At 60.4% G+C, this 177,088-nt stretch carries 183 protein-coding genes, 8 tRNA genes and 5 pseudogenes; 93 read left to right on the top strand and 103 right to left on the bottom strand.

Annotated elements, in window-relative coordinates; all coding sequences use genetic code 11:
* Positions 1-192 precede the first annotated feature (192 nt).
* From PSFL_RS03080 to gcl, 9 genes are all read right to left on the bottom strand, one after another.
* Positions 193-1,389 carry an MFS transporter gene (locus PSFL_RS03080; protein ID WP_057438842.1) on the bottom strand — a complete coding sequence of 399 codons (1,197 nt, stop codon included), beginning with the start codon at positions 1,387-1,389 and terminating at the stop codon, positions 193-195.
* Between the two features lie 230 nt (positions 1,390-1,619).
* Positions 1,620-2,624, bottom strand: coding sequence for a sulfate ABC transporter substrate-binding protein (locus PSFL_RS03085; RefSeq protein ID WP_057438843.1), 1,005 nt, complete (start codon positions 2,622-2,624; stop codon positions 1,620-1,622).
* 93 nt (positions 2,625-2,717) lie between these two features.
* Positions 2,718-3,542, bottom strand: a complete 825-nt coding sequence (locus PSFL_RS03090) for an ion transporter (RefSeq protein WP_057438844.1) — start codon at positions 3,540-3,542, stop codon at positions 2,718-2,720.
* Positions 3,543-3,573: 31 nt separating this feature from the next.
* Positions 3,574-4,449, bottom strand: coding sequence for an urea transporter (locus PSFL_RS03095; RefSeq protein WP_169876543.1), 876 nt, complete (start codon positions 4,447-4,449; stop codon positions 3,574-3,576).
* 120 nt (positions 4,450-4,569) lie between these two features.
* Complete coding sequence (gene pyk / locus PSFL_RS03100) at positions 4,570-5,985, bottom strand: pyruvate kinase (protein ID WP_057958973.1); 1,416 nt, start codon at positions 5,983-5,985, stop codon at positions 4,570-4,572.
* The gene (locus tag PSFL_RS03105; protein ID WP_057438846.1) at positions 5,975-7,255 is read right to left on the bottom strand and encodes a glycerate kinase; all 1,281 of its coding nucleotides are present in this window, start codon (positions 7,253-7,255) and stop codon (positions 5,975-5,977) included. Before PSFL_RS03105 ends, pyk begins: the two co-directional genes overlap by 11 nt.
* Before the next feature lie 106 nt (positions 7,256-7,361).
* Entirely contained in the window at positions 7,362-8,252 is an 891-nt protein-coding gene (locus PSFL_RS03110) for a 2-hydroxy-3-oxopropionate reductase (RefSeq protein ID WP_273865562.1), read from the bottom strand.
* Positions 8,253-8,309: 57 nt separating this feature from the next.
* Positions 8,310-9,092 (bottom strand): hydroxypyruvate isomerase, encoded by a 783-nt coding sequence (gene hyi / locus PSFL_RS03115; RefSeq protein ID WP_170045843.1) that lies wholly within the window; start codon positions 9,090-9,092, stop codon positions 8,310-8,312.
* A 10-nt stretch (positions 9,093-9,102) separates the two neighbouring features.
* Positions 9,103-10,878, bottom strand: coding sequence for a glyoxylate carboligase (gcl, locus tag PSFL_RS03120; RefSeq protein ID WP_057438849.1), 1,776 nt, complete (start codon positions 10,876-10,878; stop codon positions 9,103-9,105).
* Positions 10,879-11,146: 268 nt separating this feature from the next.
* Here gcl and PSFL_RS03125 point away from each other — a divergent pair, with 268 nt between their 5' ends.
* Positions 11,147-11,587 (top strand): heme-binding protein, encoded by a 441-nt coding sequence (locus tag PSFL_RS03125; protein WP_057438850.1) that lies wholly within the window; start codon positions 11,147-11,149, stop codon positions 11,585-11,587.
* A 112-nt stretch (positions 11,588-11,699) separates the two neighbouring features.
* Here the strand turns inward: PSFL_RS03125 and PSFL_RS03130 are convergent, their stop codons facing one another.
* Both PSFL_RS03130 and PSFL_RS03135 read right to left on the bottom strand, forming a co-directional pair.
* The gene (locus PSFL_RS03130) at positions 11,700-12,158 is read right to left on the bottom strand and encodes an REP-associated tyrosine transposase (RefSeq protein WP_170059858.1); all 459 of its coding nucleotides are present in this window, start codon (positions 12,156-12,158) and stop codon (positions 11,700-11,702) included.
* Positions 12,159-12,368: 210 nt separating this feature from the next.
* Entirely contained in the window at positions 12,369-12,974 is a 606-nt protein-coding gene (locus PSFL_RS03135; RefSeq protein WP_057438851.1) for a TetR/AcrR family transcriptional regulator, read from the bottom strand.
* Between the two features lie 134 nt (positions 12,975-13,108).
* Here PSFL_RS03135 and PSFL_RS03140 point away from each other — a divergent pair, with 134 nt between their 5' ends.
* Positions 13,109-14,023: a DUF808 domain-containing protein gene (locus PSFL_RS03140; protein WP_397469678.1), complete on the top strand. Its 915-nt coding sequence runs from the start codon at positions 13,109-13,111 to the stop codon at positions 14,021-14,023.
* Positions 14,024-14,026: 3 nt separating this feature from the next.
* Here the strand turns inward: PSFL_RS03140 and PSFL_RS03145 are convergent, their stop codons facing one another.
* From PSFL_RS03145 to PSFL_RS03155, 3 genes are all read right to left on the bottom strand, one after another.
* On the bottom strand, positions 14,027-14,497 hold the full coding sequence (locus PSFL_RS03145; protein WP_397469679.1) for a hypothetical protein: 471 nt from the start codon (positions 14,495-14,497) through the stop codon (positions 14,027-14,029).
* 189 nt (positions 14,498-14,686) lie between these two features.
* The gene (locus tag PSFL_RS03150) at positions 14,687-15,475 is read right to left on the bottom strand and encodes a VacJ family lipoprotein (RefSeq protein ID WP_057958978.1); all 789 of its coding nucleotides are present in this window, start codon (positions 15,473-15,475) and stop codon (positions 14,687-14,689) included.
* Complete coding sequence (locus tag PSFL_RS03155) at positions 15,468-16,766, bottom strand: serine/threonine protein kinase (RefSeq protein WP_057438855.1); 1,299 nt, start codon at positions 16,764-16,766, stop codon at positions 15,468-15,470. The genes PSFL_RS03150 and PSFL_RS03155 overlap by 8 nt, the downstream gene beginning before the upstream one ends.
* 235 nt (positions 16,767-17,001) lie before the next feature.
* Here PSFL_RS03155 and PSFL_RS03160 point away from each other — a divergent pair, with 235 nt between their 5' ends.
* Positions 17,002-17,370 carry a hypothetical protein gene (locus PSFL_RS03160; RefSeq protein WP_057958979.1) on the top strand — a complete coding sequence of 123 codons (369 nt, stop codon included), beginning with the start codon at positions 17,002-17,004 and terminating at the stop codon, positions 17,368-17,370.
* 774 nt (positions 17,371-18,144) lie between these two features.
* Here the strand turns inward: PSFL_RS03160 and PSFL_RS03165 are convergent.
* A complete protein-coding gene (locus tag PSFL_RS03165) occupies positions 18,145-19,698 on the bottom strand; it encodes a glycosyl hydrolase family 17 protein (protein ID WP_057438907.1) in 1,554 nt (517 codons plus the stop codon).
* A gap of 273 nt (positions 19,699-19,971) precedes the next feature.
* Here PSFL_RS03165 and PSFL_RS03170 point away from each other — a divergent pair, with 273 nt between their 5' ends.
* The 3 genes from PSFL_RS03170 to PSFL_RS03180 all read left to right on the top strand — a co-directional run bounded on the left by PSFL_RS03170 (position 19,972) and on the right by PSFL_RS03180 (position 23,055).
* Positions 19,972-20,823 carry a glycine betaine ABC transporter substrate-binding protein gene (locus PSFL_RS03170; RefSeq protein WP_057438857.1) on the top strand — a complete coding sequence of 284 codons (852 nt, stop codon included), beginning with the start codon at positions 19,972-19,974 and terminating at the stop codon, positions 20,821-20,823.
* A 265-nt stretch (positions 20,824-21,088) separates the two neighbouring features.
* Complete coding sequence (locus PSFL_RS03175; protein ID WP_057438858.1) at positions 21,089-21,400, top strand: DUF485 domain-containing protein; 312 nt, start codon at positions 21,089-21,091, stop codon at positions 21,398-21,400.
* A complete protein-coding gene (locus tag PSFL_RS03180; protein WP_057958982.1) occupies positions 21,397-23,055 on the top strand; it encodes a cation acetate symporter in 1,659 nt (552 codons plus the stop codon). The genes PSFL_RS03175 and PSFL_RS03180 overlap by 4 nt, the downstream gene beginning before the upstream one ends.
* 510 nt (positions 23,056-23,565) lie before the next feature.
* Here PSFL_RS03180 and gltA read toward each other — a convergent pair.
* Complete coding sequence (gltA, locus tag PSFL_RS03185) at positions 23,566-24,855, bottom strand: citrate synthase (RefSeq protein WP_003222994.1); 1,290 nt, start codon at positions 24,853-24,855, stop codon at positions 23,566-23,568.
* Between the two features lie 364 nt (positions 24,856-25,219).
* Between gltA and sdhC the strand changes: the two genes are divergently transcribed.
* The 10 genes from sdhC (at position 25,220) to brnQ (ending at position 38,296) form a co-directional block, all read left to right on the top strand.
* A complete protein-coding gene (sdhC, locus tag PSFL_RS03190; protein ID WP_003172804.1) occupies positions 25,220-25,594 on the top strand; it encodes a succinate dehydrogenase, cytochrome b556 subunit in 375 nt (124 codons plus the stop codon).
* Positions 25,588-25,956 carry a succinate dehydrogenase, hydrophobic membrane anchor protein gene (sdhD, locus tag PSFL_RS03195; protein ID WP_029292670.1) on the top strand — a complete coding sequence of 123 codons (369 nt, stop codon included), beginning with the start codon at positions 25,588-25,590 and terminating at the stop codon, positions 25,954-25,956. The genes sdhC and sdhD overlap by 7 nt, the downstream gene beginning before the upstream one ends.
* A gap of 3 nt (positions 25,957-25,959) precedes the next feature.
* Positions 25,960-27,732, top strand: coding sequence for a succinate dehydrogenase flavoprotein subunit (gene sdhA / locus PSFL_RS03200; RefSeq protein WP_029292672.1), 1,773 nt, complete (start codon positions 25,960-25,962; stop codon positions 27,730-27,732).
* Positions 27,733-27,743: 11 nt separating this feature from the next.
* Positions 27,744-28,448, top strand: coding sequence for a succinate dehydrogenase iron-sulfur subunit (locus PSFL_RS03205; protein WP_057438860.1), 705 nt, complete (start codon positions 27,744-27,746; stop codon positions 28,446-28,448).
* A 260-nt stretch (positions 28,449-28,708) separates the two neighbouring features.
* Complete coding sequence (locus tag PSFL_RS03210; protein WP_057438861.1) at positions 28,709-31,540, top strand: 2-oxoglutarate dehydrogenase E1 component; 2,832 nt, start codon at positions 28,709-28,711, stop codon at positions 31,538-31,540.
* 44 nt (positions 31,541-31,584) lie between these two features.
* Positions 31,585-32,808: a 2-oxoglutarate dehydrogenase complex dihydrolipoyllysine-residue succinyltransferase gene (odhB, locus tag PSFL_RS03215; RefSeq protein ID WP_057438862.1), complete on the top strand. Its 1,224-nt coding sequence runs from the start codon at positions 31,585-31,587 to the stop codon at positions 32,806-32,808.
* A 101-nt stretch (positions 32,809-32,909) separates the two neighbouring features.
* Positions 32,910-34,346, top strand: a complete 1,437-nt coding sequence (gene lpdA / locus PSFL_RS03220; RefSeq protein WP_397469680.1) for a dihydrolipoyl dehydrogenase — start codon at positions 32,910-32,912, stop codon at positions 34,344-34,346.
* Positions 34,347-34,548: 202 nt separating this feature from the next.
* The gene (gene sucC / locus PSFL_RS03225; RefSeq protein WP_003233235.1) at positions 34,549-35,715 is read left to right on the top strand and encodes an ADP-forming succinate--CoA ligase subunit beta; all 1,167 of its coding nucleotides are present in this window, start codon (positions 34,549-34,551) and stop codon (positions 35,713-35,715) included.
* Positions 35,715-36,596 (top strand): succinate--CoA ligase subunit alpha, encoded by an 882-nt coding sequence (gene sucD, locus PSFL_RS03230; RefSeq protein WP_057438865.1) that lies wholly within the window; start codon positions 35,715-35,717, stop codon positions 36,594-36,596. The genes sucC and sucD overlap by 1 nt, the downstream gene beginning before the upstream one ends.
* A 386-nt stretch (positions 36,597-36,982) precedes the next feature.
* On the top strand, positions 36,983-38,296 hold the full coding sequence (brnQ, locus tag PSFL_RS03235; protein WP_057444573.1) for a branched-chain amino acid transport system II carrier protein: 1,314 nt from the start codon (positions 36,983-36,985) through the stop codon (positions 38,294-38,296).
* Positions 38,297-38,304: 8 nt separating this feature from the next.
* Here brnQ and PSFL_RS03240 read toward each other — a convergent pair whose 3' ends face one another.
* Positions 38,305-38,466, bottom strand: coding sequence for a hypothetical protein (locus PSFL_RS03240; RefSeq protein WP_170059818.1), 162 nt, complete (start codon positions 38,464-38,466; stop codon positions 38,305-38,307).
* Between the two features lie 96 nt (positions 38,467-38,562).
* Here PSFL_RS03240 and PSFL_RS03245 point away from each other — a divergent pair, with 96 nt between their 5' ends.
* Together PSFL_RS03245 and PSFL_RS03250 are read left to right on the top strand one after the other, a co-directional pair.
* On the top strand, positions 38,563-39,303 hold the full coding sequence (locus PSFL_RS03245; RefSeq protein WP_057958986.1) for a DUF599 domain-containing protein: 741 nt from the start codon (positions 38,563-38,565) through the stop codon (positions 39,301-39,303).
* The gene (locus PSFL_RS03250; protein ID WP_170059817.1) at positions 39,300-39,701 is read left to right on the top strand and encodes an MAPEG family protein; all 402 of its coding nucleotides are present in this window, start codon (positions 39,300-39,302) and stop codon (positions 39,699-39,701) included. The genes PSFL_RS03245 and PSFL_RS03250 overlap by 4 nt, the downstream gene beginning before the upstream one ends.
* 73 nt (positions 39,702-39,774) lie before the next feature.
* Here the strand turns inward: PSFL_RS03250 and PSFL_RS03255 are convergent, their stop codons facing one another.
* Positions 39,775-40,026: a hypothetical protein gene (locus PSFL_RS03255; protein ID WP_029292691.1), complete on the bottom strand. Its 252-nt coding sequence runs from the start codon at positions 40,024-40,026 to the stop codon at positions 39,775-39,777.
* A gap of 158 nt (positions 40,027-40,184) precedes the next feature.
* On the opposite strand from PSFL_RS03255, the gene PSFL_RS03260 reads away from it, so the two are divergent.
* The 4 genes from PSFL_RS03260 (at position 40,185) to PSFL_RS03275 (ending at position 43,912) form a co-directional block, all read left to right on the top strand.
* Positions 40,185-40,661 (top strand): PaaI family thioesterase, encoded by a 477-nt coding sequence (locus PSFL_RS03260; RefSeq protein WP_057438867.1) that lies wholly within the window; start codon positions 40,185-40,187, stop codon positions 40,659-40,661.
* Positions 40,658-41,122 (top strand): PaaI family thioesterase, encoded by a 465-nt coding sequence (locus PSFL_RS03265; RefSeq protein ID WP_057958987.1) that lies wholly within the window; start codon positions 40,658-40,660, stop codon positions 41,120-41,122. The genes PSFL_RS03260 and PSFL_RS03265 overlap by 4 nt, the downstream gene beginning before the upstream one ends.
* Positions 41,123-41,211: 89 nt before the next feature.
* Positions 41,212-43,116, top strand: a complete 1,905-nt coding sequence (gene htpG, locus PSFL_RS03270; protein WP_057438909.1) for a molecular chaperone HtpG — start codon at positions 41,212-41,214, stop codon at positions 43,114-43,116.
* A 67-nt stretch (positions 43,117-43,183) separates the two neighbouring features.
* Positions 43,184-43,912 (top strand): dienelactone hydrolase family protein, encoded by a 729-nt coding sequence (locus PSFL_RS03275; protein WP_057958988.1) that lies wholly within the window; start codon positions 43,184-43,186, stop codon positions 43,910-43,912.
* Between the two features lie 93 nt (positions 43,913-44,005).
* Here the strand turns inward: PSFL_RS03275 and PSFL_RS03280 are convergent, their stop codons facing one another.
* Complete coding sequence (locus PSFL_RS03280) at positions 44,006-44,872, bottom strand: pirin family protein (RefSeq protein ID WP_057438870.1); 867 nt, start codon at positions 44,870-44,872, stop codon at positions 44,006-44,008.
* Between the two features lie 64 nt (positions 44,873-44,936).
* Positions 44,937-45,353, bottom strand: coding sequence for an OsmC family protein (locus PSFL_RS03285; protein WP_057438871.1), 417 nt, complete (start codon positions 45,351-45,353; stop codon positions 44,937-44,939).
* 139 nt (positions 45,354-45,492) lie between these two features.
* Here PSFL_RS03285 and PSFL_RS03290 point away from each other — a divergent pair, with 139 nt between their 5' ends.
* From PSFL_RS03290 to PSFL_RS03305, 4 genes and pseudogenes are all read left to right on the top strand, one after another.
* On the top strand, positions 45,493-46,497 hold the full coding sequence (locus tag PSFL_RS03290; protein WP_170059816.1) for an amidohydrolase family protein: 1,005 nt from the start codon (positions 45,493-45,495) through the stop codon (positions 46,495-46,497).
* Between the two features lie 67 nt (positions 46,498-46,564).
* Positions 46,565-47,029, top strand: coding sequence for a DUF3859 domain-containing protein (locus tag PSFL_RS03295; protein ID WP_057438872.1), 465 nt, complete (start codon positions 46,565-46,567; stop codon positions 47,027-47,029).
* A gap of 139 nt (positions 47,030-47,168) precedes the next feature.
* Positions 47,169-47,939: pseudogene (locus tag PSFL_RS03300) on the top strand (MCP four helix bundle domain-containing protein); the annotation flags it as partial.
* Positions 47,931-48,794 carry a methyl-accepting chemotaxis protein gene (locus PSFL_RS03305; protein WP_390897837.1) on the top strand — a complete coding sequence of 288 codons (864 nt, stop codon included), beginning with the start codon at positions 47,931-47,933 and terminating at the stop codon, positions 48,792-48,794. The pseudogene PSFL_RS03300 and the gene PSFL_RS03305, both read left to right, overlap by 9 nt.
* Positions 48,795-48,963: 169 nt before the next feature.
* Here PSFL_RS03305 and fabB read toward each other — a convergent pair whose 3' ends face one another.
* The 5 genes from fabB to PSFL_RS03330 form a co-directional block, all read right to left on the bottom strand.
* Positions 48,964-50,184 carry a beta-ketoacyl-ACP synthase I gene (fabB, locus tag PSFL_RS03310; protein ID WP_057438874.1) on the bottom strand — a complete coding sequence of 407 codons (1,221 nt, stop codon included), beginning with the start codon at positions 50,182-50,184 and terminating at the stop codon, positions 48,964-48,966.
* 11 nt (positions 50,185-50,195) lie between these two features.
* Positions 50,196-50,711: a 3-hydroxyacyl-[acyl-carrier-protein] dehydratase FabA gene (gene fabA, locus PSFL_RS03315; RefSeq protein WP_057958993.1), complete on the bottom strand. Its 516-nt coding sequence runs from the start codon at positions 50,709-50,711 to the stop codon at positions 50,196-50,198.
* Positions 50,712-50,959: 248 nt separating this feature from the next.
* Positions 50,960-52,861 (bottom strand): ATP-binding protein, encoded by a 1,902-nt coding sequence (locus PSFL_RS03320; protein WP_115127698.1) that lies wholly within the window; start codon positions 52,859-52,861, stop codon positions 50,960-50,962.
* Positions 52,858-53,769, bottom strand: coding sequence for an ABC transporter substrate-binding protein (locus PSFL_RS03325; protein ID WP_397469732.1), 912 nt, complete (start codon positions 53,767-53,769; stop codon positions 52,858-52,860). Before PSFL_RS03325 ends, PSFL_RS03320 begins: the two co-directional genes overlap by 4 nt.
* 22 nt (positions 53,770-53,791) lie before the next feature.
* Positions 53,792-55,912 (bottom strand): TonB-dependent siderophore receptor, encoded by a 2,121-nt coding sequence (locus tag PSFL_RS03330; RefSeq protein WP_200656451.1) that lies wholly within the window; start codon positions 55,910-55,912, stop codon positions 53,792-53,794.
* Between the two features lie 195 nt (positions 55,913-56,107).
* On the opposite strand from PSFL_RS03330, the gene PSFL_RS03335 reads away from it, so the two are divergent.
* The 11 genes and pseudogenes from PSFL_RS03335 to PSFL_RS03385 form a co-directional block, all read left to right on the top strand.
* Positions 56,108-57,133 (top strand): NAD(P)H-dependent glycerol-3-phosphate dehydrogenase, encoded by a 1,026-nt coding sequence (locus PSFL_RS03335; protein WP_057958997.1) that lies wholly within the window; start codon positions 56,108-56,110, stop codon positions 57,131-57,133.
* A 10-nt stretch (positions 57,134-57,143) separates the two neighbouring features.
* Positions 57,144-57,491: a DUF4389 domain-containing protein gene (locus PSFL_RS03340; RefSeq protein ID WP_057438879.1), complete on the top strand. Its 348-nt coding sequence runs from the start codon at positions 57,144-57,146 to the stop codon at positions 57,489-57,491.
* Positions 57,488-57,937 (top strand): phosphohistidine phosphatase SixA, encoded by a 450-nt coding sequence (sixA, locus tag PSFL_RS03345; RefSeq protein WP_397469681.1) that lies wholly within the window; start codon positions 57,488-57,490, stop codon positions 57,935-57,937. Before PSFL_RS03340 ends, sixA begins: the two co-directional genes overlap by 4 nt.
* Positions 57,938-58,111: 174 nt before the next feature.
* A complete protein-coding gene (locus tag PSFL_RS03350; RefSeq protein WP_057958999.1) occupies positions 58,112-59,779 on the top strand; it encodes an AMP-binding protein in 1,668 nt (555 codons plus the stop codon).
* 31 nt (positions 59,780-59,810) lie between these two features.
* Complete coding sequence (locus PSFL_RS03355; RefSeq protein ID WP_057438881.1) at positions 59,811-60,254, top strand: hotdog fold thioesterase; 444 nt, start codon at positions 59,811-59,813, stop codon at positions 60,252-60,254.
* A gap of 97 nt (positions 60,255-60,351) precedes the next feature.
* Positions 60,352-61,155 (top strand): alpha/beta fold hydrolase, encoded by an 804-nt coding sequence (locus PSFL_RS03360; RefSeq protein ID WP_397469682.1) that lies wholly within the window; start codon positions 60,352-60,354, stop codon positions 61,153-61,155.
* Complete coding sequence (locus PSFL_RS03365) at positions 61,152-62,006, top strand: alpha/beta hydrolase (RefSeq protein ID WP_120734411.1); 855 nt, start codon at positions 61,152-61,154, stop codon at positions 62,004-62,006. The genes PSFL_RS03360 and PSFL_RS03365 overlap by 4 nt, the downstream gene beginning before the upstream one ends.
* 102 nt (positions 62,007-62,108) lie before the next feature.
* Positions 62,109-62,927: a DUF4892 domain-containing protein gene (locus PSFL_RS03370; protein WP_057438883.1), complete on the top strand. Its 819-nt coding sequence runs from the start codon at positions 62,109-62,111 to the stop codon at positions 62,925-62,927.
* Between the two features lie 72 nt (positions 62,928-62,999).
* Positions 63,000-64,061 (top strand): AI-2E family transporter, encoded by a 1,062-nt coding sequence (locus tag PSFL_RS03375; protein ID WP_057438884.1) that lies wholly within the window; start codon positions 63,000-63,002, stop codon positions 64,059-64,061.
* Between the two features lie 240 nt (positions 64,062-64,301).
* Positions 64,302-65,000, top strand: coding sequence for an orotidine-5'-phosphate decarboxylase (pyrF, locus tag PSFL_RS03380; protein WP_057438885.1), 699 nt, complete (start codon positions 64,302-64,304; stop codon positions 64,998-65,000).
* Between the two features lie 40 nt (positions 65,001-65,040).
* A pseudogene (locus tag PSFL_RS03385) lies at positions 65,041-65,220 on the top strand (orotidine 5'-phosphate decarboxylase / HUMPS family protein); the annotation flags it as partial.
* Between the two features lie 157 nt (positions 65,221-65,377).
* Here the strand turns inward: PSFL_RS03385 and PSFL_RS03390 are convergent.
* Positions 65,378-66,385, bottom strand: a complete 1,008-nt coding sequence (locus PSFL_RS03390) for an NADP-dependent oxidoreductase (RefSeq protein WP_057438886.1) — start codon at positions 66,383-66,385, stop codon at positions 65,378-65,380.
* Between the two features lie 226 nt (positions 66,386-66,611).
* Here PSFL_RS03390 and PSFL_RS03395 point away from each other — a divergent pair, with 226 nt between their 5' ends.
* The 4 genes and pseudogenes from PSFL_RS03395 to PSFL_RS03410 all read left to right on the top strand — a co-directional run.
* Positions 66,612-67,373 carry an SDR family oxidoreductase gene (locus PSFL_RS03395; RefSeq protein ID WP_057438887.1) on the top strand — a complete coding sequence of 254 codons (762 nt, stop codon included), beginning with the start codon at positions 66,612-66,614 and terminating at the stop codon, positions 67,371-67,373.
* 206 nt (positions 67,374-67,579) lie between these two features.
* Complete coding sequence (locus tag PSFL_RS03400) at positions 67,580-69,004, top strand: PLP-dependent aminotransferase family protein (protein ID WP_128593448.1); 1,425 nt, start codon at positions 67,580-67,582, stop codon at positions 69,002-69,004.
* A gap of 969 nt (positions 69,005-69,973) precedes the next feature.
* A pseudogene (locus PSFL_RS03405) lies at positions 69,974-70,360 on the top strand (HAMP domain-containing protein); the annotation flags it as partial.
* Between the two features lie 102 nt (positions 70,361-70,462).
* Positions 70,463-71,059, top strand: a pseudogene (locus tag PSFL_RS03410) (methyl-accepting chemotaxis protein); the annotation flags it as partial.
* Between the two features lie 149 nt (positions 71,060-71,208).
* Here PSFL_RS03410 and PSFL_RS03415 read toward each other — a convergent pair.
* Both PSFL_RS03415 and PSFL_RS03420 read right to left on the bottom strand, forming a co-directional pair.
* A complete protein-coding gene (locus tag PSFL_RS03415) occupies positions 71,209-72,021 on the bottom strand; it encodes an alpha/beta fold hydrolase (protein ID WP_057959005.1) in 813 nt (270 codons plus the stop codon).
* 124 nt (positions 72,022-72,145) lie between these two features.
* On the bottom strand, positions 72,146-72,916 hold the full coding sequence (locus tag PSFL_RS03420) for a hypothetical protein (RefSeq protein WP_057438889.1): 771 nt from the start codon (positions 72,914-72,916) through the stop codon (positions 72,146-72,148).
* 356 nt (positions 72,917-73,272) lie between these two features.
* On the opposite strand from PSFL_RS03420, the gene PSFL_RS03425 reads away from it, so the two are divergent.
* The 4 genes from PSFL_RS03425 (at position 73,273) to PSFL_RS03440 (ending at position 73,686) form a co-directional block, all read left to right on the top strand.
* Positions 73,273-73,348 (top strand) — tRNA-Glu (locus PSFL_RS03425).
* Between the two features lie 2 nt (positions 73,349-73,350).
* Positions 73,351-73,426, top strand: a tRNA-Gly gene (locus PSFL_RS03430).
* A 105-nt stretch (positions 73,427-73,531) separates the two neighbouring features.
* Positions 73,532-73,607: transfer RNA gene (locus tag PSFL_RS03435), tRNA-Glu, on the top strand.
* A gap of 3 nt (positions 73,608-73,610) precedes the next feature.
* Positions 73,611-73,686 (top strand) — tRNA-Gly (locus PSFL_RS03440).
* Between the two features lie 102 nt (positions 73,687-73,788).
* Here PSFL_RS03440 and PSFL_RS03445 read toward each other — a convergent pair.
* Complete coding sequence (locus PSFL_RS03445; RefSeq protein ID WP_397469683.1) at positions 73,789-75,528, bottom strand: dipeptidase; 1,740 nt, start codon at positions 75,526-75,528, stop codon at positions 73,789-73,791.
* 156 nt (positions 75,529-75,684) lie between these two features.
* Positions 75,685-76,311 carry a hypothetical protein gene (locus tag PSFL_RS03450; protein WP_057438890.1) on the bottom strand — a complete coding sequence of 209 codons (627 nt, stop codon included), beginning with the start codon at positions 76,309-76,311 and terminating at the stop codon, positions 75,685-75,687.
* A 90-nt stretch (positions 76,312-76,401) separates the two neighbouring features.
* On the opposite strand from PSFL_RS03450, the gene PSFL_RS03455 reads away from it, so the two are divergent.
* Positions 76,402-77,334, top strand: coding sequence for a LysR family transcriptional regulator (locus PSFL_RS03455; RefSeq protein WP_397469684.1), 933 nt, complete (start codon positions 76,402-76,404; stop codon positions 77,332-77,334).
* 160 nt (positions 77,335-77,494) lie between these two features.
* On the opposite strand, the gene PSFL_RS03460 is transcribed toward PSFL_RS03455, so the two are convergent.
* Both PSFL_RS03460 and PSFL_RS03465 read right to left on the bottom strand, forming a co-directional pair.
* Positions 77,495-77,902, bottom strand: coding sequence for a PA2817 family protein (locus PSFL_RS03460; RefSeq protein ID WP_057438892.1), 408 nt, complete (start codon positions 77,900-77,902; stop codon positions 77,495-77,497).
* Positions 77,903-77,978: 76 nt separating this feature from the next.
* Positions 77,979-80,426 carry an acyl-CoA dehydrogenase gene (locus tag PSFL_RS03465; protein ID WP_115127705.1) on the bottom strand — a complete coding sequence of 816 codons (2,448 nt, stop codon included), beginning with the start codon at positions 80,424-80,426 and terminating at the stop codon, positions 77,979-77,981.
* 202 nt (positions 80,427-80,628) lie between these two features.
* On the opposite strand from PSFL_RS03465, the gene PSFL_RS03470 reads away from it, so the two are divergent.
* The 4 genes from PSFL_RS03470 (at position 80,629) to PSFL_RS03485 (ending at position 83,792) form a co-directional block, all read left to right on the top strand.
* Positions 80,629-81,288: a transglutaminase family protein gene (locus PSFL_RS03470; protein WP_057438894.1), complete on the top strand. Its 660-nt coding sequence runs from the start codon at positions 80,629-80,631 to the stop codon at positions 81,286-81,288.
* A 43-nt stretch (positions 81,289-81,331) separates the two neighbouring features.
* Positions 81,332-81,949 (top strand): glutathione S-transferase family protein, encoded by a 618-nt coding sequence (locus tag PSFL_RS03475; protein ID WP_115127706.1) that lies wholly within the window; start codon positions 81,332-81,334, stop codon positions 81,947-81,949.
* Between the two features lie 134 nt (positions 81,950-82,083).
* Positions 82,084-83,016 (top strand): ABC transporter ATP-binding protein, encoded by a 933-nt coding sequence (locus PSFL_RS03480; protein WP_057438895.1) that lies wholly within the window; start codon positions 82,084-82,086, stop codon positions 83,014-83,016.
* Positions 83,013-83,792 (top strand): ABC transporter permease, encoded by a 780-nt coding sequence (locus PSFL_RS03485; protein ID WP_057438896.1) that lies wholly within the window; start codon positions 83,013-83,015, stop codon positions 83,790-83,792. The genes PSFL_RS03480 and PSFL_RS03485 overlap by 4 nt, the downstream gene beginning before the upstream one ends.
* 139 nt (positions 83,793-83,931) lie before the next feature.
* On the opposite strand, the gene PSFL_RS03490 is transcribed toward PSFL_RS03485, so the two are convergent.
* Positions 83,932-84,477, bottom strand: a complete 546-nt coding sequence (locus PSFL_RS03490) for a TetR/AcrR family transcriptional regulator (protein ID WP_057438897.1) — start codon at positions 84,475-84,477, stop codon at positions 83,932-83,934.
* Between the two features lie 90 nt (positions 84,478-84,567).
* Here PSFL_RS03490 and PSFL_RS03495 point away from each other — a divergent pair, with 90 nt between their 5' ends.
* The 3 genes from PSFL_RS03495 to PSFL_RS03505 all read left to right on the top strand — a co-directional run bounded on the left by PSFL_RS03495 (position 84,568) and on the right by PSFL_RS03505 (position 88,941).
* Positions 84,568-85,752, top strand: coding sequence for an MFS transporter (locus tag PSFL_RS03495; RefSeq protein WP_397469685.1), 1,185 nt, complete (start codon positions 84,568-84,570; stop codon positions 85,750-85,752).
* 92 nt (positions 85,753-85,844) lie between these two features.
* Complete coding sequence (locus tag PSFL_RS03500; protein ID WP_057438898.1) at positions 85,845-86,999, top strand: TDT family transporter; 1,155 nt, start codon at positions 85,845-85,847, stop codon at positions 86,997-86,999.
* 67 nt (positions 87,000-87,066) lie between these two features.
* Positions 87,067-88,941 (top strand): MFS transporter, encoded by a 1,875-nt coding sequence (locus PSFL_RS03505; RefSeq protein WP_057438899.1) that lies wholly within the window; start codon positions 87,067-87,069, stop codon positions 88,939-88,941.
* Between the two features lie 69 nt (positions 88,942-89,010).
* Here PSFL_RS03505 and sugE read toward each other — a convergent pair whose 3' ends face one another.
* The 3 genes from sugE to rdgC all read right to left on the bottom strand — a co-directional run bounded on the left by sugE (position 89,011) and on the right by rdgC (position 91,455).
* Complete coding sequence (sugE, locus tag PSFL_RS03510; RefSeq protein WP_057438900.1) at positions 89,011-89,325, bottom strand: quaternary ammonium compound efflux SMR transporter SugE; 315 nt, start codon at positions 89,323-89,325, stop codon at positions 89,011-89,013.
* Between the two features lie 105 nt (positions 89,326-89,430).
* Complete coding sequence (locus PSFL_RS03515) at positions 89,431-90,387, bottom strand: bile acid:sodium symporter family protein (RefSeq protein ID WP_057438901.1); 957 nt, start codon at positions 90,385-90,387, stop codon at positions 89,431-89,433.
* A gap of 147 nt (positions 90,388-90,534) precedes the next feature.
* Complete coding sequence (gene rdgC, locus PSFL_RS03520) at positions 90,535-91,455, bottom strand: recombination-associated protein RdgC (RefSeq protein ID WP_057438902.1); 921 nt, start codon at positions 91,453-91,455, stop codon at positions 90,535-90,537.
* A gap of 159 nt (positions 91,456-91,614) precedes the next feature.
* Here rdgC and PSFL_RS03525 point away from each other — a divergent pair.
* From PSFL_RS03525 to PSFL_RS03540, 4 genes are all read left to right on the top strand, one after another.
* Positions 91,615-91,690, top strand: a tRNA-Val gene (locus tag PSFL_RS03525).
* A gap of 19 nt (positions 91,691-91,709) precedes the next feature.
* A tRNA-Asp gene (locus tag PSFL_RS03530) sits at positions 91,710-91,786 on the top strand.
* A 301-nt stretch (positions 91,787-92,087) separates the two neighbouring features.
* Positions 92,088-92,163: transfer RNA gene (locus tag PSFL_RS03535), tRNA-Val, on the top strand.
* An 18-nt stretch (positions 92,164-92,181) separates the two neighbouring features.
* Positions 92,182-92,258: transfer RNA gene (locus PSFL_RS03540), tRNA-Asp, on the top strand.
* Positions 92,259-92,345: 87 nt separating this feature from the next.
* On the opposite strand, the gene PSFL_RS03545 is transcribed toward PSFL_RS03540, so the two are convergent.
* From PSFL_RS03545 to kdpF, 6 genes are all read right to left on the bottom strand, one after another.
* On the bottom strand, positions 92,346-93,038 hold the full coding sequence (locus tag PSFL_RS03545; RefSeq protein ID WP_057959015.1) for a response regulator: 693 nt from the start codon (positions 93,036-93,038) through the stop codon (positions 92,346-92,348).
* A complete protein-coding gene (locus tag PSFL_RS03550; protein ID WP_115127711.1) occupies positions 93,035-95,686 on the bottom strand; it encodes a sensor histidine kinase KdpD in 2,652 nt (883 codons plus the stop codon). The genes PSFL_RS03545 and PSFL_RS03550 overlap by 4 nt, the downstream gene beginning before the upstream one ends.
* 110 nt (positions 95,687-95,796) lie before the next feature.
* Positions 95,797-97,866: a potassium-transporting ATPase subunit KdpB gene (gene kdpB / locus PSFL_RS03555; RefSeq protein WP_057959017.1), complete on the bottom strand. Its 2,070-nt coding sequence runs from the start codon at positions 97,864-97,866 to the stop codon at positions 95,797-95,799.
* 12 nt (positions 97,867-97,878) lie between these two features.
* On the bottom strand, positions 97,879-98,532 hold the full coding sequence (gene kdpC / locus PSFL_RS03560) for a K(+)-transporting ATPase subunit C (RefSeq protein ID WP_057440648.1): 654 nt from the start codon (positions 98,530-98,532) through the stop codon (positions 97,879-97,881).
* A gap of 10 nt (positions 98,533-98,542) precedes the next feature.
* Entirely contained in the window at positions 98,543-100,249 is a 1,707-nt protein-coding gene (gene kdpA, locus PSFL_RS03565) for a potassium-transporting ATPase subunit KdpA (RefSeq protein ID WP_170044987.1), read from the bottom strand.
* Positions 100,250-100,356: 107 nt separating this feature from the next.
* Positions 100,357-100,455, bottom strand: a complete 99-nt coding sequence (gene kdpF, locus PSFL_RS03570; RefSeq protein WP_081044208.1) for a K(+)-transporting ATPase subunit F — start codon at positions 100,453-100,455, stop codon at positions 100,357-100,359.
* Positions 100,456-101,245: 790 nt separating this feature from the next.
* Here kdpF and PSFL_RS03575 point away from each other — a divergent pair.
* From PSFL_RS03575 to PSFL_RS03585, 3 genes are read left to right on the top strand one after another with little or no spacing between them, the layout of a single operon-like run.
* Positions 101,246-102,829 carry a BCCT family transporter gene (locus tag PSFL_RS03575; protein ID WP_397469686.1) on the top strand — a complete coding sequence of 528 codons (1,584 nt, stop codon included), beginning with the start codon at positions 101,246-101,248 and terminating at the stop codon, positions 102,827-102,829.
* A gap of 27 nt (positions 102,830-102,856) precedes the next feature.
* On the top strand, positions 102,857-104,866 hold the full coding sequence (locus PSFL_RS03580) for a CocE/NonD family hydrolase (protein ID WP_252117672.1): 2,010 nt from the start codon (positions 102,857-102,859) through the stop codon (positions 104,864-104,866).
* 50 nt (positions 104,867-104,916) lie between these two features.
* Entirely contained in the window at positions 104,917-105,885 is a 969-nt protein-coding gene (locus PSFL_RS03585; protein WP_120732302.1) for a LysR substrate-binding domain-containing protein, read from the top strand.
* Between the two features lie 46 nt (positions 105,886-105,931).
* Here the strand turns inward: PSFL_RS03585 and PSFL_RS03590 are convergent, their stop codons facing one another.
* Together PSFL_RS03590 and PSFL_RS03595 are read right to left on the bottom strand one after the other, a co-directional pair.
* Positions 105,932-107,065 carry a catalase family protein gene (locus PSFL_RS03590; RefSeq protein ID WP_198830554.1) on the bottom strand — a complete coding sequence of 378 codons (1,134 nt, stop codon included), beginning with the start codon at positions 107,063-107,065 and terminating at the stop codon, positions 105,932-105,934.
* Positions 107,066-107,094: 29 nt separating this feature from the next.
* Positions 107,095-108,903, bottom strand: a complete 1,809-nt coding sequence (locus PSFL_RS03595) for a di-heme-cytochrome C peroxidase (protein WP_397469687.1) — start codon at positions 108,901-108,903, stop codon at positions 107,095-107,097.
* A 258-nt stretch (positions 108,904-109,161) separates the two neighbouring features.
* Between PSFL_RS03595 and PSFL_RS03600 the strand changes: the two genes are divergently transcribed.
* From PSFL_RS03600 to PSFL_RS03620, 5 genes are all read left to right on the top strand, one after another.
* Entirely contained in the window at positions 109,162-109,890 is a 729-nt protein-coding gene (locus PSFL_RS03600; RefSeq protein ID WP_115127718.1) for an FKBP-type peptidyl-prolyl cis-trans isomerase, read from the top strand.
* Between the two features lie 429 nt (positions 109,891-110,319).
* Positions 110,320-110,775 (top strand): YkvA family protein, encoded by a 456-nt coding sequence (locus tag PSFL_RS03605; protein WP_032863275.1) that lies wholly within the window; start codon positions 110,320-110,322, stop codon positions 110,773-110,775.
* A 97-nt stretch (positions 110,776-110,872) separates the two neighbouring features.
* A complete protein-coding gene (locus PSFL_RS03610) occupies positions 110,873-111,211 on the top strand; it encodes a multiprotein-bridging factor 1 family protein (protein ID WP_397469688.1) in 339 nt (112 codons plus the stop codon).
* Positions 111,208-111,579 carry a hypothetical protein gene (locus tag PSFL_RS03615; protein WP_057440671.1) on the top strand — a complete coding sequence of 124 codons (372 nt, stop codon included), beginning with the start codon at positions 111,208-111,210 and terminating at the stop codon, positions 111,577-111,579. The genes PSFL_RS03610 and PSFL_RS03615 overlap by 4 nt, the downstream gene beginning before the upstream one ends.
* Positions 111,580-111,966, top strand: coding sequence for a tetratricopeptide repeat protein (locus PSFL_RS03620; RefSeq protein WP_057959027.1), 387 nt, complete (start codon positions 111,580-111,582; stop codon positions 111,964-111,966).
* A 9-nt stretch (positions 111,967-111,975) separates the two neighbouring features.
* Here PSFL_RS03620 and PSFL_RS03625 read toward each other — a convergent pair whose 3' ends face one another.
* Both PSFL_RS03625 and PSFL_RS03630 read right to left on the bottom strand, forming a co-directional pair.
* Positions 111,976-113,733 carry a bifunctional diguanylate cyclase/phosphodiesterase gene (locus tag PSFL_RS03625; RefSeq protein WP_057440674.1) on the bottom strand — a complete coding sequence of 586 codons (1,758 nt, stop codon included), beginning with the start codon at positions 113,731-113,733 and terminating at the stop codon, positions 111,976-111,978.
* 118 nt (positions 113,734-113,851) lie between these two features.
* Positions 113,852-115,933: a carboxy terminal-processing peptidase gene (locus PSFL_RS03630; RefSeq protein WP_169960918.1), complete on the bottom strand. Its 2,082-nt coding sequence runs from the start codon at positions 115,931-115,933 to the stop codon at positions 113,852-113,854.
* 138 nt (positions 115,934-116,071) lie between these two features.
* Between PSFL_RS03630 and PSFL_RS03635 the strand changes: the two genes are divergently transcribed.
* Positions 116,072-117,034, top strand: a complete 963-nt coding sequence (locus tag PSFL_RS03635) for a zinc-binding dehydrogenase (RefSeq protein ID WP_057959029.1) — start codon at positions 116,072-116,074, stop codon at positions 117,032-117,034.
* 637 nt (positions 117,035-117,671) lie between these two features.
* Here PSFL_RS03635 and PSFL_RS03640 read toward each other — a convergent pair.
* From PSFL_RS03640 to PSFL_RS03665, 6 genes are all read right to left on the bottom strand, one after another.
* Positions 117,672-118,325, bottom strand: coding sequence for an HAD family phosphatase (locus tag PSFL_RS03640; RefSeq protein ID WP_057440676.1), 654 nt, complete (start codon positions 118,323-118,325; stop codon positions 117,672-117,674).
* A gap of 31 nt (positions 118,326-118,356) precedes the next feature.
* Entirely contained in the window at positions 118,357-119,346 is a 990-nt protein-coding gene (locus tag PSFL_RS03645) for an ABC transporter ATP-binding protein (protein WP_057445233.1), read from the bottom strand.
* Complete coding sequence (locus PSFL_RS03650) at positions 119,343-120,143, bottom strand: ABC transporter permease (protein ID WP_057440678.1); 801 nt, start codon at positions 120,141-120,143, stop codon at positions 119,343-119,345. The genes PSFL_RS03645 and PSFL_RS03650 overlap by 4 nt, the downstream gene beginning before the upstream one ends.
* Positions 120,130-120,975 carry an ABC transporter permease subunit gene (locus PSFL_RS03655; protein WP_057959030.1) on the bottom strand — a complete coding sequence of 282 codons (846 nt, stop codon included), beginning with the start codon at positions 120,973-120,975 and terminating at the stop codon, positions 120,130-120,132. The genes PSFL_RS03650 and PSFL_RS03655 overlap by 14 nt, the downstream gene beginning before the upstream one ends.
* Entirely contained in the window at positions 120,972-121,778 is an 807-nt protein-coding gene (locus tag PSFL_RS03660) for an alkaline phosphatase family protein (protein WP_115127721.1), read from the bottom strand. Before PSFL_RS03660 ends, PSFL_RS03655 begins: the two co-directional genes overlap by 4 nt.
* Positions 121,779-121,936: 158 nt before the next feature.
* Positions 121,937-123,004 (bottom strand): ABC transporter substrate-binding protein, encoded by a 1,068-nt coding sequence (locus PSFL_RS03665; protein WP_057440683.1) that lies wholly within the window; start codon positions 123,002-123,004, stop codon positions 121,937-121,939.
* Positions 123,005-123,353: 349 nt separating this feature from the next.
* Between PSFL_RS03665 and PSFL_RS03670 the strand changes: the two genes are divergently transcribed.
* A complete protein-coding gene (locus PSFL_RS03670) occupies positions 123,354-124,067 on the top strand; it encodes a UTRA domain-containing protein (protein ID WP_057959032.1) in 714 nt (237 codons plus the stop codon).
* Here PSFL_RS03670 and PSFL_RS03675 read toward each other — a convergent pair.
* The 7 genes from PSFL_RS03675 to minC all read right to left on the bottom strand — a co-directional run bounded on the left by PSFL_RS03675 (position 124,043) and on the right by minC (position 130,928).
* Positions 124,043-126,220, bottom strand: a complete 2,178-nt coding sequence (locus PSFL_RS03675) for a mechanosensitive ion channel family protein (protein ID WP_115127722.1) — start codon at positions 126,218-126,220, stop codon at positions 124,043-124,045. The genes PSFL_RS03670 and PSFL_RS03675 overlap by 25 nt on opposite strands.
* 72 nt (positions 126,221-126,292) lie before the next feature.
* A complete protein-coding gene (locus PSFL_RS03680; RefSeq protein WP_162947716.1) occupies positions 126,293-126,469 on the bottom strand; it encodes a hypothetical protein in 177 nt (58 codons plus the stop codon).
* Between the two features lie 293 nt (positions 126,470-126,762).
* A complete protein-coding gene (locus tag PSFL_RS03685; protein ID WP_115127723.1) occupies positions 126,763-128,052 on the bottom strand; it encodes a M18 family aminopeptidase in 1,290 nt (429 codons plus the stop codon).
* Between the two features lie 134 nt (positions 128,053-128,186).
* Positions 128,187-128,822, bottom strand: a complete 636-nt coding sequence (locus PSFL_RS03690; RefSeq protein ID WP_057440687.1) for an RluA family pseudouridine synthase — start codon at positions 128,820-128,822, stop codon at positions 128,187-128,189.
* Between the two features lie 96 nt (positions 128,823-128,918).
* Positions 128,919-129,173, bottom strand: coding sequence for a cell division topological specificity factor MinE (gene minE, locus PSFL_RS03695; protein ID WP_003175252.1), 255 nt, complete (start codon positions 129,171-129,173; stop codon positions 128,919-128,921).
* A 3-nt stretch (positions 129,174-129,176) separates the two neighbouring features.
* Complete coding sequence (minD, locus tag PSFL_RS03700) at positions 129,177-129,989, bottom strand: septum site-determining protein MinD (protein WP_057440689.1); 813 nt, start codon at positions 129,987-129,989, stop codon at positions 129,177-129,179.
* 201 nt (positions 129,990-130,190) lie between these two features.
* The gene (minC, locus tag PSFL_RS03705; RefSeq protein WP_115127724.1) at positions 130,191-130,928 is read right to left on the bottom strand and encodes a septum site-determining protein MinC; all 738 of its coding nucleotides are present in this window, start codon (positions 130,926-130,928) and stop codon (positions 130,191-130,193) included.
* A 117-nt stretch (positions 130,929-131,045) separates the two neighbouring features.
* Between minC and PSFL_RS03710 the strand changes: the two genes are divergently transcribed.
* Both PSFL_RS03710 and PSFL_RS03715 read left to right on the top strand, forming a co-directional pair.
* Positions 131,046-131,978, top strand: a complete 933-nt coding sequence (locus PSFL_RS03710; RefSeq protein ID WP_057440694.1) for a lipid A biosynthesis lauroyl acyltransferase — start codon at positions 131,046-131,048, stop codon at positions 131,976-131,978.
* 35 nt (positions 131,979-132,013) lie between these two features.
* Positions 132,014-133,168: a patatin-like phospholipase family protein gene (locus tag PSFL_RS03715; protein WP_120732315.1), complete on the top strand. Its 1,155-nt coding sequence runs from the start codon at positions 132,014-132,016 to the stop codon at positions 133,166-133,168.
* A 116-nt stretch (positions 133,169-133,284) separates the two neighbouring features.
* Here the strand turns inward: PSFL_RS03715 and PSFL_RS03720 are convergent, their stop codons facing one another.
* The 8 genes from PSFL_RS03720 to puuE form a co-directional block, all read right to left on the bottom strand.
* Entirely contained in the window at positions 133,285-134,070 is a 786-nt protein-coding gene (locus tag PSFL_RS03720) for an outer membrane protein OmpK (RefSeq protein WP_057440698.1), read from the bottom strand.
* Entirely contained in the window at positions 134,067-134,462 is a 396-nt protein-coding gene (locus PSFL_RS03725) for a hypothetical protein (protein ID WP_147283328.1), read from the bottom strand. Before PSFL_RS03725 ends, PSFL_RS03720 begins: the two co-directional genes overlap by 4 nt.
* Before the next feature lie 44 nt (positions 134,463-134,506).
* A complete protein-coding gene (locus PSFL_RS03730; protein ID WP_273871961.1) occupies positions 134,507-135,853 on the bottom strand; it encodes a nucleobase:cation symporter-2 family protein in 1,347 nt (448 codons plus the stop codon).
* A 136-nt stretch (positions 135,854-135,989) separates the two neighbouring features.
* Positions 135,990-137,288 (bottom strand): urate hydroxylase PuuD, encoded by a 1,299-nt coding sequence (locus PSFL_RS03735; RefSeq protein ID WP_057959037.1) that lies wholly within the window; start codon positions 137,286-137,288, stop codon positions 135,990-135,992.
* Positions 137,289-137,339: 51 nt separating this feature from the next.
* Positions 137,340-137,843, bottom strand: coding sequence for an ureidoglycolate lyase (locus tag PSFL_RS03740; RefSeq protein WP_057440701.1), 504 nt, complete (start codon positions 137,841-137,843; stop codon positions 137,340-137,342).
* 120 nt (positions 137,844-137,963) lie between these two features.
* A complete protein-coding gene (alc, locus tag PSFL_RS03745; protein ID WP_057440703.1) occupies positions 137,964-138,959 on the bottom strand; it encodes an allantoicase in 996 nt (331 codons plus the stop codon).
* Positions 138,960-139,000: 41 nt separating this feature from the next.
* Positions 139,001-139,516 carry a 2-oxo-4-hydroxy-4-carboxy-5-ureidoimidazoline decarboxylase gene (gene uraD, locus PSFL_RS03750; RefSeq protein WP_170059797.1) on the bottom strand — a complete coding sequence of 172 codons (516 nt, stop codon included), beginning with the start codon at positions 139,514-139,516 and terminating at the stop codon, positions 139,001-139,003.
* On the bottom strand, positions 139,513-140,439 hold the full coding sequence (puuE, locus tag PSFL_RS03755) for an allantoinase PuuE (RefSeq protein WP_057440707.1): 927 nt from the start codon (positions 140,437-140,439) through the stop codon (positions 139,513-139,515). The genes uraD and puuE overlap by 4 nt, the downstream gene beginning before the upstream one ends.
* Positions 140,440-140,857: 418 nt before the next feature.
* On the opposite strand from puuE, the gene uraH reads away from it, so the two are divergent.
* Positions 140,858-141,211, top strand: coding sequence for a hydroxyisourate hydrolase (uraH, locus tag PSFL_RS03760; protein ID WP_057440709.1), 354 nt, complete (start codon positions 140,858-140,860; stop codon positions 141,209-141,211).
* A 242-nt stretch (positions 141,212-141,453) separates the two neighbouring features.
* Here uraH and PSFL_RS03765 read toward each other — a convergent pair whose 3' ends face one another.
* From PSFL_RS03765 to PSFL_RS03775, 3 genes are all read right to left on the bottom strand, one after another.
* The gene (locus PSFL_RS03765) at positions 141,454-142,080 is read right to left on the bottom strand and encodes a LysE family translocator (protein ID WP_057440711.1); all 627 of its coding nucleotides are present in this window, start codon (positions 142,078-142,080) and stop codon (positions 141,454-141,456) included.
* 63 nt (positions 142,081-142,143) lie between these two features.
* Complete coding sequence (locus PSFL_RS03770; protein ID WP_178112265.1) at positions 142,144-143,475, bottom strand: NCS2 family permease; 1,332 nt, start codon at positions 143,473-143,475, stop codon at positions 142,144-142,146.
* A 223-nt stretch (positions 143,476-143,698) separates the two neighbouring features.
* Positions 143,699-144,130: a MarR family winged helix-turn-helix transcriptional regulator gene (locus PSFL_RS03775; RefSeq protein WP_273871964.1), complete on the bottom strand. Its 432-nt coding sequence runs from the start codon at positions 144,128-144,130 to the stop codon at positions 143,699-143,701.
* Between the two features lie 81 nt (positions 144,131-144,211).
* Here PSFL_RS03775 and PSFL_RS03780 point away from each other — a divergent pair, with 81 nt between their 5' ends.
* Both PSFL_RS03780 and PSFL_RS03785 read left to right on the top strand, forming a co-directional pair.
* The gene (locus tag PSFL_RS03780; RefSeq protein ID WP_397469689.1) at positions 144,212-145,378 is read left to right on the top strand and encodes a PLP-dependent aminotransferase family protein; all 1,167 of its coding nucleotides are present in this window, start codon (positions 144,212-144,214) and stop codon (positions 145,376-145,378) included.
* Positions 145,379-145,388: 10 nt separating this feature from the next.
* Positions 145,389-145,991: a glutathione S-transferase family protein gene (locus PSFL_RS03785; protein ID WP_057440718.1), complete on the top strand. Its 603-nt coding sequence runs from the start codon at positions 145,389-145,391 to the stop codon at positions 145,989-145,991.
* A gap of 122 nt (positions 145,992-146,113) precedes the next feature.
* Here the strand turns inward: PSFL_RS03785 and PSFL_RS03790 are convergent, their stop codons facing one another.
* The 32 genes and pseudogenes from PSFL_RS03790 to PSFL_RS03945 all read right to left on the bottom strand — a co-directional run bounded on the left by PSFL_RS03790 (position 146,114) and on the right by PSFL_RS03945 (position 165,750).
* Positions 146,114-146,485 carry a glutathione S-transferase N-terminal domain-containing protein gene (locus tag PSFL_RS03790; RefSeq protein WP_115127731.1) on the bottom strand — a complete coding sequence of 124 codons (372 nt, stop codon included), beginning with the start codon at positions 146,483-146,485 and terminating at the stop codon, positions 146,114-146,116.
* A 102-nt stretch (positions 146,486-146,587) separates the two neighbouring features.
* The gene (folE, locus tag PSFL_RS03795) at positions 146,588-147,133 is read right to left on the bottom strand and encodes a GTP cyclohydrolase I FolE (RefSeq protein ID WP_029300367.1); all 546 of its coding nucleotides are present in this window, start codon (positions 147,131-147,133) and stop codon (positions 146,588-146,590) included.
* A gap of 22 nt (positions 147,134-147,155) precedes the next feature.
* Positions 147,156-148,361 carry a tyrosine-type recombinase/integrase gene (locus PSFL_RS03800; RefSeq protein WP_198792475.1) on the bottom strand — a complete coding sequence of 402 codons (1,206 nt, stop codon included), beginning with the start codon at positions 148,359-148,361 and terminating at the stop codon, positions 147,156-147,158.
* Between the two features lie 187 nt (positions 148,362-148,548).
* Positions 148,549-148,770 (bottom strand): hypothetical protein, encoded by a 222-nt coding sequence (locus PSFL_RS03805; protein ID WP_128593489.1) that lies wholly within the window; start codon positions 148,768-148,770, stop codon positions 148,549-148,551.
* Positions 148,771-149,164: 394 nt separating this feature from the next.
* The gene (locus PSFL_RS03810; protein WP_397469690.1) at positions 149,165-149,545 is read right to left on the bottom strand and encodes a hypothetical protein; all 381 of its coding nucleotides are present in this window, start codon (positions 149,543-149,545) and stop codon (positions 149,165-149,167) included.
* An 80-nt stretch (positions 149,546-149,625) separates the two neighbouring features.
* Positions 149,626-150,204, bottom strand: a complete 579-nt coding sequence (locus tag PSFL_RS03815; protein WP_397469691.1) for a hypothetical protein — start codon at positions 150,202-150,204, stop codon at positions 149,626-149,628.
* A 213-nt stretch (positions 150,205-150,417) separates the two neighbouring features.
* Complete coding sequence (locus PSFL_RS03820) at positions 150,418-150,654, bottom strand: hypothetical protein (RefSeq protein ID WP_397469692.1); 237 nt, start codon at positions 150,652-150,654, stop codon at positions 150,418-150,420.
* Positions 150,644-150,922, bottom strand: a complete 279-nt coding sequence (locus PSFL_RS03825) for a hypothetical protein (RefSeq protein WP_397469693.1) — start codon at positions 150,920-150,922, stop codon at positions 150,644-150,646. The genes PSFL_RS03820 and PSFL_RS03825 overlap by 11 nt, the downstream gene beginning before the upstream one ends.
* 178 nt (positions 150,923-151,100) lie before the next feature.
* Positions 151,101-151,901, bottom strand: coding sequence for a DNA cytosine methyltransferase (locus PSFL_RS03830; protein ID WP_397469694.1), 801 nt, complete (start codon positions 151,899-151,901; stop codon positions 151,101-151,103).
* A pseudogene (locus PSFL_RS03835) lies at positions 151,894-152,037 on the bottom strand (reverse transcriptase); the annotation flags it as partial. The gene PSFL_RS03830 and the pseudogene PSFL_RS03835, both read right to left, overlap by 8 nt.
* A 4-nt stretch (positions 152,038-152,041) precedes the next feature.
* A complete protein-coding gene (locus PSFL_RS03840) occupies positions 152,042-152,662 on the bottom strand; it encodes a hypothetical protein (RefSeq protein ID WP_397469695.1) in 621 nt (206 codons plus the stop codon).
* 228 nt (positions 152,663-152,890) lie between these two features.
* On the bottom strand, positions 152,891-153,247 hold the full coding sequence (locus tag PSFL_RS03845; RefSeq protein WP_092235990.1) for a four helix bundle protein: 357 nt from the start codon (positions 153,245-153,247) through the stop codon (positions 152,891-152,893).
* Positions 153,248-153,301: 54 nt separating this feature from the next.
* Positions 153,302-153,922 carry a DUF1566 domain-containing protein gene (locus tag PSFL_RS03850; RefSeq protein WP_397469696.1) on the bottom strand — a complete coding sequence of 207 codons (621 nt, stop codon included), beginning with the start codon at positions 153,920-153,922 and terminating at the stop codon, positions 153,302-153,304.
* A 79-nt stretch (positions 153,923-154,001) separates the two neighbouring features.
* Complete coding sequence (locus tag PSFL_RS03855) at positions 154,002-154,613, bottom strand: DUF1566 domain-containing protein (RefSeq protein WP_397469697.1); 612 nt, start codon at positions 154,611-154,613, stop codon at positions 154,002-154,004.
* A 57-nt stretch (positions 154,614-154,670) separates the two neighbouring features.
* Entirely contained in the window at positions 154,671-154,994 is a 324-nt protein-coding gene (locus PSFL_RS03860; RefSeq protein ID WP_397469698.1) for a hypothetical protein, read from the bottom strand.
* A 69-nt stretch (positions 154,995-155,063) separates the two neighbouring features.
* Positions 155,064-155,657, bottom strand: coding sequence for a hypothetical protein (locus tag PSFL_RS03865; RefSeq protein WP_397469699.1), 594 nt, complete (start codon positions 155,655-155,657; stop codon positions 155,064-155,066).
* Positions 155,654-156,298 (bottom strand): lambda exonuclease family protein, encoded by a 645-nt coding sequence (locus PSFL_RS03870; protein WP_198791149.1) that lies wholly within the window; start codon positions 156,296-156,298, stop codon positions 155,654-155,656. Before PSFL_RS03870 ends, PSFL_RS03865 begins: the two co-directional genes overlap by 4 nt.
* On the bottom strand, positions 156,295-157,215 hold the full coding sequence (locus PSFL_RS03875) for a hypothetical protein (protein ID WP_397469700.1): 921 nt from the start codon (positions 157,213-157,215) through the stop codon (positions 156,295-156,297). Before PSFL_RS03875 ends, PSFL_RS03870 begins: the two co-directional genes overlap by 4 nt.
* 7 nt (positions 157,216-157,222) lie before the next feature.
* On the bottom strand, positions 157,223-158,419 hold the full coding sequence (locus tag PSFL_RS03880; RefSeq protein ID WP_397469701.1) for a hypothetical protein: 1,197 nt from the start codon (positions 158,417-158,419) through the stop codon (positions 157,223-157,225).
* Between the two features lie 159 nt (positions 158,420-158,578).
* On the bottom strand, positions 158,579-159,121 hold the full coding sequence (locus PSFL_RS03885) for a hypothetical protein (RefSeq protein ID WP_397469702.1): 543 nt from the start codon (positions 159,119-159,121) through the stop codon (positions 158,579-158,581).
* Positions 159,118-159,255 (bottom strand): hypothetical protein, encoded by a 138-nt coding sequence (locus PSFL_RS03890; RefSeq protein WP_397469703.1) that lies wholly within the window; start codon positions 159,253-159,255, stop codon positions 159,118-159,120. Before PSFL_RS03890 ends, PSFL_RS03885 begins: the two co-directional genes overlap by 4 nt.
* On the bottom strand, positions 159,252-159,464 hold the full coding sequence (locus PSFL_RS03895; protein WP_397469704.1) for a hypothetical protein: 213 nt from the start codon (positions 159,462-159,464) through the stop codon (positions 159,252-159,254). Before PSFL_RS03895 ends, PSFL_RS03890 begins: the two co-directional genes overlap by 4 nt.
* Positions 159,461-159,751 carry a hypothetical protein gene (locus tag PSFL_RS03900; RefSeq protein WP_397469705.1) on the bottom strand — a complete coding sequence of 97 codons (291 nt, stop codon included), beginning with the start codon at positions 159,749-159,751 and terminating at the stop codon, positions 159,461-159,463. The genes PSFL_RS03895 and PSFL_RS03900 overlap by 4 nt, the downstream gene beginning before the upstream one ends.
* Before the next feature lie 21 nt (positions 159,752-159,772).
* A complete protein-coding gene (locus tag PSFL_RS03905) occupies positions 159,773-160,033 on the bottom strand; it encodes a hypothetical protein (protein ID WP_397469706.1) in 261 nt (86 codons plus the stop codon).
* 21 nt (positions 160,034-160,054) lie between these two features.
* Entirely contained in the window at positions 160,055-160,276 is a 222-nt protein-coding gene (locus tag PSFL_RS03910; protein WP_397469707.1) for a hypothetical protein, read from the bottom strand.
* Between the two features lie 728 nt (positions 160,277-161,004).
* The gene (locus PSFL_RS03915) at positions 161,005-161,166 is read right to left on the bottom strand and encodes a hypothetical protein (protein ID WP_169877739.1); all 162 of its coding nucleotides are present in this window, start codon (positions 161,164-161,166) and stop codon (positions 161,005-161,007) included.
* 184 nt (positions 161,167-161,350) lie between these two features.
* Positions 161,351-161,848 carry a hypothetical protein gene (locus PSFL_RS03920; RefSeq protein WP_397469708.1) on the bottom strand — a complete coding sequence of 166 codons (498 nt, stop codon included), beginning with the start codon at positions 161,846-161,848 and terminating at the stop codon, positions 161,351-161,353.
* 415 nt (positions 161,849-162,263) lie between these two features.
* A complete protein-coding gene (locus PSFL_RS03925) occupies positions 162,264-162,515 on the bottom strand; it encodes a DUF1654 domain-containing protein (protein ID WP_397469709.1) in 252 nt (83 codons plus the stop codon).
* A gap of 164 nt (positions 162,516-162,679) precedes the next feature.
* Positions 162,680-163,255, bottom strand: a complete 576-nt coding sequence (locus PSFL_RS03930) for a hypothetical protein (RefSeq protein WP_397469710.1) — start codon at positions 163,253-163,255, stop codon at positions 162,680-162,682.
* 313 nt (positions 163,256-163,568) lie between these two features.
* Positions 163,569-164,726 (bottom strand): hypothetical protein, encoded by a 1,158-nt coding sequence (locus PSFL_RS03935; RefSeq protein ID WP_397469711.1) that lies wholly within the window; start codon positions 164,724-164,726, stop codon positions 163,569-163,571.
* A 98-nt stretch (positions 164,727-164,824) separates the two neighbouring features.
* Positions 164,825-165,064, bottom strand: coding sequence for a hypothetical protein (locus PSFL_RS03940; RefSeq protein ID WP_397469712.1), 240 nt, complete (start codon positions 165,062-165,064; stop codon positions 164,825-164,827).
* A 14-nt stretch (positions 165,065-165,078) separates the two neighbouring features.
* The gene (locus PSFL_RS03945) at positions 165,079-165,750 is read right to left on the bottom strand and encodes a LexA family protein (RefSeq protein ID WP_397469733.1); all 672 of its coding nucleotides are present in this window, start codon (positions 165,748-165,750) and stop codon (positions 165,079-165,081) included.
* An 82-nt stretch (positions 165,751-165,832) separates the two neighbouring features.
* On the opposite strand from PSFL_RS03945, the gene PSFL_RS03950 reads away from it, so the two are divergent.
* From PSFL_RS03950 to PSFL_RS04040, 19 genes are all read left to right on the top strand, one after another.
* Positions 165,833-166,045, top strand: coding sequence for a transcriptional regulator (locus PSFL_RS03950; RefSeq protein ID WP_397469713.1), 213 nt, complete (start codon positions 165,833-165,835; stop codon positions 166,043-166,045).
* 50 nt (positions 166,046-166,095) lie between these two features.
* Complete coding sequence (locus PSFL_RS03955; RefSeq protein ID WP_397469714.1) at positions 166,096-166,710, top strand: hypothetical protein; 615 nt, start codon at positions 166,096-166,098, stop codon at positions 166,708-166,710.
* 65 nt (positions 166,711-166,775) lie between these two features.
* Entirely contained in the window at positions 166,776-167,087 is a 312-nt protein-coding gene (locus PSFL_RS03960) for a hypothetical protein (RefSeq protein WP_397469715.1), read from the top strand.
* Positions 167,084-167,908, top strand: coding sequence for a replication protein (locus PSFL_RS03965; protein ID WP_397469716.1), 825 nt, complete (start codon positions 167,084-167,086; stop codon positions 167,906-167,908). Before PSFL_RS03960 ends, PSFL_RS03965 begins: the two co-directional genes overlap by 4 nt.
* Positions 167,905-169,305, top strand: coding sequence for a DnaB-like helicase C-terminal domain-containing protein (locus PSFL_RS03970; RefSeq protein ID WP_397469717.1), 1,401 nt, complete (start codon positions 167,905-167,907; stop codon positions 169,303-169,305). Before PSFL_RS03965 ends, PSFL_RS03970 begins: the two co-directional genes overlap by 4 nt.
* A complete protein-coding gene (locus PSFL_RS03975; protein ID WP_397469718.1) occupies positions 169,305-169,808 on the top strand; it encodes a hypothetical protein in 504 nt (167 codons plus the stop codon). Before PSFL_RS03970 ends, PSFL_RS03975 begins: the two co-directional genes overlap by 1 nt.
* The gene (locus tag PSFL_RS03980; RefSeq protein WP_397469719.1) at positions 169,805-170,143 is read left to right on the top strand and encodes a hypothetical protein; all 339 of its coding nucleotides are present in this window, start codon (positions 169,805-169,807) and stop codon (positions 170,141-170,143) included. The genes PSFL_RS03975 and PSFL_RS03980 overlap by 4 nt, the downstream gene beginning before the upstream one ends.
* Positions 170,140-170,508: a hypothetical protein gene (locus PSFL_RS03985; RefSeq protein WP_397469720.1), complete on the top strand. Its 369-nt coding sequence runs from the start codon at positions 170,140-170,142 to the stop codon at positions 170,506-170,508. The genes PSFL_RS03980 and PSFL_RS03985 overlap by 4 nt, the downstream gene beginning before the upstream one ends.
* On the top strand, positions 170,505-170,972 hold the full coding sequence (locus tag PSFL_RS03990; RefSeq protein ID WP_397469721.1) for a recombination protein NinB: 468 nt from the start codon (positions 170,505-170,507) through the stop codon (positions 170,970-170,972). The genes PSFL_RS03985 and PSFL_RS03990 overlap by 4 nt, the downstream gene beginning before the upstream one ends.
* On the top strand, positions 170,969-171,292 hold the full coding sequence (locus PSFL_RS03995) for a hypothetical protein (protein ID WP_397469722.1): 324 nt from the start codon (positions 170,969-170,971) through the stop codon (positions 171,290-171,292). Before PSFL_RS03990 ends, PSFL_RS03995 begins: the two co-directional genes overlap by 4 nt.
* Positions 171,283-171,876, top strand: coding sequence for a recombination protein NinG (locus tag PSFL_RS04000; protein ID WP_397469723.1), 594 nt, complete (start codon positions 171,283-171,285; stop codon positions 171,874-171,876). The genes PSFL_RS03995 and PSFL_RS04000 overlap by 10 nt, the downstream gene beginning before the upstream one ends.
* Positions 171,873-172,553, top strand: a complete 681-nt coding sequence (locus PSFL_RS04005; protein ID WP_397469724.1) for a hypothetical protein — start codon at positions 171,873-171,875, stop codon at positions 172,551-172,553. The genes PSFL_RS04000 and PSFL_RS04005 overlap by 4 nt, the downstream gene beginning before the upstream one ends.
* A gap of 456 nt (positions 172,554-173,009) precedes the next feature.
* Positions 173,010-173,348, top strand: coding sequence for a hypothetical protein (locus PSFL_RS04010; RefSeq protein ID WP_032859704.1), 339 nt, complete (start codon positions 173,010-173,012; stop codon positions 173,346-173,348).
* On the top strand, positions 173,345-173,689 hold the full coding sequence (locus tag PSFL_RS04015; RefSeq protein ID WP_397469725.1) for a hypothetical protein: 345 nt from the start codon (positions 173,345-173,347) through the stop codon (positions 173,687-173,689). The genes PSFL_RS04010 and PSFL_RS04015 overlap by 4 nt, the downstream gene beginning before the upstream one ends.
* 47 nt (positions 173,690-173,736) lie before the next feature.
* On the top strand, positions 173,737-174,237 hold the full coding sequence (locus PSFL_RS04020; RefSeq protein WP_397469726.1) for a hypothetical protein: 501 nt from the start codon (positions 173,737-173,739) through the stop codon (positions 174,235-174,237).
* Positions 174,238-174,290: 53 nt separating this feature from the next.
* On the top strand, positions 174,291-174,506 hold the full coding sequence (locus PSFL_RS04025; RefSeq protein ID WP_397469727.1) for a hypothetical protein: 216 nt from the start codon (positions 174,291-174,293) through the stop codon (positions 174,504-174,506).
* Positions 174,503-174,775, top strand: a complete 273-nt coding sequence (locus PSFL_RS04030) for a hypothetical protein (protein WP_397469728.1) — start codon at positions 174,503-174,505, stop codon at positions 174,773-174,775. The genes PSFL_RS04025 and PSFL_RS04030 overlap by 4 nt, the downstream gene beginning before the upstream one ends.
* Positions 174,768-174,959, top strand: coding sequence for a hypothetical protein (locus PSFL_RS04035; RefSeq protein WP_397469729.1), 192 nt, complete (start codon positions 174,768-174,770; stop codon positions 174,957-174,959). Before PSFL_RS04030 ends, PSFL_RS04035 begins: the two co-directional genes overlap by 8 nt.
* On the top strand, positions 174,956-175,210 hold the full coding sequence (locus PSFL_RS04040) for a hypothetical protein (protein ID WP_021491149.1): 255 nt from the start codon (positions 174,956-174,958) through the stop codon (positions 175,208-175,210). The genes PSFL_RS04035 and PSFL_RS04040 overlap by 4 nt, the downstream gene beginning before the upstream one ends.
* Positions 175,211-175,241: 31 nt before the next feature.
* Here the strand turns inward: PSFL_RS04040 and PSFL_RS04045 are convergent, their stop codons facing one another.
* Complete coding sequence (locus PSFL_RS04045; RefSeq protein WP_397469730.1) at positions 175,242-175,427, bottom strand: hypothetical protein; 186 nt, start codon at positions 175,425-175,427, stop codon at positions 175,242-175,244.
* Between the two features lie 75 nt (positions 175,428-175,502).
* Between PSFL_RS04045 and PSFL_RS04050 the strand changes: the two genes are divergently transcribed.
* Both PSFL_RS04050 and PSFL_RS04055 read left to right on the top strand, forming a co-directional pair.
* Positions 175,503-176,102: a hypothetical protein gene (locus PSFL_RS04050; RefSeq protein WP_177024642.1), complete on the top strand. Its 600-nt coding sequence runs from the start codon at positions 175,503-175,505 to the stop codon at positions 176,100-176,102.
* 1 nt (position 176,103) lies between these two features.
* The coding region (locus PSFL_RS04055) for a terminase (protein ID WP_397469731.1) at positions 176,104-177,088 on the top strand (985 nt) is incomplete at its 3' end.

Raw genomic sequence — 177,088 nt, forward strand, 5'->3', positions numbered from 1 at the left:
GCCAACCCCTGTGCCGCCCCCGACTCCGACCCCACCGCCTATGCCGGCACCCGCTCCCGCTGAATCCCTACTCGCGATCTTGACGAGTGTGCTCCAGAGTACCCTCATGCTGTTGCAGGGGCTCATTCGGTTATTTGAGAAGGGCCAGGCAGGGCAAGGGCATCGGTAGGTGAGGGTTGGTACCTGATGGGTTCAGGCTCTTACGGTCGACGCGCCCCTGGACACACTCAAGAAGCGCAGCAAGGCCACCAACGGGAACGCGCTACCCACCAGGATCACCCCAAGCCAGCCGCCGTGTTCATACACACTGCTGGCAATCGCCGAGCCAAAGGCGCCACCGATGAAGATGCTGGTCATGTACAGCGCGTTCAAGCGGCTGCGGCTGTGAGCGTCGAGGGCATAGATGGTGCGCTGGCCGAGGACCATATTCATCTGCACGCAGAAGTCCAGGACCACGCCCGTGACCATCAAGCCGATGACGCTGTAGGCCGGATGTACCAGCGCCGGTAGAAAGCTCAGGGCCGCCAGCAACATGGCCAGCAACGAAGCGCGGTGGGTGTGGCCGGCGTCCGCCAGGCGCCCACTGATCGGTGCTGCGATGGCGCCGAGGGCACCGACCAGGGCAAACAGGGCGATCTGGCTCTGGCTCAAGCCGTGGTTGCGTGAGAGTTCCAGGGGCACGGCGGTCCAGAACAGGCTGAAGGCAGCGAACAGGCAACCCTGGTAGAACGCCCGTTGGCGCAGCAACGGTTGCTCGCGCAGCAGGGTGGCCAACGAGCGCAACAACTGGCCATAGCTGGCACTGTGGTCCGGCTGGCGTTTGGGCACGGTCAACAACAGCACCACGCTGATAATGGCCATCATCGCGGCTGCGGCCATGAACATCGCCCGCCAGCCGAAGTGGTCCGCCACCAGGCTGGACACCGGCCGTGCCAGCAGGATGCCCAGCAACAGGCCACCCATGATGCTACCCACCACCCGGCCACGGGACTCGGCAGGTGCCAAGTGCGCGGCCAGGGGAATCAGGATCTGTACTGACACCGAGCTGAAGCCAATCAGCAACGACACCAACAGGAACAGGTTCGGTTCTTTGGTGAAGGCTGCACCCAACAGGCTGGCGATGGCGACCACGGTGGTGATGATCATCAGCCGACGGTTTTCCAGCAGGTCGCCCAGCGGCACCAGGAAGAACAGGCCCAGGGCATAGCCAATCTGGGTCAGGGACACGATCAGGCTGGCCATGGCGGGTGTCAGGCCGATGTCCGGGGCAATCAACTCAATGATCGGTTGTGCGTAGTAGATGTTGGCGACGATGGCGCCACAGCAGAACGCAAACAGCAGCACCATGCCACGGGTCATGGTGGCGGTCGCGGGTGAGGTAGCGGTCATGGTGTTCTCGTTAAAACGGGGAAGGATGGCGTGAAGGGTAAAGGGTAGGCGAGGGAGGGGGTAAAGTGTTACTGATGATTTCAGTCATGCCTGGCATTAATGCCTTGCGCAGAACCTAATGTGGGAGCGGGCTTGCCCGCGATGGCGGCGTGTCAGGTTAGAAATACCTGGCTGATACACCGCTATCGCGGGCAAGCCCGCTCCCACATTTTTTGAACGAGTTTTGTCAGTTATTGACCGTTGTAGATCTGGTCGAAGACCCCGCCATCATTGAAGTGGGTTTTCTGCACGGTGCGCCAGTCGCCAAAGGTCTTCTCTACCGAGAGGAAGTCAACTTTCGGGAAACGGTCGGTGTATTTGGCCAGCACCGCTGGGTCACGTGGACGCAGGTAGTTGTTGGCGGCAATTTCCTGGCCTTCGGCCGACCACAGGTATTTCAGGTAGTCATCGGCCACCGCACGGGTGCCTTTCTTCTCGACCACTTTGTCGACCACCGACACCGGCGGCTCGGCTTCAGCGGAAACGCTTGGGTAAACCACTTCGAACTGATCGCGGCCGAACTCACGGGCAATCATTTCCGCTTCGTTTTCAAAGGTCACCAGCACGTCGCCGATCTGGTTGGTCATGAACGTGGTGGTCGCGGCACGGCCACCGGTATCGAGCACCGGTGCCTGCTTGAACAGCTTGCCGACAAAGTCCTTGGCCTTGTTTTCATCGCCGCCGTTCTTCAGCACATAGCCCCAGGCCGACAGGTAGGTGTAGCGCCCGTTACCGGAAGTCTTGGGGTTGGGCACGATCACCTGTACACCATCCTTGAGCAGGTCCGGCCAGTCTTTCAGGGCCTTGGGGTTGCCCTTGCGTACGATAAATACGGTGGCGGAAGTGAATGGCGCGCTGTTGTTCGGCAGGCGGGTGACCCAGTTGTCGGGCACCAGTTTGCCGTTGTCCGCCAGGGCGTTGATGTCGGTGGCCATGTTCATGGTGATCACGTCAGCCGGCAGGCCGTCGATGACCGAGCGCGCCTGTTTGCTGGAACCGCCGAAGGACATCTGCAAGGTCAGCTTGTCGTTCGGGTGTTCGGCTTGCCAGTGCTTCTGGAACGCCGCGTTGTAGTCCTTGTAGAAGTCACGCATCACGTCATACGAGACGTTGAGCAGGGTGGTCGAGGCGGCCTGGGCGCCAATAGACAGTGCAAGGCCGGCGGCCAGGAGCGAAGCGCTAACGAGTTTTTTCACTGCTCATTCCTTGTTGTTCGCGAAGGTGGTGGCTTATAGCCCACGACTATAGCCGCGGTGGCATAGACGCTTAAAGATTAAAAAGAACTTTGCTTATTCCACTTTTTTATAGAGCCCGTTGCCGCAGCGCGAACAGAAGGCCGCGTTGGGTTCGTGGCTGCTTTTCTTGCACACCGGGCAGTCGTGTTGCAATTGCTCGCCGCGCATGGCGTTGGCCAGTTCGGCGGTAAAGATCCCGGTGGGCACGGCGATGATCGAGTAGCCGGTGATCATCACCAGCGACGAGATCACCTGGCCCAGCGGGGTCTTGGGCACGATGTCGCCAAAGCCCACGGTGGTCAGGGTCACGATGGCCCAGTAGATGCCCTTGGGGATGCTGGTAAAGCCATGCTCCGGGCCCTCGATCACGTACATCAGGGTGCCGAACACCGTCACCAGGGTGCAGACGCTGACCAGGAACACCACGATCTTTTGCTTGCTGCCGCGCAGCGCCGACATCAGGTAGTTGGCTTGCTTGAGGTACGGGCTGAGCTTGAGCACCCGGAAGATCCGCAACATGCGGATGATGCGGATAATCAGCAGGTACTGGGCGTCGCTGTAGTACAGGGCGAGGATGCCGGGGACGATGGCCAGCAAGTCCACCAGCCCGTAGAAACTGAAGGCATAGCGCAATGGCTTGGGCGAGCAATACAGGCGCAGGCCGTACTCGATGGCGAAGATCAGCGTGAAGCCCCACTCGATATAGGCCAGCACATCGGCGTAGTTCTGGTGCACGACGTCGATGCTGTCGAGCATCACGATCACTATGCTGGCGAGGATGATCAGCAACAGGATGCCGTCGAAGCGCCGCCCGGCCGCCGTGTCGCTCTGGAAAACCATGACGTAGAGCCGCTGGCGCCAGTCGTTGTTACTGTCCATGAAGTCCGCCTGAATCGAAGATCTGCGAAGCCTAGGGGGATTCGAACGGGCTGTCCATGTTGGACCGGTGCCGCAGACGCAGGGTGGCGCGCACCAGCCAGCAGGCGAGGATAAACGGCGCAGTCAGCGGTGCCAGGTGCAGGCCGGCGAAGCCTGGGGCAAGCAGGCATGCCAGGAGGATGCCGAGCAGGGGCAGCCAGGGTTGGCGCCGGTACTGGCTGAGGGCCAGGGCGGCAAGCGCCGGGTTATAGCTGTGCAGGCCGAGCAGGGCGCCAGCGCGGTCGTCGAGCAGCAGGCCGAGTGCCATGCCGCTGCAGGCGCCCACCACGGCCCACAGCGCTGCGCGAGGGCTGGCCAGCAGCAGGCCAAGGGCGATCAGCACGCCGGCCAGTGGTTGATCCAGCAGCACGATCTGCCCCAGGCCGATCAGTGGAGCGCTTAGCCAGTCCAGGGGGGCCGGCGTAGTGATAGGCAGCGCGGCAGGTGCGACCGTGCCGAGCAACAGCCAGCCTAACCCGACGAAGGGCACGGTATAGGCAGGCAAGTCATCGCCATGGCCCGTGCGCTTGACCCATTGCCGGGTCAGGATCGCACTCAGGCCGCCGCAGGCCAGGATCAACGGCGGCAGCAAGGCCGACCAGGCGAAATGCTGGCTGATCAGTAATCCCAGCAACACACCGTTGTAGCTATAGAGCCCGGCCTGGCGCTCGGCCTTGGGATAGTCGCGGCGCTGGGCCGTGAGCAGGCCGGCGACCCCGCCCAGCAGCGCACCGCCGAGCAGGGCCGGGGCGCAGGTGAGGATCGCCAGCAGGCAGAGCAGGCCACACAGCGGGTGGCGTTGCAGGAATATCTGGCTGAAGCCGTTGAGCAGAGCTTCGGCCCAGTCGGGGCAGGTTGGGTTGGGCATAGTGAGGGAGTCAGGGAGACCGAGTTGCCCTTATCGCAGGCAAGCCCGCTCCCCCATTTTGATTGGCGAACCCAATCAAATGTGGGGGCGGGCTTGCTCGCGATAAGGCCCGAACAGACGCTAGATCAACGTCTCAATGCGCAGCGAGTTGGTCGACCCCGGTTGCCCAAACGGCACCCCCGCCGTGATCAACAAGGTATCCCCTCGCTGCGCCATGCCTTGGGCCTGGGCGATTTCCAGCGCGGTGGAACACACCTCGTCCACCTGCCTCAAGCGGTCATTGACCACCGAATGCACACCCCAGGCCACGCTCAAGCGGCGCGCAGTGGACAGGTTGGGCGTGAGGTTGAGGATCGGCACCGCCGGGCGCTCCCGTGCTGCACGCAGGCTGGAGCTGCCCGACTCGCTGTAGTTCACCAGCACCGCCACCGGCAGGATGCTGCTGATCCGACGGATCGCGCAGCTGATGGCGTCGGACACCGTGGCATCGGCCTTGGGTCGGCTTACATCCAGTTGGGTCTGGTAGTCCGGGCCGTTCTCCACCTGGCGGATGATCTTGCTCATCATCTGCACCGCTTCCAACGGGTATTCACCGGACGCGGTTTCGGCCGACAGCATCACCGCATCGGCGCCTTCGGCTACGGCATTGGCCACGTCGGTGACTTCGGCGCGGGTGGGGGCCGGCGAGAAGCGCATGGACTCGAGCATCTGTGTGGCCACCACCACCGGTTTGCCCAGCTGGCGGCAGGTGCTGATGATGTCTTTCTGGATTTGCGGCACGCTTTCGGCCGGCACTTCCACGCCCAGGTCCCCTCTGGCGACCATGATCGCATCGCTCAACTCGGCGATTTCCTGCAGGTAGCGCACCGCCGAGGGTTTTTCGATCTTCGCCATCAAGAACGCCTTGTCACCGATCAGCTCGCGGGCTTCGCGGATATCTTCGGGGCGTTGCACAAACGACAGCGCCACCCAGTCCACGCCCAGCTCCAGGCCGAAGCTCAGGTCGCGGCGGTCCTTGGCGGTCAGTGGGCTGAGTTCCAACAAGGCTTGTGGGACGTTCACCCCTTTACGGTCGGACAGTTCGCCGCCATTCAACACTGTGGTGTCGATCGCGTCGGCATGCTTGGTAATCACCCGCAGGCGCAGCTTGCCGTCATCCAGCAACAGGTCCATGCCCGGCTCCAGGGCCTTGATGATTTCCGGGTGGGGCAGGTTGACCCGGCGCTGATCGCCCGGTGTCGGGTCAAGGTCCAGGCGCAATGCCTGGCCACGCACCAGTTGCACCTTGCCTTCGGCGAAACGCCCGACCCGCAGCTTGGGCCCTTGCAGGTCCATCAGGATCCCCAGGGGGTAATTGAGCTGGCGTTCAACCTGGCGGATCCATTGGTAGCGCTGGGCATGGTCGGCGTGCTCGCCATGGCTGAAGTTCAGGCGAAAGATGTTCACCCCGGCTTCCACCAGCTCGCGGATGTCATCAATACCGTCGGTGGCCGGCCCCAGGGTGGCGAGGATTTTGACCTTCTTGTCAGGCGTCATGGGCAGCAGTCTCAAGTATCAAAATGGCGCGGAAGTCGTTGACGTTGGTACGGGTCGGCTCGGTGACGATCAACGCGTCGAGTGCCGCGAAATAGCCGTAGCCATTGTTGTTATCCAGCTCATCGCTGGCCGACAGGCCCAGGGCCTCGGCGCGGGCGTAGCTGGTGGGGGTCATGATTGCCCCGGCGTTGTCTTCTGAGCCGTCGATGCCGTCGGTGTCACCGGCCAGGGCGTAGACGCCGGGCAGGCCCTTGAGGCTGTCGGTCAGGCTCAGCAGGAATTCGGCGTTGCGTCCGCCACGGCCATTGCCGCGCACGGTCACGGTGGTCTCGCCGCCGGACAGGATCACGCAGGGTGCCGCCAGTGGCTGGCCGTGCTGCACGATTTGCCGGGCAATGCCGGCGTGGACCTTGGCCACGTCCCGCGCTTCGCCTTCCAGATCACCGAGGATCAGTGGGCTGAAACCGGCCTGGCGCACTTTCACCGCCACCGCTTCGAGGGATTGCTGCGGCCGTGCGATCAATTGGAAATGGCTGCGCGCCAGGCACGGGTCGCCGGGTTTGACCGTCTCTGATTCCGGGTTCTGCAACCAGCTGCGCACCGAGGCCGGCACTTCGATCTGGTAACGCTTGAGAATCGCCAGCGCCTGTTGCGAGGTGCTCGGGTCGCCTACGGTCGGGCCGGAGGCAATCACCGTGGCCTGGTCGCCCGGCACATCGGAAATCGCGTAGGTGTAGACCGTGGCCGGCCAGGCGGCCTTGGCCAGGCGCCCACCCTTGATCGCCGAGAGGTGCTTGCGCACGCAATTCATCTCGCCGATGGTCGCGCCGGATTTGAGCAGGGCTTTGTTGATGGCTTGTTTGTCGGCCAGGCTGATACCCGCTGCCGGCAACGCCAACAGGGCCGAACCGCCGCCAGACAGCAGGAAGATCACCCGGTCGTCTTCGCCCAGGTTGCTGATCAGCGCCAGCACACGCTTGGCCACGGCCTGGCCGGCGGCATCCGGCACGGGGTGCGCTGCTTCGACCACTTCGATTTTCTGGCAGGGTGCGCCGTGGCCGTAGCGTGTGACCACCAGGCCCGAAACCTCGCCCTGCCAGCTGTTTTCCACGACCAGGGCCATGGCGGCTGCGGCTTTGCCCGCGCCGATCACGATCACCCGGCCGCTGCGGTCGGCGGGCAGATAAGGTTCGAGGACTTGCCGGGGGTGGGCAGCGTCGATGGCTGTGGCAAACAGCTCGCGAAGCAGGTGTTGCGGATCGACCGACATAAGCGGGCTCCCGGATTCTTGTTATTGGGTTTGACGCGTGGAATGAGGGCCAAATGTGGGAGCAGGCAAACCAGCTCCCACCAGGGATTGCATTCCGAGAGGGGGGTTACTTATCGCGAATCGAGAAATTCGCCATATGCTCCAACCCCTTGATCAGCGCCGAATGGTCCCAGTTGCCGCCGCCAATCGCGGTGCAGGTACTGAACACTTGCTGGGTAGCGGCGGTGTTGGGCAGGTTGATCCCCAGCTCCTTGGCGCCGGCCAAGGCCAGGTTCAGATCCTTCTGGTGCAGGTTGATACGGAAACCCGGATCGAAGGTGCCCTTGATCATCCGCTCGCCATGCACTTCAAGGATCTTCGACGAGGCGAAACCACCCATCAGCGCTTCGCGGACCTTGGCCGGATCTGCACCGTTCTTTGCGGCGAACAGCAGCGCTTCGGCCACCGCCTGGATGTTCAGCGCCACGATGATCTGGTTTGCCACCTTGGCGGTCTGGCCATCACCATTGCCGCCCACCAGGGTGATGTTCTTGCCCATGCTCTGGAACAGCGCCAGGGCGCGTTCGAACGTTTGCGGCTCGCCGCCGACCATGATGCTCAGGGTCGCGGCCTTGGCGCCGACTTCACCGCCCGACACTGGGGCGTCGAGGTACTGCGCGCCGGTGGCGTTGATCTTCGCGGCAAAGGCCTTGGTGGCGGTGGGTGAGATCGAACTCATGTCGATCACCACTTTGTTCGGCGACAGGCCTGCGGCAACACCGTCGGCGCGGAACAGCACGTCATCGACCTGGGGGGTATCGGGCACCATGACGATGATGAATTCCGCTTCCTGGGCCACTTGCTGCGGGTTGGCCAGGGCCACGGCACCGGCGGCGATCAACTCGGCGGGCGCCTTGCCGTGGTGCTCGGAGAGGAACAGTTGGTGACCTGCTTTCTGCAGGTTCGCGGCCATGGGTTGGCCCATGATGCCGGTGCCGATAAAGCCGATTTTAGCCATGATGAAATCCTCTTTTTATTAGTTGTGCAGGTCTGGCACTGCCCCCTGTGGGGTTGCTCAGATGGCGTTATGGCTCTTGAGCCAACCCAGGCCAGCCTCGGTGGTGGTCAACGGCTTGTACTCACAGCCGACCCACCCCTGATAGCCAATGCGATCCAGATGCTCGAACAGGAACCGGTAGTTGATCTCCCCGGTGCCTGGCTCGTTGCGCCCCGGGTTGTCCGCCAGCTGGATATGGTTGATCTGATCCAGGTGCGTGGCCATGGTGCGCGCCAGGTCGCCTTCCATGATTTGCATGTGATAGATGTCGTACTGCAGGAACAGGTTGGCACTGCCCACCAGTTCGCGAATCGCCAGGGCCTGCGCGGTGTTGTTCAGGTAGAAGCCTGGAATGTCGCGGGTGTTGATCGCTTCCATCACCAGCTTGATCCCCACCGCCTGCAGCTTGTCGGCTGCGTACTTGAGGTTGGCGACGAAGGTTTTTTCCAGGGTGGCGTCATCCACACCGGCGGGGCGAATCCCCGCCAGACAGTTGATCTGGGTATTGCCCAGCACCTGGGCGTAGGCGATGGCCAGGTTGACCCCGGCGCGGAACTCTTCGACCCGGTCCGGGTGGCAAGCCAGGCCGCGCTCGCCGTTGGCCCAGTCACCGGCCGGCAGGTTGAACAGCACTTGGGTCAAGCCGTGGGCGTCGAGTTGTGCCTTGATTTCGGCGGAGCTGAACTCGTAGGGGAACAGGTATTCCACCCCACTGAAGCCGGCATCGGCGGCGGCTTTGAAGCGGGCGAGAAAGTCCTGTTCGGTAAACAGCATGGACAGGTTGGCGGCAAAACGCGGCATGGGGTTCTCCTTAATCGAGCAATGAAATGGCAGTCGGTGCGTCGTTGCCCACCAGTGCCAGATCTTCGAATTCGTTGACGGCGTTGATCTCGGTGCCCATGGAAATATTGGTCACGCGCTCCAGAATAATCTCGACAATCACCGGCACCTTGAACTCTTCGATCATTTCCTGGGCCTTGCGCAGCGCGGGCTGGATCTGGCCCGGCTCGAACACACGCAGGGCCTTGCAACCCAGGCCTTCGGCGACGGCAACGTGGTCGACGCCATAACCGTTAAGTTCCGGGGCGTTGAGGTTGTCGAAAGACAACTGCACACAGTAGTCCATTTCAAACCCGCGCTGGGCCTGGCGGATCAGTCCCAGGTAGGAGTTGTTTACCACCACGTGGATGTACGGCAGTTTGAACTGCGCACCCACGGCCAGCTCTTCGATCATGAACTGGAAGTCATAGTCGCCGGACAGCGCCACCACCTTGCGGCTTGGGTCAGCCTTGACCACGCCCAGTGCCGCCGGAATGGTCCAGCCCAATGGGCCGGCCTGGCCGCAGTTGATCCAGTGGCGCGGCTTGTAGACGTGCAGGAACTGCGCACCGGCAATCTGCGACAGGCCGATGGTGCTGACGTAGCAGGTGTCTTTGCCGAACACCTGGTTCATCTCTTCGTACACCCGTTGCGGCTTGACCGGGACGTTGTCGAAGTGGGTCTTGCGGTGCAGGGTGGCTTTGCGCTGCTGGCAATCATGCAACCAGGCGCTGCGGTCCTTGAGCTTGCCGGCGGCTTTCCACTCGCGGGCCACTTCGATAAACATCGTCAGCGCGGCACCGGCGTCGGACACGATGCCCAGGTCCGGGGTGAACACACGGCCGATTTGCGTCGGCTCGATGTCAACGTGAATGAACTTGCGACCTTCGGTATATACCTCCACCGAGCCGGTGTGACGGTTGGCCCAGCGGTTGCCGACGCCCAATACCACGTCGGACTTGAGCATCGTAGCGTTGCCATAACGGTGCGAGGTTTGCAGGCCGACCATGCCCACCATCAGCGGGTGATCGTCGGGGATGGTGCCCCAGCCCATCAGCGTCGGGATCACTGGGATACCGGTCAGTTCGGCAAATTCCACCAACAGCTCGCTGGCGTCGGCATTGATCACGCCGCCACCGCTGACCAGCAGCGGGCGTTCAGCCTGGTCGAGCATGGCCAGGGCTTTCTCGACCTGGATGCGTGTGGCCAGTGGCTTGGCCAACGGCAGTGGCTGGTAGGCGTCGATGTCGAACTCGATCTCGGCCATCTGCACGTCGAACGGCAAGTCGATCAGCACCGGGCCGGGGCGCCCGGAGCGCATTTCATAGAAGGCTTTCTGGAACGCATACGGCACTTGGCCAGGTTCGAGCACGGTGGTCGCCCACTTGGTCACTGGCTTGACGATGCTGGTGATGTCCACGGCCTGGAAGTCTTCCTTGTGCATGCGGGCACGGGGCGCTTGCCCGGTGATGCACAGGATCGGGATCGAGTCGGCCGAGGCGCTGTACAGGCCGGTGACCATGTCAGTGCCCGCCGGGCCCGAAGTGCCGATGCACACGCCGATATTGCCGGCCTTGGTGCGGGTATACCCCTCGGCCATGTGCGAAGCGCCTTCCACGTGGCGAGCGAGGACGTGATCGATGCCGCCGACCTTTTGCAGGGCCGAATACAACGGGTTGATCGCGGCGCCTGGGATACCGAAGGCGGTGTCTACACCCTCACGGCGCATCACCAGAACGGCGGCTTCGATTGCTCTCATTTTGCTCATGGTTTTGGTGCCTCTTGCGTTTTGTAATTGTATACAAGTGGTGTTGCTTCAAAGTGTATTCACGGCGAGCGGCGCAGGTCAATCCATTTTATTCTCGCGCCTGTGCATTCGTCGGAAGGCTTTTTAGCGGGATTATTTCGACGTATGGTGCGTATGTTTCGAAATATTGTATACAAAAAATAAATCTATTGTGTTCTATTTGTTGCATCCGGCTTCTGATCAGTCAGAGCCCAAAGGCTTTCTCAATAACAAGATAAGGACGGCACCCATGAGCGCTCTAACCTTGAAAGTCGCAGTCAACCTGGTCAGCCAGGCCATCACCGCTGGCCGCACCATTGCCGCTGCACCGCTGACCATCGCGGTGCTCGACAGCGGCGGGCACCTGATCACCCTGCAACGCGAAGACGGCGCCAGCCTGCTGCGCCCGCAAATCGCTATCGGCAAGGCCTGGGGCGCGATTGCCCTGGGCAAGGGCTCGCGCCTGCTGGCCCTGGATGCCCAGCAACGCCCGGCATTTATCGCCGCGCTGAACAGCCTGGGGCAGGGCGGCGTGGTGCCGGCGCCGGGCGGCGTGTTGATCCGGGACCCGGCGGGGGTGGTGCTGGGGGCGATCGGGATCAGTGGGGATACGTCGGATATTGATGAGCAGTGCGCGATCAGCGCGATTGAAGGGGTGGGGTTGTTGGCGGATGCGGGGGTGAGTGCTTGATTTCTCGGGGCTTGTAAGAACCTCATCGCGAGCAAGCCCGCGTTTTGACCTGTGAACACGGTCAAAATGTGGGAGCGGGCTTGCTCGCGATAGGGGCGACTCGGTCTTAAACCTAAACCCAAATTGCATCCCACAACGGATAGTCGCCAATCCTCTCCACCAATCCCGCCCTCAATGGGTTGGCCACCACATACCTAGCCATCTTCACCAGATCATCCTCCTTGCGCAGTGCGCGATCATGAAAACTGGTTTGCCAAAGCCTTCCCTTGCGGCCAGTGGCACCATTGACTGAACGGGTGCTTTTGGATTTTACCTGGCACATCAAGTCCCCCAGGGAGCCCTTTTGCAGGTCGATCAGCCAGTGAAAGTGGTCGGGCATCACCACCCAGGCCAGAGAGTTCGCCAGCCCTTGATAGTGGGCAAGCCTGAACTGCCAGACCACCAGGCGGCCCAGGTGGAAATCGCTGAAGATCGGCACGCGCTCGTGGGTGTTGGTGGTGATTAGGTAGATGCGGTTGGTTTCGCTGAACCGGCCAATGCGTAGGCGGTGTGAGGTGGCTCGATCAGGCATTCCGTTGCCTCTCTTCAGATGGGGTCTTGAGAGGCTAGATCGGGGAGTTTGAGGCTGATGGGCAGGCTTTTGGCAGGATGTGTCTGGGAGGGCACTTTCGCGAGCAAGCCCGCTCCCACATGGGATCTTCGTTGTTCATACATTTTGTGTCTGGCACAGATCTAGTGTGGGAGCGGGCTTGCTCGCGAATCTTGGCCACACCACGGTCCCTCAGTCCGGCTCACACCCCTTCAACACCAACCGAATAATCGTCTGCGCCGCCGCTTCATAATCGGCCTCATCCAGCTTGGCCTTGCCGGTCACCGCTGAGATCTGCCAGTCGAAGTCGGCATAGGTCTGGGTCGCTGCCCAGATGCTGAACATCAGGTGGTTAGGGTCGATGGCGGCGATCAGGCCGCGATCGACCCAGCTCTGGATGCAGTCGATGTTGTGCTTGGCCTGGGCGTTGAGCTGCTGCACCTGCTCGGGGCTCAGGTGTGGCGCGCCGTGCATGATTTCGCTGGCGAACACTTTCGAGGCAAAGGGCAGGTCGCGGGAGATGCTGATCTTCGAGCGAATATAGCTGCTCAGCACTTGCTTGGGGTCACCGTCCGGGTTGAAGGGGGTGGAGGCGGCCAGGATCGGCTCGATGATGCTTTCGAGCACCTCGCGGTAGAGGTTGTCCTTGGACTTGAAGTAGTAATAGACGTTGGGTTTGGGTAGCCCGGCCTTGGCGGCGATGTCGCTGGTTTTGGTCGCGGCGAAGCCCTTGTCGGCAAACTCCTCGCTGGCTGCCCGCAGGATCAGTTCTTTGTTGCGCTCGCGAATGGTGCTCATAGACCAGATGATTCCTTGCCAGGACAGGCGGTTGCGCATGGTAGCACCGGCGATCCGCGGGCCTCAAGAATCTGCCCGCGACGCTTTGTACCACGCTATGCTGCGAAATATCCCACATTAAGGACGTCCGATTCATGGCAGGAAGCAGCTTGTTGGTATTGATTGATGACATCGCCGCCGTCCTCGACGACGTGGCCCTGATGACAAAAATGGCCGCCAAGAAAACCGCCGGGGTGCTGGGGGATGACTTGGCGCTCAATGCCCAGCAAGTTTCCGGCGTGCGCGCCGAGCGGGAAATCCCGGTGGTGTGGGCGGTTGCCAAGGGTTCGTTTATCAACAAGCTGATCCTGGTGCCCACCGCGCTGTTGATCAGCGCCTTCGCGCCCTGGGCGGTCACCCCACTGTTAATGCTCGGCGGCGCCTATCTGTGTTTCGAGGGCTTTGAAAAGCTCGCCCATAAATTCCTCCACAGCAAGGCCGAAGATCAGGCCGAACATGCCCAGTTGGTCGCAGCCGTGGCCGATCCGGCAACGGACCTGGTGGCCTTCGAAAAGGACAAGATCAAGGGCGCCATCCGCACCGACTTTATCCTCTCGGCCGAAATCATCGCGATCACCCTGGGCACCGTGGCGGATGCGCCGTTGATGCAGCAAGTGATCGTGCTGTCGGGCATCGCCCTGGTCATGACCATCGGCGTGTACGGCCTGGTGGCCGGTATCGTCAAGCTCGATGACCTGGGCCTGTGGATGTCGCAAAAGCCCGGCCAGTGGGTACGTGATATCGGCAACGGACTTCTGCGAACCGCACCGTACATGATGAAAAGCCTGTCGGTGATCGGCACGGCGGCAATGTTCATGGTCGGCGGTGGCATCCTCACCCACGGCGTGCCCGCGGTTCATCACTGGATTGAAAGCGTGAGCCAGAGTATCGGTGGCATCTCCTGGCTGATGCCGACCCTGCTCAATGCCGTCGCGGGGATCATCGCCGGGGCGCTGGTGCTGGCGCTGGTGTCTGTAGCGAGCAAGGCGTGGCGCGCCTTGAGGGGCTAGGCGTTACCGCAGCGCGCTGTAACCTTTTTCGCTGAATGCCTTGAACAGCTGCGCTTCCGAGCCTGCGGAAACACTGCCGAACTGGCCAAAACCCTGTACGTGCTCATCGTTTTGCTGGGCTGGGCCCTGACGCTCCAAGTCCTCGCGGCCATCAATATAGGTTGCCACTTTGGCCAGGTTATAGGCGGCATTGGCACGTGATTCGGGGTCGCGATTGGCTGCGCTCCAATCGCCGGTTTGCTGCTTGAGCTGATTGATGAAGTTGCTTGCAAAAGGACCATCTTGTTTGAGGATGTCCTTGAGGATCGGAGTGTCCTTGAAGATTTGTCCTGCGCTGCGATTATCGCCGCGCGGTCGGCCATAGGCGCCTCTGGGGGCGTCCAGATGAGGTTTTGTTGAGGCTTGGGATTCAGCCGTCGGGGGCGCGGCGAGGGTGGGTGCCGTGAGGGTGGGTTGGGAAACCGATAGCGTCATGTTGAAGTTCCACTGGAAAGTTCGAGGTGGGCAGAGTGCGGTCAGCCTGTTTTGTGTCGGGCTTATCTGCATGGGGGCCTGGACTTTAAGTGGCATGGGTGTACGAACTGGTTCCGAGGGGTGGGCTGCTGACAGCCGAAAAAAAAGGCCATCGAGCGTTTCGATGGCCTTTTTGTACGCTGGGTAACGTTATTCGGCAATCTGCAACTTGCGCGACTCGGTATACACATACCGCACTTTTTCATACTCGAACGGCGAGTTCATCTGGCCGTAGCGAAAGCTGGTCTGGTAGCGCTTGTCTACTGCGCGCAGGGCCCAGATTTCCGGGTGGTTGGAGCTGACTTCGGACACGTTGAGGTAGTTGATCTGCGATTCGGCGGTGTAGTCGACGAGCAGGCCACCGGTGTCGCGCAGGTTCGATGGGCCGAGGATCGGCAGGATCAGGTAAGCCCCGCCCGGTACGCCGTAGAAGCCCAGGGTCTGGCCGAAGTCTTCGCTCTGGCGCGGCAGGCCCATGGCGGTGGCTGGGTCCCACAGTCCGGCGATGCCGATAGTGGTGTTGACCAACAGGCGGCCGGTGGTCTCAAGGGAGCGGTGGCCCTTGAGTTGCAGCAGGCTGTTCATCAGGTTGGGCACGTCGCCCAGGTTGTTGAAGAAGTTGCTGACGCCGGTGCGCAGGAAGCTGGGGGTGACGTAGCGATAGCCGTCGACCACGGGCAGGAATACCCATTGGTCGAAGCGGTAGTTGAAGTGGTACACCCGACGGTTCCACGACTCCAGCGGGTCATAGACGTTGAGGGCGTTGAGGGTCGAGCGCTCGAACTCACGCTGATCCAGGCCAGGGTTGAACTTGAGCTTGCTCAAGGGCTCCTTGAAGCCATCCTGGTCGATCACGGTCGGTGCATGAGCCTTGCTATTGTCCGCGTTGGCAACGCCTGCACAGAGTAAGGCGGCAAGAAGCAGGAGATGTTTAGCCACGGAAAAACTCCAGCATGGCGTCGGCGTTGACGCGGTAATTGAGGTTGCCGCAGTGGCCGCCCAGCGGGTAGACGGTCAAGCGATCGCCGAAGGTCTTGCGCAAGAAGCCCAGGTCGCCAGGGCCGAGGATCACGTCGTCGGCGTTGTGCATCACGGCGATTTTCGGGCTGTCACGCAGGTAATCCTCAAGGGCGTACAGGCTCACCTGGTCGATCAGTTGCAGCAGGCTGCCGCCGTCGGAGCGGGCGCGCCACATCGGGATCACTTGTTCGGTCAGGTAGCAGTCGAAATCACACTGCAGCGCACGCTTGAGGAACGGCGTGAGGCTGGTGCTTTCGGTGATCGGGTATTTGGGCGGGATGATCAGGCCGCGACGGTTGATCAGGTCCGAGGTAAAGGCGATATCGGCCGCCGAGAAGCGGAACGAGGTGCCGATCAGCATCGCCATCTGCTCGTTGGTCAGGTGCTCCTTGGAGTTCTGGAAGTCGTAGAGCAGGGCATCGTTCATGTCGATATAGCCCTTTTGCTGGAAGTAGCGGGTCAGCTTGTTCAACACCAGCTCATAGAAGGTGGTGCTGTTGTTGATGCCCTTGACCTCGGTCTGCACCAGCTTGTCGAGGTTGGTGATGGAGGTATAGAGGTTGACCGGCGGGTTCAGCAGCAGCACTTTCTTGAAGTTGAAGCTGCGTCGTGTCTCGTCCAGTTTGGCGACGAACGCCGCGTCCAGCGCCCCCAGGCTGTAGCCGGTGAGGTAGAAGTCGGTGACCGGCAGCGTGGCGTTTTGTGCGCGCACGGCCTGCATCACGCGGTACATGTCTTCGGCGTCTTCCTGGGTGATGCCAGGTGTGGCAAAGCGCGAGGCGGCGCTGATGAAGTCGAAGCTGGTGGGCGACGACAGTTGGACGACATGGTAGCCGGCCTTGTAGTACAGCTTTTTCAGGTATTCGTTGAGAGAGCTGTCAAAACGCGCACCGGTGCCGGCGATCAGGAAGATCAGTGGCGCGGCGCGATCCTGTTTGGCAATGCGGTAGGTGAGCTTCTTCACCGCCCAGAAGTTGTCGGGCAGGCTGAATTCACGCTCCGGGCGCATGTTCAGGTTGTAGTCGGATTGGTTGATGTCATCAATGGATGGCAAATCCGGCCGCAAGTCCGGTGGCGTTGTGGCGATGGTCGCTTCGAACGGGTTGGTCAAAGGATAGCCATAGCTGGCCGGGTCGACGTCGACCGCCAGTGCTGACGCACTCAAAAAAAGGCCACCCAACAGGGCAGCGCAGCGCAAGGAACGGAGCATGACTAAATCCCTAAGAGGAAACGTGCTTAATGAAGTTCGCAGGCTATGACCACCGCGTTATCGCCGAAGTGCCAGCCATCGGCACTTAATATCGGAAAAAACATAGGAATCGAGGTAATAGTGTGCAGACGATACACTTTGGCACGCTTTGATGAATAGTTATCTGTGCGCAACCCTTGCCAATGGCCCAGGGGAGATTAAGCTGGGCGCCGTTTTCATCTATCGGAGTGCCCTTATGTCCCGTCGTTTGCCGCTGATCCTGCTGCTGTTGGCCTTGCCGTTATGGCTGGCTGCCAGTTATGGCGCCCGTTATGGGTTTATGGAGGACGGGCAGTGGGTGGGCATCTGCGTTGACGATGCCAGCCGCTGGGAGTGCCAGTTACGGGCGAACCTGGGTTTGATGATCCACTTCAAGGTCATGGGCTGGGCGGCGCTGGTCACCTCGGTGCTGGCGTTTGTACTGCCAGGCCGTGCCGGTTGGGGTTTGGCGGTGTTGGGCCTGGCGTTCGGGATTCCGGCATTGGCGTTGTACAACACCAATTTTGCGGTGTTTGCCTTGGTGATTGCCGGGTTGCGGTTGGTCAGGGCGCCTCGGGCTGCCTGATAGGGCCAATCGCAGCATAGGTATCTACACAACTCTTTAGCTTATTGGGTTTGTGTACATATCCGATGCTGGGGTCATGGCCACTCAGGGGGCCGCCCTGACGGCGGCTCACTTTGGAAAAGCCGACGGCCCGCGTGGTTTAACGGGGCGCCTAAGATCAAAATCACAAGCAAAGCGAGGCGGCCCGACAGCCGACCTGATCGTCGAGGCGTGCGCGGTCTCCCTGTAGGAGCTGGCTTGTCGGGTCGCCGCATCGCTGCGATGGCGGTGTATCAGTCGATAAATGTATTGGCTGAGACACCGTCATCGCAGGCAAGCCAGCTCCCACAGGGAATGCAGCTTCGCGCTCTGGCTTTGTTGTTGCTCTGCTTTTGATCTGGCTTTTGATCTTGATCTTAGGCGCCCCGTTAAACCACGCTGGCCGCAGGCAGGTATTGCGCAGTGGGCACCCCGGCATGGATGCCGGGGTAGCCGCGACACGGCCATGGATGGCCGATCGCGGCGGGCCCACGGAGCAATGCCTGACTGTGGGCATGCCGAGCCTAGGCGAGGCACCGAGTGGTGGGGCAAGAGCGTTTTGCTTACTTTGGCGCTTCTCCAAAGTGAGCCGCCGTCAGGGCGGAACCCTAAGTGGCCGTGACCGCAGCAACGGATATGTACACAAACCCAATAAGCTAAAGAGTTGTGTAGATACCTATGCTCATCGCAGGCAAACCCGCTCCCACATTTGAATGTATTCACAAATCAAAATGTGGGAGCGGTGCGATAGCGATCTCAGGGATTGCGCACCCGCAGGCAACGCCACAAGGCTGCAACCATCAACACACTGACCAGCGCCCAACCCAGGGCCTGCTGGTTCATCAAGCCTTCGCGGTACAGCTGCGGTGCAATGCCGGCGCCGATGATGAAGGTCAGCAGGGCCATTTCCCGGCGTGGCCCCCTGACCGGGCGCAGCAGGTAGACCAGCGCCGGCAGCAGCAGGGCGGCAGTGGGGAAGCTGCGGTAGCGTGGGTCGAACACCAGTGCCAGCATCATTACCGCCGTGGCGAACCCTGCGAATGCAATCAACCAGCCAGCGCGCTGCTCCAGCCAGGCGTAGGCCCGTGCGCGCCAACCCTGGCGAGCGCTCAAGGCCAGGGCCCCATGGGCGAGCACCAACAGGTTCAGGGCCAGCAACAGCCCGGCCCAGATCCATTCATCAGTGAAGCGCGCGGTCACTCGGGTCAGTTCGGCCCAGCTGCCAATCGAGCCCGCCGCCACCGCGCCCAGCAATGGCAGCAACAACGCGGCGCGGGTACTGCGCACACGCCCGCCGAGCACCAGGGTGCCCAGTAGGATCAGCCCGCCAACGCCCAGCCACAGCGGCCAGTACGGCACATTGGTGACCGGGCCGGCCAGGATGCCCTTGTCCTGGCGATCGGCATCAAACAGCCCCCAGTAACCGCCGACCGCCCCTTCGCTGGCGCGTTTCCACGGCTGGTCAAAGGCTTCGATCAGGTTGTAATGCCAGCCATTGGCTTCGGCCATGGCGACAAAACCGCGAATGAACTTGGCTTCGTTGACCCGGCTCGGCACTGCGGTTTCCCGCTGGCGGCCTTCGCTGGGCCAGCCGGTTTCGCCAATCATCACGTCCTTGGGGGCGAAGCGGTTGCCGAAGGTCTGGCGAATATCGCCGACATGGCGCAGAGCCTGGTCGATCCCCGCCGGGTCATCTTCCCAATACGGCAACAAGTGAATGGTCAGGAAATCCACCGCCGGGGCAATTTCCGGGTGTTGCAGCCAGAACTCCCAGACATCGGCATAGGTGACCGGCTGCTGGATCTGGCTTTTGACCTTTTCGATCAGCTTCACCAACTGCGTGGCGGTGATTTCCTTGCGCAACAGGGCTTCGTTGCCGACGATCACCGACGTGACCACGTCAGGGTTGGCGTTGGCCGAGGCGATCAGCAGGTCGACCTCCTTGGCGTTGTCCACCGGGTTGCTGTTGATCCAGGCACCGATCATCAACTTCAGGCCGTGTTTGCGCGCCAGATCCGGCAGGGCTTCGAGGCCGGTCATGGAGTAGGTGCGGATGCACTCAAAGCGCGTGGCCAGCAATGCCAGGTCGGCGTCCATGCGCTCGGGGCGCAGTTTGAACGGCTGGTCGAACGGTGACTGGTCCTTGTCGAAGGGCGTGTAGGACGCGCATTGCAACTTGTGGCTGGCGCTGGCGACGTCCGGCAGCACAACTGGCTGGCCGAGGCCATACCAGTAGCCGCCCAGCGCGAACAGGCCGAGCAGCAAGGCAAATACATAAGGCATGAAGGGGAAGCGGGCAGTCGCGGTCATGGTCAGGCCGTATGGGAACAAAGCCGCGCATCTTACCTGCATTTGCCGGTTTTCAGGGGGGCCGCATAATTTTGACATGCAAAGTTCGGGCGGGATTTTGACGCTGCGTCCTAGGAATTTTCCTGCTGGCGTTGTGATGTCGTTTCTTGCTCCGCTGAGGTCGTAGTCAGAGCAGGTCCACAGGTTCAGCAGGTTGATGATCGAACGGCACCACATGACAACAGGTTGACGTCGCTCGGCATCCGTCGGGCGCAGCACTTTCGGGGAAGCACTATGAAGATGCGACGACTCTTGGGCGCAGCTGCCACCTTGGTAGTTGCGATGAGTTCCACACTGGCCAGCGCCGACAGCAAGACCCTGAGCCTCGGTTATGTGGACGGCTGGTCGGACAGTGTCGCCACCACCCACGTGGCGGCTGAAGTGATCAAGCAAAAACTCGGCTATGACGTGAAACTGCAGGCGGTTGCCACCGGGATCATGTGGCAGGGCGTGGCCACCGGCAAGCTGGATGCCATGCTTTCGGCCTGGCTGCCTGTCACCCACGGTGAGTATTGGACCAAGAACAAGGACAAAGTGGTCGACTACGGCCCCAACTTCAAGGATGCGAAGATCGGTTTGATCGTGCCGGAGTACGTCAAGGCCAAGTCCATCGAGGACTTGAAGACCGACACCACCTTCAAGAACAAGATCGTTGGCATTGATGCCGGTTCAGGCGTGATGCTCAAGACTGACGAAGCCATCAAGCAATATGGCCTGGACTATAAGCTGCAGGCCAGTTCCGGGGCGGCAATGATCGCTGAGTTGACCCGTGCCGAAGACAAGCAGGATTCCATTGCGGTGACCGGCTGGGTGCCACACTGGATGTTCGCCAAGTGGAAGCTGCGTTTCCTTGACGATCCAAAAGGCATCTATGGCGCCGCCGAGACGGTCAATAGCATCGGCAGCAAGGGCCTGGAAAAGAAAGCCCCGGAAGTCGCGGCGTTCCTGAAGAAATTCCAGTGGGCCTCCAAGGATGAAATCGGCGAAGTAATGCTCGCTATCCAGGAAGGTGCCAAGCCAGATGCGGCGGCCAAGGATTGGGTGGCCAAGCACCCTGAGCGTGTGGCTGAGTGGACCGCTCCTTGATCCCCTGAAAAGTATTGGTGGTGTGCCTTGTGTGGGAGCGGGCTTGCCCGCGATTGCGGTGTGTCAGTTGATGGATACCTGACTGATTCACCGCCATCGCGGGCAAGCCCGCTCTCACATAAGCTCACTCCCGCAATTGTTTCTGTCACCTCCCAAACCCTCGCTACACTGGTTCTAAGACTAAGGTCGTCTGGAACCTCTCCCGCAGCCGCATACAGTGGATATGTTCCAATAATAAAAAAGCTGTGCTGCGAGGATAAAAACAATGAACGACAGCATTTACCTCTCGATTCAAAACAGCCCGCGCTTCAAGGAGCTGGTGAGAAAAAGGGAAAGGTTCGCCTGGATTCTCTCGGCGATCATGCTCGGGCTGTATTCCGGATTCATCCTGTTGATTGCTTATGGGCCACAAGTCTTGGGGGCCAAGATCAGCCCTGAGTCGTCCATCACCTGGGGGATCCCGATTGGGGTTGGGCTGATTGTCTCGGCCTTTGTGCTCACAGGCATCTACGTGCGACGCGCCAATGGCGAATTCGACGACCTGAACAATGCGATTCTCAAGGAGGCTGCGCAATGATCCGTCGTCTATTGGCTGTATTCGGCGCTTCGCTTTTTGCTCCTGCCGTTTGGGCGGCGGACGCATTGACCGGTGAAGTGCACAAGCAACCGTTGAACGTTGCGGCGATCCTGATGTTTGTCGCCTTTGTCGGCGCAACATTGTGCATCACCTACTGGGCGTCCAAGCGTAACAACTCGGCGGCTGACTACTATGCCGCTGGCGGCAAGATCACCGGTTTCCAGAACGGCCTGGCGATTGCCGGCGACTACATGTCGGCGGCGTCCTTCCTGGGGATTTCCGCACTGGTGTTCACCTCTGGCTACGATGGCCTGATCTACTCGATCGGCTTCCTGGTGGGCTGGCCGATCATTCTGTTCCTGATCGCCGAGCGCCTGCGTAACCTGGGCAAGTACACGTTTGCCGACGTAGCGTCCTATCGCCTCGGGCAAACCCAGATCCGCAGCCTGTCGGCTTGTGGTTCGCTGGTGGTGGTGGCGTTCTACCTGATTGCGCAGATGGTCGGCGCCGGCAAGCTGATCCAGCTGCTGTTCGGCCTTGATTACCATGTTGCGGTGATCCTGGTGGGTATCCTGATGTGCCTCTATGTGTTGTTCGGCGGCATGCTGGCGACCACCTGGGTACAGATCATCAAGGCAGTGCTGCTGCTGTCCGGTGCTTCGTTCATGGCACTGATGGTGATGAAGCACGTCAACTTCGACTTCAACCTGCTGTTCTCCGAGGCGATCAAGGTTCACCCTAAAGGTGAGGCGATCATGAGCCCTGGCGGCCTGGTAAAAGACCCGATCTCGGCGTTCTCCCTGGGCCTGGCCCTGATGTTCGGTACAGCTGGCCTGCCACACATCCTGATGCGTTTCTTCACCGTGAGTGACGCTAAAGAAGCCCGCAAGAGCGTGCTGTATGCCACTGGCTTTATCGGCTACTTCTACATCCTGACCTTTATCATCGGCTTCGGCGCGATTCTGCTGGTCAGCACCAACCCGGCGTTCAAGGATGCAGCAGGCGCTCTGTTGGGTGGTAACAACATGGCGGCGGTGCACCTGGCCAACGCGGTGGGCGGCAGTATCTTCCTGGGCTTCATCTCGGCCGTGGCGTTTGCCACCATCCTCGCGGTGGTTGCCGGTTTGACCCTGGCCGGTGCTTCGGCGGTGTCCCATGACCTGTATGCCAGCGTGATCAAGAAAGGCAAGGCCAACGAGAAGGATGAGATTCGCGTGTCGAAGATCACCACCATCGCCCTGGCAGTGCTGGCGATTGGTCTGGGTATCCTGTTTGAAAGCCAGAACATCGCGTTCATGGTCGGCCTGGCGTTCTCCATTGCTGCCAGCTGTAACTTCCCGGTGCTGCTGCTTTCCATGTACTGGAAAAACCTCACCACCCGTGGCGCGATGATTGGTGGCTGGCTGGGTCTGGTCAGTGCGGTTGGCCTGATGGTCCTGGGCCCGACCATCTGGGTCTCGATCCTGCACCATGAAAAAGCGATCTTCCCGTACGAGTACCCGGCGCTGTTCTCGATGATCATCGCGTTCGTGGGTATCTGGTTCTTCTCCATCACCGACAAGTCGGCGGCGGCAGTGAAAGAACGGGCGCTGTACTTCCCGCAGTTTGTGCGTTCGCAGACTGGCCTGGGGGCGAGCGGGGCGGTCAACCACTAAGGTTGTAGCTCAATAAGAAATGCCCCGGTCGAAAGGCCGGGGCATTTTTTTGGCTGGATGATTTGTAGTGTTTGGGTCGGCCTCATCGCGGGCAAGCCCGGCTCCCACAGTTGAACGATGTGCGCCCGGGCGATGCGGTCAGCTGTGGGAGTACCCGGCGCTGTTCTGGATGATCACTGGCTCTTCTCCATCACCGATAAGTCGGTGGCGGCAGTGAAAGCGCTTCCCGCAGTTTGTGCGTTCGCAGACTGGCCTGGGGCGAGCGGGGCGGTCAACCACTTAGGTTGTAGCTCAGTAAGAAATGCCCTGGTCGAAAGGCCGGTTTTTTTTGCCTGGGGTTCTGTGTTGCCTGCGCTATTGCCTTCGCGAGCAAGCCCACAGTTGACCGCGTTCATCCTTTGAAATGCGGTCAACTGTGGGCTTGCTCGCGAAAGCAGTATGTCAGGCAGCACAAACAAAACGGCCTCCACTAAGGGAGGCCGTTCTCAATGCAGCTAAGCAGTTGAATGCTTACTTGCGGTCTTCCAGCTTGGTAATGTCACGCGACTCGTAGCCGGTGTACAGCTGGCGCGGGCGGCCAATCTTGTACGGGCTGGAGAGCATTTCTTTCCAGTGGGAGATCCAGCCCACGGTCCGCGCCAGGGCGAAGATCACGGTGAACATGCTGGTTGGAATGCCGATCGCCTTGAGGATGATCCCCGAGTAGAAGTCGACGTTCGGGTACAGCGAGCGTTCGATGAAGTACGGGTCGGTCAGCGCGATCTCTTCCAGGCGCATGGCCAGTTCGAGTTGCGGATCGTTGTTGATGCCCAGTTCCTTCAACACTTCGTCGCAGGTCTGCTTCATGACGGTGGCGCGCGGGTCGCGGTTCTTGTAGACCCGGTGACCGAAGCCCATCAGCTTGAACGGATCGTTCTTGTCCTTGGCCTTGGCGATGAACTTGTCGATGTTGGACACATCGCCGATTTCATCGAGCATGGTCAATACGGCTTCGTTCGCACCGCCGTGGGCAGGGCCCCACAGTGCAGCGATGCCCGCGGCGATACAGGCGAACGGATTGGCACCCGAGGAGCCCGCCAGGCGCACGGTGGACGTCGAGGCGTTCTGTTCGTGGTCGGCATGGAGGATGAAGATCCGGTCCATGGCCTTGGCCAGCACCGGGCTGATCGGTTTGATCTCGCACGGGGTGTTGAACATCATGTGCAGGAAGTTTTCCGCGTACGTCAGGTCGTTGCGCGGGTACATCATGGGCTGGCCCATGGAGTACTTGTAAACCATTGCGGCCAGGGTGGGCATCTTGGCAACCAGGCGGATCGCGGAGATTTCGCGATGCTGCGGGTTATTGATGTCCAGGGAGTCGTGATAGAAGGCCGACAGGGCGCCGACTACACCGCACATGACGGCCATTGGGTGGGCGTCGCGACGGAAGCCGTTGAAGAAGGTCTTCAACTGCTCGTGAACCATGGTGTGGTTCTTCACGGTGCTGACAAACTGGGCCTTTTGCTCGGCTGTTGGCAATTCGCCATTTAGCAGCAGGTAGCAGGTTTCCAGGTAGTCCGATTTCTCGGCCAGTTGTTCGATCGGGTAGCCGCGATGTAGCAGAATGCCATTATCGCCGTCGATATAGGTAATCTTCGACTCGCAAGAAGCGGTCGACATGAAGCCTGGGTCGAAAGTGAAACGGCCCGTGGCCGTCAGGCCCCGTACGTCGATAACATCGGGACCAACGGTGCCGGTTAAAATGGGCAGCTCGACGGGGGCTGCGCCCTCGATGATCAACTGCGCTTTTTTGTCAGCCATGTGGCCTCCTATTTATGCTTCAAATCATCAGACAGACCCCCCACGCAGGGCCCGCACCACTATATTGATATAAATCCAGATGTCAATTTGCCTAAAGTCTTGCTCCAGAAGGCTTTAACCGTACTTTTTCCTCGAAATTGCCTGCCGTTTACGCCTTTTATCCCGTCAGCGCAATCAGCTATTAGGGTGAGGAGTGCGCGTTGTCATTAGTAGCCTAACTGTCTATACTCGGCCACCGACCGCCAAGGGCTTTTGGGCTTGCTTTCATTGGGGGTCGCACTCCCTGGGTGGTGCTTACCTGACCAGTGCACTCCCCAACAACTTTGCCCTGATTGTTAGGGGCTCTTCAGTGTGAAAAAAAGCCGTGAATAGCCAACGACCTGTAAACCTAGACCTAAGGACCATCAAACTCCCCATCACCGGCGTTACGTCGTTCCTGCACCGTGTTTCCGGCATCATCCTGTTCCTGGGCTTGGGCATCATGCTTTATGCATTGAGCAAATCCCTGGGTTCCGAGGAAGGATACGCCGAGGTGAAGGCATGCTTGACCAGCCCGCTGGCCAAGTTCGTAGCATGGGGCCTCCTGTCCGCTCTGCTGTATCACCTGGTAGCCGGTGTGCGCCACTTGATCATGGATATGGGCATCGGTGAGACGCTGGAAGGCGGCCGCCTGGGCTCGAAAATCATCATCGCCATTTCCGTGGTGCTGATCGTTCTGGCAGGAGTTTGGATATGGTAACCAGCGTTACGAACCTATCGCGTTCAGGCCTCTATGACTGGATGGCGCAGCGTGTGTCTGCGGTCGTTCTCGCGGCTTATTTCATTTTCCTGATCGGGTACCTCGTTGCAAACCCTGGCATTGGCTACGCCCAATGGCACGGTCTGTTCTCCCACAACGGGATGCGTATCTTCAGTCTGCTCGCCCTTGTGGCCCTGGGCGCTCACGCCTGGGTCGGCATGTGGACCATCGCGACCGACTACCTGACGCCGATGGCGCTGGGCAAGTCCGCGACTGCAGTACGTTTCCTTTTCCAGGCAGTATGCGGCGTCGCGATGTTCGCTTACTTCGTCTGGGGTGTGCAGATTCTCTGGGGTATCTGATTCATGGCTAACATTCCAACGATTTCTTTTGACGCCATCATTATTGGTGGCGGCGGCGCCGGCATGCGCGCTGCACTGCAGCTGGCCCAGGGCGGTCACAAGACTGCCGTGATCACCAAGGTGTTCCCGACCCGTTCCCACACCGTATCGGCCCAGGGTGGCATCACCTGCGCCATCGCTTCTGCGGATCCGAACGATGACTGGCGCTGGCACATGTACGATACCGTCAAGGGTTCCGACTATATCGGCGACCAGGACGCTATCGAGTACATGTGTCAGGAAGGCCCGGCTGCGGTGTTCGAGCTGGACCACATGGGTCTGCCGTTCTCCCGTACCGAACAGGGTCGTATCTACCAGCGTCCATTCGGCGGCCAGTCGAAGGATTACGGTAAAGGCGGCCAGGCTGCCCGTACCTGCGCGGCATCCGACCGTACCGGTCATGCACTGCTGCACACTCTTTATCAGGGCAACCTGAAAGCCGGCACCACGTTCCTGAACGAGTACTACGCGGTTGACCTGGTGAAGAACCAGGACGGCGCATTCGTCGGCGTGATCGCTATCTGCATCGAAACCGGTGAAACCACCTACATCCGCGCCAAGGCTACCGTGCTGGCGACGGGCGGTGCAGGTCGTATCTACGCTTCGACCACCAACGCCCTGATCAACACCGGTGACGGCGTTGGCATGGCCCTGCGTGCAGGCGTGCCGGTACAAGACATCGAAATGTGGCAGTTCCACCCAACCGGCATCGCCGGCGCCGGTGTACTGGTTACAGAAGGTTGCCGTGGTGAAGGCGGTTACCTGATCAACAAGCACGGCGAGCGTTTCATGGAGCGTTATGCTCCGAACGCCAAGGACCTTGCCGGTCGTGACGTGGTTGCCCGTTCGATGGTTAAAGAAATCATCGCCGGCAACGGTTGCGGCCCGAACGGCGACCACGTGATGCTGAAGCTCGATCACCTGGGCGAAGAAGTGCTGCACAGCCGCCTGCCAGGTATCTGCGAACTGTCCAAGACCTTCGCACACGTCGACCCGGTGGTTGCTCCAGTACCAGTAGTTCCAACTTGCCACTATATGATGGGCGGCGTGCCGACCAACATTCATGGCCAGGCGATCACCCAGAACGCCGAAGGCGTGGACGAGATCATTCATGGTCTGTTCGCGGTAGGCGAAGTGGCTTGCGTATCGGTTCACGGTGCCAACCGTCTGGGCGGCAACTCGCTGCTCGACCTGGTGGTATTCGGCCGCGCTGCCGGCCTGCACCTGGAAAAAGCCCTGACCGACGGCATCGAATACGATGACGCGACCGACGCCAACATCGAGGCTGCCCTGGCACGCCTGAATGCTCTGAACGAGCGTACTGATGGCGAAGACGTAGCAACCCTGCGTCGCGAGCTGCAAAGCTGCATGCAGAACTACTTCGGTGTATTCCGTACTGGCGAATACATGCAGAAGGGTATTACCCAGCTGGCAGACCTGCGCAAGCGGATTGCCAACGTCAAGATCAACGATAAGAGCCAGGCGTTCAACACCGCTCGTATCGAAGCCCTTGAACTGCAAAACCTGCTGGAAGTGGCTGAAGCGACTGCGATTGCCGCCGAGGTTCGTAAAGAATCCCGTGGTGCTCACGCTCGTGAAGACTTTGAAGATCGCGATGACGAAAACTGGTTGTGCCACACCCTGTACTTCCCGGGTGACAAGCGCGTAACCAAGCGTGCCGTGAACTTCTCGCCGAAGACGGTTCCGACGTTTGAACCGAAGATTCGGACTTACTAAGGGTGGCTGCCATGTTGAAAGTCAGTGTTTATCGCTACAACCCTGATCAGGACGCTGCGCCGTTCATGCAGGAATTTGAGGTCGATACCGGTGGTAAAGACCTGATGGTGCTGGATGTGCTGGCCCTGATCAAAGAGCAGGACGAGGGTTTCTCCTATCGTCGCTCTTGCCGTGAAGGTGTCTGCGGCTCCGACGGCATGAACATCAACGGCAAAAACGGCCTGGCTTGCGTCACGCCGCTGTCGGCCGTGGTCAAGAAGAACAAGCTTGTTGTACGTCCGCTGCCAGGTTTGCCGGTTATCCGTGACCTGGTCGTCGATATGAGCATCTTCTACAAGCAATACGAAAAGGTTAAGCCATTCCTGCAGAACGACACGCCGGCTCCGGCCATCGAGCGTCTGCAGTCCCCGGAAGAGCGCGAAAAGCTCGACGGTCTGTACGAGTGCATCCTGTGCGCTTGCTGCTCGACCTCTTGCCCGTCCTTCTGGTGGAACCCGGACAAGTTCCTGGGTCCAGCTGCACTGCTGCAAGCCTATCGCTTCCTGGCAGACAGCCGTGACACCAAGACGGCCGAGCGTCTGGCTTCACTGGATGACCCGTTCAGCGTATTCCGCTGCCGCGGGATCATGAACTGCGTCAACGTATGTCCCAAAGGCCTGAACCCGACTAAGGCCATTGGTCACATCCGTAACATGCTGCTGCAAAGCGGCGTGTAAGACGTTGTAGTAAAAGCAGGACCGTTGTGCCCGTAAATGCTACGGCGCAGGCTTCAACCGGCGCCGTAGTTTTAACTTGAGCAGCGACTTACAAAGCCGCGGCTCTTATTTTGAAGAAATGAGACAAGCAGGGGCATTCGGGTTGGTACCCGAACTATCAGCGTGATCCTAAGTGGCTTGTTTTGGTCGCTGCACTTGGCCTTTTGCAAGCAAACTCGGTGTTTTCGCCGGTGGTGTCCCCAAATCGAGGGTGACCAAGCATGCAAGAAAGCGTGATGCAGCGCATGTGGAACAGCGGCTATCTTTCAGGTGGTAACGCTGCCTATGTGGAAGAGCTTTATGAGCTCTACCTGCACGACCCTAACGCTGTGCCAGAAGAATGGCGCACCAAATTTCAGACGTTGTCTTCAGACGGCAACGCTGCCACCGATGTATCGCATGCAACAATTCGCGATCAATTTGTGCTGCTGGCAAAGAACCAGCGCCGCGCCCAGCCGGTTTCCGCCGGAAGCGTGAGCAGTGAGCACGAGAAGAAGCAAGTTGAAGTACTGCGACTGATCCAGGCCTACCGTATGCGTGGCCACCAGGCAGCCCAGCTTGATCCGCTGGGGCTGTGGCAGCGTCCTGCACCTGCGGACCTGTCGATCAATCACTACGGCTTGACCAATGCCGATCTTGATACGACCTTCCGTGCCGGCGACCTGTTCATCGGCAAAGAGGAAGCGAGCCTACGCGAAATTCACGAAGCGTTGCAGCAGACATATTGCCGCACCATCGGCGCTGAATTTACGCACATCACCGATTCCGAGCAGCGCCACTGGTTCCAGCATCGCCTGGAAGGCGTGCGTGGCCGTCCGGTGCTGTCCGCCGATGTGCGCAGCCACCTGCTTGAGCGCGTCACCGCTGCCGAAGGCCTTGAAAAGTACCTGGGCACCAAATACCCAGGCACCAAGCGTTTCGGCCTGGAAGGCGGCGAGAGCCTGATTCCGATGCTTGACGAGATGATCCAGCGTTCCGGTTCCTACGGCACCAAGGAAATCGTGATCGGCATGGCTCACCGTGGTCGCCTGAACGTGTTGGTCAACACCTTCGGCAAGAACCCGCGCGAGCTGTTCGACGAGTTCGAAGGCAAAAAGAAGGTCGAGCTGGGTTCCGGTGACGTTAAATACCACCAGGGCTTCTCGTCCAACGTGATGACCACCGGCGGTGAAGTTCACCTGGCCATGGCGTTCAACCCGTCCCACCTGGAAATCGTTTCTCCAGTGGTCGAGGGTTCGGTGCGTGCTCGTCAGGATCGTCGCAACGACTCCACCGGTGAGAAGGTTCTGCCGATTTCCATCCACGGTGACGCGGCATTCGCCGGTCAAGGCGTGGTCCTGGAAACGTTCCAGATGTCGCAGACTCGCGGCTTCAAGACCGGCGGCACGGTTCACATCGTTATCAACAACCAGGTTGGTTTCACCATCAGCAACCCGCTGGACGCACGCTCTACCGAGTACGCGACCGACGTTGCCAAGATGATCCAGGCGCCGATCCTCCATGTGAATGGGGATGATCCGGAAGCCGTATTGTTCGTGACCCAACTGGCCATTGACTACCGCATGCAGTTCAAGCGTGACGTGGTCATCGACCTGGTTTGCTACCGCCGTCGCGGTCACAACGAAGCGGATGAGCCTAGCGGCACCCAACCGTTGATGTACCAGCAGATCACCAAGCAGCGCACCACCCGTGAGCTGTACGCCGAAAGCCTGACCAAGGCCGGTGTATTGGATGACGCGCGTGTTCAGGCGAAAATCGACGAATACCGCAACGCCCTGGACAATGGTCTGCATGTAGTAAAAAGCCTGGTCAAAGAGCCGAACAAAGAGCTGTTCGTGGACTGGCGTCCGTACCTGGGCCACGCCTGGACTGCACGTCATGACACTTCGTTCGATCTGAAAACCCTGCAGGAACTGTCTGCCAAGCTGCTGGAAATTCCAGACGGCTTCGTCGTACAGCGCCAGGTTGCGAAGATCTACGAAGACCGTCAGAAGATGCAAGCCGGCGGCCTGCCGATCAACTGGGGTTACGCTGAAACCATGGCGTACGCGACCCTGGCGTTCGAAGGTCACCCGATCCGCATGACCGGCCAGGACATCGGCCGCGGTACGTTCTCGCACCGTCACGCGGTATTGCACAACCAGAAAGACGCGGGCACCTACATCCCGTTGCAGAACCTGTATGAAGGCCAGCCACGTTTCGACCTGTACGATTCGTTCCTGTCCGAGGAAGCCGTTCTGGCGTTCGAATACGGTTACTCGACCACCACGCCAAACGCGCTGGTGATCTGGGAAGCCCAGTTCGGCGACTTCGCCAACGGTGCCCAGGTGGTTATCGACCAGTTCATCACCAGCGGCGAGCACAAGTGGGGCCGTCTGTGCGGTCTGACCATGTTGCTGCCACACGGTTATGAAGGTCAGGGTCCGGAGCACTCCTCGGCCCGTCTGGAGCGTTACCTGCAATTGTGCGCTGAGCACAACATCCAGGTGTGCGTGCCGACTACCCCGGCCCAGATCTACCACCTGCTGCGTCGCCAGGTGATCCGCCCGCTGCGCAAGCCGCTGGTAGTGCTGACTCCGAAATCGCTGTTGCGTCACAAATTGGCCATCTCGACCCTGGAAGATCTGGCCGACGGTTCGTTCCAGACCGTTATTTCGGAAATCGACACCCTGGACGCAGCCAAGGTCACTCGCTTGATCCTGTGCAGCGGCAAGGTTTACTACGACTTGCTGGAAAAACGTCGTGCCGAAGGCCGCGAAGACATCGCCATCGTGCGTATCGAGCAGCTTTACCCGTTCCCGGAAGACGACCTGATGGAGGCCATCGCGCCTTACACCAACCTCACCCACGTGGTGTGGTGTCAGGAAGAACCGATGAACCAGGGCGCGTGGTACAGCAGCCAGCATCATCTGCGTCGCAGCATCGGTAACCACAACAAGGCCCTGAGCCTGGAGTATGCCGGCCGTGATGCTTCTGCTGCACCTGCGTGTGGTTATGCGTCGATGCACGCCGAGCAGCAGGAAAAACTGCTGCAAGATGCTTTCACTGTTTAACGCCTTCGCGCTGACTGAAACCGAATTTTAAGGACCCACAGATAATGGCTATCGAAATCAAAGCCCCGTCATTCCCGGAATCGGTTGCCGATGGCACCGTTGCCACCTGGCACAAGAAACCAGGCGAGGCCGTCAAGCGTGACGACCTGATCGTCGACATCGAGACCGACAAGGTTGTTCTGGAAGTGTTGGCCGAAGCCGACGGCGTCCTGGGCGCCATCGTTGCCGAAGAAGGCGCTACCGTCCTGTCCAACCAGGTACTGGGTTCGATCGAAGAGGGCAGTGCTGCTGCCGCTGCTCCAGCCGCCGCTGCTGCTCCGGCTGCCGCACCTGCTGCTGCCGCTCCGGCTGCGGGTGGTGAAGATCCAATCGCTGCACCGGCTGCGCGTCAGCTGGCTGAAGAAAACGGCATCAACCTGGCTTCCATCAAAGGCACCGGCAAAGACGGCCGTGTGACCAAGGAAGATGTGGTTGCTGCTGTCGAAGCCAAGAAAAACGCTCCGGCTGCCGCACCTGCCAAGGCTGCTGCTCCAGCTGCCGCTGCGCCTGTATTCGCTGCTGGCGACCGCACCGAGAAGCGCGTACCGATGACTCGCGTACGTGCCACCGTGGCCAAGCGCCTGGTTGAAGCACAGTCGAACATGGCCATGCTGACCACGTTCAACGAAGTCGACATGACTGAAGTCATGGCCCTGCGTTCGAAGTACAAGGACCTGTTCGAGAAGTCCCACAATGGCGTGCGCCTGGGCTTCATGTCGTTCTTCGTGAAAGCGGCCACCGAAGCCCTGAAACGCTTCCCGGCAGTCAACGCTTCCATCGACGGCGGCGACATCGTCTACCACGGCTATGCTGACATCGGCGTTGCCGTGTCCAGCGACCGTGGCCTGGTAGTACCGGTCCTGCGTAACGCCGAACTGATGAGCCTGGCTGAAATCGAAGGCGGCATCGCCGGCTTCGGCAAGAAAGCCCGTGACGGCAAGCTGACCATCGACGAGATGACCGGCGGTACCTTCACCATCACCAACGGTGGTACCTTCGGTTCGATGATGTCGACCCCGATCGTCAACCCGCCACAAGCTGCGATCCTGGGCATGCACAACATCATCCAGCGTCCGATGGCCATCAACGGCCAGGTCGTGATCCGTCCGATGATGTACCTGGCACTGTCCTACGATCACCGCCTGATCGACGGTAAAGAAGCCGTGACGTTCCTGGTGACCATCAAGAATCTGCTGGAAGACCCGGCTCGCTTGCTCCTGGATATCTGATAGAAGCAGCTTCGGGTTGCGAGCTGCAAGCTGCCGGAATGAGCAGCTTGGCTCGCAACTTGAGGCTTGAAGCTTGTCGCTAAAATAGAGGATCTATTTTCATGTCTCAGAAATTTGACGTTGTAGTGATTGGTGCGGGCCCTGGCGGCTACGTGGCCGCCATCAAGGCCGCTCAACTGGGCCTCTCGACTGCTTGCATCGAAAAATACACCGACAAGGAAGGCAAACTGGCCCTGGGCGGTACCTGCCTGAACGTCGGTTGCATTCCTTCCAAGGCGCTGCTGGACAGCTCCTGGAAATTCCACGAAGCCCAGGACGGTTTTGCCATCCACGGCATCAACCACGCTGGCGTGACCATGGACGTGCCAGCAATGGTCGGCCGCAAGGCCAACATCGTCAAAGGCCTGACCTCTGGCGTTGCTACCCTGTTCAAGGCCAATGGCGTCACTTCCCTGCAAGGTCACGGCAAGCTGCTGGCCGGCAAGAAAGTTGAAATCACCAAGCCAGACGGTTCGACTGAAATCATCGAAGCCGAAAACGTGATCCTGGCTCCAGGTTCGCGTCCAATCGACATTCCGCCTGCTCCTGTTGATCAGAACGTGATCGTCGATTCGACCGGCGCCCTGGAATTCCAAGCGGTACCAAAACGCCTGGGCGTGATCGGCGCTGGCGTGATCGGCCTGGAACTGGGTTCGGTGTGGTCCCGTCTGGGTTCGCAAGTGACCGTGCTGGAAGCCCTGGACACGTTCCTGCTGGCTGCCGACACCGCAGTGTCCAAAGAAGCGCTGAAAACCCTGACCAAACAAGGTCTGGACATCAAGCTGGGCGCTCGCGTGACCGGTTCGAAAGTCAACGGCGAAGAAGTTGTCGTGACCTACACCGACAAGGATGGCGAACAGACCATCACTTTCGACAAGCTGATCGTTGCCGTTGGTCGCCGTCCAGTGACCAGTGATCTGCTGGCAGCTGACAGCGGCGTGACCATCGACGAGCGTGGCTTTGTCCATGTTGACGATCACTGCGCTACCACCGTACCTGGCGTCTACGCCATCGGCGACGTGGTTCGCGGCATGATGCTCGCGCACAAGGCTTCCGAAGAAGGCATCATGGTGGTTGAGCGCATCAAGGGTCACAAGACCCAGATGAACTACGACCTGATCCCTTCGGTCATCTACACCCACCCGGAAATTGCATGGGTTGGTAAGAACGAACAGCAGTTGAAAGCTGAAGGCGTTGAAGTTAACGTCGGCACCTTCCCGTTTGCCGCTTCTGGCCGTGCCATGGCAGCGAACGACACTGGCGGCTTTGTCAAAGTCATCGCTGATGCCAAGACTGACCGCGTACTGGGTGTCCACGTGATTGGCCCAGGCGCAGCAGAGCTGGTTCAGCAGGGCGCTATCGGTATGGAATTCGGCACCAGCGCCGAAGACATCGGCATGATGGTTTTCTCCCATCCGACCCTGTCTGAAGCGCTGCACGAAGCCGCGTTGGCAGTGAATGGCCATGCCATCCACATTGCCAACAAGAAGAAGCGCTAAGTAAGATAATAAGAAACCACGGCGGTTGCCCGTCGTGAGCCTTGCGCGCAAGACTCACCGCGGAATATCCGCTGGACGCAGTCTTGCGCAGCTTTGCCGGCCTTAGGGCGGTGGAGCTGGGCAAGCAGCAGTCACAGGTGGCGCGGCACTCATAATGAGCGCAGCGCCGAATGCGCAGTACCTAACGAAGACGGTAAAAAGCATGAATCTTCACGAGTATCAGGGTAAGCAGCTGTTCGCTGAGTACGGCCTGCCAGTTTCCAAGGGCTACGCAGTAGACACCCCGGAAGCAGCAGCAGAAGCTTGCGACAAAATCGGCGGTACTGAATGGGTTGTCAAAGCCCAGGTCCACGCTGGTGGTCGCGGTAAAGCGGGCGGCGTTAAGCTGGTTCGCAGCAAAGAAGACGCCAAGGCCTTCGCACAGCAGTGGCTGGGCAAGCGTCTGGTGACTTACCAGACTGACGCCAATGGCCAGCCAGTCACCAAGATCTTGGTTGAATCGTGCACTGATATCGCTAAAGAGCTGTACCTGGGCGCTGTCGTTGACCGTTCGAGCCGTCGCATCGTGTTCATGGCTTCCACCGAAGGTGGCGTGGACATTGAGAAGATCGCTCACGAAACCCCAGAAAAAATTCTGAAAGCCACTATCGACCCACTGGTTGGCGCTCAGCCATTCCAGGGTCGCGAGCTGGCTTTCCAGCTGGGTCTGGAAGGCAAGCAAGTTGCCCAGTTCGCCAAGATCTTCGTAGGTCTGGCCAAACTGTTCCAGGATCACGATCTGGCCCTGCTGGAAGTGAACCCGCTGGTGATCAAGGCTGACGGCGATCTGCATTGCCTCGACGCCAAGATCAACATCGACGCCAACGCCATGTACCGTCAGCCTAAGCTGAAGACTTTCCACGATCCGTCGCAAGACGATCCGCGCGAAGCGCACGCTGCCAAGTTCGAACTGAACTACGTAGCCCTGGAAGGTAACATCGGTTGCATGGTCAACGGTGCTGGCCTGGCCATGGGTACCATGGACATCGTCAACCTGCATGGCGGCAAACCAGCCAACTTCCTCGACGTAGGCGGCGGTGCTACCAAAGAACGCGTTACCGAAGCATTCAAGATCATCCTGTCCGACTCCAACGTCGCTGCAGTACTGGTCAACATCTTCGGCGGCATCGTTCGTTGCGACATGATTGCCGAAGGCATCATCGGTGCAGTGAAAGAAGTCGGCGTGAAAATCCCGGTTGTTGTACGCCTTGAAGGCAACAACGCTGAACTGGGCGCTAAAGTACTGGCAGAAAGCGGTTTGAACATCATCGCTGCAACCAGCCTGACCGACGCTGCTCAACAAGTTGTCAAAGCTGCGGAGGGCAAATAATGAGCGTCCTGATCAATAAAGACACCAAAGTTATCTGCCAGGGTATTACCGGTTCGCAAGGTAGCTTCCACACCCAGCAAGCCCTCGAATACGGCACCAAGATGGTTGGTGGCGTAACTCCGGGCAAAGGCGGCACCGAGCACCTGGGCCTGCCAGTGTTCAACACCGTGAAAGAAGCTGTAGCTCAAACTGGCGCCACCGCCAGCGTGATCTACGTTCCAGCTCCTTTCTGCAAAGACTCCATCCTGGAAGCGGCATTCGGCGGCATCAAGCTGATCGTTTGCATCACCGAAGGCATTCCTACCCTGGACATGCTGGACGCTAAAGTTAAGTGCGACGAGCTGGGTGTTACCCTGATCGGCCCTAACTGCCCAGGCGTGATCACTCCAGGCGAATGCAAGATCGGCATCATGCCAGGTCACATTCACTTGCCAGGCAAAGTCGGTATCGTTTCCCGTTCCGGCACCCTGACCTACGAAGCTGTGAAGCAGACCACTGACGCCGGTTTCGGTCAGTCGACTTGCGTCGGCATCGGCGGTGACCCGATCCCAGGCTCGAACTTCATCGACATCCTGAAACTGTTCCAGGAAGACCCGAAGACCGAAGCGATCGTGATGATCGGTGAGATCGGCGGTTCGGCTGAAGAAGAAGCGGCTGCCTACATCAAGGCACACGTGACCAAGCCAGTTGTTTCCTACATCGCTGGTGTGACTGCCCCTGCGGGCAAGCGCATGGGCCATGCTGGCGCAATCATCTCTGGCGGCAAGGGTACTGCAGACGAGAAGTTTGCTGCCCTGGAAGACGCAGGCGTGAAAACCGTGCGTTCGCTGGCAGACATCGGCAAGGCTTTGTCCGAGCTGACTGGCTGGGCGATCAAGTAAGCCTCGCGCTTAACTGACGCTTCACCACACAAAGGCCACCTTCGGGTGGCCTTTGTGCATTCTGCCATCCACTATGGGAGCTGGCTTGCCTGCGATGCCTGTATCACCGCGCCGCTTGCATCGCAGGCAAGCCAGCTCCCACAGTGGACAGCATTGCCAAATTAAGTATGAAAACGCGACATCAAAGTGTCGCTTATCGGACAGTCCGCCCCGCAACAGTGCGTTTGTCAGACAAATTCGGTACTCTTGCCGCCTCTTTATGCGCCTGCATCCCAAAAGGAAGCCGCGTGCTAGACCGGTCGGTCCCCATAAGGGCCGGCAGTATTTCCCTCATCCATAGGGAATCCCCCTCTAAATTCCGATTCAGTAGTGTGGTATTTCCTCAAATGAAAGTGTTGAAAGGCCAGGATATCCTGGCGTTGGGCTTTATGACTTTTGCCCTGTTCGTGGGCGCCGGCAACATCATCTTCCCGCCTATCGTTGGTTTGCAGTCCGGGCCGCATGTCTGGATGGCGGCGCTGGGTTTCCTGATCACCGCAGTCGGTCTGCCGGTGGTTACGGTCATCGCCCTGGCCAAGGTCGGCGGTGGCATGGACGCGTTGAGCAGCCCTATCGGCAAGGTCGCCGGTGGCATCCTGGCTGCCGCGTGCTACCTGGCAGTCGGGCCATTGTTCGCCACCCCGCGTACCGCGACGGTGTCGTTTGAAGTCGGCCTGGCGCCATTGACCGGCGAAAGCCCGCTGGCACTGTTCCTCTACAGCTCGGTGTACTTCCTGCTGGTGTTCTTCATCTCCCTGTACCCAGGGCGCCTGTTGGATACCGTCGGCCGTTTTCTCGCGCCGCTGAAAATCATTGCGCTGGCGGTCCTGGGTATCGCTGCCTTTGCTCTGCCTGCGGGTGATATCGGCGTTGCTACGCCTGAGTACGTCGCCGCACCGTTCTCCCAGGGCTTTATCAATGGTTACCTGACCATGGATACCCTGGGCGCGCTGGTGTTTGGCATCGTGATCGTCAACGCTATCCGCTCCCGTGGTGTCGAGTCGCCGCAGTTGATCACCCGCTACGCGATCATTGCCGGGCTGATTGCCGGCCTGGGCCTGGCGCTGGTGTACATCAGCCTGTTCCGCCTCGGTTCGGGCAGCCATGAAGTGGCCGCCGGTGCAGCCAACGGCGCAGCCGTGTTGCACGCCTATGTTCAACACACCTTTGGCTCCCTGGGCAGCGGTTTCCTCGCGGTACTGATCTCCCTGGCGTGCCTGGTCACCGCCGTGGGCCTGACCTGTGCCTGCGCCGAGTACTTCAGCCGGGTATTGCCACTGTCCTACAAGACTCTGGTGGTGATCCTTGCTGCGTTTTCGCTGCTGGTCTCTAACCTGGGCCTGACCAAGCTGATCGCGTTCTCGATCCCGGTACTGACCGCCATCTACCCGCCGTGCATCGTGCTGGTGGCGCTGAGCTTCTGCAAAGACTTCTGGCATGAGCATGGCCGCATCCTGGGTCCGGTGATGTTGGTGTCGTTTATCTTTGGCACCATCGACGCCCTTAAGGGTGCGGGGCTGGCGGGTTGGATGCCTGCGCAAATGGCTAACCTGCCATTGAGCGAGCAAGGCCTGGCCTGGCTGGTGCCTTGTGTGATTACTCTGGTGGCTGCATTCGGGGTTGACCGTATGCTCGGCAAGCGCAGCGAAGCCATCGCTTAAAGCGCTTGTCACACGCTGACATCGAAATGCCCCGTATCAAACGATCCGGGGCATTTTTTATGGGCGGTGGGCAGTGCCTTTTTTTGTGGGCTAACGTCGAAAGGGTGATGAATTTTCCAGATCAGGAGCACGGTCAGTGTGGGGGCCGGTTTGCCTGCGATGGCGTCCATTCAGTCGGTATCAGGCCGACTGATCCACCGCTTTCGCAGGCAAGCCAGCTTCTACATTGGCCGAGTTAGCCAGCCCCATTTGTTTAGAGGACCCGCATGTCATTTGTCGAAGCCAACCTGATTCACTTGCTTGCTGCACTGTGGTTCGTCATCTGCTGGGGCGGCTACACCCGCTACGCCAGCTGGAAAGCCCGGGACACGGCCTGCCTGGCCAGTGTGCTGCACCTGTATCGCGAAGACTGGATGCGCCGCATGCTCCTGCGCGACAACCGCATCGCCGATGCCAGCGTGATTGGCAACCTGGAACGCAACGCCTCGTTTTTCGCCTCCAGCACCCTGATCATCCTCGCCGGTATCCTTACCGTGCTGGGGGCTTCGGAGCGCGCGGTCTCGCTGCTGGCGGACATTCCCATGGTGCAGCAGGCGTCCCAGGGTATGTCGGAGATCAAGCTGCTGTGCCTGGCCCTGGTGTTTGTCTATGCGTTCTTTACTTTTAGTTGGTGCATGCGCCAGTACAACTTCGCGGCGATCCTGATTGGCTCGGCGCCGATGGTCGGTGAACGCCACGTCTCCGAGCAGGAGCGCAAGGCGTTTGCCTCACGGGCTGCGCGGGTGATTTCGATGGCCGCCAACCAGTTCAACTTCGGCCTGCGTTCCTATTACTTCGGCATGACCATGCTTGCCTGGTTTGTCAGCCCCTGGCTGTTCATGCTGATGAGCAGCGGGGTGGTGCTGGTGTTGTATCGCCGGGAATTTCATTCCGACGTTCTGGAGGTCATGGTCTATACCCCTACAGAGGCACCGATGCCTGAAGCGACCAAGGAGGCAACATCGTGAGTATTCCGTTCTGGTGTGTATTCATCAGTGCACTGCTGATTTTTGTGGCGCGCATGCCCGTGGGCAAGGCCATGAAAGAGAAGGGCGGGTATGACAACCACCTTCCCCGCAGCCAGCAAGCGCAATTGACCGGCTTCGGCGCACGGGCAGTGGCCGCTCATCAAAACAGTTTTGAAGCGTTTATCTTGTTTGCAGTGGGTGTATTGATGGCCCATACCACTCAGACCCAGGGCTACCTGATTGATTGGCTGGCGATCATCTTTGTGATTGCGCGGGTAGTCTATCTTGCGTGCTACTGGGCCGACTTGGCATGGCAGCGCAGCCTGGTGTGGGTGGTGGGGTTACTGTGTTCACTGTTGTTGATGCTTAGTCCGACATTTCGCACTTTGCTGATTTGATAAAAGCTCCGCACAAAGTAAAGCCCGCTATTAAGCGGGCTTTCTTTTGCAACGTGGTATTTAAACCACGGTATCAGGAACCGGTTGCAGGTGTAGCTGGAGCAGCTTCTTTAGCGGCGGCGGCGTCAGATTCAGCTTGGGCTTTGGCGGCTTCGGCGTTTTCTTTTGCAGCGTCGTTCACTTTATCCTGAGCTTCGCTCATTTTTTCTTGAGCTTGTTCAGCATGCTGGTTGGCATCCTGAGCTTTGTCCTCGGATTTTTTATCGCAGGCAGCGAGGCCAAGGGCGGCAGCCAACATCAAGGAAACAGCGAAAGTCTTGCGCATGGGGTGTTTCTCCTTATTGAAGATATCTACTGGCCTTTCGAGCATGGGGTGCACGCATTAGTTCCTTTAATCCCACAGATATATAGGCTGTTTCGCTAAGGAACTTTCTTCCGGGGTATTTGTTTCGCCGGATCACTACTAATAAGAGTCTTTATCCAATGACCGATAGCCCCCTTTTAGAGCGTGCTGCACGTTTTGTTTCGGCCCTGCGTCACTGTCAGGTCCTGGGCATCCAAGTACATGATGCGAGCCCCCAGGGCATGACTTTGCTCTTGCCCTATAGCGCGCAGATTGTCGGTGACCCGCAAACCGGGATTATCCATGGCGGCGCCCTGACCTCCCTGATGGACACGGCCTGTGGCATGGCCACTCTGTGCGTACTCCCGGAATTTGAAGTCTGCCCGACCCTGGATCTGCGTATCGACTACATGCACCCGGCCGAGCCGCACAAGGCGGTGTTCGGCTTTGCCCAATGCTATCGGGTGACCACCGATGTGATTTTCACCCGTGGCTTCGCTTATCAGGATGACCCCCAGCAGCCGATTGCCCATGTGGTGGGCACGTTCATGCGCATGGGCAAACGCCTGAAGGGCACCAAAGGACTGGGCAGCAGCATCAAGGGAGAACAGGCATGACCCATCAATTCAAGACCCGCATGCAACAGGCCCATCACCGGGGCGACTATAAGGCGCTGCTCGAACTGATCCCCTACGCCAGGCTGATCGGTGTTGAATGCACGCGCCTGGGGGATGAGTTGCTGTTTCGCATGCCGGCCAACAAGGACAATATTGGTAACCCGATATTGCCGGCCATCCATGGCGGTGTGATCGCAGGCTTTATGGAGCTGTCGGCAGCCTTTCATCTATGGGTGGCCACGGGCACCCCAGGGGTTGAAAAAGGCTTGCCCAAGATCGTCGATTTTTCCCTGGATTACCTGCGGGCCGGGCAGTTTCGCGACACCTTTGCCACCTGCCAGGTGTGGCGCCAGGGACGGCGGGTGGCCAATGTCGCAATCACTGCCTGGCAAAGCACCCCGGCCGAACCTATCGCGACCGCTCGCGCGCATTTCAAGATTCAGGAGCAGGCCCGCCCTTGAAATCCTGGTCTTAGCCCCCAACTTTGATGACAACCCGCCGCTAACCCTTTCGGGTGCGGCCACTGCCATCCAATTGGAGTTTGATGACCATGAGTGTGGAAACTCAAAAGGAAACCCTGGGCTTCCAGACCGAGGTGAAGCAGCTGCTGCACCTCATGATCCATTCGCTGTATTCCAACAAGGAAATCTTCCTTCGCGAATTGATCTCGAACGCCTCTGACGCTGTCGACAAATTACGTTTCGAAGCCCTGTCCAAGCCTGAGTTGCTGGAAGGTGGCGCGGAACTGAAAATCCGTGTGAGCTTCGACAAGGACGCCAAGACCGTCACCCTCGAAGACAACGGCATCGGCATGAGCCGTGAAGATGCGATTACCCATTTGGGCACTATCGCCAAATCCGGCACCGCCGATTTCATGAAGAACCTGTCGGGCGACCAGAAGAAAGATTCGCACCTGATCGGCCAGTTCGGCGTGGGCTTCTACTCGGCCTTTATCGTCGCCGACAAAGTTGAAGTGTTCAGCCGCCGCGCCGGCCTCGACGCCAGCGAAGGCGTGCACTGGGCCTCCAAGGGCGAGGGCGAATTCGAAATCGCCACCGTCGACAAGGCCGACCGCGGTACCCGCATCGTGCTGCACCTCAAGTCCGGTGAAGACGAATTCGCCGATGGCTGGCGCCTGCGCAATATCATCAAGAAGTACTCCGACCATATCGCGCTGCCGATCGAACTGCCGAAAGAACAAGCGGCGGCCGAAGGCGAGGAGGCTCCAGCCCAGGAATGGGAAGTGGTCAACCGCGCCAGCGCCCTGTGGACCCGTCCGCGTACCGAGGTCAAGGACGAGGAATACCAGGAGTTCTACAAGCACATCGCCCACGACTACGAGAACCCACTGAGCTGGAGCCACAACAAGGTCGAAGGCAAGCTGGAATACAGCTCGCTGCTCTACGTACCGGCCCGTGCTCCGTTCGACCTGTACCAGCGTGAAGCGCCCAAAGGCCTGAAGCTCTACGTGCAGCGCGTGTTCGTGATGGATCAGGCGGAATCCTTCCTGCCGCTGTACCTGCGCTTTATCAAGGGCGTGGTCGACTCCAACGACCTGTCGCTGAACGTGTCGCGGGAAATCCTGCAGAAAGACCCGATCATCGACTCCATGAAGTCGGCGCTGACCAAGCGTGTACTCGACATGCTGGAAAAACTGGCGAAGAACGAGCCTGAGCAGTACAAGGGCTTCTGGAAAAACTTCGGCCAGGTCATGAAAGAAGGCCCGGCTGAAGATTTCGCCAACAAGGAAAAAATCGCCGGCCTGCTGCGTTTTGCCTCGACTCAAGGCGAAGACGGCGAGCAGGTGGTGTCTCTGGCCGAGTACCTGGCTCGCGCCAAGGAAGGTCAGGACAAGATTTATTACCTGACCGGCGAAACCTACGCCCAGGTCAAGAACAGCCCGCACCTGGAAGTCTTCCGCAAGAAAGGCATCGAAGTGCTGCTGCTCACCGACCGTATCGACGAGTGGCTGATGAGCTACCTCAGCGACTTCGACGGCAAGAGCTTTGTCGATGTGGCCCGTGGTGACCTGGACCTGGGTAACCTGGATTCGGAAGAGGACAAAAAAGCCGCTGAAGAAGTGGCCAAGTCCAAAGAAGGCCTGGTTGAACGCATCAAGACCGCCCTGGGCGATGCTGTCAGCGAAGTGCGGGTTTCCCACCGTCTGACCGACTCCCCGGCGATCCTGGCCATTGGCGAGCAGGACCTGGGCATGCAAATGCGCCAGATCCTGGAAGCCAGCGGGCAGAAGGTGCCGGATTCCAAGCCGATCTTCGAATTCAACCCGGCTCACCCGCTGATCGAGAAACTCGACGGCGAGCAGAGTGAAGAGCGCTTTGGCGACCTGTCGCACATCCTCTTCGACCAGGCGGCCCTGGCCGCAGGGGACAGCTTGAAAGACCCGGCCGCCTACGTGCGCCGACTGAACAAGCTGTTGGTTGAACTGTCGGTTTAACAACGCTGCAAGAAAACCCCGCTTCGGCGGGGTTTTTCGTTTTCATGGATATCAACCGGAGAAAATGATGAGCCAAGTCACCGTGCGTTCCGTGGTCTATCAGATTGATGGCCAGTCTTATGAAAGCCGCCTGGCCTTCGATGCCAGCCACCAGGGCCCACTGCCGGGCCTGTTGATGGCGCCGAACTGGATGGGGGTCAGCGCAGGCGCCGAAGAGATCGCCAAGGCCGTGGCCGGCAAGGGCTATGTGGTGTTGATCGCCGATCTATACGGGCAACAGGTGCGCCCGTCGAACGGTGATGAAGCTGGCGCGGCAATGATGCCGTTGAAGAATGACCGTGGGCTGCTCAACAAGCGCATGCAGGCGGCCCTTGAACAACTGCAAGGCCAGGCCGAAGCGGCTGTCGATACCTCGAAGCTGGCGACCTTTGGCTTCTGCTTTGGCGGTTGCTGCTCTCTGGAGCTGGCGCGTACCGGCGCGCCGCTGAAGGCGGCGGTGTCGTTCCATGGCACCCTCGACACGCCCAACCCGGCAGACGCGAAGAACATCAAGGGTTCGGTGCTGGTGCTGCATGGCGCTTCTGACCCGTTGGTGCCCAAAGAGCAGTTGCCTGCCTTTGAAGACGAGATGAACGCGGCCGGGGTGGATTGGCAATTGCTGAGCTACGGTGGCGCGGTGCATTCGTTCACTGACCCGCAGGCGAATGTGCCGGGCAAGATGATGTACGACGCCAAGACCGCTGGGCGAGCGTTCCAGGCGATGCATAATTTGTTGGATGAAGTGTTCAAGGGCTGAATATTTAGCGCCTGAGTTGGCCCCATCGCGGGCAAGCCCGCTCCCACATGTTGGAGGGCATTCCAAGTGTGAGGGCGGGCTTGCCCGCGATAGCTATCTCAGAGGCAGCTCAATTCTCCCTGCCTCGCCCAGCACTGTCGGCCAATCCCCGGCCGCCCAGCGCTGGCGAGCCTGTTCGATCAATGCCGGGTCACTGGCGACAAAATTCCAGTTGATCCGCCGTGGCCCATCCAGTGGCGCACCGCCGAAGACCACCAGATGGCAGTCGGTCTCGGCAAACAGCGCCATGCTCTGGCCCGCCGGCAGCACCACCAGGCTATGGGGTTCCACGGGTTCGCCCTCGAGCTGCGCATCACCTTCCAGCACATACACTGCCCGCTCCACATGCTCATCCGGAATCAGCAGGGTGGTGGCGGTTTGCATATGGACCTCGGCATACAGCGTCGGTGACAGCACTGGCACCGGTGATTCCAGGCAAAAGCCACTGCCGGCGATCATGCGGATCACCACCCCGAGGTTGTCACTGACCGGCAAGCTGGCGGCAGGGTGATGGCTGTAATGCCCCGGCCCTTGCTCGTGTGCCTTGGGCGAGGCCAGCCACACCTGCAGGCCATGTAGATCGAACCCCTTGGCCTTTAGCGCGTCGGGCGTGCGTTCGACGTGGGCAATGGCGCTGCCGGCGGTCATCCAGCTGACGTCACCGGCCTGTACCACTTGATCGGAGCCGAGGCTGTCCTTGTGCAGGAGTTCGCCTTCAAACAGGTAGGTGAGGGTGGACAAGCCAATATGCGGATGCTGGCGGATATTCATGCCGCTGCCAGGGGCATAGCGGGTCTGGAGCATATGGTCGAAAAACACGAAGGGCCCGACGCTACGGCATTCCCGCGAGGGCAGCGGGCGCAGGATGGGCTGGCCTTCGACATCTTCGGCGCGCGGGCGGATCACAGTCACGGTGGTCATGGAGCATCCCTGTCTGAGCGGGTTTGTAGGGCTTGAGCATAACCCGCCAGGCAGGGAATCGGTGTTACTGGCTGAACGCACCTTCGGCGAGTTTGGTCTCGATGCTGATCTCGGCGGTGGTCATCAGTTTATGCACCGGGCATTTGTCGGCCACGCGATGCAGCTCGGTGCGTTGCTCATCGGTGAGCACGCCCTTGAGGGTCAGCTTGACGTTGAGCTTGTACTTGCCCTTTTGCTCCTCGGTGCTGTCGTGGGTGACTTCCACGGTCACGCCGGTCAGGGGGATGTCCTTTTTCTGCGCATACAGTTTGACGGTCAGGGCCTTGCATGAGGCCAGCGCGGCGTCGAAGTAATCGTGGGGCGAGGGCGCCGAGTCGTCGCCACCCAGGCTCTTGGGCAGGTCGGTAAACAGCTCATGGTTATTGATGTTGACGCTATGGCGAAAGTTCTCGGTGTTCAGCGTATTAACGATAACAGGCATGGTAAACCTCACAGGGTGGCAGGATGAAGATCATGCAGTTATAGAGCATGCTGGCACCTGAGTGTTCCGTGTTTTTATCAGCTGAACCCCGGCAGGCCGCCGCTGGTCTACCTGACTAATCCCTTATTGAGGTTGTATCGTGCCCTGGACCCGCCTGAGTCTTGCCCTGTTGCTCGCCGCCAGCAGCCTTACCGTACAAGCCCGCGACTATGCCTACAGCGACGCGCACCTGCATTACGTCGACTTCTTCCAGGAGACGGCCGGCATGGACAAGCTGCTCAAGGCCATGGCCGATAATCGCATCGAGCATGTGATGATTTCCGGCGTCCCGGTTGCGAAGAAGTGGCACGAAGACGAACCCAAGCGCCCACGCTATTACGCCGGAGATGACGCGGATGCCTACTGGTATAGCGCCACCGATGTAATCGTCGCCGCAGCCGTCAGCAAGCTGGCCCCCGAACAGCGCCAGCATTTCCACCCGTTCCTCAGCGGCTTCAACCCCAACGACAAGAACTCCGAGGCCCATATCCAGCGCATGCTCGACCTGTATCCGGGCCTGTGGCAGGGCATTGGCGAAGTCTTCACCCGCCACGATGACCTGACTGCGCTGACCTCCGGTGACACACCTCGGGCCAATAACGAGGCCATGACGCGGATCTATCACCTGGCCGCCGAGAATGACCTGCCGGTGCTGGTGCACTCCAACATCACCTCCAAGCGCGAGCGCAACCCCTTGTACCTGGCGGAGATCGAAGGGCCACTGCGTAATCATCCGCATACCCGGTTTATCTGGGCCCATGCCGGCACCAGCATGGAGATCCATCGGCACCAGACGCAGCTGGACTTCCTGTTGCCGACCCTGAGCCGCATGCTGGAGGCTTATCCCAACCTGTACATCGACCTGTCCTGGAGCGTGCTCACCCCTTATTTACTGGACGAGGCGGGAAAGCCCCGTCTGCAATGGCTGGCGCTGGTAGAGCGCTTCCCGGAGCGCTTTATGCTGGGGTCTGATGTAGTAGGGCGGTTCAACAAGTTGGGTAAGGAGATGCGCAGCTTCAATCCCTTCCTCGATGCCTTGCCTGAAGACGTTGCGCGAAAAGTCGCACGGGACAATTTCCTGGCGATTTTGCCCAAGGCGCGTTGATCGGGTTTGTCATCGTCCCGTCATACCGGTGTCATAAGCTCCCGCCATCTCACTTAAGGAGCCCACTATGCACCTCACCCGTTTAAGCGCCCTGGCGGCATTGATGATGATCAGCGGCCTGGCCAGTGCCGAAGTCCGTATCGAAGGCCCGGTGGAATTCGGCGTATTCGAAGGCCCGAAAGCCGAGCTGCAATCGGGCGAGCGCGTGTTGCGCCGTAGCAACGAGCAGATCCAGGCCACCACCGTAGTGCCGGCCAAGCTGGGGACCAAGTTTGGCCTGCGTTACCAGTTGCTCGGCAAGGTGGCCGAAGACACGCCGCTGACCTTGCTCTACTTCACCCCAGGCATTCGCACGGCTGATGGCCAGCGGCATGACAAGTTCGAAGTGACCCAGAAACTGGTGCCCGGTGCGCCTCAGGACGTGATGGCCTACGAGTTCACCGAAAGCCACGAAGTGGTGCCGGGCGAGTGGCGGTTCATGGTGTTCCAGGGTGATCGCCTGCTGACCCAGAAGAGCTTTACCGTGCGCTGAATCGCTACACTAATAGACTCAGTAGATAAAGGCGTTTTGATATCGCGTTTTCGTCTTACGCAAAAAGCCGAAGACGCCGATACCTTTCAAGAGCAACTCGCTGCAGGTGGATGCAGCGCTCTTGAAAGGAATCAGCGCAATGAGTATCAGAAGTCTCAATATCGCTCCGCGTGCAGGCTTGGGTTTTGGATTTTTGGCGTTGATGGTGTTTGTGCTGGGCGGGTTCGCCTTGCTGCAAATGGCCAATATGCGCGAGCAGTCCGACCAGGTGGAAACCAACTGGCTGCCCAGTGTGATGGCGGCCGGTGAAATGAGTCAGGATCTGCTGCGCATACGCGCTTTGACCCTGCGCCTGCTGGTCAATCGCGACCCTCAGGCGGTGGCGCAGAATGAGCAAAAAATCCTCGAAATCAAAAAGCAGTTGCACACCGCGCAGTTGCTGTATGAAGCGTTGATTGTGCTGCCCGAGGACCAGGTACTGTTCGACCGCTTCAAGGTTGAGCAGCAACAGTACCTGCAACGCCAGGAGCAGGTCATGGCGTTGTCCCGGCAGAACCAGTTGGAAGATGCGGTCAAGGTGGTCAATGGCGAGATGAATCATCTGGCCGATACCATGGCCGGTACCCTGGGCGAACTGGTCACTCTCAACAAGGTCAGCGCCAATCAGGCGGCGGCACTGGCCCAGCAAGTGTTCAGTCAATCCCGAATAGGGGTGATCGGCATGATTGCCCTGACTGCGCTGATTACCATCGGCCTGGCCGTGTTGTTGACCCGCAGTATCGTGTCGCCACTGGCGCAGTCGCTGAGGGTCGCCCAAGGGGTGGCCAGCGGCGACTTGACCGGCGAGATCACCGTCAGCGGCAAGGACGAGCCAGCGCGCCTGCAGCAGGCGCTCAAGAGCATGCAGGAAAACCTGCGCGAGACCATCCAGCGTATTTCCCAGTCCTCCAGCCAGCTGGCTTCCGCTTCCGAGGAGCTCAGTTCGGTCACCGAAGACGCCACCCGTGGCCTGCACCAGCAAAGCCAGGAAATCGAACAGGCCGCCACGGCGGTCAACCAGATGACGGCGGCGGTGGAGGAGGTGGCCAGTAACGCGGTAGCTACCTCACAGGCCTCGCGCGAATCCGATCGTATTGCCCAGCACGGGCGCGAACAGGTACACCAGACGGTGCTGTCGATTGAGTCCCTGGCCGACGACGTGACCGCCAATGCCACCCAGGTCGAGGACTTGGCGCAGAAGGTGTACGGCATCAGCAAGGTATTGGATGTGATCCGCTCCATTGCCGAGCAGACCAATCTGCTGGCGTTGAATGCGGCGATCGAGGCGGCGCGGGCCGGCGAGGCCGGGCGTGGTTTTGCGGTGGTCGCCGATGAAGTGCGGGCCTTGGCCCATCGCACCCAGCAATCGACCCAGGAAATCGAGCAGATGATCGGCGGGATTCAGCAGGGCACCGATCAGGCGGTCAGTTCCATGCAACAAAGTAATGGCCGGGCGCGTGCGACCCTGGAGATTGCCAAGTCAGCGGGCACGGCGTTGGAGGAGATTGCCTCGGCGTTTACCCTGATCAACGAACGCAACCTGGTGATTGCCAGCGCCTCGGAGCAGCAGGCAGCGGTGGCGCGGGAGGTGGATCGCAACCTGATGAACATCCGCGACCTGTCGATGCAGACGTCGGCAGGGGCGAATCAAACCAGTGCGGCGAGCCAGGAGTTATCGCGCTTGGCGGTGGATCTGAACACCATGGTGGCGCGGTTTTCGGTGTAGGGCTGAAGACCGCCATCGCAGGCAAACCCACACTCGACCGAGTTGGAATGCGATCAATGTGGGAGCTGGCCTGCCTGCGATGAAGCCGACGCGGTCTAAAGTTAACCCCACCCCATAAAAAACGCCCCGAACCAGTCGGGGCGTTTTCATAAGCACAACCTGCGGGGTATTACTTACCCTGCCAGCGCTTGAGCACCAGGGTGGCATTGGTGCCACCGAAGCCGAAGCTGTTGCTCATGACCGTGTTGATGGTGGCATCTTCACGGGTCTTGGTCAGGATCGGCATATCGGCAACGGCTGGGTCCAGCTCGTCGATGTTGGCGGAGCCGGCCATGAAGTTGCCTTCCATCATCAGCAGGCAGTAGATCGCTTCGTGAACGCCTGCGGCGCCCAGGGAGTGACCCGACAGGCTCTTGGTGGAGCTGATGGCCGGAGCCTTGTCGCCGAATACCGCACGCACGCCTTCCATTTCCTTGGCATCGCCCACCGGAGTGGAGGTGCCATGGGTGTTCAGGTAGTCGATTGGGGTATCAACGGTGGCCATGGCCATCTGCATGCAGCGGATGGCACCTTCGCCGCTTGGCGCGACCATGTCGTAGCCGTCGGAAGTCGCGCCGTAGCCGACGATTTCCGCGTAGATTTTCGCGCCACGGGCCAGAGCGTGTTCCAGCTCCTCGACCACCACCATGCCGCCACCGCCGGCGATGACGAAACCGTCACGCTTGGCGTCGTAGGCACGGGAGGCTTTTTCCGGGGTTTCGTTGTACTGGGTGGACAGTGCACCCATGGCGTCGAACAGGAACGATTGGCTCCAGTGCTCTTCTTCACCGCCACCGGCGAACACGATGTCCTGCTTGCCCAACTGGATCTGCTCGACCGCAGTACCAATGCAGTGAGCACTGGTGGCGCAGGCGGAGGAGATCGAGTAGTTCACGCCCTTGATCTGGAAGGGCGTGGCCAGGCACGCGGAAACGGTGCTGCCCATGGTCCGCGTGACGCGGTACGGGCCAACGCGCTTGACGCCTTTCTCGCGCAGGATGTCCAGCGCTTCCATCTGGTTCAAGGTCGACGCGCCGCCGGAGCCGGCGATCAGGCCGGTGCGGACGTTGGACACCTGGTCGTCGCTCAGGCCGGAGTCGGCAATCGCGTCTTTCATGGCCAGGTAGGCATAAGCTGCGGCATGGCCAACGAAGCGATAGATCTTGCGATCAATCAGTTCTTCGAGGGGAAGGTCGATGGAGCCGGAAACCTGGCTACGCAGACCCATTTCGGCATATTCCGGGTTGAAGCGGATGCCAGGGCGACTTGCACGCAGGTTAGCGGAGACGGTCTCTTTGTCATTGCCCAGGCACGAAACGATGCCCAGACCAGTGATAACGACGCGGCGCATGCGGATAACCCTTAAAAGTTGTCAGTGGAAGTGAACACGCCGACGCGAAGGCCTTCGGCGGTATAGATCTCGCGACCGTCGACGCTCACCGAACCATCGGCGATGGCCAGGTTCAGCTTGCCCTTGAGGACGCGCTTGATTTGAATGTTATAGGTGACTTTCTTGGCGGTCGGCAGGACCTGGCCAAAGAACTTCACTTCGCCCGAACCCAGGGCACGACCGCGGCCTGGCAGGCCTTGCCAGCCGAGGAAAAAGCCGACCAGCTGCCACATGGCATCAAGGCCCAGGCAGCCCGGCATCACCGGGTCACCTTCGAAATGGCAGGCGAAGAACCACAGGTCCGGGGTGATATCCAGCTCGGCGACCAATTCACCTTTGCCGTACTTGCCACCCTCTTCGCTGATAAGGGTGATGCGATCCACCATCAGCATGTTGGGGGCGGGCAGTTGCGCGTTACCTGGGCCGAACAGCTCACCGCGACTGCAGCGCAGCAGGTCTTCCCGGGTAAAGGCGTTTTGTTTGGTCATGCGAGCTCCTCAATAATCCCATGCGGCAGGGCCGGGTAAATCTTCCCGACCGACTGAAGCGTGCTTGCCTCACGTCGGCAGCCTACAGGTAGACTATTGCGTTGTAGTGAAAGTCACAGCATCAAGGACATGAATGTACACTTGTGCACTGAAATTTTAAACCGGACTCATTTATAGGCCCGCTCGGGTGCCTAAGACTGCCGCACTTTCGTCTTTCACGCCAGTCGCAGTTGGCTGATGCTGCCCATCTAATGCACCCAGCGCTGTAGGATTTGCTGCAAATCCGTGCGTTTGAACGGCTTGGCCAGGTAATCGTTCATTCCGGCGGCCAGGCAGGCTTCGCGATCACCCTGTAACGCATTGGCCGTCAGGGCAATGATCGGCAGGTCGGCGCAGCCGGGCAATTGGCGGATCTGGCGGGTGGCGTCATAACCGTCGATCACCGGCAGCCGGCAATCCATCAGGATCGCGGTGAAGATCAGGCTCTCGGCACTGCGGATCGCTTCGGCGCCGTCGGTGGCGACGCTCACCTCAAACCCCAGGCTACGCAGCATGGCTTGGACCACGGTGCGGTTGACCGGGTTGTCTTCCACCAGCAACACATGGCGGCCTTCACCGGCGCCGGCTTTGTGCTGCGCGTCCGGAGCAATCTGCGGCAGGCTCTGCTGGCAGATCGCCAGGGGAATTTCCAGGGTAAACACCGATCCCAGGCCTTCCTCGCTCTGGGCGCGCAAGGTGCCACCCATGCGCTCGGCCAGGGTCCGGGCAATCGGCAGGCCCAGGCCGGTGCCGCCGTAACGCCTGGAGATAGAGCTGTCTGCCTGTTGAAAGGCGTCGAACATCAGTTCCAGGCGCTCGGCCGAAATACCAATCCCGGTGTCGCGCACGGTGCAGGTGAACCACAGCAGTTCGTGGTCCAGGGTCTGCCAGTTCGGCTCGACGCTGACCGTGCCTTGTTCGGTGAATTTCAGCGCATTACCGATCAGGTTCACCAGGATCTGCCGGATCCGCGTCGGGTCGCCCTGCACGCGCAGCGCTTCCATGCCCGGCGGGATCGGCAACTCCAGGACCAGCCCGCGCTGTATGGCGCTGTGCTGGAAGGCCTGGGCGCAGCTGTTGATCAGGTCCACCAGGTTGAACGGAATATGCTCAAGCTCCAGGGCCGAGCGTTCGATACGCGAGAAATCGAGAATATCGTTGATGACTTTGAGCAAGTGTTCGGTGGACTCCGAGGCCAGCGCGGCGTACTCGGTCTGCTCGTCGGTCATGGCGGTGGTTTCGAGCAGTTGCAGCATGCCCAGTACGCCATTCATCGGCGTGCGCAGTTCATGGCTCATCATCGCCAGGAAGTCGGATTTGGCGCTGTTGGCGCGCTCGGCTTCCTCCCGCGTCTGAATCAACTGCGCCATGGCCTGCTGCTGTTCGCGACTGGCATGGTGCAGGCCTTCGGCAAGGTTGTTGATATGCCGTGACAGGTCGCCCAGCTCGGAGTCGTCGACAATCGGCAGCGGGGTCTTGTAATCACCCTGCTGGATTGCCTTGACCGCATGGCCCATGGCGCTGATCGGTTGCGACAGGCTGGAGGCCAGGCGGCGCGCCAGGAGGAAGGTGAACAGTAGGGCAAACAGCGCGAGGATCCCGGCCTTGAAGAGGATTTCCTGTTGGCGCTGGCTGAAGGCGTCATTGGACATGCCGACAATCACCCGTCCCAGATAGTCGGCCCGTGGCGCCTTGGGTTGCGCGGTGCTGTCCTGGAAAAAATCGTTGCCCAGCTGGATATGCTGCAGGCGAATCGGCGCCTGGAAGACTTTCACCGACAGCGAACGGTCATGCTTTTCCGACGGCTGCTCGACATACACCAGGATGTTTTCCGCGCTGTCCTGGATTTCCAGGAAACGCACATGGGGCGTGGCCAGCGTCGCCCGCAGCAGGCTGTCGAGCACGTCATTGTTGCCGGAGATCACCCCGTACTCGGTGGCCGGGGCCAACTGGTTGGCGATCAGTTGGCCGGTGTGGTCCAGTTCCTGGCGCAAGTCCTGGATCCGCACGAAGGTAAAGAAGCTGATCAGTAGCAGCGTCAGTAACAGGGCCGGGCCCAGGGTGATGATCTGGGTGCGGGTGTTGATATCCCAGCGGCGAACCAAGGTCATGGGTGTTTTTCCCCTTCGGCCAATCGGGTTGCGACGGTGGTCTCGTCCACCACTTCGATCCCCAGCGAGCGCGCCACTTGCGGGTTGCCCACGACTTTAAAGTGTTCCGGGTACAGCGAGCGCGGCCAGGCGGCCGGCGCGTGATCGAGCAGGCGGTCAAGCACATTCAACCAGTCGGCCTGATCGCTGTAGGTACTGGCCAGACTGCCCGCCCGCACGAAGCCGGCATTGGGACCGATCAGTGGCAGTTGTCTGGCGTAGCTGCTCAACAGCAGGTTTTTCACGGTTTTCGGGTTGTACAGTTGGGGATCATCCAGCCCCAGCAATACATCGCTGTTTTTAAACAGGCTGAGCAGCGGGCGGCTGTCATTAATGTTGTCCCAGTGCTGGGCGACGATTTCCAGGTCCAGAGCTGCGGCATGCTGGCGCAGTTCCGGCAGCAGGAATTCGCTGTCGCTACCGTACAGCACGCCAATGCGCCGGGCCTGGGGCAGGATATTGGCGATCAGGCGCAGCTGCCGGTCCAGGGGCGGATCGCTCCACAGCAGGCTGATCTTGCCGGGCACATGGCTGCCCAGGCGCTCGCGGGCTTGCAGGCGACTGATGCGCAGCACCAGGGTGGCCGGGCCCTGGGGGTCCTGCAGGCGCCAGTCGAGGCTCGGCAGATCCAGCAGGATCAGGCGGGTGCTGGTCGGTAATTGGCCGGGGGCGGGCATGTCTTGCAGGGCCTTGAAGGTGACGCTATCGGCGGGGCGCTGTTCGCGCAGGGCCTGGGTGAATGCCTGCACGCCGGGTCCATCCTCGGCGGCGGTCAGTAGGATTTCGGCGCTCCACGCGGGCACGGCCAATGCCAGGCTGACGAGCAGCAGGCAGCGGCGCCAGAACCTGGCGCCGAAGAGGGCGGTCATCCTTGACTGGGCAGGGTTCATGTCAGAACTCTAACTCCGCGCTGAAGTAGAGGACATGGCGCTGGTCGTAGTTATTGTCGACATGGGTAGTGGGCTGGCGGTCGAGGCGTTGTTGCAGCATGCCGGCCAGCTCCAGGTTGGCCTTGCCCAGGGCGATGCGTTTGGCGACCCGCATATCGACCCGTTCAAAGCGATATTGGTTGAGTGCGTCGTTGCCATAATAGAACAGCGCGCTGGACCAGCCTTGCCCCCACTCGCGCATCCAGCCGGCTGAGCCGCTGTTGCGCGCGGTCTGTTGCCGGTCCAGCGCGTTGCTGGCGTGGGCATCTACGTAAGCATAGGTCAGGCGCAGGCGGTCGGCGGCACTCAGGTGCCAGTCCAGCTGGGTTTCGGTGCCGGTAAACCGCGAGCTGTTACTGTTGCTGGCGATGTACTGGTTATTGCGCAGGGGCTCGCTGATCATGCCGGTGATTTCGTCATAGAACAGCTTGACGTCGAGGTTCAGCCCGAAATCCGCAAAAAAGCCGTTATAGCCCAGTTCCCGGGAGCGCATCAGTTCCTTGTCGAGGTTGCCCGGGCCCCGGGTCTTGACGAAATACTGGCCGGAGTTCTGCCCGTAGGTGGGGGAACTGAGGTTGGTGACCTTATAGCTCCAATTGACGTTGTTCTCGAACATGTCCGGCGAGCGGATGGCTTCGGAGTACACCGCCCGCAGCCCGTGGCGCGGGTTGATCAGGTAGTTGATCGCGACCCTGGGCGTCAGCGAGCTATCGCTCAGTTGGGTGTTTTCATACATCGCCCCGCCCTGCAACAGCCAGTGTTCGCTGGCGCGCCATTCGAGGTGGCCGAACAGGCGCCAGGTGGTGTCGTCCAGCCGGCCATTGAAGTAGGTGTCGGAATCGGCGCGGTCGTAGCGGTAATTCATGCCGCTGACCAGGCGCAGGCTGTCGGACAGGCTCAGGGTGTCCTGCACTTCCAGGTCGTAGCGGCTTTCCTTGGTGCTTTGGTCGATATTGCCGCAGACACTTTCCTTGCCGCCGTTATTCCACTGTTTCAGGACTTCTTCGGCCAATGCCTGCTCGGCAGGGGAGCCGGGTGGTGGGCTGCCGTTTTCAAAATCCTTTATGTGCCGCGCCAACTTTTCAGCGTAGTTGGGGTTCATTTGCCACAGTTGCGTCAACTGCGGGCTGAACGAGACCTTGGCATCACAGGCTTTCCAGATCTGCCGGCGATCCCATTGCTGCGCCGAGCCCTGGATATACAGGCTGTGGTCGGGATTGAAATCGAAGTTCCAGCGCAGGGAGGCGGCGTAGTCCTTGGCGCTGACGTCGGAATCGGTACCGCCATCGGTAATCCCGGCAAATACCGGCTTGTAGGTGTATGGCCGCTGGTTGGTCCCTTCCTTGGCGTTGATCTGCCAGTCGATGCTTTGCTGCTGGTCGAGGGTCTGGCTGACCTTCAGGCTGAAGCGGCTCAGGCGCCGGCTGTCGCGGTAGTCGGCACCCACGCGGTTGCTGTCAAAGCCGTCATCCTGCTGCCCGGACAGCGACAGCCGCAGGTTGCCGGTGTCCCAGCCCAGGCCCTGGCTGGCATACCAATCGTTGATCCCGCGCTCGCCCCGGATCATTTTCATCCGAGTGCCCTGGCTGTTGGCCGGCGAGCGGGTGAGGATATTGACCACCGCCATCAGCGCATTGGCGCCGTAGCTGACGGTATTGGGCCCACGGAACACCTCGATCCGCTCGATATCCTCCATGGCCACCGGAATATCGCTCCAGTCCACCGTGGCCAGGCCGGCGCGGTACACCGAGCGGCCGTCGATCAGCACCTGCATGCGCCGCGCTTCGCTGGCGTTGGTGCCGTGATAGTTGACGGCAGCCTGGTTGCCCGAGGTGTAGCCCACCATCATCCCCGGCACCAGGCGCAGCAACTCGGCGATATCCCGCGCGCCGCTGGCCTTGATCAGTTCGCTGTCGATCACCGTCATGCTGCCAGGTACCGCGGCGGCCGACTGCTTGAGTCGGGTCGCCGTCAGGACCTGGGGCAGTGGCTGGTTGTCGAGGAACAGATCGTCGGCCAGCAACGGTGTGCTGACCAACAGCGCCAGAAACAGAGATGAACGAGGAGGAGGGCCCAAATACACGGCACGGCCTTGATAATTGCGGATAGCCGCCCATGTTAACTGAGGCGGGCGCTTTTGCCAGTCGGCACCATCGCAATTACTGTGGTCTATTCGGCCATTTTCCGACAAATGCGGAAAACACAGAAGGGCTGGTCGCCGTCTGGCCGGCCCGTATAATGCCGCCATCGCCACTGCTTATGGATTAACGGATTGCATATGACTGAACAGCGCCCAATTGCGGTCCTGGGAGGCGGAAGTTTTGGTACCGCCGTGGCTAATCTGCTGGCCGAAAACGGCCATCAGGTGCGCCAGTGGATGCGCGATCCCGAACAGGCCGAGGCCATCCGGGTCAACCGCGAAAACCCCCGTTACCTCAAGGGCATCAAGATTCACGCTGCGGTCACGCCGGTCACGGACCTGCAGGCCACCCTGGATGACTGCGACCTGTGCTTCGTTGCGCTGCCCTCCAGTGCCCTGCGCTCGGTGCTGGCGCCCCATGCCGAGCGGCTGGCGGGCAAGATGCTGGTCAGCTTGACCAAAGGTATCGAGGCCCAGACCTTCAAGCTGATGAGCGAAATCCTCGAAGAAATCGCGCCCCAGGCGCGCATTGGTGTGCTCTCCGGGCCGAACCTGGCGCGGGAAGTGGCCGAACATGCCTTGACCGCGACCGTGGTCGCCAGTGAAGACGAGGCCTTGTGCGAACAGGTGCAGGCCGTGCTGCATGGCCGTACCTTCCGTGTCTATGCCAGTGCTGACCGCTTTGGCGTAGAGCTGGGCGGCGCGCTGAAAAACGTCTACGCCATCATCGCCGGCATGGCGGTGGCCCTGGGCATGGGGGAAAACACCAAGAGCATGCTGATTACCCGCGCCTTGGCGGAAATGACCCGCTTTGCGGTCAACCAGGGCGCCAACCCCATGACCTTCCTTGGCCTGGCCGGGGTGGGCGACTTGATCGTCACCTGTTCGTCACCGAAAAGCCGCAACTATCAGGTCGGTTTCGCCCTGGGCCAGGGCCTGAGCCTGGAAGATGCCGTCACCCGCCTGGGTGAAGTGGCCGAAGGGGTCAATACTCTCAAAGTACTGAAGGCCAAGGCCCAGGAAACCGGGGTCTATATGCCGTTGGTCGCCGGCCTGCACGCGATCCTGTTCGAAGGGCGCACCTTGAACCAGGTCATCGAGTTGCTGATGCGTGCCGAGCCCAAGACTGATGTCGACTTTATTTCCACCAGTGGTTTCAACTGAGGAACCCGCGATGAACGATCCGAAAGCAGCACCCAAGTATGAATCCATTGCCCTGCGCATCCTGTGGATGCTGGTGTTTGCCCTGGTCTGGCAAGTAGCGCAGTTCATCCTCGGGGCGTTGGTGGTGGTGCAATTGATCTACCGCCTGATCTACGGCGCACCGAACCTGGGCCTGATGAACTTTGGCGACAGCCTCAGCCAGTTCCTCGCGCAGATTGGCCGTTTTGGCAGCTTCCACAGTGAGCAGAAACCCTGGCCCTTTGCCGATTGGCCAACCCCGCGCGCCCCGGAAGGCGAAGCCGCCCACAGCGTGCCGCCAGCCCCGCACCCGGTGCGCGATGAGGAGCCCAAGCTATGAAGCTGTGGGTGTTGCGCCACGGTGAAGCCGAGTCCCATGCACCCAGCGATGCCCAGCGCAACCTGACCGAGCGTGGCCGCGAAGAAGTGCTGCACAGCGCCGCGCACCTGATCGGCCAGCCCATCGGCGCGATCATCGCCAGCCCTTATGTGCGGGCGCAACAGACCGCCCAATTGGTGCGCGAGGCGTTGGGGTTTGTGCCAGAAATCCGCACCGTGTCGTGGCTGACGCCGGACGGCAACCCCCTGCAAGTCCTGGAAAAACTCGACACCGATGACAATGTGCTGCTGGTCAGCCATCAGCCTTTGGTGGGCAACCTGATCAGCTTTTTGCAGCACGGGCACCAGCGCCAGCCGCAACCGATGCACACCGCCAGCCTGGCGGAGCTGGAAGGGGACTTCCCGCTGGCGGGGCTGATGAGCCTCAACAACGTGAAAAACCCCTGATTTTTAAGGCACAACACAATCAACTGTGGGAGCGGGCTTGCTCGCACACAAGCCCTTTCCCACAGTTTGATTGCGTTCTGCCTGCAAGCGACTTGCAGTGCTCCTGTGTGCATGGAATAGTCCACCAAGCAAGTGCTTGGTTGGCTACCATCGGAACACACAGGAGCGCGTCCCATGTCTGTCGCTTTTCGTTTGCCGCTGCAGGTCTTCTTTGAACGTGAGGCGCGCCATCCGCGCCAGCGCTTCCTGGTCCAGCCCACGGGTGGCGGCGAGGTGCAGACCCTCACCTGGGGCGAGGTCGGCCACCAGGCCCGTTGCGCCGCCCATTGGCTACGGGCACGGGAGTTGCCCCAGGGCTCGCACATTGCCCTGATCTCGAAAAACTGCGCGCACTGGATTATCGCCGACCTGGCGATCTGGATGGCCGGGCATGTCTCGGTGCCGCTGTACCCCAACCTCACCGCCGACTCCGTGGCCCATGTGCTGGAGCACTCCGAGGCGGCGTTGGTGTTTATCGGCAAGCTCGACGACTGGCCGGCCATGGCCCCAGGCATCAAGGCCGGGCTTGCGACCATCAGCCTGCCGCTGTGCCCCGAGGGCCCGTTCGACTTCACTTGGGCCGACCTGCAGGCCTGCTCACCGATCCAGGATGACCCGGCGCCGGCTGCCACGGACCTGGCCACCATCATTTACACCTCCGGCACTACCGGCCTGCCCAAAGGCGTGATGCACACCTTCGGCGCCCTGGCGTTTGCGGCAACCCGAGGCACCGAGCTGTTCGGCCTGGGGGAGGGCGACCGGCTGCTGTCCTACCTGCCGCTGTGCCATGTGGCCGAGCGCATGTTTGTCGAGATGGCTGCGATCTACACCGGGCAAACGGTGTTTTTTGCCGAAAGCCTCGACACCTTCCTCACCGACCTGCAACGCGCCCGGCCCACGGCCTTGTTCGGCGTGCCACGGATCTGGACCAAGTTCCAGATGGGGGTGTACGGCAAAATCCCGGAAAAACGCCTTGAGCTGCTATTGCGCCTGCCATTTATCGGCAAGCGCGTCGGGCGCAAGGTGCTCGCCGGGCTTGGCCTGGACGCGGTGCGGGTGGCCCTGTCCGGCGCGGCGCCGGTGCCCGAGGCGTTGCTGCGCTGGTACCTGCGCCTGGGCCTGGATGTGCTGGAGGTGTATGGCATGACCGAAAGCTGTGGTTATTCCCATGTCTGTCGCCCCGGCCAGCAGAAGATTGGCTGGATCGGCCTTCCGTGCCCGGACGTGGAGGTGCGCATTGACCCGGCCGGTGAAGTCCAGGTGCGCAGCGGCGCGACCATGCTCGGTTACTTCAAGGACCCGCAGAAGACTGCCGAGACCCTCACCGAAGACGGCTTCCTGCGTACCGGCGACAAGGGCGAGCAGGATGCCGAAGGCCGCCTGCGCCTGACCGGGCGGCTCAAGGAGATCTTCAAGACCAGCAAGGGCAAGTACGTCGCCCCGGCCCCCATCGAAAACCGCCTGGCGGAGCACGGGCGCATTGAGCAGGTGTGTGTGGTCGGTGATGGCCTGAGCGCGCCGATGGGTTTGTGCGTGCTGTCTGCAGTGGGCCAGCAGGAGGCCGCCGGCGAGGCCCGGCAATCTTTGCATGGCAGCCTGGAGCGCCTGCTGGAAGAGGTCAACCAGGTGCTGGATAAACATGAGCGCTTGCGTCAACTGGTGGTGGTGAAAGACAGTTGGGCCGTGGAAAACGGCTTTCTGACACCGACCCTGAAGATCAAGCGCAACGTGATCGAGTCAACCTACGGCCCACAGTTCCAGGCCTGGAGCGCACGTTCCGAGGCAGTGCTGTGGCAGGATTGAGCACCCAAATAAAATCAACAAGGACACTGCAATGAGCCTGTGGCGCACCCTCCCCAATATCGAGCAACTCAATGCCATCCAGAAAAACACCATTGGTGAAGTGCTGGATATCCGTTTCGAGACCTTCGACGACCAGTCCCTGACCGCCAGCATGGTGATCGACCACCGCACCCATCAACCCTATGGCTTGCTGCACGGTGGGGCCTCGGTGGTGTTGGCCGAAACGGTCGGCTCCATGGCCAGCTACCTGTGCATCGACGCCAGCAAGTTCTATTGCGTGGGCCTGGAAATCAACGCCAACCACCTGCGTGGCCTGCGTTCCGGGCGGGTGACGGCGGTGGCCCGGGCGATCCATATCGGGCGCACCACCCATGTCTGGGACATCCGCCTGACCAGTGACGAGGGCAAGGCCAGTTGTGTGTCGCGCCTGACCATGGCCGTGGTGCCCCTGGGCGAGAACCCGCCGGCGCGATAGGTGTGGCGTGAGTGTCATCATTCCTGGCAGTTACAGTCATTGCTGTAGCGGCCAGGCGTGAGGACAATCGAATTCTGTTTTGGATGATGGGTTGGTTATGTCGCAACATGTGTTTTTCACTCATGCCAATGGCTTTCCTTCGGCGACCTACGGCAAATTGTTCGATGCCCTGGCCCCGGAGTACGCGGTGGCGCACCTGTCGCAGCACGGCCACGACCCGCGGTTTCCGGTGGATGACAACTGGCAGAACCTGGTGGACGAACTGATCCACCACCTGGAGCAGCAGCCGGAGCCGGTGTGGGGCGTCGGCCACTCATTGGGCGGGGTGCTGCATTTGCACGCGGCCCTGCGTTGCCCGCAGTTGTATCGCGGGGTGGTGATGCTCGACTCGCCGGTGCTGACCCTGGCTGACCGCTGGGTGATCCGCGCGGCCAAGCGTTTTGGCCTGATCGACCGCCTGACCCCGGCTGGCCGCACCCTGGGCCGGCGCGAAGAGTTCAGCGACCTGGACGCTGCGCGTCAGTATTTTTCCGGCAAGACACTGTTTCGCGGGTTTGACCCGGACTGCCTGGAGGCCTACCTGCAACATGGTCTGCACCAGGTCGGCGATCGCCTGCGCCTGCGGTTCGACCCGGCCACGGAAATCAGCATTTATCGGGGCGTGCCACACACCAGCCCCGGCCAGACCCGCCAATTGAAAGTGCCACTGGCCGTAGTACGCGGCCGGCAGAGCCGGGTGGTGATGCGCCATCACGCCAGCGGCGTCGCACGCCTGCCCATGGGCGAGATGCTGACCATGCCCGGCGGCCACATGTTTCCCCTGGAGCGGCCGCAGGACACGGCGACCCTGATCAAGAACCTGTTTACCCGTTGGAAAGCCCGCGAGCGCAGTTGCGCATGACCACGCCTGTCGAAGAAGTGCGCCTGAGCCTGCCGCACATTGAGCTGGCGGCCCATCTGTTCGGCCCGGAAGACGGCCTGCCGGTGATCGCCCTGCATGGCTGGCTGGACAACGCCAACAGCTTTGCGCGCCTGGCGCCCAAGCTGCAGGGTTTGCGCATTGTCGCCCTGGACATGGCCGGTCACGGCCACTCGGCCCACCGCCCGGCTGGGGCGGGGTACGCCTTGTGGGATTACGTGTTTGATGTGCTGCAAGTGGCCGAACAGCTGGGCTGGAAACGTTTTGCATTACTTGGCCACTCCCTGGGGGCAGTCGTTTCCACGGTGCTGGCCGGGGCCTTGCCGGAGCGCGTGACGCACTTGGCGTTGATCGACGGCGTGATCCCGCCGACCGCCACCGGCGAGGACCCCGCCGAGCGCCTGGGCATGGCCCTGCAGGCGCAAATCAACCTGCAGGACAAGCGCAAACCGGTGTACGGCACCCTCGACCGGGCGGTGGAAGCGCGAATGAAAGGCGTGGTGGCCGTCAGCCGTGAAGCCGCGGAACTCCTGGCCCAGCGCGGCTTGATGCCAGTGCCGGGCGGCTACACCTGGCGCAGTGACAGCCGCCTGACCCTGGCCTCGCCAATACGCCTGACGGAAGAACAGGCCATGGCCTTCGTGCGTCGAGTGGCGTGCCCTGCACAGTTGGTGGTCGCGCAAGAAGGCATGCTGGCCAAACATCCCGAGCTGCTTGCGCAGGTGCCGTTCACTGTCACCACCCTTGCAGGTGGCCATCATTTGCACCTGAATGACGAGTCGGGAGCGGTTCTTGTTGCAGACTGTTTCAATCGGTTCTTCACCGCGCCTTGACTTGGCGGGGGCAACTGTCGAGGCTGGGCGGATTGAAAGGGAGTCAACCATGAACAATCCGAATACCGCGAAGGCATCCACCGGCCCAGGCGCACCGATCCGATGAGTAGTGCCAAGGGAATTATCCGTGTGCTTGGGCTGTGCTGCATCAGCCCGTTGGTCTTCGCTGCTGATCTACCGGGAAGCCAGGATCTGCCCAGCGTGGCCCGTCAGGTGGATGCGCAGATTGTCGACTACCGTCCCGCCGAAGAAAAAGAACGCATCTACCCCATGGGCGCGATCCGCAAGATCAGCGGCCAGTTGCGCTACGACGGTCAGGCCACGGCCCGTGGCCAAGTAACCGCCATCACCTATGAACTGCCTGCCGAGCACAGTTCCAGCACGGCCTTCAAAGCCACGCGCGAGGCGTTGCAAGAACAGGGCGCGCAGTTGTTGTTCTGGTGCCAGGCCCGCGATTGTGGCGAAAGCAGCCTCTGGGCCAATGAAGTGTTGGGCAATGCCAAGCTGGTCGGCGCCGATGGCCAGCAGGAATTCCTCTTGCTGCGCCTGGCCGCCCCTCAGGACAACTCTCTGGTGGCGCTGTACGGCATCACCCGCGGCAATCGCCGGGCTTACCTGCATGTGGAGCAAATGGACGCCAGCGCGCCATTGGGGCAATTGCTGCCGACCTCTGCCACACTGCTGCGCGAACTGAAAAGCACCGGCGACCTGGATTTCCCTTTGCTGGGGGCTGAGCCCGACGCAACATGGTTGACCCTGATTTCCCGTGGATTGAACCTCGACACCACCTTGCGGGTCAGTTTGAGCGGACCCAACGCTGAAGCCTGGCGCCAGGGCCTGATCGACAAGGGCGTGCGTGCGGCGCGCCTGGAAACCGCTACTGGCGAGACCCAGGGCCTGCATCTGCAAGTGATCCGCTGATCGTTCCAGGGCGAACGGACCCGCGCCGTTCGCCTAAGCTCTCCCTCAACAGACTTCTTTTCGAGAAAGCACATGCTCAACAATGATCGCCTGCTGGTGCAGATCCTGCTCCTGGTGCTGTTTGGTGCCAGTTTCTGGGTGATGGCGCCGTTCTGGTCGGCGCTGTTCTGGGGCGCGGTGCTGGCGTTTGCCAGCTGGCCGCTGATGCGCCTGTTGACCCGCGCCCTGGGCGGCCGCGAGTCCCTGGCAGCGGGGATCCTGACCTTGGGCTGGATGTTGCTGGTGGCAGTGCCACTGGTGTGGCTGGGCTTCAACCTGGCCGACCATGTGCGCGATGCCGTGGCGCTGATCAAGGACGTCCAGGTCGACGGCCTGCCCGAAGCACCCACCTGGCTGGGCTCGATCCCGTTTGTGGGAGAGCGGCTGGTGGGCATGTGGGACAGCATCGACCAGCAGGGCGCGGCCCTGATGGTCACGATCAAGCCCTACCTGGGGCAGGTCGGCAACTGGCTGCTGGCCCGCAGCGCGCAGATCGGCGGCGGCATCCTCGAACTGACCCTCAGCCTGGTGTTTGTATTCTTTTTCTACCGCGACGGGCCACGCCTGGCGATGTTCGTCCACCGCCTGCTGGAGCGTTTGATCGGTGATCGCGCCGGCTACTACATCGACCTGGTGGCCGGTACGGTGCAACGGGTGGTCAACGGCGTGATCGGCACCGCCGCCGCCCAGGCATTGCTGGCACTGATCGGCTTCCTGATTGCCGGCGTGCCCGGGGCACTGGTGCTGGGCATCGTCACCTTCCTGCTCAGCCTGATCCCCATGGGCCCGCCCCTGGTCTGGATCCCGGCCACGGCCTGGTTGGTATGGAAGGGCGATTACACCTACGCGGTGTTCCTCGGCGTCTGGGGCACATTCATCATCAGTGGCGTAGACAACGTGCTCAAGCCCTACCTGATCAGCCGCGGCGGTAACCTGCCACTGGTGATCGTGTTGCTGGGGGTATTTGGTGGCTTGATCGCGTTTGGCTTTATCGGCTTGTTTATCGGGCCGACCTTGTTGGCGGTGGCGTATAGCCTGTTGACGGATTGGAGCGCGACTCAGGCGCAGGTTCGTCGCGAGGACAAGGTGAGCTGATCCTTTGTAGGAGCCGGCAATGGCTAGGTCCAGGGTAGTCACGTTTTTGCCGTCACCTGCGGGCGAGGCTACTGTCGGGGCATGTTGCAGGCGTGTCGTGAATGTATCTACCTTGAAATATTAGTCGGTTCTCCCAGAAAAATAGGCGCTTGCCGAGGATTTACCGATCATCGGATCCCGCAAAGCCGCTGCTTGCGCTACAATCCGCGCCGATTTCGACTTGCCTGAGAGCCCATTCCAATGTCCGTCTGCCAGACTCCTATCATCGTCGCCCTGGATTACCCCACCCGTGACGCCGCACTGAAGCTGGCTGACCAGTTGGACCCCAAGCTCTGCCGGGTCAAGGTCGGCAAGGAGCTGTTCACCAGTTGTGCCGCAGAAATCGTCGGCACCCTGCGTGACAAGGGTTTTGAGGTGTTCCTCGACCTGAAATTCCACGATATCCCCAACACCACCGCGATGGCGGTCAAGGCCGCGGCCGAGATGGGCGTGTGGATGGTCAACGTCCACTGTTCCGGCGGCCTGCGCATGATGGCCGCGTGCCGTGAGGTGCTGGATCAGCGCAGCGGTCCCAAGCCATTGCTGATCGGTGTGACCGTGCTGACCAGCATGGAGCGTGAGGACCTGGCCGGTATTGGTCTGGATATCGAGCCCCAGGAGCAAGTACTGCGTCTGGCGGCCCTGGCGCAGAAGGCCGGCCTCGATGGCCTGGTGTGTTCGGCGCTGGAGGCCCAGGCGTTGAAGACTGCCCATCCTACGCTGCAACTGGTGACCCCGGGGATTCGTCCGGCGGGCAGCGCCCAGGACGATCAGCGGCGGATTCTTACGCCGCGCCAGGCGCTGGATGCGGGTTCTGATTACTTGGTGATCGGTCGTCCGATCAGCCAGGCGGCCGATCCGGCCAAGGCCCTGGCGGCGGTGGTTGCCGAAATCGCCTGATGCCTTTGCGCTAAAAATGTGGGAGACTGCCCATCCTACGCTGCAACTGGTGACCCCGGGGATTCGTCCGGCGGGCAGCGCCCAGGACGATCAGCGGCGGATTCTTACGCCGCGCCAGGCGCTGGATGCGGGTTCTGATTACTTGGTGATCGGTCGTCCGATCAGCCAGGCGGCCGATCCGGCCAAGGCCCTGGCGGCGGTGGTTGCCGAAATCGCCTGATGCCTTTGCGCTAAAAATGTGGGAGCTGGCTTGCCAGCGATGCAGGCACCTCGGTTTTTCAGTCAGTCCGAGGTGATGCTATCGCAGGCAAGCCAGCTCCCACAGTTGCTTACGGTGTGCCGCTTGGCACTCGATCCCACAAGGGCGCTGTGAGGTGTCAGTTGACCTTCAGCACCAACTTGCCAAAGTTCTCGCCGTTGAACAGCTTCATCAGCGTTTCAGGGAACGTCTCCAGTCCCTCGACAATATCTTCCTTGCTCTTGAGCTTGCCTTGCGCCATCCAGCCGGCCATTTCCTGCCCGGCGGCGGCAAAGTTCGCCGCATGGTCCATCACCACAAACCCTTCCATACGCGCCCGATTGACCAGCAGTGACAAGTAGTTGGCCGGTCCCTTCACGGCTTCCTTGTTGTTGTACTGGCTGATGGCCCCGCAGATCACCACCCGCGCCTTCAACGCGAGGCGGCTGAGCACGGCGTCGAGGATATCGCCGCCGACGTTATCGAAATACACGTCCACGCCTTTTGGGCATTCGCGCTTGAGGGCCGCCGGCACGTCTTCGTGCTTGTAGTCGATGGCCGCGTCGAACCCCAGTTCCTCCAGCAAAAACTTGCACTTGTCGGCGCCGCCAGCAATCCCTACCACGCGGCAGCCTTTGATCTTGGCGATCTGCCCGGCAATGCTGCCCACCGCCCCGGCGGCGCCGGAAATCACTACGGTATCGCCGGCCTTGGGCGCGCCGGTGTCGAGCAGGGCAAAGTAGGCGGTCATGCCGGTCATGCCCAGCGCCGACAGATAGCGCGGCAGCGGCGCCAGTTTCGGATCGACCTTATAGAAACCGCGCGGCTCGCCGAGGAAGTAGTCCTGTACACCCAGGGCGCCATTCACGTAGTCCCCGACCGCGAATTTCGGCGTGTTCGAGGCGATGACCTGGCCTACGCCCAAGGCGCGCATGACTTCGCCGATGGCGACCGGCGGGATGTAGGACTTGCCTTCATTCATCCAGCCACGCATGGCTGGGTCGAGGGACAGGTATTCGTTGCGCACCAGCACCTGGCCGTCCGCCAGGTTGCCCACCGGCACTTCCTGGTAGGTGAAGGTGTCCCGCGTGGCCGCACCGACCGGGCGTTTGGCAAGCAGGAATTGGCGGTTGGTCTGGGCAGTCATGGCAAGGACTCTGGATAAATGGACCTCAAGTGATAGACCTTCCAGGCGCCAGGAGCAAGGTCGGCCGATACCTGCGAATGCCCGGCGATAGGCTGGGTTGATAGTGGGCCCGGCAGGCTTATCACTGCCGTGCATGGGCGCTCAACCGGCCCTCTGATAGTGCTGACGCGTGGCGCCTGGCCCTGGCTATGCTGGGCCCACGGGCATTCATCCAAGGATATAAGCAATGAGCATGACGTTTTCCGGCCAGGTCGCCCTGGTCACCGGCGCTGCCAACGGTATCGGCCGCGCCACGGCGCTGGCATTCGCCAACGAAGGCCTGAAGGTCGTGGTCGCCGACCTGGATGTGGCGGGCGGAGAGGGCACCGTCGCGTTGATCCGCGAGACGGGCGGCGAGGCGTTGTTCGTGCGCTGCAACGTCACCCTGGAGGCGGATGTGCAGCAACTGATGCAGCAAGTGCTGAACAGCTATGGTCGCCTGGACTATGCGTTCAACAATGCCGGCATCGAGATTGAACAGGGCAAGTTGGCCGATGGCACCCTGGATGAGTTCGACGCCATCATGGGGGTCAACGTCAAGGGCGTGTGGTTGTGCATGAAGTATCAGCTGCCGTTGCTGCTGGCCCAGGGCGGTGGGGCGATCGTCAACACCGCGTCGGTGGCGGGGTTGGGGGCTGCGCCGAAGATGAGTATTTATGCGGCGTCCAAGCATGCGGTGATTGGCCTGACCAAGTCGGCGGCCATCGAGTACGCGAAAAAGAAAATCCGCGTCAACGCCGTGTGCCCGGCGGTGATAGACACCGACATGTTCCGTCGTGCCTATGAAGCCGATCCGCGCAAGGCTGAGTTTGCCGCCGCCATGCACCCGGTCGGGCGCATTGGCACGGTCGGGGAAATCGCCAGCGCGGTGCTGTATCTGTGCAGCGATGGCGCCGCGTTCACCACTGGCCAGGCATTGGCCGTGGATGGCGGTGCGACGGCTATTTAGGACGGGTCGCCGTGCACCACTGAGAAAGTGATTTCCAGTGCTGTGGGGCGTTTCCGCAGGTGGCAAGATGCCCTGGGCTATTGTGTTTCAATAGGTAAATAACCCAATAAAATCAATGATTTAATAAATTTATGAACAGGGTGACCCTGGCCTTCTGTGCTTAACTGTTTTGAGTTAAATGCCAAACAGTTGAAGGGGGGTGGCTCATGGATTTAGGGATCAATCGACAAGCCCTTGTACCGGTGGTTCAGCAAATTGTCAGCGCCATTGCCGCATGGATTCGGGAGAGCGGGGTCAGCCCCGGAACGCGCCTGCCTTCCATCCGGCAACTGGCCCAGGACAACCTGCTCAGTCAATCCAGTGTGATCGAGGCGCTGGAGCGCATGGTGGCCGAAGGGGTCTTGGCCTCAAGGGCCGGTTCGGGGTTTGTTATCGCCGAGCAACCGGTGGCCAGCAGCCCATTGGCGGAGTGCCAGTGGTATGAGGGGGCAGAACGCAGGTGGGGGGCCTTTACCGATAACCAGTTGGGAGAATTGAAGCTGGGGTGCGGCTGGCTGCCGGACTCCTGGCGTGAAAGTGATGACATCAGCTATGCGATTCGCGAAATCAGCCGTACCGATACCGCTGGGGTTTTCAATTACAGCACGCCCCTGGGGTTGCCGGCGTTACGTGAGCAATTGCACAAGCGCCTGACACAGATCCAGGTGGCCAGCACTGCCGAGCAGATCCTCACCACCCACGGCGCGAGCCATGCCCAGGACCTGCTGATCCGCACCTTGCTCAAGGCCGGCGACACGGTGGTGGTCGAGAGCCCTGGCTACGGCAACCTGTATCGTCAGTTGGCTTTCCACGGTGTCATGTTGCTGGAGGTGCCCAGAACCCGCAGCGGCCCGGATATCCAGGCCCTGGAAACGCTGCTGGCCCGCCACCGCCCCAAGTGCCTGTTCATCAACAGCCTCTACCACAACCCGACGGGCACCAGCCTGTCGCGGGTGGTCGCCGAGCGTCTGTTGCACCTGGCCCACACTCGGGACTTCCTGATTGTCGAGGAGGATGTCTACGGCGACCTGCAACATGCTTCCTGTACCCGTCTGGCGGCGTTGGCCCATGATGATCGGGTGATCTATGTCTCGAGCTTTTCCAAGACCCTGAGCAGCGCCCTGCGGGTTGGCTATCTCACCGCCAGCACGGCCCTCATCAGCCAATTGCTCAAGCTCAAGACCTTGACCGGTATGGGCACCTCACGCTTTGCCGAAGCGATGGTGGCCAGTCTCCTGACCAACGGCACCTACCGCAAATGGGTACAGCGCCTGCGCCGACGGCTGAGCGCGGAGATGGCGAAGACCTTGCAGGTGCTGGAGGATGAAGAGTGGGAGGTCTTTGCGGTGCCCGCAGGTGGCATGTTTGTGTGGGCGCGCCCGGGTTCAGGGGATGGCTCAAGGGTGCACGCAAGGGCCCGACAGCTTGGGGTCTTGCTGTCTTCCGGCGAGTTGTTCAGCCCGACCGGCGAGCACGCTGAATGGCTGCGGATCAATGTGGCCTATGCTTGCGATCATCGGGCCCTGGCATTGTTCAAAGCCATGGGCCCCACAGGATCGACCTCCACCATTCTGAAAACGACGGGGATGTAGCTTTTTGCCATTATTGTGGCGCCAACGTCTTGTGTTGCAGGGCCCGGGATTGCGAATCTCGTTGCATGGATACCGGGCTTGCTGGCGTTCGCCACCCCAAGAGGACTTTGCGCAATGATTTCGGCCGTGCAACGACGATTTGCCAACCTTGGGCTGGCCAGGAAGCTGGGGCTGGGGTTTGCCCTGGTATTGCTGTTGACGGCCCTGGTGGCGGCGATTGGCGTGTGGTCCCTGCAAACCGTTGGCCAGCGTTTTGTGGGGCTCAAGGGCATGTCTTCGCTCAATGAGGGGCTGCTGAATGTGCGTTTGATTGAGCAGGAGTATGCGTTGCGCAGCGATGCCGACTCGGTCGAGGTCCTGCACCAACGGGTGGATAGCCTGGTGGCCGAAGCCCAGGCGCTCAACATGAGCGAGGTCGAGCAGGCGCTGGGCGCCTATCGCAAGGCATTTGACGAATTTGTCGAGCTGACCCAGGCCAAGGACCTGGCGCTGGAAATGGCCAGTTGGTCGGTGTCCAGTGTCGCCAACAACCTTGATGTATTGCAGGCCGGCCTGGCCGACGATGGGGCCTATAACCTCAAGGAAAGCCAAGGCAAAGAGGGCGCCGAGTTTATCGAGCAGGCCGGGCAGGTGGGGCAGGTTTCGCGCTTGATGTTGCAGGCCATGAACGAAGCCCATGTGCGCCTGGATCAGAGCCGCAAGGGCGACGCGGACAGTGCCGGGCAAGGCCACATCGAGCAGGCCGATCAGGCCCTGGCCCAGGCCGGGCAACTGCAGACCCTGGTCAAGGATCCTGGCTATCAGACCGTGCTCAATGAAGTGGTCGGGCATATCGGAGCCTTCAGCGAAAAACTCACCGAATACACCGGCCTGCTGGCCCAGGAAAAAATCGTCTACCAACAGTTGCATGAGCGGGCCGCGCAAGTGGTGGCGCAGGTCAACCAGGCCTATGCCGCGCAGGACCAGTCGATGCAGGCGCAGTTGGCCAAGAGCAGCTTGCTGATCATTGTGTCATCGGCCCTAGCTTTATTGGTCGGGGTGATTGCCGCGTGGCTGATTACCCGGCTGATCGTGATGCCGCTGCGCAGCGTGATTGCCGTGGCCCGGCAGATTGCGGCCGGGGATCTCAGCGGGCGCATGGAGGTGAGCCGACAGGACGAGATGGGCCAGTTGATGCAGGCGATGCAGCAGATGGGCGGGGGCCTGAGCAATATGGTCAGCGGGCTGCAGGCGGGGATTGAACAATTGGCCAGCTCGGCCCAGTCATTGTCCAGGGGGACCGAGCAGACTAATCTCGAAGTCAGTAGCCAGAAAGAAGAAACCGAGCAAGTCGCCACCGCCATGAACCAGATGGCCGCCACGGTGCACGATGTGGCACGCAATGCCGAGCAGGCCGCGCAAGCGGCGCAGACCGCCGACGACAAGGTCGACACTGGCCAGCAGGTGGTACGCCAGAGCCTGCAGCGCATCGAGCTGCTGGCCAGTTCGGCGACCTCTGCCAGCACCAGCATCGAAAGCCTGAGCGCCGAAATCCAGAATATCGGTAGCGTGTTGGAGGTGATCAAAAGTGTTGCCGAGCAGACCAACCTGCTGGCGCTCAACGCCGCCATCGAGGCGGCACGCGCCGGGGAGCAAGGGCGCGGCTTTGCGGTGGTCGCCGATGAGGTGCGCGCCCTGGCCAGGCGCACCCAGCAATCGACGGAGGAAATCGAACGTCTGGTCAGCACCTTGCGCAGCGCGGCGCAGTCTTCAGTGCGGGATATCCAGCACAGCGGCGAGCTGGTGAAGCTGGCTGTCAGCGATGCCCTGGAAACCGAAAGTGCGTTGGGCAGCATTGCCGCGGCGGTGTCGCTGATCCAGCAGATGAACCAGCAGATCGCGGCGGCGGCCGAGCAGCAGAGCTCGGTGGCCGAAGAAATCAACCGCAGCGTCACCAGTATCCGCGCCAGCGCCGATCAATCGGCGCTGAGCATGCAGGGTAATGCGGCATCGAGTATCGAGTTGGCGCAACTGGGGGCGGAACTCAAGGGGATGGTGGGGCATTTCCGGCTGTGATCATATTCAGGGCCGGAACGAGTTCCCTGAGGGAGCTGACACCCTGAGGTGTACTCACGGGCGCCATCGCGGGCGAGCCCGCTCCCACAGGGGGGAGTGTAGCTGCGCGCCTCGGCATCTCATCTACGTTGGAGATACTCGAGGTGTGATCAGGCGTGATTGGCCAAAAAGGTCAGCAGTGCCTCATTGACGAAATCAGGATTTTCCCGGCTGGAGATATGCCCTGCGTCCGGGATCAATACCAGATCGCAGCCGATCAGATCGGCCATTTCCTGCGCTTCTGCGGGGGGGCGCGGCTGGTCCTCGTTGCCACACATCACCAGAGTCGTATCAGCATTCAGGCGGGATAAGCCTTCCAGCGCATCCCCACGACCGAAAATCAGGCGACCCAGGGGCACGATGCTTTGCAGCAGGCGATCCTTGGGGAAGTCGCGCAGGGACTGGCGGAAGTCCTGATACAGCGCAGAGTCGTGGTCGATGCCGGGGCGGAAGAAGATCGGCACGATGATATCCAGCAGGGCATCTGGAATAGCACCCGCGGCCTCGATTGCGCCGAGCAGTGCGAAATACTGTTCGCGGGTGGCCTCAGGCTCTGCGCCCAGATAGGTATCCATCAATACCAGGCTGTTGACCCGCTCGGGCGCCAGCAACGCCAGCGGCGCAGCCCACATGCCGCCGACGGACAAACCCACCAGGTTGACCTGGGCAATCTCCAGATGGTCCAGCAAGGCCAGGGCCTGGCGTGCCAGGTCGTCCAGGGTGCGGGTCTGTGCCGGTAGCGGGCCAGACTCACCGTGACCCCACAGCTCTGGCACGATCACTCGGTACTGTTGCGACAGGGCAGCGATCTGCGGTGCCCACATGTGCTGGTCCCACAGGTAGCTCTGGCCGAGCAGGACAGCAGGGCCCGCGCCCTGGTCCACGTAGTGCAGGGGCTGACCATCAATGATGACGCTTGGCATGAAGGCCTCTTTCGTTTACGGAATGAAGTGCACTTTTGTACGCGAGTTATTGCAGCGAGGGGTAGAGGCAGGATGATGGCTCCGGGTGCAAAGCATGCACCCGGCGAATCAAGGCAGGAGAGGATCAGTCGTAGATGACTTTCTTTTTCCACTCGGCATCAGCGTCATCGGCTTTCAAGCCTGCGGTCAGCTCATTGGTCTCTTCGGCGGTTTGCTGGCTGTTGGTCAGCACCATGGAGTTGGCACGCGCCAATTGTTTTTCCAGCAGTTGCAGGTGCTGGCTGTAGGTGGCCGGTTCAGGCTGCTTGCGCAGGTATTGCACGCCGCGCTCGAACGCCAGGCGCGCCTGGCCGGGCTGCGCCTGTTGCAGCGCGTGTTGGCCAAGATTGTTGAAGAACTCGATGTGCAGCAGCACCAGCAGGTGACGGATTTCGCGGATCCAGTGCTTGGCCTCGTTGGTGGGCAAAAAGCCGTCCTGGGCGGCGCGGGTGACCTGGCCGTGCAGGGCTTCGAGCAGGAAGCGTACATCCTTGGCCTTGGCTTCGGTCTGGATCGGCCCTGGAGGGTTGTTCACCGGGATCGACTCGCCCTGGCCCACCAGTGCTTCCAACTCGGCAATACGGGCCTTGATGGTGCTGCTGGATTTGTTGAGGTGGAGCATGCGTTGGTTGACGTTCAGTTCCAGGCGGGTCAGCAGCAGCTTGAGCTGCGGCGTCATCAGTTGGCCGGGGAACGTCTCGGTGATCTCGCCACAGCGGCGCAGCCGATCATTGAGCTCAATCTGGGCCCGGGCTTTTTCCAGTTTGTTGTTTTCCACCACGTGGTTCATGTAGCCAATGGCGATCAGTATTACGATCCCGGCTATTACCAGCAGGGTGATCATGAGTGGTGTCACCGGTGTGACCTCTTTGTAGGATGTGCGTTGAAGTGTAGTGATTGGCGCTTGCGGCGGATAGGACTCTTCGACGAGATGAGTCAGTGCTTTCATCTGTATATGTAGTAACTCTGAATAGATGCACATTGCCACCATTCGCGGGTCAGGACTATAACGTCTTGTCGGGCGCCAGAATATAGGCGCCAAAGCCTGGACGGCGAGAAACTCCGACAGTGGCGGTAAAGCGGGGCGAAGTCATTGATTTAAATAAATTTATCCTTGGGGGTTGACGACCTTTCAATCCATCCATAGAATGCGCGCCACTTACAGCGTAAAGCACACAGCGAAACGCGGTAGGGAGTGAATGTTGTACGTGTGTCCCCTTCGTCTAGTGGCCTAGGACACCGCCCTTTCACGGCGGTAACAGGGGTTCGAGTCCCCTAGGGGACGCCATTGCGGGAATAGCTCAGTTGGTAGAGCACGACCTTGCCAAGGTCGGGGTCGCGAGTTCGAGTCTCGTTTCCCGCTCCATTTTTAAACAGTGTGGCTTTCGGGCGGCACTGAGTGAAACCAGGACCAAGTCTTCGGACAAGGCCTCTGGGCACTGGAATACACACCATGTGTTTCAGTTAGCGTGTCCCCTTCGTCTAGTGGCCTAGGACACCGCCCTTTCACGGCGGTAACAGGGGTTCGAGTCCCCTAGGGGACGCCATTTGCGGGAATAGCTCAGTTGGTAGAGCACGACCTTGCCAAGGTCGGGGTCGCGAGTTCGAGTCTCGTTTCCCGCTCCATATTCAACAAAAACGCCGCTCAGTGATGAGCGGCGTTTTTGTTTGTCTGAAATTCAAGCCTGCGCAAATGGACCCGCCGCACAAGCGGGTCCAGGTGCTGGGTCAGAGTTTCGGCAACTGCCCGATACGGCCCATCATTTCCGTCACGATCTGCAGGTCCAGCAGGAACTGCTCGGTGGTCTTGAACTCGTTGTCGGTGTGCCCGGTGTATTTGACCTCGGGGCGGGCCAGGCCGAATTGCACGCCATTGGGCAGGTCATGCACCGAGGTTGCGCCAGCCGAAGTCCCGTACTCAGGCTTCATGCCCAGGTTTTCCGTGGCCACGGCCAGCAGCGCCTTGACCCATTCACCCTCGGGGTTACGGTACATCGGCGCGGCGACCGAGTAGTCGAAGGCTGGCGCAATATGGGTCTTTTGGCTCCAGGCGCTCAGCTTGTCAGCGATCTCTTTCTTGAGCGTTTCTGGGGATTTACCTTTTGGCACCCGCAGGTTGACCGCCAGCTTGAAGGCTTTTTCATCCATGCCGACAAAGGTCGGCGAGGTGGTCAGTGGCCCCATGAACGTATCGGCAAAGCCCACGCCCAATTTGCCGCCCAGGTAATCCAGGCCCCAGTTATCGGAGGCATAGCGGGCAGCGTCAGTAATCTCGTTGTGTTTGAACGCAACCTTGCCGTCCAGGCTGTTGATAAAGACCAGCATCCGCGCCACCGGGTTGATGCCCGATTCGGGTTCGGAAGAGTGCGCCGATACCCCGGTGATGGTCAGCTTGACGTCTTTGTCGACGATCTTGGCATCTACTGTGAAATCGCCACCATTGGCCTTGGCGAATGTACTCCCGGCCTGTTGCAGGCTGGCAGCCAGTTCGGCGGGGCTGTCGCTGCGCAACGTGGCCACCGATGCCGAAGGAATCTGGTTGGTCGCCAGGCCGCCGGTCATGGCAATGATTTCGGCGCCTTTGCCGTCGGCTTTGCGCTTGGCAAAGGTGGCCATGACCGTGCCATAACCCTTTTCGGCGATGACGACCGGGTAGCCGCCGTCCAGCGCGAGGTTGTAGTTGGGCGTCGGGTTGTGTTCGAAGTAGTAGGGAATGGCGTCGCCGGTGGTTTCTTCGGTGGTGTCCACCAGCAGCTTGAAGTTGCGTGCCAGGGGCAGGTTTTCTTCCTTGATCACTTTCATCGCGTACAGCGTCACCACGATGCCGTTCTTGTCATCCTCGGTGCCGCGGCCGTACATGCGGTCGCCAATCAGCGTGACCTTGAACGGGTCGAGGCGGGTGCCATCGGCCAGTACCCAGTTTTCCGGGGTCACCGGCACCACGTCGGCGTGGGCGTGGATGCCCACAACTTCGTCGCCGACACCTTCCAGGGATATTTCGTAGACGCGGTTGTCGATATTGCGGAACTTCAGGTTGAACGCCTGGGCCAGGCTTTTGATCTTGTCGGCGATCTTGATGAATTCAGGGTTGTCGTGCTGGGCTACGCCTTCTACCTGGAAGGTCGGTATGGCCACCAGCTCGCGCAGGGTCTCGGTAGCCGCCGTGCCGTATTTCACTCGGGCGTAGAGACCCAGCAGGCGATGAATTTCGTTTTGCTGTTCGGCGGACAGGCGTTTGTTATCGAGAAAAGCACTGATTGCCGGGCCCAAGTCGGCGGTTTTGCCCAGTTCACTTGTGGCCAGGCTGCCGAGGAAGGTGCGGAAGTCCTTGAACGAGGCGTCATTAAACGTCTTGAGGATGGTCGCGCTCTGTTGCGGGGTGATATTGGCGAACGCTGGTGCGGTAACGGCGGACAGGCTGGCGACCATCAGGATGGCGGCGGCCAGATGCTTGAGGGAGAAGTCCATTGCTGGGGGGCATTCCTTTGCAGGTGGTGAGTAGGAGGTTTCCGATTTTTATGTCGGAAACATTTTCACACACTAGCATCACCCACAAGCTCCAGGGGAGCCCCTTGCGCGGTGATGTCCTATCTCAATAATAAAACGCCGCCTGCCATCAATCTGTCAGTCGAGGCTGTAGCGCACCGACAACGTGCCCTTCTTCTCCGACAGGCCGAGGATCGTGACCTGGCCGACTTGGGCGAGGGCCTGTACGTGAGTGCCGCCGCAGGCGTAGGGCGGCAGATCACCAAAACCTACTTCCCGGGAGCCGCTTTGCAGCGTCATTTGGCGCGGTAAATCTGCGGCGATCCATTGGTTGACCTGTTGTTGCAGGGCATCGGCCTCCATGTTCTGGGCGAACTCCCCACGGATAAAACTGATCTTGCCTTCGCCTGGCCAGTGGTGGGCCTTGATCGGCATCCAGCCCAGGGTCTCACCGGCGTTGCCAATCAGATGCCCTGCCGAATGCAGGCGTGTATGCAGGGCGCGGCGCTCGCCGTCGACCCGCGCTTGCTGGAGCCCGAGTGCGACGGGCTGGTCCACGTAGTGCACGATGCGCTCGGCTTCCTGCACCACTTTCAACACGTTGCTGTCTCCCAGCCACCCCGTATCAAAAGGCTGGCCGCCACCCTGGGGGTGGAAAATGGTGGAGTGCAGCACCACCGCAAACTGCTGCTCAAACGGCGTGCACTCCAGCACATCAACATCGGCAACCAGGTGGTCATGGGTAAAAAACAGGCGCTGGGTCATCGTCTACATCCGCATCAGGGTTCTAAACAGCAGTATAAGTAGTGCGCCAATGGGTGATAATCCGCTGAAATCTCAATGGGCTTGTGCGTCATGAGCATCAATCTTCCTTTGCCGCTGCTGGGCGAAATGGCGATTTTCGTCAAGGTGGTGGAAACCGGCAGCTTCTCCGAGGCGGCGCGCCAACTGGGGGCGTCGCCATCGGCGGTGAGTCGCAGCATCTCGCGCCTGGAACAGGCCCTGGCCACGCGGCTGCTGCAGCGCACCACGCGCAAATTACGCTTGAGTGAAGGTGGCGAAGAGGTTTTCAAACGCTGCCAGGAAATGGTCAGCGCGGCGCGCTCGGTGATGGAAATCAGCGGCCAGTACACCCACGAAGCCGAAGGACTGGTGCGGGTCAGTGTGCCCAAGGCGGTCGGGCGGTTTGTGGTGCATCCGCATATGCCAGAGTTCTTGCGGCGTTATCCCAAGGTCGATCTGCAGTTGATCCTCGAAGATCGGCAGGTGGATTTGATTGATGACAATGTCGACCTGAGCATCCGCATCACCGATAGCCCGCCACCGGGGTTGGTAGGGCGCCAGTTATTACCGATTGAGCATTTGTTGTGTGCCACGCCGCAGTATCTGGCTGCCCACGGTACGCCGCTGCATCCCCATGATTTGCTGGGGCACAGTTGCATCTACCTGGGCGAAACGCCGGGGGATGCGCGCTGGAAATTCCGCCAGTCGGGCAAAACAGTGACGGTGGGGGTACGCGGGCGGTATGCGGCCAATCACACGGGGGTGCGGCTGGATGCGGTGTTGCAGGATGTAGGGATTGGCAGCTTGCCGTACTTCACCGCGCGGCATGCCTTGGAGGAGGGGCGGTTGGTGCAGGTCCTGGCGCAATGGGATTTCATTGCCTCGTACCATGGGGATGCCTGGTTGCTGCATTCGCCCACACGCTACCTGCCGCCGAAATTGCGGGTGTTTATTGATTATCTGGTGGAGTGCATGGCTAAGGAGCCTACATTGCGTCGGCGGTAGGCGCGCTATCGAGAATGTGGAGCAGGTTAGTGTGGGAGCGGGCTTGCCCGCGATAGCGGTGTATCAGTCAACCAATGTATCGACTGACACTCAGCCATCGCGGGCAAGCCCGCTCCCACACAAGCCCGCTCCCACATTTGGATCTTTGGTGCTTTTGAGATCAGTGCTTGGGCTGGTCGTTGGACATGGCCAGCAATTGCTTTTCCTGGTTCCAGTCGAACGGTTCGTCGTTCTGTTCGGCTTCGAAACGACGTTCTTCCAGGGCCTGGTACAGGTCCAGCTCATCGTCGGGCATGAAGTGCAGGCAGTCACCGCCGAAGAACCACAACAGGTCGCGCGGTACCAGATGGGCAATCTGCGGGTAGCGCAGGATGACCTGGCTCATCATGTCCTGGCCCAGGTATTGGCTTTCGATCGGGTCGATGGGCAGCAGGGCCCGCAGTTCATCAAAGCGTTCCAGGAATAGCGCGTGACTTTCCTCGGGAACCTGTTCGGCTTCGCCGACCGCAACCAGGATGCTGCGCAGGTGGTCGAGCAAGACGAGATGATCGGCAACGACGTTGGACACGAGAGTAAGTCCTCAAAAGCAAAAACGGGCGCGAGAGTATATAGCTCTCGCGCCCGTTTTTATATGACGGTTGGTCTCAGCGGACTCTGCCGGGCGCCTGGGCCAGCTCCTCTTTGCTGAAGTCATCCACGTCGATCACCTTGCGCCGCGCCGCTTCCGCGTCGCGCAGGGTTTGCGCTTCAGCCGGTTGCAGCACGCCAGCTTCCAGTGCGGCGTCGATGGCATGTTCCCCTGCACGCGGCTTGACCTGGCCACTTTTGAGGGCGCTGTGGAGTTTCTTTTGCAGCGGGTGGCTGGCACCCAGTAGGTCATAGGCGTGTTGCAACGCGCCGACCGGATCTTCCGCCGATTGCGGGCGATAGCAGCCAGCCAGCAGTTCTTCCAGGGTCGGGTCGCCCTTGGCTCGGCCAATCACTGCGGCGACTTCAGCGTCCAGTGCATCGGACGGGCCTTTATGGCGACGCCCGAATGGGAACACGATGACCCGCAACAGGCAGCCCAGCACTTTGTTGGGGAAGTTGCTAAGTAACTCATCCAGCGCGCGTTCCGATTGGCCAAGGCTTTCTTCCATGGCCCAGGCAAACAGCGGTTCCAGATGATCTGGGGAGTCGAGGTCGTGGTAGCGCTTGAGCGCCGCCGAGGCCAGGTACATATGGCTGAGTACATCCCCCAGCCGTGCCGACAGGCGTTCACGACGCTTCAGTTCACCACCCAGCAGCATCATGCTCAGGTCTGCCAGCAGGGCGAACGCGGCGGCTTGGCGGTTGAGGGCGCGGAAGTAACCCTGGCTCAAGCGGTTGCCCGGGGCTTTTTCGAAGTGGCCCAGGCCCAGGTTCAACACCAGGGTGCTGGCGGCGTTGCTCACCGCAAAACCGATATGTTGCAGCAACAGCCCATCGAACTCCTTGAGCGCCTGGTCGCGATCTTCACGACCGGCGAGGGCCATTTCCTTGAGGACGAATGGATGGCAGCGAATCGCCCCCTGGCCGAAGATCATCAGGTTGCGCGAAAGGATATTAGCCCCTTCCACGGTGATGAAGATCGGCGCCCCCTGCCAGCTGCGGCCCAGGTAGTTGTTGGGGCCCATGATGATGCCCTTGCCGCCGTGCACGTCCATGGCGTGGCTGATGCACTCGCGGCCGCGCTCGGTCAGGTGGTACTTGAGGATCGCCGAGAGCACCGAGGGTTTTTCCCCCAGGTCCACCGCATTGGCGGTGAGCATCCGCGCACTGTCCATCAACCAGGCATTCCCGCCGATACGGGCCAGGGCTTCCTGGATGCCCTCGAAGGCGGACAGCGGTACGTTGAACTGCTCGCGCACCTGGGCGTACTGACCGGTCACCAGGCTGGTGAACTTGGCTGCACCGGTGCCCACCGCCGGCAGGGAGATCGAACGGCCGACCGACAGGCAGTTCATCAGCATCATCCAGCCCTTGCCGAGCATTTCCTGGCCACCGATCAGGAAGTCCAGGGGAATGAACACATCCTTGCCGGAGTTGGGGCCGTTCATGAATGCCGCGCCGAGGGGCAGATGACGGCGCCCGATTTCCACGCCGGGGGTGTCGGTGGGGATCAGCGCCAGGCTGATGCCCAGGTCTTCTTCCCCGCCCAGCAGATGGTCCGGGTCATAGGCCTTGAAGGCCAGGCCCAGCAGGGTCGCGACCGGGCCCAGGGTGATATAGCGTTTTTCCCAGTTCAGGCGCAGGCCAAGGGTTTCCTTGCCTTGCCATTCGCCCTTGCAGATCACCCCGGTGTCGGGCATCGCGCCGGCATCGGAGCCGGCCAGCGGGCCGGTCAGGGCAAAGCACGGGATGTCATCGCCACGGGCCAGGCGCGGCAGGTAGTGGTTGCGTTGCTCGTCGGTACCGTAGTGCAGCAGCAGCTCGGCCGGGCCCAGGGAGTTGGGGACCATGACGGTGGAGGCGAGGTCGCCGCTGCGGGTCGCCAGTTTCATTGCCACCTGGGAGTGGGCGTAGGCGGAAAAGCCCTTGCCACCGAACTCCTTGGGGATGATCAGGGCGAAGAAACCGTGTTGCTTGATATGGTCCCAGGCCGCTGCCGGCAGGTCCATGGCCTGGCCGATTTCCCAATCGGTGACCATCGCGCACAGCTCCTCGGTGGGGCCGTCGATAAAAGCCTGTTCCTCTTCGGTCAACTGCACCTTGGGGTAGGCCAGCAGCTTGTCCCAGTCGGGGCGGCCGCTGAACAGTTCGCCGTCCCACCACACGGTCCCGGCGTCGATGGCATCGCGCTCGGTCTCGGACATCGGCGGCAATACTTTCTGGAACCAGTTGAACAGCGGTGCGGTGAAATACTGGCGACGCAGGTCGGGCAGCAGCAGGGGGGCGGCGACTATCGCGAGCAGCACCCAGAACACCAGCAGCAACCAGCCCGGTGCATGGCTGAAGGCGCCCATCGCCAACAGGTAGACGGCGACCACGCCCAGGGCGGGCAGGGGCGCGGTACGACGGTGTGCCAGGTAGGCAATGCCGAGCACCAGAACCAGTATCCACAACAACAGCATATTCAATCCTCCGTGAAACCAGGGGCAGAAGCACCCTCAGAGCTTAGCCGGCATCCGGAAAAGCGGTGCCTGAGGGTGTTACGTGGTGTGGCGGGAAGTGCTCGACAGTCACAGGCAGCAGGCGCCGACATTTGGCCGAATCGTCGTTAACCTTCGGTCGGGCCTGTGGTTAGACTCCAGGCTCGCCTCGGAGAAAATCCCCATGAATGCGTACTTGAGTCCCAGCCGCTTCATCGATAGTGACCACCCCACGGTGGTGGAGTTCGCCGAAAAACATCGCGGTTCGAGCCGTGATCCCCGTGACCAGGCAGTCAGTCTGTATTACGCCGTGCGCGAAGCGGTGCGCTACAACCCTTACACCTTCAGCCGCGATCCGCAAACCCTGCGTGGTAGCTACGCCCTGGCTGCCGGGCAGAGCTATTGCGTGCCGAAGGCCACCCTGCTGGCGGCGTGCGCCCGGCATTGCGGCATAGCGTCGCGCATTGGCCTGGCCGATGTGCGCAACCATCTGTCGACCCCGCGCCTGATCGAGTTGCTCAAGAGTGATGTGTTCGCCATGCATGGCTACACGGAGTTGTATCTGGATGGGCGCTGGGTCAAGGCGACCCCGGCGTTCAACCAGCAATTGTGCGAATTGTTCGATGTGCCGCCCCTGGATTTCGACGGAATCAACGACAGCGTTTTCCACCCGTTCAACCGCCAGGGCCAGCGCTCCATGGAGTATGTGGTGGACCATGGGCAATTTGCCGAGGTGCCCGAGGAATTCTTCTTTGCCCACCTGGAAAAATGTTACCCGCACCTGTTTGGCGAGCATTCGCCGCAATTGTTAGGTGATATGCAGAGCGATTTGAGTCGCGGCTGAACCGGCGTATGCTGCTCCGGCATTCATCCACTGGGAGGCGGTCATGCTGAAGATCTGGGGTCGTAAAAATTCGTCAAACGTCAGGAAAGCACTGTGGTGCGCCGAGGAACTCGGCCTGGACTATGAGGCAATTGATGCGGGCGGGGCCTTTGGTGTGGTCGATACACCGCAGTACCGGGCATTGAATCCCAATGGCCGGGTGCCGATGATCGAGGACGGCGAGTTTGTGTTGTGGGAATCCAACACCATCGTGCGTTACCTCTGCGCCAAACAGGCTTCGAGCTGGTACCCCGCCGATCTGCAGGCGCGGGCCAATGCCGAGAAGTGGATGGACTGGACCACCTCGACCTTTGCCGAACCGTTCAAAACGGTGTTCTGGGGCATTTTGCGCACGCCGGCCGAGCGGCAGGACTGGGACAGCATCCATGCCGGGCGCAATGCCTGTATCGAGGTGTTGAAAACCGTGGACCAGGCCCTGGCTGAGCAGCCCTACCTGTCCGGCAACGAGATCGGCATGGGTGATATTCCCCTGGGCAGCTTTATTTATGCCTGGTTCGAGATGCCGATCGAACGCCCGGCGATGCCCAATCTAGAGGCGTGGTACCGGCGTTTGCAGCAACGCCCGGCCTATCAAAAAGCGGTAATGACCGCGTTGACTTAATACTGACTATTAATACAGGTGACTGTACTTGTGCGGCGCAGGCAAGCACCATGCTTGCCGTGCGCTGCGGTTGTATTAGGTGTGGCGCGCCCTTATCTATTTCTTCTATTCCCTTCCTTGGTGCGTAATCCGATATGAGTTCCGCTCTGTCCATCCGGCAGCTAACCAAAACCTACGGCAACGGTTTCCAGGCCCTGAGTGGTATTGATCTGGATGTCGCCGAAGGTGATTTCTTCGCATTGCTCGGCCCCAACGGTGCCGGCAAATCCACCACCATCGGTATTCTGTCGACCCTGGTCAACAAGACTAGTGGCACGGTGAATATCTTTGGTCATGACCTGGATAAATCCCCGGCCGCGCTCAAGCGCTGCATTGGTGTGGTGCCCCAGGAGTTCAATTTCAACCAGTTTGAAAAGACCTTCGATATCGTCGTGACCCAGGCCGGTTACTACGGCATCCCGCCGAAAATCGCCAAGGAGCGCGCCGAGCAGTACCTGACCCAGCTGGGGTTGTGGGACAAGCGCGACGTGCCATCACGTTCCTTGTCCGGCGGCATGAAGCGGCGCCTGATGATCGCCCGCGCCCTGGTGCATGAGCCGCGCCTGCTGATCCTCGACGAACCGACGGCCGGCGTGGACATCGAATTGCGTCGCTCAATGTGGACCTTCCTCACCGAGCTGAACCAGAAAGGCATCACCATCATCCTCACCACCCATTACCTGGAAGAGGCTGAACAGCTGTGCCGCAACATTGGCATCATCGACCACGGCACCATTGTCGAGAACACCAGCATGCGTAACTTGCTGGGTCAGTTGCATGTGGAGACGTTCCTGCTTGACCTGAAAAACAACCTGTCCGCGCCCCCTGCGTTGATCGGCTACCCCAACCGCCTGGTGGACAGCCATACCCTGGAAGTGCAGGTCGATAAAACCGTGGGCATCACCGCGCTGTTCAGCCAACTGGCCTTGCAGAACATTGAAGTGCAGAGCCTGCGCAACAAAACCAATCGCCTGGAGGAGTTGTTCGTGTCCCTGGTGGAGAAGAATCTGGCGAAGGTGGCGGTATGAATTCCGAGTTCCAACCCAATCTGGTAGCGCTCAACACCATCGTCTACCGCGAAGTGAAGCGCTTTATGCGCATCTGGCCGCAGACCCTGCTGCCGCCAGCGATCACCATGGTTCTGTACTTCGTGATCTTCGGGAACCTGATCGGCCGGCAGATTGGCGATATGGGTGGCTTCACCTATATGGAGTACATCGTGCCGGGGCTGATCATGATGTCGGTGATCACCAACTCCTACGGCAACGTGGTGTCGAGTTTCTTTGGCAGCAAGTTCCAGCGTTCCATTGAGGAATTGATGGTTTCGCCGGTGTCGCCACACACCATCCTGATCGGCTACACCCTGGGCGGCGTGCTGCGTGGCTTGATGGTCGGGGCGATTGTGACGGTGCTGTCGATGTTCTTCACCGACCTGCAGGTGCATCACCTGGGGGTGACCATCCTGGTGGTGGTGCTCACGGCGACAATTTTCTCGCTGCTGGGCTTTATCAACGCCGTGTTTGCGCGCAACTTCGATGACATCTCGATCATCCCGACCTTTGTGCTGACCCCGCTGACCTACCTGGGCGGCGTGTTCTACTCGATTACCCTGCTGCCGCCGTTCTGGCAGACCGTGTCGCTGGCCAACCCGGTGCTGCATATGGTAAATGCCTTCCGCTACGGGATCCTGGGCGTGTCGGATATCAAGATCAGCGTGGCGATCACCTTTATGATCGTGGCGACGGTGGTGTTGTATCTGGGCTGTGCACGGCTACTGGTGAGCGGGCGTGGGATGCGTACCTAAGCCAGGTCTAAAGATGTACGGGCCTGTGTGGGAGCGGGCTTGCCCGCGATAGCGGCGGGTCAGTTAAAGAGGTATTGACTGACACCTTGCAATCGCGGGCAAGCCCGCTCCCACATAAGCCCGCATACACACAGTTGGGTCAGGTGTGCAGGGCAATCTCAATCAGCTCATGCAACTCCTCAACCCGCATCGGCGTTGCGTCAAACAGAATCCGAAACACCGTCGGCGCCGCCAGCAGATTGATCAGTCGATCTACGCTGGGCAATGCCTGGCCGCTGCCTTGGTAACGGTCCAGGATCACCTGCAGTTGCCCACCCAGAATCGTCACGCAGTACCCCGGCGTCTGGCTGCACTGCACATCGCGCATCATCGTGCGCCCCGGTTCCGAACTCATCTCGTCCAGGTACTGCTCTGCCCAGGCTTGCAGGTCGCTGCGCAGGCTGCCGGTGTTGGCGGGCTCGCTGTCGGGGCGCATGCGGGCCAGGGCGACGTCGGCGAGCAGGGCTGCGAGGTCGCCCCAGCGCCGGTAGATGGTCGACGGCGTGACCCCGGCGCGTGTGGCAATTTGCGGTACTGTCACGCTGGCGCGCTCTTGCTCTTGCAGTAGCTGGTGCACCGCCGAATGAACCGATTCTTGTACCCGGGCACTACGGCCCCCCGGGCGGAGGCCTTCTTTTATCGCCATGCCAAAACCTTAACACAAAGAATTTGCTTTAAGCTCGACCCAGTAGCACACTGCACAAAAGCAAAATATTAGCTTTAGCGGAGCGTGCCCATGTCCAGCGTCACTTCTCATCGTTCCAGCCTGGTGTTTCTGGCGAGCACCATGCTGACGTTTCTCGCCGCCTCCAGCGCGCCGACGCCGTTGTATCACCTTTACCAGGAGGGCCTGCACTTTTCTGCTGGCACCTTGACGCTGATCTTCGGCGTCTACGCCTTGAGCCTGCTGGCTGCGTTGCTGACCGTCGGTTCGCTGTCGGATTACCTGGGGCGCAAACCAGTGATCTTTGCCGCGTTGGTGCTGAATATGCTGGCGATGCTGCTGTTTATCTACGCCGACAGTGTCGCCTGGCTGATTGCCGCCCGCACCTTGCAGGGGTTTGCCACAGGCATGGCCACCGCCGTGCTCGGCGCTGCGTTGCTCGACACCGACCGTCGGCAGGGCCCGCTGGTCAACAGTGTCGCGCCATTGTTGGGCATGGCCTGTGGCGCGATGGGCAGCAGTGTACTGGTGGAGTTCGCGCCGCTGCCGACCCAGTTGATCTATTGGGCCTTGTTCGCGCTGATGCTGTTGCAGAGCCTGTATGTCTGGCGCTTGCCGGAAAGCGTCAGCTCCATCCCTGGCGCGCTCGCCTCGCTATGGCCGACCCTGCATGTGCCGGCCCAGGCGCGCCGGGCCTTGTGGCTGTCGCTGCCGGTGGATATCGCGGTGTGGGCCATGAGCGGTTTCTACTTGTCGCTGGCGCCGTCGCTGGTAAGGGCGGCGACCGGATCCACCTCCAACCTGATCGGTGGCGGCCTGGTTGCGGTGTTGACCTTGAGCGGTGCGGTGATGATTTTCAGCCTGCGCAATCGCCCGGCGGACAAGGTGCTGCGCCTGGGAGCCGGCCTGTTGGCCGTGGGCGTCACACTGATCCTCGGTGCGGTTCACAGCGCCAACCTGAGCTTGTTTTTCTTCGCCACGCTGGTGGCTGGCAGCGGATTTGGCGCAGGTTTTCTCGGCGCGTTGCGCAGCGTAGTCCCCCTGGCTTTGCCCCATGAGCGGGCCGGGTTGATGTCGGCGTTCTACGTCCTCAGTTACCTGGCGTTCTGCCTGCCGACCCTGTTGGCGGGCAACCTGACCCGCAGTTTTGGCCTGATCGCTACCACTTATGGCTACGGCGGGGTGTTGATCGTATTGGCCCTCGGCGCCTTGATTGGCTTGATGAGGCAAGCGCCGGCCAGGTCTGCATATAGGTAAAACAGATAACAGTTAGAGATATTACCCGTTATATAGATATTCCTTAGGCTTCTATCATGGGCTCAACCTCATACGAGGAAGAGGATTGAGCCATGACCTGCCCCAATAGCATCACCCCCAGTTACAAACCTTTCAGCCATTTGGCCGCCCCCAGGGAAGTGATTCGCCAGTTCACCCCCAACTGGTTCGCCGCCACCATGGGCACCGGCGTGCTGGCGTTGGCCCTGGCGCAATTGCCGGTGCAACTGCCGGGTGTCTATGCCATCGCCGAAGGGCTGTGGCTGCTGACGATCGTTCTGTTTGTGTTGTTCAGCGGTTTATACGCGGCGCGCTGGGTGATGTTTTTTCACGAGGCGCGGCGAATCTTCGGACACTCCACGGTCTCGATGTTCTTCGGCACCATCCCCATGGGCCTGGCGACCATTATCAATGGCCTGCTGCTGTTTGGCCTGCCGCGCTGGGGCGAGGGCGTGGTGCAACTGGCCGAGGCCCTGTGGTGGCTGGACGTCGCCATGGCCCTGGCGTGCGGGGTGTTGATCCCGTTCATGATGTTTACCCGCCAGGAACACAGCATCGACCAGATGACAGCGGTCTGGCTGTTGCCGGTGGTGGCTGCCGAAGTCGCCGCCGCCAGTGGTGGCCTGTTGGCGCCGCATCTGGTCGACGCCCATTCGCAACTGGTGATGCTGGTGACCAGCTACGTGCTCTGGGCGTTTTCTTTGCCGGTTGCGTTCAGCATTCTGACGATCCTGATGCTGCGCATGGCCCTGCATAAACTGCCCCACGCCAACATGGCCGCGTCGAGCTGGCTGGCCCTGGGCCCGATCGGCACCGGCGCTCTGGGCATGTTGCTGCTGGGCCAGGACGCGCCGGCGATCTTCGCCGCCAATGGCTTTGCCGGCATCGGCGAGATTGCAGCCGGCCTGGGGCTGGTTGCCGGCATCACCCTGTGGGGCCTGGGCCTGTGGTGGATGTTGATCGCGGTGCTGATCACCCTTCGTTACCTGCGAGCCGGGATTCCATTCAACCTGGGCTGGTGGGGTTTTACCTTCCCGCTGGGGGTGTATGCCCTGACCACGTTGAAACTGGGCAGCACCTTGCACCTGGCATTTTTCAGCGTGACCGGCAGCGTGCTGGTCGCCGCGCTGGCCCTGATGTGGCTGGTGGTCAGCAAGCGCACGGTGCAGGGTGCCTATAAAGGTGAGCTGTTTGTTTCACCGTGCATTGCAGGATTGGGGAATAAGTAAGCAGGATTAGGTAAAGTCGTGGCCTGAAAAATCAATAAAGCCTTCAGGCCACGCAGGAACACTGACGATGAGTCACCCCTCGCAATTTACTTTGCTGCGCAAACGGCGTTTTCTGCCGTTCTTCATTACCCAGTCCCTGGGGGCGTTCAACGACAATATTTTCAAGCAGTCGTTGATCCTCGCCATTCTCTACAAGCTGACCATCGAAGGTGACCGCTCGATCTGGGTCAACCTGTGCGCCTTGCTGTTTATCCTGCCGTTCTTCCTGTTCTCGGCCCTGGCCGGGCAGTTTGGCGAGAAATTCAACAAGGATGCGTTGATCCGCGCAATCAAGCTCGGCGAGATCGTGATCATGGCCGTGGGGGCCGTCGGCTTTATGACCAACCACCTGGAACTGATGCTGCTGGCGCTGTTTGCCATGGGCACCCACTCGGCGCTGTTTGGCCCGGTGAAGTACTCGATCATGCCGCAAGCCTTGCGCGAAGAGGAGTTGGTGGGCGGCAATGGCCTGGTGGAAATGGGCACATTCCTGGCGATCCTCGCCGGGACCATCGGGGCCGGGGTCATGATGTCCTCTGCGCAGTACGCGCCGGTGGTGTCGACTGCGATTGTCGCGATTGCCGTGCTGGGCTACCTGGCCAGCCGGGGTATCCCGCGCGCCGCGGCGTCCAGCCCCGAGATGCGCCTGGACTGGAACATCTTCAGCCAGTCCTGGGCCACCTTGCGCCTGGGCCTGGGGCAGACGCCCGCCGTGTCGCGCTCGATTGTCGGCAACTCGTGGTTCTGGTTTGTCGGGGCGATCTACCTCACGCAAATCCCGGCCTACGCCAAAGAGTGGCTGTATGGCGATGAGACCGTGGTGACTCTGATTCTCACGGTGTTCTCGGTCGGTATCGCGCTGGGCTCGATGCTCTGCGAAAAACTCTCCGGGCGTAAGGTGGAAATCGGTCTGGTGCCCTTTGGTTCATTCGGCCTGACGGTGTTTGGCCTGTTGCTCTGGTGGCATTCCGGTGGCTTCCCGCAAAACGTCCAGGCCAACGACTGGCTGGCGGTGTTGGGGTACGGCCAGGCCTGGTGGGTGCTGGCTGACATCCTCGGCCTGGGGGTGTTTGGCGGGTTCTATATCGTGCCGCTGTATGCCTTGATCCAGTCGCGTACCGCTGAAAACGAGCGGGCGCGGGTGATTGCCGCCAACAATATTCTCAATGCGCTGTTCATGGTGGTCTCGGCGATTGTCACCATCGTGCTGTTGAGTGTGGCCAAGCTGTCGATCCCCGAGCTGTTCCTGGTGGTGTCGCTGCTTAATATCGCGGTCAACACCTACATCTTCAGGATTGTTCCCGAGTTCACCATGCGCTTCATGATCTGGCTGCTCGGCCACTCCATGTACCGCGTGCAGCATCGCGACCTGCAACATATACCGGACGAAGGCGCGGCGTTGCTGGTGTGCAACCATGTGTCGTTTGTCGATGCACTGCTGATTGGCGGCGCGGTGCGTCGGCCGATTCGCTTTGTGATGTATTACAAGATCTACCGCTTACCGGTGCTCAACTTTATCTTCCGCACCGCTGGCACCATTCCGATTGCCGGACGCCATGAAGACCTGCAGATCTACGAAAAGGCCTTCCAGCGCATCAGCCAGTACCTGAAGGATGGCGAGTTGGTGTGCATTTTCCCTGAAGGCAAGTTGACTGCCGACGGTGAGATGAACGAGTTCAAGAGTGGTGTGACACGGATTCTCGAGGAAACCCCGGTACCGGTGATTCCCATGGCGTTGCAGGGGTTGTGGGGGAGCTTTTTCAGCCGTGACCCGAACAAGGGGATCTTTCACCGGATCTGGTCGCGGGTGACGTTGGTGGCGGGGCCGCCGTTGGCGGTGGAGCAGGCGACGCCACAGGCCTTGCAGGAACAGGTTGGGGCGTTGCGGGGGAGTGTCAGGTAGGTTTTCGGATTTAAGGGCCTCATCGCAGGCAAGTCGACGATTCGACTTGCCCGCGATAGCGTTAGTGGCTTACGCGCTAATCTTGAGCCCGATCAACCCGGCAATGATCAACGCCACACTGGCCAGTCGGAACAGCGCCATGGACTCCCCAAACAGGATAATCCCGGCAATCACCGTGCCCACTGCACCGACGCCGGTCCAGATGGCATAGGCGGTACCCAGCGGCAGCTCCTTCATGGCCAGCCCCAGCAGGCCGAGGCTGACGGCCATGGCGGCAATCGTCAGGGCGGTGGGCATTGGCTTGCTGAAACCGTCGGTGTATTTCAGGCCGACGGCCCAGCCAACTTCAAACAACCCGGCGAAAAACAGAATGACCCAGGACATAAAGACCTTCCTTTTAGAAGTGGGGTCGTCCCCTGGTAAGTGCTCAAACGAGTCGCGGGGTCGTCCCCGCGAAGGTTCGTAGAGTGCCGAAAAGCCCGCAGCCGATCAAGTTTCGGCGAGGGCCTTGCGATCTTCCTTCTCGCTCATCCGGCGGAAATACGTCGACAACAACGCCCCGGAAATATTGTGCCAGACACTGAACAACGCGCTGGGCACCGCCGCCAGTGGCGAGAAGTGCGCACTGGCCAGTGCGGCGCCCAGCCCGGAGTTCTGCATGCCGACTTCCAGCGCCAATGACTTGCGTTGGGCCAGTGGCAGCCCGAATACGCGGGCGGTGAGGTAACCCAGCAGGTAGCCAAAGCTGTTGTGCAGCATCACCACCGCCATGATCAGCAGGCCCGACTCGGCAATCTTCGCCTGGCTTGCAGCCACTACGGCAGCGACGATGGTCACGATGCTGACCACTGAGACCAGCGGCAGCACCTCGACGGCATGACGCACGCGCTCACCCAGCAGACGCTGCGCCAAGACACCCAGCACGATAGGCAGCAACACCATTTGCAGGATCGACCAGAGCAGGTCCATGAACGACACCGGCAACCAGGCCGAGGCCAGTAGCCAGATCAAGGCCGGCGTCAGCAGCGGGGCGAGGAGGGTGGTGATGGAAGAGATGGCCACTGACAGCGCCAGGTCGCCACGGCCCAGCCACGTCATGACGTTGGAAGAGGTGCCACTAGGGCAGCAACCGACCAGAATCACGCCAACGGCGATTTCCGCTGGCAGGTTGAAGGTCTGGCACAGCAGCCAGGCCACGCTGGGCATGATCACAAATTGCGCGATCACGCCCAGGGCCACGCGCCACGGATGGCGCGCGACTTCGGCGAAATCTTCCAGTTTGAGGGTCAGGCCCATGCCGAACATCACCAGGCCCAGCAGCGGCACGATGGCGCTTTTCAGGTCGATAAACCAGTGGGGCTGAAGGAAGGCGAGCACAGCAAAAATCAGCACCCAGTAGGCGAAGGTAGTGCCGGCGAAACGGCTCAAGGCGGCGAGTGCGCGCATGGCGATGTCCTTATTATTAGAGTACTGGGAGTGGTAACCCCATCAACTGTGGGAGCTGGCTTGCCTGCGATAGCGGTGTGTCAGTCAGTGACTCTGTAACTGATACGCCGCCATCGCAGGCCAAGCTCCTACATTGAGCGTGCGCGTTTAGATGCCTTGCGGGGTCTCTTCACCACCCAATGCTTCCACCAGCGCCGGCAGGAAGTCGCCGAAGGTCAGCATCATCAGGGTAAAGCTGGCATCCAGTTGGCCCAGGGCTTCGTCACCGCCGTCCTGTTCGGCCTGGTCTTGCAGCAGGTCTTCAAACTTCAGGCGCTTGACGGTCATTTTGTCGTCGAGCATGAACGACAGCTTGTCCTGCCAGGCCAGGGACAGTTGGGTCACGACTTTGCCGGTGGTCAGGTGCAGCTGGATTTCTTCGCCGGTCAGGTCCTGGCGCTTGCAGCGCACGATGCCGCCGTCTTCGTGGGTGTCGCGCAGTTCGCATTCGTCGAGCACGAAGAAGTCATCGGCCGGCTTCTGGGTGGTGACCCAGTCGGTCATCACCGCAGTCGGCGCGGTTTTCACGGTCAGTGGGCGTACCGGCAGGGTGCCGATCACTTCACGCAGGGTCGACAGCAGGTCTTCGGCGCGCTTGGGGCTGGCCGAGTTCACCAGGATCAGGCCCTGTTTCGGCGCGATGGCAGCGAAGGTCGACGAGCGACGGATAAACGCACGAGGCAGGAAGGCCTGGATGATTTCATCCTTGATCTGGTCGCGTTCCTTTTTGTAGACCTTGCGCATTTGCTCGGCTTCGATCTCTTCGACCTTTTCCTTCACCGCATCACGCACCACGCTACCCGGCAGGATACGTTCTTCCTTGCGCGCAGCGATCAGCATGAAGTCACCGCTGACGTGCACCAGGGGCGCGTCTTCGCCTTTGCCAAAAGGCGCGACGAAACCGTAGGTGGTCAACTCCTGGCTTGCACAAGGGCGCGCCAGTTTGGTGGCCATTGCAGTTTCCAACGCCTCGGCATCAACAGGCAGATCTTGGGTCAGGCGATAGATAAGCAGGTTCTTGAACCACATGGGGTGAGTCTCTCCTTTATACAAAGTGGGGCATTATTCTCTTGATAAGGCCTGAGGCCAACCCTGCCTAAGCCATTGGAAGGGCTGAAAAAAAAGATTTAAGAAAGTGCTTGCCAGACCAGGGGACGCTCCGTAGAATGCGCGCCACACCGAAACGAAGGGTGATTAGCTCAGCTGGGAGAGCATCTGCCTTACAAGCAGAGGGTCGGCGGTTCGATCCCGTCATCACCCACCATTCGCTTCATGTGTTACGCGCAGCGGTAGTTCAGTCGGTTAGAATACCGGCCTGTCACGCCGGGGGTCGCGGGTTCGAGTCCCGTCCGCTGCGCCATATTCGGTAACCTGGAACACTGAACGCCAGGTCACCACAGAAAGCCCGCTCATCGAGCGGGCTTTTTGCTGTCTGGGGTTTGCCTTTCTGTGGGAATGGGCTTGCTCGCGAAGCACCTGAGAGCGCCGCGTCGTCCTTTTGTGGGGCTGGGGCGGGGTAACCAATAGACTCGCATCTACCCGCTACATGCGCCGGTTTTCCGGGGTGTAGGCTGCCGGCGAAAAGATATTTAAAATAAATTGCATTTAAATCAACACATTGCGGATTTTTCGTATATGATGCGCCCCGCACCGAACGTAAAGGGTGATTAGCTCAGCTGGGAGAGCATCTGCCTTACAAGCAGAGGGTCGGCGGTTCGATCCCGTCATCACCCACCATTACGTCCAACGCTACGCGCAGCGGTAGTTCAGTCGGTTAGAATACCGGCCTGTCACGCCGGGGGTCGCGGGTTCGAGTCCCGTCCGCTGCGCCATATTCGGTTACCTGGAACGCTGAACGCCAGGTCACCACGCAAAGCCCGCTCATTGAGCGGGCTTTTTTGTGCCTGGGATTTGCTGTTCTACAACCCCACCAGCCGGTAGCCCACCTGCAATTCGGTAATAAAGTACTGCGGCTGCGCCGGATCCACCTCCAGCTTTTGCCGCAGATGCGCCATATGCACCCGTAGATAGTGGGCGCGGTCGACGTAATCCAGGCCCCACACTTCCAGCAGCAGTTGCCGGTGCGTCAGGACCCGGCTCTGGCCACGGATCATCGCGCAGAGCAAGCGGTACTCGATGGGCGTCAGGTGTACCGGCTGGCCTGAGCGCCACACCTCATGGGTCGCCAGGTCGACGGCAATCTCGCCAAACACCACCTTGCTGGTGGCCATCACGGTGCCGGTGTGCCCATGCCGGCGCAGTTGGGCGCGGATGCGTGCCAGCAACTCGGGCACGCCGAATGGCTTGGTCAGGTAATCATCGGCACCGGCGTCCAGGGCGGCGACTTTTTCTTCTTCACGGTCACGCGCCGACAGCACCAGGATCGGTACCGCCAGCCAGCCGCGCAGTTCGCGGATCAATTGTTTGCCATCACTGTCCGGCAAGCCGAGGTCGACGATCACCAGGTCCGGCTGTCGGCTGGCGGCATGGATCAGCGCACGTTTGACGCTGTCGGCCTCGAACACATGAAAGCCTTCATCTTGCAGGGCAATGCGCACAAAGCGGCGGATGTTGGCCTCGTCTTCAACGATCAGAATGCGTGCAGTGTTCATAAGGGTTCCATGGCCGGCGGGGTGCCTGCCGGTAGCGTGATGGTGAAATGCATGCCGCCCGCGCGGCCGGGGTTGGCCTGGATGCGCCCGCCGTGGGCTTCGACGATGCGCTTGACCAGCGCCAGGCCCAGGCCGATGCCGGCCACCGACGATTCCTGCTGGCCGCGCGTGAAGGGCTCAAACAGATTGGCCGGCGCGCTACCGGGGCCGGTGTCGCTGACCTCCAGCACAATCTGCTCGCCGGCCTGGCTGGCGGCCACGCTGATGGTGGTGCCCGGCGGGGTGTACTTGGCGGCGTTGTCCAGCAGGTTGACCAGCACCCGCTCGATCAGCAGCGCGTCGACCTCCACCAGCGGCAAGTGCGCGTCGAGCGTGGTCTGCACGCGGTGTTGCGCCAAGGGTTCGCGCAATTGACGCAGGGCGCTGCCGACGATTTCTTCCAGCGAGTGCCATTGGCGGTTCAGGCGCACGCCGCGCTCTTGCAGGCGTGCCATGTCCAACAGGTTTTCGATCAGGCGCTGCATGGACGTGGCCTGTTCGTGAATGCCCTGCAGCAGCTCGTTCAGTGGCCCCGGCTGGGCGTGGGGCAGGGCGGTCTCGGCGGCGCCGATCAGGGTGGTCAGCGGTGTGCGCAGGTCGTGGGAAATCGCCGCGAGCAGGGTGTTGCGCATTTTTTCGCCTTCCATCTGTACCAGGGTGCTTTGCGCCACTTCGACGAAATGCACGCGCTCCAGGGCAATCGCCAGCTGGCTCATGCAGGCTTCCAGCAGGCGGCGTTCCTGCGGGTCGTTCAGGCGATCGCGCTGAGCCAGTTCCAGCACCAGCACGCCGCGCACGCGCATCGGCGCCTTGAGCGGCCAGTAGCAGCCCTTGGCCGCGGACAGGGTGTCGGTGCCGTGCCCGGCGGGGTGGCCGTGGTCGTAGGTCCATTGCGCGATGCTGTCGTCGATCGGCAGCCCACCGGCGCTCACGCTGTGGACGCCATCGGCGGCGTCCGGCAGGGCCAGGCCCACCCGTGCCTCGAAGACGCCGCTGAAGGTGCGCAGCGCCACTTCGCTGATTTGCTCCACCGTCAGCGCCGCCGACAAATCACGGGCCAGGCGCGCCAGGGAGGTTGCGCGGCGTTCCCGTGCGGCGGCGGTACGTGCTTCGTGGCGCAGGCGCGCGGTGAGTTGGCCGGTGATCAGGGCGATGCCGAGCATCAAGGCAAAGGTGAAGAAATACTGAGTGTCGGTGACGGTGAAGGAATAGCGCGGCTGGACGAAAAAGAAGTCGAAACACAGCACCGCAAGCATCGCCGCCCATACGCCGGGGCCGCGTCCAAAGCGCAGCGCAACCAGCACCACTGTGAGCAAAAACAGCATGACCACGTTGGCCAGGTCGAACACCTGCAGCAGCAGCGCGGCGACGGCGCTGGTGGCGAAACAGGCCAGGCTGGTCCAGACGTAGGCCAGGCGAGTGCCGGGCAGTGGCGTGGTGTTTTCGCGCACGGCGGGTTTGCCCGGCAGCAGGCCATGGGCAATCACAATCTGGTCGATTTGCGGGTGGTGACGGCTGATCCGGTCGCTGACCGACTGATGCCAGAACCGCCAGCGGCGGCGCGGATGATGGCCGAGCATCAGGCGACTGGCGTTGTGCTCACGGGCGCAGGCCACCAGGGCTTCGGCAACGTCCATACCCGGCAGTGTGGCGGTATCGGCGCCGAATTCTTCGGCCAGGGCCAGGGTTTTCATCGCGCTCAGGTAGCGCCGGGCGCCGCGCCCCTGGGCCGAGGCCACATGGACCACAATCCAGTCGGCTTCCAGTTTTTGCGCCAGGCGCGCCGCTTCACGCACCAGGCGCTCATCGCCGGCATCACCGGCTACGCCGACCAACAGCCGTTCGCGGGCCGGCCACAGGGTCTTGATCGACTGTTCGCGGCGGTACACGCGCATCTGCGTGTCGACCCGGTCGGCCGTGCGGCGCAGGGCCAGCTCGCGCAACGCCAACAGGTTGCCCTTGCGGAAAAAATGCTGTGAGGCGCGCGCCGCCGCCGGGCCCAGGTACACCTTGCCGTCCTTGAGGCGTTGCAGCAGATCGTCGGGTGGCAGGTCGATCACCACCACTTCGTGGGCGTTGTCGAACACATGGTCCGGTACGGTTTCGCGCACGCGTATGCCGATGATTCCGCTGACCAGGTCATTCAGGCTTTCCAGGTGCTGGACGTTGAGGGTGGTCCACACGTCGATGCCGGCGCTGAGCAGTTCTTCCACGTCTTGCCAGCGTTTGGGGTGGCGCGAGCCGGGCACGTTGCTGTGGGCCAGTTCGTCCACCAGTAACACGGCAGGATGGCGCAACAGGGCGGCGTCAAGGTCAAATTCGCTGAGGGCGAATTCACGGTGCCGGTGCTGGGCGCGAGGCAGTTGTTCGAGGCCGTGGAGCAGCTCGGCGGTGTCCTGGCGGCCGTGGGTTTCCACCACGCCGGCCAGCACGTCGCGGCCCAGGGCGGTTTCGCGGCGTGCCGCTTCGAGCATCGCGCAGGTCTTGCCGACCCCGGCGTTAGAGCCAAAGTAGATACGCAATTTGCCGCGCAAGGCGGCCTGTTCTTCTTGTTGGACCCGAGCGAGCAGGGCGTCGGGGTCGGGGCGTTCGTTGTTTAAGGCGGGCATGTCATTCCTGGTCAATGCGGTTCAAGTGTGGGAGCGGGCTTGCCCGCGACAGGGGTGAGTCAGTCACACCGCTATCGCGGGCAAGCCCGCTCCCACATGGGGTTGAGTCGTTACACCAAGCCCACTGCGGTCAAGAGCATGTCGATCAGCTTGATCCCGGCAAACGGCACCAACACCCCGCCCAGGCCATAGATCAGCAGGTTGCGGTTGAGCAGCGCCGCCGCGCCGATTGCGCGGTAAGTCACGCCGCGCAGGGCCAGGGGAATCAGCGCGACGATGATCAGCGCGTTAAAAATCACCGCGCTGAGAATCGCCGAGTTGGGGCTGGTCAGCTGCATTACGTTCAACGCGCCGAGCTGGGGATAGGTCGCGACAAACGCCGCCGGGATGATTGCAAAGTACTTCGCCACGTCATTCGCCACGCTGAAGGTGGTGAGGGCGCCGCGGGTCATCAGCATCTGTTTGCCGACCTCGACCACTTCGATCAGCTTGGTCGGGTTGCTGTCGAGGTCGACCATGTTGCCGGCCTCCTTGGCAGCCTGGGTGCCGCTGTTCATTGCCACCGCCACGTCAGCCTGGGCCAGCGCCGGCGCGTCGTTAGTGCCGTCGCCGGTCATGGCCACGAGCTTGCCTTTGGCCTGGTAGTCGCGGATCAATTGCAGCTTGTCTTCCGGGCGGGCCTCGGCGAGGAAGTCATCCACCCCGGCCTCCACGGCAATGGCGGCGGCGGTCAGGCGGTTGTCGCCGGTGATCATTACGGTCTTGATGCCCATGCGCCGCAGCTCGGCGAAGCGTTCCTTGATGCCGCCTTTGACCACGTCCTTGAGTTCCACCACGCCCAGCGCCGTGGCGCCGTCGCTGACCACCAGCGGCGTGCTGCCGCGCCGCGAGACTTCATCGACCTTGGCCTGCAAGGCTGTCGGAAAACTACCGCCCAAGGCCTCGACATGGCGGCGAATCGCGTCCGCTGCACCCTTGCGAATCGCCCGGCCTGCGGGCAGGTCGACCCCGCTCATACGGGTCTGCGCAGTGAAGTGCACAAAGCTGGCGCCCAGTTGGTTGATGTCCCGCGCGCGAATGTCGAACTTCTGCTTGGCCAGGACCACGATGCTGCGGCCTTCCGGGGTTTCATCGGCCAGGGAGGCCAATTGCGCGGCATCCGCCAAGTCGGCCTCTTTGATCCCCGGTGCCGGCAAAAAGCTGCTGGCCTGGCGGTTGCCCAGGGTGATGGTGCCGGTCTTGTCCAGCAGCAATACGTCGACGTCACCCGCGGCCTCGACCGCCCGCCCGGAGGTGGCGATGACATTCGCCGACATCATCCGGCTCATGCCCGCCACGCCGATGGCCGAGAGCAGGCCGCCGATGGTGGTGGGGATCAGGCAGACCAGCAAGGCCACCAGTACTGTGGCACTGACCACGCTGCCGCTGCCGCTCATGGCCACGGCGAAGATCGAGTAAGGGCTCAGCGTGGCGATCACCAGTAGGAACAACAGGGTCAGGCCCACCAGCAGGATGGTCAGGGCCACCTCGTTCGGGGTTTTCTGACGCTTGGCCGACTCGACCATCGAGATCATGCGGTCCAGGAACGACTCGCCGGGGTTGACGCTGATGCGCACCACCAGCCAGTCCGACAGCACACGGGTGCCGCCGGTGACCGAGGAAAAATCGCCACCGGACTCGCGAATGACCGGCGCCGATTCGCCGGTGATCGCGCTTTCATCCACCGACGCCACGCCCTCGATTACGATGCCATCGAGCGGCACCAGGTCGCCGGCTTCGATCAACACCACTTGATCCTTGCGCAGCAGCGACGCTTCGGTGGGCAGCCATGGCGCGCCATGCTTGGGCTGTTGCAGCAGCTTGGCCAGGGTCTGGCGTTTCATCCCGCGCAGGCTGGCGGCCTGGGCGCGGCTGCGGCCCTCGGCCAAGGCCTCGGCGAAGTTGGCGAACAGCACGGTAAACCACAGCCACAAGGTAATGCTGAGGATAAAGCCGCTGGGAGCTTCACCCTGGCCGCCCAGGGACTGGAACCAGAGCAGGGTGGTGAGGATGCTGCCCAGGTAGACCACGAACATCACCGGGTTTTTCCATTGCGCCTGGGGCAACAGTTTTTTCAGGGCATCGCCGCACGCGGTGAGCACGATGGCGCGATCAAACAGAGGTAAACGAGCATTTTTCATGAGGGAAATCTCTTACTCACTGGCCGCAATAGGAGGTGATGGCAGGCGGGCGTCCAGCGCCAGGTTGAGTTGCAGCACATTGACCCGGGGCTCGCCGAGCAGGCCGAGGGTGCGCGCGCTGGTGTGCTGGCTGACCAGCTGCAGCAGCTCGGTTTCGGGGATTTGCCGCAGGCGCGCCACCCGTGGCAGTTGCAGCCGTGCATTGGCCACCGAGATATGCGGGTCGAGGCCCGAGGCGGAGGCGGTGACCGCGTCCACTGGCACTTGGGCGTCGGCGGGCAGGCCGTTGGCCAGGCGATAGGCCTGCACGCGGGCGGCCACCTGGTCCACCAGTTTCTGGCTGGTCGGCCCCAGGTTGCTGGCGCCGCTGGAACCGGCGTTGTACGGCTGCGAGACGCTTTTGCCTGGGTCTTGCGGGTCGGCGCCCAGGGTCATGCTCGGGCGGCCATGGAAGTATTCCGGCCGGGTGAAGTGTTGGCCGATCAGCGTCGAGCCCATGACCAGGCCATCGCGTTCAATCAGCGAGCCACGGGCCTGGAACGGGAACATCAGCTGTGCGGTCACGGTGGTGAACGCCGGGTAGGCGAGCCCCGTCAACAGCATGAAAAACACCGCCGAAACCAGCACTGGGCGCAACAGCCCTTTGAATATCGAGTGAGTCGTCATCAAGGTGTCCTCAGTTGTACGTCTGGCCGGACAGCAACTGCAGTTGCTCCACCAGCGGGCCAAGCGCGAGCGCCGGCAAAAAGGTCAGGCCGCCCACCACCAGCACCACGAACACCACCAGCAGCATGAACAGCGGGGTGGCGGTGGGGATGGTGCCGGCACCGGCAGGCACGGTTTTTTTCATCGCCAGGGAGCCGGCCACGGCCAGCATCGGCAGCATGGTGAAGAAGCGTCCGATCAGCATTGCCAGGCCGATGGTGGTGTTGAAAAACGGCGTGTTGGCGTTCAAGCCGGCAAAGGCCGAGCCGTTGTTGGCGGTGCCGGAGGTGTAGGCGTACAACACCTCGCTGAACCCGTGGGGGCCGATGTTGTTGAGGCTGGCCATGGTGTCGGGCCACAGGGCGGCGAGGGCGGTGAAGCCGAGGATGCTGATGGGGTGCGCGAGCACCGAGAGCATCACCAGCTTGATCTCCCGCGCCTCGATTTTCTTGCCGAGGAACTCCGGGCTGCGGCCGATCATCATGCCCACCAGGAACACCGTGAGCAGGGCGTACTGGATCAGGTTGATAAAGCCCACGCCGTCGCCGCCGAACACGCAGTTGAGCATCATCTGCGCCAGGGGCACGAAGCCGCCCATGGGCGTCAGCGAGTCATGCATGGTGTTGACCGAACCGGTGGTGGCGGCGGTGGTCGTGGCGATAAACAGGCTGCTGTCGGCGATGCCGAAGCGCAGTTCCTTGCCTTCCATGTTGCCGCCGCTGTGTTCCACCGACAGGGTCTGGTTGGCGCCGGCCTGGGTGAGCAGTGGGTTGCCGTTTTGCTCGGCGCCGTAGACCAGGGTGAGAAAACCGATGAACATCACCAGGAAGGTGCCGAAAAACACCCAGCCCTGACGACGTTGCAACAGCATGCTGCCAAAGGTGTAGGTCAGCGCCGAGGGGATCAGCAACATGCTGAGGATATGCAGGATGTTGGTCAGCGGCGTCGGGTTTTCGAACGGATGCGCGGCGTTCATGCTGAAGAAGCCACCGCCGTTGGTGCCGATATGCTTGATCGACTCAAAGCTGGCCACCGCACCGACAATCAACTGTTGCTGCGCCCCTTCCAGGGTCGTGACCAGTGCCTGGGAGGCGAAGGTCTGTGGCATGCCCTGCCAGACATACACCAGCGCCATGCCCACGCACAGCGGCAGCATCACGCGATACAGCGTGCGGGTGAAGTCGACCCAGAAGTTACCGATATCGCCCGAACTGGAGCGGCTCAGGCCGCGAATGAAACCGGCCGCCGCAACCACGCCGGAGGTGGCGCCGACGAACATCAGAAAGGTGATGACCGCCATCTGGCTGAAGTTTGACAGGCTGGTCTCGCCCGAATACGCCTGCCAGTTAGTGTTGGTGATAAAGGACACGGCGGTGTTGAACGCCAGGTCCGGCGATTGCGCGGCGAGCCCCAGTGGGTTGATCGGCGTGACCGCCTGCAGGCGCAGGACCAGATAGCCCAGCAGCATCATTGCCGCGTTCGACAACAACAGCGCCGAACCGAAGCGGGCCCAGCCCATGGTTTCCTGTGGGTCGATGCCCAGCAGGCGATAGGTATAACGTTCCGGCAAGGCATGGTGGGTTCCGGTGAAGACCCGGGTCAGCCATTTGCCCATCAGTACGGCGAGCCCCGTCATTACCCCCAGGACCAGCGTAAATTCCAGCAGCGTGCTTAACATGTCGTGGCTCCGTTCAAATCTTGCCCATGGCGACAATGGCCATGGCAGTCGCAACAAAAAACACCAGGGAAAGGCTGATAAACATCAGGTCGTACATGGCCAACTCCCTAGAATTTTTCTGCGCGAATAAGGGCGTAGCCCAAGTAAGCGAACAGCCCCACGGCACATATGCCGCTGGCGATATAAATGAACGTAAGTGTGAGCACGGTGTAACTCCCCTGAGTAAATAAGCCGCAACTGCGGAGGCGGGGAGGTTAATCCCCGGAGTATCAAGTTCGGGCACTGATTACGCGCAGCGGCATTAAGACGGCATATAGAAAAGGTTCTGCCGGGTGCACGAAAAAAAGGGATAGCCCGCCGCCCGGGTATCCCTTTAAACGCTGGGGTGCTGCTGAGGTTGACGACCCGCTTATTTGGTTTTCTTTTTCTTCTCGTTGCGGGTAGCGAGGTGTTCGAAGCAAAACGCGGCAGTGCCGAAGAGCGCAATCATCGACAGGACGACCATGCCTAAAGTTGAACTTTCCACGATAACTTCCTACGGGTGTTGGGGTAGGAGGTAACGGTAGAGGGTTTGGACTTAGTTACTCAATAGCGGCGACGTAAACGTTATGGCGAACAGGCAAACTATATGAACTCTTTACAGGGGGGGCGGATAAAAACCCTAAAACCTGAGAATCAATTGTGGCGAGCGGGCTTATTGTGGCGAGCGGGCTTGCCCGCGTTGGGCTGCGTAGCAGCCCCAAAGCCATCCCCCCGGTCTACCTGGAAAACTCGGCGCGACCCAACGCGGGCAAGCCCGCTCGCCACAGCAATCGCGGTTTTGCTCCTGCTCAGCCATGACCTGACGGAATACCCCCATACCCATTGGTCGATTGCACCGCGGCCGGCACCCACGCTTATCTATAGCCTCGCGAAGACTTCAAGGCGGCACAGTGCCCGCTTCTAACAATGGCCTGCAAAGGCAATAAAAATAGTCTGTCTGGGGAAGCGCACGAGATGAAATACCCATTGCGTCCTTTGGTCTTCTGGCCAACCTTTCTGATCTTGCTGGCGGCGGTGATCGCCAGCTACGTTGACCTCACCGCATTCCTCGCCGTGAGCAAACAGCTTAATACGGTGATCCTGCAAAACTTCTCCTGGCTATTCAGTGCCGGTTCTTTCGCCATGCTGGTGCTCACGGCCATTGTGTATTTTTCGCCCCTGGGCCAGGTGCGTATCGGCGGGGAGGGCGCCACGCCGCTGTTGAGCAAATGGCGCTGGTTCATGGTCGCGCTGTGCACCACCCTGGCGGTGGGCGTGCTGTTCTGGACCACGGCCGAACCGCTCTACCATCTGTACTCGCCACCCTCCAGCCTGCCGATCGCGGCGGGCAGCGCGGCGGCCAAGAGCTTTGCTCTGTCGACGATGTTCCTGCACTGGACCCTCACGCCCTACGCGATTTACCTGGTGCCCTCCCTGGTGTTTGCCCTGGTGTTCTACAACCTGCGCAGCCACTTCTCGATTGGCGCCATGTTGCAACCCTTGCTCGGCGCCGAGCGGGTCAAGCGCTATGCCGGGTTGATCGACACCCTGGCGATGTTCGCCCTGGTCGCAGGCATGGCGTCGTCCCTGGGCACCGGGGCGCTGACCCTGTCCGGTGGCCTGAGCCAGTACATCGGCGGTGAGACCACGCCGTTGCGCCTGGGCCTGATCATCGCGGTGATCGTGTTCACCTTTGTCGCCTCGGCCGCCAGCGGTCTGCAGCGCGGCATCGTCATGCTGTCGTCGTTCAACACCTGGATCATGCTGGCCCTGGGCGCGTTCGTGTTGGTGTGTGGACCAACCCTGTACATCTTCAGCCTGGGCGTCGAGTCCCTGGGGGTGTACCTCGACACCTTCTTCAGCCGCAGCCTGTCCACCGGTGCCGCCAGTGGCGACAGCTGGCCGCAGAGCTGGACGGTGTTCTACTGGTCGGTGTGGTTCGCCTGGGCCCCGGTCAGTGCGCTGTTCCTCGGCAAGATCGGCCGAGGCTACAGGGTGCGCGAATTTATCCAGATCAACATGCTGTACCCGGCGCTGTTTACCGCGCTGTGGATCTGCATTTTCTCCGGCAGCAGCCTGTACTTCGATGCCCTCGGCGATGGCAGTTTGAACCGCGTGCTCAACGAGCAAGGCGTGGAGCATGTGCTGTACCAGATGTTCCAGCAGTTGCCGGCCAGCGGCCTGATGATCGCGTTTTTGTTGTTTGTCGCCTTTATCTCCTTTGTCACCGCAGCCGACTCCAGCACCGACGTGATCGCCAACCTGTGCAGCAAAGGCGTCACCGCCGATTCGGACCTGGACGGCAACCCGCTGCTGAAGATTGTCTGGGGCGTGATCATCGGCACGGTGTCGTGGGTCATGGTGGCTTTTGTCGGCATCGACGGGGTGAAGATGCTCTCCAACCTCGGCGGCCTGCCGGGAATGATCCTGGTGCTGCTGGCCAGCACGTCGTTGTTCTACTGGTTGAAGAACCCTGCGCTGCTGGACGTAAAGGCCCCTGCGGTCCACGTCGAACCTGGCCTGCGTGGTGCCAGCCCCGTGGCGGATTTTGCCCGCTGACTTGCCTCTTTGTTGCTGGAGTTACCGATGGAAATCGTCACCGAATTTGCCTACAAGGTCCGTGAAATCGAGCACTGCCTGATCCCCCTGAGCGACGGCACGCAACTGGCAGCGCGTATCTGGCTGCCTGACACCGCCAGTGTGCAGGCCTTCCCGGCGATCCTCGAATACCTGCCCTATCGCAAGCGTGATGGCACGGCGCTACGCGATGCGCTGACCCATCCGTGGATGGCGGGGCAGGGCTATGTCTGCGTGCGGGTCGATATGCGCGGCAATGGCGAGTCCCAGGGCCTGATGGCCGATGAGTACCTGTTGCAGGAGCAGGATGACGCCCTCGAAGTGATCGACTGGCTGTGCCAGCAGCCCTGGTGCGACGGCAACCTGGGAATGATGGGCATCTCCTGGGGCGGCTTCAACAGCCTGCAAGTCGCCGCGCGCCAGCCCGAAGCATTGAAGGCGATCATCACCCTGTGCTCCACCGATGACCGCTATGCCGATGACATCCATTACAAGGGCGGCAACCTGCTGCTGGAGAACTTCGGCTGGGCCGCGACCATGCTCAACTTCAGCGCGGCGGCGCCCGACCCGCTGCTGGTCGGCGATGCCTGGAAAAGCCTGTGGCAACAACGCCTCGACGCCATGCCGCTGCTGGCCGAGACCTGGCTGCAGCACCAGACCCGCGATGCCTATTGGCGTCACGGTTCGGTCTGCGAGGACTACTCGGCGATCAAGGCGGCGGTGTATGCCGTGGGCGGTTGGGGCGATGCCTACAAGAATGCGGTGCCGCGCCTGATGCAACATCTGCCGGGACCGAAGAAAGCCATGATCGGCCCGTGGATTCACAAGTACCCGCACTTCGCCGTGCCCAACCCGGCCATTGGCTTCCTGCAGGAGGCCAAGCGCTGGTGGGACCACTGGCTTAAAGGTATCGACAATCGGGTGATGGACGACGCTGCCTGCACCTTTTACCTACAGGATGTGCTGGCACCCAAGGGCAGTTATGCCGAGCGCCCAGGGATCTGGGTGCAGACCTCGGGCTGGCCCGATCCCCAGGTGCAATGGACCGACTACAGCCTCAACGACCATGGCCTCAGCCCCGGCCAGCAGGCACTGGGCGGCCCGCGCAGTATCTGTTCGCCACTGACCACCGGTCTGCACCAGGGCGAGTACTGCGCCATCTGGTTCGGCCCCGATGGCCCCACCGATCAGCGTCGCGACGATGCGCAGTCGCTGTGTTTCGACTCGCCGCCGTTGGCTGAACCCCTGGCGCTGCTGGGGGATGTGCGCTTGCACCTGCGCCTGGCCAGCGATACCCCCTGCGGGCAACTGGTGGCACGCCTGAATGCGGTGGCGCCCGACGGCCAAGTCACGCAGATCACCTACGGCGTGCTTAACCTTGTCCTACGTGAAGATTTCTCCCGTCTGACGCCGCCTGTGCCGGGCGAGCCCATGGACGTGCAATTGAACCTGGATCACGTCGGCGTGCGCGTGCCGGCCGGCCACCGCCTGCGTCTGGCCCTGAGTACCGCGAGCTTCCCGTTGCTGTGGCCCAGTCGCGAGTTGACCACCCTGACTGTGCTGCCCGCCGTGCAGCGTGTGCAATTGCCGATCTTCAGCGGCGCGGCTGTGCCGTGCCCGTTCGAGGCCCCGCAAGCGGCTAGCCCGGTTGCGCTGGAGGTGCTGCGGGCGGCAGCGCCGAAACGCACCTTGAGCGAGGATGTGGGCAGTGGCGAAGTCTGCGTCACCATCGAGGACGACCTGGGCGCCGTGCGTTTCACCGAGCATGGCCTGGCGGTGGACCAGCGCTGTACCGAGCAATATCGCACCTTGCCCTGGGACCCGCTGTCGACCCAGGCCGATATCCACTGGCAGTACCGCGTCGAGCGAGCGCCGTGGTCGGTGGAGGTCGACAGCCGCCTGCAGGTGCGCGCCGACGCCCAGTGGTTCTACATTGAGGCGCAGCAGCAGGCCCTGGAAAACGGGGTGCAGGTGCATCACCGCACCTGGAGCAAACGGGTCGCGCGGGTCGCGTTGTGAGCGGGCAAATGGCAGGATGCCTGCTCATCTGATCAGCCACGGATCCCTGCATGTCGCGCCGAAATGTCGACCTTCCACCGCTCAATTGTTTGCAGACGTTTGAAGCGGCCGCCCGTCATCTGAGCTTTACCCAGGCGGCCCACGAACTGAACCTGACCCAAAGCGCGGTGAGCCGGCAGATCAAGCGCCTCGAAGAGGACCTGGCACGGCCGCTGTTTTATCGGTTGGCATTGGGGCTGAGTCTGACCCCGGCTGGGGTGCGTTACTTTCGCACCATCCAGCGCCTGCTGCGCGAGCTCGACCGTGAGTCGGCGGAGCTGCGCCGACGTGGTGCCGATCGCCAACTGACCCTGGCCAGCACGCCGACTATCAGCTCGATCTGGCTCGCCGCGTTGCTGCCGGCGTTCCAGCATGCGCACCCGGACCTGGATATCCGCATCCTGTGCAGTGAAAGCCCGAGCCACCTGGATGTCAGCGAATATGACCTGGGCCTGTTCTATCACCTCGACGAACTGCCGGCGCCCCTTGGCCTGGAACTGACCCCGGTGTTTGCCAGCGAGCAGGTCATCGCCGTGTGCAGCCCGGCCTACATTGAGCGTCATGGCGCGATACGCGACGCCCAACACCTGTTGCACAGCCACACCTTGTTGATCGTCGAGGACCACTATCACGATTGGTTGACCTGGACCGACTGGTTCGCCGATATCGGCGCGCAATACCACACGCCCCGGCACGCTTTGCGCACCAACAGCTATCAGTTGCTGATGCAGTCGGCGGTGATGGGGCATGGCGTGGCCCTGGGCTGGAAGCGCTTGCTCGAAGGCGAGCTGGCTGCCGGTCGCCTGCAACTGGCCTTGGCGCACCACATGCACAGCCGTGGCCGCCTGCAACTGATGCAACCACAGCATCGCAACCCGCCTTCGGCAGCGCGTAGTTTTCAGCAATGGTTGCTGACGGCGTCCGATACAACGCCGCAGGGGCTGTTCGGTGGGAGCGGGCTTGCCCGCGATGATCGTTAACGATGACGCGGTGAGGCGTTCTTGCTGACGTCAGCGCGGGCGTTGTTCACGGGGCGTTGCGGCTATGCCGATAATCACTCACCGCTTCATACACCGCCTTGCGCAGCCGATTGATCCCCCCAATCGGCCGGTGCTCTTCCACACCAAACCATGGGTTGAACGACTGGTTGTCGCAGGCCAGGTTCAAGGCTGGGGTATCAAAGTCCTGCGCCGGAATGCGGATTTTTGCCACGCTCTCGTAGGGCGCGTCGCTTTCCTTCCATTCGATGCTGGTGTCTTCGATGGGCATGTATTTCTGTGGGTTCTGGCGCTGGATCTGCAACACAAAACACGCGTCGACCCGGTCGGTGGACAACTGCTGGCTCAAGGCGCTGCGCAGGAAGTTCGGCAAGTCCTGGTTCTGCTTGGGTAGGTTGTATTCCGGGCAGCTTTGCGGGTCCGGGGCGACGCGGAACTTGGCGTTGGCCGTGCCAAATTTGTAGGGCGATACCGAAAAGTATGTCGCCTCGGTCGGGCTGGCGGGGGCTGGCGCCAACGTCGCCAGGGCGATGAACAGATGGCGCACCTGCCAACTGCGCGGGTCGAGGCTGGGGAAAAACGCCATGGCCTTCTTGCCATCGGCCTGGGCCCCGACGTTCTGCGCGTATTCCGCCACGTCGCTGACAAAGAAGTTGGGGTGGCTGAACATCACAAAGTCCTGCTCGGTGCGCGCCTGCTGATCGGCCAGCAGTTGCTTGCCCGGCACGTCCAGCAGTTTGATCGCCATGCCGCGGGCGTCGCGGATGCTGTCGAACTGTGGATAAGCGTTGCCGTTGGACAGGCGCATCATCGCCTGCCAGGTCTTGCCCGGCTCGGCGAACACGCCCTGGCGCAGCGCCGGGTCGAGACCAGGCAGCACACTGACTTCGGCCTTCACGCAGCCATGGGCCTTGGCATGGGCATCACGCAGGTAGCGGGTGCCTTCGCGGTGCTGGTCGACGATACGCACGGCCGTCTGAATGATGCCTTGGGTCATGGCGGCTTCGCCGGGTGGAATCTGTTCATCGGCCGACACCGGGCCGCGGTGGTGCCAGGCAAACCACAGGGTCGCCAGCAACCAGCCGAGCAAGCCCAGGCCCACCAGCCATAACAGCGTCTTGCCGAGAAACGCGCCGAGGCGCAGCCACAGTCGAGCGAGCATGGAACGGTCCTTGTATCGAAATGGGGAAGTCATGGCAGTTGTTGCTCCAGGGGGCCGCCCAGTACTTTGAGGTATTCCAGCAGCGCCCAGCGCTCCTCAGGCTCCAGGCCCCGGCCAATTACCCCATTGCCACGCTTGCCGGCGCGGAATTCGTGGCCGCTGTTGTGGTTGCCGGTGATGCGGGTATCGAACAGGAACGCATTTTTAAAGGCTTCGGTGCGATAACCCAGGTGACGCGGGTTGTAGTCGAAGGTGCCTTTATAGAAGGTGCGGCTGCGCTCGTACTGGGGCGAAAGCAACTGGTAGATCGTCGGCACCGAACCGTTGTGCAGGAACGGCGGCGTGGCCCACACGCCAGCCAGTGGGCGGGCCTTGTAGGCGCGCAGTTCGCGCACGCCGATAGGCAGGCCGTAGCCGTCCAGGCGTGGGCGTTCGGCCGGGGTGATGCCGGCGGCGCGGTAGGCGTGCTCTTCGACAAACGCCGTGACATAGGCCAGGCCCTTGGCCACGGACAGGCTGCGCAAGTCTAGGGGTTCGGTCGGCGTCGGGTGCAACTCCACATTCAACTGCGCCAGTTCGGCCGGGTCCCATTGCAGGGCGCTGAGGTCGTAGCGCTGGTCGGCAATGTTGCTGGCGGTGCCCGGGTCGGTGCCGATGTAGTCCACTGGCAGCATCTTCAACTGCTGCACCGGGCGCCCGTTGACTTCGCTCACGCTGGGCACATGGCAAGCTGCGCAGTTCTCTGCGAACAGCGCGCGGCCACGGGCGGCCAGGGGTTTGTCGATGGCGCCGAACAGCGCTTCAGGCCAGGTCGGCGGCTTGAGCCGTTGCAGGGTTTCTTCGATGCGGTTCAGGTCACGCACGCGCACGCTGGAAGGGTAGCGTGCATCGCCCTTGAGCGGCTGGCCGGCGCTGTCGAAGAACGCCAGGGTCGCGCCTACGCCCAAGGCTTCGCCGATATTGCGCGCCATGGGTTGCTGGGCCGAGCCGTTCCATTGCACCCAGTCGAAGGTCCACATGTCCCACAGTTGCGGGTAGTCCACCGGCGCGTTGGCGATGCGGTAGTTGTCCGGCGAAATGGCGTCACCAAAGCTCGCGTTGGCGATGCGGCCGAACGCATCGGTGCGCCCCGGGCCTTCTTCGGTGGGGTAGAGACCACGGTGGGTATCGTTCCAGGCCACCTTGAGGAAGTTGTCCAGGGACTTTTTGAAGTCCTGGCGCAACTGATCGTACTGGGCGTCGTATTGATCCCCCAGCACGCTGTGGGCGAAGCGCCTGAACTTCAGCGGGTTGTAATAGGTGGAGGCGAGACTGGCCACCAACGCCTGGCCGAAGCTGCCACCGCGCAGGGTCGGCACGCTGGAGGGCAGCACATGCTGTGCAGCACCGCCGTCGATGCGCAGGGCCTGGCCATTGAAGTGCAACTCGCCGGTGTGGCAGGCGGCACAAGTGATATCGAGAAACTCGTCGTCGCTGCCGGCATTCTTGTGCCGGGCGAAGCCGACGGGCAGGTTGCCAGGGTTCTGGGCTGTGGCCTGTTGTCGCGGGTCCACGAGGAAACCGAAACGCGCCAGGTTGGCCGGTTCGGCAAAACGCTGCTGGGAAAACGGCAGCTCCAGCGCGGTGAACCAGTTATAGCGCAGGCCCTTGACCTGGGTGCCCTGAGGCGTGAAGTAGTAGACCTGGCGGTCGGTGGCGGTCCATTGGTCCTGGTAGTGCACCTGCTGCACCGGCACGTAATCCGGCAGCTTGGGGTTGACCACGTAATAGAGGACCACGGCCAGGGCCAGTCCCATAAATGACAGGATCAGGAGTAAAACACGGGGAAAAATGCGCAAGATAACTATCCTTGTCGAGTTGTTGCGTCCTTATGCCACCGAGCGTAGCAGGCGGCAAGTAGCCATGATCGGTCTGTTGCGGCGGTTTTCGGCTTGCCTGCTGTCCTTCGCCGGGCTTTGGGGCAGATGAAAATGCTTTTAAACACGTGAACTTATCAGAAGTTTCCTGCTCACATGCCGGTAGCCATTGGTCGTGGCCGCCTGATAAGCTCGCGACTTTATTCGAATGCCCTTTTGGCGCATGAACAAGGAAATAGCATGAAACAGCATCGGTTGGCGGCGGCGGTGGCCCTGGTTAGCCTGGTACTTGCGGGTTGTGATTCGCAAACCAGCGTAGAGCTGAAAACCCCGGCGCAGAAAGCTTCCTACGGTATCGGCCTGAACATGGGCAAAAGCCTGGCTCAGGAAGGTATGGACGACCTGGACTCCAAGGCCGTGGCCCAAGGCATCGAAGATGCCGTCGGCAAGAAAGAACAGAAACTGAAGGACGCAGAACTGGTTGAAGCGTTTTCCGCACTGCAGAAGCGTGCTGAAGAACGCATGACCAAGTTGAGCGAAGAGTCGGCAGCTGCCGGCAAGAAATACCTCGAAGACAACGCCAAGAAAGACGGCGTAGTCACCACCGCTTCCGGTCTGCAGTACAAGATCGTGAAGAAAGCCGAAGGCGCCCAGCCCAAGCCTACCGACGTAGTGACTGTTCACTACACCGGCAAGCTGACCAACGGCACCACCTTTGACAGCTCCGTGGATCGCGGCAGCCCGATTGACCTGCCGGTCAGCGGTGTGATCCCGGGTTGGGTCGAAGGCCTGCAACTGATGCACGTGGGTGAGAAGGTCGAGTTGTACATCCCGTCCGACCTGGCCTACGGTGCCCAGAGCCCGAGCCCGGCAATTCCAGCCAACTCCGTACTGGTCTTCGACCTGGAGCTGCTGGCAATCAAGGACCCGGCCAAGGCCGATGCGCCTGAGGCACCGGCTGCCAAGTAAGCCGCTGCAAAACACCCAACGCCCCGTTTTACGGGGCGTTGTTGTTTCTGGTGTGGGGCTTGATCCAATCCGTATGGACGCTGTCGAGCCCTGGCGAGGCTGCGATAGCGGTGGAGGCAACACTCCTGTTGGCCATGCCGCCGCCATCGCAGCCTCGCTGGGGCTCGACAGCTCCCACAGTTGACCGTGGGGCAAATCAAAACGAACACCTGCGACTTAGAGCAGTCTGATGCAATACCTCGGCACGGCTAGCCGCAGGCGCGCTTCAAGTCAATGAATTCTTGGGTTTTTTTTATGTGCGCAAAAAACGCCCGATCTGACTCAGGGCCTTGTATTACGTGGCTTTCAGCCGCGAAAATGGGCTCTGTTCACAAGGTTATCCACAAGTTGTGTGGATAACCTTTTCTCTTGCCTGGAACTGGAGTGACGATGAAAGCACCCTGGAATTTCACCCGCTTCCTGCCGTTGGCCGCCCGCCTGATCGGGCGTGGGCGCCTGCCCACCCTGTTGTTTGCTGTGGCTGCCAAAGGCTCAAGCCAGGGCAATCGCCTGGGTAAGCTCAAGGACGACCTGAAGCTGCTTCAGGCGCTGTGCCTGGCCTACTGGCGTGGCGAGTACCGGGCGATCAGCCCCAAGGCGCTGATCTCGGTGGTGGCGGGGCTGATGTACTTCCTCAGCCCGATTGATGCGATCCCGGACTTCTTGCCCATGTTCGGCATGCTCGATGACATTGCGGTACTGGCCTGGGTCATGAAGAGCCTGGACGGCGAGTTGAGTGCCTTCCGCGCCTGGCGTGAACGCCAGCGCCCGGAGAAGCTGGTGGTGGTGGAGCGTCTGCCTGCAACGCCGCAGCTTCTGGAGCAGGAAAACCCGAAAAAAAACTGAAGGCGCGGATTATCCCCCTGCGCTCTTTGGGGCTGTTAGGATTACACTCCTAAGGAAAGTACTTACTTCGTAAGTGTTGTGATCCTACGGGGCAGTCATGGATATACAAATCATTTCACGGGATGGCGAACCCGAATACGCGGTTCTGCCATGGGCTCAATACCAGGCGCTGCTAAAAGCCGCCGGTGTGCCGCAACCCGCTACTTCTTCTGCACAGACCCCTCCCGTCGCTACCGAGCAGGACCTGCGTCCCCTGGCACAATTGCGCAACCTGCGCGAAGCCAAAGGCCTGGCCATCGAGACCTTGGCTCGCACCGTGGGCATCAGCCCGTCCTACCTGGGGTTGATTGAAAGTGGTGAGCGCCAGCCGGATGCCGCGATTCGTCGCAGCCTGGCCTGGGAGTTGGGGATTGCGGGTTGGAGGGATGAAGTGTGAGTGTGCGCATCAGTCGTCAACATTGGGATGGGTTGCTCAATGAACTCGATCAGGCCCGTCGCCAGCGACATCTTTTGACCTACCGCGCGTTGCTGGAGCGTCTGCAATTCCCCACGCCAGCCATGCAAACCCTGACCGCCGCCCTGGAGCACCTGGCGGCTCTGGATGCCAAGGCGGATCAACCGCTGCGCAGTTCACTGGTGATCAGCCAGGGCGCCAGCCGCTTGCCGCGCACCGGTTTTTTTGAATGTGTCGAGCGCCTCGGGCGCTTTTGCGGACCGTCCGATGGCGTTGCTGCGGCGTCGTGGCATGCCTCGGAAGTGGTGCGTGTGTTCGAGTACGAATATCCTGAGTCAGCGGAGGCCTGAGTGTTCTGGAAGCTTAAAGCGTACGTCAGCTATTGGTTGGCCCGCAGGTTGTTTCATTGGTCATGGTTTGTGCGTCAGCCCCGTGGCTGGCACTGGCTGGAGGGTCAGTTTGCGCGCATGGCCAACCTGGGTAATGTCGAGGCCCAAAGTTTCTATGGTCATATCCTGACGTTTCGCGGCCAAGGGCTTGGCGCGCGGGAAGAGGGCGTGCGCTTGCTGCGCCTGGCGGGCCAGGCCGGTGATGGCAAGGCCGCCTATCAGGTGGGAGTGTTGAGCCTGGCGGGCAGCCTGGGCAAGGCCCCAGACCCGGCCGAAGCCGCACGCTGGTGGACCATTGCCGCCAAGGCCGGGCATCCGCTGGCGCAGATACGCCTGGAGCAGTTGTAAGGGCCGGCCTTACAGAAGTTCGCGGCTGTCGAGGACGTGGATGCTGTAGCCGGCCACGTTCTTGGCGTGATGCTTGGCCTGCGAGGCCAGTTCCGCCAACTGGCTGGCATCCAGATATCCACAGCTCAGCGGATGCAGGTGCACCACGCCAATGGACAGCGACAGCAAGGCAAACTCCTGGCGCACCCCCTGGCGATTCAGGGCGATAAAACAGCCCGCGTCCAAATGCTCGCTGCGGTAGAAGCGCCGGCATTGGGTCTGGAAATCGTCCACCAATTGGTTGAGACGCTTGCGCCAGTCCTGGGCACCCAGGACCAGGAGAAAATCATCGCCGCCAATATGCCCGACAAAATCGCGGCTGGGGTCCACCCGGTCGTTCAGGCACTGTGCCAGGCACAGCAACACCTCATCGCCTCGGCCATAGCCGTAGATGTCATTGAACGGCTTGAAACTGTCGATATCCACATAGCAAATCACCGATTCGCGCTGCTGCTGCAACAGTCGCGTCAGGCACTGCTGGATCGGCACGTTGCCCGGTAGCAGGGTCAGTGGGTTGGCGTAGCGCGCCTGCTGGATTTTCAGTTCGGTAATCAGCTTGAGCACGTCGATCACCCGTCCCAGGCCCAGGTAGTTGCCGTTCTGGGTGATGATGAAATCTTCTTCGATGCGCTGCCGCGCGCGGCTGGTCAGCAGGCGGCTGACCTGTTGCAACGACTGGCTCAACTCCACGGCCAGGAAGTCGTCGCTCATCAGGCGGCTGATCGGCTTGCGCGCAAACAGGTCGGTGGCAAATGGCTTGAGCAGGACGTCGGACAACGAGTGCCGATGCACGATGCCGATGGGCTGGCCGCGTCCATCCAGGACTGCCAGGGAGTTTAGGTTGGCCTGGCTGCGAAACGCTTCCAGGACTTTTGCCGTGGCGGTGTCCTGGGCCACGGCCGGTTGTTCGTTGAGCAGGGCGCTGAGGTCACTGGCGTCTTCATTGAGCGAGACGCTGGTGCTGTCAGGCTTGGCCAGCATCAACCTTGCTTCGATTGGCGGATGTTCCTGGGGACGGCACAGCAGGTAGCCCTGGATCAGGTCCACGCCCATTTCCGTGAGCACCGCCAGCTCCTCCGGCAACTCGATGCCTTCGGCAATCACCTGTGCGCGGGAGGCCTTGGCGATCTGCAGGATCGAGCCGACGAACTCGCGCTTGAGCGCATCCTGATGAATGCCGTCGATAAAGTGCCGGTCGATTTTCACGTAGTCCGGGCGTAACTCAGACCACAGGCGCAGGCTGGAGTAACCGGCGCCCAAGTCATCCAGGGCAATCGAAAAACCCATGTCGCGGTAGTGGTGCAGGGCGGTCTGCAGCAGTTGGAAGTCGTCGGTCGGCGCTTGCTCCGTGAGTTCGATCACGATCTGGCTGGGCGCGATTCCGTACTCGCGCAGCATCTGCAGGGTGCGCCCCGGTTGATGGGTGGTTTCCAGCAGGGACTCGGGCGAGACGTTGAGAAACAGCTTGCCTGGCAGCGCCTGCTCGCTGAAGCGCTTGCAGGCACTTTGCCTGCAGGCTATCTCCAGTTCATTCAGGCGTCCGGCCTGGCGCGCCACGCAAAACAACGCAAGGGGCGAGTGCAGCGGGCTGTTGGACGGGCCGCGGCTCAGGGCTTCGTAGCCAAGGATACGGCGTTCGCTGAGGCTGATAATCGGTTGGAACAGACTGTGCAGACTGCCTTGAGCCAGGATGGAGCCCAGGGCATGCAGCTGTTCGGTCATGGTCATGATGATCTCGGTCGAAAAAAAAGGACCGGGTGCCTGGGGCACCCGGTCCTTCATTTCACGACAGAATGATGTCTGTTTGATGACGCTCAGTGGAGCGGAGACATTAAATTGCCATCATCTACTGCTTGGCGACTGCCTTACTGGTTTTCAGGTAGTCCAGCAGAATCCGCCCGGTCTCGCTCAGGTAGGCGTCGTCTTCCGGCTTGGTCTTTTCAGGTTCGGTCGGCAGCGCGTCTTCGTCTTCTTTCTTCAGCTCCTTGAGCGGGTCTTCACCCTTGGCCTTGCGACGGATGTTTTCCAGGGCCAGTTGCTGGTTCTCGATCGCAGTGTGCTGCGCGCGACGGTCCACTTCATTGAGGCTGACGGTCTTCTCGGCCATCAGCTTCTTGGCCAGGGCCAGCTTGTCGCGGATAAACACAAACTCGGCATCCTTGGCGGAGCGCAGGTCATGTTCGGCCTTGAGCTGGGCCAGGTACGGCTTGAAGGGATCGGACGCCGGCTTGATAGCCGGGCGGATGGTGTCCCACGGCATGGCTTCAGGCAGGGCGCTTTCGCCGATTTCCTTGGTGTCGATGAGCGACGGGAAATCAATGTCCGGCAGTACGCCCTGGTGCTGGGTGCTCTGGCCGGAAACCCGGTAGAACTTGGCCAGGGTCAGCTTCAGTTCGCCATGGTTAAGCGGCTGGATTGTCTGCACCGTGCCTTTGCCGAAGGTCTGGCCACCGATGATCAGCGCGCGGTGGTAGTCCTGCATCGCGCCGGCAAAAATCTCCGAGGCCGAGGCCGAGAGACGGTTGACCAGCAGTGCCAGCGGGCCCTTGTAGAAGGCACCCGGGTTTTCGTCTTCCAGCACATCCACGCGGCCGTCAGCGTTGCGCACCAACACGGTCGGACCCTTGTCGATGAACAGGCTGGTCAGCTCGGTGGCTTCCTGCAACGAGCCGCCGCCGTTGTTGCGCAGGTCGATGACCACGCCGTCAACCTTCTCTTTGGTCAGCTCGGTGAGGATTTTTTTCACATCGCGGGTGGTGCTCTTGTAGTCCGGATCGCCGGCACGGAAGGCCTTGAAGTCCAGGTAGAACGCCGGGATCTCAATGACGCCCAGCTTGTAGTCCTTGCCATCCTGCTTGAGGTTGAGGACTTTCTTCTGCACGGCCTGGTCTTCGAGCTTCACCGCTTCACGGGTGATCGACACGATCTTGCTGGTCTGGTCATTTGGCGCATTGGTGTGGGGAATCACTTCCAGGCGCACCACGCTGCCCTTGGGCCCGCGGATCAGCTTGACCACTTCGTCCAGGCGCCAGCCGACCACGTCGACCATCTCTTTGTCAGCCTGGGCCACGCCGATGATCTTGTCGGCCGGGGCGACCTGCTTGGTCTTGTCCGCAGGGCCTGCCGGCACCAGGCGCACGATCTTCACCTGATCGTTGTCGCTCTGCAGCACGGCCCCGATGCCTTCAAGGGACAGACTCATGTTGATATCAAAATTTTCCGCGTTATCTGGCGACAGATAATTGGTGTGCGGATCGTAGGACATCGCGAAGGTGTTGATATACGCCTGGAAGATATCCTCGGCGCGGGTCTGGTCCAGGCGGCTCAATTGATTCTTGTAGCGCTTGGTCAGCAGCTCCTGGATCGCCTTGGGCTCTTTGCCGGCGATCTTCAGGCGCAGGACTTCATCTTTGACGCGCTTGCGCCACAGGTCATCCAGGGCGGCGGTGCTGGTCAGCCATGGGGCCTCCTTGCGATCCACCAGCAGGGTTTCCTTCTGGGTGAAGTCGAGCTTGTCGACGCCTTTGTTCAACTCACCCAGAGCGAAGTCCAGACGCGCTTTGACACGGTCCAGGTAACGCTTATAGATGGTGAAGCCAGGTTGCAGGTCGCCGCTCTTGAGGAAGTCGTCGAACTGGGTCTTCCATTTGTCGAACTCGGCCACATCGCTGGCCAGGAAGTAGCTGCGCGAGGGATCCAGCAGCTTGAGATAGCTGTCATAGATAATCACCGAGCGCGCATCGTCCAACGGCGGTTTGCTGTAATGGTGGCGCTTGAGCAACTCAACGACGTTAAGGCTGGCAATCACCTCATCGCGATCAGGCTGAAGTTTGTCCCAGCTGTTGGCTGCGAACGTATTGGTCGACAGCGGCAACAGGCCGAGACCAATGAAAAGAGCGAGGGCGGTACTGGGGAACAAATGCTTCATGCTGATTCGACGCGGGGGCAATTGATAACGCATATTAGGCCGTCTTTGAAGTCGCCGGTTCCATTTGGGCCGGTCGCATAATGCAAAAAGCCCGGCGCTACAGCAACGGGCTCAGTCCAGACTCACTATGGAGGCACTGTGAAAGCATTGCAAGGCGTTGAAGGTCATGTGGAGTGGGTTGAGACCCCGAGTCCTACGTGCGATGTAGGGCAAGTTCGCATTCAGGTGGCGGCAGCCGGCCTGAATCGGGCGGATTTATTACAGCGTGCAGGGCTCTATCCGCCACCGCCCGGGGCCAGTGAGGTGCTGGGCCTGGAGTGTTCCGGGGTAATCAGCGAGGTTGGCGCCGGCTCGTCCTGGCAAGTGGGGGATCGGGTCTGTGCGCTGCTGGCGGGCGGCGGCATGGCCCAGGAAGTGGTGGTGGACGCGCGCCACGTGCTGCCGGTGCCGGAAGGTCTGTCCCTGGCCGAAGCCGCTGCGTTGCCCGAGGTATACAGCACCGCCTGGCTCAACCTGTTCCAACTGGCGGCGCTCAAGCCCGGGGAAAAGGTGCTGTTACACGCTGGTGCCAGTGGCGTCGGCTCGGCAGCGATCCAGCTGTGCAAGGCCTTTGGCAGCCCGTGCTGGGTCAGCGTCGGCTCGGCGGACCGCCTGGCCTATTGCGAAGACCTCGGCGCCCAGGGCGGTGTGGTACGTACCGACGGCATCGAGAGCCTGGGGGATTTTGGCCCGTTCGACGTGATTCTCGATCCGGTGGGCGGCAACTATGCGGCCATTAACCTCAAACTCCTGGCCCGCGATGGGCGTTGGGTATTGATCGGCTTGATGGGGGGGCGCGAGGCCCAATTGGACTTGGCGCAGGTGCTGGCCAAGCGCGTGCAGGTGCTGGGCTCGACCTTGCGCAGCCGTGATGATCAATTCAAAGCGGATCTGTTGAGCGATCTGGGCCAGCAGGTGTGGCCGTTGTTTGGCGAAGGGCGGCTGAGCCCGCAGTTGGCCAAGACCTTCCCGATCAAGGATGCGGAAGCAGCGTTTGCGGAGCTGGCGACCAACCAGATTTCCGGGAAGCTGGTGCTGGTGATCGACGAGAGCCTGGCTTGAGGCCAGTCCAGGGTTGAAATGCAGCCCAAGGTGGGAGCGGGGCTGCTTGCGATAGCAGTGTGTCAGTAACAGACCTTAACTTGATATACCGCTATCGCAGCATAGGTATCTACACAACTTTCTTATGGGTATGTGTACATATCCGTTGCTGCGATCACGGCCACTTAGGGTTCCGCCCTTACGGCGGGTCACTTTTGGAAAAGAGCCCGGAGTGCCGGCCCAGCCAAAAGTAACCAAAAGGGCTCTTGCCCCACCACTCGGCACCTCGCCTAGGCTCGGTGTGCCCTTCATCCGACATTGATTTGGGGGGCCGCCGCGATGGGCCATCCATGGCCCAGCGCGGCTAACCCGGCGTCCTGCCGGGTTACCCCCCAAATCAATATCGGATGACGGCCAGCGTGGTTTAACGGGGCGCCTAAGATCAAAATCACAAGCAAAGCGAGGCGGCCTGACAGCCGACCTGATCGTCGAGGCGTACGCTTATACCTGTGGGAGCTGGCTTGCCTGCGATGGTCGTTAACGATGACAAATGAATACCTGACACCCCAGGTGTTCTTGCCGCAGCCATCGCGGTGATGCGGCGACCCGACAAGCCAGCTCCCATATTTGATTGGGTTTCAATGCCAAAAATGGGCCTTCAGGTCCACTGGTGGATCGGCCATCCGGCCTGTTCGGCGTGGGCCTGCAGCACCGGGTCCGGGTTCACCACCTGCGGGAAATCGACCTTGCTCAACAGCGGCAAGTCATTGCGCGAATCCGAATAGAAATACGCACCCTCCAGGCTTTCACCTTCCTGCTCCAGCCATTGCGTCAAGCGGGCGACCTTGCCTTCACGGTACGTCAGTACACCCACGGTCTTGCCGCTGTACACCCCGTGGGCCACGTCCAGTTCAATCCCCAGTACTTCATCAATGCCAATGCGTGCGGCAATCGGCGTGACCAGGTGCGTGCCCGAGGCCGAGATCACCAGGATCCGGTCCCCGTTCTGCCGGTGGCGGGCGATGGTCTTAGTGGCGTCGCTGTAGATCAGCGGCTCGATAATATCTTCCACCCACGGCTCGACCAGGTGCGCGACTTCTTCCGGGGTGCGCCCGATCATCGGTTCCAGGCTGAAGTCCATGAACTCTTCCATGGCCAGCTCGCCGCGGCTGTAGGCGGCCATCAGTTCGTTGTTCTTGCGCATGAACGAATCGGGGTCCACCCAGCCCAGGCGGCCCATTTGTTCGCTCCACAAGGTGGCGCAGTCGCCGTGGATCAGGGTGTCGTCCAGATCAAAAATTACCAAAGCCATCAGTCATGCTTCCTCAATAAACACTGCATCCTCAGGCTACCTCACACAGTGCGCTGGGATCGATGGAAAGTGCCAGGCGTTGCCCGTCTGGGTGCAGATCCTGGGCCGAGCGGTTGAGTACGTCCACCACCAATTCAACGCCCCGGGCTTCGACGCGATAGCGAATCACATTACCCAGCAGGCTGTGGCTGCGCACCAGAGCGTCCAGCTCACCGTTGCGGTTCAGTTCGATGGACTCGGGACGGATCGCAATACGGCTGCTGACCGGACGCTGCAATAGCTTGCTGGCCTGCTCGGCGTCCAGCAGGTTGTAGTTGCCGATAAAACCGGCGGCGAAGGCGTCCACGGGGGCGGTGTACAGGGTTTCAGCGTCGCCGCTCTGCACGATCTTGCCCTGGTTCATCAGGAAGATGCGGTCGGACATGACCAGGGCTTCTTCCTGGTCATGGGTCACAAAAATCGTGGTCAGCCCCAGTTCACGCTGGATCTGGCGGATCTGCTCGCGCAGGTGTTTGCGAATCCGCGCATCCAGTGCCGACAGCGGCTCATCGAGCAGCAGCAGGCGCGGGCGGGTGACCAGGGAGCGGGCGAGGGCGACGCGCTGGCATTGGCCGCCGGACATCTGGTGCGGATAGCGCCCGGCCAGGTCCTTGAGCTCGACCAGTTGCAGCACTTCCTGCACCCGCTGGTGGCTGTCATCGGCGTTGACCTTCTGCATACGCAGGCCGAAGGCGACGTTCTGTTCCACGGTCATGTTGGGGAACAGCGCGTAGCTCTGGAACACCATGCCGATATGGCGCTTCTGCGGGCTCAGCGGCACGATATCCTGGCCGTCCAGGAGGATCTGCCCACTGTCCACCGGCGTCAGCCCGGCGATGCAGCGCAGCAGCGTGGACTTGCCGCAACCGGACGGGCCAAGCAGGGTGACGAATTCGCCCTTGGCGATCTGGCAGTTGATATCACTGAACACCGGGGTGGCGGCGTAGCTTTTTTGCAGGTGCTGGACGCTGACGAAGCTCATTGGCTTTTGTCCTTGTTCAAGAAGTTGGCGGCCCAGGTGAGCAGCAGCACGAAAAGGAAATAGGAGATGACCACGGCGCTGGTGAAGTGGCCGCTGCTGTTACGCATGTTGTTGAGGTACACCTGCAAGGTCTCGTAGCGCGTGCCGACAAGGATGTTGGCGAACACAAACTCGCCGAACAGGAACGAGAACGACAGCAGCAACGCCACCATCAAGCCCTTGCGCAGGTTTGGCAGCACCACCAGGATCGCCGCCTGCCAGGTGCTGGCGCCGAGCAGTTGGGCGGCGTCCATCAGGTCACGCAGGTTGATCGCCTGCAGGTTGTTGGTGATCGCGCGGTACATGAACGGCAGTGCCACGGTGAAGTAGCAGCCAATCAGGATCCACGGTGTGCCGACCATCGCCAGCGGCCCCGAGCCATACAGCTGTAACAGGCCCACCGAGGACACCACCGGTGGCACCGCGAAAGGCAGCAGGATCAGGATATTCATCAGCGCGTCGAGCCTGGGGAAGTGGTAGTGCACCACGAACAGCAGCGGCAGGATCAGCACCACCGACAGGATCAGTGCGCCGACACACACCAGCAGCGATTGGCCAAAGGCATGCAAAAAGCGCGGGTCGCTCCACAGCTGTACATACCATTCAAAGGTAAAACCGGCGGGCAGGATGGTGGCCGACCAACTGCTGGCAAGGGAGTACACCAGGGTGCCAATCAGCGGCAGCACCAGGATCGCGAACAGCAGGTACACCACCACGCGATGATAGAGGGCGACGGGGCTGGCTTCAGCGCGAGACATGGTAGCTCCTCTTGAGCAGCAGTTGATGGACCACGGTGACCACGGTCATCAGCGCCACCAGGATGACGGCCAGGGCGCTGGCCATGTTCGGGTCCAGGGAAATATCGCCGGAGACCATCGCCGCAATGCGGATCGGCAGCACGTTGAAGTTGCCGGTGGTCAACGCATACACCGTGGCATAGGCGCCCAGGGCATTGGCCACCAGGATCACGAAGGTGCCCAGCAACGCCGGCGTCAGCACCGGCAGGCCGATATGCCGCCAGTACTGCCAGCCATTGGCGCCCAGGAGTGCTGCGGACTCGCGCCAGTCTTCACGCAGGGCATCGAAGGCCGGGTACAGCAGCAACACGCCCAGGGGGATCTGGAAATAGGTGTACAGGATGATCAGGCCGGTCTTGGAGTACAGGTTGAAGTCCTGAATGATCCCGGCCTGCTTGAGCATGATAGTGATGCTGCCGTTGAACCCCAGCAGGATGATGAAGGCAAAGGCCAGGGGCACGCCGGAGAAGTTGCTGGTCATGTTGGCGAAGGCGGTGACGAAGTTGCGCAGCGGCGAATCCACCTTGCGCAACGAGTAACTGCCGAGCACGGCAATGATGATGCCGAAGACGCTGGAGTAGAAACTCAGCTCCAGGCTGTACTGGATCGCCTGCAAGTAGAACTTCGAGCTGAAGATCTTGCTGAAGTTGGCCAGGCCCCAGCCGAACTCTTCCGATTGCAGGCTGTTGACCATCACCCAGAACAGCGGCGCGATCTGGAACACGATGAAAAACAGGGCGAAAGGCACCAGGCACAAGGCGGCCAGCCACTTACCACGGATCACTGAACTCACTTCAACAGCTCCTGGCAGACAGGTTTGTCGTGGGCAACGCCAAGCAGGGCGCAGACGGTGCCGCAGATATCGGTTTGCCTGGGTCGGGCCTTGGGCTCGAGGCTGAAGGCATCACCGAACACAAACAGCGGCACTTCACGCTCTTCCGGCAGCAGGCCGTTGTGGGAGCGGTCGTTGTTCATGCCGTGGTCGGCGGTGACCAGCACCTGGTAGCCGGTGTCGAGCCAGCCTTGCAGGTAGTCGGCGAGGATGATGTCCGCCGAGCGGGCGCTGTTACGGTATTGCGCGGTGTCGAGGCCGTGCCTGTGGCCGGCGTCGTCGATGTTCATCGGGTGTACCAGCAAAAAGTTCGGCGCGTGCTTGAGGCGCAGGCTTTCGGCATCGGCAAACAGGTGAGCGTCGGGGTAATGATCGCTCCAGTAGAAGTGCCCGTGCTGGATTGCCAGCGCCGGGTCGTCGGTATGCCGGTCGCGGGCGGCGATAAACGGCGAGCGGTTATACAGCTCGCTGACCCAATGGTAGGCCGCCGCCGCAGTGGTCAAGCCGGCGTCGGTGGCGTAATGGAAAATACTGCGCTGGTTGGACAGGCGCGAGACGTTGTTGTGGACAATGCCACTGTCGATCGGCGTTACGCCGGTCAGGATGCATTCGTACAGCGGGCGTGAGAGGGCGGGCAATTCGCATTCCAGCTTGTACAGCGCTGCGCGCCCGGCGCCGACGTAGGCCTGGAGATGCCCCATGGCATGCCGGGCAACCTCGTAATTGAGGCCGTCGAGCACCACAAGGATGACGTTGTGCTTCATAGGGGCAGGGGCTCCGCGACAAATTGGGCTTGATTCGGTGGATCTTCTGGAACCGGATCAACTGTGGGAGCTGGCTTGCCTGCGATAACGGTGCATCAGCCGATACACGTGCTGAATGTCATACCGCTATCGCCGGCAAGGCAGCTCCCACCCAGGGCTTATTGCATGTTGATGATGACTTCTTCCTGCCACTTCTGCGGCAGCGCCTTGGAGGTCTTCTCCCAGGCATCGGCGTCCTTGATCGGAGTCACGCCTTTGTATTGCTCGTCAGGCAGCAGCTTGGCTTTCACTTCAGGTGGCAGGGTCAGGTGTTCGGCACGGATCGGCCGCGCATTGCCCTTGGCCAGGTTGATTTGCCCGGCATCACTGAAGATGTATTCGCGGGTCAGCTTGGCCGCGTTGGGGTGTTTGGCGTATTTATTGATGATGGTGGTGTAGCCGGAAATCACCGAGCCATCCGAGGGGATCAGCACCACGTAGTCATCCGGGTTGGCCATCTTGGCCTTGTAGCTCAGGCCGTTGAAGTCCCAGACCACGCCCACTTCCACTTCGCCCTTTTCCATGGTGGCGATGGTCGGGTTGGCCAGGGAGATACGGCCCTGCTTGGCGATTTCGGCAAACATCAGCAGCGCCGGCTGGATGTTCTTCTCGTCGCCGCCGGTGGCCAGGGCGGCGGCCAGTACACCGTTGGCGGCCTGGGCGGCGGTGCTCACGTCACCAATCGAAACCTTGTATTTGCCGGTTTTCAGGTCAGACCACTTGGTCGGCACTTCGGAGCCGTGCAACAGCTTTTTGTTGACGATAAACGCAATGGTGCCGGTGTAGGCCAGGGCCCAGTTGCCGTCCTTGTCCTTGGCCCAATCCGGGATCTGTTCCCAGGTGCTTGGCTTGTAGGGTTGGGTCACGCCCTGCTTGACCGCAATCGGTCCGAAGGCTGCGCCCACGTCGCCGATATCGGCGCTGGCATTGTCTTTTTCTGCGGCGAACTTGGCGATTTCCTGGGCCGAGCTCATATCGGTGTCCATGTGCTTGAGGCCGTACTTGGCCGCCAGGTCTTCCCAGGTGCCTTTCCAGTTGGCCCAGTTATCGGGCATGCCGACGCTGTTCACAGCGCCTTCTGCCTTGGCGGCAGCTTCCAGGGTTTTCAAATCGGTGTCAGCGGCCATGGCGGCGGTGCACATGGCAATGGTCGAGCCTAACAGTGATGCCAGGAAAAGCTGTTTCATCCGAAGCTCCTTTGGGCGTTTTCAACGCTGCGATTTTTTGATGGCGCGGTGGGTTTGGTCTAGGTCAGCAATACACGAGCCAATTTAGGCGCGATGGATGACAGTTTTATGTCGGTGTCGTTTTTAAAGCGCCTGGGCAGGTACTTGCCGGGTAAGCGTAGACCAAGGCCAGGCCCCCGTAATTCTTGGACTTGGCCGATGTATTGCAGGGCGTGTGGGGCAGTGTCACGAGGCGCTGTCATCTGTCGGTCATGTGTGATGCCTAGGCTGGCACGCAACAGCCGCCGCTCATTCCAGGGGCATTTGGCGCACCCAAACAGTGCTGGCCTAGTCCAGATAGGTAACGTTGATGCGTGATGAGGCAACCAAAGCGGTGACAGCCATTGGCCTGGCGCTGCAAGAGCAGATCAGCCACGGTTTGTTGAGCCCGACGAGCAAACTGCCCGCCGAGCGCAAACTCAGTGAGTTGTTTAGTACCACCCGCATTACGGTGCGCGAGGCCTTGCTGCAACTGGAGGCCCAGGGCCAGATCTACCGCGAGGAGCGCCGTGGCTGGTTTGTCTCGCCGCCCCGGTTGGCCTACAACCTGATGCAGCGCAGCCACTTCCACGCCATGGTCAGCGCCCAGGGGCGAGTGCCTTCTACCGAAGTCATCTCGGCACGCCTGCAACCGGCTTCGGCCGCGGTCTGCGCGTGGCTGCAACTGCCGGCACTGTCCAGCGTGATCCAGATCTGCCGGCGGCGGCGTATTGATGGGCGGCTTGTGCTGTATGTGGAGCACTACCTCAACCCCCAGTATTTTCCGGGGATCCTGGCGTGTGACCTGAACGAGTCGATGACTGAGTTGTACGCCCGCAAGTACGACCTGCACTACGGGCGCGTGCGCTTTGAGATTGTGCCGACTTCTCTACAGGTAGAAGCGGCAGCCGCCTTGAAAGTCTCGGCGGGCAGCCCTGGGCTGCGGATCGCCCGGGTCAATTACGATCAGCATCAGCGCCTGATCGACTGCGATCTGGAGTTCTGGCGCCATGATGCGATTCATGTCGGGGTGGATGTGACCTGAGCTTCCTGCGGCCCACTCGCCGCCGTCACCACTTGCACGCTCAAGCGCGGCATCGCCAGGTCCATCCCGGCCTCATCGAGGTGGCGCTTGAGCGACAGGTTGAACGCCCGCGACACTTCCCACTGCTTGATCGGCGCGGTCTTGAATCGCGCACGCAGGATGGCGTTGCCGGACTCGAAGCTTTCCACGCCCTGGAACTCCAGGGGCGACCAGATATTGCGGCGTTGCAGCGGGTCGGCGCGCATTTTCTGGCCGACGTCGCGCATCAGCTTGATCGCGGTGTCGATGTCCATGCTGGCTGGCACCGCTACGCGGAAAATCGCGTAGCCGAATTCCCGCGAGTAGTTCTTGATGCTCTTGATCTCGCTGAACGGGATGGTGTGGACGATGCCGTCGATATCGCGCAGGCGCACGGTACGGATGGTCAGGCCCTCGACGGTGCCAAGGTGGCCGCCGACATCCACATAGTCATCAATGGCCAGGGAGTCTTCGATGATGATGAACAGGCCGGTGATCAAGTCCGCCACCAGTGACTGCGCACCAAAACCGATGGCCAGGCCGATCACACCGGCACCGGCCAGCAGGGGCGTGACGTTCATGCCCATGTTCGCCAGGGCGACAATGGCGGCGATGATGAAGATGGTCACGAACAGCACGTTGCGGATCAACGGCATCATGGTCTGCGCCCGCGCATTGGCCAGGCCTTTGCGCGAGCGGGTGAGGGCGTGGTGGATCGCGGTGTCGCTGAGGATCCAGATCAGCCAGGCAAACAGCAGGGTACCGGCAAGGCCGAACAGCTTGACGCTGATTTCATGTCCGTCGCCTTCGGTAAAGCGGATCAGCGACCAGCCCCAGACCCGCAGGCCGAGTTCGATAAATACCAGCCACACCATCAGATGGGCCAGGGTGTAGACAAAGCTTTTCAGGCGCTCGGAATACAGCGCATGGCGCTTGTGCCCGCGCTGGGGCTTGAGGGCGTGGCGGCGCACCAGGCCGTTGATCACCATGCACAGCACGAGCAACACCGTGCACAGCAATGATTGGCGCAAGGCGGTGCTGGTGTCGCCGGCCGACACGAAGGTGGCAAACAGCGAAATGCCCACCAGCAGCAGCGCAGGCAAGTACCAGAAGGTGCCGATGATCTCGATCGTATCGCTCAATGCGCGGCGGGTCAGGCGCCGGGACAGTGGCTGGTTGCGGATCAGGTGGGCGATGGGCCGGCGGAAACGCAGGATAAACACGCCGGTGGACAGTGCCGCGAGGACATTGGCGACGGTCGCGGCGCTGTGGGCCAGGTGGGTACCCAGGGCTTCGGTCAGGCGCGGATCGCTCAAGGCCTCGCCGAAAGCGGCGAAGCTGCCGATCAGCCACAGCGGGCGAAACGCCTGGTGGCGCAGGATATACAGCGCCCGGTGACGGTGCGGGCCGTCGAGCACGGAAAAGGCAATGACGCAGATCGCCGAAAAACACGTGCCGACCACCAGCGCGTACGCCAGCACCATCGCCAGGGATTTGCCCAGGGACGAGGGCAGGGCGTAGCTGAGGTAGACGGTGATCACCAGGGCAATCAGCCAGGGGCCGAGCTTGCGCAGGGCAAAGCGCAGCATGTCCCAGGTCTTGGGGTGTTGCGGCAATTCTTCACTGAGGCCAAAGCGCAGGCGCACCCGATGGCTGAGCCAGATCAGCGCGGCCGCGAGCAGGCTCCAGAGCATCAACACCACGGCAAAGCCAAAGATAATCGGCAGCCATTCGCTGGCGGGCAGCATCAGCGCGCCCAGCTCGGTCCTGGCCTGGGCGAATTCGACGGACCAGCGATTGAGTGGGCTGTCGGCGCCGGACAGCTGTTGCTCCAGGCTGGCCAGGGTGCCGCCGATCAGGCTCAGCACCCCTTGCTCGGCAGCCGGCTGGGCTTTTTTCGTGGCTTCGCGCAGTTTTTTCAGGTCGGCCAGCAGCTTGGTGCGCTGCTGGTCGTTTTCCAGGGTCTTGATCACCTCGTCCAAAGACTGCCCCAGCGGCACGTCGGCCTGTGGCTGGGCTTTGGTGGTGCTGCCCAGGATGCCGGGCAGGCCGACCGCCTGGGCAGGGGCGATGGGCAACAGGATCAGCAGGCAAAGGAGCAGGCAGTGTGGCAGAGCAAACAGACGGGCAAGCACGAGGCGGTCAACCTTGAATACGATGGATCGCCCGAGTGTACGAGGGCGCTATGCCCAATGCGAGTGCATTTATTATTCGGCCAGTTTCGCCAGGATCCGGTAGACGATGGTGGCGAGGATCAGCAGCATGCCGATCCACATGCCAAATACACCGAGGTTTTTGTCGCGGAAGTTGAAGCCAACGGCCAGCAGGATCATGCCCGTGAGGATGGGGATGAGCATGGCGTGGAAGGCGGACATCGGGATCATGGTGGGGACGGCCTTGTCGTTGAGGGATGAGTGTCAGTCTAGGCGGGATTGGCGCGGGGTGCCTTGATGTGTGTCAGATAGCGCCGCAGTGCGCTGGGAATCGCCATCGCGGGCAAGCCCTAATGCCGTTCAGTTAAGCGCAGATCCCCTGTGGGGGCGGGCTTGCTCGCGAAAGTGGTGGGTCAGTCAACATCAATGTTTGCTGGGCGGACGTCTTCGCGAGCAAGCCCGCTCCCACATTTGATCTTCGCTGCTTTGAGAACTGATCGGCATGAGGGCAAGCGCCGCCCCTTTCAGGGCAGGTCGCGACTTGCGTAAAACGCACTCAGCACCTTTACCAGGTGCGCCAAATCGTGGCTGCCGCACAACTCGCGGATCGAGTGCATGGCGAATGTCGGCAAGCCGATATCCACGGTGCGCACGCCCAGGTGGCTGGCGGTGATCGGGCCGATGGTCGAGCCACAGCCCATGTCACTGCGCACCACGAAGCTCTGCACCGGCACTTCTTCAGCCATGCACAGGTGGCGGAAGAACCCGGCGGTTTCGCTGTTGGTGGCGTAGCGCTGGTTGCTGTTGACCTTGATTACCGGGCCGGCATTGAGTTTCGGGCCATGGTTGGCGTCATGCTTGTCGGCATAGTTGGGGTGGATGCCGTGGGCATTGTCGGCAGACACCAGCAGCGACTTCTGAATCGCTCGTACGAACTCATCACCTTCAGGCAGCAGGCGACGCAGGGTCTGTTCCAGCATCGGGCCGTCGGCACCGCAGGCCGAGCAGGAGCCGACTTCTTCGTGGTCGGTACACACCAGCACGCAGGTTTCGTCGGTCTCACTGGTGAGCAGGGCTTGCAGGCCGGCATAGCACGACAGCAGGTTGTCCAGGCGGGCACCGGCGATAAAGTCGCCATGCAGGCCAATCACCGCTGCGCCCTGGGTGTCGTAGAAGCTCAACTCGTAGTCGAGCACCACATCAGCGTTCAGCCCATGTTCGCGGGCCAGTTGGTCGGTGAGCACGGCGCGGAAATCCACGCGCTCGTCACCGGCAAACTGCGCGAGGATCGGCGGCAGCTCGGTCTGGGCATTGATCGCCCAGCCCTGGTTGGCTTCACGGTTCAGGTGGATGGCCAGGTTGGGGATGATGGCAATCGGCAGTTTGAAGTCGATCAACTGGCTTTCGACCTTGCCGTCACGCCGGAACGTCACGCGGCCGGCGAGGGAAAGGTCGCGGTCGAACCACGGTGCCAGCAGCGCACCGCCATAGACTTCCACACCCAACTGCCAGAAGCCCTGGCGTTGCAGTTCAGGTTGCGGCTTGACCCGCAGGCACGGGCTGTCGGTATGGGCGCCGACCAGGCGGATGCCGTCGTGCAGGGGCGACTGGCGGCCCATCTTGAAGGCGATGATCGAGGAGTCGTTGCGGGTCACGTAGTAGCGACCGTTGGCCTCGGTGTTCCACGTTTCGCGCTCGTCGAGGCGCTGGAAGCCGGCAGCTTCCAGGCGCTGGGCGAGGGCCGCAGTGGCATGAAAGGGGGTGGGAGAGGCCTTGAGGAAGTCGATCAGGCCTTGATTCAACGCTTCGCGCATAAGTAGCTCCAGACAGCAATGCGCGGAGTTTACCGTATTGGCTCAGGATTTGGCTTGAAGCTACTTTCTTAAGTGCAACACAAGACCTCTGTGGGAGCAGGCACGCCAGCTCCCACAGGGGATCGGGTTACCCTTCAAAAAGGCGCAGGGCACTCGAAGCGCAGGCGCTCGCCGCTTTGCGGGTGGGTAAAGCTCAACATGCTCGCGTGCAGGCACAGGCGCGGCCAGGCGGCCAGGGCCTGTTCATGGGCATACAGGCCATCACCGAGCAGCGGGTGCCCGATGGACAGCATGTGTACCCGCAGTTGGTGCGAACGCCCGGTAATCGGCGTCAGCTCGACCCGGCACCAATCCCCGCAACGCTCCAGGACTTTCCAGAAGGTCAGCGCATGTTTGCCGAACTCATGGTCCACCACATGCCGCGGCTTGGTCGGCGGGTCATAGCGCAGCGGCAGGTCGATGCTGCCGCTGTCCAGTTCCGGCTGGCCCCAGCACAAGGCGGTGTAGGCCTTTTCTGTTTCGCGGTCGTGAAACTGGCGGGACAGTTCGCGGTGGGTGTCGGCATCCCTGGCCAGCAGGATGATTCCCGACGTTTCCCAGTCCAGGCGATGGACGATACGTGCCTCTGGGTAACCGTTTTCCTGCAGGCGAGTGATCAGGCAGTCCTTGTTGTCGTCGGCGCGACCTGGCACCGACAGCAGCAGGGTAGGCTTGTTCACCACCAGGACAGCGTCATCCTGGTGAAGGATATGGATATTGGACAACGGCATTAAACAGCCTCGTAACAAACGCCAACGGCGGCTCGGCCACCCGGTTCCCCAAGGGGGATCAAGGTGACGGAGCCGCCGCGGCGACCGCCTGTTCGATCAACGATCAGGCAGGGTGATATTGAGTTCCAGAATCGAGCAGCTGCCGTCGTTTTCCAGGGCGACATGCACGTCATCGTTGCCGATATTGACGTACTTGCGGATCACCTCGACCAGTTCCTTCTGCAAGGCTGGCAGGTAGTCCGGCGTGCTGCGTTGGCCGCGTTCGTGCGCCACGATGATCTGTAGACGCTCTTTCGCTACCGATGCGGTGCTTGGCTTTTTGTTGGCGCGAAAGAAGTCGAGAAATTTCATTGTTTAGTTGCCTCCAAACAGGCGCTCGAAGAATCCCTTCTTCGCGACATCGAGGAAGCGGTGTTCCACGGTTTTTCCCAACAGGCGGTCAACGGCATCGCTGTACGCCTGGCCGGCGTCGCTCTGGTCGTCGAGGATGACCGGTACGCCCTGGTTGGATGCTTTCAGCACCGCCTGGGATTCCGGGATCACACCCAGCAGAGCCACGGCCAGGATTTCCTTGACGTCTTCAACGCCGAGCATTTCGCCCTTGCTGACACGGTCAGGGTTGTAGCGGGTCAGCAGCAGGTGTTCCTTGATCGGGTCTTCGCCCTTCTCGGCGCGCCGGGATTTGCTGGCCAGCAGGCCCAGCATACGGTCCGAGTCACGTACCGAGGACACTTCCGGGTTGGTCACGACGATGGCTTCATCGGCGAAATACATCGCTAGGTGAGCACCGGTCTCGATACCAGCCGGGGAGTCGCAGACCACGTACTCAAAGGTTTCCTTGAGTTCCATCAGGACTTTTTCCACGCCTTCTTTGGTCAGCGCGTCTTTGTCGCGGGTCTGGCTGGCGGCCAGTACATACAGGTTCTCAAGGCGCTTGTCCTTGATCAGGGCCTGTTGCAGGTTGGCTTCGCCGTTGACCACGTTGACGAAGTCATACACCACGCGGCGTTCGCAGCCCATGATCAGGTCGAGGTTACGCAAACCGACGTCGAAGTCGACGATGACTGTCTTGTGGCCGCGCAGAGCGAGACCGGTACCGATAGCGGCGCTGGTGGTGGTCTTACCCACACCACCCTTGCCGGATGTAACCACGAGAATCTTGGCCAAGGTGTTTCACCCCTAAGGAAAAAGGACCTCTCAGTCCCTGAAAAACATCTCTTGAAACTCGCTGCAGGCGGACAGCATTCGTAGGAAAAAGATGTGCCTCCCGTAAGGGAAACGCCAGCTTTCAATTATTCCTACACAAGTCTTGCCGGTTTCGCTGTGCTATCAGAGTCCAGAGATGCTTGGAAAATGCGGCAGTATCCGTTAAAGACGGATGATGTTCAACACATCGCCCGACAGGCTGACTTGTACCCCGGCCCCCCACAGCGGATCACGGCGCAAATCTTCCGAAACCTTGTACTGGCCGGCGATCGACACCAGCTCAGCGCTCAATTGCTGGCAGAAAATCCGTGCCTTGGTATCGCCCTTGACCCCAGCCAGTGCCCGACCGCGCATTGGGCCGTATACATGGATGTTGCCATCGGCGAGAAGTTCCGCGCCGGGACTGACCGGAGCGACCACCACCAGGTCGCCGCCCTGGGCGTAAATCTGCTGCCCACCGCGTACGGGAGAGGTGATGATCCTTGTAGGCTTGACCGTCGGCTCTGCCGGTTTTTCCGGTTTTTTCTTCACTTCAGCTTCTACCGGGTCGAGCACACGCTCGCGGGCACCGGACGGTGGCAATACTGGCAATTCAATAGCGATGGCCGCCGCGATGTCTTCAATACGGTTGGCACGGATGGCCAGGGTGCGCAGGCCATGTTGGCGGCAAACGCGCATCAGCCCGGGCAGGTCAACCGCGCCCTGGCCGGCCGGCAATTTATCCAGGGCCAGCACCAGCGGCGCATTGTTGAAGAAATTCGGCGCCAGGGCGACCTTGGCGGCGAGCTGGCGGTCCAGGGCGTCAAGGTCGTTACGGGCCAGTTCCAGCACAGTAATGGCGAGCATGCTGCCCTTGAGCTGGAATACGGGATCTTGGTCTAGCGATTCAGTTTGGCTCATGGTCGGCAAAGCGGCTTGTCACGAAAAGTGTCGAGACTTATAACGAGAACAACCGCTAGCCGCAAGCCGGGTCGAACCGTTGTAGAATGCGCGGCCCTGTCTTTACCGGAATCTGTAATGGATCGCCCGCGTTTTCGAGCTGTATTTTTTCACCCGCGCTTCTGGCTGCTATGGCTGGGGCTCGGCCTGTTGTGGCTGATTACCCAACTGCCATACCGGGCGCTGCTGGGCATTGGTCGTGTACTGGGTGCGTTTATGTACCGGGTGGCCGGCGAACGTCGACGCATTGCCGCGCGAAACCTGGAACTGTGCTTCCCGCAGATGTCCGCGCAAGAGCGTAAACATTTGCTCAAGGAAAACTTTGCCTCCACCGGCATCGCCTTTTTCGAGATGGCCATGAGCTGGTGGTGGTCCAAACAGCGTCTGGCGCGCCTGGCCCATGTTGAAGGGCTGGAGCACCTCAAGCAGGCACAACTGGAAGGCAAGGGCGTGATCCTCATGGCCCTGCATTTCACCACCCTGGAGATCGGCGCGGCTTTGCTCGGCCAGAAGCACACCATCGACGGCATGTACCGCGAGCACGGCAACCCGTTGTTCGATTTTATCCAGCGCCGTGGCCGCGAGCGCCACAACCTCGACTCCCTGGCGGTAGAGCGTGAAGACGTGCGCGGCATGCTCAAGCTGCTGCGCGCCGGCCGGGCGATCTGGTACGCGCCGGACCAGGACTATGGCGCCAAGCAAAGCATTTTCGTGCCGTTGTTCGGCATCCAGGCCGCCACTGTCACCGCTACCAGCAAGTTTGCGCGCCTGGGCAAGGCGTTGGTGGTGCCCTTTACCCAGCAGCGCCTGGCCGATGGCAGCGGCTACCGCATGGTGATTCATCCGCCGTTGCGCGACTTCCCCGGTGAATCCGACGAAGTCGATTGCCTGCGCATCAACCAATGGGTGGAAACTGCGGTGCGCGAGTGCCCCGAGCAATACCTGTGGGCCCATCGCCGCTTCAAGAGCCGGCCACCGGGCGAACCGAAGTTGTACGAAAAGCGCCGCTGAACAAACGGATTGTCCCTCGCCCATGGAGTTATGCAATGCGCCCCACTGAACCGGTCACAGGCTTGATTCTTTCCGGCGGCGGGGCGCGTGCGGCGTATCAGGTCGGGGTGCTGGCGGCGATTGCCGAGTTGCTGCCTCCGGGGGCCGCCAATCCCTTCCCGGTGATTGTCGGCACCTCGGCCGGGGCGATCAACGCGGTGAGCCTGGCCAGTGGCGCCATGGACTTTACTGCCGCCATCGCGCGCCTCACCGCATTCTGGCAGGGCTTTCGCAGCCATCTGGTGCTGCGCAGCGACTGGCCGGGGGTGATTCACCAGGCCAGCCGTTTCCTCTCCCGCAGCCTTCTGGGCCTGGGCTCGCCGGTGCCAGTGGCGCTGCTCGACAGCTCGCCGTTGCGGGAGTTGCTGCAAGACAAGCTGCATTTTGAAGGTATCAATGAGGCGATCCGCCACAAGCACCTGCATGCCGTAGCGGTGACGGCGTTCGGCTATGAGTCGGGCCAGGCGGTGACGTTCTATCAGGGCGGCGGCACCATCGACGCCTGGCTGCGCCACCGGCGCATCGGCCTGCCCACGCAGTTGACGGTGGAGCACCTGCTGGCCAGTTCGGCGATCCCATTGCTGTTTGCGCCGGTCAAACTGGACCAGGAATATTTTGGCGATGGTGCCGTCCGGCAATCAGCGCCCATCAGTCCCGCGCTGCACCTGGGGGCCACCCGGGTGCTAGTGGTGGGGGTCAGTGGCAACCCGCGTTCCCCTGACCCTTCGGTGCCGCAGGAGCGCAGCTACACCGGCCAGCAGCCCACCCTGGCGCAGATTGGTGGGCATATGCTCAACAGCACCTTTATTGACAGCCTCGAGAGTGACATCGAGTTGCTGGAGCGTCTTAACCAGTTCAGCCATCTGCAACCGGCCAACAGCGCCGCGCGGGGGCTTTCACCGGTCGATGTGTTGGTGATTGCGCCCAGCCAGCCGATCGACGAAATAGCGGCCCGCCATCGCCAGGAACTGCCGGCGGCATTGCGGTTGTTCTTGCGTGGGCCAGGGGCGACCAAGACCAGCGGGGCAGGGGTGCTCAGCTATCTGTTGTTCGAGGCAGGGTATTGCAGCGAGTTGATCGAGTTGGGGCGGCGCGATGCATTGGCCAAGCGCGAGGAGTTGCAGCGGTTCCTGGGCCTGACCCCGAACTGAATCGGGGCGCGGGCTTGTGTGGGAGCGGGCTTGCCCGCGATGGCGGTGAATCAGCCAATACTTGGGCTGGCTGACACTCCGCTATCGCGGGCAAGCCCGCTCCCACAGGGGAGGCCTTAGAAGTGGTACTTGACCAACAGGCTGGCCGTGTCCTGGTTGGTCTCGAACGCGCCGCTGTCCTGGATCCCGTACTTGTTCTTCCAGTAGTCGTATTCAAAACCGACATACAACTGCTTGGCGCCCCAGTTCATGGCTTTGCCCAGGTCATACTTGACCTGCGGGTTGAAGTGCAAGTTGGCGTGGTAAGTACCACGGGCGTTCTTGTCGTTATCCACCACCCAGTCCATGAAGCCGTCGATCAGTACGTCGGAGTTGCCCACGGGAATGGTGTAAGACCATACCGGCGTGATCTGCCAGACACCATCACCCGGGCGATTGCCTTCGGTCTGGCGCTGGTAGAAGTTCAACTGGAAGTAGTCGAAGCCGGGGATGTTCAGGTCGAATGCCGGGCCTACCAGGTAGGACTCGTTGTCGCCTTCGCCGAACTCGTAAGTGAACGCCAGCAATACATCTTTGATCGGGCCGAAGGACAAGTCCTTATCCAGGATCTTGCCAAACGACAGCCGTGGGCTGAACTCGCCGTAGTAAGTATTGGGGCCGACGTTGCCGTCTTCCTTGCCGTTGTAAAAGATACGGTCGAGGAAGAAGAAGTTGTCGCCGTACTTCCACGCATCGGCGTGTTCAAAGGTGACGGTTTGCTGGATCTCTGGGTTGACCTTGAAGTTCTTGCCCCACAGGTAAGTCAGGCTGTTGTTCTGCCACTGCAGCAAGTCACCCGCCATTGCCTGGCCCCCGGCCAGCAGGGATCCGGCCAACATCAGGCTGTTCACGGTACGTTTCATTCGGTTGCTCCCGAGCTAAAGTTTTGTGGTTTTTCTTCTACGCAGGCGCTCTGGTGTGGCGCCTTTTGGTTCGCTGCAAAAATCGTCTGTTCGGTCAGCTTTAATGCTTTTAGCAAGAGCTGCGCCAAAGTGTTTGAAAAGCCAAAAAATCCCCGCCGGCTACATGGGATGCAGTCGGATACAGAGGACTTTTGCGCACTTTGGCAGCCAACATAAGGCCGGGATAAGTTGGCCTTTAAGTCAGCTTTTACATTCGCTGTTTTTTTTTGAGTCGATTCGAGCGGGCGCGGAGAATACTGGCTCCAGAGCCTGTGCTCAAGTGCGCTGTAAAAGAGCGCGGGGGGCGAGAATGGGGCACGGCGTGTGGCCGGCCCCAGGTCTAGGGTGTGCATGTGGATGTTCCCTGTTCGTTGTTATTTTTGTCGTAACGAAGGAATCAATGCGTATGGGCAACTGCGGGGCGTTCTGAGCCGCCCAGGATGTTGAACAGCACGTTCAGCGACAACGCGCTAAGCGTGGCCATGGCAATGCCGCTATGGGTAATCGGGCTCATCCACAACGGTAACTGGGCAAAGAACTCCGGGCGTACCACCGGGATCAGGCCCATGCCGATGCTGACCGCCACCAGCAACTGGTTGCGCCGGTCGGCAATGTCGGCTTCCTGGAGGATCTTGATCCCGGTTGCGGCCACCATGCCGAACATCGCGATGGCCGCGCCGCCCAGCACCGCAGGAGGAATCGAAGCCACCAAAAACGCCGCCTTGGGCAGCAGGCTGAGGACAATCAAAAAGGCCCCGGCCATGATCGTCACCGAGCGGCAACGCACCCCGGTCATCTGTACCAGGCCGATGTTCTGGGCGAAAGAAGAATGGGTGAAGGTATTGAAGAACCCGGCAAAGAACGATGCGCCGGCATCGCACAGCAGGCCGCGTCGCAGCATTTTCGGGGTGACTTCCTGGCCGGTGATCTTGCCCAGCGCGAGGAACATGCCGGTGGATTCGACGAAGATAATCACCACCACCAGGCACATCGACAGGATCGGTGCCAATTCGAATGTGGGCATGCCGAAGTGCAAGGGCGTGACCACTTGCACCCACGGCGCCTGCTCCAGGCCGCCGAGGTCGACCATGCCGAGCAGTCCGCACAAGGCGTAGCCCAGGGCCATGCCGATCAGTACCGAGATATTGACCCAGAAGCCACGCATGAAACGGTTGATCAACAGAATGGTGGCCAGCACCAGGCCGGCGATGGCCAGGTAGATCGGCGAGCCGAATTGCACGGCGGTAGCACCACCGCCAGCCCAGTTCACCGCCACTGGAAACAACGAAAGACCGATGGCCGTGATCACCGTGCCGGTCACCAGCGGTGGGAAGAAGCGCACCACCTTGGACATGAATGGCGCGATGAGCATGCCAAAGAACCCGGCGGCGATGGTTGCGCCGAAGATCCCTTGCAGGCCGATACCCGGCATGCCCGCCATGGCGACCATGCTGCCGACAGCGGCGAAACTGGCGCCCATCATCACCGGCATACGGATGCCCAGCGGGCCGATCCCGAAGGATTGGATCATGGTCGCGATCCCCGCCACCAGCAGGTCGGCGTTGATCAAAAAGGCGATTTCTTCACGACTCAAGCCCGTGGCTTGTCCGATGATCAGCGGCACGGCCACTGCGCCGCCGTACATCAGCAGTACATGTTGCAGGCCTACCAGGATCAGTTGCAAAAGGGGCAGCCGCACCATGGCGGGTGCGGCAGGAATCTGCGGCTCGGCTAACTCGGACATGCAACACCTCGGATCTTTTTTATTTTTGTGTTGTTTGGCAGTCAATTGCCAGGTGAAACCCAATCTTCAAAACACAGCACCTCTCAACTGTAGGAGCGGGCTTGCCAGCTCCTACAGTGTGATCTGCGCTAATCAGTTAATTGGTGCGCGCTCCTTGATTGATCCAACTACCAATCAACTCCCGCTCCTGCTGGGTCATCTGGGTGATGTTGCCCAGTGGCATGATCTGGCTGGCAACCGCCTGCGCCTGGATACGCGCCGCCTGCTGCTGGATCTGCGCCGGGGTATCGAACATCACCCCGGCCGGCGCGGCACTGAACAGCGGGCTGGTGGGCTTGGCCGAATGGCACACGGTGCAGCGTTGTTCAATCACGCTGTGGACCTTGCCAAAGTCCGTCGAAGCCTGGGCTGGAGCCGGTTCGGCGGCCGGGGCGGGAGCGGCAGGGGCGGCTGGCTTGAGACCACCGCCCACTGCGGTTTCCGGCAACGGCTGATACTCGATGGCCGCTGGCGCCTTGGCCACATCCGGTGCAGTCGCCACAGGTTTTGGCCCGGTGACATAGGCCAGGCAGATCATCGCCAGGGCGCCGACCGGCAGGGTCCATGCGTATTTCTGGCTGTCATGACGGGTGTTGAAGTAGTGGCGCACCAACACCGCCGCCACCGCGATCCCGGCCAGGATCAACCAGTTGTACTGGCTGCCGTAGGTGCTCGGGAAGTGGTTGCTGATCATGATGAACAGCACGGGCAGGGTGAAGTAGTTGTTGTGTCGCGAACGCAGCAGGCCCTTGGCCGGCAGTGCCGGGTCTGGCGTGCGGTTTTCTGCAATCGCTGCCACCAGCGCACGCTGGGCCGGCATGATGATGCGGAACACGTTGCCGACCATGATGGTGCCGATGATCGCACCCACATGCAGGTATGCACCGCGACCGCTGAACACCTTGCTGAAGCCGTAGGCCGCGCCGATCAACAGGACGAACAGGATAAAACCGAGCAGGGCAGGGCGTTTGCCCAGGGCCGAGTCGCAAAGAAAGGAGTAGATGAACCAGCCAGCGAACAGTGAGCCAATGCCCAGCAACACGCCTTCGGTACCACTGAGGCTGCTGCCGGGGGCGAGCAGGTACAGCGTCGGGTTGAGGTAGAACACCACGCAGAGCAGCGCGACGCCCGACATCCAGGTGAAATAGGCTTCCCATTTAAACCAGTGCAGGTTGTCCGGCATGGTCGGTGGGGCCAGTTTGTATTTTTCCAGGTGGTAGATACCGCCACCGTGGATCGCCCATAAATCGCCAGCCAGGCCGCTTTTTGGGTTGACGCGGTTAAGGTTGTTTTCCAGCCATACAAAATAGAAAGACGCACCGATCCAGGCCACGCCAGTGATCATATGAACCCAGCGCACGCTCAGGTTCAGCCATTCCAACAGATGTGCTTCCACAGTCTTTACCTCTCGCCCGTCACCCTTGTTGTCGGGTGATCGGACCTTCTCTTATTGGTGGGGGGCAAGGATCAACCGCTCATCCTCTTTGAAAAAATGCTCATCGCAGTTATTGCCTGTGCCACTGCGATCAACCACCAGGAAGTCATCCCGCTTTTCGATCGTCAGCACCGGGTGGTGCCAGACGCCGCGATGGTAATTAATGCCCTGCCTGCCGTTGGTGACGAAGGCGCGGACCAAGCCTGATACAGGTGCATCGCCAATGGGCGCGACCACGATCAGAAAGGGGTTGCCGAGCAGCGGAATAAAGGCCTGGCTGCCCAGCGGGTGTCTTTCCAGCATGCACACGGTCAGCGGCATGTCCTGCGCGTCGGCGCGGAAGATGCTGATGATGGCGTGATCTTCTGGCGTGGCGGTTTCAACCGTCGCCAGTTTATGAAAGCGCATGGTCGAGCCGTTGTTGATCATGAAGTGATCGCTGCCATCGGTTTCGATAACGTCTCCGAAAGGGGCGAAGGCTTCTTTGGTCAAGGGTTCGATCATCAGTGTGCGCATGGCTGTCTTCTTATCCGAATGCTGTGTTGTTGGGGCTGTTGCTATCGCGGGCAAGCCCGCTCCCACATTTGGAATGCATTCCCCTGTGGGAGCGGGCTTGCCCGCGATTGGGTTCACCGCTTACTTAGCGACCTTGCCGAACACCCGCAGGCGGCTTACACCACCGTCCGGGAACACGTTGAGGCGGATGTGGGTGATCGGGCCCAGTGCCTTGATCTGCTCGGCGAAGGTGTGTTCGGCGTGCATTTCCAGCTTCTGTGCTGGCAGCAGTTCACGCCAGAACAGCGATTGGGTTTCGATCTGGCTGTCGGTACCGCCCTTGACGAACGCGCCCTGGATCGAGCACGTGTCCGGGTAGTTGCCCTTGAAGTGCAGGGTGTCGACCACTACTTTGTCGATCTCGCCGGCATGTCCCAACGCGACGATTACCCAGTCATTGCCTGGCGTGCGACGGCGCGCGGTTTCCCAGCCATCGCCCATGTTGATGCCACGGCCCGGGTTGAGGATGTTGCCCATGCGCCCGAAGTGCTCGTCGGAACACGCCAGGGCACGCCCGCCATTGAGGGAGGAGGCCAGGTCCACTTGTTCGTTGTCGCCCACGGCCGACCAGTCGCGGAACGGAATGCCGTACACGCGCAGACGGGCCACGCCACCATCCGGGTAGATGTTGAAGCGCAGGTGGCTGAACGCCTGGTCGTTGTTGATCTCGTGGAAGTGATGGCTGTTGCCCTGCAACTCCACGGCAGACAGCACTTCGACCCACTGGGTGTTGTCATCGGGCTCGCCGGTAGCCAGGAAGCAGCCTTCCAGGGACGCCGATGGCGGGAAGTTGCCGGTGAAGAATGAAGTGTCGATGTCCACGCCCTTGATCGAACCCGGTACGCCCAGGCGGATCACTGCGCTGTCGAAGCCTTCGAAGCGCTTGCGGCGTGACTCCCAGCCGTCCATCCACTTGCCGTTATCATCGAAAACGCCCTCCTTCCATACGGCCGGGGTCGGCTGGAACAGTCGGTTGGCGTCGGCGAACCAGTCATCGGTCACCGAGATGATCTTGGTGCCCAGGCGGGCGTCGGCCAGGTTGACGAACTTTTCGAAAGGTACGGCGTAAGCTTTCATTCTTCTTGTCTGCCTTAGATAGAGTGGCTGGGGATGGTCGTTTAGAGGGTCAATAAACGGAACAACGCGATCTTGTTGATCTCTGCCAGCGCGCACTTGAACTCGGTGTCGACCGGGTTGTGGATGCGCGTTTCAAACGCGGCGAGGATCTGATGCCGGTTGCTGCCTTTTACCGCCATGATGAAGGGAAACTTGAACTTGGCCTTGTAGGCGTCGTTCAGCTCGGTGAAGCGAGAAAACTCTTCGGCCGTGCATTGGTGGATACCGGCGCCAGCTTGTTCATTCGTGCTGGCTTCGGTCAGTTGGCCCTGGACGGCAGCTTTGCCCGCCAGGTCCGGGTGAGCGTTGATCAGGGCCAGTTGCCTGGTGTGATCGGCGCTCAATAGGATATCGCTCATGCGCTGGTGCAGGGTTTCGATCTCGTCGATCGAGGCGTCCTGGCCCAGGTCGAAGGCCTTTTCGGCCACCCATGGCGAGTGTTCGTAGATATCGGCAAAGGCTGCGACGAATGCGTCGCGGCCGAGGGTCGATGGTTTCAAGGTCTGGAAAGCAGTCATTTGGCGGCTCCCTGGAAAGGGTGGACGTCATGCCAGTGGCGGGCAATATCGACGCGGCGGGCGAACCACACCTGGTCATGGCCCTTGGCGTATTCGATAAAGCGCTTGAGTGCAGCCAGGCGCGCCGGGCGGCCGATCAGGCGGCAATGCAGGCCGATGGACAGCATCTTCGGCGCCTCTGCCCCTTCGGCATACAGCACGTCGAACGCGTCTTTGAGGTACTCGAAAAAGTCATCGCCCTTGTTGAACCCCTGGACCTGGGTAAAGCGCATGTCGTTGGTGTCCAGGGTGTAGGGGATCACCAGGTGCGGCTTGCCAGTGGGGTTGTTGGGTTCCCAGTAGGGCAGGTCGTCGTCATAGGTGTCGCAGTCATACAGAAAGCCACCTTCCTCCATCACCAGCCGCCGCGTATTGGGGCCGGTGCGCCCGGTGTACCAGCCCAGCGGGCGCTCGCCGGTCAGCTCGGTGAGGATGCGGATGGCCTCGAGCATGTGCTCACGCTCCTGGGCCTCGTCCATGTACTGGTAGTCGATCCAGCGGTAGCCGTGGCTGCAGATCTCATGGCCGGCGGCGACCATCGCGCGGATCACCTCGGGGTGGCGCTGGGCGGCCATGGCCACGGCGAAGATGGTCAGCGGAATGTCGAATTCCTTGAACAGCTTGAGGATGCGCCACACGCCGGCACGGCTGCCGTATTCGTACAGCGACTCCATGCTCATGTTGCGTGCGCCTTGCAGCGGTTGGGCCGAGACCATTTCCGAGAGGAAGGCTTCGGACTCTTTGTCGCCATGCAGGATATTGCGCTCACCGCCTTCTTCGTAATTGAGTACGAACGACAGGGCGATACGCGCCTTGCCAGGCCAGTGTGGGTGCGCAGGGTTACTGCCGTAACCGATCAGGTCGCGTGGGTAGTCAGCGCTCACTGCAGTCTTCCTTCTTGTTCGTGATCAAGGGTGTGGCGGCTGTTGCGTCACAGCGATGGACTGATTGTATACAACTTAATGCTCACTTTGTAAGCCTGTATTTTTGCATTTTTTCCAGGCGGTCGCCTCGACCTATCCTTGCAAGAAACTTGCCCGACTGGTCAACTAAAATATGCAAACCTACGACGCAGCTTTACTGTAGGCCCTGGCTTGCCGACGATGGCCAACGTCGAGTGACGGCATTGCTGAGGGATACACCGGCACGGTCGACAAGCCTGCTGCTGCAGGGGGGAAGGGGATTTGTTGAATTTATTGTGTACAATTTTTTTGAAAAGTGTCTTAATCAGCCATCGCCGGCTTTTCAGTGCCCCGCAAAGGTGCGGCCGCTTATTAACTGATGACTTGGGAGCTCCGATCCATGGGACGACTGACCACACACGTACTGGACGCCGCGCACGGCTGCCCAGGCAGCGCCATCAAGGTTGAACTGTATCGCGTCGAAGGCGCCCAGCTGGAACTGGTCGCCAGCACCCTGACCAACAGCGATGGCCGTTGCGACGCCCCGTTGCTGCAAGGTGATGACTACCGCAGTGGTGTCTACCAGTTGCAGTTCAGTGCCGGGGATTACTACCGCGCCCGTGGTGTGCAATTACCCCAGCCGGCGTTTCTCGATGTGGTGGTGCTGCGCTTTGGCATCAGCGCCGAACAGGATCACTACCATGTGCCCCTGCTGATTTCGCCCTACAGCTACTCCACCTATCGCGGTAGCTGAGTCGTCACCTGGCTTCACACCCCCAAATGCTCTTCGTTGGTTTCGCCCGCGCACACTGCGGGCTTTTTTTTGCCCGCAAAAAGGCGGGTCATGAGCCAATGCCAGCGAACCAGAGGAACCCTTGTGGGAGCTGTCGAGCCCCGGCGAGGCTACGATGGCGTCGGCACAGCCAGCATTGATGTTGGCTGACCCACCGCTATCGCAGCCTCGCCGGGGCTCGACAGCTCCCACAGGGTTGTGTATTAGCCCCTGAGCAGCGACGCCGCCCCAGCGCTGCCAAACAGCCCGGCACTGAAGCGATTGAACCAGCTCTGGCCCTTGCCGGTGCGCAGGTAGCGCGCGGCGCCGTGGGCACCCAGGCCATAGGCCAGTTTGCACAGCAGGTCCAGCACGGTCCAGGTGGCGATCATGATCAGCAGTTGTGGCAGGAACGGTTGCTGGCTGCTGAGAAACTGCGGCAGGAAGGCGGCGAAAAACAGAATGTCCTTGGGGTTGCTGGCGCCCAGCACAAACGCCCGGCCAAACAGTGCACGAAAACGCGGCACAGGCGCTGCGTCCGGTACCACGGCGCCCTTGGACGGCAGGCGCGATTGCTGCCAGCTCTGCCAGGCGAGGTAGAACAAGTACAGCGCACCGACGATCTTCAGGGCGCTGAACAACTGCTCCGACGCCAGCAACAGCGCGCCCAGGCCCAGGGCCGAGGCGCTCAACAGGCAGATCGAGGCGAACACCCCGCCCAGAAACGCCGGATACGAACGGCGCAGGCCGTAGTTCAGGCTGTTGCTGATCATCAGCAGCGACAGCGGCCCCGGAATCAGGATCACGATCAAAGCAGCGCCGCTGAACAGCAGCCAGGTTTCCACGCTCATTACATTCCTCCATACATGCAAAAGCCCCACCCGGAGGTGAGGCGGTTTTCGCCAGCTTTCGCGTTACAGGAACACAAACTTGGCGATGAAAATCGCGCACAGCACCCACAGGCTGATGGAAATCTGTTTGTACTTGCCCGTGCCGGCCTTGAGCGCCACGTAGGTGATAAAGCCCAGAGCGATGCCGTCGGCGACCGAGAAGGTCAGGGGCATCATGATTGCCGTGACAATCGCCGGAATGCTGTCGGTGGCGTCGTCCCATTCGATATGGGCCATGCCGCTCATCATCAGCATCGCTACATAAATCAGCGCACCGGCCGTGGCATACGCAGGAATCATGCCCGCCAGCGGGGCGAAAAACATCGCCGCCACAAACAGCACGCCCACGGTCACGGCCGTCAGCCCGGTGCGCCCACCGGCCGCCACACCCGCAGCGCTTTCCACGTAACTGGTGACCGGCGGCACACCGACCACCGCGCCAAACACGCTGGAAGCACTGTCGGCTTTCAAGGCCCGCGAGAGGTTTTCGATCTTGCCATCGGCCTTCACCAGGCCTGCACGCTGGGCGACGCCCATCAAGGTGCCAGCGGTGTCGAACATGTGTACAAACAGGAAGGCGAATACCACGCTGATCATGCTCACGTTGAACACGCCCATCACGTCCATCGCCATCCAGGTGGGCGCCAGGCTCGGCGGTGCGGCAACGATACCCTGGTACTGCACCAGGCCCAGGCCCCAGCCGGCCAGGGTGACGGCGATGATGCTGATCAGGATCGCGCCGAACACCCGGTGATAGCTGAGGATCGCGATCAGCAGGAAGCACACGGCCGCCAGCAGCGGCGCCGGCTCATGCAGGGAACCGAGCTTGATCAGGGTGGCGGGGCTGGCCACGATGATGCCGGCGGTTTTCAGGCCGATCACCCCCAGGAACAGACCCACCCCGGCGCCCATGGCGTGGCGCAGGCTCACCGGGATGCTGTTGAGCAGCCATTCGCGGATGCGCGACAGCGTCAGGATCATGAAAAGCACGCCGGAGATAAACACCGCACCCAGCGCGGTCTCCCAGGTGTAGCCCATGGTGCCGACCACGGTGTAGGTAAAAAACGCATTCAAGCCCATGCCCGGCGCCAGGCCGACCGGCCAGTTGGCGTACAGGCCCATCAACAGGCAACCGAGCGCGGCGGCGATACAGGTCGCGACAAAGGCGGCGCCGTGGTCGATGCCGGCGTCGGCCATGATGTTGGGGTTGACGAAAATGATGTAGGCCATGGTGATAAACGTGGTGAGGCCGGCGATCAGTTCGGTCTTCACTGTGGTGCCATGCAGGCTGAGTTTGAACAGGCGTTCCAGCCAACCCTGCTTTGTGGTCGCAAGATGCGGCGGACTGAGGTCCAGGGTCGGGGCGTCGGATTTATGGCTTTCCACAGCAAGTACTCCTCAAGAGTTTTATTGTTATTTCCAGCGCCGGACACATGAGTGGGGCAGCGGCGCTTTGAGGTACCAGCGGGCTTTGTTGACCAGTAGGTCAGGAACTCGCACGAAGCGAATTATGCTTTTGTATACAAATAAAGCAAATAATGTTTGCGATTATGTGTGCAAAAAAGATGAAAGGCCAATTTCAAGGCAGGGTCAGCGCCTTGTTCACCGCCAGCCAACCATTCACCGCGTCCTCGCCGGCTTCGGCAAAGGCGCGCTGCAGCAACTTGACTTGCTCGCGGCGCAGGGTGTGTTCGAAGCGCTGGCCTTCCTCGGTCAAGTGCAGCAGGCGCTTACGTTTGTCGGTGTCCGAGGCCACGCTGTCGACCAGGTGCATTTCCTGCAATTGGCGCAACGGCATATTCAGCGCCTGCTTGCTCACCCCCAGCAGTTCCAGCAGTTGTTTGACGCTCAAGGCCGGGTAGCGGGCGATAAAAAACACAATGCGCTGATGCACCCGGCTCAAGCCTCGGCGCTCCAGCATTTCATCGGCCTTGGCGGTAAAGGCCTGGTAGCCGAAGAAGAACGCTTCCATGGCGGCTTGCTGCGAGGTCTGGTTTTTAAGGTCAAGCATATTGACGTATCTACCTGGGTCGTCGTAATTTTGGTCAACCAGTTTGACGTATTTTCCCCAGGCTTTGCTACCGGTGACCCCATGGCTTTCTCAGAACGTGTTTCGCGCCTTAAAAGCTCCTTGATCCGTGAAATCCTCGCGGCGGCCCAGCGCCCGCAGGTCATGTCATTTGCCGGTGGCCTGCCAGCCGAAGCCATGCTGCCGGCGCTGGATTGGCAAGCTATGCCACCGGCCATGGGCCAGTACGGCATGAGTGAAGGCGAGCCGCAATTGCGCGAGTTGCTGGCGGCCGAAGCGCGGGCGCTGGGGGTGGCCTGCGATGCCAGCCAGGTCCTGGTGGTCAGCGGCTCGCAGCAAACCCTGGACCTGGCGGCCAAGCTGTATATCGACCAAGGCACGCAGATCCTGCTGGAGGGCCCGACCTACCTGGCCGCCCTGCAGATCTTCCAACTGTTCGGCGCCGATTGCCTGACCGTGGAACTGGAAGCCGATGGCCCGGACCTGACGGCACTGCGCAGCCGCCTGGAACGCCATCGCCCGGCGTTCATCTACCTGATCCCGACCTTCCAGAACCCCTCGGCGGTGCGCTACAGCGAAGCCAAGCGCGATGCGGTAGCGGCGCTGCTGGATGAGTTCGGCGTGACCCTGATCGAAGACGAGCCCTACCGCGAGCTGACCTTCGACGGCGGCAGTGCGCGGCCGATTGTCAGCCGGTTACGCAAGGCCAGTTGGATCTACACTGGCACCGTATCCAAGACCTTGCTCCCCGGTTTACGGGTCGGCTACCTGATCGCCAGCCCCGACCTGTTTCCCCACCTGCTCAAGCTCAAGCAGTCGGCGGACCTGCACACCAACCGCGTCGGCCAGTGGCAGGCCATGCAGTGGATCGGCACCGAGCGCTACCAGCAACACCTGGGGCAATTGCGCAGTTTTTACCGTGAGCGGCGCGATGGATTCCAGCTGGCACTGACGCGGCATTTCCAGGAACTGGCGGACTGGCAAGTGCCCCAGGGTGGATTATTCTTCTGGCTGACCTTGAAACAGCCCCTCGATACCCGCACTTTATTGGCACCAGCGCTCGACCAGGACGTGGCGTTCATGCCCGGTGAACCGTTCTTTTCCGAGCCGGACCAGCACCACGGGCACCTGCGGCTCAATTTCAGCCACATCGACCCGATGCGCCTGGACGAAGGTCTCAAGCGTCTCGCGGCGGTGATCCGTCAAGCACAGCTCGCGCAAGCGGCATAAGGGGAGCTTCATGTACAAGGTTTATGGCGATTACCGCTCGGGCAACTGCTACAAGGTCAAGTTGATGCTCAACCTGCTCGGCATCGCATACGAGTGGGTGAATGTCGATATTTTGAACGGCGACACCCAGACCGCCGAGTTCCTGGCGAAGAACCCCAACGGCAAGATCCCGGTCCTGGAGCTCGAAGACGGCACCTGCCTGTGGGAATCCAACGCCATCCTCAACTTCCTCGCCGACGGCAGCGAGTTCCTGCCCAGCGAACCGCGCCTGCGCACCCAGGTGTTGCAGTGGCAGTTTTTCGAGCAGTACAGCCATGAACCGTACATTGCCGTGGCGCGGTTTATCCAGCTTTACCTGGGGCTGCCGGAGGATCGGCTGGAGGAGTACAAGACCACCCATAAAGGCGGCTACAAGGCGCTGAGGGTCATGGAAAAACAGCTGCAAGCCACGCCATACCTGGTGGGCGACCAGTATTCGATCGCCGACATTGCGCTGTATGCCTACACCCATGTGGCCCATGAGGGTGGTTTTGACCTGAGCCCTTATCCGGCCGTACAAGCCTGGCTTGCGCGCGTGGCCAGCCATCCCCGGCATGTGCCGATGCTCGACTGATAGGCGCGACCTAAATGTGGGAGCGGGCTTGCCCGCGATGGCGGAGGGTCAGTTGTCGAATAATTGACTGACACACCGCCATCGCGAGCACGCCCGTTCCCACATGTGCACTGCGTTTTCTGTCAGATCGCGGCGAAGCGCTTGTCCAGGTAGTCGATGATCACCTTGGAGTCATACATCCAGGTGGTCTGGCCATTTTCTTCGATGCGCAGGCACGGCACCTTGATCTTGCCGCCTTGGGTAAGCAATGTTTGGCGGTCTTGCTCGTTGTTCTTCGCATCCTTGAGCGCCACCGACACATTCAGGCGGTGCAGGGTGCGGCGGGTTTTCACGCAGAACGGGCAGGCGTGGAATTGGTACAGGGTCAGGCCCTTGGCCGCTTCATTGACCTGTGCCTGTTGCTCGGCGGGGCGCTGCTTTTTACGCGGGCGGGTAAGTAAGTCGCCCGCGATGATGACGTGGCCGAGGCCCACTCGAAGTGCTTTGACGAACATGGCTGAAACCTCTTGCCCAGGACAGAAGGGGCCGCAGCTTACCTGATTTTTACAGGCGAAAAAAAACCGGCGATGAATGCCGGTTTTTTCTGACGCAGCCTGTTACTTGATCAGGCTGAGGAACTCGCTGCGGGTCGCCGCGTTTTCGCGGAACTCACCCAGCATCACCGAGGTGATCATCGACGAATTCTGTTTCTCCACACCGCGCATCATCATGCACATGTGCTTGGCCTCGATCACCACGGCAACGCCCAGGGCACCGGTCACCTGCTGGACCGCTTCGGCGATCTGGCGGCTGAGGTTTTCCTGGATCTGCAGGCGACGGGCATACATATCGACAATCCGCGCGACCTTCGACAGGCCCAGGACCTTGCCGCTAGGGATATAGGCGACATGGGCCTTGCCGATGAACGGCAGCAGGTGGTGTTCGCACAGCGAGTACAACTCGATGTCCTTGACCAGCACCATTTCGCTGTTATCGGAGCTGAACAGGGCACCGTTGGTGACCTCTTCCAGGGTTTGCTCGTAGCCGCGGCAAAGGTACTGCATGGCCTTGGCGGCACGTTTTGGCGTGTCGAGCAGGCCCTCGCGGGAAACGTCCTCGCCGATTTGGCCGAGGATCGCTGTGTAATTCTGTTCCAAAGTCACAGGGCGGTATTCCGTATGGGTTTCAGAGCGGTACGGTTTCTGCCTGTACCAATTTTGTACCATTCAGGCTTTGTTCAAGCTTCCCGAGCTCGCTCCAATCTTCGCTGGAGTTTATCCATCGGGCGTAAGTGGACAGCAGCATTTGCACGCTGTGACCAAGCTGATTTGCTATGAACCCGAGGTTCATGCCTGCCATTAGGCACATAGTAGCGTACGTGTGCCGACAGTTGTATTGCCGACGGCTTCGGATCTTCAATTCTACCAGAGCCGCCTGGAAGTGTTTGTCGGTCACGCTGGCCTGCTGGATGTACTCAAAGTTCCTGGTCGGCGGGAACACATACGGCGATTGCTTGTGCTGGCGGCGGCTCTGCTTGGCTCGCAGTGCGGCGACTTTCTCCGCTTCTTCTATAGCATTCAGGGCTCGGCTGTTGAGCATCACCCGGCGGGACTCCCGGGTCTTGGTCCGCTCTTCGATCTTGTAGTCAGCAACAATTCTGCAGATATTGGCCACTCTGGCCTCTCTATCTACCTCACCCCAGCGCAACGCCGCTATCTCACCAGGCCGCATGCCGGTGTAAAACGCAAACTCAAAGTAGGCTGCGTACACCCGCATTGAACCGGTCAGCACCTGATACAGGTGCCCAATAACCCGATCTGCTTCCTCTACCGTAAACGGATCCACAGCCTTTTTTGCCTTCGTCGGCAGTTCAATTGAGTTTGCGGGGTTGCGCGTGAGCAGCTCATCCTTCACGGCCGTCTCAAGCAGTGTGGTAAGCCGCTGAATTGCCGACCGCTTGACGGTTGGCGACTTCCATTCTGTTTCGCTCACGATCTTTCTGAGCATCGGCGACGTGATTTGATCCATGGGGATCAGCGCCAGGTGGGGCATCCAGTAGAGGTTCAGCGAAATTCGGTAGTTTTTCCGGGTTCCGGTTACCACTTCCCGCCCATTTAGCCACGCCTGGGCATACTCCCCGAACAGTGGAGTGGCTGAATAAGTGGAGTATGTCGAGTTTGGGAACAGCTCGGCGTAACGCTGCTCGTCCATCACGCCGTGCTTAATCAGGCTGGTTACTGTAGCGCGAAGATCTGCGGCCGCTTTAATGCCCTTTGGCGTTTGGGGATAGGGGAGGGTTTCGCAGCGACGAAACTTCCAGGTGAAGCGAATCCGGACGGACTGTCCGGCAAGCTCAACGCCGGCGGGCATTCCCATTGGCTTTCTAGCCATTTCTCATATCTCCAAAAGCTATAGTAAATCTTCCCGTCATACTCATTCCAAACACCCCTGGGGATAACTCCCCGCTGACGCTTCCCTTCCAGGGCGCGCTTCGTGGTGCCGACGAGTAAGGCGAATTCCTTTTCCGGGATCTTGTCCGACCTGAGCGGTTCGTCCAGCTGTTCGGCTGCTGCCATGTCTACCTCCCGCCGCCCGCTGTAGGCCGCGCTGTCTTGATGATGTGGATGATGAAACCGAAGGTGAGCAGCATCCAGGCGACGGTGCCGGCGAATGCTGCGACCAGGGTCTGGTCGGTACCGGTGGAGAGCAGCTCCGGTACCTGCCAGAAAAACCAGAAGGTGGACCCCGCCACGTACAACACGATGGCCGTGATGAGCAGGGTGAGTTTCGTTGCGTACATGGGGTGTCCTTGCCGCGCTGGGCGGCAGAAGTTGATAGCGAAGTGCCTCGATGGCGAAGGGTGCGAATAGGAGCTACAAATACTGTTCAAACTGGCTCATGTGTCTGGGAGGGCGCGTGTCACACAATCTCGATGTTCCAGTCGTTCACGCCTATCGGGGGCATACGTTGTTTCTCAAGTTCGAATGGAGGCGACCAAACGATGACGTACCCGCATTTGCGAGAATCATCGAGCCGGCAGCCGTTGCTGGGTTGGGCGAAGTCGCCGCCGAGCTGACGGGTCCATGGCCTGATTATCCGGCGGCACTGGGTGACGCAATGGCAGCAGCGGAGCGATGGATCGACAGCCAGTTACCGTGAGTTCGCTCACCGGCAGGCATGTAGGGGAATTGGGGTTAGGGCTTGGCTGGGAACCACTCGGTGTCGTACTCGAACTGGGTCACGCGCTCGATTTCGATACTTGGCAGCTCGCGGCGGAACGTCTCGGTGCCGTAGGGCTTCTTCACGTAGTCCGCTGCCTCTTCCATGAACTTCGCTTTGAAGATGCGCAGCAGGTGGTCGGCGGCTTTCTCGTATTGATCTTCTGGGTAGTTGCCCACGCAAACACCGCCACGACAGACCCGCCAAACCACGCGCTTTGGCGTTGCCTCGGCAGCCTTGATCTTTTCGTCCATGGCGTCCCGGGCGAAGCGGAGCTGGTCAATAGTCAGCGCAGCAATCCAATCTGTGGTGCTGACGTGCTGGACGTGGCCCAGGTGGCACTTTATTTCGGGCATGCCGGGTTCCTTGCCGCTATAGCGGCTGACTTTGAAGGGGGAGGGGTTACAGGTTTTGCGGGAGGAGTACGGATGTACTCCTATCGGGATTTGAGAAACTCGCGCAACTGAGCGTCGGCGGCTTGCATGTCGGCCAACGAGCGAAACCCGATGTTGATGGCGTACTTTCCGCCGCCGGATTCAGTCGTGTGGAAACCGGTGATGAGCACGTCCAACGCTACCGGCGCGGGCTGCTCGGCCAACTTCGCCCGATGCTGCCACGCATCATGCGCAAGGCCGGTTTCGCGTTCGTAGTACAGGCCGATATCGCAAAGCCGAAGATCAACTTGAGACTGGGTGCGCGCCCATGCTTCGAACTGTTTGTTTTCTTTAGCTGGATCGTATGCTGACTGCTCGCCCTGGGGCTGGGCGGCCGGATTGTTGGCTGGCGCAGGTTCGGGCAGCCCGCACAAGTAATGGTCCATCTGCTCGCGGCAATCCTGCTCGGTGTAGCCGCAATCAGGGCAGCGTGGTGGCGCATCCAGCAGGGTGCGCAGTTCAGCAGCAAGCTGAACACTTGATGTTCCGATGTCGTCGGCGCGTAATGCAAGGTACTCAATTCCAGCAAGGGCAAGGCGCAGTGTGTGGCGCGGCACGCCGTCAATCGTTTGGTTGGTCATGGCTTGCTCTCACATTCATCGCAACGGTATTCGTTGCGGGGGATTAGGGGGCCGAACAGCCAGAAGCGCCGCGACATCCGCGTCACCTTCCAGAGTGCGCCCCATTCTTTGCATCGTGGGCAGGTTCCGTAGGCATGTGCCATCGCCATAAATCACCTCATCAAATCAGTTGTGCCAGTGCCAGCAGGCACCAGCAGTAGGCGGGGAGTTGGGTTAGGGCTGTTCGTTCGGCGTCAGTGGCGCAATCACATCCATCCGGAAAGAGGTTTCGGGGTACCGCTTTGTGAGTGCCCGAAGATCCGAACGCGCCTCGACGAAGTCCGAATACCGTGCCGCGAGCAGTGGGTCTGAGGTGGTTTGCAGCTCGTCGCCTTCGTCTTCGTCGCTTCGTACGCCCAGGAATCGGTCACCCAGCGCGAAGAACACCATGATCACGTAGTCATTTTTCATCGCCACGACCCTCTACTGGCTTGAGTGCGGCGCGCATTCGGGCGCGTAACCTCAGAACAGCGTCTAAGTCCAGCGGCTCACGCCCTACAGCATCCAGCACCTCGCCGACCAACCCCTCCAGCACATCCGCCCGCTCATCCGCTGCTGTCAGCAGGGCTTGCAGGGCGTCACGCTCGGCGGTTACCCGGTCGAAGTCGGCGGCGTAAACACATTCGTGGAAAGCCCCCTCAGGCTGGAACTCAATCTTGAAACGCTTCACTTCACTCATGACCCACCTCCAAATAATCAGAAATCACAACCGACGGCCTCTGTAGGCAACCGGCATAAACACAAAATTGCCTCGGTCATCTTGAATGACCGTCCACTCAGCATTGGTCAGTCGAGCCATTAGCTCGCTGAATCGGTATTGGCGGATCATGGGGTTCTCCAGGCGATGCTAGGCGGCGTCAGTCGTCGATCGATAGGATGGTGAATGCTGCTGCTGCCACTCGCGGAACTTGTCCATTGCCAAGGGCTTTAATTCTGTCCAGCCGGAAGGCCACCCCATCAGCCATTCGACCCACTCCGGGTTCAGTGGGCCACCGACGACTTGAGGCAGGCACTCGCCTGATTTGCTCCCGGTTCTTTCCATCCGGCTCTTTCCTGGATGTCGGTAATCCCTGCGGACCGGTGTTGGCCACAGCTTCACAGCTGCGCTCAGGCCCCATCCTGCGTTCTTGCTGCTTCCGGGCTGATTGTGATTGCCGTGCATCGTTATCGTTGGCCACAAGCCAACACCGGTCCCGCTGATGGGGCGCTCCGCAGTCGGATGCTGAAACAATGCACCACTGCGCGTCATACCCCATTTCGGCAAGGTCACCGAGGACCACGGCAAGTCCTCTTCCCACAAGCAAAGGTGAGTTTTCCAGGTAGACCTTTCGCGATCGTACTTCACCGATGATTCTCGCCATTTCACGCCAGAGCCCGGACCGAGCCCCGTCGATTCCGGCGCCAGTCCCGGCAGCTGATATGTCCTGACACGGGAATCCGCCAGAAACCACGTCAACAAGGCCGCGCCATGGCCTTCCGTCAAAACTGCACACGTCAGACCAAATCGGGAAAGCTGGGAGGGCTCCATCGTTTTGTCGTTGCGCCAGAACTTGTGCTGCGTAGGCATCACGCTCAACGGCGCAGACGGTGCGCCACCCGAGCAGGTGGCCGCCGAGTATTCCGCCGCCAGCGCCTGCGAAAAGAGCCAGCTCATTCATTTGAACTCCTGCGTTGGTAGGTTTTGGTCAGCGCAGCGTTGACGCTGTTGCCGCGCTTCAGCACGATGCGTGCGAGGGCTGCCCGGTCTTTGTGGCTATGGCTGGCCTGGCTGAGTAGGCCGAAGTAGCTGTTGGCGGGATTATTCGGCGCGACTCTTTCGGAAAGCTCTGGCATCACCAGTCGTGCCAAGCGCCTCATCAGTCGTCCAGCCTTTGCGGAGCCGGTTTTGTATGGTCTGCGACTTGATTCCAAGCTTTTCGGCCCACTCACTCAGGCCGAGCGTTTCGCCGCGGAAGGTGATCAGCTTATTGGTGGACTGATTGCGGGCCTGTTGAACCCGCGTTGCCCATCGGCAGTTGCCGGCCGAATAACCTTTGTTTCCGTCCTCACGATCCAGCGTGAAGCCTTGGCCTGGGCATTCACCCATATCCGCCAGGAAGCGCTCAAAGTCGTCCCACTCTGCGCAGATTCCGATTCCTGATCCACCATACTGCGGGTAGTTGCTCGCGTTCTTGTTCAGGCACCTGGCCCGCATTGACCGCCATCGCTTGTGCGTCAGGCTTCCGGTATGGCCGTGGGTGACGTGATTGTTTTTCTCTTTCCGAATACAGCCACAGCTTTGTGTTGCGCCGGAACGCATATTCCCCGCTACCCCTACGAATGCTGTTCCGCATGAGCAGATGCACTGAACGGATGAAGCGCTATCCCAGCGGGTAACGGTGAGTCGCCCGAATGTTTCGCCCGGTTCAAACTTTGCCATCGGTACAGATCCTCGGTGGGAATAGTGAATATAAGCGTTGTTGGCTGAGCGCTGCGACCTATCGTGCTATCTACGTCGCCGAGCCGAAGGCATAGCCGATCAGCAAGGAAACTGCGCAAGACCTGCCCGGACGCTTTAGACCGGCGGTATCTCTTGTGCGCATGGCGGTGACCCAAAGGTCAGCGGCACGACCAGATTCAATTCGCACAGACCAGAAAGCCGTAACCTTCAGGTAGCGGGCGCGGTGGGGGTGGAGCGTTTCCAGGCGTTTGCTTGCTTGCCTATTGAGGCCGTTACCTCAATTGCCTGGGCATGTTGCGGGATGCTGATAAAGCGATTGTCTTTGAAGAGCCGCATCAGGAACTCGACCACCTGCACCTTCTCGACCAGCAGGGTGAGGTGTGGCCGCTTGTCCTGAGTTGCGTTGGCACGGGCAATCAGCATCAGCACTTCGATGCATTCGTCGATCACTCGCTTGCCGAGTGACTGCTTCAGGTCGCGGGGGATGTTCCGGGTCATCGTTGTGGCCATATGCAGCAGGCCCATCGAAGCCTTGTAGATCGCAAGTTCCGTATGCATTGCCATGAGGCTCGCTCTCCAAGAGCAACCGGCCGCAAGCGGCCGGATTAAATAAGCGAATTAATCAATAAGCTCGCTGCGGACGGGGCGGACACGGAGCTCGTTGAACTTGGCGTGGATGAGCTGATGGCCATCAGCGAAGTCCATGCTGAATACGTTGTTGGCTGAGCGCTGCGAACTCGACCAGTACCAGGTGTCGCGGAACGCTTCAGCGCCGCCTTCCTGGAATGCGGGGTGGATGGTCTGCACCGGGTCTTCTTCGCTGTACAGCAGGCCTACAGGCTCGCTGTTTGGGTTGTCGCCATTGCGCGAGTTCGCCCAGTTCTCTTCGGTGGTCGGCTTGAAGTGGCGGTACTGCAGCTCCTGCACATCGCGCGCCGGGATCGCCCAGTCGTTGTGACCACCAATGCTCAGGGCCAGCGCCTTCACAGCCAGCTCGCTGCCGGCCGCCGCCATGGCCTGGGTGTTGGCCAGGCTGTCGGTGAAGCTGTCGGCACCTTCGATCTTGACGCCGTACTCGCCCCACTTGCCGGCCAGTTCATGTTCGGCACCGGCGGTGATGTTAAGGTGGCGCTTGCCGGTGGACGGGTCACGGGTAATGCCGGTGACGAAGCCGCCGCCGTAGGCCTGGCCGATAGCCGGGATGGTTACTGCAGGTGCTGCTTTCTCAACTGCGGACATGGTGCTTCCTCTTTTCGAAGGCAACAAAAAAGGCGCTGTGCGCCCTGGTGTGCCGGATCAAGAACGAATGGATGAAGGATTAAATAAAGAATCTGCGGACGGGGCGGACACGGAGCTCGTAGCTCTTGCCGTGGCTGAGCTGATTGCCATCAGCGAAGTCCATGCTGAATACGTTGTTGGCTGAGCGCTGCGAAGATGACCAGTAGTAGCAGTCCTGGGCGAACACCTCTGGGCAGTTCACCCAGCAGTTGTACAGCTCGGCAGCGGCCGGCAGATAGAAGTCGTGATGACCATCGGCCTGGTATTCGGCGCATGCGTTGGCGGCTGGATACTGACGCTCGTCATCGTTGCCGATCAGCACCTGGGTGTTGGTGAGGCCGTCGGTCTTGCTGAGGCCCTTCACCTCGACTCCACGGCAGCCCCACTCAAGGCTGCCAACGTCCTTTGCAGAGATGATCAGGTAGTGCGCTGGTACATCGCCGCGGGCATGCACAAACCCGCCATTGATACCGCCCTGGCCTGGCCAGGGCTGGCCGATCTCAGGAACGGCTGACGCCACTACCGGCTGAACATTCGCGGCCGGTGGCAGAGCATGCACGAACAAGCTAGCCGCGAGCAGCTGAATCATACGTTCGGCAGTGCCTTTGATTTTTAGGCCGTCAGCCTCGATAGAAATTGTTTTGGCTTTCATCGGTGTTCCTCGGGTAAGCGCCGCCCTCCGGTTACCGGATGCAGCGAGTAGGGTGGGTTACGCGGGCTCGATGATCTCGTCGCCCGGGTCGTTCTGGATGGCGAGCAGGCTTTTATTGCGGAATTCCCGCGCCACGTTTTCGGATATCTGGAATTCGTGGCGCGGCGGATCAAGCAGGAATATGGCTTTCGAGCCCATCGCGTGCAGGTGATGAATCATCAGCGTCATCGCCTCGCCCTGCTCAGTAATGCCTGACCACTCCATCAGGTCGGCCAGCGCCTGCCGGGTGCCGGGGCGAACCCTGAGCCTCAATTCCTCTTCGGCATTCGCCACGCGCCTCCTGGCAGCCTTGGCCGATCTTTCCTGCACAGTCTTTGCCATGGCCTACCTCTTCTATTCCGCTGGCCGGCAGTGCGAGCCAGGTTTGACGTTTGCGTTGCTGGGTGCGGGCTATGCGGCGCATGAAGTCTTGCCCTGGCGTGCTTTTGGGTAATCGATATCGTGCTCTTCCAGAATGCGTGACAGGGTGCCGTGCGATATCGCCAACATGCCGCACACCCTGCGCCGGGAAATACCCAGCTCTTTGAACGCCCTGATGCGCTCGGCGTACTTGGCATCACGAACAACCGTTTCCGCTTTCCACTTCTCGCCATAGTGGCCGCCGTGGGCGGACCTCTTGAACGAAAACCCAAAATCCTTTGCGAGGTCTCTGAGCGTTCTTGGTGTCATGCCGGTGATGCCCGATACTTCAGCCTGGGTGTGAGTGGGAGCCAAGGCCTTTACCATTTCAGCCTTCTCTGCGCGCTTGTCGTTTCGCACGTCGAGGGGCGCGACTGGCAGGGGCGCGGCTTGAACCCGGCGCCGAACAAACGGCTTTGGCGCCGGCGGCATCTGGTTGCTGTAGGTGATGGGTTTGGGCTTATAGCCGATGGGCGCCGCTTCTTCGATCTGGCCGCCGCCGGCCAGGAACTGGGCGACTTGGGCCGCCAGTTCATCCGAGGCCGGGCGCAACCGCTCGACCAGATTGAGGTGGTTGCTGATCATGCTGCTTTACTCCGCAGTTTCTCCTCATATCCGTCCACCAGCAGCTTGAACTCCCAAAGCTCCTCTTCAAGCTTGTCGATGTAGTTGTCGTCGCGCTTGAATTCCTGCCACCACAACTGGCGTCCGACCGATTCAAGGGCTGGACAGTACATCCCGACGTGCCACCACTTCCGCCCAGTGATCCACATGCAGCCCTGGACCTGATCCATGATTTCGCTGGCGTCGTTGTCGATGTGGAACGACCGAAGTTTTTCAGGGGCAAGGAAGCACTTGTACTCCGAGCCGCCATCTTCGCCGATGAAGCCATCCGCACTGGCGCCAAATGCGCCGTCGTCGGTTTTGACCAGTCCGACCTGAGTGACAATCAAACCAGTTTGAGCTTCATGCTCCATGCGAGCCTGGGGTTCCAGTTCATGACCCCGGCGCATTTGCCAGGTCTCAAAGCCACCATCCAACGGCTTGCCGCTGATTCGCTCTACAGCCAACCGGAAGGCGTAATCCTGCGCCTTGGCGGTTGGTTCGCCCTTGTTCGGGCCCGACTTCAGTTTGGCTCGCGCATCGCCAAACATGCTGGCTGTGATAACTCCGGCTCGCTCCTGGTGCCACTCTTCCGACCCCTGCGCGCAATTCACGATGATCATTCTGGGACCTCCTCAAATTCAACTTCTTCGTCGGCTGGTGGTTCGGGCTGCTGGTCTGCGACGTCCTCGCTATCCGGCTTGACCTCTTCGGTGGCCTTGAGCTTCACTCCGCACGCCACCACTGCGGCCTTGAACAGGTCGTAAGCTGTTGTGTCCTTGGCGTCATTGATGACAGCCACCCCAGCCTTCCAAACTTCTGTCAGTGCGTCGGGCGTGATTGCATCTTCGGCCTGGGTAATCCAGTGAGCGGACAGGGCAGGGTCATGGGGGACTGGTGCGGCCTTCTGGCTTTGCGCCTGAGACTGAGCCTGCTCCTGTGGCCGCAGCTCCTCGGGTAGATCCTCGATGTCCTGCGTGAAGATGTCCGATGCCGCAGTGACGTTGAGCGTCATGGCGATCATGGCCCGCTTGCAGGCCATCTTGAGGATGGTGTTGGCCAGGTCTGCTGGTTCGGTGCGGATCTGGTCGGCCGTATTGCCGTTTTTGTAGTATTTCTTCCGGCGCAGATTCTCCGGAGTGGCGTCCAATTCCGCTTTGCAGATGACGCCGCGCCACTTGTACTTCTCTTCGCTGGACGAGCATTCCCCTACGCCTTCGCCGAGGGCGACGCCAGTCATCTGATGGCGACCAACACAAGTGACCCGGTAGCGCGCTACACCTGGGCCAGACAGATCTTCAATTCGGTATTCCTGCGCAACCCGGAAGGTCACACAAAGCACTTCAGCACCCGGCTTGTATAGGGTTGGTTTCTGGGTGCCTGGGATGGTGCCGTAGTGCGTTTCCCGCTTCATGATGCCCTGCATCACTTCCTGCACCAGGTTAACGCGCTGGCGAATCTCTACGGCCGAGAAGCGGTGGACCTCGGCGGCAGTAAGGCCGGCGCTTTCGCGCGCCGGCATTTGAATGATTTCGTTCATGACGACCTCAGTAAGTGATAGCGATGGCTGGAATCTTGCGCTGAGCAATCAAGGTGACTGCCTGTTTCGCGCATTCCACGGGCATACCGCCAGCGATAAATGCATCCAGCGCAGCGCGGTTGATCTTTGCTTTGTGCGCCTTGTCCGCTTCCCGCGCGGCGGCTTGGCGGTTGATCTCGTCGGCAGCGGCATTTGCCCGGGCGATCTCTGCGAGTCTCGCTCGCTCAGCGGCTTCAGCTTGGCGGCACTCCGAGTCAATGCGCTCTTGTTCTGCACGCTGCTCAGCAGCTACTCGATCTGCTTCGGCCTGAGCCATCGCTTGCTTATGTCGCTGCTCGTCTTCGATCTTCTGTTGCGCGGCGCGCTGCTCCGATTCGATCTTGTCCCGCGCTGCCTGGGCGGCGGCGCGCTCCGATTGCTCAGCAGCCAGCTTCAACTCCAGCTCGCGGCGATCAGCGGCGGCTTTTGCTTCGGATTCACGCTTGGCGGCGGCATCACGCTCTGCCTGTGCACGCTGCTCGGCTTCGCGGCGGGCACGATCCTCTGCTTCACGGGCGATCTGGGCGTCGCGCTCGCGCTGGGCCTGCGCTTCTGTTTCGGCGCGCAGCCTGACCAGTTCCGCCTGTTCGGTTTCATATTTCTGGCGGGTGGCGAGGGTGGTGCGCAACTTGTCCAGAACCTGATCCTTGGTGCGGGCAGCATCAGCCTCGAACTCTTCCCAGTGCTCGCCCATCTTCACCGCCTCAACCGAGGCGATAGACTCAAGAAGTTGCGCGGCGGTGACGTCCGACAGATCCAAGGCAAAATCCGCAATTGCCTGTACGGCATCGACGTGCCGATCCTTGCGAGCTTGCTCGGCGGCTTCCCAGTCAGTCAGCGGCTTGCGAACTTCCTCTTGCCACGTGCTCAGCAGCTCACGAACGCGCTTGCGCTCGGCGTCGATCTTTTTCGGTACATCCTTCAGTTCTGCGACGAGCTCTTTGCCCAGGCTGTCGAGTTTCGTTTTTGATCCCGCCAGGCTGTAAGCAATCGAGCGATACGCGTCTTGGCCCTTTTTGGTTTTCACGTCAGGTGCCGAGGCGTTGAACTTGTCGATTTCTTCACGGACGCTCTGAAGGTATGGGTCCAGGCCGTTAGGGGCGCTGAATACTGCCAGGGCTACTTCTTTGGCTGGCAGGATCGCCAGTTGTTGTTCTGCGGACATGGGGATTCCTTGCCGCGATGCTCGCAGCGATTGAAGGTGTGGGTTATTGAGTGATCAGGCCGCCGATTGCTGGGCCCAGTAGAACGATGGTGAGGAAGGTCAGGCCAACGATGGCCGATAAACAGCGGATGGCGCCGCGCCGGTGCCGCTGGTGGGTGGTCACTCCGAAACCTGCTTTCGCCAGCCCGCGTCGTACAGATTGATGCAGGCTTCCTCCTGGATCTTGAGCTGTGCCAGGTGATCAACACCATGGTGCCCGCCGGGGTGGTCCTTGATAGCGCCAACCATCAGGTTCAGTTCGGCGATGCGCTTCTCTTCCGCGATCTGCTCGGGCGTGCGCACCTGACGGAACATAATTCCATCCATGGACATAGACCCTTCTCGGTCAAGGCCGCTATTCAGCTCGCGCACAAACATGAACGTCTTGCCGTGGCAGAGGATTTCGTGCCGCTCCCAGTCAGTCCAGTGTTCGAACTTCAGGTCACACACCGTCCCAACAGGCGGAAGGCCTTCGCCGGTCCATGGTTCAGGCTTGGCAATCTGAAGGTAGGAGTTGCTCATGCAGCCAAACCCCATTTCCCACTCACCATTCCGGAAGTACTGGTAACTGCCAGAGTTTCCCCCGAAGCACTTAACCCAAAGACCTGAATGCGGGTTGATGTGGGTAGCGCCTTCCGGCTTTTTGGTCAGATCGATCTTCATGACACCCTCGCAATCAGCATGCCGCGCCGCTGAGTGATGCGAACCCGCTCTGGCAGATCCGCGACCAAAGAAAAGCCCTGACGGTGCAGGGCTTGTTTAAGTGCTTTGTGGTTTCGGGCGATGATTGCGATCACGCTTGCTGTCCTTGCCTGCGCTCGTAGATACGGTGCAGGCGTTCGGTGTAGTAAAGATCCTCGGCAATGCTGATAACGCCCAGCGTGCGAAAGATCAGGATTGCAGTGTTGGCCGAGGCCTTCACCGCAACTGCGCTGCATTCGGGGTCGATCACGCGAGCGATGTACCCTTCAAGCATGCCAACGGCCAGATCGTGCTGGCCGCTCATGCTGCAAACCTCCGCTCTCGGCTCTTGCGCGAGTCAATCTCGTGCCACAGCGCCACGGTGATCTGTGGGCCGTACTGGTGAGCCAGCACCGGCAGCACGTATTCCGGCACATCCATCCGCACGCCGTCTTCGTCGTAGCAGATGCCCGAAACCAGCTTGAATTCCAGCTCGCGACAGCCCTGGGCGTCCCAGTCGCTATCCCAAGTTCCCGGCCGTGCAGGCTCGTTAACGCAATGGGTCACCTCCACCTGGAGGACAAACCCCTCAACAACTATTTCGTGTTCCATGATTGCCTCCAGGGTGGCGGGTTAGTCGTAGTAGTCCTGATCGGCCAGGTACTCGGAATGCTCACTCACAAGCCACTCTTCCATCGAGGCGATCTCAGATTCAGTCATGAAGCTGGTGTCGTCTTTCGATTCCCACTCGATTTCGCAGTGCCCGTGATACTCATCGGGATCAGCGGCCTGCGAGCTGAAGTTGCCTTTCGAGGCCGAGAAAGAGACAACGGTCAGGTTGACGGCAATGTCCTCGCCATCCTTGACCGTCCAATATTCGTAAGTGCGGGCCATGGCGACCTCCAGTGTTTGGGGTTAGGCGGAACGGGCGGCGAGCATGGCGTCTGCCATTTGGTAGGCACACACCGCAACGCCCTCATTGATGCTGTCCCAGCCATCTTCTTGAAAGTAACCATCAGCGAACGCTGTCCAGGCCGTAGGGAGTGCCTGGGCGGCGAAGTAGTCCCGCAGGCTCATGCCGCCACACTGCGCATTGCCAGGCTCAGGAAACGCCGAACCGCCATCTTCAATATTCATGACTCTCTCCATTCGTTGGTTCACCTGTATTCGTCAACACTCATGCCTCCCGCTGGTTGCCGATGGGCGCGGGGGAGGAGTGCTGACGGGTAGAGGCGCGTAAAAAAGCCCAGTCGAAACCGGGCTTTTCCCTCTTTACGTACAAGCCTGCCGGGCGCATGTGGCGTCGGGCAGCTATTGGCTAGTCCATGGTGAAACCCTCCGTTGTTCGTTCACTGGGAAGGCAGTGGCCACCTATTGAATCAATCCGCATGTGCGGGCTGCTGCTACCTTTCGGCTCCCTCCCGGCGGGATGTGCAGTGGGCCCCGGGGTTGATGCAGGTCCATGCATTCCGTTTCAACCGCTGTGACTAACAGCTACGCGGACTGCAGCGGGTCCTAATCCTCTTTCAGCATCAAGCCATGCTCAATGCAGAACTGGATTTCTGCGTCGTATCCGGCTCGGTTCAGAGCCTGCTGGCCGTTATGGTCGTAGATGACTCGGTGGTGGCCGGCGCCGCTCTTCCGTGGCGTTCGCTCAACCGTATACCCATGGCGCTGGTAGCAGCCGTTGGGGCTGTTTGGGTTAGGCATTGTCTTGCCCTCATTGATTACTCGGCTTCCAAATACCTCCAGGGGGACTAGAGGCATTTGTGAAACCAGATGCCTACCTGAATCAGCAGGGAGCCATCTGCACCCGGTCACGCTACTGGCGTCAGGCCGGGGTGGTTCGTCATAGTTGCTGCGGGTTATTCGATTTCGAGGCGAGCAATAGCAGCCCGGTACGCTACTGCGTTATTGCGCTCAAGCTCGGCCTGTTCGTGATTGCCCTCGACCTCGTTGATTGGCGCGTTCTTCTCGCAAATCTCAGCGCTGATGGTCAGTTGGGCGATTGCTGATGCATGCTTCATGGTGTCTCCTTGCTTGGTTGGACTTAGGAGCCCCGCACAGGCAAGCCGTTCATGCGGGAGTGGGACGCCGCCAGCGCTCGATAACAACCAATTCTGACGGTGATGCAGGGGGCGGCCTTGCGCCGTGTGGACTCATCCGCATCCCGCTGCGCACTCTGTGAATGCGCAGAAGTGATGCTTTCGATCATGCTGCGACTTGCGCTGCGGCCTTCTGAATGCGCTGAAGGTTTCGCAGGTAATACAGGGAGGCTTCGATCTCGATATCCGAGAGGTCGCGACCAAGCTCGCTGCGGCGGATGCCGATGGAGAAGATCACGCTGCCATGGGATGGCCCCATGCCGTAGCTGCATTCAACAAATTGGCCGTGCCAGTGCGCGTAGCTCTTGGTGCCGAAGTACACCTTCTTCAGCACGACCGCGCCATTGGCGAGATCGTCGACAGCCTTTTGAAGTGCGAAAGCCCTGTCGTCGCCGGCTTTATCGTAGGAGCCACGAATCTCAAGCACCGACTCGGCAATCTTTAGCGCATCCAGGTCAAGGCCGTCGGCCGATGCTGCAATCAGCCGATTCGTTTCTGCCAGATCCTTGCTCAGGCTGGCCAGTTGCTTCTTGTGTCGATCGTTTTCTTCGCCGATCAGCGTGTTCAGGCTGATTCGCTGCCTTTCCAATTCTGCAAGTTTCATGTCGCGCACCTCTGTTCGGTTGATTTTCCGGATGACCCTGTCGCCAAGGTCATCGAGGAAATCTGTGTCTCCACCACGCGCATCGCCCGATTCATATCTCTAGTCGGCGTCACACATTTCGTGGACGGTGTTCTTCGCCGACCGGCTTGCGTGGTTTCGCGTACTCGCATCTGGTGAGCACGGCCAGTTCCAGAGCTGGCGTGGAGATCGAATTTATTGTTCGCACTGTGCCCGTTGCCGGGGATCGATCTGCGAAGGTCCTGAGCTGTTAAAGAGCGGCGGGCTGTGAGGCCCTTCGCAGTGGCTGTGTATTGCTGCGATGGAGTAAATATAAGTGAGCTTATTTTATTCGTCAATAAGCATGCTTATATATTTTCTCGTGGGCGATAAAAAGCCCGCTCAATGGCGGGCTCAGTTACGCATCGCAGTATTCTCGCCAGCCGATCCTGACGGTTCCGCCCTCCAGGGTCTCGACACGGACGCCGGCTGTTTCGCTGATCTCATCCAGAAGGCGTTGCCAGTCTTCGGGAGCTTCATGCTCAAGCCTACACACTGTCACCGCCTGGTACTTTTGAACGCCTGGAGAGGCGATCAGGGCCTGCAGGCGACGGCCTGCCGACTCGTAGGAGGATGGTGGTTTCGAGGTGGTAAACGCTGGACTTTGCATGCGACTCTCCTGGTCGTTACTGTATGCATGTACAGTATTGATGCCTGGAGATATTGGCAAGCTGCATTTTGACGGAAAATGCATTTATGCATAAATGATCTAAAGGCGACTTCCCTTCGCGCAAGAAAAAGCCCGCGAAAGCGGGCTTTGTTGACCTGACGGGCTCAGTCGCTGATGGGTGGGTACTTGCCGCTCACCGAGTCCCTATAAACGATCTCGCTGAATAGCCTGGGGCCGTCGCGCATCGTGACCAGGGCTTGCTTGGCCTCTTCCTTGGTTTCAAATGGGCCAGCACCTACAGCCAGGCCGATCATCGAAACAACCGGAAGCCCGGTTCCGGTAATAGCTTCAATGGTGCGTTGCTGCTCTTCTGCGTCACGGCAGGTAGTCGAGGCGACCCAGCCGTTTTTCAGCCGGGGCACGGCAGCGGGCTCGATGTCTGCACCGCAGTGCTTGCATTTGATTGCAGCGTTTTTGATGCTCTCTGCACACATAGGGCAGGGGCGAGTATCTTTCTCTGCCTGGGAAATGGCGGGGGAGCCTTTACCGACCAGAAAAACCATGAGCAGCCCGGCGAGCGCAATCACTCCGCCAACAATGGTGTGGATCTGGCGGTCAGCCATCAACCCCAGGTTATTCACCCGACCTCCAGCGCCAGTCGGCACGGAGACATCCATACTCAGTGCGAAGATCAGCCAGCACACGCCGACGATCAGCGCGAACGCCCCAAATCCTTTCATTGGATCCCTCCCGTAGTTGAGCCCGCACTTTACCATTCGTGGCGCACGGCCACCATTGGAGGGATACGGGTTGAGATAGGCTAGAGGGCGTCAGCCGCGGCCCGCTACGGGGGTTTCCGCATACTCACAGAGCACGGTGAAACCTTCCCACAGAGAGGGGATATCGTGCTTGTGATATTTTGACCCTGGGCGCAGAAAGACTCGCAGCAATTGGCTGTCATGCGCCGTGAAGGTTGATATGGATATTTCTCCGGGACGCGCCTGCAACTTAGACATGAGGTGCTGAGCCGCTATGCGCGCGTCTCCCGATCCGCTAGACATTGTGTCCTCCGAGTAGGCTGACTTGCAGTTTCTCTAAAATAGGACGGATAGGCAGGAAGAAGGTTCGCTGATTTTCTGGGCCAAGAGAGTCAGTGCCGCCAGCGAACAATAGTCCAACAGCGTGGCGTAGGCCACCTCCGTCAATCTGAACAATTAGAGATCCAGAGTCTCCAGGCTGGCCGAATGGGACATTCTCCCCGTGGATTACCCATACGTTCTCAAAAAGAATGCGGCCCTGGAACCCAAAGTTAGGAGCTGAATAGCTGATTTCGACAGGCATAAGCTCTTGGCCAACAATCTTTCCTCTGGTGTGGCCCGTCGTCCGACCAACCTTTTCGACAACCATTCCATCCAATGGGTCAACGATTGAAGTAGGGGTGTCGTAAACACCTCCCTGGCTCGACGAGACATTCGCGGTCTGAAAAATTTCGAAGATTGCCGCGTCCGAATTTCGGGACACGTCAACGTTGCCCTGAGTGCCTATCGCCATATCCAGAACGGTCTTGTGAAATCCAAGGGTGAACGGATTTACCCCGCCCGGCCCTACATCAAGTACTCCAGGAGCCAAAATAGGCAGACCTACCTGAGAATGGTTGCAAAGACCGGTAACATGGTTATTTGAAAGGCCGTGAATGACACCGGCGGCGTCAACGACTAGTGCCCCGAGAGTACCGGCGGAATGGGAGTTTCCGGGAGAAATAGAAGATCCGCAGGCATAGCGATTTGCCCCTCCAGCCAATATCATGCTCGCCGCAGCACCATGGGCGATCTGGTTGTTTTTACCAATTTCCTCAACAACGCCCTGGGGATATGCGATTCCACAATTAAGGATGCTGGACGGAAGGGTCTTCAGGTCCTTTCCGGTGACTTTGCGTTTGGTGTATAGGTAGATGGTCCGGGATGCTTCATTAAAAGCGATAGATAGCAGCTCCTTCTGCCTCATCATGGACTCAAAATCAGTACTAGCTTTGATAGCTGTAGCTGTAGCATTGATAGACGCCTCCAATGCTCCTGCCACAGGTCTCATGATTCCATGTTCAACGGCCCATTTTCGAATCGAACACGCTACATCAAAGGTGCTTGGTTGCGGTGCATTAGGCATTGCTAGAGTCCATGTGGTATGGCTCTTGGACAATTCCGTCTCGTCCATGAGCGTTAATTATCTTTATGTTCGAGCTGCGGTGGCTGGCGCTGCTTGCGGAGTTGAGCATGAATCTCTGTAGCATCCCGCCACGCCATGCCACGCGCCTACTCAGGCTTACGGCGATTTATTTGCCCGGCCTTAACCTCATCCGCATACCCGGCAAGCTTGTCCTCTGTCTCTTGAAAGCTCAGTGCGAGCTTCATCAGATCGTTGGCGCCCTGCTCATCGCCCGCCGCCAGAAGCCGCTTGGCAAAGACAAACAGATCGACGCCTGACCACTTTAGCAGGGCCGCAGCCTCTTTCAGGTCGCGGCGCAGCTGCTGGTTGGGCTTGGTCAGGGCCATCACGGCCTCCGCACTCAGTAGTGGAATTTCTGGGTGGCCTGGACAACTACGCCAACTATCCGGCAATTCTCATCAAAAACTTCAGTCGGATATCCGGGATTCAGCGGCTTTAGGTAGAGCCTGCCACCATCACTTACCAGCTTCTTGAAGGTCGCCTCATTGCTGTCTGGCAGCTTGGCCACGACAAGTTTGCCCGGTGTCGCTTCGACTTCGGTATCTACCAAGATTAGTGACCCCTGGGCAATGCTCGTGCCGACCGGAGAAGTCATTGAGTCGCCTTTGACCTCTAGCCAGAACGCCGGGCCTTTCGAGTTGTACTCAGAGTACTCGTAGCGATCCGATACGCCGGCAGGGTAGGGCTCGACCGCCTCAGCCCATGAGCCGGCAGAAACCCAGCTGATCACTGGATAGCGGAAACTCTGAGGATTCTGGGCAGCCGGCGATACGTTCGACTCTTCCTTTTTTAAGTCAATGACCATGGGACCAATATCGTCCGACAACCAAATAGCACTCACGCCGCATATATGGGCGAATTTTGGAAGGTGTGCGCTTTGAAGGTTCTTGCCTGTCTCCAGCTGGGAGATCAGGGGCTGTTCAACACCGGAAACCGTCGCCAGTTTTGCCTGGGTCAGCTTCGCGTGTTTCCGCGCTTCTTTTAGACGTTCTGCAAGTGTGCTCATGCACATGAATTTATAAGTTCCCTTATCAGCTTGCAAATAAGCCTGCTTCTACTTAGGATATAAGCAGGCTTATCAGGAGGGCTCTCATATGACCCCTATCGAAAAGCTCGTCGACTTCTTCGGCGGGCAAACCAAAACCGCTTTAGCGCTCGACGTTTCCCAGGCAGCAGTTTCGTACTGGGTTGCCGGGATTCACCCGATGCGCGCCGAAAAGGCCTTCAAGGCTGAAGAGCTGACCGGCGGGAAGATTACCGCTCGCGAGCTGTGCATGCCCCAGAAGCGCGCCAGATCCGCCGCCTGACATCCCTGTTCGCCGTTCCATTGAAGCCAGATTAAAAGAGAGCAGTCCCCATGCAAACGTCCAGTTCCAGACACACCGTACAAACCCGTGATCAGGTTCTGGTCGCCCATGCTCAAAACCAGATCGCCCGTACTAGCTTGAGCCAGGACGATTTCGCCCAGGCCTTGAGCCGCGAACTGCACCTGTCGATTCCTGATCGCGCTAAGAAGAAAGAGGTCCCGGACTTCAATTCTCCGGAACTGACCGCCGACGTAAATGAGTTCGTGAAGGCGACCGGTCGCTGGCTCAAGCGTGTACAGCGCTGGCTGAACGGCGATCAGGAAATGCCGTCCTGGCTTGAAGAGTCGTGGGTCAACGCCCTTGAGCCTGAATTCCGCGACCACTGCCTGAACGAACTGGCGAGCCGCCACGGCCTGACCGGCGCCCGCCAGATGACCAGCGACCAATGCGCGAACAAAAGCTTCGGCGCACTGATCCGCGCCCTTGGCGATGTGATCGACACCGGCAGCGAAGTGTTTGACGACCAGGTGATGTGCGAGCAGGACCTGCCGCACTTGCCAGCGTTCGCCAGGCAATGCCGCCAGGTTGAAGCGAAGGCGGGGGAGTTGCGCCGCAAGGCTGAAGCATTGATCAACGGCAAGCCTGCACTGAAATCCATCGCCTGAATTCCAGGCACAAAAAAGCCGACGTACGAGGTCGGCTTCTTCTACAGCTGTTTGCGGAGTTGATTATGCATAAAGAACCCGATCCAGACAACCCACAAGGCGCGCCACGTTTTTCGATGCGCGAATTCGTGGCGCGCACTGAGTTCAAGAAAGTCTCCCGTGTGATTGGTCACGTCCTTTCCGACCTGGGCGAATCCTCCATCGTCGAGTCAGGTACCCGTGAGTACCACCAGATCGAAGCCATGAAGGCTGCGCAGATGGTAGGGCACCAGTTCACTCATGAAGCCAAGAAACAGTCCAAGCGCGATTGCCTGGGCCATCTGATCGCATCGCTTGCACCGAACGGCTCCAGCAAGAACAAGGCGCTTTCTGTATGAGCAACGTCATTCAACTGAAATCTACCGGGGGATTCACCCGGATGAACAACGACCTATATGAAGCCCTGATTGGTGCCGACCTTTCAGGACGCGAGCTGCGTGTCGCCCTGGCGATCCACAGGCTTACCAGCGGCTACAACAAGGAAGCGGTGAAGGTAGCGGCCCTCTACATCTCTAAAATGATGTACAGCGACGAGGAGAAGGCTGTGTCGGAGCGTGCAAACGTATCCCGAGCAATCAACTCCCTGATCCGTCAGCGGGTTCTGTTTCGTGATGGCGGGAGTCGTGATCCGATCACTTTCCTACCTGTAAGTGAATGGAAAATAGACCCCAAATCCACCGTGTTGAAATCTACACACTGTGTAGAAAACGCACCTTCCACTGTGTCGAAAATTACACACATAAAAGACAGAAATACAAATCTAACTGCTAACGCAGTTGTCGCCGCTGACGCTCCGACCGGCGAGGATTTGGAATCTGAACCGGAACAGCAGGCCCCCCCAGAACCTGATCAACCTCCTGCAGCCAAGGTTGATCGAATCCCATACGGCCGAATCGCTGAGATCTACAACACCGTCTGCGGCGAGAAGCTGCCGAAGTGCCTGAAGCTTTCGACCAAGCGCAAGAACTTGATCAAGGGCTGCTGGAACCTGGAGATCAACGGAGTTCACCCCTTCCGCAAGGGTGAGTTCTGGACTGCGTACTTCACCGATTGCCTGACCAACAAGCACTGGATCGGCGAGAACGACCGTGGCTGGACTGCTGACATTGAGTTTCTGACCCGCCAGGACAAGGTCCTGAAAGTGTTGGAGGCTCTATGATTACTGACCGCCCACTGGTTGCGATGGAAGCGGAGTACGGCGTTGTCGGCTCCCTGTTCATCAAGCCCGATCTGATTGAATCAATCGGCGCCATGGTCAGCCCGACCGACTTCTACGACCAAGACGTTGCTGAGATTTACACGCTGATCCTTGCCGCCCGTTCCGCTGGCCGCCCAGCAGACCCCGTTTCGATTGCCGACATTCGCCACGAGCTGTCCAGCGGCGAACTGACCATGATCCGAGCCTCGGAGATTTACAACGGCGTGCCCAGCGCCGCGAATGGTCTTGAATACGCCCGTATCGTGGTAGAGCGCTCCAAGGCCCGCAAGGTCGCGGAGATCGGTCAAGCCATCATCGACATGGCGAGCCACGCACGACCATTGGCCGGGATCATCGCGGACGCTCAAGAGGCCGTCCTGGCCCTGAACAGCGAAGACGACGAACCGGATGTGATCAGCCTGCGTGAAGCCCTTGGTCCAGTCGTTGACGAAATGGACGCTCGCTTCAACGGTGAAGGCATCAACGGACACGCGACGGGCCTTAAGGATCTGGACGAGTTGGTCCAAGGCCTGCGCGGCTCACACGTCATCATCATCGCTGGGCGCCCAGGCACTGGCAAAACCACGCTGGGACTTGGCATCGCCGAACAACTCACCATCCGCGAAAGCAAGTCAGCGCTGGTCTTCTCGCTCGAAATGTCCGCCAAGGAGCTATCCAAGCGCAGTCTGGCGTCTTCGTCGGCGGTGACGCTCGGGAGTATCGATACCGGCCAGGCCATGGGCAACGGCGAATCGATCACGCGCATTACTGGCGCCGTAAGCCGTATGCACTCTGCCGATCTGCGCATCTGCCAGAAGGGCGGCCTGCCGCTGAGCCGCATCCGCAACATCGCCCGTTTTCAGCACCGCGCCAAGCCGCTGGATTTGATCGTCATCGACTACATCGGTCTGATCGCGCCCGAAGCAAGCTCGCGTCAACAGAACCGGAACCTTGAGCTCGGAGCCATCAGTCGCGGCATCAAGGCGATGGCCAAGGAACTGGATATCCCGATCATCGTCCTGGCCCAGCTCAACCGCAGCATCGAAACGCGCTCGACGAAGAAGCCTCAAATGTCCGACCTGCGCGACTCCGGCGAGATCGAGCAGGACGCCGACATCATCATGATCGCTCACCGCGACGCTGATTCGGACCTTGGGCGCAGTGGCGTGACCGAGATCGACGTGGTGAAGCACCGCCACGCATCGGTCGGGCACTGCTTGCTCCAGCACCAAGGCGAGTTCGCACGCTTCGTCAACTACGCCGGGCAGCGCGAGCAGCAGCAGGAAGCCGCCGCGCCACCGCCTCGCAAGTCCTCAAAATCCCTTTTGAACGACTTCAACCCACGGGGTGGCTTCTGATGAACGAATCCAGACAGCAACAGATTCTCGCCGGTCAGTCCTCGATCGCTCAGAAGGTTTTCACCCTGGTTCCCATCCAGGCGGCCTGGAGCAATCACGAAATCCACGGTGCCGCCCTCACAGCCAAGGCCACCGGCGCATCGCCCTACGCCATTCGCCGCGCCCTGGGCGAACTCAAGGAAGCCGGTCTGATCCGTGAGCCGGTTGGCGGCAAATTCCAGCGCGACGCATCGACCCCCAAAACAATCAAGGAGCAAGCCGTGACCCAGGTAGCCAAGCAAGCCGTTGTTTCGATCAAGAAGTCCGAAGGCGCCCTGGATGTTCTGGCCAGCCTTTCCGGCGAAGTCGTGAGCCTGGCTGATGATTTCAGCAAGCGCATGAAGGCGCTCGCCAGTCGCATCGAAGAGGTGGCTCTGTCCGTGGAGGCTGAGCGCGAAACCAACGCAGCGGCCGTGGGAAAGCTGAAACAGTTGCAGGAACTGCTGAAGGGGATATCGCAATGAAAGCGTCAAGCAAAGTATTTGCCCGCATGCTCGATACCGCTCTCTTGGCCGGCCTTGTGCTCGGCAACGCAGACGTTAGGGTGTTCGCCTTCTGGATGGTCAGCATCATGGTCGTTCTGATGTTTATGGGGTTGCTTGTCGTGACCCCAGAGCTGGCCGAAAAGATCCAGGGGCGTTCGATCATTAAGAAGGCTTTCGGCGTGTTGGTGCATGCGCTGTACGTCGTAGCTCTTATCTACGCTGGCTTTCCGATTCTGGCGGCCTTGTACGCAACCGCTGCATCCGTGATTCGGATTTCCGCTGAGGCGAAGCTGGCTCCGCAGGTGAAGCCATGACTTTCAACAATGGAAAACTGAAGCCTGTCATCGAATACATCCTGAAGCAGGAAGCGCAGGAGTCTCTGGATAGCGGTGATCAATACGACGCGGCCTATGCGATCTACGACGCCGAGGTAACTCCTGCTTCGGTACTGGCCCTGATCGCCGAGAACGAGCTCTTGCGTGACTCCCCGCATATGCGGGCCATCCGCTCGCTGAGAGGTGACTGTGCCGACCTGATGGCTGAGCGCGACCAGCTCAAGGCCGAGAACGAGTTGCTTGCGTCGAGCCGCGCAAAGCTGGCGGGAGAACTGAGCCGCCTGCGCGCCAAGCACAAAGACTGGTCTGTCGACGCCGCCGTGGGCAAGGGAGAGCGGTCATGATCAACGTCATCCACAAGCCGCGCCACTTCTGGACGGCTGGCCCCTCCCGAGTTCGTGAAGTCCTGCGACTGGCCTATCTGTTCGCAACCGAGCTATCTGCCGTCGGCGCCGTCGAGGTGATCGTCCGGCCGGTCAAGTCACGTCGCACCCTGGAACAGAACGCCAAGCTGTGGGCAATGCTGGGCGACATCTCCCGCCAGGTTGAATGGCCCGTCAACGGAGTGATGCAGAAGCTCGACAGCGAGGACTGGAAGGCCCTGATGACCGCTGCAGCGCGCCAGGAGATCCGCATGGCCCAGGGCATCAACGGCGGCGTAGTGATGCTGGGGGAGAGCACCAAGCGTATGACCGTGGCCGAACTGGGCGACGTCATCGAGTGCATGTACGTCTTCGGCGCCGAGAAGGGCGTGATCTGGAGCGAACCGAAGGGTCAGATGCCCGAGCAGTGGGAGCAGGCAGCATGAGCCATAACTTCAAGCCGGGCGACCTGGCGCTCATCGTCAATTCAGGTGCTCCTGAAAATATTGGCAAGACAGTGCGTCTTGTTGAGTTTGTGGCGCCGCATGGAGAGGGTTTTATACACGAAGGCGTGATGTTCAATCCACGCCCCGTGGACACCTGGATAGTCGAGTCTCTGGATGGATCAAAGAGCCTTGTCGGAGGCTACATTCAGCGAAACATTATGGTCAGTTCCGGGCCGTGCCGACAGAAATGGCTCATGCCCCTGCGCGGCGACTTCACCCATGAGCAGCAGAAAGCCAAGGAGGCCGAGCCATGCGCGTAGCCATCGAGAGGAAGGCGCCAAAGCCCAAGACCTGCAAGAACCCAGCATGCAGGGCCTCATTCGTCCCGCAGCGCCTCGGTCAGGCGGTGTGCAGCCCTAAGTGTGCGTTGGCCACCGTAGAGGTACAGAAGGCCAAGGAGAAAAAGTCGCTGGCCCTGGCCGGTCGGCGCGAGATCAAGGTGCGCAAGGAAGCGCTCAAGACCCGGGCGGACCACCTCAAAGACACGCAACACGCTTTCAATGCCTGGATCCGCCAGCGGGACGCGGGGCAGCCCTGCATTAGCTGCGGGACCACGGCTGATGTTCAGTACTGCGCCGGCCACTACAGGACGACTGCAGCCGCCCCAGAGCTGCGCTTCGAACCACTCAACGTAAACCTTCAGTGCAATCGCAACTGCAACATGGGCAAGTCCGGGAACCTTCTGGGGTATCGGCCTGGCCTGATCGAGAAGATTGGCATTGAGGCCGTGGAGTGGCTTGAAGGACCCCATGAGCCAAAGAAGTACACCGTGGAAGAGCTTAAGGCGATGGCCGCCGAATACCGGGCAAAGACCAGAGAACTCAAGAAGGGGCAGGCAGCATGAACTACCAAAACGTAATTTCTGCAGTCGTCCGCGCCCTTGCAGCGGAAACCATCAACAGCGCCGGAGGGTGCAACGTCGAGCCTCGAGTGCAGACCAGCAAACTGAAGGGGGAGATCACCGGCAAGGATGCGGCCCTACTTGCTGACTGCATCGTGCACAAGCTTCTGCATGCCCAGCTTAGCCCGCGCCACTGGAATGCATTGGTAGCCAAGTACAGCACCCACCGTGGGAGAAAGATAGATTCCATCGGCCGGCTTGTCGCAGTTGTGCCTTCGCCGGCGCCACTGCGCTTCACTCAGCAGGCGGTGCTGGTCTGGGCTGTGCCGCATCAGTCGAAAGGCATCAAGCGCGCCGTGGCAGAGGTCAAAGCTCCGAAGCATCGGGAAAACAAGGAAGATGGCCAGTGGGACTGGCGCAACAAAGCGGCCGACGCAGATGTAGCGCGCGCTAACAAGCACGCCAGGGCAGTGGCCGAAAATAAGCCGGGAGAGATGATCGTACTTGCCGAGTCGAACTACGACATGACGAACTGGGATACCCAAGGCCTGACGGAGCGCACCTATCAGCGCTGGAACAAGAGCATCAAGGGAGCGCTGGAGTCGATGGTGGATGAGGCTTTGGTCGATGCACAGCACATGCTTGAGGCCGTAGGGGTTCTGTCTGGTGAGGCCGCATGAAAATAGTCCCTCAAAAGGGCTTGCAATATCATGTCGCCATGTCGCATTATTCACCCATCCTGTCATTCCTGCGTGTGTAGGACTGACTAAAAAGAACCCGGCCGCCGCGCCGGGTTTTTTATTGCCTGAGTTTCACCTGTAGCCAGGACAGCCTTCGGGAAGGCCTGGGCGTCGATAGCCGGACAGTGCGACGTACGAGAACAACCCCGGCAGCCCGCGCACCCTTACCTCAATGCTTATGGGGTGGCGCGAGACAGGAACGGCGAGATCGGTGCATGGGGGCGTCGACGCTGGGATCGTCTTTGGCAGACAGCACGGAAAGACGCGCGAACCTATTCAGGGCCTCGAGATTGATCGGGGCCTTTTCGTTTTCGGCTCCACCACACCCATTGCTCCGAGCTGGGAGTGCTGTGTGAGCCGATTCAATTCCCAAACATGCCCCACGGAGTAGAGCGCATGGAGTATCTACAGCGCCTGCTCGACAAGATCGACAGGTTCGAATTGTTGATTGCGGGCCTGATTGGGGCCGTTGTCGCAAGCTGGTGGCACAAGGATGACTTGTCCGACTGGCGCGCTTGGATGGTGTTCTTGATCACTGGTGTGGCCTGCTCGCTGTATTTGACGAGCATGGTGAGCACTTACCTGAATGTCACTGAGCCGAAGATCGTCGCCGGCATTGGCTTTCTCCTGGGCACGTTCGGCGGTTCGCTCCTTGCAGCAATCAACCGAGCCATCAAAGCCGCTGACCTCTGGGCGCTCATCCGCCAGCGGTTCGGGGGAGGCAATCCACCATGAATCTTGAACTGATCAACTCTATCGCCTGCGGCCTGATCGCGGCGTGGGCGACCTGGTGCGTACTGAGCGGGAAGGTGAGAGACGGCATCCTTGGCAAGCTGATCTACTCGGCCATCGCCATCAGTGGGTTCGTTGTCATGGCCCGCAGTCAGAACATCTTCTTCGGGCCGACAACGGCAGGACTGACGCTGCACGTCGCTTTAGCCCTGGCCGGTGCCCGCCATATCTTCATGGTCACGTACTGGCAGCCGGTTAAAGCCTGGCTTTGTCGGACGCTGAACTGCGAGCACTGCATGAGCTGCCCCAAGGCGCCCGGTGGTGTCGAGCGGCGCGGCAAGTAACGGACACGCTTCATCCACAATCAGCCTGTGCGCAGGCCGGAGGCTTTATGAGTACTGAATACCAAGTTCGCCCAGTCACCCGTTATGTTGTGACCCGATACGAAGCCACGTCGAATAACGATGGATCTCAGGTCGGCGCCGCTTCCAGTGTCATCGGTGAGTTCGCCAATGGGCACATCGCCGATGACGTTGCTGACGGGATGGTCGCCAAGGACATCGCCGCCGGGATAATTTCCCTGCGCAGCCGGCACGGGCTCTCACTAGGAGAGGTTATTTCCGGCAAGCAATCCGCCGAGGGAGCGTCTCTGCTTTTGCTGGTTAAGTACCTCTATCGGATTTTGCCCGAGGGAGACCTTGCGGGTGGCGAAGTAACTGTTGTCTTCACACTGAAGGGTCGGCCGGTGTTTAGCGAGACGATCAGCGGCAAGACCTTGTCTCCCTACAATCGTCGAATACGCAGCACTGAAGGCGGCTTCCCGGAGTTTGACGCGCATCACTGGGTATCGACAGAAAAAGATACTCAGTTCAGCTATGACCTGATCCCTTGATCCGCGCCACGTTATCGAATGCGCCAAATCGTGGCGCGGGATATGAGGTAGACATGAGTATCAAGAAACAGCTGATTCACTTCAACGACATCCAGCTCACCTTGTCTGTGGATGACCTGAAGGCAGCGCTGATCGCCAAGTACGGTGATGCAGCTGTCGAGGTGCTGGTAGACGGAGTGATCCTTCAGAATGCCACCTATTCGACCTACTACCCGGATGACGGCGTGACTTTCGCCTTTGCTCAGCCGCTGGAAGGGCACAACACATGAGTGACCAATCAGGCGAGCACGTCCACTACTGGGATGACGGCCGAGGACGGCGGGAAGTGATCATCGACGGGAAGCCTGTTACCCACGTGTTCTGGTGCGACACAAAGGCCGGTATCGCAGTTGTCGCCGACCAACCGCTCAAGGCTACCGACGGCGAGACGGTCGACTTCCACCCTGTATGGGGTGAGATCGGGGTCATCTATTGCGGCGGCTACGTCGGCACCAACAAGACATTCCGCATGGGAGAGGGGTCGGTATTCAATGAGTAAGGTAACCCGCCTGCGCCACGCGCTACCGATGAGCCATGACATCAACGCTGCTGTGAATGCTCTCGACAAGGCCATTTCCGAAGCTGTGAACGCTGCCAAGGCTGCCGGGCTGCCCCAGGGCCTGATCGTTGGATTGCTCTGCGGCCATGCTCATGCACAAACCCATCAGATGGTGACCGTATGACCGTCAAGGTTCTGGAGTTCAAGCGGGAGGACTGGCGCGATGCCGCCAAGACCCTACGCAAGATTGCCGATGACCTTGATGCCGGCGAGCATCCCGAATGCACCGTAGGCGCCTTGACGCTTATCGGCGCGAAGGGAGAGGTGACCGTGTTCGGCCTGGGCCCGAAGTGCGATGACTTGCAATGCCTGGGTGCGATGCGCTTGGGTGAGCAGAAGCTGATCGATGTGCTGCTCGATAATGCGGAAGGGTAGGTGTGCCGCAGGTGAGTGCGGCACGGGCCGATCACTCAGACTTCAATGCTGCCTGAATCTTGTCAGCGTACGCAGATAGGTGGTCAAGCTCCCGTACGAGGCTGGTATCCCCACTGGATGCTTTCGTGAGAATGAGTTCGAGGGCAGCGCTAACCGCGATACTGCGTTTATCCGACGCGGCGCCATTGTTGTATTTCACTGGGTCGAGAATTGCCATATTTCTTTCCTTCCGTTGAGTTGATCCTCACCAATACCGGCAACGCGCTACTATTTCAAGCATCAGAGAGAAGCCATGACAGCCAAGCAACCCGACTGGGAGGCAATCGAACGCGCCTACCGGGCTGGTTCGCTTTCCATCAGGACTATCGCTGAGCGCCAAGGCGTTAGCGACACCGCAATCAGGAAGAAAGCCAAGGTCCAAGGGTGGGCGAGAGACCTTTCTGACCAGGTGCGCAAAGAGGTTCGCAGCAAGCTGGTTCGCGGAGAGGTTCGCAACGACCAAGGCGCGAACTGCGAACTTGACGCCGAGATCATCGAAGAGGCCGCAGAAGAAGGGGCTCGGGTGGTTCGCAGCCATCGCCGAGACATTCGCAAGGCCACGAACCTTGCGAACCTGCTGATGGATGATCTGCTCAACACCATCCAGCGCCGCGAAGAGATCGAAGACGCGATCATCGACGAGACTGACGAGGACAATAACGGGATGCGCCGGGCCTCGATGCTCGCTGCTGTCGCGCTGCCCAGCAACTCCAAAACCCTGTTCCAGCTTTCCTCTGCAATGAAGAACCTGCAAGTTCTGGAGCGTCAGGCATTCAGCCTGGACGAGAAGGAGAAGACGGACGACGCCGACGAGATCTCGAAGATGATGGACGAATTATCACAGGACGCCTGATATGAAACCCGAGCACATGAAGCTGCTTCGGGATCGGTTCTGGCGACTGAATAATCTCTATTTCATCACCGACAAGCAGGGAAAGAAGGTTCGCTTCCGCATGACGCAGGAGCAGATCGATTACTTCCAGGGGATGCATACCCGGAACATTATCCTGAAAGCTCGTCAGCTTGGCTTTACAACTCTGGTGTGCATCGTCCAGCTGGATGCGGCGCTGTTCGAGGCTGCGAAGTGCGCCTTGATCGCTCACACACTGAACGACGCGAAGCGCCTTTTCCGGGAGAAGGTCAAGTACGCCTACGACAACCTGCCGAAAGAGCTCCGTGCTGCCAACCCAGCGCGAAATGACGCCGCCGGCGAGCTGGTGTTCAGCAAGGGCGGTTCACTTTACGTTTCCACCTCGTTCCGTGGCGGCACGCTGCGCTACCTCCACGTATCCGAGTTCGGGAAGATCTGCGCCAAGTTCCCACACAAGGCACGGGAGATCGTCACTGGTGCTTTCGAGGCTGTCGCTGCTGAGTGTTTCGTCACCATCGAGTCGACGGCCGAGGGCCGGGCCGGGTATTTCTTCGATTACAGCCAGTCAGCAGAGCGACAACAGCTTTCCGGTGTGCCGCTAGGCCTGCTCGACTGGAAGTTCTTTTTCTTTAGTTGGTGGAACAACAAGGCCTACAGCCTGGATTCCACCGACGTGGTGCTGCCGCAACGTCTGACTGACTATTTCAACGAACTGCACGTCAAGCACGGGATCGTCACCAATGACGGCCAGCGCGCCTGGTATGCAGCCAAGGAGAAGACGCTCGGCGACGACATGAAGCGGGAGTACCCCTCAATCCCGGTTGAGGCCTTCCAGCAATCGGTCGAGGGTGCTTACTACGCCCAGCAGTTCACCAAGCTGTATGCCGCTCAGCGCATCGGCACTCTGCCCGACAACAGCCACCTGCCGGTGATGACCATTTGGGACATCGGTGTGAGCGACTCCACCG

It is taken from the genome of Pseudomonas sp. DD1 (assembly GCF_044510355.1).
GTDB classification, from domain to species: Bacteria; Pseudomonadota; Gammaproteobacteria; order Pseudomonadales; family Pseudomonadaceae; genus Aquipseudomonas; species Aquipseudomonas shahriarae.

Excerpts from the sequence above, each read along its gene's own strand:
- PSFL_RS03080 (WP_057438842.1), bottom strand. The coding sequence starts at position 1,389 with ATGACCGCTACCTCACCCGCGACCGCCACCATGACCCGTGGCATGGTG.
- PSFL_RS03090 (WP_057438844.1), bottom strand. The coding sequence starts at position 3,542 with ATGGACAGTAACAACGACTGGCGCCAGCGGCTCTACGTCATGGTTTTC.
- PSFL_RS03095 (WP_169876543.1), bottom strand. The coding sequence starts at position 4,449 with ATGCCCAACCCAACCTGCCCCGACTGGGCCGAAGCTCTGCTCAACGGC.
- pyk (WP_057958973.1), bottom strand. The coding sequence starts at position 5,985 with ATGACGCCTGACAAGAAGGTCAAAATCCTCGCCACCCTGGGGCCGGCC.
- PSFL_RS03105 (WP_057438846.1), bottom strand. The coding sequence starts at position 7,255 with ATGTCGGTCGATCCGCAACACCTGCTTCGCGAGCTGTTTGCCACAGCC.
- PSFL_RS03110 (WP_273865562.1), bottom strand. The coding sequence starts at position 8,252 with ATGGCTAAAATCGGCTTTATCGGCACCGGCATCATGGGCCAACCCATG.
- hyi (WP_170045843.1), bottom strand. The coding sequence starts at position 9,092 with ATGCCGCGTTTTGCCGCCAACCTGTCCATGCTGTTTACCGAACAGGAC.
- gcl (WP_057438849.1), bottom strand. The coding sequence starts at position 10,878 with ATGAGCAAAATGAGAGCAATCGAAGCCGCCGTTCTGGTGATGCGCCGT.
- PSFL_RS03125 (WP_057438850.1), top strand. The coding sequence starts at position 11,147 with ATGAGCGCTCTAACCTTGAAAGTCGCAGTCAACCTGGTCAGCCAGGCC.
- PSFL_RS03130 (WP_170059858.1), bottom strand. The coding sequence starts at position 12,158 with ATGCCTGATCGAGCCACCTCACACCGCCTACGCATTGGCCGGTTCAGC.
- PSFL_RS03135 (WP_057438851.1), bottom strand. The coding sequence starts at position 12,974 with ATGAGCACCATTCGCGAGCGCAACAAAGAACTGATCCTGCGGGCAGCC.
- PSFL_RS03140 (WP_397469678.1), top strand. The coding sequence starts at position 13,109 with ATGGCAGGAAGCAGCTTGTTGGTATTGATTGATGACATCGCCGCCGTC.
- PSFL_RS03145 (WP_397469679.1), bottom strand. The coding sequence starts at position 14,497 with ATGACGCTATCGGTTTCCCAACCCACCCTCACGGCACCCACCCTCGCC.
- PSFL_RS03155 (WP_057438855.1), bottom strand. The coding sequence starts at position 16,766 with ATGCTCCGTTCCTTGCGCTGCGCTGCCCTGTTGGGTGGCCTTTTTTTG.
- PSFL_RS03160 (WP_057958979.1), top strand. The coding sequence starts at position 17,002 with ATGTCCCGTCGTTTGCCGCTGATCCTGCTGCTGTTGGCCTTGCCGTTA.
- PSFL_RS03165 (WP_057438907.1), bottom strand. The coding sequence starts at position 19,698 with ATGACCGCGACTGCCCGCTTCCCCTTCATGCCTTATGTATTTGCCTTG.
- PSFL_RS03170 (WP_057438857.1), top strand. The coding sequence starts at position 19,972 with ATGAAGATGCGACGACTCTTGGGCGCAGCTGCCACCTTGGTAGTTGCG.
- PSFL_RS03175 (WP_057438858.1), top strand. The coding sequence starts at position 21,089 with ATGAACGACAGCATTTACCTCTCGATTCAAAACAGCCCGCGCTTCAAG.
- PSFL_RS03180 (WP_057958982.1), top strand. The coding sequence starts at position 21,397 with ATGATCCGTCGTCTATTGGCTGTATTCGGCGCTTCGCTTTTTGCTCCT.
- gltA (WP_003222994.1), bottom strand. The coding sequence starts at position 24,855 with ATGGCTGACAAAAAAGCGCAGTTGATCATCGAGGGCGCAGCCCCCGTC.
- sdhD (WP_029292670.1), top strand. The coding sequence starts at position 25,588 with ATGGTAACCAGCGTTACGAACCTATCGCGTTCAGGCCTCTATGACTGG.
- sdhA (WP_029292672.1), top strand. The coding sequence starts at position 25,960 with ATGGCTAACATTCCAACGATTTCTTTTGACGCCATCATTATTGGTGGC.
- PSFL_RS03205 (WP_057438860.1), top strand. The coding sequence starts at position 27,744 with ATGTTGAAAGTCAGTGTTTATCGCTACAACCCTGATCAGGACGCTGCG.
- PSFL_RS03210 (WP_057438861.1), top strand. The coding sequence starts at position 28,709 with ATGCAAGAAAGCGTGATGCAGCGCATGTGGAACAGCGGCTATCTTTCA.
- odhB (WP_057438862.1), top strand. The coding sequence starts at position 31,585 with ATGGCTATCGAAATCAAAGCCCCGTCATTCCCGGAATCGGTTGCCGAT.
- lpdA (WP_397469680.1), top strand. The coding sequence starts at position 32,910 with ATGTCTCAGAAATTTGACGTTGTAGTGATTGGTGCGGGCCCTGGCGGC.
- sucC (WP_003233235.1), top strand. The coding sequence starts at position 34,549 with ATGAATCTTCACGAGTATCAGGGTAAGCAGCTGTTCGCTGAGTACGGC.
- sucD (WP_057438865.1), top strand. The coding sequence starts at position 35,715 with ATGAGCGTCCTGATCAATAAAGACACCAAAGTTATCTGCCAGGGTATT.
- brnQ (WP_057444573.1), top strand. The coding sequence starts at position 36,983 with ATGAAAGTGTTGAAAGGCCAGGATATCCTGGCGTTGGGCTTTATGACT.
- PSFL_RS03240 (WP_170059818.1), bottom strand. The coding sequence starts at position 38,466 with ATGGACGCCATCGCAGGCAAACCGGCCCCCACACTGACCGTGCTCCTG.
- PSFL_RS03245 (WP_057958986.1), top strand. The coding sequence starts at position 38,563 with ATGTCATTTGTCGAAGCCAACCTGATTCACTTGCTTGCTGCACTGTGG.
- PSFL_RS03255 (WP_029292691.1), bottom strand. The coding sequence starts at position 40,026 with ATGCGCAAGACTTTCGCTGTTTCCTTGATGTTGGCTGCCGCCCTTGGC.
- PSFL_RS03260 (WP_057438867.1), top strand. The coding sequence starts at position 40,185 with ATGACCGATAGCCCCCTTTTAGAGCGTGCTGCACGTTTTGTTTCGGCC.
- PSFL_RS03265 (WP_057958987.1), top strand. The coding sequence starts at position 40,658 with ATGACCCATCAATTCAAGACCCGCATGCAACAGGCCCATCACCGGGGC.
- htpG (WP_057438909.1), top strand. The coding sequence starts at position 41,212 with ATGAGTGTGGAAACTCAAAAGGAAACCCTGGGCTTCCAGACCGAGGTG.
- PSFL_RS03275 (WP_057958988.1), top strand. The coding sequence starts at position 43,184 with ATGAGCCAAGTCACCGTGCGTTCCGTGGTCTATCAGATTGATGGCCAG.
- PSFL_RS03280 (WP_057438870.1), bottom strand. The coding sequence starts at position 44,872 with ATGACCACCGTGACTGTGATCCGCCCGCGCGCCGAAGATGTCGAAGGC.
- PSFL_RS03285 (WP_057438871.1), bottom strand. The coding sequence starts at position 45,353 with ATGCCTGTTATCGTTAATACGCTGAACACCGAGAACTTTCGCCATAGC.
- PSFL_RS03295 (WP_057438872.1), top strand. The coding sequence starts at position 46,565 with ATGCACCTCACCCGTTTAAGCGCCCTGGCGGCATTGATGATGATCAGC.
- PSFL_RS03305 (WP_390897837.1), top strand. The coding sequence starts at position 47,931 with ATGCAGGAAAACCTGCGCGAGACCATCCAGCGTATTTCCCAGTCCTCC.
- fabB (WP_057438874.1), bottom strand. The coding sequence starts at position 50,184 with ATGCGCCGCGTCGTTATCACTGGTCTGGGCATCGTTTCGTGCCTGGGC.
- fabA (WP_057958993.1), bottom strand. The coding sequence starts at position 50,711 with ATGACCAAACAAAACGCCTTTACCCGGGAAGACCTGCTGCGCTGCAGT.
- PSFL_RS03320 (WP_115127698.1), bottom strand. The coding sequence starts at position 52,861 with ATGACCTTGGTTCGCCGCTGGGATATCAACACCCGCACCCAGATCATC.
- PSFL_RS03325 (WP_397469732.1), bottom strand. The coding sequence starts at position 53,769 with ATGACCGCCCTCTTCGGCGCCAGGTTCTGGCGCCGCTGCCTGCTGCTC.
- PSFL_RS03335 (WP_057958997.1), top strand. The coding sequence starts at position 56,108 with ATGACTGAACAGCGCCCAATTGCGGTCCTGGGAGGCGGAAGTTTTGGT.
- PSFL_RS03340 (WP_057438879.1), top strand. The coding sequence starts at position 57,144 with ATGAACGATCCGAAAGCAGCACCCAAGTATGAATCCATTGCCCTGCGC.
- sixA (WP_397469681.1), top strand. The coding sequence starts at position 57,488 with ATGAAGCTGTGGGTGTTGCGCCACGGTGAAGCCGAGTCCCATGCACCC.
- PSFL_RS03350 (WP_057958999.1), top strand. The coding sequence starts at position 58,112 with ATGTCTGTCGCTTTTCGTTTGCCGCTGCAGGTCTTCTTTGAACGTGAG.
- PSFL_RS03355 (WP_057438881.1), top strand. The coding sequence starts at position 59,811 with ATGAGCCTGTGGCGCACCCTCCCCAATATCGAGCAACTCAATGCCATC.
- PSFL_RS03360 (WP_397469682.1), top strand. The coding sequence starts at position 60,352 with ATGTCGCAACATGTGTTTTTCACTCATGCCAATGGCTTTCCTTCGGCG.
- PSFL_RS03365 (WP_120734411.1), top strand. The coding sequence starts at position 61,152 with ATGACCACGCCTGTCGAAGAAGTGCGCCTGAGCCTGCCGCACATTGAG.
- PSFL_RS03370 (WP_057438883.1), top strand. The coding sequence starts at position 62,109 with ATGAGTAGTGCCAAGGGAATTATCCGTGTGCTTGGGCTGTGCTGCATC.
- PSFL_RS03375 (WP_057438884.1), top strand. The coding sequence starts at position 63,000 with ATGCTCAACAATGATCGCCTGCTGGTGCAGATCCTGCTCCTGGTGCTG.
- pyrF (WP_057438885.1), top strand. The coding sequence starts at position 64,302 with ATGTCCGTCTGCCAGACTCCTATCATCGTCGCCCTGGATTACCCCACC.
- PSFL_RS03390 (WP_057438886.1), bottom strand. The coding sequence starts at position 66,385 with ATGACTGCCCAGACCAACCGCCAATTCCTGCTTGCCAAACGCCCGGTC.
- PSFL_RS03395 (WP_057438887.1), top strand. The coding sequence starts at position 66,612 with ATGAGCATGACGTTTTCCGGCCAGGTCGCCCTGGTCACCGGCGCTGCC.
- PSFL_RS03400 (WP_128593448.1), top strand. The coding sequence starts at position 67,580 with ATGGATTTAGGGATCAATCGACAAGCCCTTGTACCGGTGGTTCAGCAA.
- PSFL_RS03415 (WP_057959005.1), bottom strand. The coding sequence starts at position 72,021 with ATGCCAAGCGTCATCATTGATGGTCAGCCCCTGCACTACGTGGACCAG.
- PSFL_RS03445 (WP_397469683.1), bottom strand. The coding sequence starts at position 75,528 with ATGGACTTCTCCCTCAAGCATCTGGCCGCCGCCATCCTGATGGTCGCC.
- PSFL_RS03450 (WP_057438890.1), bottom strand. The coding sequence starts at position 76,311 with ATGACCCAGCGCCTGTTTTTTACCCATGACCACCTGGTTGCCGATGTT.
- PSFL_RS03455 (WP_397469684.1), top strand. The coding sequence starts at position 76,402 with ATGAGCATCAATCTTCCTTTGCCGCTGCTGGGCGAAATGGCGATTTTC.
- PSFL_RS03465 (WP_115127705.1), bottom strand. The coding sequence starts at position 80,426 with ATGCTGTTGTTGTGGATACTGGTTCTGGTGCTCGGCATTGCCTACCTG.
- PSFL_RS03470 (WP_057438894.1), top strand. The coding sequence starts at position 80,629 with ATGAATGCGTACTTGAGTCCCAGCCGCTTCATCGATAGTGACCACCCC.
- PSFL_RS03475 (WP_115127706.1), top strand. The coding sequence starts at position 81,332 with ATGCTGAAGATCTGGGGTCGTAAAAATTCGTCAAACGTCAGGAAAGCA.
- PSFL_RS03480 (WP_057438895.1), top strand. The coding sequence starts at position 82,084 with ATGAGTTCCGCTCTGTCCATCCGGCAGCTAACCAAAACCTACGGCAAC.
- PSFL_RS03485 (WP_057438896.1), top strand. The coding sequence starts at position 83,013 with ATGAATTCCGAGTTCCAACCCAATCTGGTAGCGCTCAACACCATCGTC.
- PSFL_RS03490 (WP_057438897.1), bottom strand. The coding sequence starts at position 84,477 with ATGGCGATAAAAGAAGGCCTCCGCCCGGGGGGCCGTAGTGCCCGGGTA.
- PSFL_RS03495 (WP_397469685.1), top strand. The coding sequence starts at position 84,568 with ATGTCCAGCGTCACTTCTCATCGTTCCAGCCTGGTGTTTCTGGCGAGC.
- PSFL_RS03500 (WP_057438898.1), top strand. The coding sequence starts at position 85,845 with ATGACCTGCCCCAATAGCATCACCCCCAGTTACAAACCTTTCAGCCAT.
- PSFL_RS03505 (WP_057438899.1), top strand. The coding sequence starts at position 87,067 with ATGAGTCACCCCTCGCAATTTACTTTGCTGCGCAAACGGCGTTTTCTG.
- sugE (WP_057438900.1), bottom strand. The coding sequence starts at position 89,325 with ATGTCCTGGGTCATTCTGTTTTTCGCCGGGTTGTTTGAAGTTGGCTGG.
- PSFL_RS03515 (WP_057438901.1), bottom strand. The coding sequence starts at position 90,387 with ATGCGCGCACTCGCCGCCTTGAGCCGTTTCGCCGGCACTACCTTCGCC.
- rdgC (WP_057438902.1), bottom strand. The coding sequence starts at position 91,455 with ATGTGGTTCAAGAACCTGCTTATCTATCGCCTGACCCAAGATCTGCCT.
- PSFL_RS03545 (WP_057959015.1), bottom strand. The coding sequence starts at position 93,038 with ATGAACACTGCACGCATTCTGATCGTTGAAGACGAGGCCAACATCCGC.
- PSFL_RS03550 (WP_115127711.1), bottom strand. The coding sequence starts at position 95,686 with ATGCCCGCCTTAAACAACGAACGCCCCGACCCCGACGCCCTGCTCGCT.
- kdpB (WP_057959017.1), bottom strand. The coding sequence starts at position 97,866 with ATGAAAAATGCTCGTTTACCTCTGTTTGATCGCGCCATCGTGCTCACC.
- kdpC (WP_057440648.1), bottom strand. The coding sequence starts at position 98,532 with ATGACGACTCACTCGATATTCAAAGGGCTGTTGCGCCCAGTGCTGGTT.
- kdpA (WP_170044987.1), bottom strand. The coding sequence starts at position 100,249 with ATGTTAAGCACGCTGCTGGAATTTACGCTGGTCCTGGGGGTAATGACG.
- PSFL_RS03575 (WP_397469686.1), top strand. The coding sequence starts at position 101,246 with ATGAAATACCCATTGCGTCCTTTGGTCTTCTGGCCAACCTTTCTGATC.
- PSFL_RS03580 (WP_252117672.1), top strand. The coding sequence starts at position 102,857 with ATGGAAATCGTCACCGAATTTGCCTACAAGGTCCGTGAAATCGAGCAC.
- PSFL_RS03585 (WP_120732302.1), top strand. The coding sequence starts at position 104,917 with ATGTCGCGCCGAAATGTCGACCTTCCACCGCTCAATTGTTTGCAGACG.
- PSFL_RS03590 (WP_198830554.1), bottom strand. The coding sequence starts at position 107,065 with ATGCTCGCTCGACTGTGGCTGCGCCTCGGCGCGTTTCTCGGCAAGACG.
- PSFL_RS03600 (WP_115127718.1), top strand. The coding sequence starts at position 109,162 with ATGAAACAGCATCGGTTGGCGGCGGCGGTGGCCCTGGTTAGCCTGGTA.
- PSFL_RS03605 (WP_032863275.1), top strand. The coding sequence starts at position 110,320 with ATGAAAGCACCCTGGAATTTCACCCGCTTCCTGCCGTTGGCCGCCCGC.
- PSFL_RS03610 (WP_397469688.1), top strand. The coding sequence starts at position 110,873 with ATGGATATACAAATCATTTCACGGGATGGCGAACCCGAATACGCGGTT.
- PSFL_RS03625 (WP_057440674.1), bottom strand. The coding sequence starts at position 113,733 with ATGACCATGACCGAACAGCTGCATGCCCTGGGCTCCATCCTGGCTCAA.
- PSFL_RS03630 (WP_169960918.1), bottom strand. The coding sequence starts at position 115,933 with ATGAAGCATTTGTTCCCCAGTACCGCCCTCGCTCTTTTCATTGGTCTC.
- PSFL_RS03640 (WP_057440676.1), bottom strand. The coding sequence starts at position 118,325 with ATGGCTTTGGTAATTTTTGATCTGGACGACACCCTGATCCACGGCGAC.
- PSFL_RS03645 (WP_057445233.1), bottom strand. The coding sequence starts at position 119,346 with ATGAGCTTCGTCAGCGTCCAGCACCTGCAAAAAAGCTACGCCGCCACC.
- PSFL_RS03650 (WP_057440678.1), bottom strand. The coding sequence starts at position 120,143 with ATGTCTCGCGCTGAAGCCAGCCCCGTCGCCCTCTATCATCGCGTGGTG.
- PSFL_RS03660 (WP_115127721.1), bottom strand. The coding sequence starts at position 121,778 with ATGAAGCACAACGTCATCCTTGTGGTGCTCGACGGCCTCAATTACGAG.
- PSFL_RS03665 (WP_057440683.1), bottom strand. The coding sequence starts at position 123,004 with ATGAAACAGCTTTTCCTGGCATCACTGTTAGGCTCGACCATTGCCATG.
- PSFL_RS03670 (WP_057959032.1), top strand. The coding sequence starts at position 123,354 with ATGCGTGATGAGGCAACCAAAGCGGTGACAGCCATTGGCCTGGCGCTG.
- PSFL_RS03680 (WP_162947716.1), bottom strand. The coding sequence starts at position 126,469 with ATGATCCCGATGTCCGCCTTCCACGCCATGCTCATCCCCATCCTCACG.
- PSFL_RS03685 (WP_115127723.1), bottom strand. The coding sequence starts at position 128,052 with ATGCGCGAAGCGTTGAATCAAGGCCTGATCGACTTCCTCAAGGCCTCT.
- PSFL_RS03690 (WP_057440687.1), bottom strand. The coding sequence starts at position 128,822 with ATGCCGTTGTCCAATATCCATATCCTTCACCAGGATGACGCTGTCCTG.
- minE (WP_003175252.1), bottom strand. The coding sequence starts at position 129,173 with ATGAAATTTCTCGACTTCTTTCGCGCCAACAAAAAGCCAAGCACCGCA.
- minC (WP_115127724.1), bottom strand. The coding sequence starts at position 130,928 with ATGAGCCAAACTGAATCGCTAGACCAAGATCCCGTATTCCAGCTCAAG.
- PSFL_RS03710 (WP_057440694.1), top strand. The coding sequence starts at position 131,046 with ATGGATCGCCCGCGTTTTCGAGCTGTATTTTTTCACCCGCGCTTCTGG.
- PSFL_RS03715 (WP_120732315.1), top strand. The coding sequence starts at position 132,014 with ATGCGCCCCACTGAACCGGTCACAGGCTTGATTCTTTCCGGCGGCGGG.
- PSFL_RS03720 (WP_057440698.1), bottom strand. The coding sequence starts at position 134,070 with ATGAAACGTACCGTGAACAGCCTGATGTTGGCCGGATCCCTGCTGGCC.
- PSFL_RS03725 (WP_147283328.1), bottom strand. The coding sequence starts at position 134,462 with ATGCACACCCTAGACCTGGGGCCGGCCACACGCCGTGCCCCATTCTCG.
- PSFL_RS03730 (WP_273871961.1), bottom strand. The coding sequence starts at position 135,853 with ATGTCCGAGTTAGCCGAGCCGCAGATTCCTGCCGCACCCGCCATGGTG.
- PSFL_RS03740 (WP_057440701.1), bottom strand. The coding sequence starts at position 137,843 with ATGCGCACACTGATGATCGAACCCTTGACCAAAGAAGCCTTCGCCCCT.
- alc (WP_057440703.1), bottom strand. The coding sequence starts at position 138,959 with ATGAAAGCTTACGCCGTACCTTTCGAAAAGTTCGTCAACCTGGCCGAC.
- uraD (WP_170059797.1), bottom strand. The coding sequence starts at position 139,516 with ATGACTGCTTTCCAGACCTTGAAACCATCGACCCTCGGCCGCGACGCA.
- uraH (WP_057440709.1), top strand. The coding sequence starts at position 140,858 with ATGGGACGACTGACCACACACGTACTGGACGCCGCGCACGGCTGCCCA.
- PSFL_RS03765 (WP_057440711.1), bottom strand. The coding sequence starts at position 142,080 with ATGAGCGTGGAAACCTGGCTGCTGTTCAGCGGCGCTGCTTTGATCGTG.
- PSFL_RS03775 (WP_273871964.1), bottom strand. The coding sequence starts at position 144,130 with ATGCTTGACCTTAAAAACCAGACCTCGCAGCAAGCCGCCATGGAAGCG.
- PSFL_RS03780 (WP_397469689.1), top strand. The coding sequence starts at position 144,212 with ATGGCTTTCTCAGAACGTGTTTCGCGCCTTAAAAGCTCCTTGATCCGT.
- PSFL_RS03785 (WP_057440718.1), top strand. The coding sequence starts at position 145,389 with ATGTACAAGGTTTATGGCGATTACCGCTCGGGCAACTGCTACAAGGTC.
- PSFL_RS03790 (WP_115127731.1), bottom strand. The coding sequence starts at position 146,485 with ATGTTCGTCAAAGCACTTCGAGTGGGCCTCGGCCACGTCATCATCGCG.
- PSFL_RS03800 (WP_198792475.1), bottom strand. The coding sequence starts at position 148,361 with ATGGCTAGAAAGCCAATGGGAATGCCCGCCGGCGTTGAGCTTGCCGGA.
- PSFL_RS03805 (WP_128593489.1), bottom strand. The coding sequence starts at position 148,770 with ATGTACGCAACGAAACTCACCCTGCTCATCACGGCCATCGTGTTGTAC.
- PSFL_RS03810 (WP_397469690.1), bottom strand. The coding sequence starts at position 149,545 with ATGCCCGAAATAAAGTGCCACCTGGGCCACGTCCAGCACGTCAGCACC.
- PSFL_RS03815 (WP_397469691.1), bottom strand. The coding sequence starts at position 150,204 with ATGACCAACCAAACGATTGACGGCGTGCCGCGCCACACACTGCGCCTT.
- PSFL_RS03820 (WP_397469692.1), bottom strand. The coding sequence starts at position 150,654 with ATGAAAAATGACTACGTGATCATGGTGTTCTTCGCGCTGGGTGACCGA.
- PSFL_RS03825 (WP_397469693.1), bottom strand. The coding sequence starts at position 150,922 with ATGAGTGAAGTGAAGCGTTTCAAGATTGAGTTCCAGCCTGAGGGGGCT.
- PSFL_RS03830 (WP_397469694.1), bottom strand. The coding sequence starts at position 151,901 with ATGAATGAGCTGGCTCTTTTCGCAGGCGCTGGCGGCGGAATACTCGGC.
- PSFL_RS03840 (WP_397469695.1), bottom strand. The coding sequence starts at position 152,662 with ATGGCAAAGTTTGAACCGGGCGAAACATTCGGGCGACTCACCGTTACC.
- PSFL_RS03845 (WP_092235990.1), bottom strand. The coding sequence starts at position 153,247 with ATGGCAATGCATACGGAACTTGCGATCTACAAGGCTTCGATGGGCCTG.
- PSFL_RS03850 (WP_397469696.1), bottom strand. The coding sequence starts at position 153,922 with ATGTCCGCAGTTGAGAAAGCAGCACCTGCAGTAACCATCCCGGCTATC.
- PSFL_RS03855 (WP_397469697.1), bottom strand. The coding sequence starts at position 154,613 with ATGAAAGCCAAAACAATTTCTATCGAGGCTGACGGCCTAAAAATCAAA.
- PSFL_RS03860 (WP_397469698.1), bottom strand. The coding sequence starts at position 154,994 with ATGGCAAAGACTGTGCAGGAAAGATCGGCCAAGGCTGCCAGGAGGCGC.
- PSFL_RS03865 (WP_397469699.1), bottom strand. The coding sequence starts at position 155,657 with ATGATCAGCAACCACCTCAATCTGGTCGAGCGGTTGCGCCCGGCCTCG.
- PSFL_RS03870 (WP_198791149.1), bottom strand. The coding sequence starts at position 156,298 with ATGATCATCGTGAATTGCGCGCAGGGGTCGGAAGAGTGGCACCAGGAG.
- PSFL_RS03875 (WP_397469700.1), bottom strand. The coding sequence starts at position 157,215 with ATGAACGAAATCATTCAAATGCCGGCGCGCGAAAGCGCCGGCCTTACT.
- PSFL_RS03880 (WP_397469701.1), bottom strand. The coding sequence starts at position 158,419 with ATGTCCGCAGAACAACAACTGGCGATCCTGCCAGCCAAAGAAGTAGCC.
- PSFL_RS03885 (WP_397469702.1), bottom strand. The coding sequence starts at position 159,121 with ATGAAGATCGATCTGACCAAAAAGCCGGAAGGCGCTACCCACATCAAC.
- PSFL_RS03895 (WP_397469704.1), bottom strand. The coding sequence starts at position 159,464 with ATGAGCGGCCAGCACGATCTGGCCGTTGGCATGCTTGAAGGGTACATC.
- PSFL_RS03900 (WP_397469705.1), bottom strand. The coding sequence starts at position 159,751 with ATGGAACACGAAATAGTTGTTGAGGGGTTTGTCCTCCAGGTGGAGGTG.
- PSFL_RS03905 (WP_397469706.1), bottom strand. The coding sequence starts at position 160,033 with ATGGCCCGCACTTACGAATATTGGACGGTCAAGGATGGCGAGGACATT.
- PSFL_RS03910 (WP_397469707.1), bottom strand. The coding sequence starts at position 160,276 with ATGAATATTGAAGATGGCGGTTCGGCGTTTCCTGAGCCTGGCAATGCG.
- PSFL_RS03915 (WP_169877739.1), bottom strand. The coding sequence starts at position 161,166 with ATGAAGCATGCATCAGCAATCGCCCAACTGACCATCAGCGCTGAGATT.
- PSFL_RS03920 (WP_397469708.1), bottom strand. The coding sequence starts at position 161,848 with ATGAAACTTGCAGAATTGGAAAGGCAGCGAATCAGCCTGAACACGCTG.
- PSFL_RS03925 (WP_397469709.1), bottom strand. The coding sequence starts at position 162,515 with ATGCAAAGTCCAGCGTTTACCACCTCGAAACCACCATCCTCCTACGAG.
- PSFL_RS03930 (WP_397469710.1), bottom strand. The coding sequence starts at position 163,255 with ATGAAAGGATTTGGGGCGTTCGCGCTGATCGTCGGCGTGTGCTGGCTG.
- PSFL_RS03935 (WP_397469711.1), bottom strand. The coding sequence starts at position 164,726 with ATGGACGAGACGGAATTGTCCAAGAGCCATACCACATGGACTCTAGCA.
- PSFL_RS03940 (WP_397469712.1), bottom strand. The coding sequence starts at position 165,064 with ATGGCCCTGACCAAGCCCAACCAGCAGCTGCGCCGCGACCTGAAAGAG.
- PSFL_RS03945 (WP_397469733.1), bottom strand. The coding sequence starts at position 165,750 with ATGTGCATGAGCACACTTGCAGAACGTCTAAAAGAAGCGCGGAAACAC.
- PSFL_RS03950 (WP_397469713.1), top strand. The coding sequence starts at position 165,833 with ATGACCCCTATCGAAAAGCTCGTCGACTTCTTCGGCGGGCAAACCAAA.
- PSFL_RS03955 (WP_397469714.1), top strand. The coding sequence starts at position 166,096 with ATGCAAACGTCCAGTTCCAGACACACCGTACAAACCCGTGATCAGGTT.
- PSFL_RS03960 (WP_397469715.1), top strand. The coding sequence starts at position 166,776 with ATGCATAAAGAACCCGATCCAGACAACCCACAAGGCGCGCCACGTTTT.
- PSFL_RS03965 (WP_397469716.1), top strand. The coding sequence starts at position 167,084 with ATGAGCAACGTCATTCAACTGAAATCTACCGGGGGATTCACCCGGATG.
- PSFL_RS03970 (WP_397469717.1), top strand. The coding sequence starts at position 167,905 with ATGATTACTGACCGCCCACTGGTTGCGATGGAAGCGGAGTACGGCGTT.
- PSFL_RS03975 (WP_397469718.1), top strand. The coding sequence starts at position 169,305 with ATGAACGAATCCAGACAGCAACAGATTCTCGCCGGTCAGTCCTCGATC.
- PSFL_RS03980 (WP_397469719.1), top strand. The coding sequence starts at position 169,805 with ATGAAAGCGTCAAGCAAAGTATTTGCCCGCATGCTCGATACCGCTCTC.
- PSFL_RS03985 (WP_397469720.1), top strand. The coding sequence starts at position 170,140 with ATGACTTTCAACAATGGAAAACTGAAGCCTGTCATCGAATACATCCTG.
- PSFL_RS03990 (WP_397469721.1), top strand. The coding sequence starts at position 170,505 with ATGATCAACGTCATCCACAAGCCGCGCCACTTCTGGACGGCTGGCCCC.
- PSFL_RS03995 (WP_397469722.1), top strand. The coding sequence starts at position 170,969 with ATGAGCCATAACTTCAAGCCGGGCGACCTGGCGCTCATCGTCAATTCA.
- PSFL_RS04000 (WP_397469723.1), top strand. The coding sequence starts at position 171,283 with ATGCGCGTAGCCATCGAGAGGAAGGCGCCAAAGCCCAAGACCTGCAAG.
- PSFL_RS04005 (WP_397469724.1), top strand. The coding sequence starts at position 171,873 with ATGAACTACCAAAACGTAATTTCTGCAGTCGTCCGCGCCCTTGCAGCG.
- PSFL_RS04010 (WP_032859704.1), top strand. The coding sequence starts at position 173,010 with ATGGAGTATCTACAGCGCCTGCTCGACAAGATCGACAGGTTCGAATTG.
- PSFL_RS04015 (WP_397469725.1), top strand. The coding sequence starts at position 173,345 with ATGAATCTTGAACTGATCAACTCTATCGCCTGCGGCCTGATCGCGGCG.
- PSFL_RS04020 (WP_397469726.1), top strand. The coding sequence starts at position 173,737 with ATGAGTACTGAATACCAAGTTCGCCCAGTCACCCGTTATGTTGTGACC.
- PSFL_RS04025 (WP_397469727.1), top strand. The coding sequence starts at position 174,291 with ATGAGTATCAAGAAACAGCTGATTCACTTCAACGACATCCAGCTCACC.
- PSFL_RS04030 (WP_397469728.1), top strand. The coding sequence starts at position 174,503 with ATGAGTGACCAATCAGGCGAGCACGTCCACTACTGGGATGACGGCCGA.
- PSFL_RS04035 (WP_397469729.1), top strand. The coding sequence starts at position 174,768 with ATGAGTAAGGTAACCCGCCTGCGCCACGCGCTACCGATGAGCCATGAC.
- PSFL_RS04040 (WP_021491149.1), top strand. The coding sequence starts at position 174,956 with ATGACCGTCAAGGTTCTGGAGTTCAAGCGGGAGGACTGGCGCGATGCC.
- PSFL_RS04045 (WP_397469730.1), bottom strand. The coding sequence starts at position 175,427 with ATGGCAATTCTCGACCCAGTGAAATACAACAATGGCGCCGCGTCGGAT.
- PSFL_RS04050 (WP_177024642.1), top strand. The coding sequence starts at position 175,503 with ATGACAGCCAAGCAACCCGACTGGGAGGCAATCGAACGCGCCTACCGG.